Genomic DNA, 230,686 nt, shown 5'->3' with positions numbered 1-230,686 from the left:
ACCTGTCGCTGGCGGTGCCGGCCATACCGGCGCCGCCGCCCCAAAAAAACACAGCTTATATGGCGCGGCGAGGAGACAAAATGCGGATACTGGTCGTCGAAGACAACAGTGACCTGGGCGAAGCCATTCAAAGCCGGCTGCGCCGTATCGGCCATACCGTCGAGTGGGTATGCAGCGGCGCGGATGCGCTGAGCTACCTGCAACACGAGGAATGGGATGGCATGCTGCTGGACATCATGCTGCCCGACTCAGACGGCTTTGCCATCATCAAGCAGCTGCGCCAACGACAGCAGCACATCCCCACCCTGGTCATGACGGCACGTGCCGAGATCGAGGACAAGGTAGGCATGCTGGACCTCGGCGCGGACGACTATCTGGTCAAGCCCTTCGACCTGCGAGAACTGGAAGCCCGCCTGCGCGTGCTGCTGCGGCGGCAGGACCATGCCCAGACAGGCAGCCTGACGGTGCTGGGCAACCTAGTGCTCGATAGCGCTGCCCGGCGCGTAACCGTGGACGGTGCGACGATAGACTTCGGGCGCCGTGAATTCTGCCTGCTGGAGATCCTGGTACAGAAACGCAGCCAGGTGGTCTCCAAGGAACGCCTGATGACCCAGCTTTTCAACTTCGATGAAGAAAGCAGCCCCAATGCCGTGGAGTTGCTGATTTCCCGCATCCGCCGCAAGCTGGGCAATGCCGCCATACGGATAGATACCATCCGCGGAACGGGCTACAGCGCCGTCCTGGTTGATGGCGCATGAAGCGCCAGCCGTATTCGATACAGCGCCGCCTGCTGCTCATGGCGCTGGGCATCCTGGCGCTGTGCTTCGCCGGGCTTTGCTGGCTTTCCCATCATTACGCCCAGCGCGCTGCGGATGCCGCCTACGACCGCCTGCTTGCCGCGTCCGCCTTGACCATCGCCAATGCCGTCCAGGCCGAAGATGGCCAACTGACCGTGGAACTGCCATATTCCGCCATGGCCATGCTGTCGGACCAGGAGCATATCTATTACGCCATCCATGGCGATGGCGGGCTGATTTCCGGCTATGCCGATCTCGGCGCGGCGCTGCCGCCGGCCCAATCGGAAAGACCGGTGTTCACCGTCATGGAATTCCTGGGCCAGCCGGTACGCATGGTCACGGCCGGCCGCCTGGTCACCGGCATGCATGGCCGCGGCTGGGTGACCATACGCGTTGCCGAGACCCTGGGCACGCGCCAGCAATTGAGCGACACCCTGTTTCAGCGCAGCGTGGTGCCCCTGATGGTGATCATGCTGGTGGCCGTTGCCCTGCTGGGCTTCGGCATGCGCCGCGCCTTCCGGCCGCTGGCCGCACTGGAACAGGAGCTGCGGCAGCGTTCGCCCGACAACCTGCAGGCCATTACCCAGGCCGTCCCTATAGAAATCGGCGGACTGGTGCATGCGCTCAATGATTTCATGCTGCGGCTCAAGGGCGCCATTGGCACGCTCAACAGCCTGGTCGCCGATGCGGCCCACCAGATCCGCACCCCGCTCGCCGCGCTCAAAATGCAAGCGGAACTGGCTCTCGAGGAAACCAGCCTGGAAGCCATACAACCGCGCGTGCAACGCATCCACGCCAACGCCGGCCACACCACGCAGCTCCTGAACCAGCTGCTGATGGATGCAACCATCTCGCACCGGCGGGACAGCGCCCTGTCCAGCGAACTGCGCGTGCGGGCCGTCGTGAAAGAAGTCATGCAACGCCTGAACCCGGATGACACCCCCCGCATCCGCTGGCATGTCACGCCCTCAGCCAGACGGGCGATCCTGCACGGCGACCATGTCAGCCTGCGTGAAATGCTGCGCAATGTGGTGGACAACGCCCTGGTCTATGGCGGCGAAGGCGAAGTCGAAATCCAGGTATTCAGCCGGCGCGAAGGCTATATCGTGTTCGATGTCTCCGATCGCGGCCCTGGCATCACGGATGCAGAAAAACCGCTGGTGTTGCAGCGTTTCGCGCGCGGCAGCACCAGCGGCGGCCGGATAGGTTCCGGGCTGGGCCTGTCCATCGTGCAATCCGTCGTCCGCACCCATGATGGCGAATTGCTGCTGCGCGACCGGCCTGGCGGCGGCCTGACGGTACGCATCGTCCTGCCCGCCAGGCTCGTCGCCCGCGAACACGGCCCGGCCAGCGTTCTGTCCGGCAGCCTGGGCGCGGTATTGCCATGCCTGTTGCTGGGCCTGGTGCTGGCCCTGCCTGCCGCCCCCACCCTGGCCAGCCCCGACATGCCGGCGGATACCAGCGCCACTCCATCCTTTGGTGCTGCCATGCCGGCGCCCCGGCATCCGCCCGGCAACACGGGCGACACCCCTGCCGCCATGGGCAACGATCGCCAGGGTTCCGATTTCACTATCCGCCTGACCCACTATCCCGCCCGCCAGGGCGATGGCAGCGCGGCCCAGGCCCGCCTGCGCGTGGCTGGACCGACCGACACGGAACTGTTCCAGTGGCTGGTACAGGATTTCCAGCAGCTCCACCCCCAGATTGCCGTCGATTATCTGGAAATCGACAGCATGGGCCTGTATCTGCGGGTGCTTGCCGGGCAGATGCCCCCGGTGGATGTACTGATCAGTTCCGCCGCAGACCTGCAACTGAAACTGGCCAATGATGGCTACGCCCGGGCCCACGAATCCATGTATACCCAGCGCGTGCCGGGTTGGGCGCGCTGGCGCAACGAGGTCTACGGTTTTACACAGGAACCGGTAGTCATTGCCTATTCCCGCTCCCGCTTCGCCCCCGGCCAGCGCCCGAAATCCCGCAATGAACTCTTGCGCCTGCTGGAAGCAGAAGGGCCGCGCCTGCGCCATCGCATCGGCACCTACGATATCCACATCAGCGGCGCTGGTTATCTGCTCGCGCTGTATGACGAACGCACCTCGGCAAACTTCTGGGGCATGGCCAACCAGTTGGGGCAGGCCGGCGTGCGCCTCTATGGCACGACCGCCGAACTGCTCGATGGCCTGGAAAGTGGCGAACTGGATATCGCCTATAACGTGCTGGGCCCGTATGCCCTCGGCCGTCAGCGTGCCGGTGCAGATATCGCCGTCGTGGTGCCGGAAGACTACATTACCGTGCTGACACGCAGCGCCCTGATCCACCGCGATGCGCCCTCCCCGGAAATCGCCGGCACCTTCATCGACTACCTGCTCTCGCCACGCGGCCAGCGCGCCGCCATGGAGCAGGCGGGCCTGCCTCCGCTGCTGCCGGACGACACCGGCCTGGAAGATCCGCTGCTCGGCGAGCTGAAACAAGGCCTGCTGCAACCCATCGTGCTTGGCCCGGCACTGCTGGTTGGCCTGGACCAGACGCGCCGGCGCCGCTTCCTGGACAACTGGACGCGTCTGGTCACAGATACGCCGGACTTGCAAACGCCGATGACAGGTCGGTGACAGCGTGCACAACCATAATAGTCTCCAGCCCCGGGCATAGCCGGGCATCCGGCGCGATAGACGCCAACATGAAAAATACATGAGGAGACAATATGAGACTGCATCCGACACACTCGGCCTCCCTGGTGCTTGCCGCTGCGCTTGGCGGCGGACTTGCCTTTGCCGCCCAGGCGGACGACCTGACCAGCAAGGCCGAAGCGGAAGGCATAGTCATCATTTATTCCACCACCGACACCAAGGCCGCCGCGCCACTGATCGCAGCCTTCGAGGCCAAGCACGGCAAGGTCAAGGTGGAATACCACGACATGAACAGCACGGAGCTCTATAACCGCTACATCAGCGAACAGGCGGCGGGCGGTGGCAGCGCCGACCTGCTGTGGAGCTCTTCCATGGATTCGGCCATGCGCCTAGCGACTCGCTACGCGGACAGCTATGAATCCCCTGAAATCCCCTCCCTGCCAGAATGGGCCGTCTGGAACAATGCGGCGTTCGGCACGACCTACGAGCCCATCGCCTTCATCTATAACACCCGCCTGATCAAGGAAGACGAAGTGCCGCGCACGCACGCGGCACTGGCCGAACTGGTGAAGAACCAGCCCGACCGCTTCCGCAACAAGGTCACGACCTACGACATCGAAAAATCAGCGGTCGGATACATGCTGGCGGCCCAGGACAACCTCCGCAACCCGGATTACCTGGACTTCATCAAGGGCGTGGGCGCAGCCAACCTGGTGCTGCAATCCTCCACCGGCACCATGATGGAACGCGTTTCCTCAGGCGAGAACCTGATCGGCTACAACCTGCTTGGTTCCTATGCCGAGACGCGCGCAGCCAATGATCCTTCCATCGGCATCGTCTATCCCGCCGACTACACCCCGGTACTGTCGCGCGTGGCCTTCGTCAGCAAGAAGGCTGCCAACCCCAACGCCGCCCGCCTGTTCCTGGACTTCATGCTGTCGGCCGAAGGCCAGGGCGTGCTCGCCAACCAGTCCAACCTGACCTCCATCCGTGAAGATGTCGAAGGCGACAATGACGTCAAGGGGCTGACCAGCCGCCTGACGGAAACGACCCTGGTACCCATCCCCGTCGACGAAAGCCTGCTGCAGTACCTGGAACAGAAAGAGCGGCTGGCCTTCATCCGCAGCTGGCGCAACGCCGCAGGCAAGTAAAGCGCTTCCTGCACCGCAGCCACGCATCCGTGGCTGCGTCCGCCCGGATGCCGGCCCGCATTTTCCAGGCTGACTGACGCGCAGCCAGCCTGCCGGCATCCCCACTCCTACTTTCGGGACCACCAGACTATGCAAGCCTTATATGCAAGGTTGCAGGCATGGCCGCGCCGTATCGTCGTACTGCTGACGGCGCTGGCGATCTACGTGCCGTTGAGCCTGATCATCATCCAGAGCTTCCTGTCCGAACCTTTTTTCTCCCCGGACAAATACTTCAGCCTGGAAGCCTTCCGTTTCATTTTTGACGACCCCGATTTCTATGATGCGCTGGTCAACGGCTTCATCATGGCATTCGGCCTGGCCGCCATCGCCATTCCCCTGGGCGGCATCCTGGCCTTCCTGATGGTGCGCACCGACCTGCCCGGCAGGACCTGGATCGAGCCGCTGATCCTGGTGCCCATCTTCGTCTCTCCCATGGTGCTGGGTTTCGGGTACATCGTCTCGGCCGGCCCGGTCGGATTTTTTTCCGTCTGGACGCAGAACCTGATCGGCTTCGTGCCCTGGAATATTTATTCCTTCACGAGCATCGTCATCATTGCGGGGCTGACCCACGTTCCGCACGCCTACCTCTATATCTCCGCTGCGCTGCGCAGCATAGGCTCGGATGTCGAGGAAGCCGCCCGCACCGCCGGTGCCAGCCCCCTGCAGGTCATGCGTGCCGTCAGCCTGCCCATGGTACGGCCCGCAATCCTGTACGCCATAGTCCTGCTGTTCTTCCTGGGCCTGGAAGTCTTCGGCCTGGTGCTGGTGCTGGGCGACCCGGAAGGGCATCTGGTGCTGGCAACTTATCTGTACAAGCTGACCAACAAGCTGGGCATTCCGTCCTATCACCTGATGGCTGCCGTGGCCGTGGTGCTGATCGCCATGACCATCCCCCTGGTGATGCTGCAACGCCGCCTGATGCGCTCGGCCAACCGCTTCGTTTCCATCAAGGGCAAGGCCACGCGCTCCCGCCCGCTGCCGCTGGGCCGCTGGCGCTGGGTGGCCGGCACCGTCGTGGCCATCTGGCTGGTCGTGACCATCATCGTGCCTATCGTCGGCGTCATGCTGCGCGCCTTCGTCTCCAACTGGGGCATAGGCATTTCGCTGCTGGACGTGCTGTCGCTGGACGCATTCCGTCAGGTCTTCGCGCAGGCCAGCCTGCTGCGCGCCATCGTCAACTCAGTCGCCATCGGCGTATTCGGCGGCGCACTGGCCGTCATCTGCTACCTGTTCATCGGCCTGGCCATGCACCGCAAGCCCGACAACGTGACGCGCTTCCTGGATTACAGCGTGCTGGTGCCGCGCGCCGTGCCGGGGCTGCTGGCCGGCCTGGCCTTCCTGTGGTGCTTCCTGTTCATCCCGATGTGGCTGAACCAGTCGCTGGAAGACGGCATATTGTCTGCGCTGCCGTTTGCCGGATGGCTGAGCGTCAACCTGGTCGAACCCATGCGGGCGCTGCGCAGCACCATCTTCAGCGTCTGGCTGGCCTATACCGTGGTCTGGCTGGCCTATGGCCTGCGCCTGATTTCGTCCACGCTGCTGCAGGTCGGTCCGGAACTGGAAGAAGCCGCCCGCAGCGCTGGCGCGCGGCCCGGACAGGTCACCCGCCACGTCACCGCGCCACTGGCGAAATTCGGCCTGATCAGCGCCTGGCTACTGATGTTCCTGATCTTTGAACGCGAGTACTCCACCGGCGTGTACCTGCTTACGCCGGGCACGGAAACCATCGGCTCCATGCTGGTCTCGCTGTGGGCCTCGGGTGCCATCGACATCGTCGCCGCCCTGTCCTTCATCAATATCGTCCTGGTCGTCATCGGCCTGGGCATTGCCTTACGCTTCGGAGTGAAACTGCGATGAGTGAACTGACCGTCGAAAACATCCACCTCGCCTACGATCGCAACCCCGTACTCAAGGGCGTGTCCATGTCGCTGGAACGCGGCGAAGTGGTATCGCTGCTGGGCGCCTCCGGCAGCGGCAAGACCACACTGCTGCGCGCCGTCGCCGGCCTGGAAGCCCCCAGCCAGGGCCGCATCACCATCGGCAGCACCGACATCTACGATTCCGCCCGGCGGATCGACGTCCCCGCCGAGGCCCGCAATCTCGGGCTGGTATTCCAGTCCTATGCGCTCTGGCCGCACAAGACCGTCGAACAGAACGTCGCCTATCCGCTGACGCTGCGCAAAGTGCCCAAGGCGGAACTCAAGCAGAAAGTACAGGCGATTCTCGACCAGCTTGGCCTGGGTGCCCTGGGCAGCCGCTATCCCAGCCAGCTTTCCGGTGGCCAGCAACAGCGCGTCGCCATTGCCCGTGCCCTGGTCTACAACCCGCCGGTCATCCTGCTGGACGAACCGCTGTCCAACCTGGATGCCAAGTTGCGCGAAGAGGCACGGGTCTTCCTGCGCGAACTGATCGTAGGCCTGGGCCTGTCGGCCCTGATGGTCACGCACGACCAGAGCGAAGCCATGGCGATTTCCGACCGCATTTTGCTGCTCAATGGCGGCGCCATCGAGCAGCAAGGTACGCCCCAGGATATCTATAGCCGCCCCCAGAGCCTGTATGCGGCAGAGTTCATGGGCAGCAACAACCGCCTGCAGGGCAAGGCCGGCCGCGTGGAGAACGGCCGCGTGGAAGTGCTGGGCGACGGCTGGCGCTTCTGGGGTAGCGCAGTGGGCGAACTGCAACCCGGCCAGGCGGTCGTCGTGGTCGCCCGGGTGGAAAGCCTGAAGGTCGGGGCCGGCGACGAAGCCGCCGGAGACTTCAACCTGCCGCTGAGCACCAGCATGTACCTGGGCGATCGCTGGGAATATGTGTTCCGTCTGGGCGATGCCAGCGCGCAAACCGTCCCCTTGCGCGCCTTCGGACGCGAGCCCCTGGCAGCCGGACACCATCCGGTCCGGATAGACCCTCAACAGGCCTGGGTCTACCCCGCTGCCTGAACCTCCCTGCCCCGGCGCGCTGCAATGGCGCGCCGGGCTTTGCCGACATGCGCCGGGCGTGGCAGTTTCTCCAGATCCCCACCCCGGTGCACAGAGTGCACCTGCCGCCAACTTTTTTTGGGCGGTGCAGGGGCCATTCCTACAATCGGTTCAGATAAACCAGAGGCAGGCCCACCTGCCTCTGGATCAATAACGACGGAAACCGGCGTGACGGCCACAGCCCTTCGCGCAAGCGGTGCGAAAACCGCGCCGCAGCGCAAGGCGACTTGTCCGGCCAGGCCGGGCCAGGGACAGGCAGCCCTGTTCCAAGTCGGCCCCTGAATACTAGGCCTCCGGCCACGTGCCAGCGGTCCAGCCATGAAATCTGGAGATTCCATGAGTACCAGCATCGTCAAGCTCAAATGCCTGTCGCATACTCCCTTGCGTGGCCTCAATGACCCGGCGCCCGGCGTTGTCGCCGAAGTCGATGCCGTCATTGCCGCCGCGCGCGCCGACGTCGAGGCCTTCGACCCAGAGCTGATCGTGGTCTTCGCCCCGGATCACTACAACGGGCTGTTCTATGACCTGATGCCGCCCTTTGTGATTGCCACGGCAGCGGAATCCGTGGCCGACTACAAGACACTGCCCGGCCCGCTGTCGATTCCCGACGATCTGGCGCTGGACCTGGTGCGCCACGTCCTCGACAGCGATATCGACATCGCCATGTCGCATCGCCTGCAGGTGGATCACGGCTGCACCCAGATTCTCGAGGAAATGACGGGCAGCCTGACGCGCTATCCGGTGATTCCCATCATCATCAACTCCGTTGCACCGCCCTTCGGCCCCTACCGCCGCGTACGCCTGCTGGGCGAAGCCGTGGGCCGTTTCATCGCCGGGCTGGGCAAACGCGTGCTGATCCTCGGCTCCGGCGGGCTATCGCATGAACCGCCGGTGCCGGTGTTTTCCGGCGCCAAGCCCGAGATTGCCGAGTTCCTGATCGCAGGCCGCAACCCCACACCGGAAGCCCGCGCGGCACGCCAGGCCCGTACCATCGCCACCGGACAGATTTTCGGTACGCCAGACTGCGACCTCACCCCGCTGAACGAAGAATGGGACCAGGCTTTCATGGAATTGTTGATCGGCAAGGACCTGAGCAAGGTCGACGATTTTGAAATCGAAACGATCTCCAGGGCGGCGGGACGCTCCACCCACGAAGTCCGCACCTGGGTTGCCGCCTTCGCCGCCATGTCCGCCGCTGGCGCTTATGAAGGCAGGCGCGACTACTACCGACCCGTGAACGAATGGATTGCGGGCTATGGCGTCGTCAGTGCCGAACCGGCCAGCCCGGTGCCGGCCGCAGGCTGACCATGGCGCACGCCCCCAACCGGACACCCGTCTGACTTTTGCAGGATAAGCAGGAAATGACACAGAGTTCCCACGTTCCCACGCTCGACACTACCGCTGCCGCCCATGCCCTGCGCCTGGCGGAGGAACAGCGCCAGGCCATCGCGCCGCTACGCGACCGGCTGCAGGACGCCAGCCCCGAGACAGCCTACGCTATCCAGGAAGCCAATACCCGCCAGGCCCTGGCCCAGGGCCGCCGCCTGGTCGGCCGCAAGATCGGCCTGACCTCATTGGCTGTCCAGGCTCAGCTGGGCGTAGATCAGCCCGACTTCGGCATGTTGTTCGACGACATGGCCATAGGCGACGGCGGCAGCATTGCCCCCGGCCGGCTGATCCAGCCCAAGGCTGAAGCAGAAGTCGCGCTGGTACTCGGGCGCGACCTGAACCACGAACACCATACCTACGCCGACCTGATCGGCGCGACCGAATACTGCCTGCCGGCCATCGAAGTCGTGGATAGCCGGATCGCGGACTGGAATATCCGCTTCATCGACACGGTTGCCGACAACGCTTCCAGCGGCCTGTTCGTCCTGGGCAGCCGCCCCGTCCGGCTGCGCGACATCGACCTGAGCGACTGCGCCATGGAAATGCAATGCGATGGCGCTCCTGTCTCGCGCGGCAATGGCCGCGCCTGCCTGGGCAACCCGCTCAATGCCGCCGTCTGGCTGGCCGACACCATGGTGCGTTGCGGCCGCCCCCTGCAGGCTGGCGACATCGTGCTGACCGGTGCCCTCGGCCCCATGGCCGTTGCCAGCAGCGGACAGCATTTCAGCGTACATATCGCTGGCATGGGCCATGTGTCCGTGCGCTTCGAGTAACCCCCTACGCCCCCAACACAGGCCCGCCCCAAGATAAGGAATATCCATGACGGCAACGACCTTCATCCATACCGAAGCGAGCACCAGCCGCTTCGCCCGCATCAAGGAACAGGATCTCGATCTGCAAGTGCACTACAACGACACCGGCGGCGACGGCCCCGTGGTTGTCATGCTGCACGGTTCCGGGCCTGGCGCCAGCGGCTGGGCAAACTTCAACCGCAACGTCCAGCCACTGGCCGACGCAGGCTTGCGCGTCATCCTGCTGGATTGCCCGGGCTGGAGCAAAAGCGATCCCATTGTTTGCACCGGTTCGCGTTCCGACCTGAACGCCCGCGCGCTCAAGGGCCTGCTGGACGCGCTGGGCATCGAACGCGCCCACCTGATCGGTAACTCCATGGGCGGCCACAGCACGGTGGCGTTTGCGCTGTCCAATCCGACGCGCATCGGCAAGCTCGTCCTGATGGGCGGCGGCACCGGCGGCCCCAGCCAATTCGTGCCCATGCCAGCCGAAGGTATCAAACTGCTGCAAGCGCTTTACCGTGAACCGACGATCGAATACCTGCGCCGCATGATGCAGGTATTCGTCTTCGACACCAGCCACCTGACCGAAGAACTGTTCCAGGCCCGCCTGGACAATATGCTGTCGCGCCGCGACCACCTGGAAAACTTCGTCAGCAGCCTGGAAGCCAACCCGCGCCAGTTCCCTGACTTCGGGCCGCGCCTGGGGGAAATCAAGGCGCCGGCCTTGATCATCTGGGGCCGTGACGACCGCTTCGTGCCCATGGATATCGGCCTGCGGCTGCTGTGGGGCATGGCCAATGCCGAGTTGCATATATTCAGCCGCTGCGGCCACTGGGCCCAATGGGAACACGCCGAAAAATTCAACCGCATGGTGCTGGATTTCTTTACCAAGGACTGAGGGCTTGCCGGCCGCGTCTGCCCATGCCCGCACCTGTTGTCTGCCGTGCGCAGGCAGCCGGCGCGTTGCCAGGCCGGCCGCCTATTCGGCCAGAACCGGCGTTGCCGCCTCACGCCCCGACGGCCAGGCAGCCGACGCAACATCCTGCATGGAGAGGCAGGAGGCGCCATGGCCATGCAGCTGCGCTTCGATTTCCGCCACGGCAACACGCAAGGCCGGCAGCAAGCGTTGCTCCGCCTCGCGGGTCGTCATGGCCTTTTTGGTGAAAATGATGTTGATGCAGCCCAGCACACGCTGGCCGTGTCGCACAGGCAGGGCGATCGCGCTCATGCGCGCCTGTTCATGCCAATCGCCATCATTGGAGCCGAAGCCCTGTTCACGGGTTTTCTGCAACAGCGCCGCCACCAGTTGCGGGTCCCGCGCCATGCGCGCCTGCGCATCGCTGCCCTGTTGCAACAAACGCAGGATTTCATCGCGTTCCGGTGCCGCACAGGCGCTCAGGTAGGCACGCCCGGCAGCGGTAAACAGGATAGGCAGGCGCCGGCGTATCATCGCCCGATGAAACGACAGCGGGCTGAAGCGGTGCGTGGTTTCACGCACCACCATGCTGTCGCCATCCAGGGTAGAAAGGTCGGAAGGCCAGACCGCCTTCTGCAGCAGGCGCCCCAGCGCCTGCCCCGCCACTTCGGATACCCAGTCCTCATCGGTGAAGCCGTCGCTCAGCTGCCGCACCTTCTGGTTCAGGCTGTAGTGCTCGTCCGATGAGTTGCGGCGCACGTAGCCTTCGTTCTGCAAGGTTTCCAGCATGCGCCGCACAGTCGTCCGGTGCAGGCCGGTCGCCGCACTGATTTCCGTGATCGACGCCCGCCCACCGGCCGCCTGGTTCAGGCTGCGCAGGATCTCCAGCCCTCGGCGCAAGCTTTCCACTGGCCGGTAGCAGGACGTCTCCCCGGGTTCGTCCCAATCCCCCCGCAAGGGGCTGTCCGATACCCAGGGCGCCGATACCCTCAAGGCGTGTATCTGAGCCATCCGTATTCTCCCAAAGGCAGCGGATCAAGCTCCCGCTCGATGTCGTGCACGCATTCATGCAAGGCGTCCAGATAACGCTCGGCCGCCTTTGCCGGCGTCATCGCACTCCTGAAAAACATGATATTGATCGCGCCCAGCACGCGGTTGCGCCAGCACACCGGGTAGGCGATGGCGCTGATATTCGGCTCGGTGCCGCCGGACGATTCCGCATAGCCGCGTTCACGCGCCGCCAGCCGGCGCTGCAGCATGTCATGGCGCACGTCTTCCTTGGAAAAGCCATCGTGCTTCATGATGCTGGCGAGATCCAGTATCTGCTCCAGGCTTTCATCAGCCACCTCGCTCAGAATGGCAATGCCCAGCGCAGAGCGCAGCAACGGCCGTGTCTTGCCCACCATGGCGCGATTGACCGACATCGGACTGAAACGGTGCGTAGACTCGCGGATTTCCAGATAGCCCGAGGAAAAGGTTGCGAAATCGCTGGGCCACTGCACCTGCGACAGCAGGCGCCCCAGGTAAGGGCCGATAACCTGCACGACCCAATCCTCGTCCTTGACGCTGTCGGCGAAACGACGGAACCGGGTGGTCAGGAAGTAGCGCCCGTCCCCCGGACGAAGATACACATAGCCGGCCTGTTCCAGCGTGAACAGCAAACGGTAGACCGTCGCCCGATGGATGCCTGTGTACTTCGCCAGCTCTCCAGGGTTGGCCCAGCCCAGATCACTCAATGCGCCAATCAGTTCCAGGCCGCGTTCCAGGGCCCTTACCCTGGGATAGATATCAGTTTCCGGCACAATCTTCTCCTCAATCAGGAGGATACAGCGCCAGCAATTCCGCACTGGGTTTGATGTAGTGCCAGCGCCGGCCGGCATGCAGGCCGGTCAGCCGGTGCAGCCTGGCCAGCATCTCCGCGTAGGCCAGCGGCGCGCCAACGCCGTCGAGTACGCTGACGCCGTCGATCTCGTGCACACCATTGGCCGCCAGCACCTCCGCCACCAGGCCTTCGGCCGGCACGATGATATCTGCGCCCGCCTCGATGGCGCGCCGCGCCGTGGCGCTGAAGGCGGCAATGTAATCGCCGGGTTGCAGGAAGACCTGCTCAATGGCGCGTTCGGGCAATTGCGGTTCGATCACGTAGATGCCGCTGATGCGCGCCTCCAGGCGGTGGCGCTGCATGGCATTTTGCAGGAACCAGCGGTTTTCCTCGTTCAAGGTCACCAGCCCGATCTGCTGCGCCATGGAACAGGAAATCAGCACCGTGCTTTCCGGCATGGATATCACCGGAATATCCACCAGCGAACGGCATTCCCTCAACAAGGGTTCGGTATAGGTGCCGATCACGAAAGCGTCATAGCCTTCGCGCTCGGCACGGTGCACGTTGTGCAGCAACTGACGGCTCATGGCCTTGTGATAGGCGTATGGAACCTTCATCACTTCGCTGGGCGACTTGCCATGCCACATGGATTCCGGCACGCCATGCAGGATGATTTCCGTGCCGGGGCTGGCGATGCGTGCATAGTGGCTTGCCAGCGATTGCCGGTACACCGGGTAGTTGTCCAGGTCCACGCTGGACTGATGCCAAATCTTCATTCCCGCCCCTCCTTCAGACCATGTAATAGCCGCCGTTGACATCCAGCGTGCTGCCCGTCACGTATGCCGCCAACGGCCCGACCAGGTAGGTGACAGCCGCCGCTACCTCGTCCGGCTGGCCGACCCGTGAAAGCGGCACCAGACCGACCGCACCGGCATCGTCCTTGCGGTCCAGGCGGGAGCGCAGCATGGGTGTATCGACCAGGCCTGGCGCCACCACGTTCGCGGTAATGTTGAGCGGCGCCATTTCGCGCGCCAGCGCCTTGGTGAAGGCGATCACCGCCGCCTTGCTGGCGACATAGGCGGTACAGGATCGGTAGCCGCCCAATTGCGCTGCAGACGAAGCGAAGTTGATGATGCGGCCATGCGCCATGCCCGCGTCGGCCTGCATCACAAACGCACGGCAGACCGCATAGGTGCCAAAAGCATTGACGGCAAAGACCTTCTCCCACAGTTCCGGCGTGGTGCTGCGCACGTCGATCAGCGCGCCATCCTCGCCCACGGGCGAGATCGCGGCCGTATTCACCAGCACCGACACTTTCACGCCTTCGCTGCGCAGGCGGCCGAATAGCTGCTCGACCGACGCCATACTGCTGATATCCACTGCGGCAGTCCGATGCCCCTGGCCCGGCAAGGCCTCGGCCAGCGCCTGCAACGGCGCCGCGTCCAGGTCAGCCAGCACCACCTGCAGGCCCTGCTCTGCCAGGGCGCGGCATACCGACTGGCCGATACCGCCCGCTGCGCCCGTGACCAGCGCGATTCGATTTTCACTCATGTCCTGCTCCTCAGCCACCGCTCAACACGCCGGGCAGCCACATCGTGATGACGGGGAACACCGTCAGCAGAATGACGCGCACCAGGTCCGCCATCAGGAAAGGCGTTACGCCCCGGAAGATCGTCGACAACGGCAGGCGGTCACCTACCACACTGCGCATGACGAAAACATTCATACCCAGCGGCGGCGTAATCATGCCAATTTCCACCAGAGACAAGGTCACCACGCCCCACCAGATCAGGTCATAGTCCATGCCCACGATCAGGGGCACCACCAGCGGCGTCGTCACCAGCACGGCAGCCAGCGTATCGAACACCGTCCCCAGCAGCAGGTAAAACAGCACCAGCCCGAGCAGGATCAGCCAATGCGGCATGGTATTGATATCCACCAGGCTAAGTACCAGCTGGGTGATATCGGTGAAGCTCATGAAGCTGGCGAAGATGTTGGCACCGATGAAAATCACGTAGATCGCGCCGGCATTGATGCCGGTATCAATCAACGATGCCTTGAACTTATCCAGCGTGAAGCCCTTGGTGCCGACAGCAAAGACAAAGGACAGCAAAGCGCCAACGGACGCGGCCTCCTGCGTGGTGAACATGCCGCCGTACAGGCCGCCCAGCACCAATGCGAACAGCAACACTGGACGCCAGGCCTTGACCATCGCCGCTCGCGCGACTTTCCAGTCGAACTCTTCGACGTCCGGCGCCAGGCTGGGCTTGAGCCGAACCGAGATGAAAATGGCCAGCACATACATCGTCAGGGCCAGCAGTCCGGGAATCAGCGCGGCCTGGAAGGCAACCTGGATGGATTGCTCCACCACCACGCAATAGACAATCAGCACCACCGAAGGCGGAATCAGCGCCCCCAGCGTACCGCCCGCCGCAATGCACCCGGCCGCCAGGCTGTGCGCATAGTTGCGGCGCTCCATTTCCACAAAGGCCACCTTGCCGAAAGTAGCCGTGGTCGCGATGGAAGAACCGCAGATCGCCCCGAAGCCGCCGCACCCCAGTACCGACGCCATCGCCAGCCCGCCACGACGCGAGCCCAGCAAGGCCGTGCCGGAATTGAAGATATCGCCGGACAGGCCCGCCCAGGTAGCGAAATTGCCCATCAGCAGAAACAGCGGAATGGCGGCCATATCCATGCTGGTCAGGGCACGGCCGACTTCGTTCTGCGACACCACCAGCGCCTGCTCGCCCCCGAGTGTGAGCGCAAGACTGGCAACGCCGACGATCGCCAGCGACACGCCGATGGGAATCTGCGCCGCAATCAACAGGTACAGCACCAGAAATGCCATGCTGGCCTGCATGCCGGGGCTGCTGTCCTCGTTGATGAACAGGACGGTCAGGACAGCGCAGGCGGCAATGGTGCCTGCCGTGACCAGCGCGCCGCGCCAGAAACCCGGCTGCGCATAGGTGCGATCGCGCAACACCGCGTACCAGCGCTGCAGCGCCTGGATCAGTACCGTCAGCGCGGCCAGCGACATCAGCGCGCCAGCCACCGCCCACCAGCCGGCGGTCTGCCAGCCGACCACCATCGTTTTCTCACCATACTCGTGCGCATCCAGCGCCCGGAACAGCAGCACGATGGCCAGCCAGCCGAATACCGCGACTTCCACCAGTTCACACAGCAGGCGCACCGCCGTCTGGTTGCTGCCGGCCAGCGCCTTCATCACATCCATGCGGATGTTCAGGTGACGCACGAACACCAACCCGGAAAAACCGGCCACGATAATGGCCATAAACAGCCCATTCAGTTCGAACAGGCCTCGCACGGTGTAGGGCGTGAAAGCACGCAGAATGATGTCAACCAGCGTGCCGGCAGACACGACCAGCAACAGCGTCAGCGCGGCCCAGGCCATGAACTTGCAGAGCTGGTCCTGCCAGTCAGCCTTGGCGGGCGCGCCCGCGATATTGGCCGAACCCATGCTTATTGCGCTCCACGTTGCGATTCCAGGGCCTCGGTGTAGACCGCCCAGACACGCTCGCCCTGCGGGACGCTGCCCACCCATTTCTCAATCACCGGTTGCACCGCTGCCGACCAGCGTTCGACATCAGCTTCGCCGGGCGTCACGATGGTGTGCGCCGGATTCTGCTGCAGCAACTGCTTCAGGCGTTCGTTTTCACCGCCCAGGCCTTCGGACCAGCGATCGACGAAATTGGCACCGCCATGTTTTTCCAGGGCCGCCTTGGCTTCCGGCGCCAGGCGATCATAGGCGCGCTTGTTGATCACCAGGAACACCGTGCTGGAACCCATGGGTACGTCAATGTGATACGGCACGAAATCCAGAACCTGCCAGGTATAGACGGCATTCCAGTCGTTCAGGCTGCCACTGAGCGTCTTCTTCGACAAATTTTCAGCCGTCTGCGGCACAGGCAGGCCGACCGGGATAATGCCCAGCGCTTCAACCGATGCGCTCGCCAGCGGGCCGGCGGCGCGGATACGCTGCCCCTTGAAGTCGTCCAGGGAATTGATCTCACTCACGCCATGCGCGGTCAGGATGCCCGACGAAACCAGTGCGAACACCTTCACATCGTCGAAGCCATCCATCAGGCCTTCTTCGTACAGGCGCCACACGCCGGTCGAAGCCTCGCGCAGCGTGCGGGCCTGGAACGGAATCTCCGGAATATCCGCCACCTTGAAACGCCCCGGCGTATAGCCCGTCACGCCCCAGCCCATATCCACCAGCCCGCGGCGCACGGCATCGAACGTATCCTCGGCCTTGACCAGCGAGCCGCCCGAATACAGCTGGATTTTCAGCGTGCCCTGCGCATCGTCCTGGATATCCTTGATCAACGGCTCGAACATGCCCTTGGTCAGGTAGGCCGTGGGCCCGGCGAAATTGGCGAACTTCAGCGTCGTCGGCTTGGCCTGGGCCAGTACCGCCGTGCCGCACGCCATGGACAGGGAACAGAAGGCTGCCATGAGGATTCGTTTCATCTTTATCTCCGTATTTTGATTGGTGGCCATGCCGGGCCTGCTTGCGCTGCTCAGGCCCATGGCCGGTCCGCTGCCGCGCCATTCACCGGGTCCGATCACTTGCAGGTAGATCAGTCTGTCCGACAGGTTCCGGCGATTACACACACTCGCCATCGGCAGGGCAATCGAAATCCTCGATGCGTTCACCTGGTAAACACATCCCTGGGACTAACCCGTATGCCTGAGTCACTTAATGGGCCATTTCTTATTCACCAGATGAACACAAGCCCCTGCTTGCATACCGAAATGCTGAATGAACCTGCTGGGCAGACAACCACCTGCCGTCCGACCCAGGCGGGCAGCAGCATATGGAAAGACCGGGCGCTCCCGGCAACAGGGGTGAATGGCAACGGCAAGGCGTTGCGTCGGAGAACCGGCCCCGCAGCAGGGCCGGGCCAGGCTAGGCGGCGGACTGGACTTCCCGCGCCAGCCAGGGCGCGATGCTGGCGAGCAAGGCTTCGGGCTTCTCCCGGTGCGGAATATGGCCGCAATCCTCCAGCACCTGGAAGCTCACCGGGCCTCGGACACTATCGGCGATGCGCTGCGGTTGCGCCAGCGACCCATATTCGTCGCGGTCTCCATGCAGCACCAGTGCCGGGCATTGCACCTGCGCCAGCTCAGTGCCCATATTCCAGCTCGCAAAGCCGGGAGACGTCCAGGTATCCGCCCAGGAATCCAGCACCCAGCGGGCCTGTTGGCCATGGTATTTCTCCAGGCGCGCGAACTGGGCCGGGTCATCGAACATACTGCGGGCTTCCACGATACCCGCCACGATACGATCATCCACATAGGCCTGCGCCGCAATCGTCACCAATCCGAGGCAGTGCGCATGCTGCGCCGCGCTGGCGATGCCCATGCAGCCGCCGATGCTATGGCCCAGCGCAATGAAGGATTCCGCCTGCAATTGCGCCAGGACCTGCGGCAGGAACGTGCTGGCCTCATCCTGCACGTAATCCATCGACAAGCACCCCGGATGTGAGGCGGACTGGCCAAACCCCAACCGGTCATAGGCAATCACGCGCCGCCCCGTCGCCGCTGCCAGCCGTTCCGGAAAATCACGCCAGAGGGCAATGCAGCCCAGCGAATCATGCAGCATGACGATGGGTGCCAGGCCCGCCGCTGCCTGCTGCGGCCGCCATTGCCTGGCGGCCAGCTGGCCTTGCGGGGTCTCTATGCGCTCATCGGAAACAATCGTGGCGGACATGCATGCTCCATGAAAACAGCCGAGGCTGGCGCCCGGGCCCGAAGTCAGAAAGCGTAAACCATGACGCTACGTAAACTTGAAGCGCCTGCGCGCCGGATCGGCTCGGGATTTACCCTTGCTCCGCTCACCCGCCCGCGCCGGCGTGCTGCCAGCCCTTCCGTGGCTCCTGCCTACGCTTCCAACTCGAACGGGCCATCCGCCCCCGGCCATCGCTGACCGGCGACACCGCCAGAAAACCTGTGGCCCTGAAGAACCTTGGACATGCCAAGGTTCTTCAGGGCCACAGGGTATGGCTCGGAAAGGCTGCTTAGACGTTGAACAGCGATTGTGACTGCAAGTCATTGAATGAACAGTTAACCATGCTGCTCCATTAAAAAACATACTCATGTTTGTACTCAAGAAACTCAGCATTGAGTATGTTCAACCGTGATCTGGCGCCGTTGCGCCGGCTCGGATTCAGCTTTCCAGGCGCCGGCGACAGGCATCAATGGTGGATTTGATCTGTTGCGCCAGCATCTGCCTGATCGGCGCACGCTCCAACCGCTCACCCAATGAGCTTGCCTGCAGCAACATCCGTTCGATGACCTCTTCCGCCCGTTTCCTTGGGACGCCACCTTCCTCCGCCAGACGCAATAAATGCCGGCGTTCGATGGCAGCACCTTCGCCGCAAACGTCCAGGTGATGCTGGCCCATCGGGCCTTCGCTGAAGGTCAGGTCGAATGCCGGAGCCAGACGCCAGCGCCGGTCAGGCCCGAGACGCCACGCGAAATTCTTGGGATGGTCGTCACGGTTGTGGAAAAGCACATTGAAGACGGCTCGTGCGTAGGCTTTCTCCACTTCGCGCTCGTCGCGCGTCAGGAAACGGGTAGCCCGCAGGAAGGCGGTGTAGTCGGTGGCACCGGGCAGGCGAAAATCCACTTGCAACAATCCAGCCAGACTGTGCACCGGGACGCGTTGCCCTCCCTCCCGGTCGAAGCGCGCGACGCCGAAGGCGGCCAGCTCGGGGCCAAGGTCGAACCAACGACTTTCGGGCACATCCAGTCCGCAATCCCGAGCCAACTCGGCATAGAGCTGCTCGATGACGCAAACCTCCTTGTGTTCGTTCTGCGCCGGGAACTTGACCAGCCAGGGGCTGCCGGGCGCATCCGGACGGGTGCTCACTTGCCCGGTCGTTGCGTCGTACTGCACCAAGGCCTTGGGCCTGGCCCCTTGCGGTGAGCCGCCGGTGAGCGCGAGCTCGCGCAGGGCTGCCCCCGCCTCGCCCGCGAGCGCGAGACGGCTTTGCTCGGCCAGCGCCAGCAAGGACCAGTCGGGCTCGTGGGCGCCGGCGTCGCTTGCCGGAACGAAGCGTAACGCGCCCATGGCGCGCTCACCAATGAAGGCCAGCCGGTCGAGCGGCCCGGGATGGCGCAAGCCGTGTTGACGGAACAGGCGATCCATCAGCAGCAAACCCCAGCCGTCAGGCAGACTGTCGGCGATCAGGCCCGGAAGGCGATGCAAATGGGTCGGAAAACCACCGTAGGCATCCGCACGCAGCTTGAGGTGCAAGGGCGACAGTTCCAAGCCCTGAGACAGAGCTTCGGGAGAATATTCGAAGAGCAGGGATTGACCATCATCGGCCAGGCGTCCCAACGGCCAGTCTTCTCCCCAGCCGCAATAATGCACGGTAAGCAGCTTCATGATGCTCTCTTACGCGGCGCACGCTGGCGGCGGCTCACAAGGTCCACCTGCTCCATCTGGGCGATGGATTGCCGTTTGAGCACGAAGAGATCGTCCAGCGCCTCCAGCAAGCCAAGTGCCTGCGCGACACGGACCAGCGTTTCCAGTGAGCACTGACCGTCGCTTTCGAGTTTGCGCAACGCCCCCAAGGACAGTCCTGCCATTTGCGCCAGTTCACGCTGCGTAAGCGATTGGGCAAGCCGCTGCTCGCGCAGACGAACACCCAGCGCATGCAGGATCTCAGCGGGAGTCGAGAGATTAAAAGTCATTTTTATGACCCTTAACGCGGAAAAAATTGCGTAAGTGCCATTGTAGTGGACTTTACTTATTCTTGAAAGCAGATGGCTGCGATAGCTGCCGCGAGCGATCATGCGGTGACCATCGTAACGCTACGATAACGTAGCGTTACGATGTTACGGTGCAGGCTCCTGTCCAGCCGCCGGCGCCTCCAGCAGTACGGAAGGCTCCACCCCCAGCGCCTCGGCCAGCTTGAAGATGTTGAGCAGCGCGATGTTGCGCTGGCCGCGCTCAACCCCACCCAAATAGCTACGGGCTAAGCCACTCTCCAGTGCCAGGCGTTCTTGCGACCACCCTCTGGTCTTTCTGATTTCTATCAGCTTCAAGCCGAAGCGTAGTCGGGGATCAAGGGCCATATCTCTCTCTTTTCAAAAAGAAAGAATCTATGAGTGCCCGCCATATAAGACCACGCTCTATATGGGCACGCGCTATGAGTGACAAATCAGTCTTTCACCCACTAAAATGGCCTCTATGAGTAACAAAATTGAGGTGATGGCCTATGGCAAGCGTCTGGAAGACTGCTGGGATGGGAGCGGCTGCGGGGCTGGCTGTTCCGGTGGCTGGGCTTTCAGGGCTCGCTGCCGCTGGTTTTGCACTGATTCTTGTACTGGCGATGTTCGGCGTGGGGCCTGCGCGCCTGTCACAGACATCGCTTTGGGGACTGTTGACCAGTGAGCTGATGCTCTATCTGCTGATTTCGCTGGCGATCTTCATGCTGTCCTTCCGCTTTCTGGCGCGCTTGCAGGCCCGCTGTCAGGCACTTGTAGCCAAGCTCAACGCTCAGCAGGGGCTGTCATTCGATGCTGGACATCTCTTGGGCTACCCCGCGCCGGCCTTTCTGGTGTTTGACCGGCAGCATCGCAAACTGGCTGTCTGCTCAATCGTGGATGAAGCCTGGCGTATCCACGACTTCTCCTGGCTGCTTGGGTGGCGGATGACCTGGCGCGAGGTCGAGAGCATGGAGATGAACGGCGGTAGCCGTCAGGTCAACGCCAGTGGCATGAGCGTGCCGACCTTCGAGCGCACGGTGCGCGCCAAGGACTTCGCCATCGAGCTGCAAACCGCCGACCCGCAACGACCGCTGCTCAGTTTTCCCATGAGCCGTCGGGCGGCGGAAACCTGGTGTGCCCGGCTCAATGCCCTCTTCAACGGATAACCTCGCGAGGAACTGCGATGAAACACTACCGGAGCTTGCTGCTTCTGCCTTTTGTATTGACAGGTTGTGCCACAACCGACATGCAGGCGGCGCTGGATTCCCTGAACGGACTGGGACACTCCATTGGAACCAGTCTGTCGCAAGCGGCTACGCCCGCAAGCGCGGCAACCCGCAACAGCTTGCTGGGCACTCCACTGCATAACGCCTTGCGCCAGAATCCGTCTACCGACGGTCGCGCGCCGGAGTGGCCCAAGGTGGTGATCAGCAATCTGCAAATTCCGGCTGATCAGATGACGCTGACCCGCAGCCTCACGCTCAAAGCCAGCGATTGCATTCGCTTTGACGCCGTGCTCTGGCACGACGCCAAGCGCTCCGAGCGCTTCAGCAATCTGTCGCTTTGCGCGCCGGAGCTGCCGAAACAGTCAAACAACTTCGTGCTGACCTGGAAGAGCTTTTCCATCTCCGGCAAGACCAGCGGTCAGGTTCGCAGCGACGGGCCAACCCCACCGTACAGCAAGCTGCCCAGCGACCCGGCGATGGAGCGCTGGCTGATGAATCAGTTCGGCCTTTACTATGTCGGTTCGTTGCTGACGCTGGTCGGCTATGACCCCAACTTCACGGTCGATGACCGCCGCTTCTGGATCAGGAACATCAAGGGATGAAAGCGTTGCTACTGGCAGCCATGCCGGTGGTGCTGATGGATGGCACTGCCCCAGACCTCAACCACTGGTTGCGGATCGAGCCAGCCATCGTCGCCGCCGTGGAATGCCGTCAAGCCTTGCCGTTGCACGTACTGGACGGCATTGCGCCCAATGCTCCCGGCAGTTGGTCGCTGACGCCGGAACGCAGCTTCACGGTATTCGGCCTGCCGGTGAAGCGGATCGAGCTGTTCATCGACCCGGATGGTGATCTGGGTGCAAGCTATACAGCGGTTATTGAAAAGCGCAGCCTGGAACAGGTGCGCAAGCAACTGACACTTGCCGGGCAGCGCGGACGCATCGGCCAGCTATCGGCCGATCAGCCCGGCGCAGAGGTTCAAGTGAGTTGCACGGTCGCCGCAACGGGGCAAGGGTGAAAATTCAGCGCATCCTCTCCGGCGGCCAAACCGGCGTAGACCGGGCGGCGCTGGATTTCGCCATTGCCCGGCAGATTCCGCACGGCGGCTGGTGCCCGGCAGGCCGACGGGCCGCTGATGGCGTACTGGATGCTTGCTACCAGTTGATGGAGACCGAATCCAGCGGCTACCGCCAGCGCACCAAACGCAATGTGCTGGACTCTGATGCAACGCTGATCATTTACCGAGGCAGGCTGGAAGGCGGCAGCCTGCTTACTCGCGACCTGGCGACGGGACACGGCAAGCCGCTGCTACTGTGCGATTTGCATGCCCCTACAGAAGAGCTGTTGGCGGCATGGCAAGACTGGTTGGTTAGCCATCCCATCGCTATTCTCAACATTGCTGGCCCGAGTGAAGCACGCAACCCCGGTATTTACGTGCAGACGAGCACGCTACTGGATCTTTTCTGGAGCACGGAACATGAGCCGATCTGATACCCGCTGCGCGACACCTTATATCTACTCGGGTGAGTTGCAGATTCGCCCCGAAGTAGATGCCGCGCTGGCTGCGCTGAAAGACAAACCATACACCGCCATCCCTAGCTGGAAAAATGACGGAACCTGGGAGCTATGGACAGTGGAAGGCGACGGCGAAACCGAGCCCTGCATCATCAGCGGCCCATCGACAACCTATGCCAGCGAGGCCGATGCACTGGCCGCCGGTGCGGCCTGGCTATCCGGACAACGCTGAGCAACCTCAATTCCAGCCCTCGCTGACAAAGCCAACGCCACGGCGACTGATCTCGACCAGCGGTCTGATGTCTTGCACCTGCACGAGTCCTCGGCCATCACGAGCCGCCGAACCCAAGGCCCGCTGCAGAACCAGACGCACACTGCGCGGCGGCAAGGCTTGCAGACGGGACAGGACATCATCATCCAGTCGCTCGGCAAAGGCCTTGCCCCAGCTCGCCTCGTCGCGGAGGCGGCTGTAAATCGACTGCTCGATGCTTCTGACCTGCTCCGGCTTGGGCGGTTGGATGTGCAACACCGTCAGCCGTGAGCGCAGCGGCCCTGGAATCGCTTCCAGCTCATTCGCGGTAGCCATCCAATTCACATGACTGGCGTCGATGGCAAAGTCGCGGATCGACAGGTCGATGAAATTCCGCGCACTGCGCGGTTCCAGCAAGGTATAGAGCGCGGCCAGCGGGTCGTATTGCGGTCGGCCGTTACTGGCCTTGTCCAGTTCATCGAGCACCACCACCGGGTTGGCCAGTGGCTGGTAGGCCAGCAGCTCAAAGAGCTGGCCTGGCTCGGAATTGCTCCAGAACGATTCGGAACCTGCGAGCGGCGAACTTGATTGCGTACTTGCCATGTCGAAGACCCGAAACGGTAGCACGAGCTGATCGGCCAGCCAGCGTGCCGCCTCGGTTTTGCCGATGCCCGCCGGACCGACCAGCAACACGGCAGGCCAGGACACGCGGCTATCGCCCAGGCTGGACAGGGCAAAGTGGTCCCGTAGCAGCTCGGCCAGTTCATGGAAGTTTGGAAAGGCCTGCGCGAACTCATCCAGAAGGACTTTCCAGTCCGGGGGCAGAAGGCCCAGTTGGCGGCTACCATGGCCCGCCCGCTTGATCCGCTCCGTCATCGCCTGCGCGCGCTTGAACTTGTCGTCGCCTTTCGGTCGGTGGCGATCCACAAACGCCTCCAGACCTGCTTCATCGAGAAAGACGATGCTCGGTGATGGCGCTGCTTTGGCGGTTTCGGTCGACTGCCCCTGAACTTCCTCCGGTTTGGTTTTGCTCGGGATGGGCTCATCTTCAACCGCCATGGCGGCGCGAACATCTTCGGTCGTCACCTTGCCCAGGTCGCGCACCACCTGCTGTACCCCCTGTTCGACGATGAGCTGGCGGCTGCGGCGCACTTCTTCGGCAAACAATCCCTGGATGCCGCCATGTTGCGGGCAGCGTTGCGGACGGATGCCGTCCCCGACAACCTGTACACCGCAAACGGGGCATTTTTGCAGCGAAAGGTGCTTGGTTTGGGCAATCAGATCGAACACTGCTGCTGCACGTTCGCTGTGGCGTCGCGGCGGTTGGTAATGAATGGCCAGGCGATCCCGGTTGCAACTCACTGACAGTGAGCCCTTGCGTGCGAGCACTGTGGGCGGCAGCAGGCATTCCACCTGGGCAAACAGATGTGCCACCACGGTCAGATGCCCCGGCGCGGGTTCGACGATCTGCCGGACAAGCCAGGGATGCTGCTCCTTGAGCGCAGTAATGGCAGCTTCGTATTCCCGCAGGCGCAACGGACGGACTTGCTTTGGCTTGCGCATGATGGCCCCCCAAATAGCCTAACTATAAATTACTATAACAGCGATTTGCGCGAATCGCCAAACTCCGCACGCTCGTCTTGTCGGCTAATAAGCCTTATAGTGATTTACAGTGAATTCGCAGAGCCCGATATGCCAACCCTTACCAACGAACAATTGCCAGGCTTTGCCGCCGCCTTGATACGACTGCGCGGGGAAACGCTGGGGCGGATCGCCGAAGCCACCGGTATCCGCACTGCTAACCTCTCGGTCTGGCTGCGTGGCAAGGAGCAGGTGATCTCCGCCAAACGACTAGTCGGCCTGTTGCACCACCTCGGTATGGAAGGCGGTCGCCTGCGTTCCGACGTGTTGCACCAGTGGCAGGATCGTGGGGCACTGGATGACAGCAGGCTCGTGCTAAGCCTGCTGCTGGCCAACACGCAGCCGGTGTGGTTGTTTCAGGATGAGCAGCCGGGGCTTATCAAGACGCGCTTTCTGTTGGCTGGCGATGTGCTGATCCGCATGGAGATCGAGCCGGGCGTCGATCAAGCCCTAGATTTGGCGACAGTCGTCAGGGTGGATCGTGTCATCACCATGCCTGCGGCATTGGCCGGGGTGCCAATCGACTCGCTGGCATCTGCGCGCAACGTCCTCTTGGCGCTGGCGGAGCAGACCGCAGCGGACGTGGGTGACGAAGAACTGCTGGAAGGGCTGATGTTCCGTCTGACCGAAACATTAGGCAGTAATGTCTCTTCAGCGCAGGGCTGGCAACAACTGGAGCAGGCGCTGAGGCGGTCCCTAGAGGCTGGCCTGGCCCCAGGTGACATTGCGAGCTTACTCAAAGGGCACCTACAGAACAGATAGCCAGACCGCTTCTTGTTCGAGCGCCAGTCCGGATTGGCGCATTTGTTCGGTTAGCGGGCCCAGATAATCAGGCAACTGCAGAACAGCACTGGTGAACTCCCGAAGCGTATCCTGCCATAGCCGCTGGCTACCATAGCGTGCCAGTTTGCTTTGCCAGTCGGGCATCAGCCAGCATTCGCAAGTGTCACCAAGCTGCGCAAAGAGTCGCGCGAAATTGGCCAGCCCCACACCGTCATAGTCTGGGAACAGTACGACACGGCTTGCACGCGGGCGCTGCCCCAGCCAAGCGAGAAGCCGGCCATCAAGCTGTCCGCCGTAGTACAGCAGGGTGGCTTGCGTTCCTACTGGCAGCCAATCCGTGCGGTCAAACAGCGCCTGGTTCTCCACCAGCCAGAGCGGCTGCCCGCTTTGCCAGGTGTCGCCAGTTTCAATGCGCAGGCTGGCAGCCCCGAAGTGGTGCGTGAGCTGGCTGAGTGGCAGCTCGCTCCCGTGTTCGCCTTGCCGCCAGAGAACCTTTTCGCCAACGGCCTTGAGCAAGGGGTAGTAGCACTCATGCTGATGATTGCGCGCTTTGCTGTCGCGCGCATGGGCGATGTGTTGCGCCCGCAGCGGCAGGTCGTCCGTGGCCAGCATCCCGACTTGGGGGGAGAGTGCGCTCAGATGGATATCGAATAGTCGCGGATCGCTGACACGGTAAACATCACCGCGCCCCTGACGCTGGCAGATTACCGCTCCTGTCTGCCGGGCAAAGCGATCCAGAGCGCTGCGCTGAGCGGCGGTGAAATAGCTGGCCGGCAGGGCTTGTTGGCCATGCAGTTTGAGCAAGGCTGCGCGCAGGGTTCGATCCATACTCAGGCATCCAGCGGTTCGATGACCTGCCAGCTATGGCGGCTGATCTGGTTGCTGCCGTTGCGCGTGTGAATCGGCACGCAGTAGCGCACGGTCGTCAGCGGCGCGGGCGAGGCAAAAATCAACGAGAAGCCGAACTCCGCCGCCGTGTCGATCAGGCTGCGCTGATTGCGGGCGTCCAGGGCCAGTGCCTCGTCCAGGTAGCAGATGCCCTGGATGGGGCGACGCTGATCCTGCATCAGATGCAGCATCGCCAGCCCCGTCACCAGTTTGGCCATCAGCACGGTGCCATTGGAGGCGGCACTGTCGAGGTCATCGAAGGCTTCCGGCTCGCGGTCTGCCTTGCCGACCCAGAAGCGCAGGCGAAACAGGTCGGCCACGCGCAGGCCGTGGCGGGCATTGCCCTCTTCGATCAGCAGGGTCTTGGCGCGATTGAGTTGATCATCGTCGAGTACGCTCTGCTGGTTGAACAGCTCGAAGGTTTCGCCACTGTCCACCGTGGCAGCGGTATTGATCAGCAGCTCGATGGCCTCGACCAGAATGGCTTCGTCTTCGGGTTCGATCTTGAATACTGCCAGATCGGAAAGTTGCCGGCCGCTGATCTTGCGGTTGAACTCGCGCATCCGGCGCTTGAAAGCAAACAGGCCGTCGCGCAGTTCGCGCAGGCAGGCGGCCACATTCACCACCGCCGAGCGCACTTTCTTTTCCAGGGCTTCGGCTTCCTGCGGCAGGTGATGGGCGAATTCAACGAGACGAACAATCTCGCTTTCCGGTTCGCCGACAAACTGATACTTGGTCAATCCGCCGCTATGGATTTCACCCAGCAGATGGCGGATCTGCTCATCCAGCTCCAGCAACTGGCGGCAGTCGACCTGATAGGTCTGCAGTCGCTCAGCCAGTTGCTCCAGCGCGAACTCGGGCTGGGCCAACCAAGGGCTGTGCGGCAGGTCGGCCAGCCAGGTGAAGGGGCCTTCGTGGTCGATTCGCTGATGACGGCGTTGCTCGATCTGCCGATGTTGCTGCTGCAAGGCTGCCAAATCCTGTTGCCGCTGCTGCCGCTGCTGATCCAGTGCGCGGTGCCGCTCTGCTGACTGGGCCAGACTGGCGCCGAGTTCGGCGAGCTTTTTCGCCAGTGTCTGCAGCCGCTCCTCGCGCTCGGCCTCGCTTTGCCGCAAGTCCTGCATGTGCGCGTAGTCCCGCAACTCGGCATCCAGTTCGGCTAGTTGCTGCTCCAGCGCTTGGCGTTGCTGTTTGACGTTTTCCAGAGCCAGGGCGGTGGCCAATTGTTCTTGCAGCTGAGTCTGCTGTTGCTGCAACTCCTGCTGCAATTCGCCAAGTTCTACCAGGGTGCGTTGCTGATGCTGTGGCGACAAGGCTTCCAGCCGCAGTTGCAGGCCAGGTAAATTGAGTTGCCAGCCATTGGTATCGGCCAAAGCTGCAAGCAGTGCCTTGTCGTCGAGTTGAAAGTCCTCTGTGCCCAAGGTCAGCACCGGCTTGGCCAGCACCTTGTTCAGCGCGTTGAGTTGTTCCGAAGATACGACACTGGCCAGTTGCTGATAGAGGTTCTGCCCCTGGGTACGCAACTCCTGCGCCAGCTGCGCGGATTCCCGTTCGATCCGTGCCAGCTCGCGCTCGATGGCCGCTGGCGTGCGGCTCTGTGCCTGGCCGATCCGTACCACCAGCGCATCCCGTTGTTCCTGCAGCTCGCGGCGGCGCGCCTCCAACAGGGCGCGGTCGGGGATCAAGGCAAAACGCTGCTGCAACGCGCGCAACTGTTCGCTTTGTTGGCGGAGCTGCTTTTGTTCCAGTTCGCACTCTTTTTTCTCGCCAGCCGACTGCATATCCTGTTCGCGCAGGCGCTGCAGCTCAGCATCGCACTGCGCCAACTCATGCTGCAAGGTTTGCTGGCGGGTCTCGTAATGCTGTTGCCACTGACCCAGTGCCGTGTCGATCAAGGGGCGCCAGCACAGCAATTTGCCGCGCAACACCAAGCGGGCCTCCTGCTTCTGTTCCAGTTCGCCCAGAGTGGCTTGCAGCCGCACAGCGGCCAGGTACTGGCTGCGCTCGGCGTTGAGGTCGGCAAACGCCTTGTCCCATTCCGCCTTGAAGTCGATGCTGGCATCCGGCAGATCGCGCCGGAAAATCTGCAGCAGATAGTCTTTCACCTCGCTGGAGCGCAGTTTGTCCAGGCGCAGCGTGCGGGTCAGCACCCTCTGAAAAACGCTGGCATCACTGGCGTGCTCCAGCCGGAAAACGCAGAAATCCTGCTGGCTGGCGAGCTTGCGGCTGCGTCCGCCATAGATCATGTCGGCGAATTCGCTGCTGCTGTAGCTGAACACCCTGCGTTCGTGGCTCGCCAGATGGCTGGCCAGTTGCGGTTGTGCCACCAAGGTGCCATCCGGCAGGCAGAACTCCTCGACCTTCAGCGGCCCGGCATAGGCGAAATACTCGTACTCGAAGCTCACCCCTTTGCCCACGCAACCCAGCACGACGGTGCCGGACTCCGGCAGCGACACCTCCAGCAGCACATAGGCGCTGTTGTTGGGGAAATAGAAGCGCCGGCTCTTGTCCACATCGTGGGCACCAAAATCCATACGGCGGCGGTCGATGATCAGCAGAAACTGCAGGGCATTGATCAGACTGGTCTTGCCGGTATTGTTGGGCGCCACCAGAGAGACCGCACCATCGAGCGGCAGCTCGGCGCGCGAGTAGCCGGCGCTGCCCAGCAGGACCAGACGTTGGAAGCCGTACTGCATCAGGTGTTCTCCTCGTCGTCTGGTGCATCCGCAGTCCAGTCTTCCGCTGCAGGCGTGCTCTCTTCGTCGCCATCGGTCTTGGCTGTCAACGCCAGGCTTTCGAAATGATCGAGGTAACGGCATACAGCGGGCAGCAGTCGCCAGCCCGCCGGCTCTGCCATGGCAAAGCCCAGGTTGCAGGCGCGGCCCAGCAGCTCCACCAGGGCGTCGGGGTTGAGGCCCTCGGCATCCAGCAGGTCTTGCTGTTGCTTGTAGACCTCGGCCAGCCAGGCGCTGTCGATCAGCCAATCGGTAAAGCGCTGCAGGGCCTTGCCGGCGTTGGCCTGGGCATCGAAGATCACCATGAACAGCAAGGCCAGCTGGCGGCTGATTTTGCCGATGTTGCTGTTGGCGTCACTGTTGTGAAACCAGGCAAAGCCCCTGGCATCCAGGCGCAGCTCGAACCCCAGCGCGGCAAACAAGCCGACATAGCTGGCCTCATGCTGTTCCAGCTCCGCCCACAGCGCGGGCTCGGCTATTCGATTCAGGTGTTTGCCGGAGAGAAACAGGCGGAACAGCTCGGCCAATGCCGGCATTTGCGACAGAGCGGCTGCCAGAGCGTGTGGGATCGTCATTGCGGGATACTCACGCGGTGAGGGTGATGCAGGACGCGAATCGTCTGCAGCGTGGTTTTTTCAGGCTGGCTGGCTGCCTCGAACTGCCAGCCGGGCTCATGTTGCAGATCATGGAACAGGCGCAGCAGGGTGGCATCCTGCAGGTGGGCGTAATGGCGGTGCAGCCAATCGAGCAGATTTTCCACCGGCAGGCTGCGGGCCAGATGCGCACGAATAGCGGCTTCGTCCACCTGCTCCAGCAAGGGAGCGTCATCGCCAGGCTCATCCTTCGGAAAGGCCACCGCCTGCGGCTGGTATTGGTGCGCGGCAGCCATGACCGCCCGTACCTCATCGCCCAATTGCAATTTGAAACCGCGCTCATTGCGCCAGACGGGGAGTGCGGTCTCATCCGCCGGGCGCGACAGTGCGCGACGCAGGCCGCGTTTGCGCACCTGCCCCAACAGCAAGCTGATGGCACTGGTCAGTGCGTTGTGCTGACGCAGCTCTTCGCGCAGGGGCAGCAGTGTATCGGCGCACTGTTGCGCAACCAGCCGGCCAAAGCGCCGCAGCTCCTTGGCCTGGTGCGCCACCTGACGCAACTGCAGGCGATGCGAGTAGAGCGCACCCTGTACCGACAATTGCTCTAGGCTCAAGTCGAGCGCACGCTCCGCTTCTTCCAGATAGCGGTAGAAAGTGCCCTGCGAGCCGCTGTCCATCATCTGGTTCATCGGCTCCACATAATGATCGTAGGCTTCCAGCACCTGGCGATAGCGCTGGCTGATCGGCATGCTGCTGTCGGCGCTTTTGGCGTTTTCCGCCAGCTCAAAGAGCGCGTGCCGGTCCTGATCGAGCTGCAGGCTGATCTGGCGGAAGAGTTCTGCCAGCTTGTTGGCGGCCCCGCGCACGCGATCCATGTCGGCCCCGAGCATCCCTTCATTGAGTGCTTCGGTGGCTTCACGGATGGCCGCAACACGAGCCTGCAGTACGGCAGCCAGGCCCAGCTCATGTTCACGGGTGAGGCCGCGCACGAACTCCAGCACATAGGCATTGAGCTGCAGATCGCTGCTGCGCGGCAAGGTTTGCAGGATGTCCGCATTGACCAGGGCACGCAGTACCGCGCCCTGCGTTTCGGCATCCCGTTGCCCGGATACCTTGGCAATGCCGTTCAATACCTGATCGCTGGTCAGCACGGCAAACTCGCGCGACAGCCGCACCAAAAGCTCCACGGCGTCCCAATGGGTGTAAAGCGCGTAGACCAGCGAGCGAGGGTTGGCCATGTCAGTTCAGTCTCCCACCACCGAGCAGGCATGCCCTGTGCGGCATGCTCTCACCCGCCAGCCGCACAGGGCGGCAACCCGGCGCATGGCCGCAGCGGGGTTTCATAAGGTGCAGGCTGGACGCATCGACCATTCGTTGTCCCCACGCAGCCGCGCCCGATTTCTGGCGAAATCGAGCCCAGCGGCCACATTCTTTGTGCTCTCGAGAGCCAGCACAAAGAATCTGCTCATCGTGCTGGGGACAAGCGACTCTCGGGCTGCGTCCCGGCCGGAATGTGTCAGGCATGGTGGCAACACTGTGTGCACAAAGTGGCGTCAATGTGGTGAACAGCGTGGCAACATTGTGTTGAACATGGCGGCAGCATTGTGGCGACATGCTTATTCGCCAGAGAACACTATCACCGCGAGACGGTGTTTTGCAGACGAACTGATCCTGCATCTTCGGTTTTATTCTCGAAAAATATCCACCTTCGTTTCCAGGCACTTGCGCAAGCTCAGATCATTCGCGCCCACCTCGAACCAACCTCCGGGCTTCTGGAAGAAATCCAGCCCCCGGCCAATCTTGATCACCCAGCCGTTGTCGATACGAATCTCTCGGTCGTGCATGTTCGGGTTCAACTTCACTTCCAGCTCGACATCCAATTCCAGCAAACTCTGCTTTAGCTCATCGAGCTTCTCAGCGATATCAGCCAACTGGGTCTTGTCGTCGTAGCCGGTGATTAGGCTGATCTTCTTCACGGTGCCAGCCTTCAGTACCGTCTCGCAGAAGCGCACGAAGTTCTGAATCTGGTGCTGTAGCCGGATGTACGGGTCTTCGATGACGACGGACTTCGCGCCTTGCAGGTAGGGGCCGAGGATCGACTCATAGCTGTACCCGGTATCGCCATAGAGGATGGTGAAGTGCTGTTCCTTGAGCTCGACCGATGACGGAGCAACCACCGTTGGTGCCGGAGCAGGCTGTACCGGCGCCACTGGAGGTTCCACTGCTGCAGCAGGCGCCGGCTGGGCGACGGGCTGCACTTCGACTGCCTCAGCAGGCTGGCCATCCGCCTGGCTCAAACGACGACGAGCCGGTTCTTGCGTCGCGGGCGCATCCTTCGACTCCGGGCAGAAGACCACCACTTCCTCACCGCTGGCCTTGAAGTAGGACAGGTTGATGCGCGCAAACTCGTCATCCGGCTTGCGCTTGTTCATCTGCTCTTTGACACGACGGCGGCATTCCGTCGCATAGGCCACGTATTCCTCGAACTCTTCGTCGGTCGGTGGCCCATTCGGATGCAAGACCTTCAAGAAAGCGCAGACGGTTTTCTTGATGCCTTTCTCGTCACGCCCCTCAATCGACTTACCGAGCCGGATGCGCTTGCTAACTTCTTCGTAGCGGTTCGTGTGCTTGAACTGGTAATGGAAGGCCTCGGCCAGGTAATCGGTGATGAATCCGTAATTACTGGTCAGGAACTCGCTGCTGTTCTTGGGCATTTCCCAGCCCGGGATGTACGCGGCGAAGCGGTCCATCACGGCCAGGTCGAGCTCTGGTGGCAAGGGCTGAAACAGGTCGTGCTCGTTGGAATTGACCACCTGCTGCACAGACACATCGATGTTGCCGACAAAACTCAGGCTGGCATCGGCAATGACTTCGGCGCCGCGCGAAAAGCGACCATTGGCCATGAAGTCTTTCATAATCTGGATGGTGTCCGGATCGCGCACTTTGATCCCGCCAACCTCGTCAAAGGCAACCGTGTCCCAGAAGCCAACCAAGCCCACCTTGCGGCGCGCGTTGTTGTAGAACAGCGTGGCCTTGGTTGCCTGACCGCCCGAGATCAAAGTGGCGTAGGGCGAGAACTCACTGAAGAAATAGGACTTGCCCGTGCCACGTGGCCCCAGCTCGATGTAGTTGTAGTTGGGCTCCACCAGCGCAGCCAACCTGGCGATGAAATGCATCTGCACGCGTTTCGAGAGCTTGCTTGGTTCCAATCCCACAGAGCGCAACACGGCCGCGAGCCACTCATCACGCGTGAACGCCCCGCGCCCCTCTGCATAGCGGTCGAAGTCGAAACGGGTCAGCTGGATCGGCCGCAGGTCCTCGATAGAAAACGCATAGTCGTCTTCATCAATGTCGTTGTGCGCCAGGGTGACTTCGGCCCAAATTCCGCCTTCCAGCAGACGATCGTTATCCCGGTAGAACTTCTCGGCAATGGCGATGCGTTGCGAGTTGAAGTTCTCCAACGCAGCCCAATGGCGTTTTTCCTTTTCGACATAGCGAACATGAACCTTGTCGATGAAGCGGTGCTTACCTTTGGTGGCAACTTTGGACTGTGCAGCGTTGGCCTCATCGGGCCGCACGTAGTTCTCCTGCAGCGACGACAACACCGCCTCCATGCCTGCGTCCATCTCTGCCTGGTCATTGCTGGCGCAATATTTGGCAAGCAGAAACTCGAGAACGAACGTGGGGACGTTGGTGCCTTTCTTGATCCGATGCAGCAGGTCCTTACGAAGTACCTTGCCGTCGAATGTGGCGTTTAATTTTTGGTCGAGTTCGTCCATAGGGCTCATTCCGTATAGTCGGTTTCGAGCGCCAGACTGCTGTAGGCAGCCAGGGTTGTCGGGTTAAGCGCCTTGACCGAGAACTTGCCTCTGAAATCCTCATCCATTCGCAATGCAATCTGTTTGCGTTGGTTCGGCAGCAAAGTTACGGTTCTTGTCGCAGGGTTCACATCCCCACCGGGGCGAGGCTCGCCTACGACGTTGCCTTTGCTGTCCTGGGCCTCAAGCAAAATTTCTACGCTCATGTCCTGTGTGAACATGTCGTCTGATACCAAGGTCACCTCAATCACTGGCAAGAGTGTCGTGATGCGCTTGGCGCCATTTTTGTAGCTCAGCTCCACTACTACCTTGCCCAATTCAGCATGGGCAGCAGAATCCAGCCGTGCCACCAGAACCGGCACAATTGCCTCCGCCAAAGATGCCCCACCGTGAAAATACAGGTGCCCCGAGCGATAGGGAGCCATGCTGCGCGGTAGTGCCACTTGCGTGAAATCACCGCGAATGCCGACCTTTTCGGCGCTGACGACCAGGCTGTGACCATCTGCCGTGCCGTCGCCCAGCATCATGCGGTCATGGGCATTCACCGGCCATTTCCCCTGCGGTTTCACGCACACATCGCCAGCCTCTGCTTGCGCGTTCAGGAAGAAGCCGTGGTCGGTCACGATGACCGCCTCTTTGAAGCCCATGCCACGCAGCTTATGCAGTGCCACGCGGATCAGCTTGAGTGTGCCGGGGATCAAGCCCAGCGTCGTTTCCGGGTTGCTTTCCAGTTGACTATCGATTTCCGTAGAGCGCAGTACCAGCAGGTCGACGGTTTCGGCAATCTTCGGCTTACCGCGAACAAAGTCGTTCAGCGGCATTTCCGCGAACCGATCGCCATACCGCTTGGCCAGCACATTCATGCGCTGCGGGACGTTGCTCACCGGCGCACCCGCCAGCTTGGGCACCAGTGAATCGTTCTCCAGCGACAGGGTCAGCCCCGTGCGGGCGCCAGGCAGCAAGCTCGCCATGCCCACCAGCGTGATGGTCGGCAGCTGCGCATAGGCCGCTTGCAGCTCGACGGGACCGTCTTCCGCCAGCAGCTTTTCGAGGGCCACGCCCAACTCGTAACGCAGGGCGTCCACCATCAGGTAGGCCACTTTGCGTCCGCTTTCCTTGAGTCGATCAGCTACCAGCCGATCAAAGGCATCGGCATTGGCCAGGCGCCCAGTCGGCGGCCATCCCGTAGTCTCGACGTGCTTCACGAACACGCCCTGGACCTTTTCGGCCAGGCGCCGATAGCGCGCTCGAGCCTGGCTGATCACTTCATGCATCAAGCCGTGCTGGTCGAGGAAGTCGCCTGCGGCTTGCTCAAACTCGCGCTGCAAGCGATCTGCTTCACGCAGACTGCCCAGGTAGAAGTCAATCAGCTCCGCCTGAGAGCGGGCGTGATCTGGCAACTGGCGCTCAAAGTCTTCGCAGGCCTCCACCAGACTCAGCCCGGAGCGCACCAACTCCCACTGCGCCTGGCTTTCGCCCTTGCCCAGCCACACAGAACTCTTGTGGCGGGTCAGCACCCGGCGTGTGGCATCGGTGTCGCCGGTGACGATTCCCTTGATCGCCGTGCGCAGAAAGGTCCGCTCCTCGAAGGGAAAGGTATCGCGCTCGCCCAGGTCTTCAATCGCCCCGCACAGATCGGTTAGGTTGAGCTCCGCCTCGATGGCTTCCGCGCGCTCGATGTACACCCCGCGTGATTTCGGGTCGCTGCGCAGCCGGTCGCACACATCCTCGACGATAGGCCTGGCTTCCATCGGTGCGTGCGGCACCCCCTTCAAGGTGTCTGGCAATGCCACCGGCAAATCAAACACGAACTCGCTGAACAGCACGTAGCGCCACAGCTCATCCGCCAGGGCGGACCAGGTCTTGCCGCGCGTTTTCACGCTCAGGCCCAGAGTGGCTCGGAGGAAATCACGCGCCTCTTGCACCCAGCCTTCCTGCCCCTTGAGTGCCTCGGATTGACTGGCACTCGGGGCCAGCAGTGCGGCCAGAATCTCGCGGCCCGACTCCACCCGCAATGTGGCGCGCAACTGGGGCCAACTCACACCGCCGCCAATGGCGTCGATCACGGAGAAGGCCGGCCCTAGAGGGTTGTCCGAGAATAATCGGCGGATCTCGGTGGCATAGTCTGGGCGTGCCTTCAAGCAAATGCTCAGGTAATCGTCTCCATCATCCTCTTTGGGAAATACAGCACCACATGAAACATAGAGGGCAAACGGATCATTCTGCTTCTGCTCATCGGTTTCCGGGCGCTTGGCAGGCACGTAGATCAACACACCTTCCAGCGGCGCCTTGGGCTGTCCCACCTCACGCAGTGCTTGCAGCGCCGCCTCGCGACTTTCGATGCTGCTCTCAGACGCATCTACCACCCGCACCTTGTCAGCCGCCAAGTCGAAACACAGCTCGCGGTAGCGCTTGTCGGCGTCATACACCACCAAGGCGCCAGCTTGCTTCAGACGCGGCCGCAGTACGCTTTCTCGAATGAATTCGGCAATACTCAAAGCGTCCCCCTCAGAAATCCAGATGCTTACCGCAGTGACCAATGATGATCTTCTTCTCAGCAGCAACCCACTCAAAATGAATTCGCAAAGTTTCAGCCAAGCTATCTTTGACACCGTGCTTCAGGTGCTTTTCCATGATGAAATCCCGCCCTCGATAGGAGAAAGTGCGGCGGCGCTTGCCTTCCACGCTCAGAGCGCTGCCCTCGTTATTGGAGTAGGCGTTATGCCCAAATGCAGATTTGGCATGTTGCTCTCCTTTCCCATCAGCAAGCTGCTGCCAGTAGTCTGTGGCCAGTTTCTTCAACAACTCAAATGCCTTTTCGCCTTGCCGAAAACCGCCTCGGTCGGACTCCCTGGCAGAACTCCTTGAAGTCTCCAGGAAAACAATTCGATCCGCATACAAAGCAGAAAGCAAATCAACAACCTGCTGCAAACTCGGGCTGCCATCGAGAACCGCCACAACATTTTCACGCAGAGGGCCAATGACCTCAGCGAGGTTGGTCGGTTCGGCATCATTCGATTGAATACCGCTTAATGCGTGCTTGAGGCTGGCAACATCCGCCGCAAGGCTTCTCGCTTCATCATCCTTTGCCTGATAGTCGGCTTGAAGACTGGAAAGCTCCTCATCCTTGGCCTTCAGCTCACGGTCTGCCTCTTCCAGTAAAGCGATGTACTCGCCCAGTTGCTGGGAGCGCTCATCTGCCTTGGATTGCTGGATCGTCCGTGTCAGTTGGGCACGAAGCGCTGCTTGTGCAACCTTTTCTGGCGAAATATGCCGCCATGACAAAGGCAGGTTGGTTCGATGGGTGATAGCCGCCAACACTTCGGATTCAACAGGCCGGCCATCTGCAAGAAACTCAGAAATATCCTCCGGGTCCAGTCGCACATTTTCATAAAAGTGCTCACGCTCTCCTTGGCGGCCTGGAAACACGATCTTTATTGCGCCGCCAAATGCGATGAAGCGGCGACCCACCGCATCTTCAATAGCAAAGGTATCCTCATCTTCTGGAATGCAGACCACGTCAGCCAAACCGACCAGGACGGAACGCAGCCGCTCCGGATCTACTGGGTATCCTTCGTCAGGTTTGGCGCTCAAGATCGCAATCGGATAGGTTCTTTCCGCACGTTCAACTTCATGCAAAAAGGCTGGAGCACTTTCTTGCGTTAACTGCTTGACCTTCAAGCCAGGCGTGTGGCCAAGAGGGGTGCAGAAGCGGATAAGCTGCTCGACCAGCTTCGGACGTGTTACCTGAATTGGAGCGGTAACGCGCGCGCTCACCTCATCCGTTTTCAATAGCAAGGAGCACTCAACGGGTTCATCGACAGCCTTCTGATACAGACCAATTTCAGTCGTCCAGCGCCGACCTGAAGTTTTGTCGTCAGGATGGCTGAGCCGTGCCGAGAACCAAAACGGATAGGCTCTGCAATTGTCAGCAAGTAATGTCGCACGGGACGTCAGCGTACTGCCGTCCCTGAGCCTCAATTCACGAATGCCGACTGCAAGCCGCTGTGCATCGACAGAGCTTCTTGAACGACGGCCAACCCATCTGGCCACGAATTGAATGATTTGATCCGGGCCATGTTCGGGCTCGAACAGAAAACTGTTGACGTAGACCAGCATGTCTCACTCCTCTTTTTTCTTTCTGCCGCGCGCCTTCTTCGGCGCTGCTTCGGGCTCGATGTACAAATCTTCTAGGCCGTGCGCGATGGCGAGCGACTTGTCGGTCTTGCACTTCTCGCGCACGCGCTCCGGCCAGTAGTTCATGGCCAGGTGCGCCCAGTCGTAGTCGCCTTTTTCCAGCTTCGCCCAGGTGTCCTTGAGCACCTTCTGCCAGGGCTTGTGACGGAACAGCGGCCACAGCGGTGCGGCGCTAATCTGCACGCCATCGTCGTGGTTGGGTTTGTAGGTTGGCGCGAGCTTGAGCAAAGTGTCGCGCAGCTCCATCAACTCCAGTTCGAAGGCCTGCAGTGCCTCAAACTGTCTCTCGTCATCGCGCGTGCGGGCCGAACCCTTGTTGCGCAGCGCCGTCACGTCAGCGCCGACCTGTTTGAGCTTGGGCTCAACGAAGTCGTTGATAGCGGTGTACAGCGTCTGGCTGGTGAGGCTGGGGTAATAGACCCATAGCGTGTAGCCGCCAGAGGTCGTAGAGAGTGGCCAGTAAATGGGCGCTTTGCGGCGGCTCTTGGAATAGCGCTGCAGATGGAAGGCGAAGAAGTCGCGTTGCAGCCAGCGGCGCACATCTTCCGGCACCGCGACATCCACGCGGGCCAACACCTCTTCGACCAGACGCGCGAGGTCATGTGGATGCCCTTGGTCGTCGACCAAGATGCCAGAGTGCGTATGAAACGGCGCCGTACCTTCGGGCAACATACCAGGGCTCTTGGCCGGTAGTGGATCGAAGGGATCAGGGGCCGATGGTGCCTTACGTTCGCCAGTGGCTAGGCGCCAATCAAAACGGCCAAAAGAGCAGCCGGCGGCCCACGAAAGCAGCGTTGACTCAGCATCAGCAGGCAGACTGATTACATCATCTTCGTCCTCTTTGTCGCTACTTGCATCGTCTGAGGCATCAATGACAATCTGAGAGATGGCCTCGCGGTCTTTTTCAGTAAAGCCATAAATATCAAAGGCGATCAAATCAATATCAGCTTGAATACGACTCAGATCCAGCTCGGCGCTTAACGTGGAAGACTCGAAAACGCGTGTCCGCAAAGCAGCGGGCAATAAAAACGCGTGTGACGTCTCTTCGACAGTGTCCATGACGTATCGGAGGGACCAAGCCTCTTTCGCAAGTTGCGCAAGCGCATCTCGGACGTCGCCTCTTAAATCTGGCGCTGGCGTCTTTTGAATAATCCCAACTTCAAACGATCTCGCAGTTGAGTCCGCAGCGTTAAGCCTGGTGCCAACCAACGCTTTAAAGGGCGTTGAGTTCATCAAAGCGCAGTTGGCGAGCAGGTGCTTCGCGCTGTTCTCTAAATCAAAGGCGGCAGGACCTTTGCCGGTGAACACACAACCGGATGGCATCACCCTCGGGCCAAATTCCTGTGTCCGACTTGGCCAAGTAATTCCTGGCCTGAAGAAGAAGTCTACCGAGGCAGGCTTTTCTAGAGGTCTATGCTCTGTTCCGATAAATCCAAGGTACGTCTCACGCTGAGGATTCCAAGCCACAACCAAGTGAACGTCATAATAGAACGGGCTGTAGCTTCCCCCCTTTGCAATCGGTCGCCAGGAGAGATTCGGCCTTCGGGATGGATTAATCTCCCACCAGGTGCGGATATAGCGCTTATCGTCGCCAGCGGGATTTGTGATGCATGCATTAGTCCGACCGGTGCTAAATGCGGGAAAAGCTGTAAATGCATTTCGGATATTCTTGGTTACCCAGTAGGCAAAGGATGACCCAGGGATATCTGAAAAATCTTCTGGAGCAACTTCGTAGAAGCTATTTCTTGTCTCTCCATGTCGAAAGGAATTCACGGCGGCAAAAAGCGCTTGTTGTTTATCCTGGTCAGCGAGCAGGCGTATGAATAGAGTCATTATTGTTTCTCCAACACGTATGCTGCTGCTTCCACCATGGCGTCATCCATGACCCCATGACCGAGATCTATCATGACCGCTGGGCGCGCCATATTGAGGACAATTTCTTCTCGCCACTGCTGGTAGCTGGATAGGAAAAAACAGGTCCTAGAGGTTATGGACCCTAGTCGGCCTCCAGCCCTCAGCAAACCAAGACCTCGCTCGACAAAGATTGTGAGCAAATCGTTTCTCGATCGTGGGTATGCAGAAACAAGCGCACTTTTGACCCCGAGACTAGGCTCTCCAAATGGAGGATTCATAACCACCACGTCGAACACTTCACGGCACAGGTCGATGAGCCGCAGTCCTTGCAGGGCATCCTGTGCAAAAAGGCGTCCCTGATATGTTGACTTGGCTGCCTGAGCGAACTCGGTGAGTGCCGTGCGCAAACGCGCCTCCGCCTGCTGCCAGTTCTCCTGCTCCTGCGCAGCAAACAGGCCGGTACCTTTGCCCACATAAACCTGGCGGATCAAGTGAGGCAGCTCGCGCTCGACCTGGAGCAGAACACCCAGCTCCGGCAGACCCTTGAGCATTTGTAGGGTCTTCTCGAACAGCTCGGCGTCGCGCTGATCGAGGTTGGCCACGAACTGCTGGCGCAGCTCACGTTCCGCCGGCGGCGCAATGGCGGCGACCACATGACCCCTCCCGATCAGCGGGCGGTCTTTGGCCTTCACCCCGGCATCGTGCCAGGCGCGCTGGGCCCGCAGCCACAGCGCCAGCGAGGCGATTTGCGCGGCGCGCGGGTCGATATCCACGCCGTAGATGTTGTGTTCGATGATCAGACGCGGGACGTCGCGCAGAAATGCCGCCTCGTCCTCGTAGGTCTGGCTTAATGGTTTGAACGCAGCCTGTGGCTGGGTGGAAACATCCAACGAGCCAGGGCCATGTTGCTGCTCCCAGGCCCAGGCTTCACGGTAAATCTCGGCGAACAGATCGAAGGCATAGAGGCCAAAGTGCATGGAGCCGCAGGCTGGGTCCAGGAGCTTGAGGGTGCGCGGGTCACGCAGCTTGGTAGCGGCTTGCGGCATTTCGTCCGGCTTCACCAGCAGGTATTGGCAGCGCTCGCGCAGGCCGGTGGCCCCGCCCGTGGCGTTGAACCAGAGTCGCCCGAGGGTGTTGTCCACCAGGAACTCAACCACATAGCGCGGCGTGAAGAACTGGTTGCGTACCGCCAGTTCTCGGCTGTTGCGCGGTGCCTGACTGGCATCGCGCATCGCCTTACGCTCTTCCTTGGAGTTGAAGTACTGGTAGATCCAGCCGATGGTTTCATCTTCGCTCCACAGCGGGGCGATGTCGGCATCGTTGATCAGGTTCAGCACTTGCAACAGCGCCGCCTCGCGCGGGAAAAGCCGGCCCTGCGGTGAGTAGCGGTCGAACAGGCCCGGCAGGTCTTGCGCGAGCTCATCGAACACGCTGAACAGATACACGCGATAGGCATCGCCGGTTTCGCCCAGACCGGTGCCGGCCAAGCGCGCGTAGAGTTGGAAGCCCTTGGCCTGGAAACCGTTGCCCACTGATTCGACCAGCAGGCCACGCGCCTCGGCCATGCGCAGCGCCGCCAGTCGGTTGAGCACGGTGAAGGCCTGCTCACGCACGATCCGATCCAGCCCTTGGGTGGCGTTCATGTCGCCACTGGCGGTGTAGTGCGCCAGGGTGTCGCGCAGGATGCGGGCGGTTTCGCGCTGCGCATCGTTGATGTGGCGCAGGCTGGCCAGCTCCGCCACAGTGCCCGCGTTCGGGTCCATGCCGTAGTCGTTCTGCAGCTGGCGGGTGAATTCCTCTTCCAGCACGCGGCGCGCATCGTTGACGAAGCGCTGCAGACGGTTTCTTGTTGTTTGGTCGAAGGCCATCAATCGATTCCTATTGTTCTGTGACCGCTTGGAGTGATTCGGGCGCTTGCCAGTCCTGGCCAAAGTGAGAGCGCAGGCTCTCGATGGCGGGTGGCAAGGCGCCGTTGCAGGTCACGCCCAGGTAAGTGGCCGCACGCGTGGTGCCCACGTACAGATATTTGTCGAAAAGCGCTGGATGCAGCGCGGCGAGCTGGTCGATGCCTACGAAGAACACCGCTTCGAACTCCAGCCCCTTGATGTGCTGGATGTCGAAGACGCGCACGTTGCTTTCCTGGCCGACCGCCTGACCCTCGCGGCAGGCAATGACCTGGATGTTGTGTTCGGACAGGGCTTCGTTCAGCGCCTCAGCCACCGGTGCCACATCGTCTTCGGCATTCACAAAGATGGCGGTGGACGGCAGCTGGCCGACGAAACGCTCTATTTCTCGGATGCGGTCTGCCAGCCAACTGACAACGATTGCTGTGTCCGTTGCGTGCTCCAGGAGCGCGGGCGCTACGCCACCACTGTCCACATGCGCAGGCAAGCTGACGTTCTGCTCGGTGCCGCCGACAGTGCGAATCATGGCGCGAGCCAGATCGTTCAGTTGCTTGCTCTGCCGGTAGGAGACAGTGATCTCCTTGATGTCGAAGTCGGCAAAGATCCACTTCATTTCGTCGGCGGATCGCGCACCCCAGGTGGTCAGACGTTGATTGAAGTCGCCGCAGGCAAAGAACGAGCGCAGCCGTGGATGCGCCAGGGCGGCCATGCAGGCCAGCTGGATAGGCGAAAAGTCGGTCGCTTCATCCACCAAAACCTGGTTGCGGTAGTGCCCCAGGATGGGCTGGAGTGCCGACCAAGCGGGGCTGTCGATATCGCGCTGCACGTTGGGCCGGCTGATCAAGTCGCCTGCGGCGCGCAGGATGGCGAGCAGCACAATGTCCAGTTCGAGCGGATGGATATCGCGGGCTTCGAAGCCTTCGTTGCGATACCAGCTCCCGGCTTGCTGGCGTTCGCGCCGGAACGCGCGGTAGCGCTTGGGAATGCCGTCGAGATAGCGCTTGACCGGGTTCACGAAGCGGCGCGCGTTGGTTTGCACCAGTAGGCTCGCACCCACCTCCGCGCGATCGGTTTCCGTCAGGCCGCGATCGGCCAGCCACTCGATGATTTTGCCGTTACGCGACGTCTTGCTGACCGTACGCTTTGAGGCTGCAGATCGGGCTTGGGCTCTCACCGCTTGCATGTAAGCGGTGAGAGCGGCGGCACGACCGGTGCGCGGTGCTGTGGTGTCTTCTTCCTCATCAGCATCAAGCTCGTCTTGTTCGTCGGCATCGGTGGTCTGGGCTTGCTGCAGGCCGTCGATGAAGCGCGCCAACTCATCAAGGAACGCCCGATTGCGATTGAGCTGGAGGTTGAGCGCTGCCTTGATCTTGCCGTCAGAAGCTTCTTTCAGGCTGGCGACGAGCGCCTGTACTTTGGGGAGCTCGGCTGCTAGCGATGCGAAGGTGGACGCCAGCGCGCCATCGCTTGCTTGCGTCAGGATGCTGTGCAGCCGCTCGCCCAAGCTCTGGACTTCTGGCGCCTTGGCTTCGCGGAGCATGTTGGCGGCTTCATGCAGCTCTTGCACGTAGGCGTTGCGCTGCCACGTGTTGAAGTCGTCGAACCACTGAATCGGGCGATCCAGTGCCTCTGCGTTCAGGCTTGGCAGGCTGTCTTTCAGGACAAAGGTGCCGCCGCCCGACGCGGTTCTGAGGACGCCAAAAGCGTTCCTGGCCAACTCTCGGCGGTAGTCCTGCCAGGTTCTGATGCGCAGATCGGAGGCGGGAACGCCCTCACGAGCAAAAGCCTCCTTGAGGTACTGCTTGAGCAATTCGGTGGGCGTGAACATCAGCCAACTGTTGGCGTGCGCGACGCCCTGGGCAGTGGCCACCATTTCAACCAGACGTTGTTCGTCTTCTTCCAGGAAGGCGGTGTCGAGCTTTTGGCCAAGGCGGCGGATCAAGGTCGTCGTCTTACCGGTACCTGGCGGGCCAAGAATCAGCAAGCGCTTATCGAGGGGAAGACGGAAGATCTCATCCTGGTACTGATCCAGAACAGGCTGATCGCGCAGCCCCATCTTGGTGATGACGCTGCGGCGCACGCCGTCGATGATGTTGGCCTTGACGGTTTCTTCAGCCAGCAGTTGACCCAAAAGGTCTTCGGTGACTTCTTCTCCGGCAACCTCAGTCAGTAGCGCTCGCAGCGACTCGATAGTGAGTGGGCCGAAATGCTCGGCTTCCACCACGGTATCGCGCGAATCCCAGCCGTCTGCCAGTGCGGCGGGCCTGAGTTGGGCGCGCTCCAAGACCTCGACAACGGTGCCATTGGGAAGGGTGAATTCAGCCCCGATCGCCAAAGATGCCAAGCGCCCGACTGGGGCGCGGTAACTGGCCAGATTCTGGAAACCCGAAACCGGCGTGGTTCGGCAGATGTAATAGGTGCGCTCTTTGCCTTCCTCATCCACAACGACGACACGGGCGATCGCAGGCTCAGCCGCCAAGATCTGATAGCTCTGTCGATTGGCCTGGCTGATCTGCTCCAATTTCTGGATGGCCGAACTGGATGTCATCGTATTGACGCTCGCCAAGGCATCTGAGCCCAGCGCTCGCCCATCGTCCAGATTGCGTTTTGCAGCTGTAGCGATGCTGTCGAGCTGGGTGAGCGCCTCGCCAGCGACCTGCTCGATGTGTTGCCTAGATTCAGTAGTCAGCTCCATGCTTAGCTCCCATCCGTTCCCGGCTACTCACCCACAACAAGAGACACTTCGATCTCGGCATACAGTGCGACCTGAGCCTTGACTTCATGAAGCTGCTGAATCAGCGCATCGATGTCTGCTGCCGAGGTGATCTTCATCGGCACGGCGATCGACTTGGTGAGCTTGGCGGGACCTTTCTCGCCTGACTTGGCCCGCTCTTCCTCCATGCGTTGACGCAGGCGCTCTTGGCCCTGCCGTTGGATCGACCGCTTCAGGTCGTCGAGGGTGCTGTTGATGTCGTAGTCACGGGCCAACAGTTTCTTGAGTCCAGCCAGATCCTGCGTGGCTGCCAGGGCGAGCCCGTCCAGACGATTCACGGCGTTGCCACGTTCCTCCTGGGTGAGTTCTTCCCATTCGGGGAGGCGCTGCAGGTCCTCAATGCCTTCCTTCAAGCGCAGTTTCTGCTGGTCGGAGAGTGTGATGACGGCGTCACGCACGCGGCCCTTCAGATGAGTGAGCTGCGAATTGAAGTCAGCGGCGTGCTTGTAGAAGTCCTCCTTGCCCAAGCGCTCCGACAGGGTTAACAGGTCTTCGGCAAGTTCGCGGCGCAGCTCCCCTGGCACACCGGTATCCGGCAAGGCTTCGATGTCACGGCGATGGGCTTGAAGATCCCGAAGGGTGGCATCGAGCCCGTTGTCGAGCACGCGCTTTACTTCAAGCGCCCACTTGAGGTTGTCGTAAATCGCCGAGGTTTCAGCGCCCAGGCGCTGGGGAGCGTCGGATGCGTCGGTGAACAGGACGTCGGCAATGTCCTGGTTCAAGGTGCGAATGCGGTCACTGCCCGCCAGCCCTAGGCCGCTGAGCTTTTCGGCCAAGGAGCCATAGTCGTGCTGGAAGCGCGGAAAATGCTTCGCCGCCGCCTTGCTGATCTCTTGTTCCAGCGGGATGACCATGTCACCGACCAGCTCGGTGAGTCGCTCAGCGGCGCGCCCGAGCGTTTCGATGGACGGGCGCTCGTCACGCAGCGCGACACCGATCTGCTTGAAGGAGTTGTTGGTCTTCAGCGCATCGATTGCCTGCTGTCCTGCGGCCGTGACTTCACGCCCGGAGACCTTGAGCTTGATTTCACCCGCCATGAGCATGGCGGCCACGATGTAGCGCGTCGTGTCTGGCGACCAGCCAAACGGATCGCTGTTGAAATCGTCGAGCAGGCGCTTGCCGTCGACGGTACCGCGCTTGTCGATGTAGTCGCGGATGCTGATCATCGCCTTATGGTCAGTTTTGAACGAGGCGCGGCCCGCCACGGTTTGCACGAGGCCAAGCGGGTCAAGGCTGCTGCTGATAGCAGCGGGGTTAGCGACTTTCAGGAATTTCTCAGCGGTGTCGGTGCCGGCGCGTACCGGTGCTTCGACATAGCGGTCGAAAACCTGGTCGGCCACATCGGAGAGCAGCTTCTTGGCCGCTTCCAGCAAGTCGGCATCCAGCGCCGATACCGCAGTGGCCTGGCCACGGAAGACAAACGAGCCGGCCTGCAGGGTTTGCTTGATCTTGCTCTGGAGCTGGGTCGCCAGCTTGGCAGCACGGTCGAGCTGGCCGGTGCAGTAGTCCTTGACCTCTTGGTCGGGCTCGTTACGGTGCAGCTCGGCAATGCGCTGGCAGCGATAGATTTCGCTTGCCAGATCATCGAGCTCGGGATTGGAGCGCGCCAATAACCAAATGACGTTTCGACCCGCCCGGCTGCGGGAGTCATCCAGCATCCGGTTCTTTGCGGTTTCGTAGTCACTAGCGGGCACCAACTCGACGACCGTTTGAATGGTATTCTGGTCGCCGGCCAGGCTGGTAATAGCGCTGCCTGACTGCACCTTCAGGCCTGTTGCCACGGCCATCGTGCCATGGAGACTGACACGGGGCAGCGGATCGAAGGACTCGCGCAGCGCATCGTTGAAGATGCGCTTCACGTCCACGGTGCGCAGCGCTATGGCGCCACGCTCTTCTTCAATATTTCTGAGCTTTTCACTCAGAAGCACTAGCTCCCCATCCTTCTCTCCAAATGGGGCAAATTTGTCGTTCAGTAATTCATCGACCGCAGCGGTAATGCGTTCAAGTTGAGACGCTGCAGAGATATCGGGATGGAGGAGCGCTGCAATATTCGCAATTGTTACCGGCAGGTTCTGAATAATCTGAAGGATGGCGACTGTTTTGATAATCCCAGCGTGCAGTTCCGAACTTTCATATCGTTGCAGCAGCTTGTAGGCAGCCGGATAGACAGAAGTTCTACGAATATCCTTCTCCAGTTCGTCATAAAGGGTGACGGTAGTGGCCAGCCAGCCTACGGGCTGATCGGCCATGGCCTTGGAGCCACCTTCACCTTTCAGCACGTCCTGAATCACTTTGATCGCAGAGCGCAGGCCGATGCCGCCGGTGGACTTGGCCAGGGCGCCCAGCAAGTGCAGCAGGATGTCGAAGTGCGCCGGCAGGAACGGGTAGAGATTGATGAAACTCTCTTTGCTGAAGTCTGCGTCGTAGTATTTGGCGTCCTGCAGCTTGGTGTTGTGCCGCAGCGCCTGGCCATGGGCATCGAACAGCCTGCCCAGCTCAATTTCGCCCGCCGGTGATTTGCCGAGCAGACGGCGATAGCAAATTTCCTTGATGTCACTCGACTCCAGGTCGATCTGGATTGGGAAGCGGTCTTTCAGCTTGTAGAGCTTGTCCGAGTTCAGTGCTGCGCGCGGGTCATCCTCAGTGAGTGTCTGCTGCGCGGTGGAGATGATCCAGACCTTGCCATCGCCGAGGCGCTTGAGGTTCTTGGCCAAACCATCGAGGTTAAGGATCAGGTTGTCGCGCGAGGCCACGTACTGGCCCACTTCGTCGATGATGAAGATGATGTTCTGCTTGCCGCTCTTCTCGCGGACGATGTCGATCATCTCCTGCACGCGCTGGTCTTCGAACTGGAAGAAGCCCTCGGTGCTGGACGAGAATGACTTGGCCTCCGGGAAGAGGGCCGGGTACATCTCATGGGCGATCTTCGGGATCAAACCATCGATGGCCAGTGGGTTGTTTTGGACGCGAGCCCAGGTGGCGCCAGGTAGCGCCTGGGCGATGCGGTCATGCAATTCCGACGTGCGGCCGTCCTTCTCGATCATGCGCTCAAAGGCGGCAACCTTGAGGTTGCGCGAGTAGCCGGCCCACTGCAGCACCTTGAAGTAAAGGACGGTGGAGACGTCTTCCATCGTGGCGCCGGCGAGCATTTCACTGGCGAGGTCCAGCATGACCACTGCTGCCGGGAAGCGCTTCGCCACAGTGCTGAGAAGCGCTTTGGTCTGTGGCTTGTGCAGGCGATCCTGCAGGTAATTGATGAAAGGCGTGCCATCGATGGTGCGCTGATCATCGAACGCCAGGCCGAGGTACTTGGTGAACGAGCTCTTACCGGAACCATAGAAGCCCGATACCCAAACACCCACTTCATTCTCGCCACCGGACTCCATCGCCAGCTGCATGCGATCGAGGAGCTTGCGGAACTGCTCCTCAATGCTCTCGGTGACCACATACTCGGAGATCTCAGCCTTGAGGCGAGCTTCTTGCGAGGCGCCATAGGTGATGACCTTTTCAATGGTCCGGTAGATGTCCTTGCTTGGGTCGAAGAGTGAGCGAATGGTCATAGGTTTATCCCAGGATTCTTTTGTCTGTTCAGCCGCCGACGTGGACGGAGCGGTAATTGCCGTCTTCCGGGTAGAAGCCGAGAAACTTCAAGCGCGTCTTGCCGGTTCGTACGCCGGGGTACAGAAAAATCGTCGGCACATGAAACTTGCCCTGGAGCTGACTCTCGATGGCACCGATCCGCATAAAGGGATGCAGCGCCTCAAGGTCCGTTACCAAGAGCAGCGCGTTCTGCTGGCCTTCAAGCGGCTGCAGGGCATCCTCAAGTCGCTTCAAAAGGCCGTTATCCGCCGTCAGGATGTCCGCCAGCGCCTTGTTGGTACGCGGCCAATCCAGTGGTGCAGACTTGTCTTCCATCACACAGAGCGACCAGAACGGGTCGTCTTTGAGCAGCGCCCAGAGCTGTTCGGCGATGGAGAACGTGTGCACGTCCCAGCCTTCTTGGTGCAGTTTGGCCACCCATGCGGGTGTCTGCCGCTTCACCTCGAGGATTTGTTCTGGTGGGAAAACCAGGTAGTAGATCGGCTCGAAGCTCGCATGGCCGAGCTCGCGCCCGTGCCGAATGCGCTCGCGCAACTCGTCGAAATCAGCTTTGAGTGAGGACATCGCAGAGCGCCTCCATGTCTTGTTGTTTCCAGCTGATGCGAATCACGTCACCCGCCGCTTGGACGATGAGCAACCCTTTCAGCGAAAGTCGCTTGAGCTCTTCCAGCACGTCTTCGCGTGCCAGGCCGAACAGCTGCCAGTCTTCGTGTGTCAGCAGCGCGTTATCACCGACGCCGGAAAAGTGCAGTTCGTAGGCCAAGTAAGCGGCCACGGCTGGCGAAATACGGAACGGCAGGATGCGACGGCTTGAGCGCAGTCCACGTTCGAGCATTCCGTAGTCGGCGCAGCATCCGGTCAGATAGGCGGAGACACGCCGCACAGTGGTTTCCGACCAGCGTTTGATGGTCTTGCCGTCATCGATGCCGCGCTCGACAAAGGTCCGCGCGTCGTCATTGGTGATCTGGGTATATCCACCGGCGTACCGAGCCCAGTAAACGTGGCGCACGAAGTCGCCAAGGATCGGGTTGGCCCGACTCGTAAAAACGAGCATGAGCTGGGTCAGGTCAGCCGTGGACATCGTTGCGGACAGCCGCTTGAGATGTGCCGCCGACGTGCCACCTGCCGCGAGATAGCGTGGAGCGAAGCACTCAACAACGATGTTGCGGAGCCGGCGTGCCGTCACGGTCGGGAATCGACCCGACTCCAGCGCGACCTGATGCAACTGGTTCGCCGACATGCCGGGCGACCACAGGTCGAGCAGCGTCTTGGTCTCGTTGACGAGTCCAAGTCCTGCTTGTAGCTGAGTCGTGTAGGGCGTGTTGTCGGCCACGATCACCCCACCAGATATGGATAAGTTTTGGCGTTCTGCGTGAACGCCGATAGATAAGCCGCAGCGATAGCCTTCAGGGTGTCGGTGGAATTGAGGTCCTTGATGCCCCCGACCGCCGTTGGACCGACGCTGGACGCGCCGCCTGTAGCGGCCAATCGCTTCAACGCATCCAGCGCAGCCTCTTTGCTTTGTGGTGCCTGGCTGGCGAGTTCTTCTCCCACGCTGCTTTGCACGGTCGCGTGCAGGTCTTGCTCAACCTCCTCGGGCAACCGAAACAGGTGGTAGCTACCCACACTCAAATGCTCGTCGTGCAATCGCCTGGCTGCTTCCAGCACACCGTGGTACTGAGCAAGGCGAGACGTTTTCGAGAAGACCGGCTCCAGGAAGAGCTTGCTCGATGACTCATAGAACGCCGTGGGCCACCAGGCGCACTGAGCACGCTCGCCAAGGAAGCCGACGAGCATCCTCATTTGCAGCAATGTCGGTAGGTAGGATTCTTTCATCTCAATTCTCGTCATTCGTTTGTTCTACCGACGCGACCAGCGCAGGCAGTGTTATCGGTTGCTCAGTCACATTCCGCTCCCGCTCGGGCCGCATCCAAGGGCGCATACCCTGGCGCCAGCACGGCGTTTTTGACGCCGTACAACGCCAAGTGGTCCTTGAGCCAAAGCCTGTACTCAGGCCCACGAAGGCTATGGTCTGCGGAGCAGTCGACGCTCCATTTGCGCAGGATGTAGCCGGCAGTCGCTGCCCGAAGCTTCATCTTCACCACGCCGCCGGTCATGCCGTAATCCATCTCCGCGATCTCAGGGCGCGGTTGGTCCGGGTGAGGCACCAGCTCCAGCTCCACGATCCGCGTCCACTGGATGTCCTGGTCACTTTTTTCATGGGGCAGGACGTCGTTCTCTTTCAGCATCACGGATCGCTGCATACGCGTGATGACAAAGTCTCGAAAATCCTTGCTGCGACGATCGAAGGCGCGCACATGCCAGCTCAGGCCATTGTCGATTAACGCAGACGGTACGATCTCGCGCTCAGTCTCGCCACTCGACAAGGAGTGGTAGGTGACTTTCAGGGGGCACTCCTGGTGGATGGCCCGCGTGACGCATGCGAGAGTGTCGAGACCCGGTTTTGTGAGCCGGGAGGGGATCTCACAGGTAATCCAGGACTTGATGGCGAAAGGCTCCCCATCACCGAAGCCCTGTGACAGCCACGCCAAGACCCGCTCTGCCGGGAAGTCAAAGACGGGCGTAAAGCCGTCCGCGTATCCATACACCTTGTTCTTGGTATCGTAGTCTAGGTTGCCAGGGGCGAGGTCCTTGTAGATCCCGATGTCCCGGGTTGCCGCTGCCGCCTGGATGCCAAAACGCGACACCAAGTCTTGGCGGCGAATCTCTCCAATAAAGCGCAGGCGCAACTCAATGAACGCAAGTCGGTCGCGCTGGGGCTGGGTCAGGTCTGCAAGCTGTTCGTTGGACATTCTGGCTGCCGTTTCGGGTTAATGATCGCTAGTTGGTGCTTTTGCGGGCAGTATATGCCTCGCACAATATTATGTCGATGAATTGACGTTGCGCATCAGTCCATCGCATTTTGTTATCAAAAGGACCGTAATGAGCGGGAATTGATGGCTTTACGCCTCTCGGCCGCTTGTCTATCTTCACTCAGTCATGCGTTACATTGCATTCAAATTTATTGCTCGAATCTGTGAGCGCCACGGATGGCCTCACAGAGCGCTCAGCCTCGATGGCGATGGGATGCAGGGCATGCCGGCTGCTGGCCTGATTGGCTTGCCCGTAGTGTCGCCGTGTCTTGGCGCTGGCATGTCCCAGCCCCTGGCTGACTGAGCCCGCAGCCGCGTGCCGTTTCAGGTCGGCCGCCCATTGGTGGCGCAGGCAGTAAGCCGTGATAGCGTGCTTGTGCTTCGGCCAGAGGCTACGTGCTAGCCGACGGACTTCGACGGTGAAGTTGACCGGGCTGTCAATGCAAACGAGCAATTCCCGCCGCCCCGCTAGACGGATGCGCAGAGCCTCCAGCAATGGATGAGGATCGTGTGCGCCATAGGCGATCAAGCGGTGCGGCTGGCCTTGATGCGCCTTGACCTTGGCGCCATCGATCTCGAAATTGATCTCGCCCATGTCGTTGCGCGGATTGTTCACCCAGCGAATGAGCACGCCGCGCCGCAGTTCTTCCGGGCGGCAGCCGGTCAGCGCGGCGACCAGAATCGCATCGGCATACTTGCCTTTCGCAGCGCGCTGATACAGTCGCTCGCGCCAGTCGCCGGGGAGGCCGCGCAAGGCTTGCCGCTTGCTGGCACGCTTGCGGCGCTCATCGGTAGGGCCGCTTTGCCGGGCTATATCGAACTCGCGCAGAAATGTACGCTGTTGTTGCAATTGGGCTTGGATGGCCATTACTTGCAACCTGTCCATAGGTCGAGTAGAGAGCGCGGAACGCAGGCTTTTCAGCTGCTCGACAAGATCGGCGTACAGGCAGTAGCGAAGCGCTGCGACGCGTTTGTAGAAGGTTGTCGGACGCAGGGTGGCCGTCATGACTTCGGCCACCCCACCTTCGGCGTAGCGGGCACGCTGCAACAGCGTGCGGCCGAGCTGGCGATAGTCTTGCCTGGTCTTGCTACTCAAGCTGGCAAATTCATCGGCCGGAAGCATGGCTTGCATCTCGTGCCGGCACGATTCGATCAGCGCAACCATCTCATTCGCGTCGATCATTTCGTTCACCGTGGAACATCGCTTTCAAATCGGCGATGGCCTTTATGCGTTCCGCCTTTGTCTTTTGACGCTCGGCTTCTGACTGTTGTACAGGAGCGCGCGACTGCGCTGCCTCCATCGCCTCCTGTCGGTTCTTTCGCCAGCGGGCGATATTCGGCGCGAACTCAGGGATGAATTCCCCCGCGACAGCGCTATTCATCACGGCCAGCAACCATGAGCGGACGGAGCGGATGCCCACATGCTTGCCACTGCCGGCCGCCGATAGCACGCCAGCCAATTCGTCAGCGGCAAGCTGTATTTGTTCTGCCGTGAGCGAGGGCCCGAAGCGGCGGGTTACGTCGCTTATGACGCGCAGGTAGGGCAGAAGAGAAGGGTGCGACAAGTCCAAGGGCGCGGAAGCCTCTCCCGTTTTCGGAGAGTTATCCACAGCCCCTGTCTGTAGTAGTGGTTTTATATTTTTTACTACTACTTCTTCCTTGTATTCACCTACACATATATCACCGCCCTGACCGGCGACGGATGTGCCGTCCACGGTTTCTCCGTCGCCGGCCAAGGCGGCCATGGATGTCTGTGACACTTTTTGTGAAACGGGAGTCAACACGGACTCCCATCGCCAAAGCCCTTCCTCGTCCTGGAATTTCCTCCGTGCCAGGTAGCCGGCATCTTCAAGCTCGCGCAGGATGCGGCGGCAAAGGTCTCGCCCAAGGTGGCCTTTCGCTCGCGACTGATCGTGCAGCACGCGCGGCAGTGCGACAGCGCGCAACTGCCAGTTACGGCCTAGCGAGAGCAAGTGGCAAGCCACGCCTCGGGCTTCATAGCTCAACCGGGAGTCGCGTAACAGGCTGCAAGGCAGAGACCACCAGTATTCGGCGGAGTCGTCAACGCGGATGCGGCTCATCACTTCGCCCTCTGGTGAGCCAGACAACCGGCGTGCTCACGCTCCGCAGCCTGAGTCTCAAGCCATGCGTCGATCTCGTGGGCAAAAAAGCCAATCGAACGGCCGCCAGGGCCTAGCCGAACTGGCTTCGGAAAATCTTCAGTCTGGCAAAGTCGCCAGAGGGTTGTCCGGCTGACCGAGATCTTCGTGCAGACATCCTGCGTCTTGATGATTTGCATGCTGTTCCTCTTAACGTGTTGAAACACGAAGGGATCATGCAAAAGATCTGGTTATGAAGTCAGGGAGCACGGTTGTCACCTGCACTCCCTATTCTCGGGCCTGAAATCACCCAGCATGCAAACCGGTGTCGAGCAGTGGCCTCAGCTGTGCCAGTAGAATGTTTCACAAAATGGCCGAGACAATCCAAGCTCGTATCCTTGGCAAGATGCCGTAAGGATGCTGCTTGTGGGCAGGGTTGGTTCACGTCCCTCGGAGACGGCTTTCATTATCTGGGACATGTAAAGATTGGGCTCTATCACTGTTTTCTTCAGCAGCACCCGGACTACAACTCCATCGATAGCGACGGTAAATCCTTTGCTGAAACGCCCCAGATAGTGATTGGCGCGATGAGCAGGCGTGGTTTCAGCATCGGCCTTCATGCCGCCTGCAGCATAGATGGCGCCGAGGAGATAGGCGGATGGCTCGTTCTTGCTGTTCACCGAGTGGTACTCGAACTCCTTGCTCCACTTGATCGGAATTCTGAATTGCTGGCAGGTAACGATAAATTGCTTCGCGATCAGCTCCTTGGCCTCATGTTCTCTGCTTGCTCCGGACGCTGATAGTTGCCTGCTCACGGAGTGTAGCGACTCGCAGAACAGCTTATGGGTAGGCAGGTCCTTCCTCAGAAATTCGGGTAATAGCGCCGCCGACTCTTCGTCCAGGCTTCGAAGCGCCTTGCTTAACCGGGACGCCGCATCTCGGAGTCTTTTTAGTTGCTCAAGTGTGCCTTCTTCAATTTCAGGGGGCGGCATCGTACGCCAACGAAAACTTTCTGCCAGCCGCAGGAAAGCATTTACACATTGCTCGCGGCGCTGAACGCCATATCGGTCGCAGGTTGCCTCTGCTCTGGTGCGCAGCTCGGCGACGGCATCGGAGTTGGGAATATCTGGAGCCATGATCTTTGTGGTCATGCCTGTGCTTGCTCTTTCCATTCGTCCAATCTGTCCGCCCATTCCTGCATCATGGCGCGACGCTCATCGAAATAGGTGGCGTGGTTGTAGGTACGACGCACATTGTTCTGGTCAGCATGGGCAAGCTGCGCTTCGATGGCATCGGGACGGTAGCCCATCTCGTTAAGGCGGGTACTGCCGCTGGTCCGCGTGGCGTGTGGGCTATAGGCGCCGCTCCACCCCAAAACCTTGAGCGCCTGGCGAAGCGATGCGGCGGACATGGGAGCGTTGCGATCATCCCGGCCGGGAAACAGATGCTTACGGTTGCCGGTAATGGCATGCAGTCCTTTGAGCATGTCCACTGCCTGACGTGGTAGAGGCATGAGGTGCTCCTTGCGCGCTTTCATGCGCTGCGCCGGGATGCGCCAAACAGCCTTCTCAAGGTCAAACTCATCCCAGGCCGCCTCGGCCACTTCGCTCGGTCGCGCCAGGGTCCACCACATCAGTTGCATGCAATGACTTACCTGAAAGCTGCAGCGGTGGTTTGCGAAGTCACTCAGCAGTTTGCCGATCTGCTCTTTACTCAGCGCCGGTTTGTGCTGGGTCTTGTTTGCTGGTAGCGCCTTGCGTACCGGCCAAACCGGGTCGCTGTCCGCTCGCAGGGTGGCGACGGCGAACTCGAATACGGCGGACATGGTGCGCCGCGCCTCGGCGGCGACCGTGGGGGCGCCACGCTTTGCTGTTTTCTGCAGGATCTCCAGGACATGGGCTGGCGTTATTTCGCGAATCGGCATGCTGCCGATACTCGGAAACACCACGCGCTCCAGCATATCCAGACGCCGGTTCTTGGTGACATCTTCCCAGTCCTTTGTCTGCAGCCACTCCTTGGCGACGATCTCGAAGGTGTTCTTTGCTTCGCTGGCTTGCCGGATGCGGTCGAGCTGCTTTTGCTGGGCGGGATTGATGCCTTGCTTGACCAGTTTGCGTGCGGCCTCGCTGCGTTCCCTGGCTTCAGAGAGCGTAACGGCAGGGTATTCGCCAAGCGCAAACATGCTGGCCTTGCCATCCAGTGTGAAGCGGTATCGCCAAGCCTTGACTCCGTTGGGCTTGACTTCGAGGTAGAGCCCGCGCTGATCATTCAAGCGGTAGAGCTTCTCCTTGGGCTTGGCGTTGCGGCAGTGCGTGTCGGTAAGCATGGTGGCTGACTCCTTGTCATGGCGACAGCGTCACTATACTCACTTATTCGTACACCATCCAAGTGCTGTACTCACTAGCGTACTCAGGCGCGCTTTGGCTGCTCGGGAAACGTGAAGCAGCATCATGAAACAATAAAACCGCGCAACTGCGCGGTTTTATTAGGATTTTCATGACTTCCTGGTGTTTCATGAAACATCAGGAAAACGGCTTGGCGACTCAGACGTTGAACAAGAAGTTCAGCACGTCGCCATCCTTCACCACGTATTCCTTGCCTTCGGCGCGCATCTTGCCTGCATCCTTGGCGCCCTGTTCACCCTTGAAGGTGATGAAGTCTTCGTAGGCGATGGTCTGGGCGCGAATGAAGCCGCGTTCGAAGTCGGTGTGGATGACCCCCGCAGCCTGGGGAGCGGTGGCGCCGATGGGTACAGTCCAGGCGCGGACTTCCTTCACGCCGGCGGTGAAGTAGGTTTGCAGGCCCAGCAGCTTGAAGGCGGCGCGGATCAGGCGGTTCAGGCCCGGTTCTTCCATGCCCATGTCGGCCAGGAAGGCCTTGCGGTCTTCGTCTTCCAGGTCGACGATTTCCGATTCGATGGCGGCACAGATGGCCACGACCGGCGCGTTGCGCTCGGCGGCGTAGGCCTTCAGGCGGTCCAGCATGGGGTTGTTGTCGAAGCCGTCGTCACTGACGTTGCCGACGTACATGGCCGGCTTGGCCGTGATGAAGCACAGCGGCGCCAGCAGTTTCAGGTCGTCTTCGCTCAAGCCCTGGCTGCGGATGGATTTGCCTTCGTTGAGTTCGCCGATGGCTTTTTCCAGGATGGCGACCAGCTTCTGCGCATCCTTGTCGCCGGCGCGGGCGCTTTTCTGGAAGCGGTGCAGGGCTTTTTCAGCGGTCTGCAGGTCGGCCAGCGCCAGTTCGGTTTCAATGACTTCGATGTCGGCGATCGGGTCTACCTTGCCCGCAACGTGCACGACGTTGGGGTCTTCGAAGCAGCGCACCACGTTGACGATGGCATTGGTTTCGCGGATGTGGGCCAGGAACTGGTTGCCCAGGCCTTCACCCTTGCTGGCGCCGGCCACCAGGCCGGCAATGTCCACGAATTCGACGGTGGCCGGCAGGATGCGCTCGGGCTTGACGATCTCCGCGAGCTTGTCCAGGCGGGGGTCGGGCACTTCCACGACGCCGACGTTGGGCTCGATGGTGCAGAAGGGATAGTTTTCCGCCGCGATGCCGGCACGGGTAAGCGCATTGAAAAGCGTCGATTTGCCCACGTTGGGCAGGCCGACGATGCCACATTGCAAAGCCATGAGAATCCTGTATGAAGAAAAGCCGATGCAGACAGGCATCGGCCATAGAGGCGGAACAGCAGTTTGTTGTCCGGCATTTTAGCGTGAAAGCCGGACAGAAACCGGCAACTTGCCCGTCAGATCACAGACAAAGGGCGACAACAGCCCTGGTTTTCGGGCACACCGCCCATGGCCCGCCGCCCCGACTGAACAGACCCTGGTCTTCCCGACTCCCCTCGCCCGGCGCGTATAAGGGTTTGCATGCGCCGCCGGTCCAGGCCAGCAGCCAAGCCTCGCACCGAAATGGCGCATGCCGCAGGCAGACAAAGCACGCGGGCCTGCCCCGACAGGCCGTCAAACCGCACATCGGGATGACGCTCCCCCAATAACCGGCCGCATAGCGCCTGCGCCGGTTGGCGGCGGCCGGTCCTTAGCCAGGTTGTGCTTAAAAGGCAGGCGCCATTATTTCAATATCCGGCCATTGAACAGCCATCAATCATTCAAGGATTCCTTGGCTGCCTGCTCCGGCGTCCAGCCCTCATAGAACTGGTCGGTAAACCACTCTGCCTCTTCTTCAATATAGGCACGCGCTTCGGCCAGTGTCGCCCCAGCTTCAACCAACAATTTCTCTACCTCGCCACACCAGGCAATCAATGCCTCCAGGTCCGGATCCAACTCTTCTTTCTTGGCCATGGCAGCTCCTTAGGTATCAGCTTGGCAACGACTCCGGGGGCTCCCGGTTTTCATGCGTCATGATAGTTCGACCGAGGCCCGATCTCCACTGGAAACTGCGCCATTGTCTGCCAACAACACATTGAAAACCACCCGCATTGCACGCACCAGCAATACGTTACATGCCAGACATACTGCCTGATGGAAGCAGCCACATCACCAGCATCAACACCAGGACCGGCCCGGCGTTATAGATGCCGTGCAGCACCATGGCTGCGCCTATGCCTGCGCGAACGCGTATCCAGCCCAGCGCCAGGCCCGCCAACCATTGCGGCAGCACCAGCACCGGCATCAACCACCAGGAAAGGTGCCCCAGGTTGAAATTGATCAGGTGCATGCTGGCAAAGCCCAGCGCCGACAAGTGGAATATCCACGGGAAGAAACGCCGGTACCAGCGCAACGGCCGCCAGGCACGACGCGGCACGTGATGGCGCGTACGCGGCCACCACAGCACGGCCAAAACCAGCGTCAGCAGGCTGCCTGTCCACCAGGTCGGCCCATTGACCAGCACGACGATCAGCGGCGGCAACAAGGCCGCGCCCAGCCATGGCCGGCGCAGCCAGTAGCGGAACACCAGCTCTTCGGTCACAGGCGCCCAGACGATGGCGTGCAACCATAGCCACTGATGCAGCACCAGCCTATGCGTGGCACCGCCTCGCTCCGTCACGCCCACGATCATAGGGGCAAAAACCAGCAGCGAAATCAGCCATAGCAATCCGGCCCAGAGCAACATGCGGCGCAAGCGCGGCAGCCGCAGCCAGTCAGCCCGGCCATTGTCCACCGGCAGGCCCATGGCAGTCGGCCGACGGCGTGCCAGCGTCGGACGCCGCACGAACGCCAGGAATTCACGCAGATCATTGCCCAGGCCTGCCGGCCGCCCGCTGCTCATCGCCGCATCTCCAGGCCCAGGTAAGCCCGCCTCGCGTCCAGCCGCTGAACCAGCCTCATGCGCGCTTGCCTTCGTTCAACTGGCGCAAGGCGCGCTCGAAATCCCCTGCCAGAAAGTGCGGCAGCAAGGGGCGGCAGCGAGCCAGGACGTCGTCGATCTGGTCTTGCTCTTCGCGGCGCGGCGGGTGCAACACGAAGTCCGCGACCTGCTGGGCCAGGCCCAGCGTACGCGGATGGCCAATGCCGATGCGCAGGCGCCAGAAACCTGGTCCGCCCAGCGCAGCCTGAATATCCTTCAAGCCATTGTGTCCCGCGTGTCCGCCGCCCTGCTTGATCTTGGCCTGTCCCGGCAGCAGGTCCAGCTCGTCGTGCAACACCAGGACTTGCTCCGGCGCCAGCTTGTAAAAACGCGCCAACGCCCCGACACACTGGCCGGAACGGTTCATGAATGTGATGGGCTTGGCCAGGTAGACGTTTTCGCCATCCACCCGCGCTTTGGCGACTTCGCCCATGAAGCTTTTTTCCACGAAAAAGCTGGCACGCAAATCCGCGGCATAGGTATCCGCCAGCCAGAAGCCGGCATTGTGGCGGGTACGTTCATATTCAGCCCCCGGATTTCCCAGGCCTACGATCAGCCGTATCGGCGCGGCATTCATTGCAACTCCTGTCATGCGCATGGAAGCCGCGCATGTATCCATGAAAAAAATCCCTGTCAGGCCAAATGGCCAGACAGGGATTCTACAGACTGTGAGTGCAGGCTTGGCAAGCCAGCCTGCACTCGGCCGTTTTCTGGCTGATTAGGCCTCGGCTGCGCCTTCGCCTTCACCTTCGGCGGCACCGCCAGCCGGCACGATGGCGGTGGCGACCACTTGGGCAGCATCACCGATCACGGTCACGCCAGCAGGCAGAACCAGGGAGCTGACGTGCAGCGATTCGCCGGATTGCAGGCTGGACAGATCGACGTCGATGGAGGCCGGCAGGTCAGCCGGCAGGCTCTTGACTTCAACTTCGGTGACCACGTGGCTGATCATCGCACCGCCCAGCTTCACGGCAGGCGATTGGTCGCCGTTGATGAAGTTCAGGGGAACCTTGGTGGTGATCGCTTCGTTGGCCAGCACGCGCTGGAAGTCAACGTGCAGCACTTGCGGCTTGTAAGCGTGCCATTGCACGGAACGCAGCAGCACGGGGTGGCTCTTGCCATCCAGTTGCATGCTCAGGATGGAAGCGTGGAAGGCTTCCTTGCGCAGTGCGTGATAGATCTCGTTGTGATCCAGTTCGATGTTCAGCGGCTGTTCGGTGCCGCCGTAAACGATGGCGGGAACACGGCCGGCGCGGCGCAGGCGGCGGCTCGCACTCGAACCCTGGACGCTACGCGTAGTGGCGTTGAATTGCATGGATAACTCCAGACTTGATAGGCGGCGAACCGCCGGGTAAGCGTCCGCCACCCTGTGTGGCGGACAAAAAGACGGGGTGCCGCGACCAGCACCCCGTCAGAAACGGTTTAATCGACAAACAAGGAACTGACCGACTCGGCGTGCGAAATACGCAGCATGGTCTCGCCCAGCAGCGATGCGCACGACAGCTGGCGGATCTTGCCGCAGGCCGCGCCTTCCGCGCTCAGCGGGATGGTATCGGTCACGACCAGTTCGTCCAGTTCGGATTCGCTGATGCGCTTGACTGCGCCGCCGGACAGCACCGGGTGCGTGCAATAGGCATAGACCTTGCCAGCGCCGCGCTCTTTGAGCGCCTGGGCAGCCTTGCACAGCGTACCGGCAGTATCCACCATGTCATCCATGATGATGCAGGTGCGGCCATCCACTTCACCGATGATGTTCATCACTTCGGAGACATTGGCGCGCGGGCGGCGCTTGTCGATGATGGCCAGGTCGGCTTCGAGCTGCTTGGCCAGCGCGCGGGCGCGGACCACGCCGCCGATATCGGGCGACACGACCACCAGGTTCTCGAATTCGTGGGTCCAGATGTCCTTCAGCAGCACCGGCGACGCGTAAATGTTGTCAACGGGGATGTCGAAGAAGCCCTGGATCTGGTCGGCGTGGAGGTCCATCGTGAGGACGCGATCGACACCCACGACTTGCAGCATGTTGGCCACGACCTTGGCCGAGATGGCAACGCGCGCCGAACGCGGGCGGCGATCCTGGCGGGCATAGCCGAAATAGGGAATGGCGGCAGTGATGCGGCCTGCCGATGCACGGCGCAGCGCGTCAACCATGACCATGATTTCCATCAGGTTGTCATTGGTAGGCGCACAGGTGGGCTGCAGCACGAATACGTCCTTGCCGCGCACGTTCTCATTGATTTCCACTGCCACCTCACCGTCTGAGAAACGGCCGACGGACATTTTGCCGAGGGACATATCGAGATGACTGGCGACATCGGCAGCAAGCCTGGGGTTGGCTGTGCCGGTGAAAATCATGAAGCTGTCGTTGGAGGACATGATGGTGACGGTTCCGGACGTCAGAAAAAGAAAAAGCCGTCGAACTGAGCCAACTATGATGAATCGGCGGGTTCAACAGCTTTGCGTATTTTTTGCAGTCAATGCCTGGTATATATGGGTTAGTGGCTGGGGAGGAAGGACTCGAACCCTCGAATGCCGGAATCAAAATCCGGTGCCTTAACCAACTTGGCGACTCCCCAACTGCTCAAACAACCCACTGCTTCAATGGATGCTCGCTTAATCCCCGGCAAACATATGTCTCTACCGGGGCAGCCTCACCGTTACCGGGAAACTGCACAGCACGCATTTTAGCGGCAAATTTCCGTTCTGCCAAAACTGCTTTGTCTAGATCGTGAAATTCGCCAAAAAGACAACTTCCAGACCCTGACATGCGAACCGGGAACCCTTCTTCGGACATCCACTCAGCCACCTGCCTGACGGCGGGGTAGCGACTGAATGCTACCGTTTCCAGATCGTTCCGGCCAAACTCGGAAATATTTCCTTCGTTTGTTTTCGTCATCTCGGAAAAGAACGCCATTATGATCCTCTCAGAATCACGTGTCAAGTCTTTTGCAGAAAATATTTCTACTGTCGGAATCGAGACACCCGGCCGCAGGACCAGATAAACGCGTGGCGGCAAGACCAGCGCCTGCAATTTTTCGCCCACGCCCTCGGCAAAGGCGTTGTCGCCAAACAGGAAAACGGGCACATCCGCTCCCAGCACCAGGCCCAGGCGCATCAGGGCCTGGCGGTCCAGGCCGGCGTTCCACAGGCGGTTCAGCGCAATCAGGGTACTGGCCGCATCGCTGGAACCGCCGCCCAGGCCGCCCCCCATGGGAATGCGTTTTTCCAGCCGAATATCCGCGCCCAGCGTCGTGCCGCAGGCGGCCTGCAGGTTGCGCGCCGCACGCACCACGAGATTGTCGTCGTGCTTCACCCCGGCCGTGGCATCCTGCAACACGATGCGGCCATCGGTGCGCAGATCGAAATGCAGGGTATCGGCCAGGTCCAGGAACTGGAACGCAGTCTGCAGCAAATGGTAGCCGTCTTCCCGGCGTCCCACGACATGCAGGAACAGGTTGATCTTGGCCGGCGCGGGTACATCATGCAGGCAAATGCCAGGACGGTAGAGCATGAAAGGAAAAATCAGGAAGCCTGGACAACCAGGCGCAGGTCTATGGATTGCAGGCCGTCCTGGCGCTTGGCATTGAGCCTCAGCGGACCCTGCGCATCGTAGCGCCACAGACGCACTTCCCAGCCTTGCTGGGTAAACGACATTAATTGCCCGTCGGCATCGCGCTCGACATTTTCCGCCCGGCTGCCTTCGGCCAGTTTGCCGCGCAACCAGGCGCGCAGCACCGTGACCGGCATGGGGCCGCCCAACACCTGGGCCAGCAGGGTTTCGACGTCGGCGGCATATTCCACCCGCCCGTCGGCGTGGGTCAGCGTCGCTCCCCCAGCTGTGGCTTCCAGCCGGGCCAGCGTACTGCCCACCGGATTCGCCAGGTCGAGCACGAGCCGGCTGCCTTCGTCGCGCCAGGCAAAGCCGCCCTGGACGGCTTCAGGCTTGCGCCCCACTTCTTCCACGTTGAGCGCAAAGCGCCCGGTTCGGGCAAAACCATCGGATTGCTGCTCAGCGACAGGCGGCGGCGTCACGCAGGCGGCCACTGCCAGCAACGGCAGGTAGCCCAGGCAGCGCCGCAGGCCCAGCCTCACAGCTTGACCCCCAGACGTTGCAGGGTTTCACGCAGCAATTCGTTGCCAGCATCCTTGGCAGCCGCAGCGCGCCACATGGCCCTGGCTTCGCCGCGCCGGCCCAGGGCCCACAGGACTTCGCCCAGATGCACGGAAATTTCGACTTCCGGGCTTTGCGCATAGGCCCGTTGCAGGTAGGTCAAGGCATCCAGCGCATCACCCTGGCGGTAGCGCACCCAACCCATGCTGTCAAGAATATAGGGGTTGTCCGGCAACAGCTCATGCGCCCGGTCTATCAATTCGCGCGCTTCGTCCAGGCGAATGTTGCGTTCCGCAAAGGTATAGCCCAGCGCGTTATAGGCATGCGCGTAGCTGGGGTCCAGCTCTATCACTTCGCGCAGCAGCTGTTCCATTTCGCCGATACGGTCGAGGGGCTCCAGCGCCATTGCCAGTTCATACTTGATGTCCGTCGAATCCGGCATTTCGGCTTCGACTTCGCGCAGCAGGGTGACGGCTTCTTCATGCCGCCCGGCGCCACGCAACAACTGCACGCCCAGCATCACTTGCTGCATGCGCTCGTCTTCGTCCATGGGCTCGACCGACTGCAGCATGGCCAGCGCTTCGTCCAGATTGCCCTGCTTGGCCCGCAGGCTGGCCTGGCGCAACCGCGCCGGAAAACGCATGGCCGGGTCGTCGATACGGCCCAGCTCCATGATGGCGTCGTCCAGACGGCCCTGGTCTTCGGCAATGGCGGCACGCAACAGGCGCGCATCAGCCAGCGCCTCGCCGGCATCGCTGGCGCCCGGCGCCACCGCTTCCTGGCGCTGCGCCTGCACACCGACGAACTGCTGCAACAGGGAATCGGCCTGATCCAGCCGACCAGCCCGGTAATTGAGCTGCGCCTGGATATAGATGAGTTCGAAATCCTCCGGCGCCTGGTGCGCCATGTCACGGACTTCCTCCAGCGCCGCGTCGTATTCACCGCGCTCGGACAGGAAGCTCGCCAGCATCAGGCGCACATTACGAGCGCCCGGGTGGGTCTTGATGAAGGCACGCGTGTCGGCCACGGCCTGTTCGGGATCGACGACGATGCCATATTGCAGGCGCCGCAATGCGCCTTCCTCGCGCAGGGCGGGATAGGCCTGGGCCGCCTTGGCCTCTTCGAGCGCACGCTGGTATTCCCCGGCGCTGAAGGCCACGTCTGACAAGGCCAGATGGGATTCCGGCACCTGGCGGGCACGCCCTTCCAGCGCGGTTTCCAGCACCCGCAAGGCCATGCGGCGATCATTCACGCGGCTCAGCACGCCAACGGCCTGGCCGATGGCTTCCGCCTTGTCCTGCGCCTTGTCGATGCGTTCGCGCAGCGCCTCGCCCAGGCCGCTGGTCTGTCCGGCCGCTGCGGCCAGCGCCAGTTCCGTGGCACTGGCTTCCGCGTCATTGGGCGCCAGACGGCTCCAGTAGCGCGCGGCTTCCAGTGCGCCGCGCATATTGCCGTTGGCCAGCGCGAATTCCAGCGAGCGTCGCGCCAGACGGGGGTCGCCCGTATCGCGCGCCAGACCCAGCATCGTGCGCGAAGAAATATCGAACACTCCGCGCTGTGCGCCGATCTCGGACGCCAGGATGCGGTACAGGATGTCGGCAGACAGCGTCACCTCGGGCAACTCGCCTGCGCGCAAGCGAATCACCTCTACTGGCTGCTCATCGAGCCTATCCCGTATCTGCGCATCGCTGCCCGGCAATCTGTCTGCCTGTGCAGCGCATAACAAAGCCGCGCTGCCTTGGAACAGCGCTACCGTAACGAATTTCACAACTTTGAGGGATTTCACGCGACCCGCCTTGTTGATGGCACAATCCTGCCGTCACGAACGAAGGGCCATCTTAGCACTGGCGACGCCACTGAGGACCGCATGCCCGAACTACCAGAAGTCGAAACCACCCGCCGGGGCATCGCGCCGCTGGTCAGCGGCAAACCGCTACGGGAATTCGTTGTAAGAGAACCACGGCTGCGATGGCCCGTTCCCGCCGAACTGCCCGCCATTCTGCCAGGGCATACGCTGTTGGAATGCGGCCGCCGTGGCAAATACCTGTTGCTGCGCTTCGACCACGGTGTGCAGATCGTGCATCTCGGCATGTCTGGCGCGCTGCGCGTCGTTGCCCGCGACGCCTTCCTGCGTCCGCACGATCATGTAGAATGGGACTTCGGCAACACCATCCTGCGCTTGCATGACCCGCGCCGCTTCGGCGCCGTGCTTTGGCACCCGGATGGCGGCACACCCGTGGAACAGCACCCGCTACTGGCCCACCTGGGCATAGAACCCTTCGACCCGCGTTTCGACGGCAACTGGCTGCACCGGCATTTCACCGGCAAATCCCAAGCCATCAAGCAAGCCCTGCTGGCAGGCCAGGCAGTCGTCGGCGTTGGCAATATCTACGCATCGGAGAGCCTGTTCCGGGCCCGCATCCACCCTGCCACCCCAGCAGGGAAGCTATCCCTGCCGCGCTGCAAGCGCCTGGCGGCAGCGATCACGGCCACGCTCACGGATGCCCTGGCCTCGGGCGGCAGTACGCTGCGCGACTACGTCAACCCGGACAGCCAGCCCGGCGCCTATTTCGATATCCATGCCGCGGTCTACGACCGCGAGGGCCAGCCGTGCCGAATCTGCAGCACGGCCATCAAGCGAATTGTCCAGGGGCAACGCGCCACCTACTACTGCCCGCGCTGCCAACGCAGCTGACTACCGCGATGCGGTCTGCCACCCCTGCCGCCAATACGGCCCTGTCCAGGCGGCACACCATGCGCGGCCAGCCCTGCGCCCCGGCCCGCCGCCGGGGCTTGAGGGCTTGAGGGCCTGACAGCCCACCGGGCCAAACTACCGAACTGCTTTCCGGCCTCATGCCAACACCTTGCCGGGATTCATCAGCCCGTCAGGGTCCAGCGCGGCCTTGAGCCGCCGCATCAGGTCCATTTCCACGGCATCCTTGTAGCGCGGCAGCAGATCGCGCTTGAGCTGGCCCACACCGTGCTCGGCGGCAATGCTGCCGCCATGCGCCATCACGCTGCCATGCACGATGTCATAGACTTGCGGCTGCAGCGCCAGCAATTCCGCTTCGCCCTGCCCCACGGCCGGCGCCACGTTGTAGTGCAGGTTGCCGTCGCCCAGGTGCCCGAAAATGATGTGTCGCACACCCGGGAACGCCGCCTGCAAGGCGGCATTGGTCGTCTCGACAAAGGCGGCAATGCGCGAAACGGGCACGCCGATGTCATGCTTGATGGCCTTGCCCATGCGGAACTCGGCCAGCGGGATACTCTCGCGCAAATGCCAGAAGGCCCGGCTTTGCGCCACGCTGCCGGCCACAGCGGCATCCTGCGCCTCGCCTGCCTCCAGGGCGGCACCCAGCACGGTTTCCAGGCGCTGCTGGGCATGAGCTTCATCCTCGCTATCCGAGAATTCCAGCAAGGCATACCAGGGCGCGGTATCCGGGGCAAACGGCAGGCGTTGTTCCGGGAAATAATGCGTCACCGCCTGCAGCGTGATGGCGGCCATCAGCTCGAAAGCCGTCAGGCCGGCGCCGAAACCTGCGCGCGCCCGTTCCAGCACCGCCACGGCAGCCGTCAGCGAAGGCAGGGCCAGCAACGCAGTACGTTGCGCACGCGGCTGCGGATACAGCTTGAGCGTCGCCGCAGTGATGATGCCCAGCGTGCCTTCGCTACCTATGTAGATATCACGCAGGCAATAGCCGGTGTTGTCCTTGCGCAGGCCACGCAAACCATGCCAGATTTCCCCCTGGGGCGTCACGACTTCCAGGCCCAGCGCGAGATCGCGGGTATTGCCATAGCGCAGCACCTGGGTGCCGCCCGCATTGGTGGCCAGGTTGCCGCCTATGGTGCAACTGCCCTCGGCCGCCAGACTGAGCGGAAATAGCCGCCCGGCAGCCTGCGCGGCATCCTGCACGCTTTTCAGCAGGCAGCCGGCTTCGACGGTAATAGTGTCATTGGCCGTGTCGATATCACGCACCCGGTTGAGCCGCGTCGTCAGCAATACGATGGCGCGCGCATCTCCGGGCGTCGCGCCCCCACACAGACCGGTATTGCCGCCTTGCGGCACCAGCGGCGCACCATGACGTGCGCAGGCCCGCACGACCTGCGCCACGGCCGCGGGGCTGTCCGGTCGCACCGCCGCCAGCGCCTGGCCGTGGTAGCGGCCACGCCAATCCCCCAGCAGGGGTGCCAGGGACTCTCCCTGCAACACATGTGCTGCGCCAACGATGGCGCGCAACTCTTCCAGCAAACCTTCCACGTGCTCTCCCGATATCGCGCCCAGGCCTGCCGCCCTGACCGGGCAGGCAACCCCGGTGCTCCCTATTCTACGTCTGGCAGCGGGTAGAATCGCCAATGTACCGATGCAGCAGCGCCGAAGCCGCTGCCGCTCCTTTCCTTTTCAGACCCGACCACGCACATGACCGCTACCTCGCTGCCTGCCCTGCCCGATGCCGTTTTCAAAGCCTACGATATCCGCGGCACGGTTCCCGAACAGCTCAACGACGCCTTCGCCATCCGCCTGGGACGCGCGCTCGCGGAACAAGCCCGCGAGCTGGGCGTCGCCACCGTGGTCGTCGGCCGTGACGGGCGCCATAGTGGCCCGGCTCTTTCCCAGGCGCTGCAGCAAGGCCTGCGCCAGGGCGGCGTGGATGTCGTGGACATCGGCTCCGTCCCGACGCCGCTGGTGTACTTCGCCACTTTCATCCTGAATACCGGCTCTGGCGTTGCCATCACCGGCAGTCACAACCCGCCCCAATACAACGGCTTCAAGATCATGCTCGGCGGCCGCACGCTGCATGGTGAAGACATCCTCGGCCTGAAAGCCCGCATGGCAGCGCCGCAACCCTACGACGGCCCGCAAGGCAAAGTGGAAAACCGCGACCTGGCAGGCGACTACGTGCAACGCATCACCAGCGATGTCCGCTTGCAACGCCCGATGAAAATCGCGCTGGACGCAGGCAACGGCGTGGCCGGCCCCACAGCCGTGCGCCTGTTCGAAGCCCTGGGCTGCGAAGTCACCCCGCTGTTCTGCGATATCGACGGCGACTTTCCCAACCACCACCCCGACCCCGCCGATCCGCACAACCTGGAAGACCTGATCCGCACGCTGCAGGACACCGATTGCGAAATCGGCCTGGCCTTCGATGGCGACGGCGACCGCCTGGGCGTCGTCACCAAATCCGGCCACATCGTCTGGCCCGACCGCCAGCTGATTCTCTATGCCCGTGACATTCTGGCGCGCCAGCCGGGCGCGCAGATCATCTACGACGTCAAATGCACCCGCCACGTCGCCCTGGCCGTGGCAGCCGCAGGCGGCAAGCCGCTGATGTGGCGCACCGGCCATTCGCTGATCAAATCCAAGCTGGTGGAAACCGGCGCCCCGCTTGCCGGGGAAATGAGCGGGCACATTTTCTTCAAGGAACGCTGGTACGGCTTCGACGATGGCCTCTACGCCGGGGCGCGCCTGCTGGAAATCGTGTCGCGCAGCGCCAACCCGTCCGAAGTGCTGGAAGCCTTGCCCGACGCGCTGTCCACGCCTGAACTCAAACTGCCCATGCAGGAAGGTGAACCGCATGCGCTGGTCGCCGCCCTGCAGGAAAAAGCGCAATTTCCCGGTGCACTGCACGTGCATACGATAGATGGCGTGCGCGCCGAGTACGCCGACGGCTTCGGCCTGGCACGCGCGTCGAACACCACGCCTGTCGTGGTACTGCGCTTCGAAGCCGACAGCCCTGCCGCGCTGGAACGCATCAAGCAGGCCTTCAAGAAGCAGATCCTGGCCCTGGCGCCGCAGGCGCAACTGCCCTTCTGAGGCACACCCATCCCCCCCGGCAAGGAGGCGTCATGCAGCACAAGATTCACATCAAGCGCATCTATGAACCCGCCAGCGCCGGGGATGGCGCGCGTATTCTGGTCGACCGGCTCTGGCCGCGCGGCATCAGCAAGGCCAATGCCGCCCTGACCCTCTGGTTCAAGGATATCGCGCCGACGCCGGAACTGCGCAAATGGTTCGGTCATGACCCTGGACGTTTCGACGAGTTCCGCCAGCGCTATGAAGCCGAACTCGCCGGCAACCCACAGGCCATCGCGCAGATGGAGCCATACGTGCGCCAGGGCGATGTCACGTTGCTCTATGCCGCGCACGACCCTCACTGCAACCATGCGCTGGTGCTGGCCGACTTCCTGCGCAGTGCGCTGGGCTAAACGCCGCGACGCCTTGCCGCCCTACTCGCTGCGCTGCAGCCTGGCGAATTTCTTGCGCATTGCGCTGACCTTCGGCGCAATCACGAACTGGCAATAACCCTGCCAGGGGTTGCGCGCGAAATAATCGGCATGTTCAGACTCCGCCGGCCAGAACACTGGCGCCGGCAGGATTTCCGTCACGATAGGCACGCCATCGGTCAAGCCTTCGGCCTGCAGCCGGTCCCGTACCGCCAGCGCCGCCACGTGCTGGGCCTCGGAAGCATAGAAGATAACTGAACGATACTGTTCGCCGACGTCATTGCCCTGCCGGTCACGGCTGGTCGGATCGTGCGAAGCAAAAAACACCTCCAGCAACTGTTCGGCCTGGATGCGGCTGGGGTCGAAAGTGACACGCACCACCTCGATATGCCCCGTACCACCCTGGCATATTTCCTCATAGGTCGGGTACTCCGTCCGTCCGCCGGCATAACCCGGCTCTACCGACTCAACACCATCAAGGGAGCTGAATACAGCATCCGTGCACCAGAAGCAGCCGCCGCCGACAATCAAGGTTTCTTTCTGTTCGCTCATCGTCCTTCCGTCCTTCTTTCCCATCACTGATCTCAGGCGCCCGGCGCGGGCGGATACACCATTATTCCAGATGCCTTCACCGCGCCACCGGATTTCCCCTATTGTCATATTCGATCATGGCAATGTAACGATTCTCATTATTTTTCATATATGATTTCTATCCCGTGATGACATCCGCCCGGTGAAACCCTATGCCCAGCATTCCTGCCACCGCCACTCCACCCTCCCATACCCAGGGTTCATCGGCCTTTGCGACGACACGGGATGGCCGCCAGCTGCATTATCAGGAGCTGCCAGGGCCCGGCGCAACGGATAACACCGGGGCAGGCTACGGGCCCACCCTGGTTTTCGATGCAGGCATGGCCGCATCGCGGTCGTTCTGGGGCTTGGTGCAGCCGCAATGCGCCCAATGGGCACGTTCCATCGCCTATGACCGCAGCGGGCTGGGGCGCAGTCCCGCCGACTCCCAGCCTCGCACCATAGAGCGCATGGCCAGCGACCTCAACGAGCTGCTGGATCACCTGGGTGCCGGCCCCTTCATCCTGATTGCCCACAGCGGCAGCGGGTTGATCGTGCGTGCCGCAACGGCCGCCTGCCCAGCCCGTATTGCCGGCCTGGTACTGGTGGATGTCACCGACGAAGGCTGCACACCGGTTTTCAGCCCAACCTTCCGCCTCATGGAAAAAGCAGCGCACGGCGCCAGCGTCCTGCTGGCGCGCCTGGGCCTGCTGGAAGCCTGCTACCGCAGCGCCATTGCCGGCCTGCCCGCCGATGTGCGGCATGACCTGAGCCGGGAGGGCTTCACGCGGGCCGTCATGAAAACCCGTGCCGCCGAATTGCAGGGCCTGGTCGATGCCATGCACGCTTTCCGGCATCAGCCCCCGCGCCTGCCGGACATTCCTGTCAGCGTGATTTCCGGCATGCAGGCCGATTTCGGCATGAGCAAGCGCTTGCGTGCAGCCGCCAACGGAGCACACCGCCTGCGCGCTGCCCACTGCCGCCAAGGCCGGTTCATTCCCGCCCGGCACTCCGGCCATGCCGTGCTTCTGAGCGAACCCGAACTGGTGGCCAACGAAATCCACCATCTGCTGCGACAACACCCCCGTCACTAGCCCCGCGCACCGCCCGCCCCGCAGGCGAGCCCGCACGCCGTGCAGCCCCCCATCTGGGCTGACGCATATGTGCCCCCTCACGCCCGCTCCAGCAGGGTGCGTTGCCTGTCGCTGCCCGGCCCCGGATGCCGCCTGCGGCGGCCGTCCGGCACGGAAGGTTTACCCACCTAGCCGCCCGATAATTGGTAATACCAATATATCCTCAAAAAGTCACAGAAATTGCTGAAAACTAGGGAAAACCTTGATGCTAACGGTGAATAAGCCCTGCATATAATTGCTCACCTTTTCACCAAACCAAAAAATTGGTACGACCACTTCCCAAAAGGAGACTCCACAATGCCACAGGCTTGGCCACAAAACTATGATCCGGCGGGCAATATCTGGCTCTCCGCACTGGTCGCACTGATACCCATCATTTTCTTTTTCCTGGCGCTGACGAAACTGCGCCTGAAGGGTTACATCGCAGGCACCATCACGGTATTGCTGGCCCTGGGCGTGGCATTGCTGTTCTACCGCATGCCCATCAGCGGCGCGCTGGCGTCCGTGGTCTACGGTTTCTTCTACGGCCTGTGGCCCATTGCCTGGATCATCGTCGCGGCGGTCTTCCTCTACAAAGTCTCGGTCAAGACCGGGCAGTTCGACATCATCCGCGCCTCCATCCTGTCCATCACGCCAGACCAGCGACTGCAACTGATCCTGGTGGGTTTCAGTTTTGGCGCATTCCTCGAAGGCGCAGCTGGTTTCGGCGCACCGGTGGCGATTACCGCCGCGTTGCTGGCCGGGCTGGGTTTCAAGCCGCTCTACGCCGCCGGCCTGTGCCTGATTGCCAATACGGCCCCCGTGGCGTTCGGCGCCATGGGTATTCCCATCATCGTCGCCGGCCAGGTCTCCGGCCTGGACCCCTTTGCCATCGGCCAGATGGCCGGCCGCCAGTTGCCCTTCATGACGATTCTCGTGCTGTTCTGGCTGATGGCCATCATGGACGGCTGGCGCGGCGTGCGCGAAACCTGGCCAGCGGTGCTGGTTGGCGGCGGTTCGTTTGCCATCGTGCAATTCCTGACGGCCAACTACATCGGCCCGGAGCTGCCGGACATCACTTCCGCCATCGTGTCGCTGATTGCACTCACGCTGTTCCTGAAGGTCTGGAAGCCCAAGCACATTTTCCGCTTCGATGAAGCCGAAGGCCAGGCCGGCAGCCAGCAGCCAAACACCGCACAGGCCGTGCCCGCCAGCAACGCCCCCCTGAATGCGGGCAGCATTATCAAAGCCTGGTCCCCCTTCATCATCCTGACCGCCATGGTCACGATCTGGAGCGTGAAGCCTTTCAAGGCGCTATTTGCCGCAGGCGGCCCACTGGCCAACTGGATTCTCAGCATGCCGGTGCCCTACCTGCACAACCTGGTCGAGAAAACCCCGCCCATCGTCGCCGCCGCGACGCCCTATGCAGCCGAGTACCGCTTCGACTGGTTCTCCGCCACCGGCACCGCCATTCTGATCGCCGCGCTCATCACCATTCTGATCCTGCGCATGAAACCCGCGCAGGCGCTGGCAACGCTGGGCGAAACCTTCAAGGAACTGGCCCTGCCCATCTACTCCATCGGCATGGTCCTGGCTTTCGCCTTCATCGCCAATTATTCCGGGCTGTCCGCCACGCTGGCGCTGGCGCTGGCCCACACTGGCGACGCCTTTACCTTCTTCTCTCCCTTCCTGGGCTGGATCGGCGTTTTCCTGACGGGTTCAGACACTTCTGCCAATGCCTTATTTGGCGCATTGCAGGCCACCACGGCCCAGCAGATCGGGATTCCCGAAGTACTGATGGTCGCCGCCAACACGACCGGCGGCGTGACGGGTAAGATGATCTCTCCGCAATCCATCGCCATCGCCTGCGCGGCCGTCGGCCTGGTCGGCAAGGAGTCGGACCTGTTCCGCTTCACCGTCCGCCACAGCCTCGTGTTCGCCGTCATCATCGGCTGCATCACGACCCTGCAGGCTTATGTCGTGCCCTGGATGATCCCGTAAAACCGAGGCCGGCAATGCCCCCGTCAGCGCAAGGCGCCAGACGGGGGCATTGCCGCTGAGGAATGTTGATTTTCTCGACCATGCGCCTTTCCGACCAAGTTGCCGAAAAACTGCTTTCACTGATCCAGGCCCAGGGTATCGCGCCCGGTGGACGCCTGCCTGCGGAACGCAGCCTGGCTGAACAGCTGGGGGTGTCGCGCACGGCGCTGCGCGAGGCGATCCAGAAGCTGTCCAGCCATGGCATCCTCGTGAGCAAGATCGGCTCCGGCACATTTCTTCAGGCCGCCGCGCACCAATGGCCGCAACAGTCAATCTCACCGCTGGCCGCGCTGATGCTGGAAGACCCGCATTACCGCTACGACGTCCTGGAAGCCCGCGCTGCGCTGGAATCCAATACGGCCGCCCTGGCAGCACTGCGCGCCACCGACGAAGACAAAGAAAAAATCCAGCGCTGCTATGAGCAGATGATTGCCCACCAGCAGCGCGGCGACGTCACGCAATCCGCGCATGCCGATGCGCAATTCCACCTGGCCATCGCCGAAGCTTCCCACAACCTGGTCCTGCTGCAGGTCATGCGCGGCCTGTTCGACCTGGTTCTTTCTACCGTGGCGCAAAACCGCCGCGTCATGTTCATCCACGATAGCCCGTCCTCACAGGACAAACTCACCATCCAGCATGAAAGCCTGATGCAGGCCATTCTTGCAGGAGACCCCGAGCGTGCCCGCAGCATCATCAGCGATCACCTGGAGTACGTGCGAGTCACGCTGCACAAAATGGATGACGACATTGCCAGGCGCGAGCGCTCCGCCCGCCTGCCCTCTCTGGAAATACAGCCATGATCATCTCTTCTCCCTCCGACTACCGCCTGGCCGCCAAGAAACGCCTGCCGCCCTTCCTGTTCCACTACATCGACGGCGGCGCGTATTCCGAAGACACCCTGCGCCACAATGTCAGCGACCTGTCAGAGATCCTGCTGCGCCAGCGCATCCTGAAAGACACGGCCACCCTGGACCTGAGCACCCGGCTGTTCGACGAAACGCTGTCCATGCCGCTGGCGCTCTCGCCCGTCGGCCTGACCGGCATGTATGCGCGCCGTGGCGAAGTCCAGGCCGCACGCGCGGCGGATGCCAAGGGCATCCCCTTCACCATGTCCAGCGTTTCGGTCTGCCCGATCGAGGAAGTAACGCCCAAGATCAAGCGCCCCATGTGGTTCCAGCTGTATGTCCTGAAAGACCGCGGCTTCATGCGCAATGTGCTGGAACGCGCCCGCGATGCCGGTTGCTCGACGCTGGTCTTCACGGTGGACATGCCCATCCCCGGCGCACGCTACCGCGACGCCCATTCAGGCATGAGCGGCCCCAATGCCAACCTGCGCCGTTATCTGCAGGCCGTCACCCGCCCGGGCTGGTCCTGGGACGTCGGCCTGTTTGGCCGTCCCCATGATCTGGGCAACATCTCGGCCTACCTGGGCAAGCCCACCGGCCTGGAAGACTACATGGGCTACCTGGGCGCCAACTTCGACCCCACCATTTCCTGGAAAGACCTGGAATGGATACGCGATTTCTGGCAAGGCCCCATGGTCATCAAGGGCATTCTTGATCCTGAAGACGCTCGCGATGCCGTCCGTTTCGGCGCCGATGGCATCGTCGTGTCCAACCATGGCGGCCGCCAGCTCGACGGCGTGCTCTCCGCCGCCAAGGCACTGCCTCCCATTGCCGACGCAGTCAAGGGGCAACTGAAAATCCTGGTCGATTCCGGCGTACGCAGCGGCCTGGATGTGGTCCGCATGATGGCGCTGGGCGCAGACCTGGCCATGATAGGCCGCGCCTATATCTACGCGCTGGCTGCCGGCGGCCAGGAAGCTGTGGCAAACTTGCTGAACCTGTTCGACAAGGAAATCCGCGTCGCCATGACCCTGACCGGCGCGCGGAATATCGGTGAAATCACTTCCGACCTGCTGGTCAAGGAGGGACTCGCATGACCACCGAAAGCACTGACAGCACCGCCAGTGACGGCCCCCAGCTGCTGTCCCGGTTGCGCCAGCTGGTCGGCGCCGACAACGTCCTGACCCATGCCTCCGCCACCCGGCGCTTCCGCAAGGGGCATCGTACCGGCGAAGGCAAAGTCCTCGCCGTCGTGCGGCCCGGCACGCTGCTCGAACAATGGCAGGCAGTACAGGCCATTGTCGCTTCGGGCCGCATTGTCCTGATGCAGGCAGCGAACACCGGCCTGACCGGCGGCTCGACGCCGGACGGCAACGACTACGACCGCGAAATCGTCCTGATCAACACGATGCGCATCACTGGCGTGCAGGTCATACGTGGCGGCGAGCAAGTTGTCTGCCTGCCCGGCGCCACGCTGGACCGCCTGGAGCAAACCCTGGCCCCCCTGGGCCGCGAACCACACTCGGTGATTGGTTCCTCCTGCATAGGCGCATCGGTGCTGGGCGGAGTCTGCAACAATTCCGGTGGCGCACTGGTGCGGCGCGGCCCGGCCTACACCGAACTGGCCCTGTACGCCCGGGTCCGGGAAGACGGCGAACTGGAGCTCGTCAATCACCTCGGTATCCGGTTAGGTGACACGCCCGAGGAAATCCTGACCCGCCTGCAGTCCGGTGACTACCAGCCCGAGGACATCGCCAACGACGCCGGTGCAGCATCGGACCCACGCTATGCCGAACACGTCCGGCAGGTAGACGAGCCCACGCCCGCGCGCTTCAATGCCGACCCCTCGCGACTGCACGAAGCGTCCGGCTCTGCCGGGCGCGTCTGCCTGTTTGCGGTGCGCCTGGATACCTTCCCGCGCGAACCGAGCACGGTGTTCTATATCGGCAGCAACAACCCCGACGACCTCACCGAGGTGCGCCGCCACCTGCTGACTGAACTGCCCAGCCTGCCCATCGCCGGCGAATACATCCACCGCACGGCGTTCGACATCGGCGCGAAGTACGGCAAGGATGTGTTCCTGCTGATCGACAAGTTCGGCACGGCGCGCGTCCCCAAGGCCTTCGCCATCAAAAGCCGCATTGACGACGTCTGCGAACGCCTGGGTCTGCCAGGCCTCACCGACCACGTGCTGCAGGCTTTCACCGCGCTGCTGCCCAATCACCTGCCGCGCCGCATGCGCGATTACCGCGACCGCTACGAGCACCACCTGCTGCTGCGCGTCTCCAACGATACGGCCGACGCCACGCGCGCCTTCCTGCAACAGCATTTCGGCGGCAGCAGCAGCGGCGCCTATTTCGAGTGCGACGCGGAAGAAGGCCGCAAGGCCTTCCTACACCGCTTTGCCATCGCCGGGGCAGCCATCCGCTACCGCGACACGCATCGCCGCTCGGTCCAGGACATCGTCGCCCTGGATATCGCGCTGCGCCGCAACGACCGCGACTGGGTAGAACAACTGCCCCAGGAGATGGAAGGCGACATCATCCACAAGCTTTACTACGGCCACTTCTTCTGCCACGTCTTCCACCAGGACTACATTGTCCGCAAGGGCGTGGACCCGCTGGCAATGGAACACAGCATGTGGAAACTGCTGGATGCGCGCCAGGCGGAATACCCGGCCGAGCACAATGTCGGCCATCTTTACGTCGCCAAGCCGGCGCTGGCCGATTTTTACCGCCAGCTCGACCCGACCAATACCTTCAATCCCGGCATCGGCCATACCTCCAAGCTCAAGCATTGGGGCAATTGCTGCGAACAGCGCGGCCTGCCTGCGGCCTACCGCAGCAGCCAGGACTGAAGCACCTGATGCAGGCTCGGGACGGATACCGCCAGTCCCGAGCCTGCCGGCAGGGAACTTGCCTGCCGGGCCATGGTCACTTTCTGCCGGGCCATGGTCACTTTCCAGTCCAGCAGCGGCTGGTATGATCGCCGCATTGCTCCTCTGGCTTCCTGCTCCCTCATATCATGCTGCAACATCCGGAATTCAACCCCATTGCCCTGCAGCTCGGCCCGCTGGCCGTGCACTGGTACGGGCTGATGTACTTATGCGGTTTCGTTTCCGCCTGGCTGCTGGGCCGCTGGCGTATCCGCCATGGCGGACTGACCCGCCTGACCGAACGCGATCTCGACGACATCATTTTCTATGGCGTCATCGGCGTAATCCTGGGCGGCCGCCTGGGCTATGTGCTGTTCTACAAGCCTGCCTACTATCTGTCGCATCCGCTGGAAATCTTTTACCTCTGGGAAGGCGGCATGGCCTTCCATGGCGGGCTGCTGGGCGTGGTCATCGCGCTGCTGCTGTTTGCACGCAGCCGCAAGTATTCGGTGCTGGAAGTCGGCGATTTCGTTACCCCGCTGATCCCCCTCGGGCTGGCATTCGGCCGCCTGGGCAATTTCATCAATGGTGAATTATGGGGGCGCGCAACCAATGTACCCTGGGGCATGGTGTTCCCCCAGGCGCAGGATGGCATTGCACGTCACCCGTCGCAGTTGTATCAGATGAGCCTGGAAGGCCTGGCGCTGTTCGTGATCGTCTGGTTCTTCGCGCTGCGGCCCAGGCCCGCCGGGCAGATCAGCGGCCTGTTCCTGGCCGGCTACGGCATCTTCCGCTTCGCTGTCGAGTTCACCCGTGAACCCGACAGCTTCCTGGGCCTGCTCGCCGGCGGCCTGAGCATGGGCCAGTGGCTGTCACTGCCCATGATCCTTGCCGGCGCCTGGCTGCTCTTCAGGGCTTCAGAGCAACCGTCCCGCTGACCGACACCGACACCGTCACGGTGTCGGCTTCCAGCGGCACGCTGTCAGCGGCCGCACCGGCAGCCTTGGCCATCATCATCTGAGGACGCGGCGCCATTTCATACTGCACGCCACTGCCGCCCAGGTCGATCTTGCGAATCTCATAGCCCTTGAAGCCGAAGGCCTCGGCCGCGGCCCCGGCACGCTGGCGGAAGGCGTCCGCCGCCTGTTGCAACAGGCGCTCCTCGTGCTTGGCGCGCGCCTCGTCCGAGAGAATGAAAGCGATGTTATCCAGGGGCATCTGATCTTGTACCTTGACGGCCAGCCCGGACGCCTTGGCAAAGTCAGTCGATTCCAGCAGGATTTCAGCCCGGCCGCGCCAGGCGCTGATGCGGCCGTCGCGGTCGGTCTGGGGCCAGATGCGGTAATTGCCGTTACGCGCCTTCACGCCTCTTTCATCACGCAACATCTTCATGGCCGCTTCCAGGTGCTCATTGAGCGCGCGGCTGACATCTGTCTGGCTGGCGGCTTCCGACTCATACGCCAGCGTGAGCAAGACCGTATCCTGTTGAACCTTGGCTGCAGCCTGAGCCTGCAGGGTCAGTTGCGGCGCACGATCGCGCGGCTGGCGGTCTTCACCGTTGCCTGCCCAGGCAGTCGCTGCGGGCAAGGCCAGCGCCAGGGCCAGTGCGGCGCCACGGCGGATCATACGTTGTCGGGTACGCTGCATGGAGTGCTCCTTTATCTACAGGGAAAATAGAATACGGCGAGAATAACCCGTGCCGAACAGGCACCCGCCCGGCAGCAAAGGCCTACAGGCGGCCGCCTGCCGTCACGAAGCGGCCGCCAAAGAAAAAAGGCGGTGCCGCTACACGACACCGCCTTGATTGACTGCGGGAAACGCGTTTTGTTCCCGCGACATTGAATGCCCCGCGTGTGCCGTCCAGGCCGGCATCTCGAACCCAGAGAGTTCAAGTTGGTCGCTCGTGGTCTGGCTTCGGGTTCGTCTGACAAGAGACGATCGCACCTACCGGACGCCCTTACAACCTATGCCATAAAAGCATCGGTTCAGAGAATATGGCCAAGTCACGAACACCGCAGGGACAACCTGCTGGCCAGCTGTGTGATGGTACAGCCCGCCCAATTCTTCACTGCATGTAAAAATGGATACTAAGTACGGCGCCAGATGGCTCAGGAGGCAGGATTTTCCTCTGCCAGCGCGGCATCTATCATCTGGTGCACGGATTCAATTTTACGCTTGAAATCACCCACTGCCAAACTGCCCAGCGGCCCGTCCGGCGCTTTCATGGCAAGCAGTTCACTGGCGATCTGCAGCGCAGCCAGCACGGCGATGCGCTCATTGCCGGACACCCGGCCACTGGCCTGGATGTGGTTGGTCACCCGTGCCACATGATTGACCGCAGCCTGCAAGGTCTGCTTTTCCTCGGCCGAGCAGGCCAGGGAGTAATCACGCGACAGGATGGTGGCATTTACGCGTTCCATTGCCTAGCCTCCGAGCCAGTTTCCTGGGCCGCGACCAGCGCACCAGGCAAGCGTTCCAGCACGGCGTCGATACGTTGCCGCGCTTCTTCATTCACTGCCTGCAGGCGCACCAGCTGGCCTTCGCGCACACCCAGTTCCACCCGCATGCGCTGGTTTTCCGCCGACAGGCGTTCCACCTCTGCGCGCAGACCGGCTGTTGCGTTGTCCACTTCAGTTTGCAGGCTCAGGCGGGAAGCCTCGCACTCATCGAGCAACTGCTGCAGCGTTTCCGCCTGTTCGCGCTGCTCGAGCAACTGGCTTTGCAACTGTGAGCCGCGCCGCACGGCGGCTGCCTCGCGTTCAAGCGCAGCAACGCGCTCGGCCTTGAGGCGTGCCGAGTACTGAGTCAACTGCCCGATACGGGCAACGAGTCGATCGAGATCTTCCAACATATTCGCTATCGTAAACCATCCCGGCATTTCCGCGAAAGCGCCACCCGCCGCAACGGGTGGCGCCTCGCGCCGCATTCCCTACAGACTACAGCAACAGCGGCGTTCCCGCTCCTGCGTCCTGGTCCTGACGCCCGCCCGGACGATGCCGCAGATAACGTTTGTTATGCTGCGCCCGCCGGAACAGGATCGCCGCCAGCTCATTGAGCGCCAGCGAATAGACATCCCGCTTGAAATCTATGACAGAATCCAGCGGCACCCAATAATGACTCCAGCGCCACGCGTCGAATTCCGGGTGCGAACTCGCCCGAAGGCAAACATCGCTGTCCCGTCCGACCAGCCGCAACAGGAACCAGATCTGCTTCTGGCCCCGGTAGTGACTGCGCGAATCACGACGCAAAAAGCGCTCCGGCACGTCATAGCGCAACCAGTTGCGCGTACGCCCCAGAATGCGGACATGCTCCGGCAGCAGGCCGACTTCCTCGTGCAGTTCGCGGTACATTGCCTGCGCGGGACTTTCCCCGTGCTTGATACCGCCCTGCGGAAACTGCCATGCGTGCTCTCGTATACGCTTGCCCCAGAACACCTCGTTCTTGTGGTTGACAAGGATAATGCCGACATTGGGACGATAGCCTTCACGGTCAAGCATCAGCCACCCCCAGCGAATTCAATACAATTACGTGTGATTATACGGTCAGCCTTTTCTTCTGCCGATCCGATTCGACCCTTACTTCGAGCCTCACTCTTACCATGCGCGCTTCACGTTACCATCTGAACACCCTCAAAGAAGCCCCCTCCGACGCCGAGATCACCAGCCATCAGCTCATGACCCGCGCCGGCATGATCCGCAAGCTGGCCGGCGGTATCTACAATTACATGCCGCTCGGGCTGAAGGTCATCCGCAAGGTCGAAGCGATCGTGCGCGAAGAAATGAACCAGGCCGGCGCACTGGAATTGCTGATGCCCGTCGTCCAGCCCGCCGAGCTGTGGGTGGAATCCGGCCGTTGGGAACAATATGGCCCCGAACTGCTGCGCATCAAGGACCGCCATGGCCGCGACTTCGTGCTGCAGCCCACGTCCGAGGAAGTCATCACCGACATCGCCCGCAACGAAATCCAGAGCTGGCGCCAGCTGCCGGTGAACTTCTATCACATCCAGACCAAGTTCCGCGACGAGCGCCGCCCCCGCTTCGGTGTCATGCGCGGACGGGAATTCACGATGAAGGATGCCTATTCCTTCGACCGCGACGAAGCCGGCGCGCAAGCCAGCTACGACACGATGTACGAAGCCTACATGCGCATCTTCACGCGCCTGGGCCTGGTTTTCCGCGCCGTGGCCGCCGACACCGGCTCCATCGGCGGCAGCCGCAGCCATGAGTTCCAGGTCATTGCCGACACCGGCGAAGACCTGATCGTCTATGACCCGGACAGCGATTACGCCGCCAACATGGAACTGGCCGAAGCGCCTTGCCTGTTGCCGGCACGCGCGCCAGCCGCCCAGGCCCTGGGAAAAGTGGCCACCCCGAACGCCAGCAAGTGCGAGGAAGTGGCTGCGCAACTCGGCCTGCCGCTGACGCAGACCGTAAAATCCCTGGTGCTCGCCACCGATGACGCCGAAACCGGCAAGGCCACGTTGTGGCTGCTGCTGATCCGCGGCGATCACGAGCTCAACGAAGTCAAGGTCGGCAAGCTGCCGGGCCTGAAAAACGGCTGGCGCTTCGCCACCGAAGCCGAGATCCTCGAGCATTTCGGTGCCCGCCCCGGTTCGCTGGGTCCGATCGGTACCCCCCTGCCAGTACGCGTCGTGGCCGACACGACCGTCGCCAACATGAGCGACTTCGTCGTCGGCGCCAATGCCGATGGCTTCCACTACAGCGGCGCGAACTGGGGCCGTGACCTTGCCGAGCCGGAACTGGTTGCGGACATCCGTAATGCAGTAGCCGGTGACCCGGCGCCGTCGGGCGGCCGCCTGGCCATCCAGCGCGGCATCGAGACCGGCCACGTGTTCTACCTGGGCACCAAGTATTCCGAAGCGCTGAAAGCCACCTTCCTGGACGAAACCGGCAAGCCCGCGCTGATGCAAATGGGCTGCTACGGCATCGGCATCACCCGTATCGTCGGCGCCGCCATCGAACAGAACCACGACGCCAAGGGCATTGTCTGGCCGCGCGCGCTGGCGCCCTTCGAAGTCGTCCTGTGCCCGGTGGGCTGGGGCAAGAGCGAAGCAGTGCGCGAGCAAGCCGAAGCCATCTACGGCGCGCTGCAGGCCCGCGGCATCGACGTGATCCTGGACGACCGCGACCAGCGCCCCGGCGTCATGTTCGCCGAATGGGAACTGATCGGCGTGCCGGTACGCGTCACCATCGGCGAGCGCGGCCTCAAGGACGGCATCGTCGAAGTCCAGAGCCGCCGCGCCGGCAATGCCGAGCACATCCCGGTGGCCCAGGCGGTAGAAGCCATCCTGGCCACGCTCGACGCTTATTGATCCCTTACCCCGTCCGCAGGACTAAACCATGGTTCCCTCCCAAGCTACCCCTGCAGGCGAAACGCTGGCAGTCCGTGTCTACTACGAAGACACGGACGCCGGTGGTGTCGTCTTCTATGCAAACTATCTGAAGTTCATGGAACGCGCCCGCACGGAATGGCTGCGCCGGCTGGGCGTGAACCAGGCCGAATATGCCCGCGAGACGGGCGCCGTGTTCGTGGTGCGCGAAGTCAGCATCCAGTACCGGCGTTCTGCGCGCCTCGATGACCTGCTCACGATACGCAGCCGCATCACCCGCATCGGCGGCGCATCCGTCGATTTTTTTCAGGAAGTCCTGCGCGGTACGGAACTGCTGGCCACCAGCACCATCCAAGTCTGTTGCGTCAACGTTGACACCATGCGGCCCATGCCTGTGCCTGAGCCGCTGCGCTCCACTTTGCTCACTTTCATTTCGGAATAACGGAATCACCCTCCATGGCATCCTCCTCCGCCGATATGTCGATACTGTCACTGATCCTGAACGCCAGCATTCCGGTTCAGGTCATCATGCTGCTGCTGGTATTGATTTCCATCCTGTCCTGGACCTTCATCTTCGGCAAACGCAGCACGCTGCGCCGCGAGCAGGCACTGACGCGCCGCTTCGAAAACGATTTCTGGTCCGGTGGCGACCTCAACATGCTGCAGCAATCCATCAGCACCCACCGCAACGAACATGGCGCCCTGGCGCGCATCTTTGACGCCGGCATGACGGAATTCACCAAAGTGCGCCGCAATCCGCCCGCCGACCACGCCGCCCTGCTGGACGGCCCGAACCGCGCCATGCGCGCCGCCTATCAGCGCGAAGTCGACAGCCTGGAATCGAACCTGAACTTCCTGGCGTCGGCCGGCTCCGTCAGCCCCTATATCGGCCTGCTGGGCACGGTCTGGGGCATCATGCACGCCTTCGTGGGCCTGGCCCATGTGCAACAGGCCACGCTGGCATCGGTCGCGCCCGGCATCGCCGAAGCCCTGATCGCCACCGCCATCGGCCTCTTTGCAGCCATTCCCGCCGTGGTCGCCTACAACCGCTACACCCACGACATTGACCGTCTGGCGCTGCGGTTCGAAAACTTCATGGACGAGTTCCTCAACATCCTCCAACGTCAGGTGCGCTGATGGCATCACTACGCTCGCGTGGTGGCCGCGGCGGCCGCCGCCTGAAAAACGAGATCAACGTCGTTCCGTATATCGACGTCATGCTGGTACTGCTGGTCATCTTCATGGTGACCGCGCCGCTGATCACGCCCGGGCTGATCAACCTGCCCACGGTGGGACAGGCCGACCAGATTCCCAGCACACCGCTGGAAATCCAGCTGGAAGCGGACGGCAAGCTCGGCCTGCGCATGCGCGAAGCGGGCGCCGAAGTCGAAAGCATCAACCGCGCCGACCTGGTGTCCGCCGTACTGGGCCGCCTGACCCCGGATACGCCGGTCGTCATTGCCGCCGACGGCAAAGTGCCCTACGAAGAGGTCATGAAAGTCATGGATACCCTGCGCGCCGCCGGTGTCGCGCGCCTGGGCCTGCTGGTGGACCAGCAGGCGTCCGACAACAGCAAGACTGGCAAGCGCTGAGCCCTGAATCATGAAATCCTCACGCGATCCCGATCCTAACGTGATACCTGACGACGACGCGCCCAAGCTGCCGCGCAAGGCATTGGTGCAATCCCTACTGGCGCACGGCGTGCTGGCGCTGCTGGTCGTCGTCGGCATGTGGCGCAGCAAGGACGATTCGCGCCCGATACAGGTAGAAATGTGGGCGCCGGGCGACAGCCCCAATGCCGGCCAGCCAGAATCGGCACCGTCCGAACCGGCGCCGCCCAAGCCTGCCCCCAAACCCGAGCCGCAACCAGAACCGAAGCCGGAGCCTCCCGCTCCGCCACCACCGCCTCCCCCGCCACCGCCCAAGCCTCCCGAGGAACAGGCGCCCGACCCTGAAATCGCCCTTGAAGAAAAACGCAAGGCCGAGGAAGCTCGCAAGGCGGAAGATGCGCGCAAGGCAGAGGCCGCCCGCAAGGCGGAAGAAGCACGCAAGGAAGAAGAGGCCAGGAAGGCCGAGGAAAACCGCCGGGCGCAGGAAGCCCGCCGCGCGGAAGAGGCGCGCCGCGCCGAAGAAACCCGCAAGGCGGAAGAAGCGCGCAAGGCGGAAGAAGCGCGCAAGGCAGAAGAAGCCAAGAAGGCCGAGGATGCCCGCAAGGCCGAAGAGGCACGCCGCGCTGCCGAGGCCCGGCGAGCCGAGGAAGCCCGACGCGCAGAAGAAGCCAAGAAAGCTGAAGAGGCCAAGAAAGCCGAGGACGCCCGCAAGGCCGAAGAAGCCCGTCGCGCCGAGCAGGCGCGCCGCGCCGAAGAAACCCGCAAGGCAGAAGAAGCGCGCAAGGCAGAAGCCGCCCGCAAGGCAGCCGAAGCCAAGGCAGAACGCGACCGCCAGTTGCGCGACGCCATGCGCGGTGACGTGCTGGGTGCTGCCGGCCTGCCGGGGGGCGCTGCCAACCGCAACCAGGCTGGCGGCGGCGACGACAGCGGCTACGCCGCCCAGGTCCGGGCGTGCATCAAGGCCGGCGTCTCCTTCCACCCGACCGCCGAACAATTGAACGGCGGCAACCCGGCGGCCGAATTCGTGGTGCAGCTGAACCAGAGCGGCCAGGTGCTGAATGTCGGCCTGCGGCGCTCGTCAGGCATAGCCACCTTCGACCGCGCAGTGGAGACCGGCATCCGGCGTTGCAGCTTCCCGCGCCCGCCGTCGGGCAAGTACCCCGAGCGCATCGACGTCATTTATCGTCCGAACGACTGAGCGGAGCCAGTGCGATGAACAGCCTTCACGCAAACGTCCCGCAGGCAGCCGAGCCCCGTGCCGGGGCGTCGCTGCCTGCGATACACGCGCAACGAATCGTGACAGCTGCGTCATACTGGCCCGCCCCTGCCCGAGGTATTCTATCCGCCCGGCATCCATGCCTCACCGCCCGTCCCGACAGCCAACAGCAAGCGGTACGGCCTGGCGGCAGGAAGGCCCGTTTCCCCCTATTCGAATACGCCACGGCGGCTCCGGCCCCATGGCGACGTTCCCCGCCGGTATCCGGCAAGTACCCTGAAACGATAGATGTAAGCTATCGTCTATACGATTGAAGATCAGGAGCGCAACAACATGACTTTCCCGCCTCTCATACTGGCCTACCGAAACCGGCAGAATCTGCTGGCAAGCTGGATGCAACGGCTGCTCGGCCTGCTGGTGCTGGCTGCCATGTTCCTGGCCCTGCCCACCGCCCATGCGCAACTGCGCGTGGATATCTCCGGCACCGGCGCGCAGCAATATCCGATCGCCATTGCCGACTTCAGCGACGACCCCGCAGGCCGGGAAATTTCCCAGGTCATCCGCGCAGACTTGTCCCGCACCGGCCAGTTCCGCCTGATTTCCACCGGGGCGGCGCAACCGCGCTCGGGCGATGAAATCAATTTCGCCGAGTGGCGTGACCGTGGCGCCGACACGCTGGCCTATGGCACCGTCACCCAGGCTGGCGGCCGCTACGAAGTGCGCTATCACCTGGTCGACACCGTGCTGGCCAGCCAGCTGGATGCCGCCGTGTTCTCCGGCACCGCGCAGGAACTGCGCCGCATCGCTCACCAAATCGCCGACCGCATCTATGAAAAGATCACCGGTGTGCGCGGCGTGTTCTCCACCCGTCTGGCCTATGTACTCAAGCAAGGCAACACCTATGAACTGCAGATTGCGGACGCCGACGGCCAGAACCCGCGCGTGGCGCTGCGTTCGCGCGAACCCATCATTTCGCCGACCTGGTCGCCCGACGGCAAGAAGCTGGCCTATGTGAGCTTCGAATCCGGCAAGCCCGTGGTGTATTCCCACACGCTGGCCACCCGTGAACGCCATGCCGTCGCCAACTACAAGGGCAGCAACTCCGCCCCGGCCTGGTCGCCCGACGGCAACCAGCTGGCCGTGGTCCTGACGCGCGACGGCCTGTCTCAGGTCTACGTGGTCAATGCGGATGGCTCCAACCTGCGGCGCGTGACCCGTTCGCCGCTGATCGACACGGAACCTGTGTTCGCCCCCGACGGTCAAAGCCTGTACTTCACCAGTGATCGGGCCGGAAGCCCCCAGATTTATCAAGTAAATTTGGATGGGAGCAACACTCGTCGTGTCACATTCAATGGAAATTACAACATTTCTCCGAGGGTTTCCCCCGACGGACGACGCTTGCTGTACATTTCGAGGCGCGAAGGCGGTTTCCGGGTCGCCATGCTTGACTTGGCCACGGGAACGGAAACGCTGTTGACCAACGGCAGCGATGACCAGTCCCCCAGTTTCTCGCCCAACGGCCAGCAAGTGTTGTACGCTGCCGTGAATGGCGGTCGTGGTGTTCTGTCAGCCGTATCCAGCGATGGCCGCGTCCGCCAGACGCTCTCCGTGTTGAACGGGGAAGTCCGTGAGCCGACCTGGGGACCGTTTCCGCAGTAACTAAAGACTAATGGCCATGGCTAACATGCCAACAGGAAGTGCCTGTCCGCGCAGCCTCTAATACACGACCAACCGATCGTGCGGCAATGCGGGCAGGAGAACCTGCTGGCACCATGCTTACAAACGTGTGTATCTCCCCTATCTGATTTAAGGAAATAACATGAGATCGCGCTTCGTCAAATTTTCCTCCCTGCTGGCCCTGAGTGCAGCGCTGGCCGCCTGCAGCAGCGTACCGCTCGATGATTCCGCCAACAGCGGCGCCAACCAGGGCTCGACCGGTTCGTCCACCGGCGCCATCGGCGGCGGCAACGCCTCCGGCCAGATCCTGGACCCGTTCAACCCGCAAAGCGTGCTGGCCCAGCAACGCTCGGTGTTCTTCGAGTTCGACAGCTACGCTGTGCCTGAGCAATACCGTGAACTGATCGAAACGCACGCCGGCTACCTGCGCGCCAACGGCAACCAGCAAGTCGTGCTGGAAGGCAACACCGACGTCCGTGGCGGCGCCGAGTACAACCTGGCCCTGGGCCAGCGCCGTGCCGAAGCCGTGCGCCGCATGATGACGCTGCTGGGCGTCAACGACGGCCAGATCGAAACCATCAGCTTGGGCAAGGAAAAGCCGCGCAGCACCGGCACGTCCGAGGCCGACCACGCTGAAAACCGCCGCGTCGATATCCAGTATCGCCGCTAAGCCCAACGGCGCGCCCTCGTGGCGCGCCTCGCAGATCCAGGAGCACCGTGATCATGACCGTATCGACTTCATCCCTGCGCAAGCACCTGCTGTCAGCCAGCATCCTGGCCATATTGGCCACCCCGCTGACGGCGCATGCCTTCGCTGATGACGATGCGCGACGCGCAATCCTGGAACTGCGCCAGCAAGTCCGGCAGCTGACCGAGCAGAACCAGCGCGCGCAGCTGCAGCTGGCCGACCAGATCGACGCCCTGCAGCTGGAAGTGATGCGTTTGCGCGACCAGGTCGAGCATGCCTCCCGTTCGGCGCAACAGGCCATGGAGCAAAGCGCACCCAAGCCCGCCGCGAATACCGAGGACAGTGCAGCCGACCCGCAGGAACAGGCTGCCTATGACGGCGCCATCAACCTGTTCCGCAATGGTCAGTACGGCGAAGCCTCCGAGGCCCTGAACGCGTTTGTCGTGCTTTATCCCGACAGCTCGCTGGCCCCCAGCGCCCGGTTCTATCAGGGCAGCAGCCGCTATGCACAGAAGGACTACAAGGGCGCAGTGACGCTGCTGGAAGACATGGTCAACACCTTCCCCAGCAGCCAGCGCGCCCCGGATGCGCTGCTCGTCATTGCCGGCAGCAAAGTGGAACTGAACGATCGCGCCGGCGCCAAGGCGGCGCTGCAGCGCATCGTCAAAGACTACCCGACGACGCCGGCGGCCGAAACCGCCGCCAAGCGCCTGCAACTGCTCTGATACCTTGCCAGCCCCAAGAAATACGCCCGCCGACACCCGCCGCGCCACAGCGGTGACCGCCGACAGGCAAGCCGACGCTGGCCAGCACTCAGGCGGGCACCGTGAAAACCCACGCTATACCCTGATCGACCTGCCGTTCCGGCTGCGCACATTGCGCCGCCAGCACCAGCTTTCTCTGGCTGCGCTGGCACTGCGTACATCACTGACCCGCAGCTACCTGTCCAAGCTGGAACGCGGCCTCAGCAATCCTTCAGACACCACCATCGAGCAGTTGGCGCATGCCTATGGCCTGACGCGCGACCAACTGCTGGGCTCCGGCCCCGAAGGCCTGGATGAAATCGTCAGCGTGGTCCGCGTGGCGGATCGCCAGCCCATGATACGGACCGGCAGTTCGCTGGGTTACCAATACCAGGCACTGGCCGGCAAGCGCCGCATCCGTTCCATGCAGCCCGTAGTGGTTGTACCGCCTCGGGAATTTCCCGACCGCCAAGCCGCCCAGCCCCATGAGGGCGAGGAATTCATGCTGGTCATCCATGGCGCAGTCGAACTCATGGTGGGCTCGCGTGTCTGGCGCCTGGAAAGCGGTGACGCCGTGTATTTCGACGCCACGCTGCCGCACCGCATGCGTACCGTCAGCCGCCAGGACGCCGAAGTTCTGGTCGTCGGCTCGCGCTAGCCTCCCTGCCGGGCATGCCGCCGGCATCACCTGTTCCGTTCCTCTGCTCCTCCTCTGCCGACGCGGCAAAGCCGTGCGCGAACCGCCGTGGAACGGCATCTGCCCCGCATCATTGCCCGCAGGCATGTACCTGCCGGGAAATTCCGGAATTTGGAAATGTTACGTACGTTCAAGACTGCCGCGTTTTACAATGGCAGGGCTTTCACACACGATACTTTCCATGCGAAATTTCCCCACACGCCTCACCGAAGGCTATCGTTCCTTCCTCTCCGGCCGCTTTCCCAGTGAACGCAAACGCTACAAGAACCTGGCCGAGAAAGGACAACACCCTGAAATTCTGGTCATCGGTTGCTGTGATTCCCGGGTCTCCCCGGAAGTGATTTTCGATGCAGGCCCCGGCGAACTGTTCGTCGTCCGCAACGTTGCCAATCTGGTTCCCCCTTACGAACCCGATTCCGAGTCCTATCACGGCACCAGCGCCGCCATCGAGTTCGCCGTGGAAGGCCTGGAAGTCAAGCACATCGTCGTGCTCGGCCATGCCTCCTGCGGCGGCATCGCCTCGTTCTACGACCGGGCCCAGCCCCTGACCGCCGGTAATTTCATAGGCAAATGGATGTCGCAGATCGCCACTACCGCCGATCAGCTGGGCACGCTGCCAGACGATCGTACGCACGCGCTGCGCAAGCTGGAACTGGCCGTCATCGAACACAGCCTGAAGAACCTGCTGACCTTCCCGTCGATCCGCACACGGGTGGAAGCCGGCACGCTCAAGCTGCATGGCACGTATTTCGGCGTCGCGACCGGCCTGCTGTTCCTGCGTGATGCGGAAAGTGGCGGCTTCCTGCCCGTACTCGAAGACGAAGCCATCGCCGCCCTGCAGCAACAGGCGGACGACTGAGCCTGCGCCAACGCGCCCCGCGCACCCTGGGCGCGCTGGCGCAACCTGGACGAACCTGCCGGCGCTACAGCACCGGCTGCAGTACGCGCTGCAGGATTTCCTCGCCGTAGGCTTCCAGCTTGCGGCTGCCCACACCGCTGATCTGGCCCAGCTCTTCCAGGGATTCCGGCGCCTGCAGCGCGATTTCCCGCAGCGTGGCGTCATGGAAGATGACATAGGCCGGCACCCCGTGGTGCCGGGCGATCTCTGCGCGCCAGGCACGCAGGGCTTCGAAGACCTTGAGTGCTTCCGGCGGCAGGTCCAGCAGCGCTGGACGCGCCTTGGCGCTGGCACGCGAGGATCTTGCCGCTTTTTCGCTTTCGCGCCGCAGCATCAGTTGCCGTTCGCCCTTGAGCACGGCCCGGCTGGCCTCGGTCAACGCAAGCGTACCGTAGCCGTCGGCGTCAGTCATGACCAACCCCTGCGCCAGCAATTGCCGCATGATGCTACGCCAGGCCTTGTCCGACAGATCCGCCCCCACCCCGAACACGCTGAGCGTGTCATGCTGCTGCTGGGTGATTTTCTCGCTGCGCTTGCCGCGCAGGATGTCGATGATATGCCCGGCGCCATAGCGCTGGCCGCGCTCGCGCCAGAGCCGGTAAATAGTAGACAGCAGCTTCTGCGCCGCCACCGTGCCGTCCCAGGATTCCGGCGGTTCCAGGCAGGTATCGCAATTGCCGCAAGGCCCGATGCGCTGACCGAAATAGGCCAGCAGCTGCTGCCGGCGGCACGATACGGTTTCGCACAGTGACAGCATGGCGTCCAGGTTGGCCCCCTGGCGCCGCTTGAAGGTTTCATCTCCAGGGGATTCTTCCAGCATGCGGCGCTGCTGCACCACGTCCTGCAGACCATAGGCCAGCCAGGCCGAGGCCGGCATGCCGTCGCGCCCAGCGCGGCCTGTTTCCTGGTAATAGCCCTCGATGGATTTGGGCAAGTCGATATGCGCCACGAAACGCACGTCGGGTTTGTCTATGCCCATGCCGAAAGCGATGGTGGCGACCATGACCAGGCCATCTTCGCGCAGGAAGCGCGACTGATTTTCTGCGCGCACGGCCTGGCTCAGCCCGGCGTGGTAGGGCAATGCCTGCACGCCCTGGCGGCACAGGAAGTCCGCCGTTTCCTCGACTCGCGCGCGTGACAGGCAATAGACGATGCCGGCTTCGCCCTCGTGCTCGGCGCGTATCATGGCCAACAGCTGGCGCCGCACATCGTCTTTCTCGACGATGCGGTAGCGGATGTTCGGACGGTCGAAGCTGGAAACAAAATGCCGGGCGTCAGTCAGCGCCAGGCGCTGGGCGATCTCGCGCCGGGTTTCCTCTGTGGCGGTGGCGGTCAGGGCAATGCGCGGCACCTGCGGCCAGCGTTCCTGCAACATCGACAGGCCCAGGTATTCCGGGCGGAAGTCATGCCCCCACTGGCTGACGCAGTGGGCCTCGTCGATAGCGAACAGCGCCAGCCGGCCACGCGACAGCAGGTCCAGGCAGCGCTCGGTCAGCAGGCGTTCGGGCGCCACGTAGAGCAAATCCAGTTCACCCGCCAGGAACCGCTGTTCCACAGCCCTGGCCTCACGCCAATCCTGGGAGGAATTCAGGTAGGCGGCGCTCACGCCCAGTTCGGTCAGGGCATCCACCTGGTCCTGCATCAGCGCGATCAGCGGCGAAACCACGATGCCCGTGCCTTCGCGTACCAGCGAGGGAATCTGGTAGCACATGGACTTGCCGCCGCCAGTGGGCATCAGCACCAGGGCGTCGCCGCCATCAATCACGTGCTCGACGATATCCTGCTGTTCGCCGCGGAAAGACTCGTAGCCGAAGACCCGCCGCAGGATTTCCAGGGCCTCAGACTTCGGCATGATGAGGAAGCGCCAGACCTGGCGCAGGATTCGAATTAGACATGCAAGCATTTTACCTGCCGGATCGTACCGCAATCCGGCAGCGTGACATTCGTGTCAGTCTCCGAGAAGATTGACAGGCAGGCTGAGATTCAGGCGCATCCCATAATCACCGGACACGATGTCGCGATCGGCCTCCCATTTGAGCTGCACATTGCGCCGCAGCGCCAGGCTGTGAGCGATACCCATGCGCTGCACCGTGGTATTGCCGTAGCGTACGTCAGAGTAGGTACCGCTGATCGTTCCCCAGCCGGCCAGCGGCACCCCGGTTTCCAGGGTGCCCTGCACCCGCGCCTGCGACAGCGGCCCGGAGGCATACCGGCTCAGGTCGCTGTAGCCGCTCATGGCGTATTCCGCTCGGTAGCCCACTTCCAGCCAGTCGTAGAGGCTCACGACATAGCCCAGGTTATAGCGCGACCCTTCGACATTTTCGTAACGGCTGTGAGCAGCACCGGCCCTCAAGCGCCCCCACTCTCCCAGGGAGTACACCCCGCCCAGGCCGACATTGCGCATTTTGGCAGCGGTCTGCACCTGACCTTCAAGTGTCAGGTCAGGCCGCCAGCCGTAACGCACCGCCGTCTGTCCGGCCGAAACGCCGTACTCGACCGCACCGGTGCCCGCCGTCCAGGGGGAATAATCCAGCCAGCCCACCGCCGATGAATAGCCGACAACCCCGCTGTCCAGCAAGGCGGCATCCTCCATGCCGCCGCTCTGCAACCGCACGCCGGCGATAGGCGCACTGCCCGAGATCTTCAACCCACTGCCTGGCAGGACGCCGAATGCCACGTCGGGCCCCTCCGACCCCCGGTAAATCCAGCGCGCCATGCCTTCGGTCTGCAAGCCGAGGCGGCCGGCCAGTTGCCGGCGGTTGGCGCCCGCGCCGCTGGCCGCGCTGTTCTGCGCACTGCCGCGCGCCTGCGGCTTTGGGGTCGGCTGCCAGGTCAGGCCATAAACATCCAGCGTGCCGGGCGCCGTATCGGCGGGCGCATCGAGCGGCTCGCCTTCCGGCGGCAGCGCCTGCGCGGCCAGCGGCTTGGGTTCCGGTACGGCGTAAAGCCGTACCGGCGACAGGCGTTCCAGGCCACGCGCATCGTCCCAGGCCGCTTGCGTCATACCGGCCAGGCCCGCCAGCAAGCACCCGCTTGCCCAGACCATCCATTTCTGTTTCACACTGGAGCACTTCATTTTTCTGGCCTGTCCCGTGGCTCCGGCCATCGCCGCAAACCCGCCTGGATACTCATTTTCCCGAGCCTCACCCAGGGTGCGGGACATTTCAAAGCGTTTCCACATCTTGATCACCACGCCCGCGCAAGCGACACTGCTCGCATCCTTGATTCTCTTTGACTGCACGCCATGGACAAACTTCCCAGCAAACTGCTGGTCGTCGATGACGACCCTGCCCTGCGCCAGCTTCTTGCCGAGTACCTGAACCGCCATGGCTACGACACCTTGCTGGCACCCGATGCCACCGATCTGCCGGCCCGCATCGCGCGCTACTCCCCGGACCTGATCGTCCTGGACCGCATGCTGCCGGGCGGTGATGGCGCCCAGGCCTGCCGCCAGTTGCGGGAGCAAGGAGAAGACATTCCGATTATCCTCCTGACCGCCCGCGACGAAACCCTGGACCGCATCAGCGGCCTGGAGGCTGGCGCCGACGACTACCTCGGCAAGCCCTTCGACCCGCGTGAACTGCTGGCGCGCATCGAGGCCGTGCTACGGCGCAAAGTCGGCCCGTCCGCACTGAACCGCACCAACCCGGTCAACTTCGGGCCTTTCACCTATGACCCGATCCGGCGCCAACTGTTCCGCGACAACGAACCCATGCACCTGACCGGCGGTGAAATCAATCTGCTGGAAGCCTTCGTCAATAACCCCGGCAAGCCCCTGAGCCGGGAAAAACTGCTGGCGCTGGCTCGCGATGACGACGGCGAACGCAACGACCGCGCCATAGATATCGCCATTCTGCGCCTGCGCCGGGTGCTAGAGGAAGACCCCAAGCAACCGCGCTGGATCCAGACCGTCTGGGGCATCGGCTACCGCTTCGCTCCCTGAACCCTGCAATGAGCCGTTTCCGCAGCCTGGTCTGCCGTTATCTCTTCCCCCGTTCGCTGCGCGCACGGGTCGCCTTTCTCGTGCTTGGCGCAGTGTTGTTTTCCCACACGGTCACCATGATCATGATCGACCGTTACCAGGAACGCTATGTCGATCCCGTCAAGTACGACCTGATCATCACTGCCCTGCATACGCTGCAGGCGGCCGTCACCCATATCCCGCCCGACGAACGTGCCGATTTCGTGCACCGCGCCTCACACGGCCAATGGTATCTGTGGAACCGCCAGTTGCCGGCCGACGTCCAGTTGCATCCACAAGCAGGCATGCCCGGCACTCTGTCGCGCACGGTCAATGCTTCGCCGCAGCTGGAAGCCTTCGTCGAGCGGGTCAACGCCAGCCTGGGCGACGGCACCCTGGTGGCCGCCAGCCAGGGACAAGCCGCCAGGCTCTATATTTCCCTATCGCAGGTTCCCTCTCAGAGCGGCACCAATACGGATTGGCTGGTCGTGCCGCTGGACCGCCTGGACCCGCCGCTGGCGGCGCATATCATCGTCATCTGGCTGCTGTCGCTCAGCGGCGTCCTCATGCTTGCAGGCTGGTTCTCCTGGCATATTTCGCGCCCCATGACACGCCTGGCGGAAGCTGCCGACCAGCTGGCCGCAGGCAAGCCCAGCCGCGTCGAACCCTCCGGCCCGGACGAAACCCGGCTGCTCGGAGAACGCTTCAATGCCATGCTGGACGCTCTGGCCGAATCGGATGCTGTGCGCCGCACCTTGCTGGCCGGACTGCCGCACGACCTGAAGGGCCCACTTTCACGCATGTGGCTGCGTATCGAAATGTCCAGCGACACAACCTTCTGCGAAGGCATGCGCAAGGATCTGCACGATATGCAACATATGGTGGGCCAGTTCCTCGATTTCGTCCGGGGCAGCGACCCGACCGCCTACCGGCCCATGTCCCTGGATATCCGCAACTGGCTGCAGGAGTACACACAGCACTGGCAGAACAGCGGGCTGGACATCACCTTGCACGACCCCTTGAATGCGCCAGTCCGGCTAAGGCTGGACGATAGTGCGCTGCGCCGCCTGCTGGACAACCTGGTCAGCAACGCCATGCATCACGGCAAACCGCCGATACGGATCACGCTGCAGGCCGACGCCCGGCACGCGTACATCATTCTGGACGACCACGGTCCGGGCATTCCGATGGAACGCCGCCAGGAAGCCTTGCGCACCTTCCTGCGCCTGGATGACGCCCGTACCCGTACCGGCAACGTCGGGCTGGGGCTGGCGCTGGCCGATACCATCGCCCGCGCCCATCACGGCAGGCTGAAACTCGACGACGCGCCCAGCGGCGGCCTGCGCGTGCGTGTCAGTATTCCTCGCTCTCTTTCGGACGAGCAAACAGACTCCGATAGTTCATCAGACTGACCACCAGCAGCACCGGCACTGCCACCACGGCAGCAGCAAGCGCCAGGCGCTGCGAAGCGGGATCGGCGGAGCCATCCCAGATCGTGACCTCGTCCAGGATCAGATAGGGGAACAGGCTGAACGCCACGCCAATCAGCATCAGAAACAACAGCAGCAGCGTCAGGATGCAGGGCATCCAGCTGCGCCGAAGCCCCCGGCGGCGAGTCAATGAGAAATCCAGCGCGATCATGCAAAGCAGCATCGCCCCCCAGAAGGCAAGCGCCCCGCGCCAATCGCCGCCATTGCTCCAGCGGTGCAGCACGCCGCCATTGAGCAGGCCCAGCGTCATTGCGACGGCCAACATGCCGGTGGCGCTCCAGGGAATCATGCGCCTGGCCCAATTCACGGCACGCTGCTGCAGGCCGCCGTGCAGCCTGGCCGACAGCCAGCTGGCCGCCAGCACGATATAGGTCGCCAATGCGCACAGGCCGCACATCAGGTCGAAAAGGAGATAGGTCACGCCCCCCTGGTAGCCGGTGGCGATGCGGCCCATGACCCAGCCATGGCCCAGCGCGCTCAGGACGGCACCTACCCAGAAGCCATTAAGCCAGCGTTCGCGGTCCGCAGGGCGCGCACGATAGCGGAACTCGAAGCAGACCGACCGCAGAATGCCGCCCAGCAACACCAGCGTCAGCGGCGCGTACAGCCGCCCCATGACCTGCCCCCAGGCGGCGGGAAAGGCGCTGGCAAACAGACCGGCAGCCAACAGCAGCCAGGCGCCGTTGGCATCGCGCCAGGCGCCCAGGTGCATCCACAACTGCTGCCTGGCGGCCGGCGGCGCCAGCGGCAGCAGCACCCCGACGCCCAGATCGAAACCGTCCAGGATGGCGCCGGCGATCAACAACACCCACAGCACGGCCAGGCACGCCAGCGGCAACCAGAATGCCGGATCCTGAACCTGCATGCCCAGCGAATTGGCGAGCCCCATGATCATCGCAGCGTCTCCCCGGCCCGGCGCACCGGAACGACACCATGACGGGCGGCCTGGAACAGCATGCGCGCAAAACCCCAGACTCCCAACCCCAGCACCAGGACATAGGCTGCCAGGCTGGCCACCAACCCGGCGACAGGCAGATTATTGCCGACTTCGGCAAAAGTGATGGTGCCATGAACGAAATAGGGCAAGCGTCCCATTTCCCCCAGCCACAGCGAAAGCAGCAGCATCAGCAGGCCCGCCAGCGTCAACCATGCCAGCACGCGACGCAAGCCCACCGGCCAGGCCGACATCCGCTGCCAGCCGCGCCGCTGCGCCATCCACAAAGCCAGCATCAATGCCAGGACGACCACCAGCATCAACAAGCCCAGCACCCGCGCCACCAGAAAAACGGCCGACACCGGCGGCAACATGCCCGACGCCTGGTCCAGCCCCACCCAGGTGCCTTCGTCCTGCTGCGCCAGCCAGGGCCAACCGGCCACGCCCAAGCGCCATTCGGCCAGATTGACCTGCGCCGCCGGGTCCGGCCAGGCGAACAGCAGGAAGGCGGACTCACTGCCGCTCTCCCACAGACCGGCCAGCGCCGCCAACTGCACCGGCTGCCAGGCAGCGAGCAAAGGCACCTGCGCCAGCAAGGCTGCGCCCCAGGCCAGCAGACTGGCCAGCGCCATCCAGATACCCAGGCGGCACACCCGCGTTTCACTCTCAGACAATTCCCGCCGTAGCGACTGCCAGGCGGAAATGCCCGTCATCAAACAGGCGACGGCAAAAAAGCCGCCAGCCAAAACTCGCAGCATCATCCACGGCGCCAAGCCGTCGAACAGCAGCGTCCGCCAGTCATCCACATAATATTGGCCGTTGAACCAGGTAGAACCGACCGGGGCGTGGGTCCAGGCCAGCAAGGCCAGTTCCCAGAACAGGGTCAGCGTCAGGCCCATGGCCGTCATGAATACGCTCAGCGCGTGCACACGAGCCGATACCCGCATCTGGCCGAACAGCATCACCCCCAGGAAACAAGTCTTGAACAGGAACACCGTCAGCACAATGGCTGCCAGCAGGGGCCCGGCGACATTGCCGACACGCTCGCCCAGCCCCGGCCACAGGCTGCCGGCCTGGAACAGCACGGGCAGGCCCGAGGCGAACGCCAGTACCCACGCCAAGGCGAAGAAACGCACCCAGAAACGATATGCAGGCATCCAGGCGGCTGCCTGCCGGGCCCGCCATTTCATGCCACAAAGCAGCCACGCCAGCGCCACAGCCAGCGCCAGAAAGGCCTGATGGAATCCCAGCCCCCCCAGGAACTGGACCTGGGCCAGCGCCAGGGCAGTGAAATCCGTCATGGATGAAAGTCCAAGTCCTCAACAGTGCAACGGGCCTGAATGTACAACAGCCGTATGGTCAGTCGTGCGTCTTTGTCGTATCGTCAGGGATAGATGCGGTCTTCCGGCTGGCGCCTGCGCGCCATTGTCAGGAGGCCGTCCCCCGCCTGCCCCGCTGCGTATACACCCGTTTCCGGCAGCGTCCTCGGACGTTGCCGGAAAACAGACAATTTCGCGAGAATAACAGTCTGTCCCCGCAGCCGTGGCAAAATTGATGTTTCGACTTCTTTTGCGCGAATCTCACTGCGTTATGAGCCAAGTTCCGCCGGTAGCGCCGGTTTCCAATTTTATCCGTCAAATCATCGAGTCCGACCTAGCTGCAGACCGCTTTCGCGGCAAGCTCTGGGCCGGCGCGCCCGGCCCTGCCTCCGTGCAGGCCCAGGGCCAGCAGGACCCCGCGCGCATCCGCACCCGGTTCCCGCCGGAGCCCAACGGCTACCTGCACATCGGCCATGCCAAAAGCATCTGCCTGAATTTCGGCCTGGCGCGCGATTATGGCGGCGTCTGCCACCTGCGTTTCGACGATACCAATCCTGAAAAGGAAAACCAGGAGTACGTCGATGCCATCAAGGACACCGTCCACTGGCTGGGCTTCGACTGGCAGGCCGAGAGCGGTGAAAACCATCTTTACTTCGCCAGCGACTATTTCGATTACATGTATGGCTTTGCCGAAGCCCTGATCGAAGCCGGCTACGCCTATGTGGACGAACAAAGCGCCGAGGAAATCCGCGCCAACCGGGGCTCGCTGACCGAACCCGGCACCGATTCACCCTGGCGCGACCGCCCGGCGGCGGAATCGCTGCAACGCCTGCGCGAAATGCGCGACGGCAAACATCCGGACGGCAGCCTGGTGCTGCGTGCCCGCATCGACATGGCCTCGCCCAATATCAACCTGCGCGATCCCGTGCTGTATCGCGTGCGCCATGCCCATCACCATCGCACAGGCGACAAATGGTGCATCTACCCGATGTACACGTGGGCCCACCCTGTTGAAGACGCGCTGGAAGGCATCACGCACAGTATCTGCACGCTGGAGTTCGAAGACCAGCGGCCGTTCTACGACTGGATCCTGGCGCGCCTGGCGGAGCTCGGCCAACTGGCCGAGCCATTGCCGCACCAGTACGAATTCGCCCGCCTGAACCTGAGCTACGTCGTCACCAGCAAGCGCAAGCTGCTCAAGCTGGTGCAGGACGGCCTGGTGGAAGGCTGGGACGACCCCCGCATGCCTACGCTGGTCGGCCTGCGCCGCCGCGGCTATACGCCCTCGGCCATCCGCCTGTTCTGCGAACGCATCGGTGTCGCACGCGCCGACTCGCGCATCGACTACAGCCTGCTGGAACAAGCGCTGCGCGACGACCTCGATCCGGTCGCAGAACGCGCCGTCGCGGTACTCGATCCGATCAAACTGATCATCACCAATTACCCTGAAGGCCAGACCGAACCGTGCCATGCCCCGCGCAACCCGCACGATCCGGCTGCCGGCCAGCGCCATTTCCCGTTCTCCCGCGAACTGTGGATAGAACGCGACGATTTCCGTGAAGAAGCGCCGAAGAAATACTTCCGCCTGTTCCCCGGCAACATGGTGCGCCTGAAATACGGCTATGTCGTGAAATGCACGGGCTTCAGCAAAGACGCCAACGGCAACATCACGGAAGTCCACGCCGAGTACCTGCCTGACACCAAGAGCGGCACCCCCGGCGCCGACAGCGTCAAGGTCAAGGGCAACATCACCTGGGTCAGCGCGGCCCATGCGGTGCCTGCCGAGATCCGCCTGTACGACCGCCTGTTCTCCGACGCCTTCCCCGATGCCGGCGACAAGGAATTCCTGGACTTCCTCAACCCGGATTCAATCAAGGTAGTGCGCGGTTGGCTGGAGCCCGGCCTGCAGGCCGAGCCTGGCCGTGCCTGGCAGTTCGAGCGCATGGGCTATTTCGCCGCAGACCGCGAATTGTCACGCGTGGATGCTCCCGTCATCAATCGCATCACCACACTGCGGGATTCCTGGGCACAAGCATGAGCGCCAAGCAACCTGACTCCGCGCTGGACTTCAAGAGCGCCACTCTCTATGCCGTGCGCCTAGTGCTGCGCGACGCCGCGCTCGACACGCTGAAGGCTGACCTGGAAAAGCGCATGGCCGATGTCGGCGCGCTGTTCGAGAACGAACCCGTGGTGATCGACGCCAGCGGTATTGCCACCCCGCTGGACTGGCAAGCGCTGGCCGAAACGCTGCGCGAGCATCGACTGCCTCCCATCGGCTTCATTGCCGATGAGGCCCAGCATGGCGCGGCGCGCGCCGCCGGCCTGGTGCCGGTGGACCTGTCGCCGCTGCCTGCCGCCCGCCCCGCTGCAATCGAACCCGCCGACGCGGCGTCCGCGCCGGTGCCGCACCAGCAAGGCGAAGTCGTGGCCAGCAAGGCTGCCCCCGCCGAAGCCGGCGAACCACCAGCTCCCGCCACCGGCGCCGGTGCCGCCATACCCCAGGCCTCGCGCTTGCCGGCCATGGTGCTGCGCCGGCCGCTGCGTTCCGGCCAACGGGTCTATGCCCGCCATGCCGACCTCGTCATCATCGGCATGGTCAGCAGCGGCGCAGAAATCATTGCCGACGGCAATATCCATGTCTATGGCCCCCTGCGCGGCAAGGCCATGGCAGGTGCGCGCGGCGACACCGAGGCCCGGATCTTCGCCACGCAACTGGACCCGGAACTCATCGCCATTGCCGGCATTTACCGTGTCGTGGAAGAAAAGCTGCCCAGCGATGTGCACAACAAACCTGCCAGCGTCAGCCTGGATGGCGAAACCCTGACGGTTTCGCCACTCTAATGTGGCCGCAGTAACACCGCTTTACGCCTGAAAGCAGTGGTTTTTGTTACTTTTGCTTTACGATACAGGCTTGTACTTCCATTCATTCCTCAGAAGGTTCCTGATTCATGACTCGCATCGTTGTGGTGACATCCGGCAAGGGCGGGGTAGGCAAGACCACCACCAGCGCCAGCTTTTCTTCAGGCCTGGCCCTGCGCGGCCACAAGACGGTTGTCATCGACTTTGACGTCGGCCTGCGCAACCTCGACCTCATCCTGGGCTGCGAGCGCCGCGTCGTCTATGACTTCGTCAACGTCATCCAGGGCGATGCCACGCTCAAGCAGGCGCTGATCAAGGACAAGCAGACCGACAACCTCTTCATCCTGCCCGCCTCGCAAACCCGCGACAAGGATGCCCTGACGCTGGAAGGCGTGGGCAAAGTTCTGGACGAACTGAAGGAAATGGGTTTCGAGTACATCGTCTGCGATTCGCCTGCCGGTATCGAAACCGGTGCGCTGATGGCCGCCTACTTCGCCGATGACGCGTTGGTGGTGACCAACCCCGAAGTTTCCTCGGTGCGCGACTCCGATCGCATCTTGGGCATTCTGTCGGCCAAGTCCAAGCGCGCCATCGACGGCGACGAACCGGTCCGCGAGTTCCTGCTGCTCACACGCTACAACCCCAAGCGTGTTTCCGAAGGTGAAATGCTGTCGCTGCAGGACATCGAGGATATCCTGCGCATCCGCCTGATCGGTGTCATTCCGGAATCCGAAGCCGTGCTGCAGGCCTCCAACCAGGGTATCGCCAGCATTCACCTGGAAGGCGAGGACGTGTCGGAAGCCTACAAGGACGTCGTGGCCCGCTACCTGGGCGAAGACAAACCCCTGCGTTTCACGGACTACGAAAAACCCGGGCTGCTCAAGCGCCTGTTCGGAGGGAAGTAACTCATGTCTTTCCTCTCCTTCCTGCTGGGCCAGAAAAAGCCCACGGCCAATGTGGCCAAGGAGCGCCTGCAAATCATCCTGGCGCATGAACGCTCCGGCCGCGATTCGCCTGATTACCTGCCGCAGCTGCAACAGGAGTTGCTGGCGGTGATTTCCAAGTATGTGAACATCAATCCGGACGACATCAAGGTCAACGTCGAACGCCAGGATAGCTTCGAAATCCTGGAAGTGAAGATCGAAATGCCGCAAAACACGCCCTCCGCAGACCAGAAGGAATAGGAATGCCGAGTTTTGACGTCGTTTCCGAAGTCGATAAACACGAACTGCGCAATGCGGTCGACCAGGCCAACCGCGAACTTTCCACCCGCTTCGACTTCAAGGGCGTGGCCGCCTCCTTCGAGCTGGAGGAATTCGTGGTCAACCTGTCGGCCCCCAGCGCATTCCAGCTAGGGCAGATGCGTGACATTCTGCGCGGCCGCATGAGTGCGCGCAATATAGACACGCGCTGCCTGGAAGTGGCCGACCCGATCGAGAACCTGGGCGGTGCGCGCCAGAAAGTCACGGTCAAGCAAGGGATAGAGCAAGCGGTTTCCAAGAAACTGATTGCCGCCATCAAGGGCGCCAAGCTCAAGGTGGAAACCCAGATTGCCGGCGACAAGCTGCGCGTTACCGGCAAGAAACGTGACGATCTGCAGGCAGCCATCGCCCTGCTGCGCGGCACGGATGTCGAACTGCCGCTGCAGTTCAACAACTTCCGCGACTGACCTCCCAGCCAGTGAAGAACTTCGGCCCGAGGGCCGGAGCTTCTCCGCCACCATACGGGGGCGCCTGCGGCGCCGTATGGATAATGCCTCGCTTGACCTCGGCCTGAAGGCCGAGGCTTGCGCTTAGGCCCGTGGTCAGGCAAAAAGCGGCGCGTGGATGACTCCCCGCGCCGCTTTTCATTTCCCTTCAGATAGCCTTACTGCACCGTCACGACCACCGGCTCGGAGAAGATCGTGTACTGGCGCTCCCCGCCCAGCTTTTGGGTATGGCCAACCAGCACCGTCGCCTGACCGGCACTGGTGAAGATCAGCTGCCCCGCTTCATCGCGGTAGCTGGCCGTACTGTCCACCACCACCATGGACGAACTCTGTGCGGAGGCAGTCCTGCCATTCTGAAGCTGCAACGCCACCGCCAGCGCAGCCGGCGTGTTCTGCGCCAGCACCGGGGCGGCCGAGACCGGCGCCACCTGCACCGCATACTCGCTGAACCATTGCGCGTAATCCGTCGTCAGGCCATTGGTGCCGTAAAGGTAGTAGTTTTCAGCCACGGCCTGATCACGGAAAGTCCACGGCCAGAAGGTCGTGCCGCGATGCTTGGCCGCCTCCATGATCTCACCGCTCAGGTTGCCATAGCTGGGGTTGAAAGTGGACGACATGGCCTGCGTACCGGCCAGGATACTGCGCAGTACCGCAGCGGTGGAGCCGGCAGGCGTGCTGGTCAGCAGGCCTGCCGACATTTCCGGCATGATGTCGCGCATGCGGCGCAGCTGGTCCTGGTGGAACGAGATCACGATGACCTGATCCTGAACACCATGCTTTTCGATCAACGCCTTGAGCGGGGCAATGATGTTCGGATTGGCCGTCTTGATTTCAACGAATTGCGTCACGGGCTTGCCGCGCAAGGCCTCGAAAAATTCGTCGAGGGTCGGAATCGCCAGGCCCTGGGGCTTGGTGCGCAAGGCCTGCAATTCAGCCAGGGAGTAGCTTTCCACACTACCGGTGCCGGTTGTCGTGCGGTCCAGCGTGTCATCGTGGATGATGACCAGGCGGTTGTCCGTGGTCAGGTAGATATCCGACTCGACCGCATCAGCGCCCAATTCGACAGCCTTCACGGCGCCTTCCAGCGTATTTTCGTCCACTTGCGAAGGAACGCCACGATGGCCGACCACCAGCGGCTTGCGCAGCAGGGTGTTGGCCGGGAAGCGTTGCAGCAATGCCGTGAAGACGTCGACATCCGGCGTGATGATGCCGTTGATACCCGTCGTCAGGATCTGCGCGGCCAGCTGCGGCGTCGTATTTTCCGACACGGCCCACGGCGTGATCAGCATGCGCTGCAGGTAGGCAACGGCATCGCGTTCCACCATGCGCTCAGGCAGGATGGCGATCTTGCTGCCGGAACGGTTGGTCTGCTGCACGACTGCCAGCAGGTCCTGGCGCGTATTGCGCAGCGCCGATTGACTCAGGTCCAGCGCCGTACGCGCCATCGGAATGTGCTCACGCGCCAGGGACAGCAGGCTGGCATCGCCAGAAATCAGCGTGAGGTCCACCAGGTTGCGCTCGGTGGCGACCAGCGCCAGTGCCTCGACCGTCTGCTTGTCGGCAATCCGCAATGCAGGCAGTGCCGCCGGGCCTTGATCCAGCAATTGCGCCAGGGTACCCGCACTCTGGCCACCTGCGCTCGCCAGGTTCAGGGAAGCATCCAGGGCAAGCAGCACCCCGCCCGCGCCGCCAGGCTCGGCACCCGCAGCATCATGGGCCGCAATCAACGTCGGCGCCATGACCACGCCGCTCTCCACCTGCGGCGTCGGATAGATATCGCCCATACTGGGAAGCGCCTTGAGTTGTTCCTTGATGGTGATTTCCTCGACACGGATCACCGCGCCTGCGGCCTGGATACCGAAGGTGCCGGGTCGGACATCACTGATTTCCGCATCGTGCAGCAGCACACCATCGAGATACTGGCGCACTCGGCCATTGTAGGCTTCGATAGCCACCTTGTAGGTCTTGCCGGCATCCAGCGCTTCGGAGAACGCCGCCGTATGCGTCACGTTCCAGGCATTGTTGCTGCGATAGGCCAGTTCCGTACCATTCGAGGCCGCGGCATTCTGGCGGAATGCCGCCTGGTAGTACGGTTCCAGGTTCGCCGTATCCGACACCCGGTACATAAAGGATACCCAGCGCGAATTGTTGTTGGCGGCAGTGACCGTGAATTCGGCCTCCAGACGGAAATTCTGGGTGGCCGGCAAGGGCAGCGTGACAGCCGTTGCCGTGTAGTTGTCACCACGGCCATCGACAAACAGCGCACCATCCTTGACATAGGCAGCACCGCTCGCGCCGTTGTTCTGCTTCCAGCCGTCGGGCAAGGCCGTGCCGGCAAAGCTCTCCTGCAGCAGAACGGCAGGCTCGGGTTCGGGCTTCGGCTCGGGTTCCGGTGTTTCACCGCCGTTGCCGGGATTTTCCCCGCCGTTGCCGGGTTCCTCGACCGGCGGCTGTGTCGGATCATTCACATCGTCATCCGATGAATGACAGGCAGCCAGCAGGACTGACATGGCAAGGGTCAGAGATAGTTGCGCGATTTTCATGGAACAAGGCACCAAAGTGGACGAAAAGCGCAAGTCTAGGCAGCCAAGGTGGCAGGGCCATGACTGTACATCTACCGGTTGCAACCGCACGCGGCGTGCCTGGCGCGGCTCCCTAGATGTTCAGGGCCAGGGTTTCCTTGATCTCTTCCATGACGATATAACTGTGGGATTCGGCCGCCACCGGCAGCTTCTTGAGGATATCGCCCAACAAGCGCCGGTATTCACGCATGCCGCCCAGCCTCGCCTTGACCAGATAATCGAAGCTGCCTGCGACCAGATGGCAGGCCTGCACGTCCGGCACCAGCATCAATTCCTTGCGAACCTTCTCGAAAATTTCCTCGGATTTCGACGACAGGCGCAGCTCGACGAAAACCAGCAAGGGCTTGCCCAGCGCTTCGGGCGACACACTGGCGTGATAGCCGGTAATGACCCCGGCCCGTTCCATGCGCCGCACACGCTCGGCGCATGGGGTCGTCGACAGGCCCACCAGGGTAGCAAGCTCCGTCATCGGGATACGTCCCTGGCGTTGCAGGATGGCGAGGATTTTCCTATCCATGCGGTCCAGGGAGTGTTTTTCACTTTTATCATTCACGGCCGATTTCTCCCCCAGCAATATTCACTTTATTTACCTATCATTTTAGTTAAATAAACTGCCATCAAAGCCATACAATCCTGTTTTTACTGGATTTTTTACGCTTTGACAGCAGTGGGACACAAAACCCGCCGCCACCGATGCAAAAAACTAGGCCCTGCCATGCGCAGCACTGGCCGCACCACGAGACCGCCTCCGCTGCGGCCACCGTGGCCGTCAGGCAAGTTCTCTTGCAGCTGCGCAATGAATGGGAATGGCAATCAGAACAAACCTGATGCCATGAATGCGACCAGGCTGGCGGAGGAGCCTGAGGCGCCAGTCTAGCCCCGCTCTGCCATTGCATGCCGGCCCGCCTCACTCGGGCCGGCATGCAATGGCAGAGCGTGTGCCTGGCCCCTGTCAGCACAATCATAAGAATGGAGACATGAATGTTTCGACGTAAATCGCTGGATACCCTGACGCAGCACGCCCCCGGGCATCGCCTGGTAAGGTCCCTGACATGGGTACACCTCGTGGCGCTGGGTATCGGCGCCATCGTGGGTACCGGTATCTTCACCCTGGTCGGTGTCGGCGCCGAGCGCGCCGGCCCGGCTGTCCTGCTGTCCTTCATGGTGGCCGGGCTGGTCTGCGTCTGCGCGGCCCTGGCCTATGCCGAAATGGCAACGATGATGCCCGCCGCCGGCGGGGCCTATACCTACTCCTACGTCGCCCTCGGGGAAATCGTCGCCTGGGTGGTGGGCTGGTGCCTGATCCTCGAATACTCGCTCATCGTCAGTACCGTCGCAGTGGGCTGGTCCGGCTATATGGTCGGCTTCCTGACCGGCATGGGCATCAACCTGCCCCTGGCCATTTCCGCCGGGCCTGATGCTGGCGGAGTCATCAATCTGCCTGCCGTGCTCATCACCTTCCTGGTTGCCGGCCTGCTGATCCGCGGCACCAAGGAAAGCGCTACCTTCAATGCCGTCCTGGTCCTGATCAAGCTTTCCGCACTGGCGCTGTTCGTCTTCATCGCCATACGGCACTTCGACGTCACCAATATCGAACCCTTCATGCCCTACGGCTTCTTCAAATCCGTAGGCGAGGACGGCGTGGAACGTGGCGTCATGGCAGCCGCCGCCATCGTGTTCTTTGCCTACGCCGGCTTCGATGCCGTCGCCACCGCGGCCGAAGAAGCCAAGAACCCCGACCGCGACCTGGCCATCGGCATCGTTGGTTCCCTGCTGGGCTGCACCACCATTTACATCATTGTTTCGCTGGCTGCGCTGGGCGCCATGAGCTATCTGGCACTGGGCAACAGCGCCGAACCCCTGGCCCTGATCCTGCGCAATATCGGCCAGGAAAAAATGGCAGTCGTCATTGCTGGCGCAGCCGTCATCGCGCTGCCGACAGTCTTGCTGGCCTTCCTGTATGGCCAGAGCCGGATCTTCTTCGTGATGGCGCGTGACGGCCTGCTGCCCAAGCAACTGGCTTCGGTCAACCCGAAGACCGGCACCCCGGTCGCCATCACCCTGATGACCACGGTACTGGTGGCCAGCCTGGCGGGCGTCGCCCGCCTGGACGAAATCGCTGCGCTCGCCAACGCGGGCACCCTGATGGCCTTCGTCGCCGTGGGCGCCAGCCTGCTGGTCATGCGCAAGCGCGAACCCAACCGAGTACGCCGCTTCCGCGCCCCGCTGGTCTGGGTGGTCGGCCTGGGCGCCATGGGCGGCTGCCTCTACCTGTTCTTCAGTTTGCCCACGAAGACCCTGATGTGGTTCTTCATCTGGAGCGCCATCGGCCTGGTCGTTTACGCGCTGTACGGCCGCAAGAAGAGCCTGTTGCAGCAGCAGTGAAGTGATTACCGTGCGGCGCGCCCAGCCCCTGGCTATCCGCGCCGCCCCCATACCTCAATGCAGAGGCTTTTGCATAGGTAGAACGTGACGGCCGCAGCAGGCCGCCCGGAAGCCATAGAACGGAGTTTTTCCCATGAAAGTCATAGTCCTCGGCGGCGGCGTGATTGGCGTCACCAGCGCGTACTATCTTGCACGCGCCGGTATGCAGGTCACCCTGATCGACCGCGCGGCGGGTGCCGCCGATGAAACCAGTTTCGGCAACGCAGGCCAGATTTCCCCGGGGTATTCCACGCCCTGGGCAGCGCCGGGCATTCCGCTCAAGGCAGTCAAGTGGCTGTTCCAGAAACATGCGCCCCTGGCCATCCGGCTGGACGGCAGCATGTACCAGCTGCGCTGGATGCTGGACATGCTGCGCAACTGCAACGCCGAACACTATGCGATCAATAAAGAGCGCATGACGCGCGTCGCGGAGTACAGCCGCGACTGCCTGCGCCAGCTGCGCGCCGACACCGGCATCCAATACGAACACCGCACCGGCGGCACGCTGCAACTGTTCCGCAACCAGGCGCAGATCGAAGCCGTGCAACGCGATATCGCCGTGCTGCAGGAATGCGGCGTGCCATATGAACTGCTGACGCCCGATGAACTGCCGCGCGTGGAACCGGCTCTGGCCCAGGCCAAGGACCGTCTCACCGGCGGCCTGCGCCTGCCCAACGACGAAACCGGCGACTGCCACCTGTTCACTCGTGCGCTGGCCGAGATCGCCGCCCGCGAAGGCGTGGAATTCCACTGGAACACCCCCATCGACGGCCTGCAGGTCGAAGGCGGCCGCATCACCGGCGTGCGTTCCGGGCAGCAGGTCTTCCAGGCCGACCGCTATGTGCTGGCGCTGGGCAGCTATTCGCGCGCCATGCTGCAGCCGCTGGAACTGGACCTACCGGTCTACCCCGTCAAGGGCTATTCCCTGACCGTACCGCTGATCGACCCTGCGCTGGCACCGCAATCGACGGTGCTGGACGAAACCTATAAAATCGCCGTCACCCGCTTCGATCAGCGCATCCGCGTGGGCGGCATGGCCGAACTGGCCGGGTTCGACCTGAGGCTGGACCCGCGCCGCCGCGCCACGCTGGAAATGGTCGTCAAGGATTTGTTCCCCGGCGGCGATGTACCCGCCGCGACCTTCTGGACCGGCCTGCGCCCCATGACCCCTGACAGCACGCCCATCATTGGTGCCACCCGATATCCCAACCTGTTCCTGAATACCGGCCACGGTACGCTGGGATGGACCATGGCCTGCGGTTCCGGACGACTGATGGCGGACCTCGTCAGCGGCCGCGAACCGGAAATCAGCACCGAAGGCCTGGCACTGGACCGCTACCAGCAGCGTCGCAGCGCACCTGCCACCACTTCCCCTGCCAATCAAACCCGATAGGCCAGACTGATGCGCCCCTCTTTTGCCCTGATCGACCTCGATGCCCTGCGGCACAACTACCGGGTGGCCAAACACCTGCATGGCGGCAAGGCGCTGGCCGTACTTAAGGCCAATGCCTACGGCCATGGCGCCGTACGTTGCGCACAGGCGCTCGCAGCCGAGGCCGACGGCTATGCCGTGGCCTTCCTCGAAGAAGCGCTGGTGCTGCGCGAAGCAGGCATACGGCATCCCATCCTGCTGCTCGAAGGCATCTTCGACGCTGATGACCTGCAATTGGCCCAGGGTCACGACTTGTGGATGGTCGTGCACCAGGAATCACAACTGCGTCTGATCGAAGACGCGGCCCGCGCAGCTACCGGCGCTGCGGCCCTGCATGTCTGGCTGAAGATAGATACCGGCATGCACCGCGCCGGCTTCGCGCCAGAGCAGGCCGACGCGGTGCATGCCCGCCTGCGCGCCTGTCGAAACGTAGGCGAGATCACACTGATTTCGCACCTGGCGCAGGCAGACGAACCGGACCAGCCCGCCACCCTGCGGCAAATTGCACAATTCCAGGCCGTCGCACAGCGCCTGGGCTGCGCGCGCAGCCTCAGCAACTCGGCAGCCACCTTGGCCTGGCCCCAGGCACACTGTGAATGGGCGCGGCCCGGCATCCTGCTCTACGGCGCCGACCCGATGCCACAAGCTTCCCATGGCCTGCGGCCTGTCATGAGCCTGAAAAGCCAGGTCTTCGCCACCCGCATCCTGCAACCGGGCGAAGCCCTGGGCTATGGCGCCCGCTTCGTGGCCGATCAGCCCACCCGCATCGGCCTGGTGGCCATCGGCTATGCCGACGGCTATCCGCGCACTGCCCCCAACGGCACCCCGGTTGCCGTGGACGGCAAGCCGGCACGCCTGGTCGGGCGCGTCTCCATGGACATGCTGACCATCGACCTGAGCGATCTGCCCGAAGCCGGCATCGGCAGCGCTGTGCAGCTCTGGGGGCCGCTGGTGGACATCAATCAGGTCGCAGCGGGAGCTGGCACCATTTCGTATGAACTGCTGTGCAACGTCAAGCGTGTCCCGATGATCTACAAGGACTGAACGCATACCTGGGTACCCGCTTGCGTCAGCAGCCGGTGCCCCAGGCCAGCAACGCCGCCAGCGCCGGCCCGGGATGATATCCGGGGCCGGCGCTGTTGCATCCGGCCCCTGCCGGCGATGGGTGCATTGCGCCTGCGTCCCGCCTACAATGGGCGCTTCCCAGTTCCCTTCCAGGGTTTCCCTCGACAAGCTTATGGCTCAATACGTATTCACCATGAACCGGGTCGGCAAGATCGTGCCGCCCAAGCGCCAGATCCTGCGCGATATTTCCCTGTCTTTCTTCCCTGGCGCCAAGATCGGCGTGCTTGGCCTGAACGGCTCCGGCAAATCGACGCTGCTGCGCATCATGGCCGGCCTCGATAAGGATATCGAAGGCGAAGCCATTCCCATGCCGGGGCTGAACATCGGCTACCTGCCCCAGGAACCGCAGCTCAACCCGGAACACAACGTTCGCCAGTCCGTCGAAGAAGGCCTGGGCGCCGTGTTCCAGGCCCGCCGCCGCCTGGACGAAGTCTATGCCGCCTACGCCGACGAAGACGCCGATTTCGACAAGCTGGCCGCCGAACAGGCCGAGCTGGAAGCGATCATCGCTGCTGCCGCCACCAGCGGCTCCGACGATATCGAAACCCAGATGGAAATCGCCGCCGATGCGCTGCGCCTGCCGCCCTGGGATGCCAATGTCGGCAAGCTGTCCGGCGGTGAAAAACGCCGCGTGGCGCTGTGCCGCCTGCTGCTGTCCAAGCCCGACATGCTGCTGCTCGACGAACCGACCAACCACCTGGATGCCGAAAGCGTCGAATGGCTGGAACAGTTCCTGCACAAGTTCCCCGGCACCGTGGTTGCCGTCACCCACGACCGTTACTTCCTCGACAACGCCGCCGAATGGATCCTCGAACTGGACCGCGGCCATGGCATTCCCTGGAAAGGCAACTACAGCTCCTGGCTGGAACAGAAGGAAAAGCGCCTGGAGCAGGAAGAGGCCACCGAATCGGCACGCCAGAAAACCATACGCAAGGAACTGGAATGGGTGCGCCAGAACCCCAAGGGCCGCCAGGCCAAGGCCAAGGCGCGCCTGGCCCGCTTCGAGGAACTGTCCTCGCATGAGTACCAGAAGCGCAACGAAACCCAGGAAATTTTCATTCCCGTGGGCGAGCGCCTGGGCAATGAAGTCATCGAGTTCAACAACGTCAACAAGGGCTATGGCGACCGCCTGCTAATCGAGAACTTGAGCTTCAAGATTCCAGCCGGTGCCATCGTCGGCATCATCGGCCCCAACGGCGCAGGTAAATCCACGCTGTTCCGCATGATCGCCGGCCAGGAAAAGCCCGACAGCGGCGACGTGAATATCGGCCAGACAGTACGCCTGGCCTACGTCGACCAGTCGCGCGGCTCGCTGGAAGACGGCAAGACCGTGTTCGACGCCGTTTCCAACGGTGCGGATATCCTCACGGTCGGCAAATTCGAAATGGCGGCGCGTGCCTACCTGGGCCGCTTCAACTTCAAGGGTGGCGACCAGAACAAGCAGGTCGGCCAACTATCCGGCGGTGAACGCGGCCGGCTGCACCTGGCCAAGACGCTGATCGCCGGCGGTAACGTGCTGCTGCTGGATGAACCGTCCAACGACCTCGACGTGGAAACCCTGCGCGCCCTGGAAGATGCCTTGCTGGAATTCCCTGGCAGCGTACTGGTGATCAGCCACGATCGTTGGTTCCTGGACCGCATCGCCACGCATATCCTGGCCTTCGAGGGCGATTCGCATGTCGAGTTCTTCGATGGCAACTACCAGGAATATGAAGCGGACAAGAAGCGCCGCCTGGGCGAAGATGCCCAGCCCCGGCGCCTGCGCTACAAGGCCCTGAAGTAAAACGCCAGCGCCCTGCCCGCCGGCCCCGCTGGCCAGGCCATTGCCTGGCTACCGGGGCCGCAGTCTTTTCCTGCGCCACGCGCGCACCGGCCAGCCGCGCTATGATGGCGCCTGCCAAGAACGAGTTTCGTCCCAGACAAGAGTTTCCACCATGCATGACAACGACGCTTTCCGCTTTACCGAAGAAGAACGCGAGCTGCTGGCCAAGACCGCAGACGCCCTGACGGCCTACAGCGGCAAGCCGGTCTTCGCCGAGACGGGCATTGCCGAAAACGGCATGGAATGGGTGGCCTTCGGCATCCCCCTGGCGCCCGAGGAAGAGGCCGACGAGGAAACCATGCATATCCAGATGGGGGGCGAGCAAGCCCAGTGGCTGGGCTCCCGGGGTGGCGTGGAAGACGACCCCCACGCGCTCTATGACTGCGTGTTCCTGTGGGCTATCCAGATCAGTGATGAGGAAGGCGCCCGTTTCGTGAAACTGGACCAGGAAGGCGATGTCGCCGATGTGTCCGACGACCTGGCGGAACTGCTGCCCTTCGGCTTCACCGAAGCCGAATTGCCGGACGACGATGAAGAGGATGACGACGACGAGGACGACGATGCGCTCCCGCCGGGCGTCACCCTGCACTGAAACCCGGCAGGCCACGAGACCATGACGGCGGCAGCCCGGCAGGCTGCGCCGCCGGGCACTGTCGACCTCAATCCAGGCCGAGCAGGCCGCGCAATTGCGACAGGTCTTCGGCCAGCGTATTGACGCGCGCCGCCAACACCTTGCGGTCGGTATCGCTCAGCTTGCCATAGCTCTCGAAGCCGCCATCAGCAGTACGGTACTTCGCCAGCGTATCGAACACGACCTTGAAATTGGCATCAGTCTTGGCCAGGAAAGCCGCATCTTCCTTGGCAACCAGCGGACGCAGCAGGTCCACGATCTTGTAGGCACCTTCGAAATTGGCCTGAAAGTCCCACAGGTCAGTCTGGCTATAACGGTTTTCCTCTCCGGAAATCTTGGTGGCCGCCACTTCTTCCATCAGCGCCGCCGCGCCGCCCACGACTTTTTCCGGCGGGAAGGTCAGGTCGACCAGGCGTTGTTCCAGCGCCTCGACATCGGCTTGCAGCTTGGCGGCGACCGGCGCCAGGCCAGCGGCCGATTGCTGTGACCACAGACCGTATTCGATGCGGTGGAAGCCACCGAATGCCGGGTCCTGTTCCTCCTTTTCGTGGTCGTCGGCGCGCGAGTCAATGGCGAAATCCAGGTCGCTGAACAGTTCGGCAACCGGCTCGATCTTCTCGTAGTAAGTACGCGTCGGGGCATACAGCGCCTTGGCCTTCTCGACATCACCACTCTTGACCGCGTCCGTAAACGCCTTGGTCTGCTTGACGAGGTCGCCGGCATTTTCGATGACGTACAGCTTGTACTCGGCCACCGGCTGCACCAGTTGCAGCGGCGCCACTTCGGCGCTGGCGCCCAGGGATGTCAGGCCGGCCACACCGGCCACGCATGCGGAAATGAAAAAACGTCGGTAGTTCATGGGTTGCGACCCCTCTTGGTTTCAATGAAAAGAAAACAGGACACCAGGGCTGCCTGCCACGTATTGCCATGTGGCAGGCAGCCGGATACAGGCCATGCCAGGCGCGGGCCTCCTCCACCTCATGCGCCAGCCTCCAGCAGGCTGCGGCCCAGCCAGTCGCCCGGCTCCGTCACGCCGGGCAGAACGAAGAAGAAGCCGCCGCCGATGGGCTTGATGTATTCCTCCAGCGGCTCGCCATCAAGGCGCCGCTGCACGGCCAGGAAGCCTTGCTCCAGGTTGGACTGGAAACAGATGAACAACAACCCCATGTCCAGCTGGCCGGAACGGGTCACACCGTTGGAGTAGTTGTAGCCACGGCGCAGCATCAGATTGCCCTGCCCGGCATGGGCGCGGGTTGCGGGATTGGCCAGGCGAATATGCGCATCCAACGGCGTCCGCTCGCCGTCGGGATCGTGCCGGTAATCCGGTGAACCGAATTCCGATGCGCCCGCCGCTGCGTCGAGCGGCGCGCCGCTGTCGCGCCGGCGGCCGATGATGGCCTCCTGTTCGCCCAGCGGGGTGCGGTCCCAGCGCTCCACGAAATTGCGGATGATGCGCACCGCCATATAGCTGCCACCTACGGCCCAGACCGGCTCGCCCTGGCCGGCCTGCACCCAGACCACGCGCTCCATCTCTGACGCATCCCCGGCGCCCGGATTGGCCGAACCATCCCGGAAGCCCAGAAAGTTGCGGGCGCTGGCCGGCTCGGTATGCCCAGGGTCCGGCACCGTAGGCGCCACGCTGCCCTCCTGTTTCCAGGACAACACCAGCAGGTCGGGCATGTTCTTGATGATGTCGCGCAGGGCGTGAATGATGGTGTCGGGCGTATTCGCGCAAATCTGCAGCGCCAGGTCGCCATGGCACAGGCTGGCATTGAGGGCATCATTGGGATGACGCGCCATGCGTTGCAGATGCCGGGGCTTGGCAGCGGCCAGCCCGTAGCGCTCATCGAATAGCGAATCCCCGACCGCCACGGTGATCGTCAGGGCATCCGGCCGTATCACTGGCCCGAGGATGCCCGAATCCGCAGGCGGCAGGCGCGTGTTCAGCGCTGGCGGCACGCCTCCCTGCGTCAGGAAGGCGATGCGTTCACTCAGCGTGCGAAACAGGCGCGCCAGCTCGGTGCGATCCTCTGCCAGCACATGGAATGCGGCCACCATGCCGGCCAGTGGACGAGGCGTGGCGATGCCCGCTTGATGCGGACCGCGCCAGTCATGGCGCTGCGCAAAGGCATCCGCGTCGTGCGGGTTCGCATGGGCGGTGGTACCGCCGGCCTGCGCCGCCGCAAAAGCCGGCGCCGCCGAACCTGCCACACCCGCCATCCCCGCCAGCCCCAGGCGGCGCAGCATGTCCCGCCGTCCCGGCGCGCTGGGCGAGCCCCCTTCCGGCTGCCGGTCGTCCTGTTTGCAACCTCCGTGATCACTCATTACTGCTCTTCCTCCAGGCCCAGGGATGTCGCCGCCCTGGTCAATTGCTCAGTCGCCGCACGCATGAAACCGCCAGCGCGCGACAAAGCCAGCGTATCGGGTGCATCCAGGCTGATGCCGCGGCACTGGCCCGCATCGCACAAGGCTTCCCCAGCCTCTTCGAAGGCCCGTTTCAAGGCCATTCCCTGCTCGGGATCGGCGTCCGCCAGCAAGGGCAGCAACAAGGTGGCAACCCGCTGCCCGCCTGCATACGCCCCCTGCAGCGGCACCCAGGCCGACGCGTTTTCCGCCATATCGGCCCAGGCACGCAAATCGGCTGCAGTGCGCCGCACCAGACGCGCCGGGGTCGCCTCAAGCCCGGCAGCTTGCGATTGCAAAGCCGCCAGCGCCTGTTCCAGCGGCGGCAGCAGTGCCGCCGCCCCGGGAGACGCCGCTTCATCACGCAAGCGCGACATCAGGCCGGCAAAACCCGTATCCGCATCCAGGCCCGGCTCCAGTACGGCATCAATCCCGGCAAACTGCGCCACCAGCGGCCGCAGATGCGCATAGGCCGCGCGCGCCGTGGCGGCATGTTGCAACGCCATGGCCGCATCGCCACCGGCCAGCGCCTCGCCGGCCGCCGCCAGTTCGCGCTGCGCCTGGCGCAGCGACAGGCGCTGGAACACCTGGTACTCGGCCAGCATGCCCACGTACTGCACCAACTCCGGCCGGGCTGCCGCCGCGCGTGACGCCTCTGACGGCACCACGACCAGCGTGCCCCTGGGGTTGCTAAGCAGGCCGCAAGTCATTTGATAGCTACCCGGCTTGAGCCGCGTCCGAAGTGTCTGGGTAAAGCCCGGCGCAATGTTCTCGCGCTCGTCCACGACCATCACACCATCCAGGATTTCCCACTCCAGCGCACGCGCGGTCTGGTTGATGATGGTGAACGTGGTCAGCCCGGCGGGAACTTCGACGGTATTGGGCGTGCATTCGCGCCCGGCGATGGTAATGGTGACTTGCGTACCCTGGGGCGCAGCCGGCCGCGCCCGTACCGCGAGGGTAGCGGCATAGAACGCCGCGCCGCTGGCCAGCACCAGCAAGGCGCCCAGGATGATCCAGGGCCGCCATGCCGGCAGATTGCCCGCCACGGGTACGCTTGCATTGACGGCCGGCTGCATGGCGTCCCCCGGCGCCGCTACCGGTGCAGCGGCGGGACGGGCAACCGGCCGCAGGAACAGCCACAGCGCCACCACCAGATACACGACATAGACCAGCACTTCGCTCAATACAGGAGCAGACTGATAGCCCAGGACGCCCGCCAGAATGGTGCCCAGCGGGCTGTCCATGGGCAGCCACTCGCCAATATCGAACAGCACCTGCTGGCCAATATTCCACACGCCTGCCTCGTGGAACTTGCGCAGCGAACCCGCCAGCAGCCCCGCCGCCACCACCAGGACGAAAAGCCCCGTATAGCGGAAAAAGCGACGTAAATTCAGCCGTAACCCGCCCGCATAGATTCCCCAGCCCAGGACGACCGATACCAGGATGCCGGCCAACGCGCCGACCGGCGCCTGCCAATCCTGGCTTTGCTGGAACACGGCCAGCAGGAAGAACACCGATTCCAGGCCTTCCCGGGCCACGGCCAGAAAGACCATTCCCACCAGCGCCCAGCCGCCCATGCCCCGGGCCACGGCATGCTCCACCGAGGACTCCAGGCCGCGCTTGACGGCGGCAGCGGCATTGCGCATCCAGAACACCATGCCAGTCAGCACGCCGACAGCAATCAGGCCCACGCAGCCTTCGAACAGTTCCTGCTGTTTCTGCGGGAACTCGGCGGCCGCCCACTGCAGGCCAGCGCCTGCCAGCAAAGAGAGTGCCACTGCCAGCAAGATGCCCAGCAGTACCGCGGGCAATAGGGCGCGCCGACCCGTGTGATGCAGATAATTGGCGACGATGCCAACGATCAGCGCCGCCTCCAGGCCTTCGCGCAGCATAATGAGAAAAGGGACCAGCATCAGGCAATCCTTACATACACCTTAAAGCAAATGAAAAACATTCGCTTTTGATGGCAACATTATGCCCCTTCCCGCTCCTGGCCCCGCCTTCCCCAGTCTTTTTTTCTGCGTTGTTTTTGTAAAAAATCAATCCGGCCGCACCTGGCGGCATGGCTGCGCGGCCACTTGCCGCAGACACTGGCACGCCCCCTTGGCCGCAGACGCAAAAAAGCGGGCATGAAGCCCGCTTTTTCAGGTGTCGTCCGCTTGCCGTAGCAGTGGACAACCAGGCAGAAGCCGTCGATTAGACGCGCTTCACCTTTTCCAGCATCTTGAACACGCTCTTGGGCGACTTGATGAAAAGACGCTTGAAAGCCTTGCCCAGGCAACGACGCTCCAGGGTGTTGCGGCGTACGCGTTTACGTTCTGCCATGATAGAAACTCCGGTAGTAAGCAGTCAGCCTCTCCCGGCCCAGGCTTGCGCCCTTGGCAGTTCAAGGCAAAAGAAAAATCGACACGGCAGCCCCCGCGCATCCGAACAATCCAGATTCGACGGACGGCAACCGGCAACCAAACCAGGCCCATTTCCAGGGCTAATCTGGCATTTTATCGTCAAATGGGGGCTGCTGACAAATATGCGGCCCGGCAGCAACATATATCCCGACGCTGCATGCCGGCTTCAGCGCAGCGTCGGGTGCGAACAGACCCACAATATCGTGGCATCTGCATCCCCGCTGGAGACGCAGACGTGCCCCATCGTGCTGTCGAAATAACAGGAATCCCCGGCCTGCAGCGTCAGCGGCGCATAACTGTCGGTATGCAGCACCACACAGCCGTCCAGCACGTAGATGAATTCCTCGCCATCGTGCCGCAACAGTTCCGGGAATTCGGCCGAATCCCGCGCCTTGATGGTAGTCAGCAAGGGGATGAAGCGCTTGTCCGCGAGGTCGGCATTGAGAATTTCGTAGATGTACTGGGGGGCATCATGAATGACGCCCTGGCCCCGGTAGGTCACGCTGCGCCGACCCGGCCGGGTCGTCTCCTGCCCGGCCAACTCGCTGCTGAACAGCTCGCTGACATTCACCGCCAGCCCGTTGGCCAGCGCGGCGATTTTCTCGTAGGTGGGGGACAACTGCCCGTTTTCTATTTTCGACAGGGCCGAGATCGAAATTCCAGAGCGCTCGCTGAGCTGCTGCAGCGTCAGCTTGGCCGACCGGCGCAGGCTGCGCAGCTTGCCTGCCAGGACATTGATTTCCGGCTCCTGACGGAAAACAGGGGCGACATTCTTGTTCTGTAAAGCCATCTCACTCACCCGAAGTGTGCAGCCCAGGCGCACACAGGAACCCATGGGAAAACCCCTATATGGTTTTTTCCGATACGAAAATATATTTCTGATACGAAAATTTAAATGCGCCCAGAGCGCATTGAACCGCGTCAACGATGGTAGATCACGTGCAAACCTTAAATCAAGCCCAGACTCTTCAACACCTGCCTTTCCCGGGCCTGATTGATGCCATCGAGCAGATGTTCATCGAAGGATGCACGGTTCCCCTGCGCCACAACCATAGCGTCGAAGGTGCCGATGGCGACAACGGCGGGATCATGTTGCTGATGCCCGCATGGCAAAGCGGCAAGCGCCTGGGCATCAAGACCGTCTCCATCTTCCCCGGCAACCAGGCAAAAGGCCTGCCCGGCCTGCATTCGGTCTTCATCCTGTATGACGCCGCCACCGGCAAGCCGCTGTCCATCCTCGACGGTGACGTCATCACCTCGCGCCGCACTGCCGCCGCGTCCGCCCTGGCGGCGCGCTGGCTCAGCCGCCCCGATGCCCACCGCCTGCTGGTCGTAGGCGCGGGCCGCGTGGCCAGCCTGCTCGCCGACGCCTACCGCTGCGTACGTCCCATAGATACCGTACAGGTCTGGGACATCAACGCCGAGGCCGCCGCCCGCCTGGTCAGCCAGCTCGAAGCCAGCGGCCTGCGGGCCAGCGTCGCCACCGACCTGGAAAGTGCGGTGCGGGAAGCCGACATCGTCACTTGCGCCACCCTGTCCAATGCGCCACTCATTCACGGCGCCTGGCTGCAACCCGGCACGCACCTGGACCTTATCGGCAGCTTCACGCCCACCATGATCGAAAGCGATCCGGAATGCTTCCGCCACGCCACCACCTTCGTCGATACGCCTGAAGCGCTGATGAAGGCCGGCGACCTGCTCGAAGCCATCAAGGCCGGCACGCTCAAGCCCGAAGCCGTGGCAGCCAACCTGGAAGAACTGTGCCGCGGCCAGCATCCCGGCCGCCGCGACGCCCGGGAAATCACCGTATACAAGGCTGTCGGCACCGCGTTGGAAGACATCGCCGCCGCCTCCCTCGCATTTGACTCCTACATGCGGGAAGCACGCTGATACAGCGGTTTTCCTTCCTGTACGCCCTGCCTGGCGCCGGCCATCCCTTACACTCCGGCGCTTTCTTCGGAAGCATGTATGAAAAATGACAAGACCTGCATCATCGTCGGTGCCGGGATGCTCGGCCTGTGCTCCGCGCTGGAGTTCCTCAAGCGCGGCTACCAGGTCACCCTGGTCGACCAGGACGAGCCCGGCCTGGGCGCCACCTTCGGCAATGCCGGTTTCATCGCCACCGAACTGGTGGACCCGCTTTCTACCTGGAGCACCATCAAGAGCGCTCCGGCCCTGCTGATGCGCCGCCATGGCGCACTGGCCGTGCCAGCCGCCAACCTGGGCAACAGTCTGCCCTGGATGACGCGCTTCGCACTGGCAGCCCGCCCGGCCCAGGTGGCCCATGCCCGTTCGGCGCTGGCCTGGATCAACCGCCAGGCCGTACCGGCCTGGCAACGCATTCTGGCCGACGAAAACCTGGCCGGGCATCTGGTGGCTTCGCATTATCTGCGCGTCTGGGAAAACGCCTCGGGACAGGCGGCCGCAGCGCAGGAAGCCGAGTTCTACCAGAAATGGGGCATAGAGGCCCGGCTGATCGGCAAGGAAGAAACCGCCAGCCTGGAGCCGGCTTTGCGCGAAACCATCAATCATGCGGTCGTACTGCCCCATGCCCATCGCCTGCAGGACCCCTACTGGCTGGCCCAGGCGCTGTTCGCGGCCTTCCGCCAGCGTGGCGGCAACTTCATCAAGCATGCCGTCAGCCGCATACGCGCCGAAAACGGCCAGGTCCGAGTCAGCGCTGGACAGGACATTCTGGCCGGGCAGGCCCTGGTATGCGCCGGTGCCTACAGCGCCCGCCTGCTGCGCCAGTTCGGCGTCAGCATTCCCCTGATGGCCGAACGCGGCTACCACCTGCACCTGCCTGAAACACGAGGCCTGCTGCAGGGGCCGATCTGCTCGGCAGACCGCAATGTCTTCATCAGCCAACTCGACAGCGGCCTGCGCATCGTGGGCTTCAGCGAACTGGGCGGCGTGGACCTGCCGCCCCAGCCGGCCCGCTTCGATTCACTACGCCATCACCTGGGCGGCATTCTGCCCCAGACCCGTACCGCGCTGCCCGCCGCCGAGGAATGGATGGGCCGGCGCCCGACGCTGCCCGATTCGCTGCCGGTCATCGACACGCACCCGCACCACCCCAATATCGGTTTTGCCTTCGGCCACCAGCACATGGGCATCACGCTGGCCGCCATCTCCGCTCAGCTCATCAGCCAGAAGATGAGCGCCGGCACCTCTCCCAAGGAGCTTTCCCCCTACGCCGTCACCCGCTTCAAGATGGCCGGCAGCTTCTCCTGAAGCGCCCTGCCACAGCGGCATTCCCGTCTTTCAAACCGCAAGCTTGCTGCACACCAGTCGCTGAGTCCGGCTCCGGCACTGCCCGCCGCATCCGGCCGCTCATGCGGCCTTTCCAATAAAAACAGGTACACCGAACATGTCCCAACCCATCAGCTTCCGGCAGTTCCTTGCACTATCGTTTTTCCTGTTTTCCATGTTCCTGGGAGCGGGCAATATCATCTTCGCCCCTCCGCTGGGCCAGGCCGCCGGCACCAATACCTGGGTCGCCATGTCGGGCTTCCTGATCACCGGCGTGGGCCTGGTCTTGCTGGCCATCATGGCGCTCTCGATTTCCGGCGGCAGCGTCGAGAAACTGTCGGGCCGGGTCAGCCCAGGCTTTGCCGTGTTCTTCTCCATCCTGCTGTTCATGACGCTGGGCCCGATTTACGTGGTGCCCCGTACCGCAGCCGTGGTGTATGAAATCACCGTGACGCCCTTCCTCTCGGAAAATATCGTCGCCAATTACATGCAATGGGCCTTGCTGGTGTTTTCCGTGCTGTTCATCTGGGCCACGATCTACCTGTCGCTGGAACCCAAGAAGTTCGTCAAGCGCATCGGCAATATCCTGACGCCCATCTTCCTTATCCTGCTGCTGGTCATTGTGCTGGTCGCCTACTTCGACCCCATCGGCGATTTCCGCGAACCTTCCGGCCCGTATATCGACTTTGCCTTCAGCAAGGGCTTCACGCAGGGCTACTACACCATGGATGTGCTGGCCGCCTTCGTGTTCGGCAAGATCTTCCTGGACGCCGCGCATTACGCCGGCATCGACGCCAAGCACATGACCGGCCTGTTCGTGCGCTCCGGCATTTTCGCCGTGGTGGCACTCGCCCTGATCCAGCTGTCCCTGGCCGGCATGGGCGCCAGCAGCGCCAGCGTGCTGGGTGTCTCCAGCAACGGCGGCGAAGCGCTGACGCGTATCGTTGACCTGCTGATGGGCCGCCTGGGCGTCGTGATGCTCGCAACCGTCATTTTCCTCACGGGCCTGACGACGGCCATCGCCTGCCTGGCTTCCGTCGCCGAATACTTCAGCCGTATTTTCCCCAGCCTGACCTATCGTGCCTGGGTCATCCTGCTGGGCCTGCTGAGCCTGGTCATCACCAACTTCGGCCTGACGACCATTCTGACCTTCGCCTCGCCCGTCCTGCTGTTCCTGTACCCGATCGCCATCACGCTGATCGTGCTGGTGTTCACCAACAAATGGTTCGGCGGCCGCCAGGCGGTCTATATCGGCGCGGTCACGGGCGCTGCCATCATGGGGCTCATCGACGGCCTGAACGACATCAAGCTGCTGCCTGCCCATGTGGCAGAAACCCTGCGCCAAAACCTGCCGCTGTATGACAACGGCCTGGGCTGGATCGTCGTAGCGCTGGCGGGCGCCCTGCTCGGCCTGCTGTTCTCGGTACTGTTCAAGTCCGGCGGACAGCGCTACGTCAACCAGCACATCGGCTGACACCAGCCACGGCCGGGTGCCGGGGAATTGTCCCGGCACCTGGCCGTTTCAGCCCGACACCAGGGCGCGCTGGTGCCTGCCGGCCGCGCCCAGATACGTTTCCACGATGCGCGGATCATGCGCCAGCTCACTGGCCGGACCGTGCATCGCAACTCGCCCCAGTTCCAGCACATAGGCGTAGTCCGCCACGTTCAGTGCGGCGCGCGCGTTCTGCTCCACCAGCAGAATGGAAACACCGCGCTGGCGCAGTTCTACCAGAATACGGAAGATATCGCGCACGATGAGGGGCGCCAGCCCCAGGCTGGGTTCGTCGAGCATCAGCAGACGCGGGCGCCCCATCAAGGCCCGCCCTACCGCCAGCATCTGGCGCTCACCGCCGGACAACGTCCCGGCTTCCTGCTGGCGGCGCTCCTTCAGGCGCGGGAACAGGGCATAGACTTCCTCCAGCGCCTGCATGCGTTCCTGACGAGCCTGACGGCGGAAGCGGAACGTCCCCAGTTCGAGGTTGTCCTCGACGCTCATGCTGGCGAACAGCGCACGCGTTTCCGGCACCAGGGCGATCCCCCGCACCACATGCTGCTCCACGCCCTCATCCAGCAATTCCTCGCCCTCGAAGCACACGCTGCCGGTGGCCGGCAGCACGCCCATCAGGGCGGCCAGCGTGGTCGTCTTGCCTGCGCCGTTCGGGCCTATCACCGTCACGATCTGGCCCTGGCGTACCTCCAGGCTGACATCCGAAACTGCTTCGATATGCCCATATGCAGCGCCCAGGCCGCGCACGCTCAGCAAGGTGGCGGGAACGCCGGCGGCGTTCGTTGCATCCTGTGCTTCCGGTGTGTTCATTCCTCCACTCCTCCCAGGTATGCGCGCAGTACCGCCGGATCGCGCTGCACCTCTTCGGGCAGGCCTTCGGCAATCCGCTGCCCGAACTCCATCACTACCACGCGGTCCACCAGGCCCATCACGAAATCCATATCGTGCTCGACCAGCAGCACCGCCACGCCTTCGGCGCGCAGCTTGCGCAGCAAGACCGCCAGCGCTTCCTTTTCCTTGTGGCGCAAGCCCGCTGCCGGTTCATCCAGCAACAGCAGGCAGGGGTCGGCGCACAGCGCACGGGCAATTTCCAGGATACGCTGCTGGCCCAGCGCCAGGCTGCCTGCCGGCCGGCCCAGGAATTCACCCAGGCCCACGCGTTCAAGCTGCTGCCTGGCTTCGTTGAGCAAGGCAGCCTCGTCGGCGCCGTCCAAGCGCAGCGCCGACGCGAAGACACCCTTGCTGCCGCGCAAATGCGCGCCCAGCGCGGTATTTTCCAGCACCGTCATGTCCGGCAACAGCTTCACGTGTTGAAAGGTTCGCGCCAGCCCCGCCGCAGCAAGCGCGGGCGGCCGCTGGCCGTTGATGCGGCGGCCACGGAACATCACTTCACCTTCGTCCGGCGTATCCACGCCGGACACCAGGTTGAAAAGCGTGCTCTTGCCGGCGCCATTGGGCCCGATCACCGCCAGGATTTCACCGGAGGCAATGCGCAGCGACATGTCCCGGTTGGCCACCAGGCCACCGAAGCGGCGCGTCACACCTCGCACGTCCAGGATAAGCTCGCCGGGCCCGGGATGCGGCCGCCTCGGCAAGGCTGGCGTGGCAACACTGGCGGCCGGCAGGCGCTCCAGGCCGGGCGCGGACGGTTGCTTGCGCCCCAGGCGTCGCGCCAGCGCGGACCAGATGCCGCCAGGCCAGCGCTGGATGACCAGCACGATCAGCAGGCCAAAGACAATGCTCTCGAAATTGCCGCTGCGGCCCAGCAGCTGCGGCAGCCAGTCCTGCAGCCATTCTCGCAGCAGGACCACTGCGGCAGAACCCGCCACCGCGCCCCACAGGCTGCCCACGCCGCCCAGCAGGGCCATGAACAGATAGTCGATGCCGGCCTGGACGCTGAATGGCGCCGGGCTGACAAACCGCTGGGTATAGGCATACAGCCAGCCTGACAGGGCCGCGAGGCCAGCCGAAACCAGGAAAACCGTCATTTTGGCGCGAAAGATGTCCACGCCCATCGACGCTGCCATGTCCTGCCCGCCACGCAGCGCACGAATCGCCCGCCCGGTGCGCGAAGCCAGCAGGTTCCGCGCCAGCCAGATGGCCAGCAGCACACAGACCCATATCAGGTAATACATGCGTGGCCCGTCGCCGAACTCGAAGCCGGCGATCCGCAAGGGCGGCAGGTCGGGAATCCCGGAATGCCCGCCCAGGCCGTCCAGCGTCCCGAACAGGTAATAGAAGGACATGCCCCAGGCAATGGTTCCCAGCGGCAGATAGTGGCCCGACAACCTCAGCGTCAGTTGCCCCAGCACGAACGCCAGCAGCAGCGTTACGGCGATGCCGGCCAGCAGCGCCAGCCAGGGTGAACCGAGCCGCGCCCCAAAGTCCAGCGTCGAAGGCGCGACCAGCACAGCCGTCGCATAGGCCCCCACGCCCACGAAGGCGGCCTGGCCGAAACTGGTCATGCCGGCCACACCAGTCAGAAGCACCAGGCCGAGCGTCGCCAGCGCGAACATGCCGATATTATTGAGCAGCGTCACATAGAAGGCGGGCACCAGCAGCGGCAGAACCAGCAAAACCAGCAAGCCGGCAGGCAACCAGGGAGAAAACTTGCGCATGTCAGTGTTCCTCTTCCTGGCGGCTATTGAGCGACCGCCACAGCAGGAACGGCAGGATCAGTGTAAATACGATCACTTCCTTGTAATTGCTGGCCCAGAAGGTGGAAAAGGCTTCGGCCAGGCCAACAATGATGGCGCCGGCAGCGGCCACCGGATAGCTTGCCAGGCCGCCGATAATGGCACCGACGAATCCCTTCAGGCTGATCAGGAAACCGGAGTCGTAGTAGAGCGTGGTCAGCGGCGCGATCATGATGCCGGAAAGTGCGCACAGGAAAGCGGCCAGCCCGAAACTGATGCGGCCCGCCAGCATCGGCGAAATGCCCATGAGCTGCGCGCCCATGCGGTTCACCGCCGTGGCGCGCAGGGCTTTGCCATACAGCGTGCGGGTGGAAAGCAGGTAGAGCGCGCAAATGGCGACGCAGGACAGGCCCAGCACCCACAGGGTCTGGCTATTGATATAGACCATGCCCAGCTCCAGGCCTTCCTCGGAGAACGGCTCGGTGCGCATTCCTTCCGGCCCGAAGACCAGCAGTCCGACGCCAACCAGACTGACGTGCACCGCAATCGCGATAATCATCAGCAGCAAGCCGGACGCATGGGCCACGGGTTGAAAAAACAGGCGATACATCAAGGGGCCCAGCGGCGTGATGGCGGCCAGGGTCAGCAACGCCTGCACGCCCATGGGCAGGGACGCCAGCGGCAGCCAGGCCAGCAGTATCACCAGCGCCACCGCATAGGCCGGCATAGTACAGAGCCGCAACAGGGCGCGGCCCAGGGGTACACGGCGCTGGCGGCGGCGCGCCCGCTTCCACAAATCCCAGCCATCAGCCGCCGCTCCCAGCAATGCCAAGGCCAGAACCAGCCAGCCGATGGCAACCTGGCCAGACTGAATGGCGGCCATGGTCAGTGCGCTGAAGGCGACGAATTCGCCCAGGGGGATCAGCAGCACCCGTGTCACGGAGAACACCAGGATGATGGACAGCGCCACCAGGGCGTAGATCGCCCCATTGCTGATACCGTCCTGCCCCAGCAGGACGATGATTTGCGGATTCAACATATCGGTAGACTGATGGCGCGCCCGCCGCTGCTTGCGACAGCCCGGGCGGACGCGCGGGGTTTCACGGACGGCCGGGCCTGGAACACGGCCCGGCGTCTTGCTGCACGCCTTATTCCCGCACCAGGTGCCAGGCGCCGTCCTTGACCGTGATCAGTTCGCGGCCGCGTTCGTCAAAGCCGCTGTGATCCTGCGGCGTCATGTTGTACACCCCCTGGGTGGCCGGCAATTCACGGATCTGTTCGAGCGCGTCACGCAACGCCTGGCGGAACTCCGCCGTGCCCGGCTGGCCGGCTTGCGCCGCCACTGGAATCGCCGCCTGCAGCAACAGGCCGGCATCATAGACATTGGCGCCGAACGTTGCGGGCTCCTGGCCGTACTTCGCCTTGTAGGCGTCGATGTACTGACGGGCCACCGCCTTGGACGGATGCGTGTCCGGCACTTCGTCCATCACCAGCATCAGGCTGGCGGCCAGGATGGTGCCCTCCACTTTCTTGCCGCCCAGCTTGAGGAAATCGTTCAGCGCGGCGCCGTGGGTCTGGTAGATCTGGCCGCGGTAGCGCTGGTCGGCCAGCGTGGTCTGGGGCAGCACGGAAGAACTGCCCGGCGCGCCCACCAGGATGGCATCGGGCTTGGCCGAAATCAGCTTGATCGCCTGCGCGGTCAGCGAGGTATCCTGGCGCTGGAAGCTTTCGGTGGCAACGATCTCGATACCGGCCTTGCCTGCCTGGTCCTTGATCACCGCCAGCCAGCTTTCACCATAGGGATCGGCCGTGCCAATGAAGCCCAGCGTCTTGACGCCGGTGCGCACCATATGGTCCACCAGCGCCGACGCGATCACGTCGTCGTTCTGCGTGGTCTTGAACACCCACTTCTTCTGTTCCGTCATCGGCTGGATCACCGAAGCGCTGCCCACCGGGGCCAGCATGGGTACGCCGGCCTCGGCCACGACCGGAATGACGGCCAGGGAGCTGGGCGTGCCGCTGGTACCGATGATGGCATCCACGCCGTCGGCGATCAGCTTCTTGTAGGCCGTCACGGCCGCCGTGGGATTGCTGGCGTCATCCAGCGACATGTATTCAATGCTGAGATCGCCTGCCTGGGTCGGCATCAGGTCTATCGTGTTCTTCTGGGGAATGCCCACCATCGCCACAGGCCCCGAGGAAGACGTCACCACACCGACCTTGACCTGGGCCTGCGCCCCCGCTGCCAGAAACAGCCCGGCCAGCAGGCCGCACAGCATGCGTTGCTTTTTCATCTTCATTCTCCGATAGGCAGGCAGCAGCCCCATGGCCGGTTGCCGGATTTTCAAGCTAAGCCCGTCATTCTGCCATGCCCGTGGCCCACGGACGCCGGCCGCCAATCAACGGACAGGGAGAAATTCTGCAACACAAGCGCTGCGGCAACAAGTCCGGCCGCCTGCCGACCCGGCTTTCAGGCATCGTGCAGGTTGTTGAACATCTGTTCGAGCATCTGGTTCAGGCGGGCAATCTTGACCGAAGACAGGCCACTGAAGCCCTGGGCAAAGACCTGTGCCGTGGCGTCGCGCATCTCGGTAATCATCTGCTGGCCGCGTTCGGTCAGCGCCACGATGGTCACGCGCCCGTCCTGGGCGGACGTCATGGTATCCACCAGGCCATCGGCCTTCATGCGGTAGACAATTTTGGTAATGGTGGAAAGCTTGGCCACGGCATGCAGGGCGATTTCCGACATGCTGGAGGTGCCGTTCTCTTTCAGGATGAACAGGACGCGCCACGTGGGCACGTCGGCCCCTACCTTGCGCAGGGCCTTTTCCATGCGCTGCACGTACAGGTTATTCAGGCGTGCGACCCAGTAGAAAGGAAAGTCTTCCTTGACGAATTCCTCGCTGACGGGGTTGAAGCGACTCACTCTTTTATTGATGGTCATTCGGCGGCACCAGGGTAAACCGCCTCCAGCGCTACCCCAGGAGGCGTTCTGTCAGGGCAATGGCGCGAAAACGCCGGCCATCATGCCGGCGCCTGGCGCCACCATACGGTAGCGCCTTCGGCGCCGTATGGACACCGCCACGCTGCTTGCCGGTTCGCGAACCGGGGCAGCGCTCAGGCGCGTGGTCAGGCATTCTATCGCGGCCAGGGGCTTCGCGTGCCTGAACCTGCGCCGGCCGCCCCGGATGCGGGGCAGCCACCGGATCAGCTGGCCTTGGCTTCGTTGCCGCCGCGCAGGCCGGCCAGGCCGATGAAAATCCAGCCGATCAGGTAGAACATGCCGCCGACCGGCACCATGTTGGGCAGGAAACGGGCCTGGTTCAGCGTGTTGAAATAAATCAGGCCGGAGAACAGCAGGATGCCCAGCGCGAAGCAGATGCCGGCGATGCCGGCAAGCTTGCCGGGGTTGCCCAGGCGGAACCAGAGCGCCACGCCGAACAGGGCCAAGGCGTGGAACATGTTGTATTCCACTGCGGAGCTCATGGAAACGATAGCGGCCTGCAGGCTTTCCTCAGGCACAAAGGAAGCCAGCCCGTGCGCCTTGATGGAGCCCATGAGCACTCCCAGAACTCCCGCGATGGCGGACAGCACAAACCAGAGACGGCTGCATTTCATATCGAACCCTTAAGACGTGAAAGATGATGGGAAAACCGGCGCGCCATCAGTGGTCGGGCGCCTATGTCCGTCCATGCCGCCGTTTCCGTATGATACGGTCGATACGGGCGGCCTGGCGGTTGCGCAGCGATTGTAGTCAGGCCCGCGAGCTTATGACATTTAGCCATGGCTCAACTTTGGCAAGAAATCTATAGCTGTATGTGAAGCGTTCGCCGGTCCCGCCGGATTACTGTTTATTTTTACAGTCAAAAGCGCCCATCTCGCTGTAAACTGGCACGATCCCTTACCCTCGTCCTGCCATGAGCTCCGACATCCGCATCACTGGCGCACGCCAGAACAACCTGAAGAATCTCGACCTCGTGCTGCACACCGGCGAACTGACGGTGTTCACGGGGGTATCCGGCTCCGGCAAATCCTCGCTGGCCTTCGACACGCTGTATGCGGAAGGCCAGCGGCGCTATGTCGAAACTTTCTCTCCCTATGCGCGCCAGTTCCTGGACCGCATGGACAAGCCTCAGGTCGACCGCATCGAAGGCATCCTGCCGGCGATTGCCATAGACCAGACCAATCCGGTCCGTAATTCGCGCAGCACGGTCGGCACCATGACCGAGCTGAACGACCACCTGAAACTGCTGTTCGCCCGTGCCAGCCGGCTATTCGACAGGGTCACCGCCCGTCCGGTCGTCCGTGACAACCCCACGACCATCCTGGCGTCGCTGCGCGAGCGTACCGCCACCGCCGGCGATCCTCGCCTGGTGATTACCTTCGCCTTGCCGGTGCCCGCGAATTTCTCAGAAGAAGAAGTCCGCGCCTTCCTGGAAGGCCAGGGTTACACGCGGGTACATGGCCAGGTGCCAGCCCCCGAGGCCGCGCCCCTGGCCGAACCGCCCAAGGCCGCCAAAGCCGCTCAGGGCACCAAGGGCAAGCGCGCCCAGGCCACAGAGGCGCAACGCATCCTGCAAGTCGTGCAGGATCGCTTCCGCCTGTCGGGCGCGGAACCCGAACGTATCGCCGAAGCCCTGGAAACCGCGCTGCGCATGGGCCGTGGCCACGTGGCCGTGCACGCGCTGGATGATAACGGCGAAGATGCCGCAGTCTGGCGCTACAGCGACCGCCTCAGCGACCCGGACAGCGGCATCGAGTACAGCGACCCGCTGCCCAGCACCTTTTCCTTCAACTCGCCGCTGGGCGCCTGCGAAAGCTGTCGTGGCTTCGGCCGCGTCATCGGCATCGACCACGACCTGGTGATTCCGGACGGCAACAAGACGCTACGCGAAGGCGCCGTGCGCCCCTGGCAGACCGCCAGCTACAAAGAATGCCAGGACGACCTGGAAAAATACGCGCCTGCTGCCGGCGTACGCCTGGGCGTACCCTGGAAGGCCCTGACGGACGCCGAGCGCCATTGGGTGTTGCATGGCGACCCGGCCTGGAAGGGCGGCAACCAGGCCTGGAAACACCAGTGGTATGGCGTCCAGCGCTTTTTCGACTGGCTGGAATCGCGCGCCTACAAGATGCACGTGCGCGTGCTGCTGTCCAAGTACCGCAGCTACTCCACCTGCCCGGCCTGCAAGGGCTCGCGGCTCAAGCAGGACGCCCTGCTCTGGCGCGTGGGCAGCGCCGCCGACGGGCAGGCCGTCCTGCCCGGCAACGACACGCGCTACCGCCGTTTCCTGCCCACGCATGCCTGCTGGAGCCAGGCGCAGCTCGATGCCCTGCCCGGCCTGTCCATCCATGACCTGATGCGCCTGCCCATCAGCCGGGTACGGCAATTCTTCCTCGACCTGCGTTTCGAGGGCGGGCTGGATGCCGCCATGGAATTGCTGATGGACGAGATCAACGCGCGCCTGCGTTTCCTCTGTGATGTCGGCCTGGGCTACCTCACCCTCGACCGCCAGAGCCGCACGCTCTCGGGCGGCGAAGTACAGCGCATCAACCTGACGACAGCGCTGGGCACGTCACTGGTGAATACGCTGTTCGTGCTCGATGAACCATCCATCGGCCTGCATCCGCGCGACATGCACCGCATCGTCGAAGTCATGCACCGGCTGCGCAATGCCGGCAATACGCTGGCCGTCGTCGAACACGACCCGCTGGTCATGATGGCCGCCGACCGCATCGTCGACATCGGACCCGGCCCGGGCGAACGCGGCGGCAACATCGTCTTCGATGGCTCGCCCGATGCCCTGCGCGGGGCCGCCACCCTGACCGGCGATTACCTCGGCGGCCGGCGCCGCGTGGAAGCGCCGCGTCCCATGCCGGTGGCCGCTAACACGCCCAGGCTGCTGCTGGAGGGCGCGCGCGCCCACAACCTGCGCGATATTTCCGTGGATATTCCCCTGGGCCGCTTGGTATGCATCACCGGGGTATCGGGTTCGGGCAAGTCCACGCTGGTCCAGGACGTGCTGTACCCAGCCTTGCTCAAGCATTTCGGCCGCCCCACCGAGGCCCCCGGCGAACATGACCGGTTGCTGGGCGCGGAACAGCTCGCCGACGTCGTTATGGTGGATCAGACCCCCATCGGCAAGACAGCCCGCTCCAATCCGGCCAGCTATGTCGGCGCCTTCGACGCCATCCGCAAGCTGTTCGCGCTGGCGCCGCTATCGCGCGAGCGCGGCTATACGCCGGGCATGTTCAGCTTCAACAGCGGCGACGGACGCTGCCCGACCTGCGGCGGCACCGGTTTCGAACACGTGGAAATGCAATTCCTGTCGGACGTTTATCTGCGCTGTCCGGATTGCGACGGCAAGCGCTTCCGCCCGGAAGTCCGCGAAGTCACGCTGTCGCACCTGGGACGGGAAGCCTCCATCGACGAAGTGCTGGACATGACCGTGCACGAAGCCAGCCAGTTCTTCAAGGGACTGCGCGACGTGCAGACCGGGCTGGCGCCGCTGGTGGACGTGGGCCTGGAATACGTCAAGCTGGGCCAACCCGTCCCCACACTGTCCGGCGGCGAAGCCCAGCGCCTCAAGCTGGCCGGCCACCTGGCGCAGGCCGCGCGCGGCGGCATCAGCACGGCCAAGGTTGCCAAGAAAGGCAGCCTGTTCCTGTTCGACGAACCCACCACCGGCCTGCACTTCGACGACGTGGCCCGCCTGATGCGCGCCTTCCGCAAGCTGCTCGACGCCGGCCACACGCTGCTGGTCATCGAGCACAACCTGGATGTCATCCGCGCCGCCGACTGGCTCATCGACCTCGGCCCCGAGGGGGGCGACCTGGGCGGCGAAGTCGTGGGTGTAGGCACGCCCGCCCAGCTCATGGACAACCCGCGCTCGCACACCGGCACCGCGCTGCGCGAAGACCAGCAGGCGCTGGCGCCCGTACCGCTGGCGCCGGTGCCATCACCCGGCGCCGCACTGGCCGTGGCCGAGCCCATGGCACGCTACCAGGCCGCTCCCGCACATGCCGCCATCGAGATCCACCACGCGCGCGAGCACAACCTCAAGGACATCAGCGTCGACATCCCGCGTGACCGCTTCACCGTCATTACCGGCGTTTCCGGCTCAGGCAAATCCACCCTGGCCTTCGACATCCTCTTCAACGAAGGCCAGCGGCGCTACCTGGAATCGCTCAACGCCTATGCACGCGCCGTGGTTCAGCCCGCAGGCAAGCCTGACGTCGATGCCATTTTCGGCATTCCCCCGACTGTCGCCATCGCCCAGCGCACCAGCCGTGGCGGCCTGAAGTCCACCGTCGCCACCATGACGGAGATCCATCACTTCCTGCGCCTGCTGTACGTCAAGCTCGGCGTGCAGTACTCGCCTGACTACAACGTGCCGGTCGTGCCGCAAAGCCCGCAACAGATCGTCGCCCGCATCCTCCAGGAACACGGCGGCCAGCAGGTCGGACTGCTGGCGCCGCTGGTGCAGGCGCGCAAGGGCTACTACACCGATCTCGCCAAATGGGCCTCAGGCAAGGGCTATACCCACCTGCGCGTGGACGGCGAATTCACCCCGGTGCGGCCGTGGCCGCGCCTGGATCGCTACAAGGAACACACCATCGAACTGCCGGTGGCCGACCTGCAGGTCGATGCCTCGGCCGAAGCCCGGCTGCGCGCAGCGGTGCAGGAAGCACTGGAGCACGGCAAGGGCACCATGACGCTGGTGTGGCCGCTGGACCCGGCGCGGCGCGATATCGCCCGGCCGCTGCAACAGGCGGTTTTCTCCACCAAGCGTACCTGCCCTATCAGCGGCGTCAGTTTCCCGGAACTCGACCCGCGGCTGTTCTCCTACAACTCCAAGCACGGCTGGTGCCCCACTTGTTTCGGCACCGGCGTGATCGTCAAGGGTTTCGATGCCGAAGCCACCGGCGAAGAACTTGCCTGGACCGAAGCCGACGGCGAGGCCGTCACTTGCCCGGACTGCCACGGCAAGCGCCTGAACCGCATCGCGCTGGCGGTGCGCTGGCAGGACCGCAACATCGCCGATATCGCAGCCCTGTCGGTCAACGAAGCGCACCAGTTCTTCCAGCAATTGAACCTGACGGGCCGCGATGCCGAAGTCGCCCGCGACATCATGGCGGAAATCCGGGCACGCCTGCGCTTCATGCGCGAAGTCGGCCTGGGCTACCTGACACTGGACCGCAGCGCACCCACGTTATCCGGCGGCGAAGCGCAACGCATCCGGCTGGCAGCCCAGCTGGGCTCCAACATGCAAGGCGTGTGCTACATCCTCGACGAACCCACCATCGGCCTGCATCCACGCGACAACCATATCCTGCTCGATGCCCTGCAACGCCTGGAAGGCAACGGCAACACGCTGGTGGTCGTCGAACACGATGAAGACACCATCCGGCGCGCCGCCCACGTCATCGACATTGGCCCCGGTGCCGGCGTGCGCGGCGGCAGCGTCGTTGCCACCGGCACCCTGGAAGACATCATGGCGGCCCCCGATTCGGTCACCGGACGATTCCTCTCCCGGCCACTGCCCGCCCCCGCCGAAGCCCGCCGGCCGGTAGACGGCGCCACCCCGGCGCTGATCGTGCGCGATGCTCGGCTGCACAACCTGAAAGGCGTCAACGCCCGCTTCCCGCTGGGCCGCCTGAACGTCGTCACCGGTGTGTCGGGCTCCGGCAAGTCCTCGCTTGCCCGTGACGTCCTGCGCGACAACCTGGCGCTGGCGCTCGCCGCCGCCAACCCGGACTACCAGGCCTGGCGCCATTGCCAGGGGATAGACGGCTGGCAGCAGATCGACCGCGTGCTGGAAGTCGACCAGACCCCCATCGGCAAGACTCCGCGCTCCTGCCCCGCTACCTACGTGGGTTTCTGGGATGAGGTCCGCAAGCTGTTCGCCGATACCCGCGAGGCGCGCCTGCGCGGCTGGAACGCCAGCCGCTTCAGCTTCAATACCGGCGACGGCCGCTGCCCGGTCTGCGAAGGCCAGGGCATGCGCACCATCGAAATGAGCTTCCTGCCCGACATCAAGGTGCCTTGCGACGCCTGCGGCGGCCAGCGCTTCAACCACGATACGCTGTCAGTGCAGGCACGGGGCAAGCATATCGGCGAAGTCCTGTCGCTGGAAGTCGATGACGCCATAGGCTACTTCGCCGCGCACCCGCGCATCGCCCGGCCGCTGCAACTGATGCAGGACGTTGGTCTGGGCTACCTGACGCTGGGGCAGCCTTCACCCACGCTCTCGGGCGGCGAGGCGCAACGCATCAAGCTGGTGACCGAACTGGCCAAGGCCCGCATGGACGCCGGCGTCATCCGCACCGGCCGGGCGTCGCGTGCGCCGCATACCTTGTATGTGCTGGACGAACCGACGGTCGGGCTATCCACCGCCGACGTGGAAAAGCTGATCGACGTCCTGCACCGCCTGGTCGATGCCGGCAATACGGTCGTGGTCATCGAACACAACCTCGACGTGATCGCCCAGGCGGACTGGGTGCTGGACCTGGGCCCCGAAGGCGGCGACCAGGGCGGCGAACTGGTGGTGCAGGGCATGCCTTCGCAGTTGGTGGCCGCCCAGGCCTACTCCCATACCGGCAGGGTCCTGGCGCAGCACCGGGAGACGCATTGATGCACTGCCGTTTCGAAGACCGCCTGGGTGGCGGTGCGCTCGTCATGGAAGGCGAGCCTACCAGGCTCGCCGTCTCCAGCCCGGCAACCCTGGACGACACCCTGGCCATGCTGGATGCCGCCAGCGCCGATGGAAAATGGATAGCGCTGGCCCTGGAATACGAACTGGGAGAATGGCTGGAACCCAGCCTGCTGCCCGGTGCCGTCCAGCCTGCACCACGCCAGCCGCCCGCCCCCAGGCTGCGGGCCTGGGTGTTCGATTCCGCCAGGCGCGAGGCGCCATGGCAGCCCGACACCGGGCGCGCCGCCGGTATCACGGCCATCACGCCCCGGCAGGCACGCGCCGACTACCTGAAGCGCATCGACGCGGTACGCGCCCATATCGCGCAGGGCGACGTCTACCAGATCAACTACACCATGCCACTGGACGTCACGTTCGAGGGCCACACGGAAACCCTCTACCGTCAGCTGGCCAGCCGCCACCCCTGCGTCCACGCCGCCTATATCGAGGACGGCGACTATCGCCTGCTATCCTTCTCGCCCGAACTGTTCGTGGCGCGTACCGGCGACGCCCTGACCTGCCGCCCCATGAAAGGCACGGCGCCACGCCACCCCGACCCGGCCACCGATTTCGCGCTGGGCCAGGAACTGCGCGCCAGCGCAAAGAACCTGGCCGAAAACCTGATGATCGTCGACCTGCTGCGCAACGATCTGGGGCGGCTGGCCCGCACCGGCTCGGTACAGGTCGATCCGCTGTTCGAACTGGAACGCTACCCCTCGGTCTGGACGTTGACCTCCACCGTCCACGCCAATGCCCCCCGCCTGCCGCTGGGCCGCGTGCTGCGCGCCCTGTTCCCCTGCGGCTCCATCACCGGCGCACCCAAGATTGCCGCCATGCAGCGCATCCGGGCGCTGGAGCCCTGGCCGCGCGGGCAATACTGCGGCAGCATCGGCTGGATTGCGCCCGGCGGCGATTTTTCGCTGAACGTGGCCATCCGCACGCTGGTATCGACGGAGCCCGGCAAAGGCGCCTATCATGTAGGCGGCGGCATCGTGCATGATTCGGATGCCGCCATGGAATGGGAAGAGTGCCTGTGGAAGGCCCGCCTGCTCCTGGATGCCTGCCGCGACGACAGCGTTTTGTCGCGCTGGTCGGCGCGTACAACCCCTACGCCGGGCCCACGACATGCCGCAACTGATAGAGACTCTGCGCACGGAACCTGATGGCAGCATTCCGCTGCTGGCGCTGCACATGCGGCGCCTGCGGGCTTCCGCCGAAGCGCTGGGCTACGTCTGTCCGGTCTGTGACATCGGCGGCGCGCTCAAGCGCTGCGCCCAATCCCTGCCCGGCGAAGTCCACCGCCTGCGGCTGCTGCTCTGGCGCAGCGGCCTCTACACCATAGAATCATCTCCGCTGCCGCCCCAGGAACCGCGCCTGCAGGTCGGCCTGGCCAATGTCCAGCTGGACCCCGACGAACCCTATCTGCGCCACAAAACCACGCAACGGCCGGTCTATTCCCCGGCAGGCACCTGGCTGGCCCGGCATCCCGGCCTGTTCGACGTCCTCTTTTTCAACCAGCGCGGCGAGCTGTGCGAAGGCAGCCGCAGCAATGTTTATCTGCGCCTCGATGACGGCCAGTGGTATACCCCGGCACTCTCTTCCGGCCTGCTGCCGGGTGTCCAACGCGGCGCGCTGCTGGAAAGCGGCGCGGCCGTCGAACGCGTGCTCACGCGCCAGGACCTGGCCCAGGCCAGTGCCATCCGCGTGTCCAATGCACTGCGCGGCTGGGTGGACGTCAGCCTGTCCAGCCTGCGATTCACACTCTAAGTCCCCCCTGCCGACAGCAGGCAGCCCTTTCCCTCAGGCCATTTTTTTTGCCAGCAGGCGCTGCACCAGCTGGCTCGACGCCGCCATGCCCATCGCCGCCGTCACCATGACCGCCGAGCCATAGCCCGCGCACGACAGCCCCTGCGGCGCCGTCTCCGCGCCTGCCGCCGAGGCAGCCTCACAGGCAAGGCCGTCTGCCTGCATCCAGGCAGACGGCAGCACGGCCTGCTGTTCCAGCCACAATACCTGCACCCCCATATTGGGAATGCGACGCGGTGCCTTTCCCGCCACGACAGCAGCACGCGGATAGCCGTGCTCGCGCCGCAGTTTGTTGCGTATCTTGGCCAGCAGCGCATCATGGTTGGCACGCGACAGATCGCCCGCGCGCAAAGCCAGCGGATCGGTCTTGCCGCCTGCGCCGCCGCACATCAGGAAATGCAAGCCCAGGCGCCGGCTTTCCAACGCCATGGCAATCTTGGCCGCCACCTGGTCGGTGCAATCCAGGACGGCATCCGGGCGCGTGGCGAGCAAGGCCGCCACATTGCCGGGCTCGACGAAGTCATCCACCAGCGTCAGGCGACAAGCAGGGTTGATGCCACGGATACGGTCCGCCATGGCTTCGATCTTGGACAGCCCCAGGCTTGAGCTCAGGGCGTGTACCTGGCGGTTGACGTTGGACTCCGCCACGTGGTCCAGGTCAACCAGCGTCAGGGCGCCGATGCCGCTCCGGGCCAGCGCCTCCGCCGCCCAGGAACCCACGCCACCGATGCCTGCCACCAGGACATGGCTGGCCTGCAGGCGCGCCAGCGCGCCCGGCCCATAAAGGCGGTCCAGGCCGCCGAAACGGCGGGCGGGATCTGCCTCGCCAGCCTGGGTATGCTCTGCAATATCGTTCATGGCTTTATTTTCCCACGCCGGCTCAATCCCGCGCCAGCGCTTCGACCGGGTCCAACCGCGACGCATTGCGCGCCGGCAGGAAGCCGAATACCACGCCGATGGCCGTGGCGCTGGCAAAAGCCGTCAACATGGCCGGCACTGAATAGATCATTTCCAGCCCGATGCCGGCACGCCGCACCAGCTCACCCAGCCCCAACGACAGAAGAATGCCCGCCAGGCCACCCAGCAGGCACACCAGCACCGCCTCGATCAGGAACTGACGCATGATGTCTGCCCGCCTGGCGCCCACGGCCATGCGCACGCCGATCTCGCGGGTGCGCTCCGTTACCGAAACCAGCATGATGTTCATCACGCCGATTCCGCCCACCACCAGGGAAATCAGGGCAATGGTGGAAATCAGCAGGGTCAGCGCGCGCGTGGTGCGCTCCACCGTCTGGCGGATGGAATCCATATTGAAGGTGAAGAAATCGCGCACGCCGTGGCGCTGCTCCAGGAAGGCCACGATCTGCCTTTCGGCATCTTCCACCGCGAAGGCATCGTCCACGCGCACCGTAATGCTGCGCAGCGACTGGCTGCCGGTCAGGCGCGCCATCGCAGCGGTATAAGGAATCCACACCCGCAAGTTCTCTCCGCCCATGCCATTGAAGACGCTGTCGCCCTCGGCAACGATACCGATCACGCGGACAGGCAGCTGCCCCAGGAACAGGGTCTTGCCCAGTGGGTCCTCGTCGCCGAACAGTTCGCGGCGGGTGTTGGCATCTATCACGGCCTCCTGCGCCATCGTGCGTATGCTTTCACCATCGAAGATACGCCCGGCCTGCAAGGCCAGGCCATTGACGCGGAAATATTGGTCCCCGACCCCGGCCGCGACGCCCAGCCGCGCCACATTGCCATAGCGCAACCCGACCGTCTGGCTGACATCCGGCGTCACGCTGTCCGCATATAGCTGCCCGGCCAGTGCCTCGGCATCCGCACCCACCAGAGTGCGGATCTCTCCGGCACGTTCATCGCCAAAACCCTGCCCTGGGAATATCTGGATGGTATCGGTGCCCATGGCATTGATATCGCTCAGCACCTTGTCGCGCGTACCCTGACCCAGCGCCACGACGGACACGACTGCGGCAATGCCGATGACGATGCCCAGCATGGTGAGGGCCGCGCGCAGCCGGTGGGCATTAAGTGACACCAGGGCCATGCGCAGCGCCTCGGCAAAACGCGTCAGCCACCCGGCGCCCTGGCGGCGCGGCGCCTGCGCCGGCAGCAGCCCATCCTGTCCTTGCGGGGCCGCAACGGCAGCCACCTGAGGCACAGCCTCGGCATCCTGGACGGCTTCCGTCTTGCGATCGGCCACGATGGCGCCATCGCTGATCTCAATGATGCGCCGCGCATGGGCGGCCACGCCCATGTCATGCGTCACGATGATCACCGTATGCCCTGCTGCATTGAGGGCCTTGAGGATATCCATGACTTCGCGGCCGGAATGGGTATCCAGCGCACCGGTCGGTTCATCGGCCAGGATGACCTCGCCGCCATTCATCAGGGCGCGGGCGATGCTCACGCGCTGCTGCTGGCCGCCGGACAGTTGCGCCGGCCGGTGCGACAGACGATCGCCCATGCCCAGGCGCTGCAGCAAGGCCGCTGCGCGGGCACTGCGCTGGGCGCCGCTGGCGCCGGCATAGACCGCCGGAATTTCCACATTGGCCAAGGCATCCAGCGCCGGCAGCAGGTGGTAGCGCTGAAAAATGAAGCCGAAGCGCTCGCGGCGCAGCGCCGCCAGTTCATCGGCATCCATCTGGCGCGTGTCCCGGCCATCCACGCAATAACTGCCGCGCGACGGACGGTCCAGGCAACCCAGCACGTTCATCAGCGTGGATTTACCCGAGCCCGACGCCCCGACGATGGCCAACATTTCGCCGGCCTCTATGCGCAATGAAACGCCGCGCAGCGCGGCAACGGTTTCCTCGCCGGCGTTGAATTCGCGCCAGACGTCCTGCAGTTCCAGCAGCGCGCCCACTTAGCGGCCTCCCGGCGGGCCATGCGGTGCCTTCAACCCGCCGCCAGTCTTGCGGGCGGCTTCGCCGACAATGACTTCGTCCGTCTCGTCCAACCCGTCGATGATCTGCACATGGGCCTTGTTATCCATGCCCACCTGCACCACTTTCTCCACCGCCGTGCCCTTGGCATCCAGCACCCGCACGACAGCCTTGCCCGCGCCTTCACGGCGCACCACGGCGGCCGAAGGCAGCAGCCAGACATCGCTGGCTTCCTCGAAGACGATACCGACCTTGGCGGTCATGCCTATGCGTAGCGCGCCTTCAGGATTGTCGACATCGAACAGGCCGTTGTAATAGACGGCGGCACTGGTACTGGAAGTGCCGGTAGTGACGGCATGGGAGTCGTCCTTCATGATCAGCGCCTCGGGCGCCGGCTCGACGGCGCGCAACAGGGCGCGGTATTCCCTGCCCGGTTCGCCCAGGATGGAAAAGCGCACCGCCATGCCAGGCCGCACGCGCACGACATCGGCTTCGGAAATCTGCGCCTTGACGGTCATGGAATCCAGCGCGGCCACCTTGATGATGGTGGGCGCCTGCTGCACCGCGCTGACGGTCTGTCCTTCCTTGGCAACAATCGCCACCACCACGCCATCCATGGGCGAGGTAATGCGCGTGTAGTCCAGGTCGACCCGTGCGCTGTCGATATCCACACGCGCCTGGTCCAGCTGCGCCCGGGCCTGCACCAGCTCGGCCTGCGCCACGTCCAGCGCCGACTTGGCGTGATCCAGCCCTTCGCGCGTGCCCGATCCCGTACGCGCCAGTTGCTGCTGGCGGTCGTAATCGCGCTGCGCCTGGCTCAGGCGCGCATTGCGCGCCGCAACCTGGGCCTGCGCCAGTTCCAGCGCAGCCGTCGCCTTGCGCACCGCGTTCTGCTGCGGCAGCGAATCAATCTGCGCAACCAGTTGCTGGTTCGCTACCGGGTCCCCCAGCTTCACTTTCAGGGATTCGATGCGCCCCGATACCTGGGCGCCCACGCTGACCTGCTCGGACGCCTCCAGAATGCCGCTGGCCAGGACTTCGTTCTGGATATCCCCTCGCGCCATGCGCGCCGTGACATAGCTGGCGCCTTCGTCCGCTCCCGGCCACAACCACCACGCCAGCAACAAAAGCAGCACCGCCGCCCCCGCCCATCGGCCCCGCTTCCGGAACCTCTTCTGCTCTGCCATCCCGTCACCGCTTTATCCGGTTACTGCCATTCAAGGCAGCGAAAACACGTATCATACTTAAGTGGCTGGCCACTCGTGCTCGCCCCAAGTGCCAGACCTCAAGTGCCCGGTCGCATGCGGCAGCGCCCGGCACCGGCTGCCGCAACAGCCCTGTATGTCGCGCACGGGCCTGGCCCCAGCGCAGCGGCAGCGTCCCGCCGCCCGGACAGCAGACAACGCGCCGCCAAAGTGTGGTTTCCCCGCCACCATTTCACTGTATTGCCCACAAGCGCCTGCCCACCGGCCCCCCACTCGCGCCACGATCACCGATGCGCCGCCCCCCAGGCTCAAGCCGCTCGAACGCAACATGGGAAGTCTGTGCAAAGCACGCGCAGCAGCCCTGGCGCCCGCTTTGCAGGCACTGCCGGGCCCAGACGCGCGCACGCGTTATTGCCGCGCAAGCCGCTTATATCCTTGCATCAAGGTAAAAATAATCTTTATATAACCATTATTTATATCCAATTCATGCATTAGAGGACTATCTTTATGCTCATACGCCGCGTTGCAGCATGCCGCATCCTGCTTGCAGCGGCGCGAAAAGCCCGGTTTTCCGCTGCGGCGGGAACCAGATTGCCAGTCATTACCTGATCGCCTATCGCCGTGACCACCCTTGTCATGACCGGAGCCCGCTCCGCCCACATTCCGCTCTGGACACCAGAACAGCTGCAGGCATCGCAGGATGCGCTGCTGTCTCAGCGCGCCCCTGGCGAAGATATATGGATCTACGCCTATGGCTCGCTGATCTGGCGCCCCGACTTCCTGTTTGTCGAACGCCGTGCCGCCACCCTGGTGGGGCATCACCGTGCGCTGTGCCTGTGGTCCTGCATCAACCGCGGCACGCCGGAGCAACCCGGCCTGGTATTCGGACTGGACCTGGGCGGTTCCTGCCGCGGCATGGCCTACCGCATCGAGGCCAGCCAGATCGACAACGTCTTCCCGCGCCTGTGGCAACGCGAGATGTCCACCGGCTGCTACCAGCCGCGCTGGCTGCGCTGCCGCAGCGAACACGGCGATATCCGTGCGCTGTCCTTCGTGATGAATCGCAGCCATCCGGGCTATATCACCGGCCTGAGCCAGGAAGAACAGGTTTCCATCATCCTGAATGCGTCGGGCTCCTGCGGCCCGTGCTCGGACTACGTGCTTGAAACCGCCAAGGCGCTGCGCCAGGCCAATATCCGCGACGCCCGCCTCGACCAGCTGGCCTACCGCCTGGAACCTGCGCTGCGCGCCCGCCAGGCGCTGGCAGCCTGAGAACGTCTCCCATCCGTCCACCGGTCAAGCCCCCAGGGTCCTGGCCGGTAAAAGCCGGTGCGCGCCCGTGCTTTGCTGCCCCAGGCGCGCCCGCCGTTATACACTCGGGATATCCCGACTCTCATCTATGACGCCGCATCATGTCTATTGCCGACCTGCGCCAGACTTATAGCCGCGACACCCTGCTGGAACAGGATCTCGCCCCGACTCCCCTCGAACAATTCGAACGCTGGTTCCAGCAAGCCCAGCAGGGCGAGGTCGCGGAACCCAACGCCATGACACTGGCCACGGCCGATGCCCAAGGCCGTCCGGATGCCCGCATCGTCCTGGTCAAGGGCGTCGATGAGCGCGGCTTCACCTTCTTCACCAACCGCGAATCCCGCAAGGGCCAGGAACTCGCTGCGCAACAACGCGCCTGCCTGCTGTTCTTCTGGCAACCGCTGCAGCGCCAGGTTCGCATCGAAGGCACCATTGAATGGCTGCCGGATGCCGAATCTGACGCCTACTATCACAGCCGGCCGCTGGATTCGCGCCTGGGTGCGTGGGCCTCGCAGCAAAGCAGCACCACAACGCGCGACGCCCTGGAAGCCGCCTTCGAGGCCGCCCGCGCCAAGTACGGCGATGAGCCGCCGCGTCCACCGCACTGGGGCGGCTACCTGGTACGCCCCGAAGCCGTCGAGTTCTGGCAAGGCCGTCCTTCGCGCCTGCATGACCGGCTGCGTTATGAACGCCAGGCCGACGGCCAGTGGGCCGTCCGCCGCCTGGCCCCCTGAAGCACCAGGGGCCTGCGCCCCTGCCTGCCCGATCTCCGCCGTGCGCGCGACGGCCCATGCGCTCTCGCGCTTTACCCTGCAAGCCCCCAACCATGACCTCTGACCAGCCCGATTTCGATTCCGCCCACTTCCGCGCCACACTGGGCCGTTTTGCGACGGGCGTGACCGTCATCACCACCACCTTGCCCGACGGCAAGCCCGTCGGCGTGACAATCAGCTCGTTCAATTCGGTGTCTCTGGCGCCGCCCCTGGTGCTCTGGAGCCTGATGCAATCCTCGCACCTGCTGGACCTGTTCACCAACGGCCAACGCTATGTGATCAATGTCCTGTCGCACCAGCAACAGGAACTCGCCATGCGCTTTGCCCGCGGCCCCAGCGAAGCGCGCTATGACGGTCTGCAGGATCTGCGCACCGAGGCAGGCACACCCTGGCTGGGCCCGGATTGTGCCGCGTGGATGGAATGCCGCCCGCATTCCCAGCATGCCGCCGGCGATCACATGGTACTGATCGGCAAAGTTGAACGCTGCGCCCATGGCGAAAATGCGCCTTTGATTTATCATCGCGGCAACTTCAGCCTGACGCCTGCCGTCGGCGCTGCCGCCTGAACCCGCGCGCCGCTGCCTCGGCGCCGGACTTTGCCTGTAACAAGCGGCCGCCACCGCCGCCCATTCATAACAATATTGCCGACCATGTCGCACCAAGACTACATACTGACCCTTTCCTGCCCTGACCGCACCGGCATCGTTTATCACGTCAGCCAACTGCTGTACCGCCATCATTGCAACATCCTCGATTCGCAACAGTTCGGCGACGAAGACACGCAGCGCTTCTTCCTGCGCGTGCACTTCCGCCAACCCATCGGCAGCGATCACGCGGAACTGCGCAGCCAGATGGAACAGGTCGGTTCGCAATTCGCCATGGAATGGCAGCTGCACGATGCCCAGCGTCGTTCGCGCCTGCTGATCATGGTCAGCAAGCAGGGACACTGCCTCAATGACCTGCTGTTCCGCACGCGCAGCGGCCAGCTGCCAGTGGACATCGCCGCCGTGGTTTCCAACCACAATGACTACGCCAACCTGACGGCCTCATACGGCATCCCCTTCCATCACCTGCCGGTCACCGCGGACACCAAGGCGCAGCAGGAACAGCAGATCCTGGACATCATCGCCGCCGAGAAAGTCGATCTGGTCGTCCTGGCGCGCTACATGCAGATCCTGTCGCCCGAACTGTGCCGCGCCCTGTCCGGCCGCGCCATCAACATCCACCACAGCTTCCTGCCCAGCTTCAAGGGTGCGCGCCCGTACCATCAGGCGCACCAGCGCGGCGTCAAGATCATCGGCGCCACCGCTCACTACGTCACGGAAGACCTGGACGAAGGTCCCATCATCGAGCAGGACATCGCTCGCGTGGACCACACCCTCACCCCCTCGGATCTCACCCAGGTGGGCAGCGACATCGAATCGCTGGTGTTGTCGCGTGCCGTGCGCAGCCATGTTGAGCACCGCATCCTGCTCAACAACAACCGTACGGTTGTCTTCCGCTGACGCCGGGAAGCGCCATGACCCAGCCGTCCGACGCTACGCCGCGTCCCGAGCCCAAGGGCAAGAACAAGACCGGCCGTACCAATGATCCCAAAAGGACCATGCAGGACATCATCGAGGTCGCGACGCAGGAGTTCGCCCGCAAGGGCCTGACCGGCGCGCGCATCGACGAGATCGCGGCGCTTACGCGCACCAGCAAGCGCATGATCTATTACTACTTCGAGAACAAGGAAGGCCTGTACGTGGCCGTGCTCGAAGCGGTCTACCGGCGCCTGCGCAGCATCGAAAACGAACTGCACCTCGATGACCTGGACCCGCAGGCGGCCATGCGCCGCCTGGTGGAATTCACCTTCGACTACCATTATTCGAACCCGGACTTCGTGCGCCTGGTGATGACCGAGAACATCCATAACGGCGTGTATCTGGCGCGTTCCCGCATCATCCAGGAACTGAACATCCCGGCCATCAATTCGGTCAGCGCCGTCTACGAGCGTGGCGTCGCGCAAGGCCTGTTCCGCCCCGGCCTGCTGCCCATAGACCTGCACCACTCGATCAGCGCGCTGTGCTTCTTCAATGCGTCCAACCAGAGCACGTTTTCGCTGGTGTTCAAGCGTGATTTCAGCGACCCCGCGATCCAGGCCGCCAGGCGCGAGGAGGCGGTGGACATGATGATCCGCTACGTGCGCCGCCACCCCGACATGGATTGATTTTTCCCAGGGCCGCTTATGCGGCCCTGTTCTTTTTCCAGGCTGCCATTCCGGGATATCCCGGCCTTGAAGCCCCTCTCTGCGTTCTTGTGCTTATCGCTTTTATCCCTCAAAATATAAAACTAACTAGTTCGTATATTATTGAATCCAGGCAGCGCACCCACTACCCAGACGAATCATGTCCCAGATCCCTTCCGCTCTCCAGGCCCAGTCTTCCGCTCCGCGTGCCAGCTATCTGCTCGGCCTCATCGGCTCCGGCATCCAGCTTTCCATGACGCCCGCGCTGCACGAGGAAGAAGCACGCAACCAGGGAATGAAACTGCATTACCAGCTTATCGACCTGGATCGTTCGCCGCGCCAGGACGGCGCGCTGCCTGAGCTGCTGGAAGCGGCCCGCGTCATGGATTTCGCCGGGCTCAACATTACCTATCCATGCAAGCAGATCATCCTGCCCCTGCTAGACAGCCTGTCGGCCGACGCCGAAGCCATGGGTGCGGTGAATACCGTGGTCATCCGCGACGGCAAGCTGCATGGCCACAATACCGATGGCTCAGGCTGGCGCTGGGGCATCCAGCGTCATTTACCGGATGCCAACCTGGATCATGTCGTCCTGCTGGGCGCGGGCGGCGCGGGCGCTGCCATCGCCCATACCATCATTCAGATGGGTGCGCGTTCGTTGCGCATCGTCGATGCCGACCCGCAGCGTGCCGGCGCGCTGGCGGCTGAACTCAACCGCCAATACCGCACGCATGCCGCACGAGCGGAAGCCAGCGCCGCTGCCGCGCTGGAAGGTGCCTGCGGCCTGGTGCATGCCACCCCGACCGGCATGGCGAAACTGCCTGGCCTACCGTTGGATGCTGCGCTGCTGCATGCCGGCCTGTGGGTATCGGAAATCGTCTATTCGCCACTGGAAACCGAGCTGCTCGCAGCCGCCAAGCGCGCAGGCTGCCACACCGTAGCTGGCACTGCCATGGCTGTGGGCCAGGCCGTCGATGCCTTCCGTCTCTTCACCGGCCGCGAACCGGATGCTGACCGCATGGAGCGCCACATCCAGACGCTGATCCACGCACGCAACAATCAATAAAAAAAGCGCTGGCAAACCCCAGCGCCTTTGCAAGCATCACGACAGGCCGCCCATCGGGCGGCCTGTTCGCATCCATCATTCAAACGCGGCCGCCGCACGTCCCAGCCGATCACGCACGGCATCCCAACTGCTATCCTCGGGCAGACGCTGGACCAGGATGGCCTGATGGCCACCCGCATCAAGCTCACGCAGCAAGGCATACAACTGGCGCGCATAGGCATCCGGACCACCCGTCACATGGCGCCAGGCAATACCGGGCACGTTGCCGCGCAATGCCGGCGCAATACCTGACGGGTCATGGACCAGCACGGCCAGCGCCGGCCCCGCCGCACCGGCGGCGCGTTCCGCCAGCAAGGCGGCCAGCGTGCCGCTGTCGCACAGGCGCACGGGCGTCAACGGCGCATAATGCGCCTTGAGCGTACCGGATGCCCTGGGCGCCTGCGCATCCGGGCGCGCAGGCAGGCTGCCCGTCACGCTGGCGATCTGTTCCGGCGTAATATGGCCAGGACGCAGCAGAACCGGCCCCACGCCTTCCTGCACCCTGGAAACATCCAGGATGGTTGATTCGATACCGACATCCGATGCGCCGCCTTCCAGCACCAGCAGCGTCCCGTCTTCAAGCTGAGCGGGAAACTCGCTGCGCACATGCTCGGCCCGGGTCGGCGACACCTTGCCATAACGGTTGGCGGACGGCCCCGCGACCCCGGCACGCTGCCCCGGCCGGAGACGGGCGAATTCGCGCAGCAGCGCCTGCGCCACCGGATGCGAGGGGCAACGCACGCCCACGCTGTCCTGCCCGCCACTCACCGCATCAGGAACATCATCGGCGCGCTTGAGGATCAGGGTCAGTGGCCCGGGCCAGAACGCCTCGGCCAAATCCCGCGCCACCTGGGGAATATCCCTGGCCCAGTCGGACAACTGTGCTTCCGGCGCGATATGCACGATGACGGGATGATTCGATGGCCGGCCCTTGGCCGCATAGATACGCCCCACCGCCGCCGGGTCTGCGGCATCCGCGCCCAGGCCGTAAACGGTTTCGGTCGGAAAAGCCACCAGGCCGCCATCGGCCAGCTGGCGTGCGGCGGCGGCAATTTCCTCGGCGTTGGGGAGTCGGCTCATGGCTGCGGTATCCCCAGCAGGCGGGCGATGGCCTGCGCGTCGGCGCGCGCCTGCGCCAGCGTGTCCGCGACGACATTGATATGACCCATCTTGCGGCCCGGACGGGCCTCGTGCTTGCCATAGAGATGCAGGTGCGCCGAGGGATAGGCCAGCACGCCTGCCCAGTCGGGTTCAATCGCCTGCGCGGCGCCATCACGGAACCAGACATCGCCCAGCAGGTTCAGCATGATGGCCGGCGCATACGTGCGGGGGTTGCCCAGCGGCATGCCGGCGACCGCCCGAACCTGCTGCTCGAACTGGCTGGCATGACAGGCATTCTGGGTGAAGTGGCCGCTATTGTGCGGACGGGGCGCGACTTCATTGGCCAGCAGACGGCCATCATCGAGCACGAAGAACTCCACGCACAGCACTCCCTGGAACGCCAGGCCTTCGGCCACGCGGCGCGCGGCATCCTGCGCCTGTGCCACCAGATTGGCATCTGCCGGCGCGCCGACCGTGGTTACCGCCAGGATGCCCTGCTCATGGACATTGCGCGCGATCGGAAACACGGCAGTCGCGCCATCCGTGCCGCGTGCCAGCACCACGGAAATTTCATGGTTCAACGGCTGCAGCGCTTCCAGCACGCAGGCCACGCCGCCCCAGGCTTCGAAGGCCGCCCGCGCTTCGGCACGGTTGGCAACACGGGCCTGGCCCTTGCCGTCGTAGCCCAGGCGCGCCGCCTTGAGGATGCCGGGAAACAAGGCATCGGCAGCGCCATCGAGATCCGCCACAGAATGAATCGCGGCGTAGGGCGCCACGGCAATGCCCTGGCTCGCGAGGAAATCTTTTTCGGCAATGCGGTCCTGCACCACGGCGACGGCGTCGCCCGAGGGGGCCACGCGGGTACACGCCGCCAGCCGGCGCAGACTGTCGGCCGGCACGTTTTCGAATTCAGTTGTGACGGCCGCGCACAGCGCCGCCAGGGTATCCAATGCGGCCGCATCATCGTAGGCGGCCTGGATATGGCGGTCAGCTGCTTGTGCTGCGGGGCAATCTGCCGCCGGGTCGAGGACCGCCACGCGATAGCCCATGGCCTGCGCCGCATGCACGAACATGCGTCCCAGCTGGCCGCCGCCCAGCATGCCCAGCCACTGCCCCGGCAGAACCGGCGTTACGCCTATATTTCGATTGTTGTTCACTTGCTCGGTACTCATTGATGCCATCCGGCTTAGGTTCAGGGCGCCGCGGGCGGCACGACCATGGCACGCGCCTGGCCGGTCTGTTTGGCGCGGAACGCCAGCAGGCGCTCGCGCAGCGCAGCGTCCGTAGTCGCCAGCGCGGCCACGACGTGCAGCGCGGCATTGGCCGCGCCCGCTTCGCCGATGGCGAAAGTGGCCACCGGCACGCCCTTGGGCATCTGCACGATGGACAGCAACGAATCTTCACCGCGCAGGTAGCGCGAAGGCACGGGCACGCCATAAACCGGCACTTCCGTCAGTGCGGCCAGCATGCCCGGCAGGTGGGCTGCACCGCCCGCGCCAGCAATGATGCCGCGCCATCCGGCAGCGCTGGCGGCTGCGCCATAGGCGACCATATCCAGCGGCATGCGGTGGGCCGAAACGACGCGAACATCATAAGGAACACCGAATGCGTCCAGCATGTCGGTGGCCTGCTTCATGATGTCCCAATCGCTGGAAGACCCCATGACGACGCCGACGACGGCATCGGCGCGCAACGGAGGATCGAATTCAATGGTCATGTCAGGAAAGCCTCGCGCCAGGGCTGGCATGCGGCATGGCGGGAAAATGCCATCGGCCCGCGGTGCATCGCCCGCTGTGGCGGAAAAAAGAATTGGTAATCCGCTATTTTACCGCCAGGCCGGCGGCTACCGCGCAGATCAGGCCTGCCTGTTGCGGCAGCGCGGCACAGCGTGCGGGATACGTGGCGCAGCGGCGACAACCGCCGGCCACCGAAAGCCGGCGCCGCCTGCGAGGGCAGCGCCAACCGCAGGGATCAACCCTGTGTGAGGCGCTCCAGCGCTTCGCGGTACTTGGCCGCCGTCTGTTCCGCCACTTCCGCCGGCAGACGCGGCGCGGGCGGGGTCTTGTCCCAGGGCTGGCTTTCCAGCCAGTCGCGCAGGAACTGCTTGTCGAAGGACGGCGGATTCGTGCCGGCGCGGTAGGAATCCGCAGGCCAGAAGCGCGAGGAATCCGGCGTCAGCACTTCGTCCATCAAGTGCAGTACGCCATCGTCGTCCAGGCCGAACTCGAACTTGGTGTCGGCAATGATGATGCCGCGCGTGGCTGCATATTCAGAGGCTTCGCTGTACAGACGCAGCGCTGCGTCGCGGATGCGGGCGGCAAGCTCGGCGCCCACGGCCTTCTCGACATACGCGAAATCGACGTTTTCATCGTGCGAGCCGAACTCGGCCTTGGCGGCCGGCGTGAAAATCGGCTGCGGCAGCTTGTCGGCCAGTTGCAGGCCGGCCGGCAGCCTGACGCCGCAGATCGCACCCGTGGCCTGGTAGTCCTTCCAGCCCGAACCGATGATGTAGCCGCGTGCCACAGCCTCGACCAGAATCGGCTTGAGGCGCTTGACCACCACGGCACGGCCGCGCACCTGCTCGCGCTCGGCAGGCGTCACCACGCTTTCCGGGTCCACGCCGGTGGAGTGGTTGGGCATGATATGCGCCAGCTTCTTCAGCCAGAACTCCGTCATCGACGTCAGCACCTGGCCCTTGCCCGGAATCGGATCATCAAGAATGACGTCGAACGCCGAGATACGGTCGCTCGCGACGATCAGCAGCTTGTCGTCACCGACGGCGTACATATCGCGAACTTTGCCACGGCCCAGCAAAGGCAGCGACGTAATGGAAGATTGGTGCAAGGCGGAAGTCACTCTCGTATTCCCCGGAGTCAGATTCAAAAATGCAGGGCGCAACCCAACAAGGCAGTCCGGTTTTCCCGGACTTGCGGATTTTAGCCCCTGATCTGCCCCTGAAGGCACTGCTACCACACCATCCTGGTCTTACAGGCGCCCTTTGGTATCCACCAGCCGCATACTGGGCATCAGCTCGACCGCCAGTTCCGGCTTTTCCAGCGCATATTCGAGATTCATGCGGGCAATCTCCACATGCTCCTCACCCAGCGCCTGCGCCCGGTAGCCCTGCCCCCGTTCGATGGCCTGGAAGATGGCATGGTGCGTGCGGTGGGCATGCTGCATCCACTGCTGCCCTTCTTCCATATTGGACTGCATGGGCAGCATGGCACTGGGCGCCGCGAATGGCTGCCCTACCAACAGCTCCAGCATGCGGGTCAACATGACATTGCCACAGCCTTCGAGAATCAAGCGGTGGAAACGGTCGTTCATTTCGACATAGGCCGCATAGTCGTCCAGGTCCATCTGCGCCTTGTAGACCACACGATCGCCGTCATCCAGGCATTCCTGCAGTTCGCGCAGCAACTGGCGCGGCGCCCCCTGCTCCGCCAGCAGGCGGGCCGCAAACCCTTCTATCAGGCCGCGCAGGCGGATGGCATCGGCAATTTCGCGCGCGGTGAACTGGCGCATGCGGTACCCGCCGCCAGGTGCCGATTCGATCAGGCCCTCGTGTTCCAGGCTGGTCAGTGCAAGCCGCACCGGGGTACGCGAAGCACCCAGCTTTTCAGCCAGGGGCACTTCGGCCAGCCGCTCGCCGGGCACGAACTCGCCCTTGAGGATCATGTCCCTGAGTTGTACCAGCACCCTAGATTGTTGAGAGTCCATATTCAGCCACGCCTAGCGTCCACGCAGAACGGGAGCCAGAGGCTCCCCCGACATGCCGGCGCCCGAAAATGAGGCGACCAGCCTTGCATGCATAAAAGTACAGCAGGATAACCGATGGCCGCACCAGCGACCGCCGCAACGCACCATTCAGGCGCACTGCCGCCTGCGCCTACGAAGCGCCACCTGACTGCATACAGTGAAAAACATCCTGCACCAGAACATAGCTGCAAGTATACCGATCAAAAACCCTGGAATATCAGTGATTAAGGCTCAGGCAACGGCGACAAACCTGCAGATCTTCCGTGGATTCCAGACGAAAATCGCCATTTCTTAGCAGAATCCATAAAAAATCGCCCGAATTCTTCGGATTTCTGTCTTTTCTCATTCCGACAAACTTCACCGCCAACCACCCCTGAAGACAAAAAAACGTGCGCCGAAAAACGGCCATTTCCCGTATTGCACCAAGCCGATGCAATTAAAAATTGAAGCGCACCAGAAACAGGCATTTTCCGATAATAAAAAATGACCCAAAAAATGGCACAACGCCATTCCCATTGCACCAGAACCGGTCATTTCCCTGGTTTTTCAGCGCTCACCAATACAATGAAAAACAAAAACCATTATCAAAAACAACACCAAATAAAACAAAAATAATCAATAAAAACAACAATATATAAAAAACAACAACGGGCACAAACAAAGATGCTCGAAATCCCTAATTGTCAAAAAATTTCGTTTTCTCAATCAGGCAACTCGAACAATAAATTCATTTTTCCCGGAAATAAGCCTCAAGCCAACGAATACGAAGCTCAGGGAGAGTATCGCCATGACTGCCTCCCACTCTCCATGCAGTGATTTTTTTATTTGAATATTCACGCAATAAGAAATCACCAGGCCAAAAAAATACATTGACCTCTCGTCCTTGCCTGCTTAAATTATTTTTCATTGCATACCGCTGCATACAGTGGAATACAAAACACCACTGCTTGCGAATAAACCCAGGCATCCATCAGGAGGGATTTCCCATGCTCAGCGCAGAACAAAATGACTTCATCACGCGTGTTGGCCCCGGCGCGCCGGCGGGCACGCTGCTGCGGAAATATTGGCAGCCCGTCGCGCTGGCCGAAGAGCTGCAAGGGCCGCGCCCGCTGCGCCCGGTCAAACTGATGGGCCAGAATTTCGTTCTGTTCCGTGATGAAAACGGCAAGCTGGGCATGCTGGACCGTGATTGCCCCCACCGCGGCGCCGATCTGGCTTTCGGCCGCCTGGAAGACGGCGGGCTGCGCTGCCCGTTCCACGGCTGGCTGTTCGATGCCCAGGGCAACTGTCTGGAAACCCCGGCAGAACCCGCCGGCAGCAAGCTCTGTACCCGCATCAAGCAGGCCGCTTATCCGGTCGTGGAAAAAAGCGGCATCATCTTCGCCTACATCGGCGAAGACGAGCCCCCGGCTTTTCCCGACTTCGACTGTTTCGTCGCTCCCGATAGCCACACCTTCGCCTTCAAGGGGCTGTGGGAATGCAACTGGCTGCAGGCGCTGGAAGTCGGCATGGACCCCGCCCACGCGTCATTCCTGCACCGTTTCTTCGAAGACGAAGACACCTCGGAAAGCTACGGCAAACAATTCCGCGGCGCTTCGGCTGATTCGGAACTGGCCATCACCCAGGTGCTGCGTGAATACGACCGCCCGGAAATCCGTGTCAATCCCGCCCCTTACGGCATGCAATTGACGACGCTGCGCACGCTCTCCGATACGCAAACCCATGTCCGCGTCACCAACGTGATCTTCCCGCAGGCGTTCGTCATCCCCATGAGCACCGAAATGACCATCTCGCAGTGGCATGTGCCGGTGGACGACACGCACTGCTACTGGTACGCAATTTTCACCAGCTTTGCCGGTCCGGTGGACAAACAGCAGATGCGCGAACAACGCCTGGCCACCATCGAGTTGCCGGACTACATCTCGCGCAAAAACAAGCGCAACAACTATGGCTACAACGTCGAAGAGCAACTGACCCAGACCTACACCGGCATGGGCATGGACATCAACGTGCATGACCAATGGGCCTGTGAATCGCTGGGCCCGATCCAGAACCGCACCCGCGAGCACCTGGGCACCACCGACAAGGGCATCATCGCCTACCGCCGCATGCTGGTCGGCGCCATTGAGGCCGCTCTGTCCGGCGAAGCCGTGCCCATGCAGCCCAATTCCGCAGAAGCCGCGGCCCTGTACGGCCCGCCTTCCATCGACGGGGTCGCCGAAGCCGACCGCACTGATGCGTACTGCGAAGAAGCCGACCTCCTGCGCCGCCGTGGTTCCGACTGGGCCAGCGCCCGCCTGCAGGCCTGAAAGAAGGGTAGCCAACATGGCCAGTTTTGTTGAACGCTTCAATCTCTGGTCGGAAGACCAGCAACGTCAGGCAGATGAACTTGCCGCGCGTTTTGCCGCCGGCGGCGTGGACACCGTCCGCTTCGCCTGGCCGGATCAGCACGGCATTCTGCGCGGCAAAACACTGGTCGCGGCAGCGGCTGGCGCGGCGCTGCGCAACGGGGTGAACCTGACGTCCACGCTGCTGGCCAAGGACACCTCGCATAAAACGGTCTTTCCCGTGTTCTCCAGCAATGGCGGCTTCGCCATTCCCGGCCTGCAGGGCGGCGCCGATGTGACCCTGGTGGCAGACCCTTCCACCTTCTGCATGCTGCCCTGGGCGCCGCGCACCGGCTGGATTCTGTGCGACGCCTATATGAGCGACGGGACGCCCTGTCCCTTCGGCACGCGGCAGATCCTGCAGCGCGCCATCCGCGAACTGGATACCCTGGGGCTGGATTTCATCGCCGGGCTGGAGGTCGAATTCCATGTTTTCCGGCTGGACGATGCCCGCATGGGCCTGGAAGACTCCGGCCAGCCGGGTGAGCCGCCGCGCGTTTCCCTGCTCACGCACGGCCACCAGTATCTGACCGAGCTGCGCTATGACCGGGTCGATGACCTGATGCAATTGCTGCGCACGCAATTGCTGGCGCTGGGCTTGCCCCTGCATTCGCTGGAAATCGAATTCGGCCCCAGCCAGTTCGAACTGGTCTTCGGCCCGACCCGCGGCCTCGCCCCCGCGGACACCATGGTGCTGCTGCGCAGCGCCATCAAGCAGATCTGCCTGCGCCACGGCTACCACGCCACCTTCATGTGCCGGCCGCGCATCCCGAATGTCATGTCCAGCGGCTGGCACCTGCATCAATCGCTGTGCCGCAAGGATAATGGCGCCAACGCCTTCATGCCGGACACCGATGAGCATCCGCTCAGCCCCTGCGGCATGCATTACCTGGCCGGGCTCAAACAGCACGCGCGCGGCGCGGCCCTGTTTGCCAGCCCGTCGGTCAACGGCTTCCGGCGCTACCGCCCCTTCTCGCTGGCGCCGGACCGCGCCATCTGGGCCCGCGACAATCGCGGCGCCATGCTGCGTGTGCTGGGCGGCCAGGGCCAGAATGCCAGCCGCATCGAAAACCGCGTGGGCGAACCGACCGCCAACCCCTACCTTTACCTGGCGGCGCAGATTTTCTCCGGCCTGGACGGCATCGCGCGCCAGCTGGACCCCGGCCCCTCTGCCGACGCCCCCTACGAAACCGCAGCGGAAAATCTGCCGCGCTCCCTGCCGGAAGCCATGGCCGCGCTGCGCCAGGACACCGTGCTGACCCAGCAGATCGGCCCGGCCTTCATCGACTACTACTGCCATATCAAACAGGCCGAGCTGGACCGTTTCAACCTCGAAGTCAGCGAGTGGGAACAGCGCGAATACTTCGATATGTTTTAAGGCGATAGCATGCCCACCATCCACTACATCCTCAAAGACGGCAGCACCCGCAGCATTACGGCCAAAGCCGGTGCCAGCGTCATGGAAACCGCCATTCACAACAACATACGCGGCATAGATGCCGAGTGCGGCGGCTGTTGCTCTTGCGCGACCTGTCATGTCTATGTCGCCGATGCCGATATCAGCCGCCTGCCGGCGCCGGACGACATGGAAGACGAACTGCTGGACGGCGTGGCCAGCGAGCGCCAGCCTGGCAGCCGCCTGAGCTGCCAGTTGATTCTGACAGATGCGCTCGACGGCCTGACCGTGCGCGTCCCCGAGAGCCAGTCATGAATCCCGCCGGCTCCGCGTCATCCTCTTCGCGCCCGCCGCCGCTGGTGATAGTCGGCGCCTCTTATGCCGGCACGCAGCTGGCCGACAGCCTGCGCCGCCTGGGTTATGACGCGCCCATCATCATGCTGGGCGACGAGGCCCATGCGCCTTACCAGCGCCCGCCGCTGTCCAAGGGCCTGCTAAGCGGCAAAAGCAGCGCGGCCAGCCTGGCGCTCAAAGGGCCGGATTTTTTCCGCGAACAGGACATAGAACTGCGCCTGGGCACGCGTGCCGTGGCCCTGGATCCGGGCCGCCAGACACTTTCCCTGGCCGATGGCTCAGCGCTGCGCTATGGCGGCCTGGCTCTGGCCACCGGCGCCCGCTGCCGCACGCTGGCCCTGCCTGGCGCCAGCCTGGCGGGGGTGCATAACCTGCGCACACTGGATGATGCGCTCGCCCTGGATGCCGCTCTGTCCGGAGCCAGCCGCGCCTGCATTATCGGCGGCGGTTTCATTGGCCTGGAAGCCGCGGCGGCGCTGACGGGACGCGGGCTGAAGGTCACGCTGATCGAAACCCATCCCCAATTGCTGGCGCGCAGCCTGCCCGCCGCCATGGCCTGTTATCTGGAACAAAAACAGCGTGATGGCGGTGTGGATATCCGGCTGGGCCAGGGTGTCCGCCAATTGCGCGGTGCGGCTGGCCGTGTCACCGGCGTGGAACTGGCCGATGGCAGCGTGCTGGATTGCGATCTGGTCGTGCTCGGCATCGGCGTGCAGCCCAATGACGAACTGGCCCGCCAGGCCGGTATCGCCTGCGACAACGGCATACTCACCGACGCCTTGGGCCGTACCGATGCGCCGCATGTCTATGCCATCGGCGACGTTGCCAATGCCTTGCAGCCCGAGGTACCCGGCATGCCGCGCCGCTTGCGCCTGGAGTCCATTCAGGCCGCCAATGACGGCGCCCGCGCCCTGGCCTCCGCGCTGGCGGGCAGGCCCGAACCCTATACCGGCGCGCCCTGGTTCTGGAGCGATCAGTTCGCCCTCAAATTGCAAATGGCCGGGCTGGCGCTGCCGGGCGACGAAACCGTCATCCGCGGCGATATGGCCGCGGACCGTTTCAGCGTGTTCTATCTGCGCAACGGCCGCATTGCCGCGGCGCATTCCATCAACCGTCCCGGCGAGCATATGCTGAGCCGGAAACTCATCAGCGCCGCGATTCCCGCCACGCCGGAGATGCTGCGCGACGAATCCTTCGATCTCAAGCATCTGGCTGCCAGCGCCTGACGCGTCTGCCGGTATCACAACAACGATTCACCCGCCTTCTTTGTCCACCAACAGCCACAACGGAGTTCCCCCATGAAAATGAGCAAGAGAACCTTGATCGGCGCCGCCCTGCTGTCCTGTATTGGCGCAACCTTCGGGTTGCCGGCACAGGCTGAAGAGCCGCTGAAAATAGGCATGATCGCCAGCTACTCCGGCCCCTATGCCGACTATGGACGCCAATTCGATGCCGGCGTCGAGCTGTATCTCAAGGAACACGGCGGCAAGATCGCCGGCCGCCCGGTGCAAATCATCCGCAAGGACACCGCCGGTGCCGCGCCCGATCTGGCCAAGCGCTACGCCCAGGAACTGGTGGTCCGCGACAAGGTGCAATTGCTGACCGGCCTGGATTTCAGCCCCAACGCCTATGCCGTCGCCCCGATTGCCACGCAAGCCAAAGTGCCGGTGCTGGTCATGAACGCATCGTCCTCGGCCATCACCAATAGCTCGCCCTATATCGCCCGCCTGTCATTCACCGTGCAGCAGGTTTCCGACCCGATGGCGCGCTGGATGCTGGAAAACGGCGTGAAGGAAACCATGATTGTGGTGGCCGACTATGCCTCGGGCACCGATGCCTACACGGCTTTCAAGAATGCCTTTGAAGCGGGCGGCGGCAAGGTGCTGGGCGAAATCCGCACGCCCATGTCCAACCCCGATTTCTCGGCCTATGTCCAGCGCATCAAGGACGCCAAGCCGGAATCCGTCTTCTTTTTCTTCCCCTCAGGCGTCATGCCCCCCGCGTTCCTGCGCGTCTGGAAAGAGCGCGGCCTGAGCGAGGCCGGAATCAAGCTCTTCGCCACCGGCGAAGCCACTGACGACAGCTTTCTGGATGCCACTGGCGACATCGCGCAGGATTTGATTACCAGCCACCATTACTCCTACGCCCACCCGTCGGAAAAGAACCAGAAGTTCATCCGCGATTTCGAGGAAAACTTCGGCACGTCCCTGCGGCCCAATTATTTCGCCGCCACCGCCTATGACGCCATGGCCGCGTATGACCTGGCGCTGGCCGCGACCGGCGGCGACACCGACGGCACCAAAGTCATGGATGCCCTGGCCGGCCTGAGTTTCGAAAGCCCGCGCGGCCCGATCCAGATCGACCCGGAAACCCGCGACATCGTGCAGACGGTCTATATCCGCAAGACGGACAAAGTGGACGGCAAACTCGTGAACGTCGAGTTCGACGCCTATGAGAACGTGAAAGACCCTGCCAAGGCAGACGCCGCCAAAGGCAAGTAAGGCAGGAGCATCTCGATGGCGACAGTGATTTTCGATGGAGTGGCCTACGGGATGCTCCTCTTCCTTTTGAGCGTCGGGCTGTCCGTGACCATGGGGCTGATGAATTTCGTCAACCTCGCGCACGGCGCCTTCGCCATGGCTGGCGGCTATGCCGCCAGCTTTGCGATGCAGCGCTACGGACTGGATTTCTTCAGTTCGCTGGCCCTGGCCTTCGTCGCTGCCGCCTTGTGCGGCGCCGTCCTGGAGCAATTGTTTTTCCGGCGCCTCTACCGCGCCCATCCGCTGGACCAGGTGCTGTTTTCCATCGGCCTGGTTTTTGCCGCCACGGCGGGCGTGACCTATCTGTTCGGCCCGTCCATGCAGCCCTTCCGCATGCCCCCGGCCCTGGAAGGCCAGATCACCCTGCCCAGCCTGGATATCAGCCGCTACCGGCTGTTCCTGGTACTCGCCGGCCTGGTCATCTGGGGTGGACTGCTCCTGCTGCTCAACAAGACGCGCTACGGCGCCATGGTGCGCGCCGCCGTGGACAACCAGCGTGTTGCAGCGGGCACGGGCATCCACGTCAAGCGCCTGTTCTTCCTGACCTTTTCGTTCGGCTGCGGCCTGGCCGGCGTGGGCGGCGCCCTGAGCCTGGGCGTCATCGGGCTGGAACCGGCATTCGCGCTGAAGTACCTGGTGTACTTCCTCATCGTGGTTTGCGTCGGCGGCGCTGGCACCATCACCGGCCCGTTCATCGCGGCGCTGCTGCTGGGCATTGTGGATGTCGCCGGCAAATACTACCTGCCCGAGGCAGGTTCATTCCTGATCTACGTCTTCATGGTCGCACTGCTGCTGTTGCGTCCCAACGGCATCATTCCACGCAAGGGGCTGGCATGAAAAAGCTCTCGATTCCCCAAGACCGCCTGCCCTGGCTGGAAGCCCTGTTCTGGCTGGCGCTGGCCGCCGGCAGCCTGCTGCTGCCCGACCGCCTGACGCTGCTGAGCCAGATCCTGATCTTTGGGCTCTTCGCCGTCTCGCTGGATATCGCGCTCGGCTATGCCGGCATCCTGACCGTCGGCCACGCCGCCTTTTTCGGCCTGGGCGCCTATGCCGCCGGCCTGCTGGCCAAACACGGCTGGGCCGAACCGTTCTCTGGCCTGCTGCTGGCCTTCGCCGTCTGCGCGCTGGTGGGCTATCTGCTGAGCTATCTGGTCGTGCGCGGCTCAGATCTGGCGCGCCTGATGATCACCATAGGCGTGTGCATGCTGCTGGCCGAACTGGCTAACCGCCTGAGCAGCATCACCGGCGGCACCGACGGTTTGCAAGGCATAGAAATGTGGCCGGTATTCGGCTATTTCGAGTTCGACCTCTGGGGCAAAACAGCCTTCTTCTATAGCTTTGCCGTCGTGCTCGGGGTATTTCTGCTGGCCCGCCGCATCATCCGTTCGCCCTTCGGCCTGGCGCTGCGCGGCATCCACGACAACCGCAAGCGCATGCGCGCCATCGGCTCACCGGTCGAACAGCGGCTGCGCATGGCCTATTGCTTCTCGGCCGCCATTGCCGGCGTCGCCGGCGCCCTGCTGGCCCAGACCACGCAATTCGTCGGCATCGAGTCCATCGGCTTCAACCGTTCGGCAGAAATCCTCATCATCCTGGTGCTGGGTGGCACCGGCAGGTTGTATGGCGGCATGATAGGCGCCATCGTCTACATGGTGCTGCACGACGCCTTTGCCGAACTTAACCCGGAATTCTGGATGTTCTGGATCGGCATCTTCCTGATGGCCATGGTCATGCTGGGCCGTGGCGGCATTCTTGGCCTGTTCTCGCGCCTGTTCACTCTGGGGAAAGCACGATGAAACCGCATGGCAGCACTCTGCCCCTGCAAACCCGGGGCCTGGGCATACGATTCGGCGCCTTTGCCGCCGTCAATGACGTCAATCTGCTGCTGGAACCTGGCTCGCGCCAGGCCCTGATCGGGCCCAACGGCGCCGGCAAGACCACGCTGATCAACCTGCTGACCGGTGTCCTGCGGCCCAGCAGCGGCAGCATCATGCTGGGCACGCGAGACATCACCCAGCACTCCTGCGACCAGCGCGCCCGCGTCGGCCTGGTGCGCACGTTCCAGATCAACACGCTGTTCCCCAGCCTGACGCCGCTGGACTCCATCGTGCTGGCCATCTGCGAGCGCGAAGGACTGGGCGCGAACTGGTGGCGCAGCCTGCGGCGCATGCCCGGCATCCACGACGAGGCCCATGAGCTGCTGGGCCGGCTGCGGCTCGACGGCGTCGCCACGACGCCCGTCACCGAACTGGCCTACGGCAAGCAGCGCCTGCTGGAAATCGCGCTGGCCATGGCCGCCAGGCCGCACATCCTGCTGCTGGACGAACCGGCGGCAGGCATTCCGGAGGACGAAAGCGGCGAGCTATTCGAAGTCATCGCCGCCCTGCCCGACGACATCAGCATCCTGTTCATCGAACATGACATGAACCTGGTATTCCGCTTCTCCAAACGCATTTCCGTCCTGGTTTCCGGCAGTATCCTGGCCGAAGGCAGCCCGGCGGAGATCATGACCGACCCGCGCGTGCGGGAGGTCTATCTCGGCACCACAGGAGTTCCCCATGCCTGCTGATGCGCTGGTTTTCGACGCCGTGACGGCCGGCTATGGCAATGCCGTCATCCTGGACCGCCTCAGCCTGACGCTGCCGGCCGGGCAAAGCCTTGCCATCCTCGGGCGCAACGGCGTCGGCAAGACGACGCTGCTGGAAACACTGATGGGCAATACGCGGGTCATGGGCGGCGCCATCCGCTGGCACGGCGCCGATATCACCCTGGCGGCGCCGCACCGGCGGGTGCGCGCCGGCCTGGGCTGGGTGCCCCAAGAACGCGAGGTCTTCCCCTCCCTGACTGTCGAGGAAAACCTGAGCACTGTCGCCCGCCCCGGCCCGTGGCACCTGGCACGTGTCTATCAGCTGTTCCCGCGCTTGCGGGAGCGCCGCGGCAACTACGGCAACCAGCTGTCCGGCGGCGAACAGCAAATGCTGGCCATCGGCCGGGCCCTGATGACCAACCCGCGCATGCTGCTGCTGGACGAACCCATGGAAGGACTGGCCCCCATCATCGTGGAAGAGCTGGCGCGCGCCATCATGCAACTGTGCGAAGAAGACGGTCTGCCTTCCATCATCGTGGAACAGCATCCAGTACTGGCCCTGTCCATGACACACCAGGCGATCGTGCTGGAACGCGGCGCCGTCTGCCATGCCGGCGCCAGCCGTGACCTGGCGACCGACGGCGCGCTGCTGCAACGCCTCTTGGGCGTCGGCATGCCGCAAGAGGCCGTCACGGCCAGCCCGCCCCCAACCCCGAGGCCCATGGAATCCGCCCGATGAAACCTGTCGCGATTTTTCAGCATACCGAAGTCGGCGCGCCCGGCTCGGTGCCCGCCATCCTGGACGAACTGGGCATTCCGCACCGCCTGATCAGCATCCTCGATGGCGACGCCGTCCCCGCCCGGGCAGACGCCTATGCCGGCATGATCTTCATGGGCGGCTATATGAGCGCGCATGATCCGCTGCCCTGGCTGGCCGAGGAAAAGGCCCTGATCCGGCAGGCTGCCAGCTTGCGGATTCCGCTCTCCGGCCACTGCCTCGGCAGCCAGATCATGGCCGCCGCCCTGGGCGGCGAAGTCAGCCGCAACCCCCGTCCGGAAATCGGCTGGGGCCGGATCACGGCCACGGACGATCCCCAGGCTGAACAGTGGCTGGGCTGCCGTGCCGGGCAAAGCGTGCTGACATTCCAGTGGCATGGCGACACTTTCTCCCGCCTGCCGCCGGGCGCCCGGCTGATTGCCACCAGCCCACACTGCGCCCATCAGGGCTACGTGCTCGACGGCATCCATATCGGCATGCAGTCCCACCTGGAAATGACCCCGGCGCTGGTGCAGCTCTCGCTGGAACGCAACGGCGCACAGCTGGAGCGCGAGCTGGCCGCCGACAATCCGGCCGTCAGTTCACCCAGCGCCACGCTGGCGGACCTCGAAGACAAGACCCGGACGCTGCGCGAGACGCTGTTCACGCTGTATTCGCAATGGGTGCGGCATTTGCATCGCTGAACGCATATGTAACCGCTGTTGCTCACCGCCGCGGCGACAATCTCCATCCATGACTCGCCTGGCCGGCAAATCCCGCTATGATGGCAAAGGATATCTATGCCACCCTCCGCAGGGAGTCTTCATGCTCGATCACGATAAGCAAGCCAGCGCCACACCGGACCAGGTCATCGCCTTCTGGCGCGAAGCCGGTCCCGCCTTGTGGTTCGCCAAGGATACGGATTTCGACAGGCGCTTCAGCCAGGCCTTCATTGCCGACCACCTGGCGGCCGCACGGCGCGAACGCGACCCCTGGATGGATACCGCTGAAGGCGCGCTGGCCCTGCTGCTGTTGCTGGACCAGTTCCCGCGCAATGCCTTCCGCGGCACCGCCCATATGTTCGCCACCGACCCGCTGGCGCTGTTCTACACGGAGCAGGCGCTGGCCTTCGGCCACGACCTCGCCATCGAGCCGCAACTGCGCCCCTTCATGTACCTGCCGCTGGAGCACGCCGAAGACCTCGAAGCGCAGATACGCTGCGTGGCGCTCTGTCAGCCGCTGGGCGGCGAAACCCTGCGTTATGCGGAAATCCACCACGACATCATCAGCCGCTTCGGCCGCTTTCCGCATCGCAACGCCATGCTGGGCCGCGTCACCACCACCGAGGAAGATGCCTTTCTGCGCGCCGGTGGTTTCGGCGGCTGACAACGGCGCACCAAAAACCAGGAAATCTCCGGGAAATCCGAAACTTAGCCGGTTTTTCCGGCTTTTACGATATTGATGTTGCATTGCAATATTTTCTGCGATGTAATCGCAGGAGAGGTACGCATGTCCCGCTGCGCCGTGAGCCGACCGGCGCCGTCCTGATCATTACGGAGTCCGCCATGCCCACCAGCCAAAGCGCGCAAGCCAAGGCGCAGGAAGCCCAATCCCAAGATGCATCCCAGGCCAAGGGCGCGCCCCTGACCTCCCTGTTTTCCCTGACCCCCTGGTCCGCCGCCATGGCCTACGCTGTCGACGCCTGGCAGCGCAGCGTGCTGTATGCGGACGCCATGCGCCAGCGCGGCAACCAGTACCAGGAACACATGGCGCAACAGGAACCGAACGTCCTCAGCATGCAATCAGAGGTCATCGCCCGTGGCAATACGCTGCCGCGCCCGGTGAACTACATGCTGTCGCGCATCATCCCGCCCGAAGGCGTGGTCATAGACCCGCGCAAGCGCCCCTTCGTCGTCGTCGATCCGCGTGCCGGCCACGGCCCGGGCATCGGCGGCTTCAAGCCGGAAAGCGAATTGGGCGTAGCCATCCGTGCCGGGCACCCCTGCTATTTCGTGGGTTTCCTGCCTGATCCTGAACCGGGCCAGACCGTCGAAGACGTGATGCGCGCTGAAGCCTTTTTCCTGGAAACCGTCATTGCCCGCCATCCCGAAGCGGAAGGCAAGCCGGTCGTCATCGGCAACTGCCAGGCCGGCTGGCAGGTCATGATGACCGCTGCCATGCGCCCCGAGTTGTTCGGCCCCATCATCCTGGCAGGCGCGCCGCTCTCCTACTGGGCCGGCTGGCGTGGCATGAACCCGATGCGCTACCTCGGCGGCCTGCTCGGCGGCTCGTGGCTGACGGCGCTGACCAGCGATCTCGGCCATGGCAAATTCGACGGCGCCTGGCTGGTGCGCAACTTCGAATTCCTCAATCCCGCCAATACGCTGTGGGACAAGCAGTACCACCTGTACGCCAATATCGACACCGAAACCGAGCGCTACCTGGGCTTCGAGAAATGGTGGGGCGGCCACGTGTACCTGAATGGCGACGAGATCCAGTACATCGTCGACAACCTGTTCGTCGGCAACCGGCTGTCCACCGCCGAGCTGGTCACCAGCGACGGCATCCGCCTGGACCTGCGCAACATCCAGTCGCCCATCATCGTGTTCTGCTCGCGCGGCGACAACATCACCCCCCCGCCCCAGGCGCTGGGCTGGCTCACCGATGTCTACCAGAACGACGAGGAAATCCGTGCCCACGGCCAGACCATCGTCTATGCCGTGCACGAAAGCATCGGCCACCTGGGCATCTTCGTGTCCGGCAGCGTGGCGCGCAAGGAACACCAGGAATTCACCAGCAACATCGACCTGATCGACGTACTGCCCACAGGCATCTACGAAGCCATCATCCGCGACAAGCAGAACGATACGCCCAACGCCGACCTCACCGACGGCCCGTATATCGCCAGTTTCGAACGCCGCAAGCTCGACCAGGTACGCAAGATCATCGAACCCATCCAGGAAGACGACCGCCGCTTCGCCACCGTGGCGCGCCTGTCGGAAATCAACCTGGGCCTGTACCGCCGCTTCATGCAGCCCTGGGTGCAGCTCTGGGCCACGCCCACCGTGGCCGAGACGCTGCGCGTGCTGCATCCTTTGCGCCTGCAGTACGAAGCCTTCAGCGACAAGAATCCGCTGGCGGAAAGCACGGCGAAACTGGCGGAGAAAGTCCGCGAAGAGCGCGTGCCGGTGGCTGCCGACAACATTTTCCGGGTCTGGCAGGAAATCCTGTCGCGCAGCGTTTCCTCGGGCCTGGACATCTGGCGCGTCACCCGCGACGATATCGTCGAGCAACTGTTCATGACGGTGTACGGCTCGCCCCTGGCGCAGACGCTGGCAGGCCTGGGCGCCCACCCCGAAGCGCCGCCGCGCAAGCACCCCGGCGTCTCGCCGGAACACCGCGACTTCGTCAAGCAGACGCTGGCAGACCTGCGTGCCCAGGTCAGCCGCGGCGGCCTGCGCGAAGCCTGCATCCGCATGCTGGTCTATGTCGGCCATGGCGAAGGCGCCATCGACGAGCGCAATTTCAACCTGATCCGCCGCCTGCGCGTCGACCACGACAAGAGCATGACGCTGGAGCGCTTCAAGGAAATGGTGCGCGAACAGGCCCTGATGATGATGCTCGATATGCATGGCGCCATCCAGAGCATGCCTATCCTGCTGTCGCAAGCGTCGGAAGAAAACATCCGCCAGGCGCTCGAGCAGATGATCCGCGTCGTGACGGCAGCAGGCGACAAGCTTGGCGAAACCAGCCAGGCCCGCCTGGAAGAAATGCGCGCCATTTTTGAATCCGCCGCCGACCGTGCCGCACGTTTCCCGATCCTGGGCAATGCCGCATCGGCCAGCAGCCAGCAGAGCCGCCTGGCTCAGGCCACCGAAACGCAGCCCATCCCCGGCCTGGAACCGGCGCCCTGGGCTACTGCCAAGACCAATGGCGGGCAGCCGGCCCAGCCTGATCCCAAGCCGGAGCTGGGCGCTGCGCTGGATGATGCGGCCCCGTCCCCGAGTGCCGCTGCCGTGGCCGCCACGCCCCAGGCTGCCCCGGCCGCCAAGGCCAGCGCCCCCGTCAAGCGTGCGCCTGCCAAGGCGCCGGCACGCAAGACCGCCACCAAAACAACGGCAGCCAAGGCGGCCGCTCCTGCCCCGGCAGCAAAACCGGCACCCGCAACGCCGGTTCCCCAGCCGCCAGCCGCCGCACCGGCCAGCCCGGCCCCGGTGCAGCCAGCTGCCGCACCAGCAAAGACACCTGCCAGCCCCAATCGCGCCACCCGACGCGCCCAGCGCAGCAAGTAGTCCCGCCTGCCGGTTCGGCCCTGACAGCGCCGCTTTCGCAAGGAAGCAGCGCTTTTTCGTGGCCATCAGCGTGGCCATCCGGCCAGTTCATGCCGGATATCCGGTACACAGACATTTCGCTGGCAGTGCAGATCGGCGGTGCGATCAGTGGCGACACGGCGCGGCAATGCAGCCCGTACGCCGTCCGGCTAGCTGACGGCGCGCTGGAAAACAGACCTGCCGCGGCTGGGTCGCCCCGGCCGCGGTAGGCAGTGTCACTCAAGGCAGATCAGGCGCTGGCGCGTTGCTGCAGGATATCCACGGCAGGCAGTACCTTGCCTTCGAGGAATTCCAGGAAAGCGCCGCCACCAGTAGAGATATAGCTGACATCACCGGCAATGCCGAATTTGGCAATGGCTGCCAGCGTGTCGCCGCCACCGGCGATAGAGAACGCGGGAGATTCGGCGATGGCGCGGGCGATGACTTCCGTTCCCTTGGCGAAGGCATCGAACTCGAATACGCCGACCGGGCCGTTCCAGACGATGGTACCGGCCTGCTTCAGGATGCCGGCCAGCTGTTCAGCGGATGTCGGGCCGATGTCCAGGATCAGGTCGTCGGCGGCGACGTCATCGACGGACTTCACCGTGGCTTCTGCATCGGCGCCGAATTGCTTGGCGCACACCACGTCCACCGGAATGGGAACCGCCGCGCCACGCTGCTGCATACGCTCGATCACGGACTTGGCCTGGCCGACCTGCTCCGGCTCGGCCAGCGACTTGCCGATGGGCTTGCCCATGGCCAGCAGGAAGGTGTTGGCAATGCCGCCTCCCACCACCAGTTGGTCCACCTTGTCGGCCAGGGCTTCCAGGATGGACAGCTTGGTCGAGACCTTGGAACCGGCCACGATGGCCACCAGCGGACGTGCCGGGGCTTGCAGCGCGCGGCCCAGGGCCTCCAGTTCGGCCGCCAGCAGCGGGCCGGCGGCGGCCACCGGCGCGAAGCGGGCGATGCCATGCGTGGTGGCCTCGGCACGGTGCGCCGTGCCAAAGGCGTCGTTGACGTATACATCGCACAGCGCCGCCATCTTGCGCGACAGGTTTTCGTCGTTCTTCTTCTCGCCCGGGTTCACCCGGCAGTTTTCCAGCAGCACGACGCGGCCGGGCTGGACTTCAACACCGTCGATCCAGTCCTGCACCAGCGGCACTTCCACGCCCAGCAGCTGCGACAGGCGGCGCGCCACCGGCGCCAGACTGTCTTCAGGGTTCAGTTCACCTTCCTTGGGACGCCCCAGGTGCGACGTCACCATGACGGCAGCGCCGGCGTCCAGCGCCAGGCGGATGCCGGGCACCGAAGCACGGACGCGAGTGTCTTCGCTGATGTTGCCTTCGTCATCGAAAGGCACGTTCAGGTCGGCGCGGATGAAGACACGCTTGCCGGCCAGTTGGCCGCTGGCCGCCAGCTTTTCCAGCGTAAGCACGGCGAGCGTGGAGGGAGTCTTGGACATGGATGGCTCCGGATGCAATGGGAAGACATGAAAAAGCCCGCTGCCTCCACGCCCCGCCTGGGGGAGCGCACAAGACAGCGGGCGTAGCGGCGTGCAGGCTCAGGCCGGCAGGCGCCCGTGAGTTTGCGTTAGGCCGCGTTCATCAACGCAACGGTGGTGTCCAGCATGCGGTTGCTGAAGCCCCACTCGTTGTCGTACCAGGACGACACCTTCACCAGACGGCCGTTGACCTTGGTCAGCGTGGCGTCGAAGGTGCTGGAAGCCGGGTTGTGGTTGAAGTCCACCGAAACCAGCGGCTCGGTGTTGTAGGCCAGGATGCCCTTCAGGGCGCCTTCCGAGGCTTCCTTCAGGATGGCGTTGACTTCTTCCACCGTGGTGTCGCGCTCGGAGATGAAGGACAGATCGACCAGCGACACGTTGATGGTCGGAACGCGGATGGCATAGCCGTCCAGGCGGCCATTCAGCTCGGGCAGCACCAGGCCGACCGCGGCGGCGGCGCCGGTCTTGGTCGGGATCATGCTTTGCGTGGCGGAACGGGCGCGGCGCAGGTCTTCGTGGTAGACGTCGGTCAGCACCTGGTCATTGGTGTAGGCGTGCACAGTCGTCATCAGGCCGGTCACCAGGCCCAGCTTGGCGTGCAGCGGCTGCACCAGCGGAGCCAGGCAGTTGGTGGTGCAAGAAGCGTTGGAAATCACCGTGTCGGTGGACTTCAGCACTTGGTGGTTCACGCCATACACGACGGTGGCGTCGACATCCTTGCCGCCGGGTGCAGAGATGACCACTTTCTTGGCGCCACCCTTCAGGTGGGCGCTGGCCTTTTCCTTGCTGGTGAAGAAGCCGGTGCATTCCAGCACCACGTCCACGCCCAGCTCGCCCCACGGCAGTTCAGCCGGGTTGCGGTTGGCCAGCACGCGGATGCGATCACCGTTGACCACCATGCTGTCGCCATCGACCGACACGGTACCGGGGAAGCGGCCATGGGCGGTGTCGTATTGCGTCAGGTGGGCATTGGTCTTGGGATCACCCAGGTCGTTGATGGCCACGATTTCGATATCGTGTTTCTTGCCACCTTCGTAGTGTGCACGCAGAACGTTGCGGCCGATACGGCCGTAGCCATTGATGGCGACGCGAATGGTCATGACAGTAATCTCCTTGATTTACAGAATGCGTTGAACAGCGGCTGCCACATTCTCGGCAGTCAGGCCGAAATGCTTGAAAAGGACTCCTGCCGGCGCCGATTCACCATAGGTGTCGATGCCGACGACCGCGCCACGGCGGCCGACATACTTGTGCCAGAGCGCCGTGCTGCCGGCTTCCACTGCCACGGCGGGCAGGTCGACGGGCAGGACGGCATCACGCCAGGCCTGGTCCTGGGCGTCGAAGACCTCGGTGCAGGGCATGGAAACGACGCGCACCGGAATGCCTGCTTCGGCCAGTTGCTTCTGTGCTTCCAGTGCCAGCGCCACCTCGGAACCGGTGGCGATGATCACGGCGCGGGCGCCTGCGGCGTCACGCAGCACATAACCGCCACGCGCCACGGCCGCGAGCGTCTCGGCATCGCGTTCGATGAAAGGCAGGTTCTGGCGCGACAGCAGCAGCGCGCTGGGGCCGCCGGCATGAACGTCCATGCCGATGCTGGCCGGACGCGTGACAGCGGTATTCCAGGCCACCACGGTTTCCACCGTGTCGGCCGGACGCCAGACATGCAGGTTGGGAATCAGGCGCAGGCTGGAGGCATGCTCGATGGACTGGTGGGTCGGGCCGTCTTCGCCCAGGCCGATGGAGTCGTGCGTGAAGACGTGCACCACGCGTTGCTTCATCAGCGCCGCCATGCGGATCGCATTGCGGGAATAATCAGAGAAGGTCAGGAAGGTGCCGCCGAAAGGCAGGAAGCCCCCATGCAGCGCCACGCCATTCATGATGGCGGCCATGCCGAACTCGCGCACACCGTAGTTGATGTGGCGGCCGCCCTGCACACCATGTTCGCCCGCGCGGACGGCGACAGCGCCCTTCCAGTCGGTGAAATTGGAGCCGGTCAGGTCGGCCGAACCGCCCAGCATTTCAGGCAGCAGTTCGACCAACGCCGTGATGGCCTGTTGCGAGGCCTTGCGCGTGGCAACCGTCTGCGCTTCGGCAACCGTGCGTTGCAGCAGTTCCTGCAGGCGTTGCTCAATGCCTTCCGGCAGCTTGCCTGCCAGGCGGCGCTGCAATTCAGCGGCTTCGGCAGGGAAAGCGGCGGCATAAGCGTCAAAACCGGCCTGCCATTGCGCCTGCTGGCTGGCGCCACGGGCGCGTGCGTCCCAGGCGGCGTAGACATCGGCAGGCACTTCGAACGGCGCATGGTTCCAGCCGATGGCAGCGCGGGTGGCAGCAATTTCGTCCGCACCCAGCGGCGCGCCGTGCACCTTTTCGGAACCCGCCAGCTTGGGCGAACCCTTGCCAATAACAGTACGGCAGATGATCAGCGTGGGGCCGGCACCGGCCTCGGCATTGCGGCGAGCCTGCGCCAGCGCGGCGTCGACAGCATCGACGTCATGGCCATCGACAGCACGGATGACGTTCCAGCCGTAGCTCTCGAAACGCTTGGCGGTGTCGTCGGCGAACCAATGCTCGACCTTACCGTCGATGGAGATACCGTTGTCGTCGTACAGCGCGATCAGCTTGGACAGGCGCAGCGTACCCGCCAGCGAGCAGACCTCGTGGGAAATGCCTTCCATCAGGCAGCCGTCGCCCAGGAACACATAGGTGTTATGGTCGATGATGGCATGGCCGGGGCGGTTGAATTCTGCTGCCAGCAGCGCCTCTGCGAGCGCCAGACCCACGGCGTTGCCCAGGCCCTGGCCCAGCGGGCCGGTCGTGGTTTCCACGCCCGGGGTGATGCCGACTTCCGGGTGACCCGGCGTACGCGAATGCAGTTGGCGGAAGTTGCGCAGTTCTTCGATGGGAAGATCGTAGCCCGTCAGGTGCAGCAAGGCGTAGATCAGCATGGAGCCGTGGCCATTCGACAGCACGAAGCGATCGCGGCCAGCCCATGCCGGGTCGGCCGGATTATGACGCAGATGGCGCAGCCAGAGAGCCTGCGCAATTTCCGCCATGCCCATGGGGGCACCCGGATGGCCGGAATTGGCCTGTTGCACGGCATCCATGGCCAACGCGCGCACGGCGGCCGAAAGGACGGACGGGGAAGCTGAAGACTCGGTCATCGACTCACTCTCATGCGGCACGACACCCCGGAAGGCGCGTGGCCAGAAGCCTAAGGAATAACCGGAGATTTTAACATCGCCATCAGCCGCTGCCTGCGATTGCGGCCAAGACAGTCCGTCAGCCCCCATTCCGTGTCGGTTCACCTGGCCCGACAGCCCCCCGGTTGCCGTCGCAAAGGACTGCGGCGCGAGCGCTCCGGAGCGGCAAATGACGCTAAGATGGCAGCGCCTCCGGTTTTGCTTCCCGCCGTCATGTCCGCTCCACGCTTTTTCTGTTCCGCCGAAATCCCGCCCCACAGCCGCTTCCTGTTGCCGGACGCACCGGCGCACCATGCGCTGCGCGTGCTGCGCCTGCGCCAGGGCAGCCCCATCGTGCTATTCGACGGCACTGGCGGCGAATATCCGGCAACGCTGGATATCGACGGCAAGCAGGCCTATGCACTGACCGGCCCGCACCTGCCCCGGGAAGCGGAACTGCCCGGCCGCATCGTGCTGCTGCAAGGGCTGCCGTCGGGCGACAAGATGGATTGGGTCATTGAGAAAGCCGTCGAGACCGGCGTCAGCGCCATCGTGCCGGTCGCGGCCCAGCGCAGCGTGCTGCAGCTGGAAGGCGAACGCCTGGAAAAACGCCTGGGCCGCTGGCGCGGCATTGCCACGTCGGCCAGCGAACAGTGCGGCCGCAACCGCCTGCTGGAAATCGCCCGGCCGTGCTCGCTGGCACAGGCGCTGGCCAGCCTGGCCCCGGGCCTGGCCCTGTTCTGCCACCCGGATGCCGATACTGCCCTGGCTGCCAGGCTGCGCCAGGCGGGCCCTGGCGCAGCCGACACGCTGAGCCTGGTCATTGGCCCCGAAGGCGGCTGGTCCGACACAGAACTGGAACTGGCGCGCCGCCATGGCGCCCATCCCGTCAGCCTGGGTGCCAGGGTGATGCGCACGGAAACCGCCGGCATCGTACTGGCCGCCGCATGCAGCGCCCTGCTGGGCTGGCTGGACTGAGTCACGGCAAGGACGGGAACCGGCAGGCTGCTGCCATCAAAAAAGTGACCGCCCGACATACCAAACGGGCCTGCCGGCTCTTACACATCTGTTCACATTCGGCGTCCGGCCAGGATAGGCAGACAGCGCGGCAGCGTGGTTACACTTCCGCCGTTACATTCGCCTGCCGCCTGGAACGCCCCGTGCGTCCGGTGGCGTCTACCATCTCCTGGAGAGTTCCATCGTGAAGTTCCGCTATCCTGCCGCCCTGATTCTTGCCGCCGCCCTGGCCGGCTGCGCCAATATGGACCCGAACGCCCTGCTGTCCGCCGGTTCCAGCGCCTATACCGCTGCCAGCCTGAGCGATAGCGACATCGTCGAACTGTCTGATGCCGCCTGCAAGCAAAGCGATGCGGAATCGCAGATCGCCCCCGCCTCCAGCGCCTACACCAAGCGCCTGAACCGCGTCATGCGTGGCTTCGGCCCCGTCACGCTCAACGGCCAGAGCATCAACTACAAGGTCTATATGACCAACGATGTGAATGCCTGGGCCATGGGCAACGGCTGCATCCGAGTCTACAAGGGTCTGATGGACATGATGACCGACGACGAACTGCGCGGTGTGATCGGCCACGAAATGGGCCACGTCGCCCTGGGCCACAGCAAGAAGGCCATGCGCACGGCCTACGCCGTCAATGCCGCCCGTACCGCAGCGGCCGGGTCGGGCAACAGCACGGTCTCCGCGCTGAGCCAATCGGAACTGGGCAACCTGACCGAAGCCCTGATCAACGCGCAGTTCTCCCAGAGCCAGGAATTCGAGGCCGACGACTACTCCTTCGAGCTGCTCGGCCAGAAAGGCATGAACCGTCTGGGCCTGGCTACCGCCTTTGAAAAGCTGGCGGAACTCGATGGCGGCGAAAGCAGCATCATGAGCTCGCACCCGTCCTCTCCCGAACGCGCCCGCCGCGTACGCGACCGCCTGTAAACGCACAGCGGCCATGCAGGACAACGCCGCATCGGCGCCCTGCATGGAATCCACGACTGGCACCCGCCACGGCGCCATGAAAAACGGCCTCATTCGAGGCCGTTTTTGCATCCCGTGCCACCCAGGTCAGCGCAGTTCTTTGTATGTTTTTGTTTCCAGAACAGGGCTCAGCGCCGTCCGGAAAACGCGGTTTCCAGTCGCCGCAACTGCTCACGGTGCATGTCCCGCTGCGCACGCGACCAACGCGCAATGACGGTCTTCAATTCCGCGTGCAAGGCGTCGGCAGTGGTCCAATCCCCCTGGCCCGCGGCCCAGACCGCATATTCCGCCCGGCTTTCGAAACTGCCGTGGCGCGTGACTGACTCCTGGAATTGAGAGCGGGCCAGGGCCACGTCGCCCTGGGCGGCATAGGCACGCGCCAGCAACAGACTGACCGCATCGGCGCGGAACTGCGGATTCGCCTGGCGGATAGCTTGCAAATACCTGATGCAGGTCTGCGTTTCCTGCGCGGCGAAGGCCGCCTGGGCGGCCAGCCAGGAAATCTCCGCATCACCCGAGAACACGCCGTTGAGGCAGCCCTCGAACAGTTCCAGCGCCTGCTTGGGCTGACCGGCTTCCAGCAAGGCGGTCGCCAGCCGGATCTGGTTCTGCGCCGTCGGCGTGTAATCGTAGGCCTGTTGTGCCGCCCGCAGCTCGCGGCCGGGGTCCAGGGTCTTGACCGCTACCGCAGCCACCTTGCCCGCATGATGGGTCAGTCGCGACTCCGGCAGATAAATGGCAAGGAAGTAAATGACGCTGCCCAGCAGGGGAAAGGACAGCAAAATGAAAATCCAGAAAATTTGCTGGCGTGTGCGGACCGCATGCACTGCGAAGAAAATGGCGATCAGCAGATGCAGGCCCAGACCGATATAAGGCATGAAGATTCCTATGGCACGAAGGAAGGAAGCGGTTTGGGCAGGCATTTTAAAGCAGGGTTCCGGGAATACCCGGACCGGCTTACGTAACAAGAAGTCTGAAAAAGTCTGTCTGCCCCCACCATTTCCAGCGGCCTGGCCTGTATGCCAGGCCGCTGTGCCCAGATCGCGCCGAACCGGCGGGCGCTACAGCGCAGCCACCGGAAAACCATGGCAACGGCCGCGCCAGACTGCAATCAGCGCCACGGCCAGCAGGCCCAGCAGCACCGGGGCGAAAGCCCCTACCCCAAACTGGCTGAGCAACATGCCGCCAGCCACGCCTCCCCCGGCAATTGCCAGGTTCCAGGCCGTCACCAGCATGGACTGCGCCACATCTGCCGCCGGCCCGGCTGCCTGCGCCAGCGCCGTCTGGAACAGGGTCGCCACGCCACCGAACGCCAGCCCCCAGACCGCCACCGCGACATACACGACGGCGGGCCCGCCCCAGGCGGGGCCGACAATGCCCAGCACCAAGGCCGACACACCGAACAACAGCGTGCTGGCGATGGTCAGGCGGCGTAGATGCCGGTCTATCAGCATGCCCACGATCCAGATGCCAGGCAAGGAAGCGGTACCGAAGACCAGCAGCACCACGTCGGTCTGCTTCACCATGTCCGCTGCCGCCAGGAACGGAGCAATATAGGTAAAAAGGATGTTGTGCGCCAGCACGAACGCCAGGGTGGCGCACAGCACGATCCGGACGCCGGGCATGGTGAACACCCGGGCCAGAGGCAGGCGGGTGCCGGCCGCCTGTCCCGGAAAATCCGGCAGGCGCAGGCGCACCCAGTACATCAGCGCCAGGGCCAGGCCACTCATGATGCCGAAACTCATCCGCCATCCGAACTGCTGGCCCAGGAAAGTGCCTGCCGGGATGCCGATGGAAAGCGCCAGCGGCGCTCCCACCATGGCAATTGCGATGGCCCGGCCTTTGAGATGGTCGGGAACCATGCGCGCCGCATAGCCTGCCAACAGGGCCCAGAGCAGGCCCGCAGCGACTCCCGCCAGGAAACGCGCCGCCATGGTCAGGCCATAGCTGGTGGAAAACGCGGTCACGGTATTGGCGATGACAAAACCGGCGATCGCCGCCAACAACAAGGGCCGGCGGCGCATGCCCTGCGTGATGGCCGTCAACGGCATGGCAGCAACCAGCGAACCGATGGCGTAAATGGTCACGGTCTGCCCTATCCAGGCCTCGGACACAACCAGCCCCTGCGCCATCTGCGGCAGCAAGCCCGCCGGCAGGGCTTCGGTCAGCACCGTAATGAAAGCCCCCATGGCCAGGGCGAGCAAGGCAGCAACAGGCATGCGATCTCCAGTGGCAGCGGCCATCATTCCTGCTCCAGCGAGAGATAGACGGCATCGCGCAAATCGTTCACGAAGCGCCCCGACATGCCTTCGTACAGCGTATTGGTGAAGGCCACCACGCTCAAGCCGCGCGCCCTGTCCACGAACCACGAATGCCCATAGGCGCCGCCCCAGCGCCAGGTGCCGGCGGACTCCGGGGAGGCCGCCAGCGCCGGATCGCGCAGTACCGAAAAGCCCAGGCCGAAGCCCAGCCCCGGCGCATCGGGCAGCGTCAGGCCTGCCGTCTGATCCCGTCCCATTTCCTCTACCAGACCGCCGGGAAGCAGGCCGTTGCCATCCTGCCGCAGGCTTTCCAGCAAACGCAAAAAGTCGCCCGCGCTGCCTGCCATGCCCCCGCCCCCGGACGGAAATGCCTGCGGGTCCAGGATACGCGCCGGGCTGAACCGGATACCTGCCATCCCTTCGAGGTGCGCTACCTGCTCACCTTCCTGGAGGCGATGCGGCCTGGGCTGGTCGTTAACATAAGCGGTCGCCAGGCGTTCCGGCCCTGGCACCAGGAAACCGGTATCCTCCATGCCCAGCGGGCCAGTCACCAGCGCCCGCACCGCCGCGTCCAGCGGGCCGCCCCACACCTGCTCGATCACGGCACCCAGGACATCAGTGGCAAGCGAGTAGCCCCAGGAAGTGCCAGGTTCGTAATACAGGGGCACAGAGGCCAGGCGGCACAGGTTTTCCGCCAGGCTGATGCCAGATGCGTCCATGCCATCGGACACGCCCGCAAGTGCATAAGGGCCCTGGGCATCGGCCTCGAAAAAGCGGTAGCCCAGACCGGCGGTATGGCTCAGCAATTGCCTGGGCGTCAGCACGGCCTCGCGGCCATCGGCCAGGCGCGGCCGGAATCCCGGCAGCCACTGCGCAATACCATCATCCAGCGCCAGCTTGCCCTGGGCCACCAACGCCAGCGCCGCCACCGAGACAATGGGCTTGCTGACCGATGCCAGACGGAACACCGTATCAACCGACATCGGCAGCCCGGCCTCGCGATCCCGCCAGCCGACGGCCTGCTGATGCAGCAATTCACCAGATCGGGCTACCAGCACGACAGCACCGACCAGACGCTGCTCGTCGAGCGCCTGCTGCACCGCTGCCTGGATACGGGTCGAAAAACGCGTGTCGGCCGCACCGGCACGCAAGGGAAATAATGGGGAAGTCACGGGGAATCCTTTGTTCTACCAATCGCCCCCTCACGATAGAGAACCCCGCATTAAAGAAAAAGAGGCTACATTTCCATTTTGAAAGGACATTAATGTCCGCAATCAACCGGGTGGAAATTGGATAGTCTCAACGGTTTCATGGTGTTCGTACAAGTGGCCGAAACCCGCAGTTTCGTCGCAGCCGGCCGCCTGCTGGGGGTGTCTGCCTCTGCCGTTGGCAAGAGCGTGGCGCGGCTGGAGGAGAAGCTGGGCGTCAGGCTGTTCCACCGCAGCACTCGCAACGTCGCACTGACTGCCGAAGGCACGCTGTTCCTGGAACGCAGCCGGCGCATCCTGGCGGAAATCGAGGCAGCAGAACAGGAACTGTCGCAAGCCAGCAGCGCCCCGCGTGGCCGCCTGCGGGTCAGCCTGCCTTCGGCCAGCTCCCTGATCCTGCCCGTCATGGGCGAATTCATGCGCCAGTACCCGGACATCGAGCTGGACCTGGACTTCACCGACCGCCTGGTCAATGTGATAGAAGAAGGTTTCGATGCGGTGGTCAGGACCGGCACGCCTACCGATTCCCGCCTGTCGGCGCGCAAGCTGGGCAATTTCAGCGCCCTGCTGGTGGCCTCGCCGGCTTACCTGGCCCGCGCAGGCGCGCCAGCACTGCCGCAGGACCTGTTGCAGCACCGCTGCCTGCACTATCGCTACCCGAACAGCGGCAAGCTGGAAAAATGGCCGCTGCGGCTGGCGCCGGGCGAACCGGAACTGCAATTGCCGAATTCGATGATCTGCAACAACCTGGAAACGCGGCTGTGCTTCGCCCTGCAGGGACTGGGCATTGCCTATCTGCCGGATTTTGCGGTCCAGGAGCATCTGGCTGACGGACGTCTACAGCCCGTGCTGTCCGAGCACATGGCCTGCTCCGGCGTCTTTCATGTGCTCTGGCCGGCCAGCAAACACCCTTCGCCGAAGGTGCGGGCATTCGTTGATTTTCTATGCGCCCGCGTCTTTCCCAAGCCCGGGCCGGCGGCCCGCAAGTCGGGCAGGTGCGCAACCCCCCGTTAACCGTCGGGCGCACGCCTGCCCTGCACGCTCAGTGGCGTGCCGCCACCACGCGCTTGGCGGCATCCAGCGTCATGGCCGCCCATTCCACCGGGCTCAGGTGCGCACGTGATTGTGTCGGCAGTTCCACACTGACCGGCAGCCCCTCGGGCAGGCTGTTCCACAGGCCCTGGACGTCGATACCGCCCTCGCCCGGCAGCAGGCGCTCGATACGGCCGGCGTGGATATAGTCTTCCAGCGTCGGATTCTCGATGGCAGGTGCGTCGCAGATCTGCGCGTATTGCATCCATTGGCGGGGCAGCGCACGCACATCTTCGAGCGTCGTGGCGGAACGGCCGAAATGCAGCGCATCAATCAGGATGCCGCCGTTTTCCGGCTCGCCGGCCTGCTGCACCATGCGGTAGGCGTCATTGAGGTTTTTCACAGCGGTCCAGGGCATGAATTCCACATTGGGACGCAGGCCATAAGGCAGGGCCGCCTCGCAGAAACGCGCATAATTATCGGCGCGGCGCTGTTCGTCCTCGTCGTCCACGCCGACCAGGATGGCCTTGCCGCCCAGCCTGGCGCCGGTTTCCAGGAACGCCTGATAGGCATCGGGCTGGAAGCCCGCATTGATGCGGACGATTTCCAGGTCGAAAACGCCCACGCCGGTATCTTCCATGCGCGCCAGCGTTTCGCGCAGCATGGCTGCATCTTCCATCAGGTTATAGGCCGGGCCGCCCGGGGCGGCGGGCAACAGGCGCAGGCCGGCGAAATCGTAGCCGGCCCGGGCCGCCACGCTGATCACTTCAGGTGGCGTCTGGGCCAGGACCGTCAGGTGGGCCAGGGAATAAGGGGGAACCACAGGCTTGTTATCAGTCATGAAACTTATCTCCTCCAGGAAATGCAGCGCCACGGCCCGGCACGCGCTCTGCGGCGCGGGATAGCCAGCGCCGGGCTTGGCGTCCGCCACGATCCGGCTGCAAAAAGGCGCCCTGGGGCGCCCCGTCTCCGGCGTGCCGGATACGCTTTACTTCAGCGGCGAAATGGCCATGGGCACGAAGACTTGCGAGTACATGTCCGTCGTGAGCCAGTCCGGACCGCCCTTGGGCGGCCAGATGCCTTGCTTGACCGCATCGGCACGGGCCTTGGCGCGTTCGTTCAGGTCGGCATACGGCCACACCTGGGTGAAGCGCGGCTCACCATCCAGCGCGTACATGGCCGCCAGGCAGGGCGACACTTCGGCGCGCGCCGGCAGGGCGCCTTCCCAGGCGGCCAGGGTATGCGGCAGGCCGCCGGTCTTGAACTTGTAGGTGCGGATCTCGTACACGCCGCCATAGGCGCCGGCTTCGGGCGCGGACAGCCAGGGGAAGCCCTTGTAGCTTTCCCATTCGAGCTTGACCATGAGTTCGGCGGCACCAAAGGGGTTATCGCTTTCCAGGCCGCGCTGGCGCTCGGCCAGCAGGTCTTCTGCCGTGTCGAAGCTGCGCAGGATGGCGATCTGGTTCAGGTCGCCGATATCCGAAAACCACACGCCATGCAGCGTGCCGCGCGCGCCAGGTGCATTCACATAGGCCTGTATGCCTTCGGCCGCCTTGGCTGCCGTGCCGAAGCGCACGGTGATCTTTGCCAGTTCATAGAACATCATCACTCTCCTTGTCACTGCCGGCCCGGTGACGGTACGCCACCCCGCCGGCCGTATTCATTCAATCCGCGCCAGGAAAAAGCGCGGCCTCAAACCGCAGCAGGCTGCTTGCCTGCCATATGATGTCCGGCGATATAGCCGAACGTCATCGCCGGCCCCAGCGTAATGCCACCACTGGGATAACGGCCGCCCATCACGCTGCTCATATCCGCGCCACAGGCATACAGGCCGGCAATCGGGTTGCCCGCCTGATCCAACACTTGCGCATGCTCGTTGGTACGCAGCCCGGCGAAAGTCCCCAGGCTGCCCGGCACGAGCCGGACCGCATAGAACGGCCCCTGCTCGATGGGCGCCATACAGGGATTGGGCTTGCATTCGGCGTCGCCCTGTACCCGGTTGTAGGGCGTATCGCCGCGGCCGAAGGCAGTATCCACACCCTGCCTGGCATCTTCGTTGTAGCGCGCGGCAGACGCTTCCAGCGCCCCCGCCTCGATACCGCACCGCTGCGCCAGATCGGCCAGCGTGCGGCCTTGCTTCAGGTAGCCGGAACGCAATGCCCAACGATAGGGCATGGGCGCAGGACGTACTGCGCCCAGCCCGTAGCGCCGCAGGAAGCGGTGATCGCAGACCAGCCACGCATGCGCCGGTTGCCCGGGCTTGAAATGCTGGAACAGTCCTTCCATGAAGTCATAGTAGGAATCGGCTTCATTGACGAAGCGCTGCCCGGCCTGCGTGACCGCCATGACGCCGGGCTTGGCCCGTTCGATCAAGTGAGGATAGTTATTGGATTCGCCCTGCGCGCCGGGGACCAGCGACACCGGTGCCCAGCCCGCCGGGCGGTACAGCCCGGCATCGACCCCTGCGCCAACGGATTCACCCAGGCGCAGGCCGTCGCCGGTATTGGACGGTGGTGCGGCGGACCAGTGTTCCCGGCCGGTCGGCGCATGGGCGAACAAGGCCTGCTTGCGCTCGACATCATGCGGAAAACCGCCACAGGCCAGCACCACGCCCCGGCGCGCACCGATTTCGGTTTCGCGGCCATCCGCGTCGCGTACCCGGACGCCAGCCACCCGACCGTCATCGGCCCGCAAGAGGCCAACGACCGGAGCCGCTACACGGATATCCACCCTGCGGTCGAAAGCCGACTTGGCCAACCCGGCCACCAGCGCATTGCCATTGACCAGGTGCATGCCGCGCCCTTGCGTCGCACGTTCCCAGAAATGGCGCAGCACGCGGCGCGTGACGTGGGCAAAGGAACGCGCCGAGCGCATGGCATTCATGAAATGGCCCAGGTCGGCGCCAGAAGCAATGCCCATGCGCCAGGGCGCGATCAGTTCCAGCGGCTCGCGCATGTCGGCCAGCCGGCGCCCCAGGGCCCGGCCATCGAAGGGCGCGGCGCATACCGAGCGCCCCCCGGTCACGGCACCCGCCTGCTTGCCGTGGAAATCCGGAATGGTATTGCCAGCAATGAACTGCAAGGCCGTTTTCTGTTCGAAGAATGACACCATGGCGGGCGCATGGCGCAGGAAAGCTTCAACCCGCGGTTCGTCGTAGTACTCGCCCAGCTCATTGCGCAGATAGCGGCGCGGCCCTTCGATGTCTTCGACAATGCCGGCGCGCACGGCCAGCGGATTGCGCGGCACCCACATCCAGCCGCCGGACCAGGCCGTCGTGCCACCGAATTGCCGGTGTTTTTCGAGTACCAGCACGCTCAGGCCCAGCTCGGCCGCCGTCACTGCTGCGGCCAGGCCGCCGGCGCCCGAGCCCACTACGACCACATCGAATTCCTGCCGCGCCACCGCCGTTTCCACCATTGCCATCTACTCCAGTTCCACCCGGGCGCCGCTGGCCGCCGCCTGCCCGACCGCCAGCGTCGCCTGCAAGGTACGCAAGCCGTCCTCGCCGCTGCACACCGGCATTTCCCTGCCATCGACCACGGCGGCGAAATGCCGCAATTGCTCGTCATAGGGATGGCCCAGATGAGGGGCCGTGCGCTCCATGGTCAAGGGAGCATGCCAGCCCGGCTGGCCACGGTATTCCCAGACTTCCAGCAGGGGCAGTGTCAGCGATGCCTGCGTGCCGACCAGATAATGCGAATTCACGTTCTGGCGCGGATAGTGTTCGGCTTCGCCGGCCGCCATGTCCCAGCACCAAGGCGAGGCCGCCGTATCGGACACCGTCAGGGTGGCCAGCGCGCCGCTGGCGAAGGACAGCACCACGGCGGCGGTATCTTCGACGGCATGGCCGCGCACCGTGTTGGCGCTGACGGCCTGCACGCTGAGCACCTCCCCGAGCAGAAAGCGCAGCAGGTCGATGTCATGGATCATGTTGATCAGGATCGGGCCGCCGCCGGGCTCGCGCCGCCAGGCGGCCTCGAAATAGCTGTCCGGCTTCATGAATGCGGCCATGCCGTTGGCCGCCACGATCCGGCCCAGCCGGCCGGAAGCCACAATCTCGCGCGCCTGGCGCAAAATGACGTTGTGGCGACGCTGATGGCCCACCAGCAGGGCCTGGCCCAGACGCTGCGCGGCATCACACAGCTGGCGCGCTTCCGCCACGCTGTCGGCAATGGGTTTTTCCACCAGCACGGCGCTGCCGCGCTCCAGGCAGCTCACCCCCAGGCTCACATGGGTATGGTTGGGCGTCGCGACGATCACGCCATCCGGGCGCTGCGCCGCATACATGGCGTCGATATCCGCGTACCAGGCGGCGCCGGCCTGCTCTGCCTGCGCCCGTCCGGCATCGGTGGGGTCCACGACGGCCGACAGCCGCCACTGCGCGCTGCGCAAAGCCGCCTCGATATGGATGCGGCCGATCGCGCCTGCGCCGATTACCGCCAGATTCTTCCTTGCCATGCCTTCCTCCTTACCCTGGCACCGCCGCTTGCAAAAGCGCGCAGCCGCCCTGCGCGCGCGGCATGTCTGCCGCGCCCGTTCTCATGAATGCCTGCCAGGCTGTTGTGCTTGTTCGTCTGGCGCCGGACTGCCATGCAGGCCCGGCATCCTGGTTCAACGCAGGCGCGCTGCCAGAAAATCGACCATCAGCTTGAGTTCTGAATTGAACATATCGGCCCCCACGCTGGTCTTGCAGCCGCGCTCACGCGCCGCCTGGATCCACGGCGACACCGCCGGCGAAGTGATCGGGCAGGCGGCAAATGCCGCCGGGTCCAGTTTGCCGACCTGGACCGGCATGGGGTCAGCGGGGTTCATGCCCATGGGCGTGGCGTTCACGACCATGCCGAACCCGGTCGGGTCATCCGAACCGACGCCGACCTTGTCGCCGTAACGGGCCTGCAGGCGCGCGATCAAGTCGTCGCGGCGGCGCGTATCAGCATCATGGATTGCCAGGTAGCTCGCCCCCTGCACCAGCAGTTCGAACGCAATGGCAGTGCCCGCGCCGCCAGCCCCAACCAGCAAGCAGCGCTGGGCCGTCGGGTTGCCACCATGGAGACGGATGCCGCCCACCATGCCTTCGCCGTCGAACATGTCGCCATCCCAGGAATCATCGGCATTGCGGCGCAGGGTATTCACTGCCCCCAGGAAATCTGCGCGCTCGGTGGCGGTGCTGCAATAGCCGCGCATGGAAAACTTGTGCGGGATGGTCACAATGATGCCATCCAGGTTACGCACGATCTCCGCAGCGCGCATGAAGTCACCCAGCTGTTCCGGCTTGACGTGCACCGGCACGACGATGGCGTTGTGGCCCTGCTCCTGCAACATGGCAGTCACGCCGGCGGGCGATTTGACCTGCGCGATGGGATCGCCAACGATGGCGATAACGCGCGTCGCGCCGTTCAGGGTAAAACTCTGGCTATTCTGGCTCATGGAATTTCTGTGTCTCGGTTATGGGCGGCGTCTGGCGCCGTCAGCCAATAGGCATGCACACGGCCTGTCTCCTTGCCTGCGCCCATGCCTGTCCATCGGACACCGCCGCCTCCGCCGCACCGCAGCCATGGCTGCAGGACCAGACAACAGGCAATGGTCGAGCATCCTTTTGCTGGAATTATATTCATAAAAAATATTTTTTGGAATCAGATTCCAAAAAATGCATCCTGACGGCCTGCTGCGCCTATCCGGTGCCAGCAGGCGGCTTTTCCCGGGCCTGCCTCCGTAGACACTGTGGAAGACAGTATTCGCGCTTCTGCCGCAGACAAGCTACGATTAGAACTATTCATGCATTCATACGGATATAACAGGGATGGATCCGTCCATTCCGTTGGTCCTGTTGCAATAATTATTCAAACCGCACTGACGACACCTGTTCACCTATGGCCGGCCCAGCTTCCCGCACCCTTCATGTACTCGAATACCTGACCAGCCATCCGGAAGGACTGCCGCTGGCGACCATCGCCGACACCCTGCAGATCCCCCGCAGCGCCGCCCACCGCCTGCTCGCCGAGCTATCGGATTGCGGCTACGTGCGCCAGGTACGCGCCCATGGCGATTACGTCCTGACCACCAAGCTGGCCTCACTGGGCATGAGTTTTCTTTCCAATACCGGCGTACAGGATATCGCCCAGCCCATCCTCGACCGGCTCGCCGAACTGTCCGGAGAATTCGTGCGCCTGGGCGTGATCGACGGCGAGAGCATTGCCTGGCTGGCGCGCGCCCAGGGCGCCCGCACCGGCCTGCGCTATGACCCGGAAATGGGCATGGAAGCCCGGCTTTCCTGTTCCGCTTCCGGCCATGCATGGCTGCTGACGCTGCCCGACGAACGCGCCATCGAAATGGTGGCGCGCCAGGGCTTCGGCAAGCGCGAAGATTACGGCCCCAATGCGCCGCAGACCGTACATGAACTGCTGGCCTGCCTGGAAGCCGCCCGCACGCGCGGCTTCAGCATGACCACCGACACGTTCATGGCGGGCATGGCAGCCATGGCCGCCCCCATCCGGCGTGCCAACCAGCCGGCCACCGGCACTATCAGCATCGCTGGCCCGGCCTCGCGCATGACGCCCGAGCGCATGCTGGAACTGGGCCCGGCCCTGCTGGAAGCCGCTGCCGAAATGGCCGCCTCCGGCGGAGTTTCCATGCTGGCGGGCAGCTCCAACCGCCAGGCCGGCCACCCCGTCCTCAACTGACCCCTTCCGCCCTGCGGCGCGCTTCCGGCGCCGCGTCTGGCGGCAAGGCCACCTCCCGTATCTGGCTCAGCGCCTGCTTCCTGAAGGCGCTGGGGCTGGTGCCCGCGTGCTTGCGGAAAAAGCGCCCGAAGTACGCCTCGTCCTGGAAGCCCAGGGCGGTGGATATCTGCTTAATGCTTCCCATGGTGTAGACCAGATTGCGCTTGGCCTCGTGCAGAAGGCGCGCCTGGATGACTGCCAACGCCGACATGCCCAGCGCCTCGCGGCAGATGCGCGTCAACTGGCCAACCGTCAGCCCCAGTTCATTGGCGTAATCCGCCAGGGGCCGATGGGTCTTGAACCAGGCTTCGACCTGCGCCCGGAAACGTTCCAGATGCGCCGCCTTGCGCGGCGAAAATGATTCGGGCTTGACCACCGGCGCCTGGGTGATGCGCGCGACCTGCACCAGCAATGCCGTCAACAGCGACAGACTGGCTGCGCGCTGCCCCAGCGCCGGCACGCGCCATTCCCGCTGAATCGCCAGAATCAGCGGCATCAGCGCATCGGCATGCGGCGTATCACGCGGGAAGTTCATCACCAGCGGCGTATGCAGCACCTCCAGCAGCTCCGGCATGATGATCTGCGCCAGCGATTCCAGCGGCCCCTGCGCTGCCGTGATGACCGCACCGTCCACCGGCGGCGCCCACTGGAAGCCATGCACGATCCGTGCGGGTGCCACGATCAGGCAGGGGGCCTGAGCCTGCCAGCGTTTTTCATCCAGCAATACCTCTCCGCCACCGGCCGTCACCAGCAGGATCTGCACGCAGCCGTCATGCAGGTGCGGCTGAATATTCCAGTTGTAGAGCCCGGACCGTTGAGGAATCCATTCAAAATCAAAGAGGGTATCCCAGACCTCGGGGGCCTGGTCGCCATATAGCGCGTAGTTCGGTATGGACCGCAGCAGTCCCATGGATGTGCTCCCTGATATGCACGAAATATCCATTTCGGCGCCGGAATCGTCACTAGGTGATATCCCTAGAAGCCGTGCAAATGCACGATTCGTCCTGTCCTTTGCAGGAATCGCAACCCCGCCATTGTGCGAACCCGCCCACAATCCGCCCCATCAGCCCAGGGAACGGCACGCCGCCCCCGAACCGGCAGGCAGCGCAGCCCCCCTCCCCCGGCCCGTCACTTTCCCTCTTTTCCATTGCCAGGAGCCCCCATGGTTTCCCCTCTTCCCCGCAATTCAGTAGAAGACTGGCTGGCGCTGCGCGGCCGCGTCGCGGTTGTCACCGGCGCGGCCAGCGGCATAGGCGCCGCCATCGCCAGCAGCCTGTCGCAGGCGGGCGCCAGCGTCGCGCTGCTGGACCGGGACATTCCGGCTGCGCAGCGCCTGGCGGACAGCCTGGCGCTGCGCGGCGGGCAGGCCATGGCCGTGGCCTGCGACACCGCCAGCGAAACCTCGACCCGCGATGCCGCGCAACATGTGCAGGCCAACCTGGGCGCCGCCAGCATCCTCGTGAACAACGCCGGGCTGCTGCGCTCTTCGGCGCTGGCCGACGTCAGCCTGGAAGAATGGAACCAGATCCTCGCCGTCAATCTCACCGGCTATTTGCTGTGCGCCCGCGCCTTCGCCCCGCAACTGCGCAAGCAGGGCGACGGCAGCATCGTCAACATTGCTTCCATCGCCGCCCGTTTTCCGCAGACCCGCAGCGGCGCCTACAGCGCCAGCAAGGCCGGCATCCTGCTGCTGTCGCGCCAATTGGCCGCCGAATGGGGGCAATCGGGCATTCGCAGCAATGCCATCTGCCCGGGCATGATCCGCACCCCGCTGTCCGCCGCGTTCTATGCCCAGCCCGGCGTGGAAGCCGCCAGGGCCGCCATGACGGCCAGCCGCCGCGTGGGCGAACCCGAAGATATCGCCAATGCCGTGCTGTTCCTTGCCAGCCCCCGTGCGGGCTACGTCAATGGCGCGGAACTGATGGTCGATGGCGGCATGTCCTCGATGCTGATGGACATGGTGCCGCGCCCAGGCTTCAACCACGGCGGCGCCACCCAGGCCGCCTGAGCCCCAATCATGCTGGCGCGTGGCCGGCCACGGATACGCGCGCCACAAGGAGATTCTTTGCATGACCCCAGCCCAACAGGAAACCCTCATCCGCTGCGACTTGCTGGTCGTCGGCGCAGGCGCGGGCGGCATGTCTACCGCCATCGTCGCCAGCAAGCACGGCCTGGATGTCGTCATCGTGGAAAAGGCGCCGGTATTTGGCGGCACCACGGCCTTTTCCGGCGGCGTGCTGTGGATTCCCGGCAACCGCATTTCACGCGAAGCCGGCGCCCAGGATAGCCGCAGCGCCGCTGAAACCTACCTGCGCCACGAGATCGGCCAGCACTACGACGCCGAAGCCGTCCAGGCCTTCCTGGACAACGGCCCGGAAATGGTCGATTTCTTCACCCGGGAAACCTCGGTGCGCTTCGTGCCCACGCTGTATCCCGACTATCACCCCACCGCGCCCGGCGGCGTGGACGTGGGCCGTTCCATCCTCGCCGCGCCCTTCGATATCCGCGCGCTGGGCCAGGATATGGCGCGCCTGCGGCCACCGCTGGAAACCATCACCTTCATGGGGATGATGTTCAACTCATCGAACGCCGACCTGAAGCATTTCTTCCGCGCGACGAAATCACTGACATCGTTCAGCTATGTCGCCCGCCGGCTGGCGCGCCACCTGCTGGAGCTGCTGCGCTACCGGCGCGGCATACAGGTCACCAGCGGCAATGCGCTGGCGGCGCGGCTGGCCAAGAGTGCGCTGGACCAGGGCATCGCCATCCATACCTCGACCCAGGTACGCGAACTGCTGCGCGATGGCGAGCGCATCACCGGCGCCCTCGCCGATGCCCCGGCGGGCCGCCTGCGCATCGAGGCCAGCCAGGGCGTGGTCCTGGCCTGCGGCGGCTTTCCACATGACCAGGAACGCCTGCGCCAGGCCTTCCCCCACGTCAGGCGCGGCGGCACGCACCTGTCCCCCGGCCCCAGCGACAACACCGGCGACGGCGGCCGCCTGGCGGAACAGGCCGGCGGCATCGTGGACATCCGCTTTCCCGCGCCCGCCGCCTGGATGCCTGTCTCCCGCGTTCCGCTGGGCAGCGGCCGCCATGGCGTATTCCCCCATCTGCTGGACCGCTACAAGCCAGGCATCATCGGCGTCACCCGCGCAGGCCGGCGCTTCACCAATGAATCCGAGTCCTATCACGATGTCGGGGCCGCCATGATCGAAGCCTGCAGCAGCGCCCAGGAAACCGAAATGTGGCTGGTCTGCGACCGGACAGCCATTGCCCGGTACGGACTGGGCTACGCCAAGCCCGCCCCCCTGCCGCTGGGGCCGCATCTGCGCAGCGGCTACCTGACGAGCGGCAAGACCCTGGCGGAACTGGCCCGCAACACCGGCATTGATGCTGCCGGGCTGGAGGCCACCGTACGTGAATACAACCAGGGCGCCGTCCACGGCGAAGACCGCCAATTCGGCCGTGGCAGCACCAGTTTCAACCGCTACCTGGCAGACCCGGAACACCAGCCCAACCCCTGCGTGGCCCCCATCCAGGACGGCCCCTTCTATGCGCTGCGCGTCATCATGGGTGATCTCGGCACGTTCGACGGCATCCGTACCGCCGTCACGGGTGAAGTCCTGCGACCGGACAACAGCATCATTCCCGGCCTCTATGCCGTGGGCAACGACCGCGCCAGCGTCATGGGTGGCACCTATCCGGGCGCCGGCATCACGCTCGGCCCCATCCTGACCTTCGGCTACATCACGGGCCGCCATATCGCCCGGCAAACCCCATCCACCGCACGGAGCCAGCCATGAACCGCAAGCCCCTGATCGACCATCGCACCTACACCATCGCACCGCGCAAGATGGCGGAGTTCCTGGAGGTTTTCGACCGCCTCGCCATGCCGGTGCTCCAGCGCACGCTGGGCCAGCCCATTGGCTTTTACACCAGCCACGTAGGCGCGCTGAACCAGGTGGTGCACCTGTGGGCCTACGAGGACCTGGCCGACTACGAGCGCCGCAGCCAGGCACGTGACAGCGACCCGGATTTCCCCGCCTACCTGCAGGCTTCCGGCCACCTCATCGTGGCCCAGGAGAACCGCCTGCTGCGCCGCGCCGAGCTGCCGTCCTGCCAGACGGACAGCGGCGCCGGCTGAGCCCCCTCCGTTCCGCAACCAATACATACAAGAGGAGACTTTGCGGATGACAAGCATCAATCTATTCAACGGACTGGTCTATGGCGCGCTGCTGATCGTCATGTCCTCCGGGCTGGCGCTGATCTACGGCTTGCGCCGGGTCGTCAATTTCGCCCACGGTTCGCTCTACATGCTGGGCGCCTATATCGGCTACAGCATCGCCAGCCAGGGCGGCTTCTGGCTGGCCCTGGTTGCCGTCCCGCTCATCATGCTGGGCCTGGGCGCCTTGCTGGACCGCTACTGCTTCCGCCTGCTGCAGGACCGCAACCCGCTCACCGTCGTGCTGGTGACCTTCGGCCTGCTGCTGATCCTGGAAGACCTGGTACAGACCATATGGGGCCGCAGCAACCTGTCGCTGGCCGCGCCCGCGCTGTTGAACACATCAGTCAGCCTGTTCGGCACGCCGGTGCCGGCCTATCGCATCGCCGTACTGGTGGTGGGCCTGGCCGTGGCGCTGGGGCTGGCGGCCTGGCTGCGCTTTTCCCGTATCGGCCTCTATGTGCGCGCCGCCAGCACCGACCCGACCACGACAGCCATGCAGGGCGTCAATACCGACCGCCTCAGCGCACTCGTCGTGGGCCTGGGCACCGCCCTGGCCGGACTGGCGGGCGTAGTGGCCGCGCCCTTCCTGTCCCTGTCGCCCACGATGAACAGCGACGTGCTGATCGACTCTTTCGTCGTGGTCGTGGTAGGCGGGCTGGGCAGTTTGTCGGGCGCCTTCATCGCGGCACTGGCCCTGGGGCAGATCCAGGCGCTGGGCGCGATTTACCTGCCCGGACTGGCTGCCGTGCTGCCCTTCATCCTGATGATTGCCGTACTGCTCTGGAGGCCCGCCGGACTGGCCGGGAACCGCACATGACATCCCTGACCCCATTGAAGCCCCGTGCCCTGGCCCCTGCCACACTGCTGCTGCGCACCCTGGCGGCGCTGGCTGCCGGCCTGCTGGTTGCCACACAGGTGCAATCCGCCATACTGCTGTCCTTGCTGACGCAGGCCACCATCTTTGCCATCTTCGCGCTTGGCGTCGGCCTGCTGCTGCGCCAGAACGGCATGGTGAGCTTCGGCCATGCCGCCTTCTACGGGCTGGCTGGCTATGTTGCCGCCATCCTGATGCAGCATGCCGTACCGGCCGAAGCCGTCGTCCTCCTGACCCTCCTCATCATGGCGCTGTTTTCCTGCCTGCTGGGGCTGGTCATCGTGCGCGTGCCCGGCATTGCCTTCGGCATGCTGACACTGGCCGTCGGCCAGATGTTCTTCCAGCTGGCGTCGACATCGCGCTCGCTGACCGGCGGCGCCGACGGCATGTACCTGGACTGGCCGGCGCGCCTGTTCGGCGTGCCGATAGCGCTCATCCAGCGCCAGGACGTGCTGTTTTCCATCAGCTGGACCCTGCTGGTGCTGTGCATCGCCGGCCTGGCCGCGCTGCTGTCGACCCGCTTCGGCCGCGTGACCGAAGCCGTGCGCGACAACGAGGAGCGGGCGCGCTTCATCGGGATCCGCACGCTGATGCCGCGTGTCGCCATTTTCACGCTATCGGCGCTGGTCACCAGCCTGGCGGGCCTGCTGTCGGTACTGAATACCGGCTTCATTTCTCCGGAAAGCCTGCACTGGAGCGTCTCCGGCTCGGCGCTGATGATGGTCATCATCGGCGGCTTTCGCACGCTCTGGGGGCCAGCGCTGGGCGCCATCGTGTTCTTCCTGGCGCGCGACCTGATCGGCGATTACGCGCAGCACTGGCTGGCCATATTCGGCACGGCGCTGATCCTCATCATCGTGTTTTCGCCCGAAGGCATAGGCGGCGCCTTGCAACGCCTGTGCCAACGCCGCCGCCCGCAACGTACCTGAGAGGCCCCGCCATGCAACAGAACATCCTTGAAGTCCGCGACATCGCCGTGCACTACGGCGGCGTGAAAGCGGTGGACGGCGTGAATTTTGCCGTGGCGCGCGGCCAGATCCACGGCCTGATCGGCCCCAACGGCGCAGGCAAATCCACTGTGATCGACGCCATCACCGGCAGGCGCCGCCCCACCCGAGGGCAGGTCCTGCTCAACGGCCGGGACGTCACTGCACTGGGCGTGATCGAACGCCGCCAGCTCGGCCTGGCCCGGTCCTTCCAACGCACCAGCATCTTTCCCGACATGCGCGTGTATGACCAGATCGAACTGGCAGCCTGCAAGGTCGGCGCCCGGCACCCCGAAGCCAACACCGAAGAAGTGCTGCGCCAGCTCGAATTGACCCCGATGGCACAGCTGACTGCCGCGGAACTGGGCTATGGCGAACAGCGCCGCCTGGACCTGGCGCTGGCCCTGGTCGGCCAGCCTTCGCTGCTGCTGCTGGACGAACCCATGGCCGGCCTGTCGGCGCAGGAATCGGAAGACCTGGCGCAGCACCTGCAAACACTGGCGCAGCAATGGTCGGTGTCGGTGCTGCTGGTCGAACACGACATGGACATCGTCTTCGGCATCAGCGATGCCGTCACTGTCTTTGAACTCGGCCGGGTCATCGCCAGCGGCGAGCCGGCCTCGGTCCGCGCGCATCCGCGCGTACGCGAAGCCTATCTCGGGAGCGCCGCATGAACACCGTCCTGCAAGTCAGGGATCTGCAATCCTATTATGGCGCCGCGCACATCCTGCACGGCCTGTCGCTGGAAATCCAGGCCGGCGAGCGCGTCGCGCTGATCGGCCGCAATGGCGTCGGCAAGACCACGCTGGTCAATTCGCTGCTCGGTCTGGCCAGCGTGCGCGGCGGCAGCATGCACATCGGCGGCAAAGCCATTGCACGGCCGCGCCCCTATATGGCAACCCGGCAGGGCATGGCCGTCGTGCCACAGGGCCGGCGCATCGTCGCCAATCTGAGCGTCGAGGAAAACCTGCTGCTGGGCGCCGCCTGCGGCCGCGCAGGCCACTGGAACGTGCCGCGCATCTACGAGCTATTCCCCATCCTGCGCGAGCGCGCCCATACGCCTGGCACGGCGCTGTCTGGCGGGCAGCAACAGATGCTGGCCATCGGCCGCGCCCTGATGGCCAACCCGGCGCTGGTTGTCCTGGACGAACCCACCGAAGGCCTGGCGCCGGTCATCGTCGATCAGCTGGCCGACATTTTCAATCTGGTGGCCGATCAGGGCACCGCCCTGCTGCTCATCGAGCAGAACCTCAGCCTGGTGGCGCGCGTGGCCCGGCGCTACTACGCCATGGCCAAGGGCGTCATCACCGGCACCGGCCAGATCGACGCAGACAGCTTGCGCGCATTGCGCGAGCACGTAGTGGCCTGAGCACCAGGCCGACAATAACCAAGGAGACAAACATGACCCACCAACGCTTCCTGCCGCGCCGCCTGGCCGGCCTTGCCCTGGCTGCCATCATTCCCCTGTCCGCCGCTGCTGCGGACAAAGACCCGATACGCATCGGTACCGTGACATCGGTATCCGGGGTGTTTTCGCAGCAGGGCGAGGAAGTCCAGCGCGCCGTGCAGTTTGCCGTGGAGCAGGCCAACCGCAAGGGCGGCATAGACGGCCGCGCCGTCGAGCTGAAAATCGCAGACGACGAAAGCACGCCCGACGCCGGCCGGCGCGCGGCCGAGAAACTGGCCCGCGACGGCCATAACCTGCTGGTCGCGCCCATCGCGTCCTCCATCACCCTGGCCGTCGGCCAGGGGCTGGAACGCTGGGATGCCATGCAGGTCGTGCACCTGTCCAAGGCTGACCGCATCACCGGCGACTCATGCAAGCCGCGCATGTTCCGCAGCAGCCATTCAGACAGCATGGACCTGGCCATGTTCGACGAATGGCTGAAGGAAGTACCGGAAAAGAAATTCGCGGTGGTAGGCGCGGACTATGTCTGGGGCAGGGATTCAGCCGAGCACTTCCAGCACTCGGCTGCCAGGCTGGGCAAGGAAATCGCGCTCAGCGTCTTTCCGCCGGTCGGCACCAAGGATTTCGCCCCCTACATCGCACAGATAAAGGCCCAGCCGGACATCGACGGGATCTGGGTAGCGCTGGTCGGGCGCGACCTGATCGCCTTCGCCAAGCAGGCCCATGAATTCGGCCTGACCGACAAGCGCATCATCGGCCATGCCTACATCATGAACTTCGTCGTCAACGCCACGGGCGACGCCACCCAGGGCGTGTGGGGCAACATCGGCTACAGCCCTGATATCGACACCGCCAGGAACCATGAATTCGTCACCGAATTCCAGGAGAAATACGGCCGCACGCCTACCGACAACGAAGGCCAGGCCTACAACGCCGTGCAGACCATCTTCGAAGGCGTGAAACTGGCAGGCAGTACCAAGCCCGGCGAGGTATCCCGCGCCCTGCGCGGCGCCACCTACGACACCATCTACGGCCCGGCCACGATGCGTGCCGAAGACAACCAGCTGGTGCTGCCGACCTACATCGGCCAGGTGGAAGCCGTCGACGGCAAGCTGCGCCCGGTCGTCAAGCAGGCCTTCGGCCCCGACATCGCGCCGGCACCGACCGGCGAGTGCAAGATGTAAGGCCTGCCATGGCCGGTGCCCGCGCGGCGCCGGCCGCTGCCATCAAACCTTCTTCACGAATTCCGACTTGAGCTGCATGCTGCCGATCCCGTCGAGCTTGCAGTCGATGTCGTGATCACCGTCCACCAGACGGATGTTGCGGGCTTTCGTGCCCATTTTCACGACCTGCGAAGACCCCTTGATCTTCAGGTCCTTGATCACGGCCACGGTGTCGCCGTCTTGCAGCACATTGCCCACCGCGTCCTTGACGACACGCGCCTGCTCCGCTTCAGGCTCGGCGGCCGCCTGGGCCGACCATTCATGGGCGCATTCGGGGCAAACCAGCAGCTCGCCATCGGCGTAAACGTATTCAGACTGGCACTGCGGACAGGGAGGCAAACTGGTCATGGCTTTTTTCTCATTCAAAACAAGCCATTATAGGCAAATCCCGATATATCAGCAGGGGCATTCCCGCGCCCCTGCAGAAAGAACGGCGGCTCAGCGGCTGGGCAGCAGGGAAATCACTTCCACCACTGGCTTCAGGTGCTCTTCGAGCACGGCGGCGGCGGCGTCCGCATCATGTGCATGCAAGGCATCGAGCAGCGCCTGGTGCTGCGACATGATCAGCGCCATGCGCGCCGGCCCGACCCGCAACGCGGTATAGGCGACGCGCATCTTGCGCACCTGCAGCGCGTCATAGACTTCCAGCAGCACGTCATTGCCGGCAGCTGCCACCAGGGCGCGATGGAACATCACGTCCAGTTCGATGTGGCGGGCATAGTCCAGGTCCTGGCCATTGGCCCCCGCCACTTCCTCCATGCCGCGCATCAGCGTGGTCATCGCCGGCGGCACTTCCAGGCGCTCGTCACAGACCCGGCGCGCCACGTGTACTTCGATGACGCGCCGCGCTTCGTAGACATTCATCAATTCCTGGGCCGTGATCTGACGCACCTGCGCCCCCCGGCGCGGGATCAGGTCCAGGAAGCGCTCGGCCTCCAGGCGCAGAAAGGCCTCGCGCACCGGCGTGCGAGACACACCCGTGGCTTCCGTAATCTGTTCTTCCTCGATGAAGGCGCCTCCCGGCACCTCGCCGCGCATGATGAGATCACGCACGTACAGATACACCTGCTCCTTGGCGGACGGCTTGCCTCGCGCAAGCCCCCGACCGCCATCCTTTACAGGCTCGCTACGCATGTCTGGCCCGAATTCCACTGTGGTTTAGATACGGCTGCTGTTTTAACACAAACCGCTTGTTTTCCGGACACCCCAAGAATACACTGTGTATACATGACGCATCCATTAGAGAGGAGAACCTATGAGAGTCGCTGTCTGCCAATTGAATTCAAGAGAGGACAAGCCTGCGAATATCGCGACCGCGCTGGATCTGCTGGACCAGGCGGCGGCGCGTGGCGTGGATATTGCCGTCCTGCCCGAGTACACCGATTACATGGGCCCCAACGACGGCGCCCTGGCGACGGCGGAAACCATCCCCGGCCCGACCTCCGAGCGCATTGCCGCCAAGGCCAGGGAACATGGCATGTGGGTGCTGTTGGGCTCCATGCGTGAAATCGACCCCCAGGGCGGACGCTGCGCCAATACCTCGCTGCTGTTCGACCGCAATGGCGCCATTGCGGCGCGCTATACCAAGCTACACCTGTACGACGTGGACCTGCCTGGCCGCGTGACCTACCTGGAGTCGGCAACGGTGCGGCCCGGCAAGGAAATCGTGACGACCGACATCGAAGGCATTACCGCCGGGTTGTCGATCTGCTACGACATGCGCTTTCCCGAGCTGTTCCGGCTGCAAACCCTGGCCGGCGCCAAGATCCTGTTCATTCCCGCAGCCTTCAATCTCTACACGGGGCGCGACCACTGGGAAGTGCTGCTGCGCGCACGCGCCATCGAAAACCAGTGCTACGTCGTGGCAGCCGGCCAGATCGGCAAGTACCTGCCCAACGGCGCCTGCAACGGCCGCAGCATGATCATCGACCCCTGGGGCACGGTGCAGGCCGTAGCGCAGGACACCACCAGCATCGCCGTCGCCGACCTGGACTTCGATTTCCTGCAGAAAGTCCGTGAAGAAATGCCCTGCCTGCCCAACCGGCGCGGCGACCTGTACCAGCTGGAGACCAAGCATGTCGCAGCCTGAACACAACCCTCGCTACGCACTCTGGCTATCCAGCCCGAACGTGGCCGCCGCTGAAATCGCCGCTGGCATCGGCTACCAGAGCATTGTCCTGGACATCGAGCATGGCGCTTTCGACCTGGCCGACCTCGAACGCTTCATTCCTCTGCTCAAGCGCCTGGGCTTCCAGGTGCTGGCCAAGGTCCTCGCGCCAGAACGCAGCCCGATCCAGCAGGCCCTGGACTTCGGCGCCAACGCCGTGGTCATTCCACACATCGAAAGCGTGGAACATGCCCGCCGGGTCTGCGCCCATGCCAAGTTCCCGCCGCTGGGCAACCGCAGTTTCGCCGGCGGGCGCACGGTCAGCTACCAGGCGCCCACCGACGAATGGGTCGCACAGCAGGACCGCATCACGCGCTGCTATCCCATGATCGAAGACCATACCGCCCTGGACGACGTCGAGGCGATCCTGGCGCTGGACTGCGTCGATGGTGTGTTCATCGGCCCCACCGACCTATCGCTGCTGCGCGGGCGCGGCGCCTACAAGCGTACGCCTGAAGACTTCGCCGACCTGCTGCGCATCGCCCAGGCCGCCAACGCGGCCGGCAAGGACTGGGTTCTGCCGGCCTGGAGCGAATCGGAAAAACGCTTCGCGCTGGAACACAAGGCCAGTACCCTTGCGCTGACCATGGAACATGGCGCCCTGGCCGCGGGCATCCGCGCCGCCTGGGACCAGACCCGAGCCCTCTCGGACTGAGCCCCGCAGTACCGGCCAAGCCCCGCACAGACGGGGCTGCCGTCCGCCCGCCGCAACGCGGGCGGCCCCCAGAATAACAATGGAGACAACATGCGTTCCTCTGCCTTCGCAGTCCGCCTGGACCGTGCCGTCAGCGCATTGTGCCGGGCGCTCGCCTGCATAGCCTGCCTGCTCATCGTCTATATCTTCCTGCACATCATCACCGAAGTCGTGATGCGCTCCGCGCTGGACCGCTCCACCTTCGTGCTGGAGGAATTCGTCGGTTATGCCCTGATTGCCGTCGTGTTCCTGGGCCTGCCCTACGTGCACCAGCGCAACCGCCACATCCGTATCGAGACCATCGACCACTTCCTGCCTGGGCGCGCCTCGCAGCGCACGCTGATCGCCATCCGCTGCCTCGGTGCCATTTTCATCTACGCGCTCGCCCTGGTCTGCTTCATCGACATGTTCCGCGAGAACCTGGACTTCGGCTTCACCAGCACCAGCATCGCACGCGTCGCACTCTGGCTGCCCCAGATTCCCATACTCGTCGGCCTGAGCGCCAGTCTGCTGCGTCTGCTGACAGACCTGTTGCTCGCCCTGACGCAACCTCCCGTCCGGTCCTGAGGAGCCACGCATGGATCCCTTACTGCTTTCGTTTGCCATGCTGGGCATGATTCTGGTCCTGATCGGACTGGGCCTGTGGGTATATGCCAGTCTGTTCCTGGTTTCCATCGGCGCGCTGTACTTCATTGTCGACTTCGATCTCTGGCGCATCGCCAATATCCTGTCTTTCACCGTGCAGCGTGCCGCCGGCTCCTGGGAGCTGTCCGCCATCCCACTGTTCATCTGGATGGGTGAACTGCTGCTGAAAACCAACATCGCACGCGAGATTTTTGCCGGCCTGACGCCGCTGGTACGCTACCTTCCCGGCCGCCTGGCGCATATCAACATCATCGGCTGCACCGTCTTTGCGTCGATCTGCGGCTCCAGCGCGGCAACCACCGCCACCGTGGGCAAGATCACGGTCACCGAACTGGCCCGGCGCGGCTACCGCCAGTCCATCTGCCTGGGCGGGTTGGCCGGCGCTGGCAGCCTGGGGCTGCTGATCCCGCCATCCATCGTCATGATCGTCTATGGGGTGCTGGCCGAAGCCCCGATCGACAGGCTGTTCGCCGCCGGCATCCTGCCGGGCCTGATGCTGGCCGGCCTGTTTTCGCTCTACATCATCGTCTATTCGCTGGTCCGCGGCGAGATGGAACCCGGCCATGCCAGCCAGAGCCAGGACCCGGCCATGCTCGCCCAGCTGGCCGAGGAAGGGCGCTGGCGCAATGTGCTCAAGCTGGTGCCGCTGACGCTCATCATCGGCTTCGTGCTGGGCTCCATCTACGCCGGCTGGGCCACGCCCTCCGAGGCTGCCGCCATCGGCGTGCTGAGCGTTCTGGTCTATGCGCTCTGCACCCGCTGCCTGACCCTGGAAAACATCATTGCCTCGCTGCGTGACACGCTGCTGACCAGCGTGATGATCCTGGGCGTCATCCTGGCCGCAACGCTGATGTCCACCACCTTTGCCTACCTGCACATTCCGGCGGAAATCGCCCAGCGCATTTCCGACAGCCAGCTCAGCATCGGCGGCTTCCTGCTGCTGACGTCGCTGTTCTTCCTGGCAATCGGCCTGGTGCTCGATGGGGTGTCCATCATCGTCATGACGCTGCCGATCTTTCTGTCCATCATCAAGGTGCTGGGCATAGACCCCGTCTGGTTCGGCATCTACATGATCATCATGGTGGAAATCGGCCAGATCACGCCGCCGGTCGGCTTCAACCTGATGGTGATCAAGTCGCTCAGCGACACGCCCATGGGCACGCTGATCCGCTACAGCATCCCCTATTTCCTGGTGATGTGCTTCGCCGTCTTCCTGCTGTGCTACTTCCCGCAGATCGCCCTGTTCCTGCCTGACCTGATCTTCAATAAATAAGAGGCCGGTATGTTCACCAGAAAATTCATCGCCGCCTGCCTGATGCTGGCCTGCGCCGCCGTCCAGGCCAACCCGGTTGCACCTGTCCATGCGCTGGACCAGTCATCGGAGTACGGCACCAATTCCGTCAACACCAAAGCCGACGTGTTCTATCGCGACCGCGTCGCTGAATTGAGCGGCGGACGCCTGAAAATCCACCTGCACCCAGGCGCCGCGCTGGGCTACCGGGAACGCGACCACTTCCAGGTCGTGGGCCGTGGCGCCGCCCCCATCGCCACCACCGTCAGCGGCACGCTGGCCGGCTTCGACCCGCTGTTCCTGCTCAGTTCCCTGCCCTTCCTGGCACGCGACTTCGACGATGCGCAACTGCTGCTAGATATCGCCATGCCGCACTACAAGGCTTTCTTCGAAAAGCACAACCAGATACTGCTGCACGCAGGCTGGGTCGACCCCTCGGGCATCTGGGCCTCCCGGCCTATCAACTCGCTGGCCGACCTGCAACAGCTAAAGATCCGGACCTACGACGCCACCGGCACCCGCCTGCTGCAACAGGTAGGTGCTGCGCCACTGGTGATCTCATGGGCCGATCTGGTGCCGCAGCTGGCGACCGGCGGTGTCAGCGCTGTCCTGACCGGCGCCGACGGCGGCGCCTCGATCCGGCTGTGGGACTACACCAAAGTGTTCACCCAGATCAACTACGCCATGCCGCTGACCTTCGTGCACATGAATCGCGATGCGTACCTGGCGCTGCCGGAAGACCTGCGCGCCGTCCTGCATCAGGCGGCGCAGGATACACAGGCCTGGCGCAAGCACCAGATCGCAGCGAACCTGCAGGCCAAATACCAGCAACTGGCAGACAACGGCATGCAGGTGATCGAGGTTCCCGCCCCTGAACTGGCCGCCGCACTGGGCCAGGCCAACCAGCCCGTGGTGCGGGCCTGGGAAGCGCAAGTGGGCGAGCGGGCCAGCCGCATTCTGAGCGAATACGAAAGCCGGCGCCGTTAGGCAGCGGCCAGGGAACAGCCAGGAAACAGCCGGACTCAGTTCAGCACCGCGGTGCGCTCATGGGTACACCAATCCCGAAGCACCGCGGCGAAACGCGCCACACGCCGCACATCGCGCTTTTCCCGCAGGCGGGCGGGCACGATGCGAGCCAGCCCGCGTACCGGCGCCAGCAGTTTGTCCAGGCGCAGCAGTGCGCCCGCATCGGCGCCTTGCGCGCCGGCCCGCGAAAAATAGCGCCGCAACAAGGCCCTGCCAGTCGGCACGACTTCATCAGGTTCCAGGCGCCAGAGGATATCGCCCAACAGCAGGAACAGGTCATAGGCCGCCGCCAGGCCATGGGACAGCGCGGCGCCGAAGCGTTCTTCGAAATCTATGCGGTACAGCCGGCCGTCGCGCACGGTCAGGTTGCGCAGTTGCGCGCCGCCATGCCAAAAGCCTGCACGGTGAAAAGCGGCAAGGTCATCGACGGCGGCTTCGTAGTAGCGCCCCACCCGCGCCAGCGGCTGGCCCCGGACAATCTCGTCCAGGGAGCGCCCCACATGCTCCAGCACAATGAAACGCTCTTCGTCCAGATAGACCTTGGGCACGGCACAGCCGCCATGTGCCAGCGCACGCAGGCGGCCGGCCTCGAAGTGGATATCGCCCTGGCGCAGGCGCGATGGCCGGGCGAACTCGCCAAACGCCAGCAGACAGGCCAGTGCGCTGAACCCGGCGCGCAAGGAGGCCCCAGGCTTGGCGCGCCAGGCTTTCATGACGTAATGACGATCCGCCAGGCGGAATATCTGCAATTCGGCGGCCGCACCGCGATACACAGCAAGCGCGGTTTGGCGCAAGGCCAGCGATGATTCTGACATCCCGGACCTCCACGGAAGTTCCCCATCCACGGGCACAGCGCCAGCAACGGTAGCCCCGCTGCCGGCACTCTGCCCTCCGGTACGCATTCCATTCTGAACAAGCGGACGTCAAGAAAGCGTTAACACTTCCGGCAGGCGGAGGCAGCCTCGGGTATAACTGGATCTGCCCCAACACTGAGCCCCAAAACCGCGTCCATCGCAGGCAAACATGCGCATTCTGGTCATCGAAGACACCATCCCCATCCTTACCAATATCGTCGACTACCTGTCCGGCCTGGGCTACATCGTCGACTGTTCCGACGATGGCCAGGCCGGCTACGAACGGCTGTGCCGGGATGAATTCGATCTCGTGGTGCTGGACCTGATGCTGCCGCGCATGGACGGCTATGAGCTGTGCCGCCGGCTGCGCTGCGAACTGCGCAGCACGATACCCGTCATCATGGTGACGGCGCGCGACGCGCTGGACGACCGGCTGGCCGGCTTCGACGCCGGCGCCGACGACTACCTGGTGAAGCCATTTGCGCTGGCCGAACTGGGGGCACGCATACGCGCGCTGCTGCAACGCCGGCGCAGCGCCGCGCCCTCCGTCCTCAAGGTCGGCGATCTCAGCCTGGATCAGGACACCCTGGCGCTGGAGCGCGCCGGCACGCCGCTCAAGCTCCCGCCGGCACCGCTCACGCTGTTGCGGCTGCTGATGCTGCACAGCCCGGCCGTGGTGCACCGCACCCGGCTGGAAGAAGCGCTCTGGCATGACTCCCCGCCGGACAGCGATGCGCTGCGTACCCATATCCACCACATCCGCCAGGTCATCGACAAGCCCTTCGAGCAGCCCCTGCTCCATACCGTGCATGGCATCGGCTATCAATTGCGCGCCCAATGAAAACACCTAAAATCCTGCGCGGCCAGCTGGCACGCAGCCTGATCCTGCGATTCCTTGCCCTGACCCTGACTGTCGCCGGTGTCCTGACCCTGCTTTCCGGCTGGGCCTTCAATCGCCTGGAAGCTATTTCCCACCGCATCGACATGGACCTGGCGATCGACCGGCTGCGCGACGACCTGGAAGCCGGCGTCGCGCCGGGCTGGCCCAATCACTTCCTGTATGGCGAGCCAAACAGCGCCTCCTTCCCGGACGATCTGCGCCCCCTGCCGCCCGGCTTCCACATGGTCAACCGCAAGGGCCGCAACTGGCTTGTCATGGTGGAAGACATAGAAGACCAGCGCTACATCCTGCTGCGCGACTACACCGACTACCTGCAATCGCAGCGCATCTATGAAATCGCCGGCCTGCTGTGCCTGGCCGCCAGTCTCGTGCTGGCGCTGGCGCTGGGTTACCTGGCAACCCGGCGCGTGATCCGCCCCATTGAACGCCTGTCGCGCGATGTACAGCGGCGCAGTGAACTGCCACCCGGGACCCAGCTGGCAACGCAGTATCCAGGCAATGAAATCGGCCAGCTTGCCACGGCATTCGACGCCGCCTACAACGCGCTGGAAGAGGCCCTGCTGCGGGAACGGCTATTCACGGCGGATGTCGGGCATGAACTGCGCACGCCGCTGATGAGCGGACTGAGCACCTGCGAATTGCTGGCGGCAGACCCGGCCCTGGACGATGCCACCCGTACCCGCGTGGCCCGGATAGAGGATGCGCTGCAAGACATGCAACAACGGGTGGATGTCTACCTGATGCTGGCACGCGGCCGCCAGGACGGTGCCGCCTTCCCGCACGCGCCCCTGCACAACCTGGCGCAGGAACAATGGCAGGCCTGGCAGCCGCAGGCCGAGCGGCGCGGCATCCATTTGCGCCTGGACAGCGGCTCCAGCGCCGCGCCCGGCGCCCCCGGCTACCCGGTGCCCCTGTTGCGCAGCGTGCTCTCCAACCTGATCCGCAACGCCCTGCAATATGCCGGCAGCGGCGCAGAAGTGCGCATTTCCCATGGCTGGGACTGGCTGGAAGTGTGCGATGACGGCCCTGGCATCGCGCAGGACCTGCAGGAAGCGCTGTTCTCGCCATTCGTACGCGGCGATACCAGCGACGGCCGCCCCGAGGGCAATCTGGGTCTGGGGCTGTCCATGGTGCAACGCATCTGCCGCCACCAGGGCTGGCACCTGCGCCTGCATTCTCGCCCTGGCCAGGGCAGCCGCTTCGTGATCGAAATGCGGCCTGGCGCCCGTCCGTGACGGCCGCCCAGCAGCCCGCAACATGACGAATGCCTGTTTTTCCCGAAATTTGGCAAAAAAGCGAACGCTAAAACAAAAAGGGCGGACGACGCCCGGCAGACCGGCTTGCGTGGTAGAGGTGCACGCTCGCCGGCCTGCCCGTTAAAGGCGCCGTCCGCCCTGCCTCCCGGCGGCCCGAAGGCCGCCAGGAGACGGGTTTACTGTGAGAGAGAGGGTCTAGCGGTCTGGTTTTTCAGCCGGTTCAATCCGCCTGCTTGCGCAAGAAAGCCGGAATATCCAGATGCTCCATACCGGCAGACTCCATCGCCCGCACTTGGGCAGTAGCCTGGCCGCGCGGATTGCGCATCACGGTCGGAACCTGCAGATCGTTACCGTAGCCGCCCATGGGCATGTTCGCGCCACCGATGAAGTAATCATCGGTACCGGTGCGCAGCGCCTCGGCAGGTTCAGGCACCAGTTGCGGGCCGCTTTGCGCCTGCTTTCCCAGGCCGGTGGCCACCACGGTCACGCGCAGATCGTCGCCCATGGTTTCATCGTAGGCGTTACCGAAGATCACGGTGGCATCTTCAGCGGCATAGCCACGGATGATTTCCATGATTTCGCGGGTTTCACGCATCTTCAACGAACGGCTGGCGGTGATGTTCACCAGCACGCCACGCGCGCCATGCAGGTCCACGCCTTCCAGCAGCGGGCAAGCAATGGCCTGCTCGGCGGCAACGCGGGCGCGGTCCGGGCCGCTGGCGACGGCAGTCCCCATCATGGCCTGGCCTTGCTCGCCCATGATGGTCTTGACGTCTTCGAAGTCGACGTTGACGTTACCTTCGACATTGATGATTTCGGCGATGCCGGCGCAAGCATTGTGCAGCACGTCGTCGGCGGCGCGGAAGCAGTCGTCCTGCGTCGCGTCTTCATCCATCAGGTCGTACAGGTTCTCGTTGAGCACCACGATCAGCGAATTGACATGGCGCGACAGTTCGCGGATGCCTTCCTCAGCCGATTTCAGGCGGCGCGCGCCTTCGAAACCAAACGGCTTGGTCACAACGCCAACCGTCAGGATGCCCAGTTCCTTGGCCACTTCGGCCACCACCGGAGCAGCGCCGGTACCGGTGCCGCCACCCATGCCGGCGGTGATGAAGACCATATGCGCGCCGTTGAGCGCAGCGCGGATTTCCTCGCGCGCGGTTTCGGCGGCAGCGCGGCCTTGTTCAGGCTTGGCGCCGGCGCCCAAGCCGGTACGGCCCAGGCGAATCTGCACCGGAGCCTGGCTGGTCACCAGTGCCTGCGCGTCCGTGTTGGCGCTGATGAATTCCACGCCCTGCACATTGGAACGGATCATGTGCGCGATGGCATTGCCGCCCGCGCCCCCGACGCCCACAACCTTAATGACGGTCCCGCTGGGGTTGGTATCCACAAGTTCGAAATTGATCATGACAAGACTCCCTCACAAGTCTAAAGAAAATAAACAACTACCCTCTACAACATATGAATGGCACGGCAACCACGCTGTGCCACGAACCTTCCGGCCGCCTGCAACCCTGGCAGCCGGTACGAATATCAATGCATGAACCACTCGCGCATGCGTGCCAGCACCTGCTGGAAGCTGCCACGCTGCTGCGCCACCTTGTGGCCGCGCAGGCGCTGGGTACGCGCTTCGGCCAACAGGCCCATGACCGTCGAGAAACGCGGATTGCGCATCACGTCGGCCAGGCTGCCCTGATAGTCTGGGACGGCAACGCGCACCGGCTTGAGGAACACATCCTCGGCCAGCTCGACCATACCCGGCATCAGCGACGAACCGCCGGTCAGCACCACGCCCGAGGCCAGCAGGTCTTCGTAACCGGATTCGCGCACTACGCGCTGCACCAGTGAGAACAGCTCTTCCACGCGCGGCTCGATGACTGCGCCCAGCGCCTGGCGCTTGACCAGGCGCGAGCCTCGGTCGCCCAGGCCCGGCACTTCCACGGTCTCGTCAGCATTGGCCAGCACTTGCTTGGCCACGCCATAGCGCAGTTTGATCTCTTCGGCGTCAGGCGTCGGCGTGCGCAGCATGGCGGCGATGTCATTGGTGATCTGGTCGCCCGCCACCGGCACCACGGCCGTGTGGCGAATCGCACCGCCGGTGAAGATGGCGATGTCGGTCGTGCCACCGCCGATATCCACCAGCACCACACCCAGTTCCTTTTCATCGGGCGTCAGGCAGGCCAGGCTGGAGGCCAGCGGTTGCAGAATCAGATCCTGCACTTCCAGGCCGCAGCGACGCACGCACTTGATGATGTTCTGGGCGGCGCTGACAGCGCCGGTGACGATATGCACGCGCACTTCCAGGCGCAGGCCACTCATGCCGATGGGCTCGCGGATATCTTCCTGGCCATCGACGATGAATTCCTGGGTCAGCACGTGCAGCACCTGCTGATCGGTGGGGATATTCACCGCCTTGGCCGTCTCGATGACCCGCGCCACGTCGGTCGCGGTGACTTCCTTGTCCTTCACCGCCACCATGCCGCTGGAATTGAAGCTGCGGATATGGCTGCCGGCGATGCCTGCATAGATGTCGCGGATCTTGCAATCCGCCATCAGCTCGGCTTCCTCCAGCGCGCGCTGGATGGAGTTCACCGTGGTTTCGATGTTCACGACCACGCCCTTGCGCATGCCGTGCGATTCGTGCTGCCCCAGGCCCAGCACTTCAAAGCCCCCTTGGGGCAAGATTTCGGCCACTACCGCCACCACTTTACTGGTGCCGATATCCAGGGCAACGATGAGATCCTTGATGTCTCGGGTCATGGCTTCAATGTGTCTTACGAAGAGAATTATTGGGAAGTTCGGCCAGCGTCAGCGCAAACCCGTTGGGATAACGCAGATCCGCCTCTTTGACGGCACGGCCTTCGAGCCGTCGGACCACGTCGGGCCAGACCTGAACAAACTGCTGAATACGTGCGGCGAAAGGCAATGCGCCAGGCAGGCCGTGGGGGTCAGGCGCATCCGCGCCCGGGTCCCGGCCCAGATTGAGCGTCATGCCATCCGACAGATCGACCATCCAGGCATAGCGCGGGCTAAGCTCGATGCGGCGCACCTGCAGGGACAGCGGCGCAAACCAGCGCGCCAGCTCTGCATAACGCTGCACCACCAGGCTTTCGGTGCCTTCCGGGCCCAGCAGGCGCGGCAACTCTTCGTCGTCGGCCAGTTCGCCCAGGTTGGCGGTGAACACTTCGCCCCAGGTGTTGATCATCTGGTTTTCGTTCCAGAAGGCCAGCGGCTGCTGTTCCTCGATACTGACCTTGATCGTGCCCGGCCAGACTCGCTGTACGCTCGCCCGCCGCACCCAGGGTGCGGATTCCAGCACCTGGCGCGCCTCGTCGAGGTCCAGCGTAAAGAAATTGCCATGCAAGCGACCCGCAATCGCGGACCGCACGCCCTCCGGTGTCACGTAGGACAGGGGTTCCTCCTGGGCGGCCGATTCCAGCTCAATGGCCGTCAGCGCAAACACCGGACGCTGCACGAGCCACAGCACGCCGGCCACCAGCAACACGGCGGCGGCCAGCACGGCCAGCGCGTTGGCGATCACATTGAGGAAACGGGCGTCATTCCACACGGATATTGTTCCTGTCTAGTACGCTCAGGCCTGGCGGTGCCCATGCACCTTCAGGGACGCCCCTGCCAGGATGCGGACGCACAGTTCGGCATAATCAATTCCCTCGGCGCGAGCTGCCATGGGAACCAGCGAATGCCCGGTCATGCCGGGCGAGGTATTGATCTCCAACAGCCAGGGACGATCCTGGCGGTCCAGCATCACGTCGACCCGGCCCCAACCTTCGCAACCCAGCACGCGGAAGGCGCGCTCGGCCAGGCTGCGGATCTCGGCCGTCAGCGCGTTCGACAAATCGGCCGGGCAGATGTATTGGGTTTCGTCCGAGTAGTACTTGTTCTGGAAGTCGTAGTTGCCTTGCGGCGCGCGGATCTCGATGACCGGCAGGGCGCGCGCCTGGGCGCCACTGCCCAGCACCGCGACCGTCAGTTCACGGCCGTCGACGAATTTCTCCGCCAGCGCCTTTTCTTCGTAGCGCGAAGCCAACTGCACGGCAGCCGGCAAATGCGAGGCGTGTTCCACCTTGGTCACGCCCAGCGTCGAACCTTCATGCGGCGGCTTGACGAAAATCGGCAGGCCCAGCTCGGCCACGACGGCATCCAGGTCGCTGTCGTCATCCAGTTCGGCGTAGAGCGGCGTGGGCAGCCCTTCGTTCACCCAGATGCGCTTGGTCATGACCTTGTCCATGGCCAGCGCTGAAGCCAGCGTACCGCTGCCGGTATAGGGAATGCCCAGCAGTTCCAGCGCGCCCTGCAGCGTGCCGTCCTCGCCGTAGCGGCCATGCAGCGCGATGAACACGCGGTCAAAGCCTGCATGCGCCAGTTCTGCCAGCGTGTGCTTGCCGGTATCGAACAGGTGCGCGTCGACGCCACGCGAACGCAGCGCGTCATACACCCCCTGCCCGGACATCAGGGAGACTTCGCGCTCCGCCGAACGGCCACCATACAACACCCCGACCTTGCCGAATTCCATGCTCATTCTTGTTCTCCTATACGCGCCGGCACCCGGCTGATGGACCCCGCGCCCATGACAATCACAACGTCTCCGCCACGCACGAAATCGCGGATGGCCTGCGGCAATTCCTCCACGTCCTCCACGAACACCGGCTCGACCCGGCCCGCAACCCGCAGGCCGCGCGCCAGCGCCCGGCCGTCGGCCGCGACCAGCGGCTCTTCACCGGCGGCATAAACCTCCGTCAGCAACACGGCGTCCGCGTCGCTCAATACCTTGACGAAATCCTCGAAACAATCCCGCGTGCGGGTATAGCGGTGCGGCTGGAAGGCCAGCACGATGCGACGCTCCGGCCAGGCCCCCCGAGCTGCCGCCAGCGTCGCCGCCATTTCCACCGGGTGATGGCCGTAATCGTCGATCACCGTGAAACTGCCGCCGCCGCGCTCTTCCGGCACCGGGAAGTCGCCGATATGGGTGAAGCGTCGGCCTACGCCGTTGAAATCGGCCAGCGCCTGCACCATCACGCTGTCGGCCACGCCCAGCTCGGTCGCCACGGCAATCGCGGCCAGCGCGTTGAGCACGTTGTGGCGGCCCGGCAGGTTGAGTACGATCTCCATGCGCGGCAACACGACACCCTTGCGGTCGCGGCGCAGCACATCAAAGCGCATGCGCACACCATCGGTGCGCATGTTCTCGGCGCGCACCTGGGCGTTTTCACCGAAACCGTAGGTGGTGACGGGGCGCGACACGAAGGGCACGATCTCGCGCACATTGGCATCGTCCACGCACAGAATGGCGCTGCCGTAGAACGGCAGGCGCTGGGTGAACTCGATGAAGGCGTGCTTCAACCGCGCCAGATCATGACCGTAGGTGTCCATGTGATCTGCGTCGATGTTGGTGACGATCGCCATCACCGGCATCAGGTTGAGGAAAGAAGCATCGGACTCGTCCGCTTCTGCCACGATGAACTCACCCTGCCCCAGGCGCGCATTGACGCCAGCGGAATTGAGCCGGCCGCCGATGACAAACGTGGGGTCCAGGCCGGCGGCAGCCAGGATGCTGGCCACCAGGCTGGTCGTCGTGGTCTTGCCGTGCGTGCCGGCGACGGCAATGCCGCGCTTCAGGCGCATCAGTTCAGCCAGCATCACGGCACGCGGCACGACAGGAATGCCCGCCGCACGCGCTGCCAGCACTTCCGGGTTGTCGCCCGAGACAGCCGTAGACGTCACGATGGCGTCGGCCTGGCCGACATGCTCGGCCGCATGGCCGATATGGATGCTGGCGCCTTGCGCCGCCAGGCGCTCCGTCACGGCGGAGCTGCGCAGATCCGAACCGCTCACCGTATAGCCGAGGTTGAGCAGCACCTCGGCGATGCCATTCATGCCCGATCCGCCGATACCGACGAAGTGGATGTGTTGGATACGGTGTTTCATTGTTCTTGCCTTCGAGCCACCCGCTCGCAGCGAATGGCAATTTGCGCGGCCGCATCCGGCAACGCATAGGTTCTGGCCTTCTCGCCGACTTGCAGCAATTCAGCCCTGTTTCGTTCGGCCAGCCAATTGGCCATGCCCGGCGCGCTCAACGCCGACTGCTGTTGCAGCCAGGCCGCACCATGGTCGCTGAGATAGCGCGCATTCATGGTCTGGTGGTCATCGACGGCATGCGGGAAAGGCACGAACAAGGCCGCCACGCCCGCAGCCGCCACTTCGGCCACCGTCATGGCGCCGGCACGGCAGATGATCAGGTCGGCCTGCCCCATGGCCGCCGCCATGTCATCAATGAAGGCCACGCATTCGGCTTCAATGCCTGCGGCGGCGTAGCCGGCACGCAGGTTGTCGATATGAGCGCTGCCTGCCTGATGGACGACCTTGGGCCGCTGGCCCGGCACCATCAGCGCCAGCGCCTGTGGAATCAGGTGATTGAGCGCGGCCGCGCCCAGGCTGCCGCCCACCACCAGCAGGCGCAGCGGGCCTTCGCGGCCGGCGGCGCGCTCGCCGGGTGCCGGCAGAGCCGCAATTGCGGCGCGCACCGGGTTACCCACGGCCTCGGCGCCCCGAATCGCGCCGGGGAAGCCCAGCAGCACGGTCTTCGCCAACCGTGCCAATGCCTTGTTGCTCATGCCGGCCACGGCATTCTGTTCATGCAGCACCAGCGGCACGCGCCGCAGCGCGGACACGACGCCGCCCGGGAAGGTGACATAACCGCCCATGCCCAGTACCACGTCCGGCCGCACTTGGGAAAAAATCTTCCAGGCGCGCCACAGCGCGCTCAGCAGCAGGAACGGCAGCTTCAGCATGGCGCCGACGCCCTTGCCGCGCAGGCCGGAAAAGCGCAGCGGCAGCAATTCGATGCCACTGGGCGGCACCAGGCGGCCTTCCATTTTGTCCGGATCGCCCAGCCAATACACCTGCCAGCCCTTGGCGCGCAGCACTTCCACCACGGCCAGGCCGGGCATGATGTGGCCGCCGGTACCGCCAGCCATGACCAATAGAACGGGGGCCCGGCTCATGTCCGTCCTCCCCGCATCAGGATGCGATTTTCGATGTCCACTCGGATCATCAGCGCAATGGCGCAGATATTCATGACCAGGCCGGAGCCGCCATAGCTCACTAGCGGCAGTGTCAGGCCCTTGGTGGGCAGCAGGCCCAGGCAAACACCCATATTGATGAAAGCCTGCACGCCGAACCACAAGGACACGCCCAACGCAGCCAGGCCGCTGAACGTGCGGTCCATGGCGATGGCCTGCCGGCCGATCTCGAAACCGCGCTGCAGCACGATGACAAACCCGGCAATCACCAGGAACACGCCGACAAAACCAAGTTCCTCACCGATCACTGCCACGATGAAGTCGGTATGCGCTTCCGGCAGGTAGTGCAGCTTTTCGACACTGGCCCCCAGGCCCACGCCCAACCACTCGCCGCGCCCGAGGGCAATGAGCGAATGCGACAACTGGTAGGCGCTGCCATAGGCATTGTCCGGGTTCCACGGGTCGAGATAGGCGAACAGGCGCGCCCGGCGCCAGGGCGCCAGCCAGATCAGCGCAAAGAACAGCGACACCATGACCGCGACCAGCGCGGAGAACAGGCGGCCGTCAATGCCGCCCAGGAACAGGATGCCGACGGCAATTGCCACGACCACGATGAAGGCGCCCAGGTCGGGCTCCAGCAGCAGCAGCATGCCGACCAGCGCGATAACCAGCGCCATCGGGACGAAACCGCGCACGATATTCTGCATGTGCTCCTGCTTGCGCACCGTGTAATCGGCAGCAAACAGCACGATCGCGAACTTCATCAGTTCCGACGGCTGGAAATTCAGCGGCCCCAGCGGCAGCCAGCGGTAGGCGCCGTTGACCTCGCGCCCGATACCGGGGATCAGCACCGCAACCAGCAACAGGATGGAACCGATAAACAGCGGCACGGACAGCCGCTGCCAGGACTGCATTGTCACTGTCAGAACCAGCGCGCCCGCCACCAGGCCGATCAGCAGGAACATGCCATGGCGGATCACAAAGTAATAGCGCCCGTAGCTGGCGTAGCGCGGCCCATCCGCCAGCGCGATCGAGGCGGAATACACCATCAACAGGCCGAACAGCAGCAGCGCGATCGCCACGACCACCAGGGGCAGGTCGAAGCCGCGCATGCGCGTGCGTCCAGGACGCACGGCGTTGACACTGCTGCTCACGCCATCCAGCAGGCTCATGCGACCTCCCCGTTATCCAGCGCCAGTTCACGCACCGCATCGGCAAACGCCTGGCCGCGCTGCGGATAGCCCTTGAACATGTCCAGGCTGGCGCACGCTGGCGACAATAGCACCGCGTCGCCGCTCTGCGCCTGAGCGAATGCGGCGCGCACGGCTTCATCCATCGAGCCGGCATGCAGTGCCTGCACACCCTGCTCGCGCAGCGCTGCATCAATAATGGAAGCATCCTGACCGATCAGCACAACCGCGCGTGCGCGGCGCGCCACCAGCTGGGCCAGTTCAGTGAAATCCTGGCCCTTGCCCTGGCCGCCCGCGATCAGCACCACAGGTTGAGATAGACCGTCGAGCCCAGCCAGCGTGGCACCGACATTGGTGCCCTTGCTGTCGTTGATGAAATCGACGCCGGCAATGTTGCGTACGAAGGCCATGCGGTGCGGTTCGCCTTCATACAGCCCGGCGGCACGCAACAGCGGCGCCCACGGCAGGCCCAGGCTACGCGCCAGCAGCAGGGCTGCCTGGACATTGAGGGCATTGTGCAGGCCGCGCAGGCGCAGCGCATCCACCGGCATCAGGCGGCTATCGCGGCCGGGCTGGCGTTGCGGCTCAGGCTGCGGCCCTTTGGCTCGGCGCGACGAGGCCGGCACGGGTTCGTCGAAATCCGTACTCTCGCTGGCAACCAGCCACACGATATCCTGGACCGAAACCAGGCCCATGTCGCCCGCCAGCGAAGGCTCGCCGCGACCAAAGCTGCGCACATCGGTACGCGCCAGACCCGGAACCATGCCGCAGACCAGGGCATCCTCGCGGTTGATGATCTTGATGCGGGCTTGCTCGAAAAGACGCGCCTTGGCTGCCGCATAGGCATCCATGCCGCCATGCCAGTCCAGGTGGTCCTGGGTCACGTTGAGGACCACGGCGGCATCGGCCTGCAGGCTGCGCGTAGTTTCCAGCTGGAAACTGGACAGTTCCAGCACCCAGGCCTGCGGCAGCGCATCCTCGTCGAGCGCCTGCGCCAGCGCGCCCAGCGCGGCGGGGCTGATATTGCCGGCGGCACGGGCACTCACGTCCGCCGCGTCCAGCAGATGACGCGTCAGGGACGTTACCGTTGTCTTGCCATTGGTGCCGGTCACAGCCAGCAGGCTGGGCGCATAGCCGCGCTCTTCGCGCAGCGCCGCCAGGGCACGGGCGAACAGTTCGATCTCGCCCACGATTTCCACACCGCGCACGCCAGCCTCGGCCAGCAGGCCGCTGACGGGCGCCTGGCCCGGCGCCAGCCCGGGGCTCAGCACCAGTTGCTGCACGCCATCGAGCAAAGAGGCAGGCAGCCCCTGGCCCAGGCAATACTCCACCGCCGCGCCATCCAGCGCGGCGCGCAAGGCCTCCAGGCCCGGCGGCGCTTCCCGCGTATCGGCAATGCGCAACCGCTGGCCCTGACGGGCCAGCCAGCGCGCTGCCGCCGCACCCGTCTCACCCAGTCCGAGGACCAGGGTGCGGGCGTCTGCCGAAGAGGAAGCTTGCAGGGTATTCATCGCAGTTTCAGGGTAGAGAGTCCAACCAGGACCAGCATGATGGTGATGATCCAGAAACGCACGACAACCTGCGTTTCCTTCCAGCCACCGACTTCAAAATGGTGATGCAGCGGGGCCATGCGCAACAGGCGCCGCCCCTGGCCGTACTTGCGCTTGGTGTACTTGAACCAGCCCACCTGCAACACGACCGACAGGGTTTCGACGACGAAGACGCCGCCCATGATGAACAGCACGATTTCCTGGCGCACCACCACGGCGATTGCGCCCAGCATCCCGCCCAGCGCCAGCGCGCCGACGTCGCCCATGAAAACCTGGGCCGGATAGGTGTTGAACCACAGGAATGCCAGGCCCGCCCCGGCCAGCGCGGCACACAGCACCATCAGCTCGCCGGCACCCGGGATATACGGGAACAGCAGATATTTGGAATAGTCGACGCGGCCCACCACATAGGCGAACACGCCCAGCGCCGCTCCGACCATCACGGTCGGCATGATGGCCAGGCCATCCAGGCCGTCCGTGAGATTCACTGCATTGCTGGTACCGACGATGACCAGCCAGGTCAGGATGACGAAGCCGAACACGCCCAGCGGATAGCTGACGCTCTTGAAGAACGGCACGATCAGGTCGGCCTGGTCGGGCAGCGCCATCGTGAAGCCGCTCATGACCCAGGCCTTGAACAGCGGCCAGATTTCCATATTCGCCGGCACGGACACGGCGAATGCGAGATACACCGCCGCCACGCCGCCGATCAGCGCCTGCCAGAAAAACTTCTGGCGCGCCGGCATGCCTTCGGGATCACGGTGCACCACCTTGCGATAATCGTCCGCCCAACCGATCCAGCCATAACCGAAGGTAACCAGCAGCACGACCCAGACAAAACGGTTGGCCCAGTCGGCCCAAAGCAGCGTGCTCACGCCGATGCCGATGAGGATCAGCACGCCGCCCATGGTGGGCGTACCGGTCTTGACCAGGTGAGTTTGGGGGCCGTAGCTGCGCACGGCCTGCCCGATCTTCATCGCGGTCAGCTTGCGGATGACCGCCGGCCCCGCGAGCAGGCCGATGAACAATGCCGTAGCGGCGGCCAGCACCGCGCGCAGCGTGATGTATTCAAACACGCCGAACGCGCGGAAGTGATGGTCGGAAAGCCAGCGCGCCAGTTCAAGCAGCATGATGCCCGGCCTCCCCGTTATCCCATTCGGCGACGCAAGCCGCCACGATTTTTTCCATGTGCATGAAACGCGATCCCTTCACCAGCACCACGGCAGGCTGTGCGGCACGCACTGCCGTCATCGCCGCCTCCGTGGCATCCACCCAGACTGCACCAGCGCCGAAGGCTGTGACAGCCCGGCGCGACAACTCTCCCATGGCAACCAGTACGTCCACACCCCGGCCGGCGGCATACGCCCCCACTTCCTCGTGCATGGCCTGGCCCTGATCGCCCACTTCACCCATGTCTCCCAGCACCAGCACCCTGGGGCCTGGCACGCTGGCCAGCACGTCGATGGCGGCACGTACCGAATCGGCGTTGGCGTTATAGCTGTCGTCGATCAGCCAGACACCGGCAGCCAGGCGGCGCGCCTGCATGCGGCCTGCCACCGGAGAAAACGCATGCAGGGCCTGCACGGCGGTATCCACCGGCACGCCGACCGCCAGCGTGCAGGCCAGCGCTGCCAGAGCGTTACGCAGGTTGTGCAGGCCGGGAACGGCGGTGGCCAGCGCCAACGCCGCGCCCTCCGGCAGGCGCACCGTGGCTTCGACGCCAGCCGGCGTGAGCTGCGGCGCGCAGGCAAGGATTTCCGCCGCGCCGGACAAGGCAAAGCGCAGCTTGCGGCGTGCGCCCGACAGGCGCTCCCAGACGGCGGCATGCGCATCGTCGGCCGGATAAACGGCAATGCCGTTCTGCGGCAGGGCTGCCAGCACGGCGCCATTTTCTTCCGCCACGGCCGCGACCGACTTCATGAATTCCTGGTGTTCGCGTTGCGCGTTGTTGACCAGCGCCACGGTCGGCTGTGCCATGGCCGCCAGCACGGCGATTTCGCCAGGATGGTTCATACCCAGCTCGACGACGGCGGCACGGTGGCCGGCACGCAGGCGCAGCAGCGTCATGGGCACGCCCAGCTCGTTATTCAGGTTGCCACGCGTGGCCAGCCGGGCCGGTTCGCCCACCCAGGCCGCCAGGACGGCAGCAATCATTTCCTTGGTGGTGGTCTTGCCATTGCTGCCGGTCACGGCAATCACGGGCAGGTCAAAGCGGCGCCGCCAGGCCGTGGCCAGGCGGGCCAGCGCAGCGCGGCCATCCCCCAGCACGAACTGCGGCAGCGCGACGTCCGCCACCGGATGCGCCACCAGCGCAGCGGCGGCGCCCGCCGCCTCGGCCTGCGCCACGAAAGCGTGACCATCGGCACGTTCGCCAGCCAGCGCCACGAAAACTTCACCGGCCGCCAGCTTGCGGGCATCTATCGCCGCATCGCGGCCTGTTCCCCACCACAACGCCAGCCGCGCCCATTCCCTGTCATCGAAGACATGGCGCAGGCCCTGGATTTCCTGGTAGGTTTCATGGCCCTTGCCTGCCAGCAGCAGGACATCCGCCGGCGCGCTGCTCCAAATGGCATGCAGAATGGCTTCGGCGCGATCCGCCAGCACTTCCACCTGGCGATCTGCCGGCACACCGGCCAGGATCTGCTCGATGATGGCCTCAGGCGATTCGCTGCGCGGGTTGTCGCTGGTCACGATGACCCGATCTGCCGCCAGCGCGGCCTGCGCCATCAACGGCCGCTTGCCGGGATCGCGATCGCCGCCGCAGCCGAACAGGCACAGCAGGCGGCCGCCACGGCGTTGCGCCAAGGGCGCCAGCGCCTGCACCGTACGCGCCAGCGCATCCGGCGTGTGGGCGTAATCAACAACCACCAGGGGTTGCTGGTCCGCAGCCAGTCCGGGCGCCTGTACCCGCTCCAGGCGGCCGGGCACCGGCGCCAGGCGTTCCAGCTGTGCGGCGCTGGCGGCCAGGTCCAGCCCCAGCGCACGCAGCACGCCCGCCACCAGCAGCATGTTCTCTATATTGTGTTCACCCAGCAACTGGCTGGCGACAGCTGCCTGCGCCGACGCCTGGCCGGCACGGCGCTCTTCCAGCGCGAACGCCAGGCCGTCACCGGACGGCTGCGCCGCAGACATGGCCGCTGCCAGCCTGGCTGGGCGGTCGGCGTCTGCGGCATGGCCAGCGAGCGCGTAAGTCCAGACGTCCAGCCCGGCAGGCAGGCGGCCGCAGGCCGCCCGGCCAGCCGCATCATCCAGATTGATGACCGCAGCCTGCAGGCCCGGAAAACGGAACAGGGCTTCCTTGGCCGCCGCGTAGGCGTCCATGGAACCGTGATAATCCAGGTGATCGCGGCTCAAGTTGGTCCAGCCGGCGACACGCACCTGCACCTGGCTCATCCGGCCCTGCTCGATGCCGATGGAAGAGGCTTCCATGGCCACCGCCTGGGCACCGGCCGCACGTTGCGCGGCCAGCGTGCGGTGCACGCTGACGACGTCAGGCGTGGTCAGGCTGCCGGCTTCGCTGCTGCCATCCGGCCAGCGTATGCCCAGCGTGCCGAGCACACCGCAGGGCATGCCAGCGCCATTGAGCGCATCGGCGATCCAGTAGGCGCAGGACGTCTTGCCATTGGTGCCTGTCACGGCCACCACGGCCAGCGCTTGCGAGGGCCGGCCATACCATTCGTGCGCCAGCTCGCCCAACAGGCCTTTCAGGCCAGGCACGCAGGCCAGCCGGGACACGTCCAGACCGGCCACGGGCTGCCAGGGCTCGCCCGCATGGCGTGTCGCCGTGTCGGCCAGCACCAGGGCGCCCGCCGCCAATGCGGCGGCAATATGGTCACGGCCGTCGCCGCGCACACCCGGCACGGCCAGGAAGACATCGCCTCGGCGCAAGCGCCGGGAATCCAGGTGCAGATCCGCCTGGGCCGCGACCTTGGCCCGCAGCCAGCCAAGAATGTTGTCGATACCCTGCAAGCTCATGACATTCGCCTGGCTCATCGCGCGCCTCCTGCTGCTGCCACCGGTCCGTCCACAGGGGCATCCGGCCGCACGCCCAGCAGACGCAGGCAATGGCCCATGATGGTGGAAAACACCGGTGCGGCCACGCGGCCGCCGTAATAAGCGCCAGCGCCGGGCTCGTCGATACTGACGGCCACGACCAGGCGCGGATCGGAAGCCGGCGCGAAACCGACGAAGGAACTGCGGAAATGCTTGGTGCTGTACTTGCCGTCGACGATTTTGCGGGCGGTGCCGCTCTTGCCTGCCACGCGGTAGCCGTCGACCCGCGCCCGCCGGGCGCCGTCTTCGCCTGCAGCAGCTTCCAGCATGCTGCGCACGCTGCGGGCCGTTTCAGGCGTATAAATCTGCGTACCGGTGACGGCTTCGTCGCGTTGCAGCAGCGACAGCGGCACGACGTCACCATCGCGCGCAAACACCGCGAACGCTCGGGCTACCTGCATCAGCGACACCGACAGGCCATAGCCGTAGGACATGGTGGCCTTCTCGATCAGGCGCCAGCGCTCCCAGGGGCGCAGACTGCCTGCCGCCACGCCGGGGAAGCCGATCTTGGGCGCCTGGCCAAAGCCCAGTTCCGTGAACTTGCTCCACATTTCCTGGGCCGACAGTTTCTCCGAGATCAGCGTCATGCCGATGTTGCTGGAGCGGCGCAGAATATCGGCCGGCGTGATGACGCCGTTGCGGCTCACGTCGCTGATGGTGCGCCCCTGGTAGACCAGGCGGCCATTGCCGGTATCGAAGGTGCTATTGGTGCTGATACGCTTGAGGTCCAGCGCCAACGCCACGGTGAACGGCTTCATGATGGAGCCGGGCTCGAAGGTATCGGTCACGGCCCGGTTGCGCAGCATGTCGCCGCGCAGCCCGGTCCGGTCGTTGGGGTCGTAGGATGGCAGGTTCACCAGCGCCAGCACTTCGCCGGTGCGCACGTCCAGCACGACGGCGGCCGCGCCCTTGGCCTTGTTTTCTTCCATGGCATCCTGCAGCGCCTTGTAAACGGCGAATTGCAGGCGCATGTCGATGGACAGGCGAATATCCTGGCCATCAATCGGCGGGTGGATGTCGCGTACGTCTTCGATGACGCGCCCCAGGCGGTCACGGATGACGCGCCGGCTACCGTCCTTGCCGGACAGCATGGATTCGAACGCCAGCTCGACGCCTTCCTGCCCTCGGCCGTCCAGATTGGTGAAGCCCACCAGATGGGCCGCCACGTCGCGCTCCGGATAGTAGCGACGCATTTCCGGCTGCAGGGACACGCCAGGCACCTTCAGCGCCTGGACCTGTTCGGCCACATCCATGGGCACCTGGCGCTTCAGGTAAACGAAATTGCGGCTGGTATCGCTCAGGCGCGCACGGATGTCCGTGGCATTCATTTCCAGCAGGCTGGCCAGTTGCGCCAGGCTCTCGGGCGACGCCCCGGCCGCGTCCTCTGGAATGGCCCAGATGGCGCGCGCCGGTACGCTGGACGCCAGCACCTCGCCATGCCGGTCCGTCACTTTGCCGCGCACCGCAGGCAGCGTCAGCGTGCGCTCGTAGCGGCGCTCGCCCTGCTGCTGCAGGAATTCGGTCGACAGGCCCTGCAGGAACAGGGCCCGCCCGGCCAGAACGGCGAAGCCCAGAAACAGGAGGATAAAAACGAGCCGAGCCCGCCACAGGGGCAGGCTGCTCTTGAGTACCGGATTATTGAAAAAGGGAGCGCGCCGCATCATGAGCCCCCTGGTTGCGCTGCAGCGGGGGCATTGAAATACAACGCCCGCTGGGGGTCCACCGGTACCATCTGCAGTTCGTTGACTGCAACATCATCCACCCTGGCATTGCGCGCCAGCCCGGCACGCTCCAGTTGCAAACGGCGCCACTCCAGGTCCAGATCGTTGGCCTGGGCGCGTGCGCGTTCCAGTTCGATGAACGCCCGCCGCCCCTGGTACTGGCTGGTCACCAGGGAAGCGGCCGAGAGCATGAGCAACAAGCCCAGGACGAACAGGACGCGAGTCATCGCCGCTTACCTCGCCCACGGGCAGCCGCCGGCCGGCCCGCCAGGGGAGTCGGCTGCACCGGCGCCGCCTCGGCGCGCCAGGGTGCATCGGTGCGCTCGGCCACGCGCAACACGGCGGAACGCGCGCGTGCATTGCCCGCGACTTCCGCATCGTCGGGCTTGATGCGGCCGACCGCCCGCATCACGGGACGCGGCAACTCGCTCTCGCGCAAAGGCAAGCGCGCCAGCGCCGGATCCAATTGTCCGGCGGCGGCGATACTCTGCTTGACCATGCGGTCTTCGAGCGAGTGAAAACTGATCACAGCCAGCCTCCCACCGGTTGCCAACAGGCCTACAACTGCCTGGAGGGTGTGCGCGAGCTCTTCGAGCTCCCGATTGATGTGAATCCGTACAGCTTGAAAGGTACGGGTGGCCGGATGCTGGCCTTTTTCACGGGTGCGGACGACGCCGGCGACAAGCTCGGCGAGCTCGCGTGTGCTGAGTATCGGCCGTACTTCGCGGCGCGCTGCAACCGCTTTTGCAATCTGAAAAGCAAACCGTTCTTCGCCATAGCCTGCTATGACCTCCCGCATCTCATCCACGCTGGCCTCGGCCAGCCACTGCGCGGCGGTCAGGCCGCGCGACGTGTCCATCCTCATGTCCAGCGGGCCATCCCGCATGAACGAAAAACCGCGCTCGGCGTCGTCGATCTGCGGCGAGGAAACCCCCAGATCAAGCATGACGCCGTCCACCTGGGCGATGCCCAGCCCTGCCAACGCATCCGGCATGGTGGCGAAACCGTCGTGCACCACCGTGACGCGCGGGTCGGCCGCAGCCAGTTCACGCGCAACGGCAATGGCCTGGGGGTCCTTGTCGAACACCACCAGGCGCGCATCGCCATCCAGCCGCGACAACAATTCACGGCTATGCCCGCCCCGGCCGAAAGTGCCATCGACAAACACACCGCTGCGGCGTGGCTGGCCCGCGCCATCCACTGGCAACAGCGCCTCCACCGTCGGCGTCAGCAAGACGGACCGATGTTCGAACTCCATACCGCCCCGTCAGAAAGAAAACTGGTTCAAAACGTCCGCCATGCCCTGCTGCAGATCCTGCGCCTCCTTGGCGGCCAGCAACTGCGTATCCCACAACTCGAAATGGGTACCCAGACCCATCAGCATGACCTCTTTGACCAGTCCGGCCGCTTGCCGCAACTCCGGCGCCACCAGCACTCGGCCCGCGCTGTCGAGCTCGACATCCTGGGCGTTGCCCAGCAGCAAGCGTTGCAGCGCCCTGGCATTCATGGGGAAACGCACGATCTGTTCGCGCTTCTTTTCCCACTCCGGGCGGGGGTAGACCAGCAAGCAGCCATCAGGGTGGCGCGTCAGGGTCAAACGCCCGTCCGCCTGGGACATCAGGGCGTCACGATGCCGGGCCGGAATTGTCATCCGTCCCTTGGCATCCAGCGTGAGCGCGCTGCTTCCCTGAAACACCCCTTTTCCCCCACCAATAAACACAAAAACCTACTTTCCCCCACTTTAAGAGATCGATATAAGGCGGTCAAGTCGGAATCCCGGTTTTTTTCAATCACAACAAGGACTTAGGATTGACATATTTTCTTACATAGAAAAATATGCTTCAAAATCAGAAAGTTAACCGGTGATATAAAAGCCAGGTGTGAACATCGGGAGGAAATGGAGGGCGCCGGGCATCTGTAAGACAATGCAAATGCCGCCAGACATTAAGAAAATGTGTCACGCCCACACTTGTTACAGGAGCAGTCGGTTTGCTGGGATGAAATGGTGATTTTGCGTGGCGGGCGCAGGAGAATTCCCACCCTGCCCTGGCTGCGATCCGGGCCGCCCCACCGGCAACATGGCTGGTGCCGATGGCGGCCAGGCGCGGTCGGACGCGCCATGGCCGCTGGGGCCATGGCGCGGAATCACTGGAAATCGGTGCAGGATGAACGATAGGCCGGATTCTGTAGACCAGCTTGCGCTGGCCGGCAATCATTCCTCTGGACCGCGCGTTGCCGCGCGGTTCTAGCCGCCTACCCGCATGCTCGGGCGAGCCGCCCTGCGTGGCCGAAACCACACGCATGCCTATTTGACGTTGCTCCGGATAGAGGTTGCCGCGTTTCACCCTGATGCGCCGCGATCTGTTGCCAGACCGCAGGGTACGGAGTGGCCGTACCCGTGCATGCCAGGCATGCCCCCGCATCAGACTCGTCTCTGTGGCCCTAGTCCTCGGCTTGCGCCGGACGGCCGTTAGCCGCTATCCCGCCCTATGGAGTCCGGACCTTCCTCGACACATTGCTGTGCCGCGATTGCCTGTCCATCCTGCGGCGGCGATTGTAGCGCGATACGGGCTACCCGCCGCAGATGAATCAGGTATTACTTATTTGACGCCCAGGAACGGCAGGGCCGAACCCGGCACCTGGGTGGAGGGCAAGGCGCCATCCCACTTTTCCACGGCAATCAGGTTGACCAGGTTGGAATTGCTGGCCAGCGCCTGGCTGCGGGCCAGGATGGCGGCTGCCTCGGCCTCGCCGCGCATGCGGATGCCGTCGGCCTCGGCCTGGAAGCGCTCACGCTGGGCGTCAGCATCGGCGCGCGCCTGCACTACCTGGATATCCGCCTTGATTTCCGCCGTCTGCTTCTGCTGGCGCGTGGTTTCAATCTGCACCTGGGCCAGCATGCGCTGCTCGATGGACTGCTCATAAGCCTTGGAGAAACCGACTTCCTCGACCTGGACGCCTACGATTTGCACCGGCGCATCACGCATCGCGGCCGACACCGCCTGCACGGTTTCCACCCCCAGCTTTTCACGTTCCTGGATGGCGCGCACGGCGGTGAACCGGCCGAACACGTTCTTCACCGCGTCCGGCGTGCGGCGCTCGATCACCCGCACCTGCAGGTTTTCCAGCGTGCCATATTCGCTATAGAGATCGGCCACACGGTCCACCGGCACCCGGTAAGTCACCGATACCTTCATGTTGGCGGGCTGCTGGTCGAACGAATACGCCTCCAGCGGCATGGTCACGTTATGGTCCCGCACCGAAACAAAGCGCACGGAATCCAGCACCGGGGTCTTGAAGCCCAGGCCGGGCTCGGCCACGCTGGACAGTTTGCCGTTGCGCAGCACGACGGCCCGTTCGCCCTGGTCGACCTGGAAGAAGGCGCCAAAAGCGACAAGAATGATAACGACGAACAGCACCAGGAACAGTACCCCGAAGCGGGCGGTGCTCTTGAGCGGCGCCGAAGGTTTGCTGGTCATGCCTGAAACTCCATGATAGTTGGGCGGAACGGTGCCGGCGGCATCAGCCGTGCCGGACCTGGCGGGTTTTGAAGATGAGCCGGAATGCAGGGAAGGCAGCGGGCGTGCCGGCGCGGACGCCGGCTTCGCAGCCGCGTCCGGCGGCGCGGGCTTCAGCGATTTTTCGACAGCCAGGCCCGGATGCCCAGCGCCAGCAGGTAGGCCACCACGGCGGCGCCTATTGCCATCAGGATGTATCGCATGCTGTTTTCCCTTGCGTCTGAAACTCATAAGATTTGGCCTGGGCCGCAGGCCGGATAAAGCTGCGCCAACGATCGTGCCAGCGCCAAAAGACCGCACAATGCGCGGCGGGGCCCAAGGATACAACAACACCCATGTTACCAATTCCTACCATGCGCAAGCAGCCCGCAGCCGTGCGGCAATTCGCAGCCTTGCAGCAAGGATTCGCCCCCAACGCCCTTTGCCTGCGACAATAGCTGCCATTCCCGGCGCGGCAGCGCGCCCTGCCATTGAATTCCTGATCGTGTTTCCATGTCCGCTCCCCTGATTTCCCTGTCCCAAGTACACCTGGCCTTTGGTCACCACCCTTTGCTGGACCATGCCGACCTTTCCATCCAGGAAGGCGAGCGCATCGGCCTGATCGGCCGCAACGGCGCCGGCAAATCGTCGCTGCTGAAACTGCTGTCCGGCGTCATCCATGCGGATGACGGCGAACGGCGAGTCCGTTCGGGGCTGCGCATCCGCACCGTGGAGCAGGAACCCGAGATCGACGAAAGCGGCAACATCCATGAAGCCGTCGCCGGCCCGCTGGACCTGGACGCGGAAGACTGGAGCAAACCGGCACGCGTCGATGCGCTGCTAGAGAAGCTGGGGCTTGATGGCAATGCCGCAGCCACGGGCCTGTCCGGCGGTACGCGCAAACGCATCGCGCTGGCGCGCGCCCTGGCTGACGAACCAGACCTGCTGCTGCTCGACGAGCCGACCAACCACCTGGACTTCGACGGCATCAACTGGCTGGAAGAAGCGCTGCGCCAGGCCACCTGCGCCGTGGTCATCATTACCCACGACCGCCGCTTCCTGGACGCCGTCGCCACCCGTATCGTCGAGCTGGACCGCGGCCAGTTGCTGGGTTTTCCCGGCAACTTTTCACAGTGGCAGCAACACAAGGCGCAATGGCTGGAATCCCAGCGCCTGGAAGAAGCCCGCTTCGACAAGCTGCTGGCGCAGGAAGAAGTCTGGATCCGCAAGGGCGTGGAAGCCCGCCGTACCCGCAACGAAGGCCGCGTGCGCCGCCTGGAGCAACTGCGCGTGGAGCGCGCCCAACGCCGCGACCTGCAGGGCAAGGTCAACCTGCAACTGGACCAGGGTGAACGTTCCGGCAAGCTGGTGGCGGAGCTGGAAAGCGTCAGCAAGACTTTCGGCGACCGCACCGTGATCCGCGATTACTCCACTGCCATCATGCGCGGCGACCGCATCGGCATCATCGGGCCCAATGGCGCGGGCAAAACCACGCTGCTGAAAATCATGCTGGGCGAACTCGCCCCGGACAGCGGCACCGTGCGCCTGGGCAGCAAGCTGCAGGTGGCCTATTTCGACCAGATGCGCGCCCAGCTGGATGAAAACGCCACGCTGGCCGATGTCATCAGTCCGGGCAGTGAATGGGTGGAAATCGGCAACGAGCGCAAGCACATCATGAGCTACCTGGGGGACTTCCTGTTTGCCCCCGCGCGCGCCGGCTCGCCCGTTTCCAGCCTGTCCGGCGGCGAACGTGCCCGCCTGCTGCTGGCGCGGCTATTCGCCCGTCCTGCCAATATCCTGGTACTGGACGAACCCACCAACGACCTGGACGTCGAAACGCTGGAACTGCTGGAAAGCCTGCTGCAGGAATACAGCGGCACAGTACTGCTGGTCAGCCACGACCGCGCATTCCTGGATAACGTTGTCACCCAGACCATCGCCAGCGAAGGCAATGGCGTCTGGCGGGATTACGTCGGCGGCTACGAAGACTGGCTGGCCCAGCGGCCCGCCCCCGCCACGACAGGCGCCGCCCGCCCGGCCCCCGCCCGCGAAGAAGCGCCTGCGCGCAAAAAAACCGCTGCCAAGCCGCAAGGCGTCAAAGCCCTCAGCAGCTGGGAGCAACGGGAACTGGATGCGCTGCCGGGCCAGATCAGCGAACTGGAAAACGAGCAGGAATCCCTGACGGAACAACTGGCCGACGGCAGCCTGTACCGCGACCAGCCCTCCGAAGTCGTGCGCATCCAGGCACGACTGGAAGAAATCGAAACCACCATCCTGGAAAAAATGGAGCGCTGGGAACAATTGGAACTGCGCAGCCAGGGCTGAGCCGCCGCAGGGCTGCCCTCGCGCAGCCCTTCCCCCATTGTTGGGCCGCTGCCAGCCTTTCAATTGACCACGTGCCTAAGCGCAAGCCCCGGACTTCAGGCCGGGGTCGAGCGAGGCAATATCCATACGGCGCCGCAGGCGCCCCTATATCGTGGCGGAGAAGTTTCGGCCTTTAGGCCGAAGTTCTTCACGCCGAGACCGATGCCGCCCTTCAGGCCTGGCAACGCCTGATTCCCTTGGCGGCAAATGGCGGCTTACTACGGTATGCGACATACGACCTGCGGCATAGGCCAAACCTGGCCGCAATAAAACATGCCAGGCCGAATGAACCTGGCATTTTTCACATATCAATCCTGCTGCACCGCCCAGCCCAGCGACTCGCCACCCGCGAGCGGCACAATTTCCAGCCCGCCACGCTCCAGACGCTCCGGAATGGGCGTTTCCCGGCGCAACAGCGTCAGGGTACCGGTATTGCGCGGCAAACCGTAAAAGTCCGCGCCATTGAAACTGGCGAAGGCTTCCAGCTTGTCCAGGCGGCCCATGGCATCGAATGCCGTCGCGTACAGGGCCATGGCATGCAATGCGGTATAGCAACCAGCGCAGCCACAGGCATGCTCTTTGAGGCCGCGGATATGCGGAGCGCTGTCCGTTCCCAGGAAGAAGCGCGGATTGCCGCTGGTCGCGGCCTCCACCAGCGCCAGGCGATGGGTTTCACGCTTGAGTACCGGCAGGCAGTAGAAATGCGGACGCACCCCGCCCAGGAAAATCGCGTTGCGGTTGTACAGCAGATGCTGCGGCGTGATCGTTGCGCCAATCGGGCCTTCCGCCTGCGACACATACGCCACGGCTTCTTTGGTCGTCAGGTGTTCAAACACCACCTTCAGCTCGGGAAACGCCTTGCGCAGCGGAATCATCACGCGGTCGATGAACACGGCTTCCCGGTCGAACAGGTCAATCGCCGGATCGGTCACTTCACCATGCACCAGCAGCGGCAGGCCATGGCGCTGCAAAGCTTCAAGCGCAGGCGCGCAGCGGCCCAGCAAATCCGTTACGCCGGCGTCGGAGTTGGTCGTGGCGCCCGCCGGGTACAGTTTCACCGCTTTGACGAACCCGGACTGCACCGCCCGGCCGATTTCCTCGGCAGTCGTGTTGTCGGTGAGATACAGCGTCATCAGCGGCTCGAAGCGGCCGCCCAGGCCCGCCTGCTCCAGCGCCGCCAGGATGCGTTGCCGATAGGCGCCGGCCTGCTCGGTAGCAACCACCGGCGGACGCAGGTTGGGCATGATGATGGCGCGGCCGAACTGGCTTGCGCTATCGGCCAGCACTGCGCGCAACATCTCGCCGTCGCGCACGTGCAGGTGCCAGTCGTCCGGCCTGGTGATGGTCAGGCTGTCAATACCCGAACCACTCGAATTCTTGGAAGTCACTGCAGACACAAACGCCCCCCGGCTGAAAGCATGATGATGGAAAAATCACGGCCGTGCACACCGCCCTGGCCAGTGCCGGTGCTATTGTAAGAGCTTACCGGGTACAGGCATGAACCGTTTTGTCTTTCGGGCCAAGACAAGTTATGCTGCCGCCGCTAAACCTTTTCAACCCATCAAGCAGGAGTGCCCACGATGGCAAAAGCCCCCGCCGCAGCCGAGCGCAAACCCAATGCAGCCTTCATGAAGCCGCTGACCCCCAGCCCTATCCTGGCTGCCGTCATCGGTGCGGATCCGCTGCCGCGCACGGAAGTCACCAAGAAGATCTGGGAATACATCAAGAAACACGACCTGCAAGACGCCGCCAATCGCCGCAATATCAATGCCGACGACAAGCTGCGCCCGCTGTTCGGCAAGGATCAGGTGTCGATGTTCGAACTGACCAAGCTGGTCAACGCCCACCTGAAATAATCAGGCAGCACTACCCGCCAGGGAGGCCCGGCCGGCTGAGTTGTCAGCCTGAGCTGCCTTCCCCGGCCCATGGCCCGGAATGTCCGGGAGCCAGGAAAACGGACGCCGATGCGTCCTTTTTTTCGTTCTGTGCCGACGTGTGCCCGCGTGAAGCAGGCAAACCCGCCCGGCGGTGCGACCTGCGCCGCGCCTGGAACCGGCTGCGGCAGAAGGTTCAGCGACGGTACTGCAGTCCGTCGAGCGCCAGCCCGGGCTTGCGGCCCAGCATGACATCCGCCACCACCCGGGCACTGCCGTGCGCCAGCGTCCAGCCCAGTGCCCCCTGCCCCACGTTGACAAATACGTTCGCTACCGGGGTGGCGCCCAGCACCGGCGTACCCTTGGGTGTCGCCGGACGCAGTCCGGCCCAGGGCTCGCAGGGCGCGTCCGGCGAGGCCGGCAGCCAGGGCGCTGCGGCCGCCTGCACTTCCCGGCGCAACAATGCCACGCGCGCCGGGTCCAGGCGGCTGTCCTGGCCCACGATATCCACCAGCCCGGCCACGCGCAGGCCCCGGCCCGTCAGCGGCGCATAGACCGTTTTTTTGGCCAGATCGGTAATATTCAGGGACGGCATGGCACTGGACTCCGGCAATGTCAAGCTGTAGCCCTTGAGCGGATAAACCGGCAGGTCCAGCCCGATCTGTGCCCCCAGGGGCGCGCTTTGCGCCCCGCAGGCAATGACGAAAGCATCCCCCTCCACCTCGCCTTGCGGCCCGAACACCGCATGGGCGCCCGCCCCCGGGCGGCGACGCCAACCCTCGACCCGAAAGCCATAATGGAAAGTCACGCCCGCCTGTTGCAGCAATTGCTGCAAACCGACGCAGAAAGCATGGCAATCGCCCACTTCCTCGCTGGGCGTCAGCACCCCTCCCACCATGCGCCGCCCCATGCCACAATCAGGGTGAGCCAAGGCCGGCTCGGCGTCCATGCAGGCCTGCGCATCCAGCACCTGCTGTTCACACCCCAGTGGCGCCTGCAGCGCCACCTGGCGGCGTGCTCCTTCCAGGGCCGAGGCATCGGAATAGACCACCAGCTTGCCATTGCGACGATAGGAAAACGACAGGCCTGCGCCCTGGGGAGTTTCCAGAAATGCATGCATGAGGTCACGGCTGTAGAACGCCAGGCGCAGCAGGCGCTCGGTGGTCAGCTGGCTTTGCCGCGCATTGCAGGCGGCGGCGAACTGCATCAGCCAGCGCCACTGGCGCCAATCGGCGCGCGGTCGCCAGCGCAGCGGCGAGGCCGGATTGAACAACCAGGTCACGGCTTGCCCCAGCACGCCCGGCCCGGCGAGCGGCGCCACATAGCTATAGGATAGTTGCGCGCCATTGCCATGACTGGCACCCAGGGCGGGCGCCTGGGCCTGGTCCAGCACCGTCACCTCCAGGCCTTCCTGGCGCAGATACCACGCCGTCAACAAGCCTGTAATGCCCGAGCCCAGCACCACCGCGTGGCGCAAACCGGGCTGGATTCCCGTTCCTTGATGTTCCGATGAGGCCTGCCGGCCTTGTGTACTGACTGACGCCACCTTCATTCCCCTAGCCGTGGTATTGCCTGATGCTCCGCCAGCGCGCCAACCGCCGCTGCGGCACCTGTTGCCTGACGCCTGCGCCTGCCGCTTCCGTGTCGGGAAGCGGCCTGGCGAGATCGCTGCATTTTCAAGACTATTCCCTGACAGTCTTGGCAGACCTCGAAAAAATACAGGCATGCAAAGTTTCCGTCACCGCGCCACCTGCTGTCCAACAAAATAAAAGTACCCCCCTTTGCATTTTTTCGATACCCTTGCCGCATCCCTGTGCTGCCCGCCCCTGGTCCCGGAGTCTCATGAAACATCCTACGCAGCGCCTGCTGCCTGCGACCGTCAACCTCAATACGTTTGAAGTCATTGCCCGGCGCGGCAGCATTACCGCAGCGGCACAGGATCTGGGACTGACCCAGAGCGCCGTCAGCCGCCAGCTGACCGACCTGGAAAATTTCGTTGGCGCCGCCCTGTGCCTGCGTACCCCGACCGGGCTGGCGCTGACGGAAGCCGGCGCCAGCTACCTGCGACGCATCCGCTATCTGCTGGATGAACTGGAGTCTGCGTCGATTGCCGTCGCCACCCGATCTGTGCCCGATACCGTCATCCGGATTTCCGTCCCGACGACGTTCGGCACGCTGTGGGCCATGCCCCGGCTCAGCCAATTCGCGCTCGCCCACCCGGCGATCCAACTGGATGTGGTCACCCATGTCGGGCCCATCTCGGTTCGAGATTCGGTGCTGGACGCTGCCATCGTACATTGCGAGGGCCCGGAACCCGGCTGTGTCGGCGACATGCTGGCCCCCCTGATTTCCTGGCCCATGGCTGCCCCGGCGCTATGTCCCCAGGCGCCGCTCGCCCCCGAACGAATGGCCGGGCTGCCGCTCCTGCACCTGACATCGTCGCCCAACGCCTGGCCAGCCTATCTGCGCCAACTCGGACAACGCATCGAAGTCCCCGCACCCGGCGCGCACTACAGCCTGCTGACGCTCTCCATTACCGCGACTGAAGCCGGTCTGGGCGCTGCGCTGCTGCCCGAATACGTCGCCGGGGACGCCCTGCGCGCCGGCCGGCTGGTGCGTCTGCACGATGAGCCCTTCGCGTCACCAAGGGACTATTTTTTCATTTCAACGGAAGAACGTGCGCATAGTCCGGCCATCCAGGCCTTGCGCCAATGGCTGACTGCCGCCACGACTTCCGACGCGCAGGCTTAAGCCCCGTCATCCGCCGCCGGCCTATGACGGCAAGCGGCAACCTACCGGCAAGGCGGCCCGGCGCACCTGTTTCCGGATGGCATCGGCCAAGGCCTGGGCGGCGGGTGTCGGCGCGTGCTCTTCATGAAACATCAGGCACAGCAAGCGCACCACCGTCGGTTCGCGCAGCAAGGCATAGGCAAGGCCCGGCGCCATCACACGCTTGGCGGCCAGCGCCGGCAGCACGGCAATGGCCAGCCCGCTTTGCACGATGGCAGCCTGCGAAGTCGTGCTGGACGCCTCGTAAAACGGCGCAGCCGCCTCGATGGGCAGATCTGCGCGCGACTGCAGCAGGGCCATGATGCCGGTTTCATCCACCACCCCCACCAGTTTGCGCCCAACCAGATCCTCCCAGGCCACCGTACCGGCGTCGTCTGGCCGGATATCCGCGTCGTCGCTGCGGTACAGCACGCCGAAGGTGTCTTCCAGCAAGGGTTCGCAATCCAGTCCATGCACATCGGCCCAGCGGCTGGTCAGCCCAAAATCCACATCGCCCGCCACCACCTGGCGCTGGATGCGGCCGGAGTTGTCATCACGCAGATAAAGACGGACGCCCGGATAGCGCACCGCGAATGTCGCTGCCGCTGGCGCTATCAGTTCGGTGATCGCCGAGGGTGCGGCCGCGACGCCGACCCGTCCGCGTTCCAGCGCGCCATAGCGCACCACATCCTCGATGGCACCATCGAAATCGGCCAGCAGGCGCGTCACGCGCGGCAGAAACTCCTGCCCGACCTGAGTCAGCGCCACGCGCCGGCTGGTGCGCGAGAACAATTGGGTTCCCAGCGCCGATTCCAGCTGCCGGATCAGGCCGGTCACCGAGGACTGGGTCTGGAACAGGCGATGCGCCGCATGCGTGAAACTCGCCTCCTGGGCGACGGCGACAAAAGCATTGAGGTGCTTCAGCGTGATGTGCTTGGGCAGTCGATTCATAACAAATCCTGATCAATGCATTAACTAAAAGGATTTTTCAGATGGATGCTGGCTTTGGATAATAAAGCCAGCCCATTCCGTTCAGGAAGGGCGTCAGGAGGAAGACATGCAGAACAACACCCGGGAATTCGATCTGAAGATCACGGACGGCTGGCTTATCGACGGCACCGGCGCCGAACGCCGCCGTGCCGACATCGGTATTCTGGACGGCCGCGTCGCCGCCCTCGGCGATCTGGGCCAGGCGCCAGCCCGCCAGACGCTCAGCGCTGGCGGCCATATCGTCGCGCCCGGCTTCATCGACACTCATGGCCACGATGATCTCATGTTCGTGGAAAAGCCGCAGCTGGACTGGAAAACCAGCCAAGGCATCACAACCGTGGTCGTCGGCAACTGTGGCGTCAGCGCCTCGCCCGCCCCCATGCCGGGCAACACCGCCGCCGCACTGGCGCTGCTGGGTGAATCCCCGCTGTTCCCGGACATGCATACCTACCTGCAGGCCCTGCGCGGCCTGCACCCAATGATCAACGTAGCCGCGCTGGTAGGCCACGCCAACCTGCGCCTGGCCGTCATGCAGGACCCGATGGCCACGCCGACCGAGGCGGAACAACAGGCCATGGAGACCCTGCTGCGCGAATCGCTGCAGGCCGGCGCCGTCGGTTTCAGCACCGGCCTGGCCTATGAACCGGGCAGCGTCTCGAAACTGGAAGAACTCGACGGCCTGGCGCACATTGCAGCCGCCGCCGGCTCGCTGCACACCAGCCACATCCGCAACGAAGGCGATGACGTCGAGGCCGCCGTTGACGAAGTACTGGGCATCAGCCGCCGCACCGGCTGCGCCACGCTGGTATCGCACCACAAATGCATGCTCAAGGCCAACTGGGGCCGCAGCCAATACACCCTGGCCAACATCGACCTGGCCCGCACGCAGGGGCTGGATGTTGCGCTCGACATCTACCCCTATCCGGGCAGCTCCACCATCCTGATCCCGGAACGCGCCGACCTGATCGACGATATCCGCATCACCTGGTCCACGCCGCACCCTGAATGCAGCGGCAAGTACCTGTCGGACATCGCCTGGGAATGGGGCTGTGACCGCGAAACCGCCGCCCGCCGCCTGCTGCCTGCCGGCGCCATCTATTTCGCCATGGACGAAGACGAGGTGCAGCGCATCTTCCGCCACCCCTGCTGCATGGTGGGCTCCGACGGCCTGCCCAGTGACGAACGTCCGCACCCGCGCCTGTGGGGCAGCTTCACACGCATCCTCGGCCGCTACGTGCGCGAATGCCAGCTGATGCCGCTGGAACAGGCCGTGGCACGCATGACGGCGCTGCCCGCATCCGTTTTCGGCCTGCGCGACCGTGGCACGCTGCGCGAAGGTGCCTGGGCCGACATCGTGATCTTCGATCCCGAAACCGTCGAGGACCGCGCGACCTGGGAAAATCCGACCCAACCTTCCGTCGGCGTGGACGCGGTACTGGTGAACGGGACTCAGGTATTTCCCAAACTTGAAGGCGTGCAACGCCCCGGGCAAGTCCTTCAGCGAGAATTTCCAGCCATGTCCGGCAATGCCGGCGAGGCCTGAAACACCCCGGATGAGCGCAAGCCCGCACCGGCATACAACAACAGCGGCCAACCACCAACCAGGACAGCATGGCCGCAACAGCGGGTCCGACACTTTCCGATCACAGCGGACTCAAAGGTAATAGGAAGGAGACATCATGACGCTCACGCAAAAAATGCCCCAGGGCAAGCGCAACGCCGCCATCGCGGTGTTCCTGGTCGGCCTCGCCATTGCGCTCTACACCCATTTCGTCATCCCCGGCGAGACTTCGCTGTGGGGCCTGACGCCCGTCGTGGTCTTTGCGGTCATCGCCCTGCTGGGCGTGGACATCGTGCTCTCGACGATCGCCGCCATCGTACTCGGTGCCATCATGACCGGCACCACGCCCATCGCCATGGGCAAGCTGCTGGCTGACTCGCTGGGTTCCTTCATTGCGGTGGTCGGCCTGATCATCGTGCTGGGCGCCGGCGTCGGCGAAGTCGCAGCCCGTACCGGCGCGGCCGAGCAGCTGGTGCGTGCCATCGTGAAGCGCATCGGCCTGTCCAACCAGCGGCGCGTACGCCTGGGCATCATGATCACCTCGACGCTGATCTGTGGCGCCCTGGGCACGCTGGCAGGCGGCAACGCCATCATCGCCGCCGTGGTCATCCCCATCGCCGCTGCGGTCCGCCTGTCTCCGCCCGCCGTGGCCGCCCTGTTCCAGACCGCCGGCTCCGCCGGACTGGTGCTCGGTCCCTTCACGCCCAATGTCGTGACCGTCACCGGCCTGACGGGCCTGACCTATGTCGAGTACCTGACGGTGGCCGGCATTCCCATGGCCATCGCCACGCTGCTCACCGGCTGGTTCATGTCCGGCCGTATCCAGAAGATCACCGAACCGCACTTCCAGTACGAAGAAGCCGCGCTCGGCCAGGCTGCGCTGAACCTCTCGCGCCCGGCCGCCCCCAGCGCCGTACGCGCTGCCTGGGCCTTCTGCCTGACCATCATCCTGTTGGCCATTGTCGGCATCAGCGCCAAGGCCGGCTTTGCCTTCGCGATCATCGTGATGGTTTCGCTGGGCGCCACCACCGGCCTGGCCGGCGGCATGCAACCGCGTGAAATCCTCCAGGCCATGTATGCCGGCTCGGGCAAGCTGATCTGGATATTCTTCCTGTTCTGGCTGTTCAACCCGGTGCTGGTGCTGGTCGACAAGCTCAATGCCTACCACGCCCTGCTGGACGTCGTGCAACCCTACCTGGTCGGTGTCAGCGGCGCCGTGCTGTGCATCATCATCGTGGCCTTCAACGTCGTGGGACACATTCCCGGCGCCGCCGTCGCGCAGATGACATTCACCGCCAAGATATTCGGGCCGGTACTGGCCGCCGCCGGCGTCGGCCCTGCCGCCACCACGGCAGTGATCCTCGGCAGCTCGCAGATCGACTGGTTCGGTCCCTTCCCGTCGTCGGACATGTTCGGGCAGATGGGACTGGCACGCTCGACCCAGCTGAAGTACATGCTCTATAACGGCTGGGCAGTCATGGGCGTGAACCTGCTGATGTTCTGCGGTCTGTTCTTCATCCTGGTCTAACGCAAAAGAGGCAACGGCATGTTCGAATTGGGTCATCCACCCGCCGATATGGCCGGCCTGCGCAGCAGGCTGGCCCAAGGCCTGGCTCCCATCCTGGCCGGCACCCAGGCACGCGTCACCATGGCCGTGCATGCCCTGGACGGCACGCCGCTGTTCGAGCGCGAGGCCGGGACGGCCATGCCGTCGGCCAGCCTGATCAAGATACCCATCCTGATGCTGCTGCTCGAGCAGGTGGCAGCCGGCCGCTGGCCGCTGGACCACATGCTGTCGCTGGAGCACACCGAGCGCGTGGGCGGCACGGGCATACTCAACCAATTGCCCAGCGTGCGCAGCCTGCAACTGGAAGAGCTGGGCCGCCTAATGATCGTGCTGAGCGACAACGTCGCCACCAACGCGCTGATCGACTGGCTCGGCCTGGACTCCGTCACGCAATGGTGCCAGCGTGCCGGATTGCCGCAAACCCGTCTGGAACGCCGCATGATGGACGCCCAGGCGCGCGCTGCTGGCCGCGACAACTGGACCAGCGCCGCCGATGCCTGTGCCGCACTGCTCTGGCTGCTGCGCAGCAGCAGCCTGCCCGCGCCGCTGCGTCAGCTCGGCCTGCAAATGCTGGCCGACCAGCGTGAGCAATCGCACTTCGGCGCCGCGCTGCCTGCGCACGCCAAGCTGGCCAACAAAACCGGCCAGCTGCACGGGCTGCGCCACGATGCCGGCATCCTGTCGGCTGGCGGCCAGAGTGTCGTTCTGGCTGTGCTGGCCGATGGTTTCACCGACCCGCGTACCAGCATGACCCTGTATGGCGGCGATGGCGCCGCCCTGCTGGCGCAACTCGCCCGGGCCGTCGCCCTGGCCCTGTCTGCGTCCTGATCCCGGCGCGGCAACGCTGGCTCAAGCTGGCGTCCGGCCCGTCCCGATGCGCCCCGGCAACCGGGGTGGCATCCCCCAAGGAGAAACACCATGACCACACGCGTGGCACTGATCCAGCTCGACAGCGGCAACGACCGCGCCGCCAATCTGGCGGAAATCGAGCACTGGGTCCTGGCTGCGGCCCAGGATGGCGCCCAGCTCATCATCACCCCCGAATACAGCGATGTACGTGGCGACGCCGCGCTGCTGCAACAACAGGCATCCCCGGTTCCCGGCGTCGTGACCGAACACATGGCATCCCTGGCACGCCGCACCGGCTGCTGGATCCAGCTTGGCTCCATGCACGAGCGGCTGGCGGACGACCCGCGCCTGGGCAACACCAGCCTGGTATTCAACCCGGACGGGCAGATTGCTGCCAGCTATCGCAAAACGCATCTGTACGATGCCGTGGTCAATGGCATGCCCTACCTGGAATCCGACGATTTCGCCCCCGGCGCCGCCCTCACCACCGTCGAAGCAGCCGGACTGCAGCTCGGCCTGAGTATCTGCTACGACATCCGCTTTGCCGAGCTGTTCCGTGCGCTGCGT

At 63.7% G+C, this 230,686-nt stretch carries 199 protein-coding genes, 1 tRNA gene, 2 other RNA genes and 1 pseudogene (1 of these 203 running past the window's edge); 95 read left to right on the top strand and 108 right to left on the bottom strand.

What is annotated here, in order from left to right; translation table 11 throughout:
- Positions 1 to 80: 80 nt before the first annotated feature.
- From ACEW7X_RS03285 to ACEW7X_RS03250, 8 genes are all read left to right on the top strand, one after another.
- Positions 81 to 758: a response regulator transcription factor gene (locus ACEW7X_RS03285; RefSeq protein ID WP_068375138.1), complete on the top strand. Its 678-nt coding sequence runs from the start codon at positions 81 to 83 to the stop codon at positions 756 to 758.
- Positions 755 to 3,406 carry an extracellular solute-binding protein gene (locus tag ACEW7X_RS03280; protein WP_420177604.1) on the top strand — a complete coding sequence of 884 codons (2,652 nt, stop codon included), beginning with the start codon at positions 755 to 757 and terminating at the stop codon, positions 3,404 to 3,406. The genes ACEW7X_RS03285 and ACEW7X_RS03280 overlap by 4 nt, the downstream gene beginning before the upstream one ends.
- 92 nt (positions 3,407 to 3,498) lie before the next feature.
- Positions 3,499 to 4,575 (top strand): ABC transporter substrate-binding protein, encoded by a 1,077-nt coding sequence (locus tag ACEW7X_RS03275; protein ID WP_420177603.1) that lies wholly within the window; start codon positions 3,499 to 3,501, stop codon positions 4,573 to 4,575.
- A gap of 129 nt (positions 4,576 to 4,704) precedes the next feature.
- Complete coding sequence (locus ACEW7X_RS03270) at positions 4,705 to 6,471, top strand: ABC transporter permease (protein WP_130487643.1); 1,767 nt, start codon at positions 4,705 to 4,707, stop codon at positions 6,469 to 6,471.
- On the top strand, positions 6,468 to 7,550 hold the full coding sequence (locus tag ACEW7X_RS03265; protein ID WP_068375151.1) for an ABC transporter ATP-binding protein: 1,083 nt from the start codon (positions 6,468 to 6,470) through the stop codon (positions 7,548 to 7,550). Before ACEW7X_RS03270 ends, ACEW7X_RS03265 begins: the two co-directional genes overlap by 4 nt.
- 375 nt (positions 7,551 to 7,925) lie before the next feature.
- Positions 7,926 to 8,894 (top strand): 3-carboxyethylcatechol 2,3-dioxygenase, encoded by a 969-nt coding sequence (locus tag ACEW7X_RS03260; protein WP_068375154.1) that lies wholly within the window; start codon positions 7,926 to 7,928, stop codon positions 8,892 to 8,894.
- A gap of 56 nt (positions 8,895 to 8,950) precedes the next feature.
- Positions 8,951 to 9,751: a 2-keto-4-pentenoate hydratase gene (locus ACEW7X_RS03255; protein ID WP_068375160.1), complete on the top strand. Its 801-nt coding sequence runs from the start codon at positions 8,951 to 8,953 to the stop codon at positions 9,749 to 9,751.
- Between the two features lie 46 nt (positions 9,752 to 9,797).
- The gene (locus tag ACEW7X_RS03250; protein WP_420177602.1) at positions 9,798 to 10,670 is read left to right on the top strand and encodes an alpha/beta fold hydrolase; all 873 of its coding nucleotides are present in this window, start codon (positions 9,798 to 9,800) and stop codon (positions 10,668 to 10,670) included.
- Positions 10,671 to 10,751: 81 nt separating this feature from the next.
- On the opposite strand, the gene ACEW7X_RS03245 is transcribed toward ACEW7X_RS03250, so the two are convergent.
- The 10 genes from ACEW7X_RS03245 to ACEW7X_RS03200 form a co-directional block, all read right to left on the bottom strand.
- A complete protein-coding gene (locus tag ACEW7X_RS03245; protein WP_083969768.1) occupies positions 10,752 to 11,699 on the bottom strand; it encodes a DNA-binding transcriptional regulator in 948 nt (315 codons plus the stop codon).
- Positions 11,678 to 12,490, bottom strand: coding sequence for an IclR family transcriptional regulator domain-containing protein (locus ACEW7X_RS03240; protein WP_068375171.1), 813 nt, complete (start codon positions 12,488 to 12,490; stop codon positions 11,678 to 11,680). The genes ACEW7X_RS03245 and ACEW7X_RS03240 overlap by 22 nt, the downstream gene beginning before the upstream one ends.
- Before the next feature lie 10 nt (positions 12,491 to 12,500).
- Positions 12,501 to 13,286, bottom strand: a complete 786-nt coding sequence (locus ACEW7X_RS03235; RefSeq protein ID WP_420177601.1) for an aspartate/glutamate racemase family protein — start codon at positions 13,284 to 13,286, stop codon at positions 12,501 to 12,503.
- Positions 13,287 to 13,299: 13 nt separating this feature from the next.
- Positions 13,300 to 14,061 (bottom strand): SDR family NAD(P)-dependent oxidoreductase, encoded by a 762-nt coding sequence (locus ACEW7X_RS03230; RefSeq protein ID WP_253596503.1) that lies wholly within the window; start codon positions 14,059 to 14,061, stop codon positions 13,300 to 13,302.
- A 10-nt stretch (positions 14,062 to 14,071) separates the two neighbouring features.
- The gene (locus ACEW7X_RS03225) at positions 14,072 to 15,988 is read right to left on the bottom strand and encodes a TRAP transporter large permease subunit (protein WP_420177600.1); all 1,917 of its coding nucleotides are present in this window, start codon (positions 15,986 to 15,988) and stop codon (positions 14,072 to 14,074) included.
- Positions 15,989 to 15,990: 2 nt separating this feature from the next.
- Positions 15,991 to 17,001 carry a TRAP transporter substrate-binding protein gene (locus ACEW7X_RS03220; protein ID WP_193755224.1) on the bottom strand — a complete coding sequence of 337 codons (1,011 nt, stop codon included), beginning with the start codon at positions 16,999 to 17,001 and terminating at the stop codon, positions 15,991 to 15,993.
- Positions 17,002 to 17,440: 439 nt separating this feature from the next.
- Positions 17,441 to 18,244, bottom strand: coding sequence for an alpha/beta fold hydrolase (locus tag ACEW7X_RS03215; protein ID WP_068375178.1), 804 nt, complete (start codon positions 18,242 to 18,244; stop codon positions 17,441 to 17,443).
- Between the two features lie 456 nt (positions 18,245 to 18,700).
- Positions 18,701 to 19,924 carry a HipA domain-containing protein gene (locus ACEW7X_RS03210; RefSeq protein ID WP_253104935.1) on the bottom strand — a complete coding sequence of 408 codons (1,224 nt, stop codon included), beginning with the start codon at positions 19,922 to 19,924 and terminating at the stop codon, positions 18,701 to 18,703.
- Positions 19,921 to 20,334 carry a helix-turn-helix domain-containing protein gene (locus ACEW7X_RS03205; protein ID WP_234462217.1) on the bottom strand — a complete coding sequence of 138 codons (414 nt, stop codon included), beginning with the start codon at positions 20,332 to 20,334 and terminating at the stop codon, positions 19,921 to 19,923. Before ACEW7X_RS03205 ends, ACEW7X_RS03210 begins: the two co-directional genes overlap by 4 nt.
- Positions 20,335 to 20,376: 42 nt before the next feature.
- The gene (locus ACEW7X_RS03200) at positions 20,377 to 20,616 is read right to left on the bottom strand and encodes a helix-turn-helix domain-containing protein (protein ID WP_011806687.1); all 240 of its coding nucleotides are present in this window, start codon (positions 20,614 to 20,616) and stop codon (positions 20,377 to 20,379) included.
- A gap of 143 nt (positions 20,617 to 20,759) precedes the next feature.
- Between ACEW7X_RS03200 and ACEW7X_RS03195 the strand changes: the two genes are divergently transcribed.
- From ACEW7X_RS03195 to ACEW7X_RS03175, 5 genes are read left to right on the top strand one after another with little or no spacing between them, the layout of a single operon-like run.
- A complete protein-coding gene (locus ACEW7X_RS03195; RefSeq protein ID WP_253104932.1) occupies positions 20,760 to 21,416 on the top strand; it encodes a hypothetical protein in 657 nt (218 codons plus the stop codon).
- A gap of 35 nt (positions 21,417 to 21,451) precedes the next feature.
- Entirely contained in the window at positions 21,452 to 22,078 is a 627-nt protein-coding gene (locus ACEW7X_RS03190) for a hypothetical protein (protein ID WP_420177599.1), read from the top strand.
- Entirely contained in the window at positions 22,075 to 22,491 is a 417-nt protein-coding gene (locus ACEW7X_RS03185) for a hypothetical protein (RefSeq protein ID WP_415359117.1), read from the top strand. The genes ACEW7X_RS03190 and ACEW7X_RS03185 overlap by 4 nt, the downstream gene beginning before the upstream one ends.
- Positions 22,488 to 22,964 carry a putative molybdenum carrier protein gene (locus ACEW7X_RS03180; protein WP_415359118.1) on the top strand — a complete coding sequence of 159 codons (477 nt, stop codon included), beginning with the start codon at positions 22,488 to 22,490 and terminating at the stop codon, positions 22,962 to 22,964. Before ACEW7X_RS03185 ends, ACEW7X_RS03180 begins: the two co-directional genes overlap by 4 nt.
- A complete protein-coding gene (locus ACEW7X_RS03175) occupies positions 22,951 to 23,220 on the top strand; it encodes a hypothetical protein (RefSeq protein WP_415359119.1) in 270 nt (89 codons plus the stop codon). Before ACEW7X_RS03180 ends, ACEW7X_RS03175 begins: the two co-directional genes overlap by 14 nt.
- Before the next feature lie 6 nt (positions 23,221 to 23,226).
- On the opposite strand, the gene ACEW7X_RS03170 is transcribed toward ACEW7X_RS03175, so the two are convergent.
- A complete protein-coding gene (locus ACEW7X_RS03170) occupies positions 23,227 to 24,774 on the bottom strand; it encodes an AAA family ATPase (RefSeq protein ID WP_420177598.1) in 1,548 nt (515 codons plus the stop codon).
- 156 nt (positions 24,775 to 24,930) lie between these two features.
- Between ACEW7X_RS03170 and ACEW7X_RS03165 the strand changes: the two genes are divergently transcribed.
- Positions 24,931 to 25,641, top strand: a complete 711-nt coding sequence (locus ACEW7X_RS03165; protein ID WP_420177597.1) for a hypothetical protein — start codon at positions 24,931 to 24,933, stop codon at positions 25,639 to 25,641.
- Here ACEW7X_RS03165 and ACEW7X_RS03160 read toward each other — a convergent pair.
- From ACEW7X_RS03160 to ACEW7X_RS03015, 30 genes are all read right to left on the bottom strand, one after another.
- Positions 25,627 to 26,490 (bottom strand): DUF7281 domain-containing protein, encoded by an 864-nt coding sequence (locus ACEW7X_RS03160; RefSeq protein WP_420177596.1) that lies wholly within the window; start codon positions 26,488 to 26,490, stop codon positions 25,627 to 25,629. The two genes, ACEW7X_RS03165 and ACEW7X_RS03160, sit on opposite strands and share 15 nt — an antisense overlap.
- A 2-nt stretch (positions 26,491 to 26,492) precedes the next feature.
- Complete coding sequence (locus ACEW7X_RS03155) at positions 26,493 to 29,246, bottom strand: hypothetical protein (RefSeq protein WP_420177595.1); 2,754 nt, start codon at positions 29,244 to 29,246, stop codon at positions 26,493 to 26,495.
- Positions 29,246 to 29,860, bottom strand: a complete 615-nt coding sequence (locus tag ACEW7X_RS03150; RefSeq protein ID WP_420177594.1) for a condensin complex protein MksE — start codon at positions 29,858 to 29,860, stop codon at positions 29,246 to 29,248. Before ACEW7X_RS03150 ends, ACEW7X_RS03155 begins: the two co-directional genes overlap by 1 nt.
- Positions 29,857 to 31,116 carry a hypothetical protein gene (locus tag ACEW7X_RS03145; RefSeq protein WP_420177593.1) on the bottom strand — a complete coding sequence of 420 codons (1,260 nt, stop codon included), beginning with the start codon at positions 31,114 to 31,116 and terminating at the stop codon, positions 29,857 to 29,859. The genes ACEW7X_RS03150 and ACEW7X_RS03145 overlap by 4 nt, the downstream gene beginning before the upstream one ends.
- A gap of 447 nt (positions 31,117 to 31,563) precedes the next feature.
- The gene (gene brxL / locus ACEW7X_RS03140) at positions 31,564 to 33,657 is read right to left on the bottom strand and encodes a BREX system Lon protease-like protein BrxL (protein ID WP_253104065.1); all 2,094 of its coding nucleotides are present in this window, start codon (positions 33,655 to 33,657) and stop codon (positions 31,564 to 31,566) included.
- Between the two features lie 5 nt (positions 33,658 to 33,662).
- Entirely contained in the window at positions 33,663 to 36,194 is a 2,532-nt protein-coding gene (locus ACEW7X_RS03135; protein ID WP_253104068.1) for a PglZ domain-containing protein, read from the bottom strand.
- Between the two features lie 10 nt (positions 36,195 to 36,204).
- Complete coding sequence (locus ACEW7X_RS03130) at positions 36,205 to 37,815, bottom strand: hypothetical protein (RefSeq protein ID WP_420177592.1); 1,611 nt, start codon at positions 37,813 to 37,815, stop codon at positions 36,205 to 36,207.
- A 3-nt stretch (positions 37,816 to 37,818) separates the two neighbouring features.
- The gene (locus ACEW7X_RS03125; RefSeq protein ID WP_253104074.1) at positions 37,819 to 39,726 is read right to left on the bottom strand and encodes a BREX-1 system adenine-specific DNA-methyltransferase PglX; all 1,908 of its coding nucleotides are present in this window, start codon (positions 39,724 to 39,726) and stop codon (positions 37,819 to 37,821) included.
- Positions 39,726 to 41,615 (bottom strand): BREX-1 system adenine-specific DNA-methyltransferase PglX, encoded by a 1,890-nt coding sequence (locus tag ACEW7X_RS03120; protein WP_253104077.1) that lies wholly within the window; start codon positions 41,613 to 41,615, stop codon positions 39,726 to 39,728. Before ACEW7X_RS03120 ends, ACEW7X_RS03125 begins: the two co-directional genes overlap by 1 nt.
- A gap of 10 nt (positions 41,616 to 41,625) precedes the next feature.
- A complete protein-coding gene (locus tag ACEW7X_RS03115; RefSeq protein WP_253104080.1) occupies positions 41,626 to 44,346 on the bottom strand; it encodes an ATP-binding domain-containing protein in 2,721 nt (906 codons plus the stop codon).
- A gap of 23 nt (positions 44,347 to 44,369) precedes the next feature.
- Positions 44,370 to 47,984 carry a BREX system P-loop protein BrxC gene (gene brxC / locus ACEW7X_RS03110; RefSeq protein WP_253104083.1) on the bottom strand — a complete coding sequence of 1,205 codons (3,615 nt, stop codon included), beginning with the start codon at positions 47,982 to 47,984 and terminating at the stop codon, positions 44,370 to 44,372.
- A 28-nt stretch (positions 47,985 to 48,012) separates the two neighbouring features.
- Complete coding sequence (locus ACEW7X_RS03105) at positions 48,013 to 48,588, bottom strand: BREX protein BrxB domain-containing protein (RefSeq protein ID WP_021263471.1); 576 nt, start codon at positions 48,586 to 48,588, stop codon at positions 48,013 to 48,015.
- Positions 48,569 to 49,357 (bottom strand): DUF1819 family protein, encoded by a 789-nt coding sequence (locus tag ACEW7X_RS03100; RefSeq protein WP_415359121.1) that lies wholly within the window; start codon positions 49,355 to 49,357, stop codon positions 48,569 to 48,571. Before ACEW7X_RS03100 ends, ACEW7X_RS03105 begins: the two co-directional genes overlap by 20 nt.
- A 2-nt stretch (positions 49,358 to 49,359) precedes the next feature.
- On the bottom strand, positions 49,360 to 49,860 hold the full coding sequence (locus ACEW7X_RS03095; protein ID WP_253104089.1) for a BrxE family protein: 501 nt from the start codon (positions 49,858 to 49,860) through the stop codon (positions 49,360 to 49,362).
- 62 nt (positions 49,861 to 49,922) lie between these two features.
- Positions 49,923 to 50,837 carry a WYL domain-containing protein gene (locus ACEW7X_RS03090; RefSeq protein WP_253104091.1) on the bottom strand — a complete coding sequence of 305 codons (915 nt, stop codon included), beginning with the start codon at positions 50,835 to 50,837 and terminating at the stop codon, positions 49,923 to 49,925.
- A gap of 181 nt (positions 50,838 to 51,018) precedes the next feature.
- Positions 51,019 to 52,080, bottom strand: coding sequence for a site-specific integrase (locus tag ACEW7X_RS03085; RefSeq protein ID WP_420177591.1), 1,062 nt, complete (start codon positions 52,078 to 52,080; stop codon positions 51,019 to 51,021).
- Positions 52,064 to 52,978, bottom strand: a complete 915-nt coding sequence (locus ACEW7X_RS03080; protein ID WP_420177590.1) for a hypothetical protein — start codon at positions 52,976 to 52,978, stop codon at positions 52,064 to 52,066. Before ACEW7X_RS03080 ends, ACEW7X_RS03085 begins: the two co-directional genes overlap by 17 nt.
- Entirely contained in the window at positions 52,978 to 53,196 is a 219-nt protein-coding gene (locus ACEW7X_RS03075; protein WP_253104100.1) for an AlpA family phage regulatory protein, read from the bottom strand. The genes ACEW7X_RS03080 and ACEW7X_RS03075 overlap by 1 nt, the downstream gene beginning before the upstream one ends.
- Before the next feature lie 141 nt (positions 53,197 to 53,337).
- Complete coding sequence (locus ACEW7X_RS03070) at positions 53,338 to 54,147, bottom strand: hypothetical protein (RefSeq protein WP_253104103.1); 810 nt, start codon at positions 54,145 to 54,147, stop codon at positions 53,338 to 53,340.
- On the bottom strand, positions 54,144 to 55,322 hold the full coding sequence (locus ACEW7X_RS03065) for an integrase arm-type DNA-binding domain-containing protein (protein WP_253104107.1): 1,179 nt from the start codon (positions 55,320 to 55,322) through the stop codon (positions 54,144 to 54,146). Before ACEW7X_RS03065 ends, ACEW7X_RS03070 begins: the two co-directional genes overlap by 4 nt.
- A 217-nt stretch (positions 55,323 to 55,539) precedes the next feature.
- Entirely contained in the window at positions 55,540 to 56,631 is a 1,092-nt protein-coding gene (gene ychF / locus ACEW7X_RS03060; protein ID WP_068375184.1) for a redox-regulated ATPase YchF, read from the bottom strand.
- A gap of 471 nt (positions 56,632 to 57,102) precedes the next feature.
- Positions 57,103 to 57,303 (bottom strand): hypothetical protein, encoded by a 201-nt coding sequence (locus ACEW7X_RS03055; RefSeq protein ID WP_127773201.1) that lies wholly within the window; start codon positions 57,301 to 57,303, stop codon positions 57,103 to 57,105.
- 157 nt (positions 57,304 to 57,460) lie between these two features.
- The gene (locus tag ACEW7X_RS03050) at positions 57,461 to 58,231 is read right to left on the bottom strand and encodes a type II CAAX prenyl endopeptidase Rce1 family protein (protein WP_130487664.1); all 771 of its coding nucleotides are present in this window, start codon (positions 58,229 to 58,231) and stop codon (positions 57,461 to 57,463) included.
- A gap of 55 nt (positions 58,232 to 58,286) precedes the next feature.
- Positions 58,287 to 58,886, bottom strand: coding sequence for an aminoacyl-tRNA hydrolase (gene pth / locus ACEW7X_RS03045; RefSeq protein WP_068375212.1), 600 nt, complete (start codon positions 58,884 to 58,886; stop codon positions 58,287 to 58,289).
- A gap of 141 nt (positions 58,887 to 59,027) precedes the next feature.
- On the bottom strand, positions 59,028 to 59,624 hold the full coding sequence (locus tag ACEW7X_RS03040; protein WP_068375215.1) for a 50S ribosomal protein L25/general stress protein Ctc: 597 nt from the start codon (positions 59,622 to 59,624) through the stop codon (positions 59,028 to 59,030).
- 107 nt (positions 59,625 to 59,731) lie between these two features.
- Positions 59,732 to 60,664: a ribose-phosphate pyrophosphokinase gene (locus ACEW7X_RS03035; protein WP_068375284.1), complete on the bottom strand. Its 933-nt coding sequence runs from the start codon at positions 60,662 to 60,664 to the stop codon at positions 59,732 to 59,734.
- A 144-nt stretch (positions 60,665 to 60,808) separates the two neighbouring features.
- Positions 60,809 to 60,885, bottom strand: a tRNA-Gln gene (locus ACEW7X_RS03030).
- A 5-nt stretch (positions 60,886 to 60,890) separates the two neighbouring features.
- Positions 60,891 to 61,802, bottom strand: coding sequence for a 4-(cytidine 5'-diphospho)-2-C-methyl-D-erythritol kinase (gene ispE, locus ACEW7X_RS03025; RefSeq protein ID WP_068375287.1), 912 nt, complete (start codon positions 61,800 to 61,802; stop codon positions 60,891 to 60,893).
- A 29-nt stretch (positions 61,803 to 61,831) separates the two neighbouring features.
- Positions 61,832 to 62,401, bottom strand: coding sequence for a lipoprotein insertase outer membrane protein LolB (gene lolB, locus ACEW7X_RS03020; protein ID WP_068375218.1), 570 nt, complete (start codon positions 62,399 to 62,401; stop codon positions 61,832 to 61,834).
- Positions 62,398 to 64,206, bottom strand: coding sequence for a tetratricopeptide repeat protein (locus ACEW7X_RS03015; RefSeq protein WP_238591451.1), 1,809 nt, complete (start codon positions 64,204 to 64,206; stop codon positions 62,398 to 62,400). Before ACEW7X_RS03015 ends, lolB begins: the two co-directional genes overlap by 4 nt.
- A gap of 81 nt (positions 64,207 to 64,287) precedes the next feature.
- Between ACEW7X_RS03015 and mutM the strand changes: the two genes are divergently transcribed.
- Entirely contained in the window at positions 64,288 to 65,115 is an 828-nt protein-coding gene (gene mutM, locus ACEW7X_RS03010) for a bifunctional DNA-formamidopyrimidine glycosylase/DNA-(apurinic or apyrimidinic site) lyase (protein WP_420177589.1), read from the top strand.
- A gap of 156 nt (positions 65,116 to 65,271) precedes the next feature.
- Here mutM and ACEW7X_RS03005 read toward each other — a convergent pair whose 3' ends face one another.
- Positions 65,272 to 66,678 (bottom strand): FAD-binding oxidoreductase, encoded by a 1,407-nt coding sequence (locus ACEW7X_RS03005; RefSeq protein WP_240733281.1) that lies wholly within the window; start codon positions 66,676 to 66,678, stop codon positions 65,272 to 65,274.
- A 159-nt stretch (positions 66,679 to 66,837) separates the two neighbouring features.
- Here ACEW7X_RS03005 and ACEW7X_RS03000 point away from each other — a divergent pair, with 159 nt between their 5' ends.
- Together ACEW7X_RS03000 and ACEW7X_RS02995 are read left to right on the top strand one after the other, a co-directional pair.
- The gene (locus tag ACEW7X_RS03000) at positions 66,838 to 68,232 is read left to right on the top strand and encodes a phosphomannomutase/phosphoglucomutase (protein ID WP_420177588.1); all 1,395 of its coding nucleotides are present in this window, start codon (positions 66,838 to 66,840) and stop codon (positions 68,230 to 68,232) included.
- A gap of 32 nt (positions 68,233 to 68,264) precedes the next feature.
- Positions 68,265 to 68,624: a DUF488 domain-containing protein gene (locus ACEW7X_RS02995; protein WP_068375232.1), complete on the top strand. Its 360-nt coding sequence runs from the start codon at positions 68,265 to 68,267 to the stop codon at positions 68,622 to 68,624.
- Between the two features lie 21 nt (positions 68,625 to 68,645).
- On the opposite strand, the gene msrA is transcribed toward ACEW7X_RS02995, so the two are convergent.
- On the bottom strand, positions 68,646 to 69,194 hold the full coding sequence (msrA, locus tag ACEW7X_RS02990; RefSeq protein ID WP_127773195.1) for a peptide-methionine (S)-S-oxide reductase MsrA: 549 nt from the start codon (positions 69,192 to 69,194) through the stop codon (positions 68,646 to 68,648).
- A gap of 191 nt (positions 69,195 to 69,385) precedes the next feature.
- Here msrA and ACEW7X_RS02985 point away from each other — a divergent pair, with 191 nt between their 5' ends.
- From ACEW7X_RS02985 to lgt, 6 genes are all read left to right on the top strand, one after another.
- The gene (locus ACEW7X_RS02985; RefSeq protein WP_068375238.1) at positions 69,386 to 70,306 is read left to right on the top strand and encodes an alpha/beta fold hydrolase; all 921 of its coding nucleotides are present in this window, start codon (positions 69,386 to 69,388) and stop codon (positions 70,304 to 70,306) included.
- A gap of 336 nt (positions 70,307 to 70,642) precedes the next feature.
- Positions 70,643 to 72,325 carry an L-lactate permease gene (lldP, locus tag ACEW7X_RS02980; protein WP_068375241.1) on the top strand — a complete coding sequence of 561 codons (1,683 nt, stop codon included), beginning with the start codon at positions 70,643 to 70,645 and terminating at the stop codon, positions 72,323 to 72,325.
- An 80-nt stretch (positions 72,326 to 72,405) separates the two neighbouring features.
- A complete protein-coding gene (gene lldR / locus ACEW7X_RS02975) occupies positions 72,406 to 73,164 on the top strand; it encodes a transcriptional regulator LldR (protein ID WP_068375293.1) in 759 nt (252 codons plus the stop codon).
- Positions 73,161 to 74,306, top strand: coding sequence for an FMN-dependent L-lactate dehydrogenase LldD (gene lldD, locus ACEW7X_RS02970; RefSeq protein ID WP_068375245.1), 1,146 nt, complete (start codon positions 73,161 to 73,163; stop codon positions 74,304 to 74,306). The genes lldR and lldD overlap by 4 nt, the downstream gene beginning before the upstream one ends.
- Positions 74,303 to 76,066, top strand: a complete 1,764-nt coding sequence (dld, locus tag ACEW7X_RS02965) for a D-lactate dehydrogenase (protein ID WP_420177587.1) — start codon at positions 74,303 to 74,305, stop codon at positions 76,064 to 76,066. Before lldD ends, dld begins: the two co-directional genes overlap by 4 nt.
- Positions 76,067 to 76,233: 167 nt before the next feature.
- Complete coding sequence (gene lgt, locus ACEW7X_RS02960; protein WP_068375251.1) at positions 76,234 to 77,022, top strand: prolipoprotein diacylglyceryl transferase; 789 nt, start codon at positions 76,234 to 76,236, stop codon at positions 77,020 to 77,022.
- Here the strand turns inward: lgt and ACEW7X_RS02955 are convergent.
- The 5 genes from ACEW7X_RS02955 to ACEW7X_RS02935 all read right to left on the bottom strand — a co-directional run bounded on the left by ACEW7X_RS02955 (position 76,994) and on the right by ACEW7X_RS02935 (position 79,581).
- Complete coding sequence (locus ACEW7X_RS02955) at positions 76,994 to 77,731, bottom strand: SIMPL domain-containing protein (RefSeq protein WP_420177586.1); 738 nt, start codon at positions 77,729 to 77,731, stop codon at positions 76,994 to 76,996. The genes lgt and ACEW7X_RS02955 overlap by 29 nt on opposite strands.
- Before the next feature lie 193 nt (positions 77,732 to 77,924).
- Positions 77,925 to 78,108, bottom strand: a non-coding RNA gene (ssrS, locus tag ACEW7X_RS02950) — 6S RNA.
- 84 nt (positions 78,109 to 78,192) lie between these two features.
- On the bottom strand, positions 78,193 to 78,504 hold the full coding sequence (locus tag ACEW7X_RS02945) for a cell division protein ZapA (protein ID WP_068375257.1): 312 nt from the start codon (positions 78,502 to 78,504) through the stop codon (positions 78,193 to 78,195).
- Entirely contained in the window at positions 78,492 to 78,935 is a 444-nt protein-coding gene (locus ACEW7X_RS02940; protein WP_127773190.1) for a hypothetical protein, read from the bottom strand. The genes ACEW7X_RS02945 and ACEW7X_RS02940 overlap by 13 nt, the downstream gene beginning before the upstream one ends.
- Before the next feature lie 85 nt (positions 78,936 to 79,020).
- Complete coding sequence (locus ACEW7X_RS02935) at positions 79,021 to 79,581, bottom strand: RNA pyrophosphohydrolase (RefSeq protein WP_068375263.1); 561 nt, start codon at positions 79,579 to 79,581, stop codon at positions 79,021 to 79,023.
- Positions 79,582 to 79,682: 101 nt separating this feature from the next.
- Between ACEW7X_RS02935 and ACEW7X_RS02930 the strand changes: the two genes are divergently transcribed.
- From ACEW7X_RS02930 to ACEW7X_RS02885, 10 genes are all read left to right on the top strand, one after another.
- On the top strand, positions 79,683 to 81,416 hold the full coding sequence (locus ACEW7X_RS02930; protein ID WP_420177585.1) for a proline--tRNA ligase: 1,734 nt from the start codon (positions 79,683 to 79,685) through the stop codon (positions 81,414 to 81,416).
- Positions 81,417 to 81,444: 28 nt separating this feature from the next.
- Positions 81,445 to 81,876 (top strand): tol-pal system-associated acyl-CoA thioesterase, encoded by a 432-nt coding sequence (gene ybgC / locus ACEW7X_RS02925; protein ID WP_068375268.1) that lies wholly within the window; start codon positions 81,445 to 81,447, stop codon positions 81,874 to 81,876.
- A gap of 14 nt (positions 81,877 to 81,890) precedes the next feature.
- Positions 81,891 to 82,571: a protein TolQ gene (tolQ, locus tag ACEW7X_RS02920; protein WP_068375270.1), complete on the top strand. Its 681-nt coding sequence runs from the start codon at positions 81,891 to 81,893 to the stop codon at positions 82,569 to 82,571.
- Complete coding sequence (locus ACEW7X_RS02915) at positions 82,571 to 83,026, top strand: ExbD/TolR family protein (RefSeq protein ID WP_068375273.1); 456 nt, start codon at positions 82,571 to 82,573, stop codon at positions 83,024 to 83,026. The genes tolQ and ACEW7X_RS02915 overlap by 1 nt, the downstream gene beginning before the upstream one ends.
- Positions 83,027 to 83,036: 10 nt before the next feature.
- The gene (gene tolA / locus ACEW7X_RS02910) at positions 83,037 to 84,242 is read left to right on the top strand and encodes a cell envelope integrity protein TolA (RefSeq protein ID WP_420177584.1); all 1,206 of its coding nucleotides are present in this window, start codon (positions 83,037 to 83,039) and stop codon (positions 84,240 to 84,242) included.
- 411 nt (positions 84,243 to 84,653) lie between these two features.
- A complete protein-coding gene (tolB, locus tag ACEW7X_RS02905; protein WP_068374505.1) occupies positions 84,654 to 85,919 on the top strand; it encodes a Tol-Pal system beta propeller repeat protein TolB in 1,266 nt (421 codons plus the stop codon).
- Between the two features lie 160 nt (positions 85,920 to 86,079).
- A complete protein-coding gene (locus tag ACEW7X_RS02900; RefSeq protein WP_068374211.1) occupies positions 86,080 to 86,607 on the top strand; it encodes an OmpA family protein in 528 nt (175 codons plus the stop codon).
- A gap of 53 nt (positions 86,608 to 86,660) precedes the next feature.
- Positions 86,661 to 87,350, top strand: a complete 690-nt coding sequence (gene ybgF / locus ACEW7X_RS02895) for a tol-pal system protein YbgF (RefSeq protein WP_068374214.1) — start codon at positions 86,661 to 86,663, stop codon at positions 87,348 to 87,350.
- A gap of 4 nt (positions 87,351 to 87,354) precedes the next feature.
- Positions 87,355 to 88,026 carry a helix-turn-helix domain-containing protein gene (locus ACEW7X_RS02890; RefSeq protein ID WP_420177583.1) on the top strand — a complete coding sequence of 224 codons (672 nt, stop codon included), beginning with the start codon at positions 87,355 to 87,357 and terminating at the stop codon, positions 88,024 to 88,026.
- Between the two features lie 220 nt (positions 88,027 to 88,246).
- Complete coding sequence (locus ACEW7X_RS02885; RefSeq protein WP_068374217.1) at positions 88,247 to 88,924, top strand: carbonic anhydrase; 678 nt, start codon at positions 88,247 to 88,249, stop codon at positions 88,922 to 88,924.
- A 64-nt stretch (positions 88,925 to 88,988) separates the two neighbouring features.
- Here the strand turns inward: ACEW7X_RS02885 and recQ are convergent, their stop codons facing one another.
- Both recQ and ACEW7X_RS02875 read right to left on the bottom strand, forming a co-directional pair.
- On the bottom strand, positions 88,989 to 90,815 hold the full coding sequence (recQ, locus tag ACEW7X_RS02880; RefSeq protein ID WP_068374220.1) for a DNA helicase RecQ: 1,827 nt from the start codon (positions 90,813 to 90,815) through the stop codon (positions 88,989 to 88,991).
- Between the two features lie 96 nt (positions 90,816 to 90,911).
- Entirely contained in the window at positions 90,912 to 92,039 is a 1,128-nt protein-coding gene (locus ACEW7X_RS02875) for a hypothetical protein (RefSeq protein ID WP_130487672.1), read from the bottom strand.
- 168 nt (positions 92,040 to 92,207) lie between these two features.
- On the opposite strand from ACEW7X_RS02875, the gene ACEW7X_RS02870 reads away from it, so the two are divergent.
- On the top strand, positions 92,208 to 92,906 hold the full coding sequence (locus ACEW7X_RS02870; RefSeq protein WP_068374226.1) for a response regulator: 699 nt from the start codon (positions 92,208 to 92,210) through the stop codon (positions 92,904 to 92,906).
- 8 nt (positions 92,907 to 92,914) lie between these two features.
- The gene (locus tag ACEW7X_RS02865) at positions 92,915 to 94,336 is read left to right on the top strand and encodes an ATP-binding protein (protein WP_420177582.1); all 1,422 of its coding nucleotides are present in this window, start codon (positions 92,915 to 92,917) and stop codon (positions 94,334 to 94,336) included.
- On the opposite strand, the gene ACEW7X_RS02860 is transcribed toward ACEW7X_RS02865, so the two are convergent.
- Together ACEW7X_RS02860 and ACEW7X_RS02855 are read right to left on the bottom strand one after the other, a co-directional pair.
- A complete protein-coding gene (locus ACEW7X_RS02860; RefSeq protein WP_068374231.1) occupies positions 94,278 to 95,309 on the bottom strand; it encodes a cytochrome d ubiquinol oxidase subunit II in 1,032 nt (343 codons plus the stop codon). The two genes, ACEW7X_RS02865 and ACEW7X_RS02860, sit on opposite strands and share 59 nt — an antisense overlap.
- Complete coding sequence (locus ACEW7X_RS02855) at positions 95,306 to 96,649, bottom strand: cytochrome ubiquinol oxidase subunit I (protein WP_130487674.1); 1,344 nt, start codon at positions 96,647 to 96,649, stop codon at positions 95,306 to 95,308. Before ACEW7X_RS02855 ends, ACEW7X_RS02860 begins: the two co-directional genes overlap by 4 nt.
- Positions 96,650 to 96,938: 289 nt before the next feature.
- Here ACEW7X_RS02855 and ACEW7X_RS02850 point away from each other — a divergent pair, with 289 nt between their 5' ends.
- The 5 genes from ACEW7X_RS02850 to ACEW7X_RS02830 all read left to right on the top strand — a co-directional run bounded on the left by ACEW7X_RS02850 (position 96,939) and on the right by ACEW7X_RS02830 (position 101,195).
- The gene (locus ACEW7X_RS02850; protein ID WP_130487675.1) at positions 96,939 to 98,705 is read left to right on the top strand and encodes a glutamine--tRNA ligase/YqeY domain fusion protein; all 1,767 of its coding nucleotides are present in this window, start codon (positions 96,939 to 96,941) and stop codon (positions 98,703 to 98,705) included.
- Entirely contained in the window at positions 98,702 to 99,508 is an 807-nt protein-coding gene (gene minC / locus ACEW7X_RS02845) for a septum site-determining protein MinC (RefSeq protein ID WP_253596542.1), read from the top strand. Before ACEW7X_RS02850 ends, minC begins: the two co-directional genes overlap by 4 nt.
- A gap of 107 nt (positions 99,509 to 99,615) precedes the next feature.
- Positions 99,616 to 100,431: a septum site-determining protein MinD gene (minD, locus tag ACEW7X_RS02840; RefSeq protein ID WP_068374242.1), complete on the top strand. Its 816-nt coding sequence runs from the start codon at positions 99,616 to 99,618 to the stop codon at positions 100,429 to 100,431.
- Positions 100,432 to 100,434: 3 nt separating this feature from the next.
- The gene (minE, locus tag ACEW7X_RS02835) at positions 100,435 to 100,710 is read left to right on the top strand and encodes a cell division topological specificity factor MinE (protein WP_068374245.1); all 276 of its coding nucleotides are present in this window, start codon (positions 100,435 to 100,437) and stop codon (positions 100,708 to 100,710) included.
- Between the two features lie 2 nt (positions 100,711 to 100,712).
- Positions 100,713 to 101,195, top strand: coding sequence for a YajQ family cyclic di-GMP-binding protein (locus ACEW7X_RS02830; protein WP_068374248.1), 483 nt, complete (start codon positions 100,713 to 100,715; stop codon positions 101,193 to 101,195).
- Positions 101,196 to 101,392: 197 nt separating this feature from the next.
- Here ACEW7X_RS02830 and ACEW7X_RS02825 read toward each other — a convergent pair whose 3' ends face one another.
- Positions 101,393 to 103,777 (bottom strand): glycerophosphodiester phosphodiesterase family protein, encoded by a 2,385-nt coding sequence (locus ACEW7X_RS02825; RefSeq protein WP_068374251.1) that lies wholly within the window; start codon positions 103,775 to 103,777, stop codon positions 101,393 to 101,395.
- A 112-nt stretch (positions 103,778 to 103,889) separates the two neighbouring features.
- Positions 103,890 to 104,333: a winged helix-turn-helix transcriptional regulator gene (locus tag ACEW7X_RS02820; protein WP_068374510.1), complete on the bottom strand. Its 444-nt coding sequence runs from the start codon at positions 104,331 to 104,333 to the stop codon at positions 103,890 to 103,892.
- A gap of 464 nt (positions 104,334 to 104,797) precedes the next feature.
- On the opposite strand from ACEW7X_RS02820, the gene ACEW7X_RS02815 reads away from it, so the two are divergent.
- The 5 genes and pseudogenes from ACEW7X_RS02815 to ACEW7X_RS02795 form a co-directional block, all read left to right on the top strand.
- Positions 104,798 to 106,201, top strand: a complete 1,404-nt coding sequence (locus ACEW7X_RS02815) for an amino acid permease (protein WP_068374254.1) — start codon at positions 104,798 to 104,800, stop codon at positions 106,199 to 106,201.
- A gap of 133 nt (positions 106,202 to 106,334) precedes the next feature.
- A complete protein-coding gene (locus ACEW7X_RS02810; RefSeq protein WP_420177581.1) occupies positions 106,335 to 107,633 on the top strand; it encodes a D-amino acid dehydrogenase in 1,299 nt (432 codons plus the stop codon).
- A gap of 9 nt (positions 107,634 to 107,642) precedes the next feature.
- Entirely contained in the window at positions 107,643 to 108,716 is a 1,074-nt protein-coding gene (alr, locus tag ACEW7X_RS02805) for an alanine racemase (protein WP_420177580.1), read from the top strand.
- Between the two features lie 193 nt (positions 108,717 to 108,909).
- Positions 108,910 to 110,580, top strand: coding sequence for an energy-dependent translational throttle protein EttA (ettA, locus tag ACEW7X_RS02800; protein WP_068374262.1), 1,671 nt, complete (start codon positions 108,910 to 108,912; stop codon positions 110,578 to 110,580).
- A gap of 151 nt (positions 110,581 to 110,731) precedes the next feature.
- Positions 110,732 to 111,184, top strand: a pseudogene (locus tag ACEW7X_RS02795) (hypothetical protein); the annotation flags it as partial.
- Positions 111,185 to 111,278: 94 nt separating this feature from the next.
- Here the strand turns inward: ACEW7X_RS02795 and efeO are convergent.
- The 5 genes from efeO to ACEW7X_RS02770 form a co-directional block, all read right to left on the bottom strand.
- Positions 111,279 to 112,109, bottom strand: a complete 831-nt coding sequence (gene efeO, locus ACEW7X_RS02790; RefSeq protein WP_068374268.1) for an iron uptake system protein EfeO — start codon at positions 112,107 to 112,109, stop codon at positions 111,279 to 111,281.
- Positions 112,110 to 112,228: 119 nt separating this feature from the next.
- On the bottom strand, positions 112,229 to 113,575 hold the full coding sequence (gene efeB / locus ACEW7X_RS02785) for an iron uptake transporter deferrochelatase/peroxidase subunit (protein ID WP_420177579.1): 1,347 nt from the start codon (positions 113,573 to 113,575) through the stop codon (positions 112,229 to 112,231).
- Complete coding sequence (gene efeU / locus ACEW7X_RS02780; RefSeq protein WP_083969734.1) at positions 113,575 to 115,569, bottom strand: iron uptake transporter permease EfeU; 1,995 nt, start codon at positions 115,567 to 115,569, stop codon at positions 113,575 to 113,577. Before efeU ends, efeB begins: the two co-directional genes overlap by 1 nt.
- A gap of 283 nt (positions 115,570 to 115,852) precedes the next feature.
- Positions 115,853 to 115,981, bottom strand: coding sequence for a hypothetical protein (locus ACEW7X_RS02775; RefSeq protein WP_257741111.1), 129 nt, complete (start codon positions 115,979 to 115,981; stop codon positions 115,853 to 115,855).
- A gap of 246 nt (positions 115,982 to 116,227) precedes the next feature.
- Positions 116,228 to 116,851 (bottom strand): helix-turn-helix domain-containing protein, encoded by a 624-nt coding sequence (locus ACEW7X_RS02770; protein WP_068374274.1) that lies wholly within the window; start codon positions 116,849 to 116,851, stop codon positions 116,228 to 116,230.
- A 149-nt stretch (positions 116,852 to 117,000) separates the two neighbouring features.
- On the opposite strand from ACEW7X_RS02770, the gene ACEW7X_RS02765 reads away from it, so the two are divergent.
- The 3 genes from ACEW7X_RS02765 to brnQ all read left to right on the top strand — a co-directional run bounded on the left by ACEW7X_RS02765 (position 117,001) and on the right by brnQ (position 120,787).
- Complete coding sequence (locus ACEW7X_RS02765) at positions 117,001 to 117,951, top strand: ornithine cyclodeaminase family protein (protein WP_420177578.1); 951 nt, start codon at positions 117,001 to 117,003, stop codon at positions 117,949 to 117,951.
- 78 nt (positions 117,952 to 118,029) lie between these two features.
- The gene (locus ACEW7X_RS02760; RefSeq protein ID WP_127773170.1) at positions 118,030 to 119,295 is read left to right on the top strand and encodes an NAD(P)/FAD-dependent oxidoreductase; all 1,266 of its coding nucleotides are present in this window, start codon (positions 118,030 to 118,032) and stop codon (positions 119,293 to 119,295) included.
- A gap of 136 nt (positions 119,296 to 119,431) precedes the next feature.
- The gene (gene brnQ / locus ACEW7X_RS02755) at positions 119,432 to 120,787 is read left to right on the top strand and encodes a branched-chain amino acid transport system II carrier protein (protein ID WP_068374283.1); all 1,356 of its coding nucleotides are present in this window, start codon (positions 119,432 to 119,434) and stop codon (positions 120,785 to 120,787) included.
- A 48-nt stretch (positions 120,788 to 120,835) separates the two neighbouring features.
- Here brnQ and ACEW7X_RS02750 read toward each other — a convergent pair whose 3' ends face one another.
- From ACEW7X_RS02750 to ACEW7X_RS02725, 6 genes are all read right to left on the bottom strand, one after another.
- Complete coding sequence (locus tag ACEW7X_RS02750; protein WP_068374286.1) at positions 120,836 to 121,630, bottom strand: ABC transporter ATP-binding protein; 795 nt, start codon at positions 121,628 to 121,630, stop codon at positions 120,836 to 120,838.
- The gene (locus tag ACEW7X_RS02745) at positions 121,627 to 123,438 is read right to left on the bottom strand and encodes an ABC transporter permease subunit (protein WP_134838049.1); all 1,812 of its coding nucleotides are present in this window, start codon (positions 123,436 to 123,438) and stop codon (positions 121,627 to 121,629) included. The genes ACEW7X_RS02750 and ACEW7X_RS02745 overlap by 4 nt, the downstream gene beginning before the upstream one ends.
- Before the next feature lies 1 nt (position 123,439).
- Positions 123,440 to 124,492 carry a branched-chain amino acid ABC transporter permease gene (locus ACEW7X_RS02740; protein ID WP_068374513.1) on the bottom strand — a complete coding sequence of 351 codons (1,053 nt, stop codon included), beginning with the start codon at positions 124,490 to 124,492 and terminating at the stop codon, positions 123,440 to 123,442.
- A gap of 112 nt (positions 124,493 to 124,604) precedes the next feature.
- Entirely contained in the window at positions 124,605 to 125,756 is a 1,152-nt protein-coding gene (locus ACEW7X_RS02735) for an ABC transporter substrate-binding protein (RefSeq protein WP_372726472.1), read from the bottom strand.
- A gap of 170 nt (positions 125,757 to 125,926) precedes the next feature.
- Positions 125,927 to 126,400, bottom strand: a complete 474-nt coding sequence (locus ACEW7X_RS02730; protein ID WP_068374292.1) for a MarR family winged helix-turn-helix transcriptional regulator — start codon at positions 126,398 to 126,400, stop codon at positions 125,927 to 125,929.
- A 263-nt stretch (positions 126,401 to 126,663) separates the two neighbouring features.
- On the bottom strand, positions 126,664 to 127,074 hold the full coding sequence (locus ACEW7X_RS02725) for a DUF423 domain-containing protein (protein ID WP_068374295.1): 411 nt from the start codon (positions 127,072 to 127,074) through the stop codon (positions 126,664 to 126,666).
- A 299-nt stretch (positions 127,075 to 127,373) separates the two neighbouring features.
- Between ACEW7X_RS02725 and uvrA the strand changes: the two genes are divergently transcribed.
- The 3 genes from uvrA to ACEW7X_RS02710 are packed head-to-tail and all read left to right on the top strand — an operon-like array spanning position 127,374 to position 134,915.
- Positions 127,374 to 133,088 carry an excinuclease ABC subunit UvrA gene (gene uvrA, locus ACEW7X_RS02720; RefSeq protein ID WP_420177577.1) on the top strand — a complete coding sequence of 1,905 codons (5,715 nt, stop codon included), beginning with the start codon at positions 127,374 to 127,376 and terminating at the stop codon, positions 133,086 to 133,088.
- Positions 133,088 to 134,311: an aminodeoxychorismate synthase component I gene (locus ACEW7X_RS02715; RefSeq protein ID WP_420177576.1), complete on the top strand. Its 1,224-nt coding sequence runs from the start codon at positions 133,088 to 133,090 to the stop codon at positions 134,309 to 134,311. Before uvrA ends, ACEW7X_RS02715 begins: the two co-directional genes overlap by 1 nt.
- A complete protein-coding gene (locus ACEW7X_RS02710; protein ID WP_127773164.1) occupies positions 134,274 to 134,915 on the top strand; it encodes an aminotransferase class IV in 642 nt (213 codons plus the stop codon). Before ACEW7X_RS02715 ends, ACEW7X_RS02710 begins: the two co-directional genes overlap by 38 nt.
- 33 nt (positions 134,916 to 134,948) lie before the next feature.
- Here the strand turns inward: ACEW7X_RS02710 and ACEW7X_RS02705 are convergent, their stop codons facing one another.
- The 3 genes from ACEW7X_RS02705 to ACEW7X_RS02695 are packed head-to-tail and all read right to left on the bottom strand — an operon-like array spanning position 134,949 to position 138,981.
- Entirely contained in the window at positions 134,949 to 135,812 is an 864-nt protein-coding gene (locus ACEW7X_RS02705; RefSeq protein ID WP_127773163.1) for a tRNA threonylcarbamoyladenosine dehydratase, read from the bottom strand.
- Between the two features lie 22 nt (positions 135,813 to 135,834).
- The gene (locus ACEW7X_RS02700; protein ID WP_068374308.1) at positions 135,835 to 137,826 is read right to left on the bottom strand and encodes a MacB family efflux pump subunit; all 1,992 of its coding nucleotides are present in this window, start codon (positions 137,824 to 137,826) and stop codon (positions 135,835 to 135,837) included.
- Complete coding sequence (locus tag ACEW7X_RS02695) at positions 137,827 to 138,981, bottom strand: efflux RND transporter periplasmic adaptor subunit (protein ID WP_167731829.1); 1,155 nt, start codon at positions 138,979 to 138,981, stop codon at positions 137,827 to 137,829.
- A gap of 705 nt (positions 138,982 to 139,686) precedes the next feature.
- Between ACEW7X_RS02695 and ACEW7X_RS02690 the strand changes: the two genes are divergently transcribed.
- The 6 genes from ACEW7X_RS02690 (at position 139,687) to ACEW7X_RS02665 (ending at position 144,427) form a co-directional block, all read left to right on the top strand.
- Positions 139,687 to 140,322 carry a gamma-glutamylcyclotransferase gene (locus ACEW7X_RS02690; RefSeq protein ID WP_420177575.1) on the top strand — a complete coding sequence of 212 codons (636 nt, stop codon included), beginning with the start codon at positions 139,687 to 139,689 and terminating at the stop codon, positions 140,320 to 140,322.
- Positions 140,323 to 140,462: 140 nt separating this feature from the next.
- Positions 140,463 to 141,095 carry a pyridoxamine 5'-phosphate oxidase gene (gene pdxH, locus ACEW7X_RS02685; protein ID WP_068374317.1) on the top strand — a complete coding sequence of 211 codons (633 nt, stop codon included), beginning with the start codon at positions 140,463 to 140,465 and terminating at the stop codon, positions 141,093 to 141,095.
- Between the two features lie 92 nt (positions 141,096 to 141,187).
- The gene (locus ACEW7X_RS02680; protein WP_127773160.1) at positions 141,188 to 141,700 is read left to right on the top strand and encodes a flavin reductase family protein; all 513 of its coding nucleotides are present in this window, start codon (positions 141,188 to 141,190) and stop codon (positions 141,698 to 141,700) included.
- Between the two features lie 84 nt (positions 141,701 to 141,784).
- A complete protein-coding gene (gene purU / locus ACEW7X_RS02675) occupies positions 141,785 to 142,639 on the top strand; it encodes a formyltetrahydrofolate deformylase (RefSeq protein ID WP_068374320.1) in 855 nt (284 codons plus the stop codon).
- A 14-nt stretch (positions 142,640 to 142,653) separates the two neighbouring features.
- Positions 142,654 to 143,343: a TetR/AcrR family transcriptional regulator gene (locus tag ACEW7X_RS02670; RefSeq protein WP_068374322.1), complete on the top strand. Its 690-nt coding sequence runs from the start codon at positions 142,654 to 142,656 to the stop codon at positions 143,341 to 143,343.
- Positions 143,344 to 143,521: 178 nt separating this feature from the next.
- Positions 143,522 to 144,427, top strand: a complete 906-nt coding sequence (locus ACEW7X_RS02665; protein ID WP_420177574.1) for a shikimate dehydrogenase — start codon at positions 143,522 to 143,524, stop codon at positions 144,425 to 144,427.
- A 75-nt stretch (positions 144,428 to 144,502) separates the two neighbouring features.
- Here ACEW7X_RS02665 and ACEW7X_RS02660 read toward each other — a convergent pair whose 3' ends face one another.
- From ACEW7X_RS02660 to ACEW7X_RS02635, 6 genes are all read right to left on the bottom strand, one after another.
- A complete protein-coding gene (locus ACEW7X_RS02660) occupies positions 144,503 to 145,546 on the bottom strand; it encodes an L-threonylcarbamoyladenylate synthase (RefSeq protein ID WP_130487694.1) in 1,044 nt (347 codons plus the stop codon).
- Positions 145,543 to 146,739, bottom strand: coding sequence for a 5-(carboxyamino)imidazole ribonucleotide synthase (locus ACEW7X_RS02655; protein WP_068374334.1), 1,197 nt, complete (start codon positions 146,737 to 146,739; stop codon positions 145,543 to 145,545). The genes ACEW7X_RS02660 and ACEW7X_RS02655 overlap by 4 nt, the downstream gene beginning before the upstream one ends.
- Before the next feature lie 20 nt (positions 146,740 to 146,759).
- A complete protein-coding gene (gene purE / locus ACEW7X_RS02650) occupies positions 146,760 to 147,284 on the bottom strand; it encodes a 5-(carboxyamino)imidazole ribonucleotide mutase (RefSeq protein WP_068374522.1) in 525 nt (174 codons plus the stop codon).
- A gap of 254 nt (positions 147,285 to 147,538) precedes the next feature.
- Entirely contained in the window at positions 147,539 to 148,423 is an 885-nt protein-coding gene (locus tag ACEW7X_RS02645) for a phosphoribosylaminoimidazolesuccinocarboxamide synthase (protein ID WP_068374337.1), read from the bottom strand.
- 129 nt (positions 148,424 to 148,552) lie between these two features.
- The gene (locus ACEW7X_RS02640; RefSeq protein ID WP_068374340.1) at positions 148,553 to 149,287 is read right to left on the bottom strand and encodes a GntR family transcriptional regulator; all 735 of its coding nucleotides are present in this window, start codon (positions 149,285 to 149,287) and stop codon (positions 148,553 to 148,555) included.
- 766 nt (positions 149,288 to 150,053) lie between these two features.
- On the bottom strand, positions 150,054 to 150,233 hold the full coding sequence (locus tag ACEW7X_RS02635) for a hypothetical protein (protein WP_420177573.1): 180 nt from the start codon (positions 150,231 to 150,233) through the stop codon (positions 150,054 to 150,056).
- Positions 150,234 to 150,312: 79 nt separating this feature from the next.
- Here ACEW7X_RS02635 and ACEW7X_RS02630 point away from each other — a divergent pair, with 79 nt between their 5' ends.
- The 12 genes from ACEW7X_RS02630 (at position 150,313) to ACEW7X_RS02575 (ending at position 163,639) form a co-directional block, all read left to right on the top strand.
- A complete protein-coding gene (locus tag ACEW7X_RS02630) occupies positions 150,313 to 151,635 on the top strand; it encodes an aromatic ring-hydroxylating dioxygenase subunit alpha (RefSeq protein WP_068374343.1) in 1,323 nt (440 codons plus the stop codon).
- 16 nt (positions 151,636 to 151,651) lie between these two features.
- Positions 151,652 to 153,091 carry a glutamine synthetase family protein gene (locus ACEW7X_RS02625; RefSeq protein WP_068374346.1) on the top strand — a complete coding sequence of 480 codons (1,440 nt, stop codon included), beginning with the start codon at positions 151,652 to 151,654 and terminating at the stop codon, positions 153,089 to 153,091.
- A 9-nt stretch (positions 153,092 to 153,100) separates the two neighbouring features.
- A complete protein-coding gene (locus ACEW7X_RS02620; RefSeq protein ID WP_068374349.1) occupies positions 153,101 to 153,424 on the top strand; it encodes a 2Fe-2S iron-sulfur cluster-binding protein in 324 nt (107 codons plus the stop codon).
- Positions 153,421 to 154,689: an NAD(P)/FAD-dependent oxidoreductase gene (locus tag ACEW7X_RS02615; protein WP_068374351.1), complete on the top strand. Its 1,269-nt coding sequence runs from the start codon at positions 153,421 to 153,423 to the stop codon at positions 154,687 to 154,689. Before ACEW7X_RS02620 ends, ACEW7X_RS02615 begins: the two co-directional genes overlap by 4 nt.
- Positions 154,690 to 154,761: 72 nt before the next feature.
- Positions 154,762 to 155,964: an ABC transporter substrate-binding protein gene (locus ACEW7X_RS02610; protein WP_083969735.1), complete on the top strand. Its 1,203-nt coding sequence runs from the start codon at positions 154,762 to 154,764 to the stop codon at positions 155,962 to 155,964.
- Between the two features lie 15 nt (positions 155,965 to 155,979).
- Positions 155,980 to 156,840: a branched-chain amino acid ABC transporter permease gene (locus ACEW7X_RS02605; RefSeq protein ID WP_420177572.1), complete on the top strand. Its 861-nt coding sequence runs from the start codon at positions 155,980 to 155,982 to the stop codon at positions 156,838 to 156,840.
- Positions 156,837 to 157,799: a branched-chain amino acid ABC transporter permease gene (locus ACEW7X_RS02600; RefSeq protein WP_068374357.1), complete on the top strand. Its 963-nt coding sequence runs from the start codon at positions 156,837 to 156,839 to the stop codon at positions 157,797 to 157,799. The genes ACEW7X_RS02605 and ACEW7X_RS02600 overlap by 4 nt, the downstream gene beginning before the upstream one ends.
- Positions 157,796 to 158,572 carry an ABC transporter ATP-binding protein gene (locus ACEW7X_RS02595; RefSeq protein WP_420177571.1) on the top strand — a complete coding sequence of 259 codons (777 nt, stop codon included), beginning with the start codon at positions 157,796 to 157,798 and terminating at the stop codon, positions 158,570 to 158,572. Before ACEW7X_RS02600 ends, ACEW7X_RS02595 begins: the two co-directional genes overlap by 4 nt.
- Positions 158,562 to 159,329, top strand: a complete 768-nt coding sequence (locus tag ACEW7X_RS02590; protein ID WP_420177570.1) for an ABC transporter ATP-binding protein — start codon at positions 158,562 to 158,564, stop codon at positions 159,327 to 159,329. Before ACEW7X_RS02595 ends, ACEW7X_RS02590 begins: the two co-directional genes overlap by 11 nt.
- Complete coding sequence (locus ACEW7X_RS02585; protein WP_420177569.1) at positions 159,326 to 160,051, top strand: type 1 glutamine amidotransferase; 726 nt, start codon at positions 159,326 to 159,328, stop codon at positions 160,049 to 160,051. The genes ACEW7X_RS02590 and ACEW7X_RS02585 overlap by 4 nt, the downstream gene beginning before the upstream one ends.
- A gap of 121 nt (positions 160,052 to 160,172) precedes the next feature.
- Positions 160,173 to 160,733 (top strand): DUF924 family protein, encoded by a 561-nt coding sequence (locus ACEW7X_RS02580; protein WP_068374369.1) that lies wholly within the window; start codon positions 160,173 to 160,175, stop codon positions 160,731 to 160,733.
- A 179-nt stretch (positions 160,734 to 160,912) separates the two neighbouring features.
- Complete coding sequence (locus tag ACEW7X_RS02575; protein WP_068374371.1) at positions 160,913 to 163,639, top strand: DUF3141 domain-containing protein; 2,727 nt, start codon at positions 160,913 to 160,915, stop codon at positions 163,637 to 163,639.
- A gap of 268 nt (positions 163,640 to 163,907) precedes the next feature.
- Here the strand turns inward: ACEW7X_RS02575 and ACEW7X_RS02570 are convergent, their stop codons facing one another.
- The 3 genes from ACEW7X_RS02570 to tkt form a co-directional block, all read right to left on the bottom strand.
- Positions 163,908 to 165,122: a phosphoglycerate kinase gene (locus tag ACEW7X_RS02570; RefSeq protein WP_068374374.1), complete on the bottom strand. Its 1,215-nt coding sequence runs from the start codon at positions 165,120 to 165,122 to the stop codon at positions 163,908 to 163,910.
- A 128-nt stretch (positions 165,123 to 165,250) separates the two neighbouring features.
- Positions 165,251 to 166,261, bottom strand: coding sequence for a type I glyceraldehyde-3-phosphate dehydrogenase (gap, locus tag ACEW7X_RS02565; RefSeq protein WP_068374377.1), 1,011 nt, complete (start codon positions 166,259 to 166,261; stop codon positions 165,251 to 165,253).
- Positions 166,262 to 166,279: 18 nt separating this feature from the next.
- Entirely contained in the window at positions 166,280 to 168,325 is a 2,046-nt protein-coding gene (gene tkt / locus ACEW7X_RS02560) for a transketolase (protein ID WP_068374380.1), read from the bottom strand.
- A 252-nt stretch (positions 168,326 to 168,577) separates the two neighbouring features.
- Between tkt and ACEW7X_RS02555 the strand changes: the two genes are divergently transcribed.
- Together ACEW7X_RS02555 and ACEW7X_RS02550 are read left to right on the top strand one after the other, a co-directional pair.
- Positions 168,578 to 169,321, top strand: coding sequence for a 16S rRNA (uracil(1498)-N(3))-methyltransferase (locus ACEW7X_RS02555; protein ID WP_068374382.1), 744 nt, complete (start codon positions 168,578 to 168,580; stop codon positions 169,319 to 169,321).
- A 283-nt stretch (positions 169,322 to 169,604) separates the two neighbouring features.
- On the top strand, positions 169,605 to 170,285 hold the full coding sequence (locus ACEW7X_RS02550; protein ID WP_127775527.1) for a M48 family metalloprotease: 681 nt from the start codon (positions 169,605 to 169,607) through the stop codon (positions 170,283 to 170,285).
- Positions 170,286 to 170,452: 167 nt separating this feature from the next.
- Here ACEW7X_RS02550 and ACEW7X_RS02545 read toward each other — a convergent pair whose 3' ends face one another.
- The 3 genes from ACEW7X_RS02545 to ACEW7X_RS02535 form a co-directional block, all read right to left on the bottom strand.
- Positions 170,453 to 171,202 (bottom strand): tetratricopeptide repeat protein, encoded by a 750-nt coding sequence (locus ACEW7X_RS02545; RefSeq protein ID WP_278859239.1) that lies wholly within the window; start codon positions 171,200 to 171,202, stop codon positions 170,453 to 170,455.
- A 183-nt stretch (positions 171,203 to 171,385) separates the two neighbouring features.
- On the bottom strand, positions 171,386 to 172,567 hold the full coding sequence (locus tag ACEW7X_RS02540) for an MFS transporter (protein ID WP_420177904.1): 1,182 nt from the start codon (positions 172,565 to 172,567) through the stop codon (positions 171,386 to 171,388).
- Entirely contained in the window at positions 172,567 to 173,757 is a 1,191-nt protein-coding gene (locus tag ACEW7X_RS02535) for a serine hydrolase domain-containing protein (protein ID WP_420177568.1), read from the bottom strand. The genes ACEW7X_RS02540 and ACEW7X_RS02535 overlap by 1 nt, the downstream gene beginning before the upstream one ends.
- A gap of 117 nt (positions 173,758 to 173,874) precedes the next feature.
- Between ACEW7X_RS02535 and ACEW7X_RS02530 the strand changes: the two genes are divergently transcribed.
- Positions 173,875 to 174,807, top strand: a complete 933-nt coding sequence (locus ACEW7X_RS02530; RefSeq protein ID WP_415359093.1) for a LysR family transcriptional regulator — start codon at positions 173,875 to 173,877, stop codon at positions 174,805 to 174,807.
- 28 nt (positions 174,808 to 174,835) lie between these two features.
- Here ACEW7X_RS02530 and ACEW7X_RS02525 read toward each other — a convergent pair whose 3' ends face one another.
- The 5 genes from ACEW7X_RS02525 to ACEW7X_RS02505 form a co-directional block, all read right to left on the bottom strand.
- Positions 174,836 to 175,666 carry a sugar phosphate isomerase/epimerase family protein gene (locus ACEW7X_RS02525; protein WP_415359092.1) on the bottom strand — a complete coding sequence of 277 codons (831 nt, stop codon included), beginning with the start codon at positions 175,664 to 175,666 and terminating at the stop codon, positions 174,836 to 174,838.
- 147 nt (positions 175,667 to 175,813) lie between these two features.
- Positions 175,814 to 176,431, bottom strand: a complete 618-nt coding sequence (locus tag ACEW7X_RS02520; RefSeq protein ID WP_068374396.1) for an NIPSNAP family protein — start codon at positions 176,429 to 176,431, stop codon at positions 175,814 to 175,816.
- Positions 176,432 to 176,517: 86 nt separating this feature from the next.
- Positions 176,518 to 178,248, bottom strand: a complete 1,731-nt coding sequence (locus tag ACEW7X_RS02515; RefSeq protein ID WP_420177567.1) for an FAD-dependent oxidoreductase — start codon at positions 178,246 to 178,248, stop codon at positions 176,518 to 176,520.
- Entirely contained in the window at positions 178,249 to 179,283 is a 1,035-nt protein-coding gene (locus tag ACEW7X_RS02510; RefSeq protein ID WP_068374399.1) for a Gfo/Idh/MocA family protein, read from the bottom strand. It lies immediately after the preceding gene.
- Between the two features lie 153 nt (positions 179,284 to 179,436).
- Positions 179,437 to 180,252 (bottom strand): shikimate dehydrogenase family protein, encoded by an 816-nt coding sequence (locus tag ACEW7X_RS02505; RefSeq protein ID WP_127773137.1) that lies wholly within the window; start codon positions 180,250 to 180,252, stop codon positions 179,437 to 179,439.
- Between the two features lie 443 nt (positions 180,253 to 180,695).
- Here ACEW7X_RS02505 and ACEW7X_RS02500 point away from each other — a divergent pair, with 443 nt between their 5' ends.
- Complete coding sequence (locus ACEW7X_RS02500; protein WP_127773136.1) at positions 180,696 to 181,505, top strand: IclR family transcriptional regulator; 810 nt, start codon at positions 180,696 to 180,698, stop codon at positions 181,503 to 181,505.
- Here ACEW7X_RS02500 and ACEW7X_RS02495 read toward each other — a convergent pair.
- Complete coding sequence (locus ACEW7X_RS02495; RefSeq protein ID WP_068374408.1) at positions 181,498 to 182,454, bottom strand: helix-turn-helix domain-containing protein; 957 nt, start codon at positions 182,452 to 182,454, stop codon at positions 181,498 to 181,500. The genes ACEW7X_RS02500 and ACEW7X_RS02495 overlap by 8 nt on opposite strands.
- Before the next feature lie 252 nt (positions 182,455 to 182,706).
- Here ACEW7X_RS02495 and ACEW7X_RS02490 point away from each other — a divergent pair, with 252 nt between their 5' ends.
- The 8 genes from ACEW7X_RS02490 (at position 182,707) to ACEW7X_RS02455 (ending at position 190,221) form a co-directional block, all read left to right on the top strand.
- Positions 182,707 to 183,552 (top strand): SDR family NAD(P)-dependent oxidoreductase, encoded by an 846-nt coding sequence (locus ACEW7X_RS02490; RefSeq protein WP_134838040.1) that lies wholly within the window; start codon positions 182,707 to 182,709, stop codon positions 183,550 to 183,552.
- Positions 183,553 to 183,613: 61 nt separating this feature from the next.
- A complete protein-coding gene (locus ACEW7X_RS02485) occupies positions 183,614 to 185,347 on the top strand; it encodes an FAD-dependent oxidoreductase (RefSeq protein WP_420177566.1) in 1,734 nt (577 codons plus the stop codon).
- Positions 185,344 to 185,688: an NIPSNAP family protein gene (locus ACEW7X_RS02480; RefSeq protein ID WP_068374416.1), complete on the top strand. Its 345-nt coding sequence runs from the start codon at positions 185,344 to 185,346 to the stop codon at positions 185,686 to 185,688. Before ACEW7X_RS02485 ends, ACEW7X_RS02480 begins: the two co-directional genes overlap by 4 nt.
- Before the next feature lie 46 nt (positions 185,689 to 185,734).
- Complete coding sequence (locus ACEW7X_RS02475) at positions 185,735 to 186,586, top strand: branched-chain amino acid ABC transporter permease (protein WP_068374419.1); 852 nt, start codon at positions 185,735 to 185,737, stop codon at positions 186,584 to 186,586.
- Positions 186,583 to 187,572: a branched-chain amino acid ABC transporter permease gene (locus tag ACEW7X_RS02470; RefSeq protein WP_420177565.1), complete on the top strand. Its 990-nt coding sequence runs from the start codon at positions 186,583 to 186,585 to the stop codon at positions 187,570 to 187,572. Before ACEW7X_RS02475 ends, ACEW7X_RS02470 begins: the two co-directional genes overlap by 4 nt.
- A gap of 11 nt (positions 187,573 to 187,583) precedes the next feature.
- The gene (locus tag ACEW7X_RS02465; RefSeq protein WP_420177564.1) at positions 187,584 to 188,303 is read left to right on the top strand and encodes an ABC transporter ATP-binding protein; all 720 of its coding nucleotides are present in this window, start codon (positions 187,584 to 187,586) and stop codon (positions 188,301 to 188,303) included.
- On the top strand, positions 188,300 to 188,998 hold the full coding sequence (locus ACEW7X_RS02460; protein WP_420177563.1) for an ABC transporter ATP-binding protein: 699 nt from the start codon (positions 188,300 to 188,302) through the stop codon (positions 188,996 to 188,998). Before ACEW7X_RS02465 ends, ACEW7X_RS02460 begins: the two co-directional genes overlap by 4 nt.
- A gap of 32 nt (positions 188,999 to 189,030) precedes the next feature.
- Positions 189,031 to 190,221: an ABC transporter substrate-binding protein gene (locus ACEW7X_RS02455; RefSeq protein WP_420177562.1), complete on the top strand. Its 1,191-nt coding sequence runs from the start codon at positions 189,031 to 189,033 to the stop codon at positions 190,219 to 190,221.
- Positions 190,222 to 190,263: 42 nt separating this feature from the next.
- On the opposite strand, the gene ACEW7X_RS02450 is transcribed toward ACEW7X_RS02455, so the two are convergent.
- Both ACEW7X_RS02450 and ACEW7X_RS02445 read right to left on the bottom strand, forming a co-directional pair.
- Complete coding sequence (locus ACEW7X_RS02450; protein WP_253101866.1) at positions 190,264 to 190,608, bottom strand: zinc ribbon domain-containing protein YjdM; 345 nt, start codon at positions 190,606 to 190,608, stop codon at positions 190,264 to 190,266.
- Positions 190,609 to 190,698: 90 nt separating this feature from the next.
- A complete protein-coding gene (locus ACEW7X_RS02445; protein ID WP_068374438.1) occupies positions 190,699 to 191,394 on the bottom strand; it encodes a GntR family transcriptional regulator in 696 nt (231 codons plus the stop codon).
- 121 nt (positions 191,395 to 191,515) lie between these two features.
- On the opposite strand from ACEW7X_RS02445, the gene ACEW7X_RS02440 reads away from it, so the two are divergent.
- The 5 genes from ACEW7X_RS02440 (at position 191,516) to ACEW7X_RS02420 (ending at position 196,044) form a co-directional block, all read left to right on the top strand.
- The gene (locus ACEW7X_RS02440; RefSeq protein WP_130487709.1) at positions 191,516 to 192,349 is read left to right on the top strand and encodes a carbon-nitrogen hydrolase family protein; all 834 of its coding nucleotides are present in this window, start codon (positions 191,516 to 191,518) and stop codon (positions 192,347 to 192,349) included.
- The gene (locus ACEW7X_RS02435; protein WP_068374444.1) at positions 192,336 to 193,082 is read left to right on the top strand and encodes an HpcH/HpaI aldolase family protein; all 747 of its coding nucleotides are present in this window, start codon (positions 192,336 to 192,338) and stop codon (positions 193,080 to 193,082) included. The genes ACEW7X_RS02440 and ACEW7X_RS02435 overlap by 14 nt, the downstream gene beginning before the upstream one ends.
- 90 nt (positions 193,083 to 193,172) lie before the next feature.
- A complete protein-coding gene (locus tag ACEW7X_RS02430; RefSeq protein WP_068374447.1) occupies positions 193,173 to 193,688 on the top strand; it encodes a TRAP transporter small permease in 516 nt (171 codons plus the stop codon).
- A 10-nt stretch (positions 193,689 to 193,698) separates the two neighbouring features.
- The gene (locus ACEW7X_RS02425) at positions 193,699 to 195,039 is read left to right on the top strand and encodes a TRAP transporter large permease (protein ID WP_068374450.1); all 1,341 of its coding nucleotides are present in this window, start codon (positions 193,699 to 193,701) and stop codon (positions 195,037 to 195,039) included.
- 9 nt (positions 195,040 to 195,048) lie between these two features.
- A complete protein-coding gene (locus ACEW7X_RS02420) occupies positions 195,049 to 196,044 on the top strand; it encodes a TRAP transporter substrate-binding protein (protein WP_083969737.1) in 996 nt (331 codons plus the stop codon).
- A gap of 35 nt (positions 196,045 to 196,079) precedes the next feature.
- Here the strand turns inward: ACEW7X_RS02420 and ACEW7X_RS02415 are convergent, their stop codons facing one another.
- Entirely contained in the window at positions 196,080 to 196,898 is an 819-nt protein-coding gene (locus ACEW7X_RS02415) for a hypothetical protein (protein WP_420177561.1), read from the bottom strand.
- Between the two features lie 208 nt (positions 196,899 to 197,106).
- Here ACEW7X_RS02415 and ACEW7X_RS02410 point away from each other — a divergent pair, with 208 nt between their 5' ends.
- Positions 197,107 to 197,778, top strand: a complete 672-nt coding sequence (locus ACEW7X_RS02410; protein WP_127773120.1) for a response regulator transcription factor — start codon at positions 197,107 to 197,109, stop codon at positions 197,776 to 197,778.
- Entirely contained in the window at positions 197,775 to 199,073 is a 1,299-nt protein-coding gene (locus tag ACEW7X_RS02405) for a sensor histidine kinase (RefSeq protein WP_068374458.1), read from the top strand. Before ACEW7X_RS02410 ends, ACEW7X_RS02405 begins: the two co-directional genes overlap by 4 nt.
- A gap of 241 nt (positions 199,074 to 199,314) precedes the next feature.
- On the opposite strand, the gene ftsZ is transcribed toward ACEW7X_RS02405, so the two are convergent.
- The 16 genes from ftsZ to ACEW7X_RS02325 all read right to left on the bottom strand — a co-directional run bounded on the left by ftsZ (position 199,315) and on the right by ACEW7X_RS02325 (position 218,127).
- Positions 199,315 to 200,502: a cell division protein FtsZ gene (gene ftsZ / locus ACEW7X_RS02400; protein ID WP_068374461.1), complete on the bottom strand. Its 1,188-nt coding sequence runs from the start codon at positions 200,500 to 200,502 to the stop codon at positions 199,315 to 199,317.
- Between the two features lie 125 nt (positions 200,503 to 200,627).
- Complete coding sequence (gene ftsA, locus ACEW7X_RS02395) at positions 200,628 to 201,854, bottom strand: cell division protein FtsA (protein WP_068374464.1); 1,227 nt, start codon at positions 201,852 to 201,854, stop codon at positions 200,628 to 200,630.
- A 4-nt stretch (positions 201,855 to 201,858) separates the two neighbouring features.
- Positions 201,859 to 202,662 (bottom strand): cell division protein FtsQ/DivIB, encoded by an 804-nt coding sequence (locus ACEW7X_RS02390; RefSeq protein WP_068374467.1) that lies wholly within the window; start codon positions 202,660 to 202,662, stop codon positions 201,859 to 201,861.
- Positions 202,663 to 202,686: 24 nt separating this feature from the next.
- Complete coding sequence (locus tag ACEW7X_RS02385) at positions 202,687 to 203,634, bottom strand: D-alanine--D-alanine ligase (RefSeq protein ID WP_420177560.1); 948 nt, start codon at positions 203,632 to 203,634, stop codon at positions 202,687 to 202,689.
- Positions 203,631 to 205,040 carry a UDP-N-acetylmuramate--L-alanine ligase gene (gene murC / locus ACEW7X_RS02380; protein ID WP_068374473.1) on the bottom strand — a complete coding sequence of 470 codons (1,410 nt, stop codon included), beginning with the start codon at positions 205,038 to 205,040 and terminating at the stop codon, positions 203,631 to 203,633. Before murC ends, ACEW7X_RS02385 begins: the two co-directional genes overlap by 4 nt.
- The gene (gene murG, locus ACEW7X_RS02375) at positions 205,037 to 206,116 is read right to left on the bottom strand and encodes an undecaprenyldiphospho-muramoylpentapeptide beta-N-acetylglucosaminyltransferase (protein WP_068374476.1); all 1,080 of its coding nucleotides are present in this window, start codon (positions 206,114 to 206,116) and stop codon (positions 205,037 to 205,039) included. The genes murC and murG overlap by 4 nt, the downstream gene beginning before the upstream one ends.
- Positions 206,113 to 207,306, bottom strand: a complete 1,194-nt coding sequence (gene ftsW / locus ACEW7X_RS02370; protein WP_068374479.1) for a putative lipid II flippase FtsW — start codon at positions 207,304 to 207,306, stop codon at positions 206,113 to 206,115. Before ftsW ends, murG begins: the two co-directional genes overlap by 4 nt.
- Positions 207,303 to 208,835 carry a UDP-N-acetylmuramoyl-L-alanine--D-glutamate ligase gene (gene murD / locus ACEW7X_RS02365; RefSeq protein WP_420177559.1) on the bottom strand — a complete coding sequence of 511 codons (1,533 nt, stop codon included), beginning with the start codon at positions 208,833 to 208,835 and terminating at the stop codon, positions 207,303 to 207,305. Before murD ends, ftsW begins: the two co-directional genes overlap by 4 nt.
- Entirely contained in the window at positions 208,832 to 210,004 is a 1,173-nt protein-coding gene (gene mraY, locus ACEW7X_RS02360) for a phospho-N-acetylmuramoyl-pentapeptide-transferase (RefSeq protein ID WP_068374485.1), read from the bottom strand. Before mraY ends, murD begins: the two co-directional genes overlap by 4 nt.
- Positions 209,994 to 212,867 carry a bifunctional UDP-N-acetylmuramoyl-L-alanyl-D-glutamate--2,6-diaminopimelate ligase MurE/UDP-N-acetylmuramoyl-tripeptide--D-alanyl-D-alanine ligase MurF gene (murF, locus tag ACEW7X_RS02355; protein WP_420177558.1) on the bottom strand — a complete coding sequence of 958 codons (2,874 nt, stop codon included), beginning with the start codon at positions 212,865 to 212,867 and terminating at the stop codon, positions 209,994 to 209,996. The genes mraY and murF overlap by 11 nt, the downstream gene beginning before the upstream one ends.
- Positions 212,864 to 214,588, bottom strand: a complete 1,725-nt coding sequence (locus ACEW7X_RS02350) for a peptidoglycan D,D-transpeptidase FtsI family protein (RefSeq protein WP_420177903.1) — start codon at positions 214,586 to 214,588, stop codon at positions 212,864 to 212,866. Before ACEW7X_RS02350 ends, murF begins: the two co-directional genes overlap by 4 nt.
- Complete coding sequence (gene ftsL, locus ACEW7X_RS02345) at positions 214,588 to 214,875, bottom strand: cell division protein FtsL (RefSeq protein ID WP_068374490.1); 288 nt, start codon at positions 214,873 to 214,875, stop codon at positions 214,588 to 214,590. The genes ACEW7X_RS02350 and ftsL overlap by 1 nt, the downstream gene beginning before the upstream one ends.
- On the bottom strand, positions 214,872 to 215,906 hold the full coding sequence (gene rsmH, locus ACEW7X_RS02340; RefSeq protein WP_253596617.1) for a 16S rRNA (cytosine(1402)-N(4))-methyltransferase RsmH: 1,035 nt from the start codon (positions 215,904 to 215,906) through the stop codon (positions 214,872 to 214,874). The genes ftsL and rsmH overlap by 4 nt, the downstream gene beginning before the upstream one ends.
- A 9-nt stretch (positions 215,907 to 215,915) precedes the next feature.
- Positions 215,916 to 216,344 carry a division/cell wall cluster transcriptional repressor MraZ gene (mraZ, locus tag ACEW7X_RS02335; RefSeq protein WP_068374496.1) on the bottom strand — a complete coding sequence of 143 codons (429 nt, stop codon included), beginning with the start codon at positions 216,342 to 216,344 and terminating at the stop codon, positions 215,916 to 215,918.
- 461 nt (positions 216,345 to 216,805) lie between these two features.
- An RNA gene (gene rnpB / locus ACEW7X_RS02330) (RNase P RNA component class A) lies at positions 216,806 to 217,193 on the bottom strand.
- Positions 217,194 to 217,248: 55 nt separating this feature from the next.
- Positions 217,249 to 218,127, bottom strand: coding sequence for a prohibitin family protein (locus ACEW7X_RS02325; RefSeq protein WP_134838031.1), 879 nt, complete (start codon positions 218,125 to 218,127; stop codon positions 217,249 to 217,251).
- Positions 218,128 to 218,658: 531 nt separating this feature from the next.
- Here ACEW7X_RS02325 and ACEW7X_RS02320 point away from each other — a divergent pair.
- On the top strand, positions 218,659 to 220,470 hold the full coding sequence (locus ACEW7X_RS02320; protein WP_130487716.1) for an ATP-binding cassette domain-containing protein: 1,812 nt from the start codon (positions 218,659 to 218,661) through the stop codon (positions 220,468 to 220,470).
- Between the two features lie 347 nt (positions 220,471 to 220,817).
- Here ACEW7X_RS02320 and pyrC read toward each other — a convergent pair whose 3' ends face one another.
- On the bottom strand, positions 220,818 to 221,897 hold the full coding sequence (gene pyrC / locus ACEW7X_RS02315; protein ID WP_420177557.1) for a dihydroorotase: 1,080 nt from the start codon (positions 221,895 to 221,897) through the stop codon (positions 220,818 to 220,820).
- A gap of 192 nt (positions 221,898 to 222,089) precedes the next feature.
- Here pyrC and ACEW7X_RS02310 point away from each other — a divergent pair, with 192 nt between their 5' ends.
- Complete coding sequence (locus ACEW7X_RS02310; RefSeq protein ID WP_068375471.1) at positions 222,090 to 222,365, top strand: SWIB/MDM2 domain-containing protein; 276 nt, start codon at positions 222,090 to 222,092, stop codon at positions 222,363 to 222,365.
- A 214-nt stretch (positions 222,366 to 222,579) separates the two neighbouring features.
- Here ACEW7X_RS02310 and ACEW7X_RS02305 read toward each other — a convergent pair whose 3' ends face one another.
- The gene (locus tag ACEW7X_RS02305; RefSeq protein ID WP_165390069.1) at positions 222,580 to 223,935 is read right to left on the bottom strand and encodes a D-amino acid dehydrogenase; all 1,356 of its coding nucleotides are present in this window, start codon (positions 223,933 to 223,935) and stop codon (positions 222,580 to 222,582) included.
- Positions 223,936 to 224,225: 290 nt separating this feature from the next.
- Between ACEW7X_RS02305 and ACEW7X_RS02300 the strand changes: the two genes are divergently transcribed.
- Entirely contained in the window at positions 224,226 to 225,134 is a 909-nt protein-coding gene (locus tag ACEW7X_RS02300) for a LysR substrate-binding domain-containing protein (RefSeq protein WP_420177556.1), read from the top strand.
- Between the two features lie 21 nt (positions 225,135 to 225,155).
- Here the strand turns inward: ACEW7X_RS02300 and ACEW7X_RS02295 are convergent, their stop codons facing one another.
- On the bottom strand, positions 225,156 to 226,103 hold the full coding sequence (locus tag ACEW7X_RS02295) for a LysR family transcriptional regulator (protein WP_420177555.1): 948 nt from the start codon (positions 226,101 to 226,103) through the stop codon (positions 225,156 to 225,158).
- Positions 226,104 to 226,209: 106 nt separating this feature from the next.
- On the opposite strand from ACEW7X_RS02295, the gene ACEW7X_RS02290 reads away from it, so the two are divergent.
- From ACEW7X_RS02290 to ACEW7X_RS02275, 4 genes are all read left to right on the top strand, one after another.
- Positions 226,210 to 227,685: an N-acyl-D-amino-acid deacylase family protein gene (locus ACEW7X_RS02290; protein WP_130487721.1), complete on the top strand. Its 1,476-nt coding sequence runs from the start codon at positions 226,210 to 226,212 to the stop codon at positions 227,683 to 227,685.
- A gap of 136 nt (positions 227,686 to 227,821) precedes the next feature.
- The gene (locus tag ACEW7X_RS02285) at positions 227,822 to 229,231 is read left to right on the top strand and encodes a gluconate:proton symporter (RefSeq protein ID WP_068375485.1); all 1,410 of its coding nucleotides are present in this window, start codon (positions 227,822 to 227,824) and stop codon (positions 229,229 to 229,231) included.
- 18 nt (positions 229,232 to 229,249) lie between these two features.
- Positions 229,250 to 230,098 (top strand): serine hydrolase, encoded by an 849-nt coding sequence (locus ACEW7X_RS02280; RefSeq protein ID WP_420177554.1) that lies wholly within the window; start codon positions 229,250 to 229,252, stop codon positions 230,096 to 230,098.
- 90 nt (positions 230,099 to 230,188) lie between these two features.
- Positions 230,189 to 230,686, top strand: the 5' portion of a protein-coding gene (locus ACEW7X_RS02275) for a carbon-nitrogen hydrolase family protein (protein WP_130487723.1). 324 nt of this gene lie beyond the right edge of the window; the window shows 498 of its 822 coding nt (coding positions 1-498); it begins with the start codon at positions 230,189 to 230,191; the stop codon falls past the right edge of the window.

This window comes from Kerstersia gyiorum, assembly GCF_048595715.1.
In the GTDB taxonomy this organism is placed as follows: Bacteria; Pseudomonadota; Gammaproteobacteria; order Burkholderiales; family Burkholderiaceae_B; genus Kerstersia; species Kerstersia gyiorum.
This window is presented reverse-complemented; position numbering and strand designations above follow the sequence as displayed.

Bases quoted from the DNA above. Each gene is read 5' to 3' on its own strand.
- ACEW7X_RS03285 (WP_068375138.1), top strand. From the start codon at position 81: ATGCGGATACTGGTCGTCGAAGACAACAGTGACCTGGGCGAAGCCATT.
- ACEW7X_RS03280 (WP_420177604.1), top strand. From the start codon at position 755: ATGAAGCGCCAGCCGTATTCGATACAGCGCCGCCTGCTGCTCATGGCG.
- ACEW7X_RS03275 (WP_420177603.1), top strand. From the start codon at position 3,499: ATGAGACTGCATCCGACACACTCGGCCTCCCTGGTGCTTGCCGCTGCG.
- ACEW7X_RS03270 (WP_130487643.1), top strand. From the start codon at position 4,705: ATGCAAGCCTTATATGCAAGGTTGCAGGCATGGCCGCGCCGTATCGTC.
- ACEW7X_RS03265 (WP_068375151.1), top strand. From the start codon at position 6,468: ATGAGTGAACTGACCGTCGAAAACATCCACCTCGCCTACGATCGCAAC.
- ACEW7X_RS03260 (WP_068375154.1), top strand. From the start codon at position 7,926: ATGAGTACCAGCATCGTCAAGCTCAAATGCCTGTCGCATACTCCCTTG.
- ACEW7X_RS03255 (WP_068375160.1), top strand. From the start codon at position 8,951: ATGACACAGAGTTCCCACGTTCCCACGCTCGACACTACCGCTGCCGCC.
- ACEW7X_RS03250 (WP_420177602.1), top strand. From the start codon at position 9,798: ATGACGGCAACGACCTTCATCCATACCGAAGCGAGCACCAGCCGCTTC.
- ACEW7X_RS03245 (WP_083969768.1), bottom strand. From the start codon at position 11,699: ATGGCTCAGATACACGCCTTGAGGGTATCGGCGCCCTGGGTATCGGAC.
- ACEW7X_RS03235 (WP_420177601.1), bottom strand. From the start codon at position 13,286: ATGAAGATTTGGCATCAGTCCAGCGTGGACCTGGACAACTACCCGGTG.
- ACEW7X_RS03230 (WP_253596503.1), bottom strand. From the start codon at position 14,061: ATGAGTGAAAATCGAATCGCGCTGGTCACGGGCGCAGCGGGCGGTATC.
- ACEW7X_RS03225 (WP_420177600.1), bottom strand. From the start codon at position 15,988: ATGGGTTCGGCCAATATCGCGGGCGCGCCCGCCAAGGCTGACTGGCAG.
- ACEW7X_RS03220 (WP_193755224.1), bottom strand. From the start codon at position 17,001: ATGAAACGAATCCTCATGGCAGCCTTCTGTTCCCTGTCCATGGCGTGC.
- ACEW7X_RS03215 (WP_068375178.1), bottom strand. From the start codon at position 18,244: ATGTCCGCCACGATTGTTTCCGATGAGCGCATAGAGACCCCGCAAGGC.
- ACEW7X_RS03210 (WP_253104935.1), bottom strand. From the start codon at position 19,924: ATGAAGCTGCTTACCGTGCATTATTGCGGCTGGGGAGAAGACTGGCCG.
- ACEW7X_RS03205 (WP_234462217.1), bottom strand. From the start codon at position 20,334: ATGATCGCTCGCGGCAGCTATCGCAGCCATCTGCTTTCAAGAATAAGT.
- ACEW7X_RS03200 (WP_011806687.1), bottom strand. From the start codon at position 20,616: ATGGCCCTTGATCCCCGACTACGCTTCGGCTTGAAGCTGATAGAAATC.
- ACEW7X_RS03195 (WP_253104932.1), top strand. From the start codon at position 20,760: ATGGCAAGCGTCTGGAAGACTGCTGGGATGGGAGCGGCTGCGGGGCTG.
- ACEW7X_RS03185 (WP_415359117.1), top strand. From the start codon at position 22,075: ATGAAAGCGTTGCTACTGGCAGCCATGCCGGTGGTGCTGATGGATGGC.
- ACEW7X_RS03175 (WP_415359119.1), top strand. From the start codon at position 22,951: ATGAGCCGATCTGATACCCGCTGCGCGACACCTTATATCTACTCGGGT.
- ACEW7X_RS03165 (WP_420177597.1), top strand. From the start codon at position 24,931: ATGCCAACCCTTACCAACGAACAATTGCCAGGCTTTGCCGCCGCCTTG.
- ACEW7X_RS03160 (WP_420177596.1), bottom strand. From the start codon at position 26,490: ATGGATCGAACCCTGCGCGCAGCCTTGCTCAAACTGCATGGCCAACAA.
- ACEW7X_RS03155 (WP_420177595.1), bottom strand. From the start codon at position 29,246: ATGCAGTACGGCTTCCAACGTCTGGTCCTGCTGGGCAGCGCCGGCTAC.
- ACEW7X_RS03150 (WP_420177594.1), bottom strand. From the start codon at position 29,860: ATGACGATCCCACACGCTCTGGCAGCCGCTCTGTCGCAAATGCCGGCA.
- ACEW7X_RS03145 (WP_420177593.1), bottom strand. From the start codon at position 31,116: ATGGCCAACCCTCGCTCGCTGGTCTACGCGCTTTACACCCATTGGGAC.
- brxL (WP_253104065.1), bottom strand. From the start codon at position 33,657: ATGGACGAACTCGACCAAAAATTAAACGCCACATTCGACGGCAAGGTA.
- ACEW7X_RS03130 (WP_420177592.1), bottom strand. From the start codon at position 37,815: ATGCTGGTCTACGTCAACAGTTTTCTGTTCGAGCCCGAACATGGCCCG.
- ACEW7X_RS03125 (WP_253104074.1), bottom strand. From the start codon at position 39,726: ATGACTCTATTCATACGCCTGCTCGCTGACCAGGATAAACAACAAGCG.
- ACEW7X_RS03120 (WP_253104077.1), bottom strand. From the start codon at position 41,615: ATGGCCTTCGACCAAACAACAAGAAACCGTCTGCAGCGCTTCGTCAAC.
- ACEW7X_RS03115 (WP_253104080.1), bottom strand. From the start codon at position 44,346: ATGGAGCTGACTACTGAATCTAGGCAACACATCGAGCAGGTCGCTGGC.
- brxC (WP_253104083.1), bottom strand. From the start codon at position 47,984: ATGACCATTCGCTCACTCTTCGACCCAAGCAAGGACATCTACCGGACC.
- ACEW7X_RS03105 (WP_021263471.1), bottom strand. From the start codon at position 48,588: ATGTCCTCACTCAAAGCTGATTTCGACGAGTTGCGCGAGCGCATTCGG.
- ACEW7X_RS03095 (WP_253104089.1), bottom strand. From the start codon at position 49,860: ATGAAAGAATCCTACCTACCGACATTGCTGCAAATGAGGATGCTCGTC.
- ACEW7X_RS03090 (WP_253104091.1), bottom strand. From the start codon at position 50,837: ATGTCCAACGAACAGCTTGCAGACCTGACCCAGCCCCAGCGCGACCGA.
- ACEW7X_RS03085 (WP_420177591.1), bottom strand. From the start codon at position 52,080: ATGATCGACGCGAATGAGATGGTTGCGCTGATCGAATCGTGCCGGCAC.
- ACEW7X_RS03080 (WP_420177590.1), bottom strand. From the start codon at position 52,978: ATGAGCCGCATCCGCGTTGACGACTCCGCCGAATACTGGTGGTCTCTG.
- ACEW7X_RS03075 (WP_253104100.1), bottom strand. From the start codon at position 53,196: ATGCAAATCATCAAGACGCAGGATGTCTGCACGAAGATCTCGGTCAGC.
- ACEW7X_RS03070 (WP_253104103.1), bottom strand. From the start codon at position 54,147: ATGACCACAAAGATCATGGCTCCAGATATTCCCAACTCCGATGCCGTC.
- ACEW7X_RS03065 (WP_253104107.1), bottom strand. From the start codon at position 55,322: ATGCTTACCGACACGCACTGCCGCAACGCCAAGCCCAAGGAGAAGCTC.
- ychF (WP_068375184.1), bottom strand. From the start codon at position 56,631: ATGGCTTTGCAATGTGGCATCGTCGGCCTGCCCAACGTGGGCAAATCG.
- ACEW7X_RS03055 (WP_127773201.1), bottom strand. From the start codon at position 57,303: ATGGCCAAGAAAGAAGAGTTGGATCCGGACCTGGAGGCATTGATTGCC.
- ACEW7X_RS03050 (WP_130487664.1), bottom strand. From the start codon at position 58,231: ATGAGCAGCGGGCGGCCGGCAGGCCTGGGCAATGATCTGCGTGAATTC.
- pth (WP_068375212.1), bottom strand. From the start codon at position 58,886: ATGAATGCCGCGCCGATACGGCTGATCGTAGGCCTGGGAAATCCGGGG.
- ACEW7X_RS03040 (WP_068375215.1), bottom strand. From the start codon at position 59,624: ATGCAATTCAACGCCACTACGCGTAGCGTCCAGGGTTCGAGTGCGAGC.
- ACEW7X_RS03035 (WP_068375284.1), bottom strand. From the start codon at position 60,664: ATGATTTTCACCGGCACAGCCAACCCCAGGCTTGCTGCCGATGTCGCC.
- mutM (WP_420177589.1), top strand. From the start codon at position 64,288: ATGCCCGAACTACCAGAAGTCGAAACCACCCGCCGGGGCATCGCGCCG.
- ACEW7X_RS03000 (WP_420177588.1), top strand. From the start codon at position 66,838: ATGACCGCTACCTCGCTGCCTGCCCTGCCCGATGCCGTTTTCAAAGCC.
- ACEW7X_RS02995 (WP_068375232.1), top strand. From the start codon at position 68,265: ATGCAGCACAAGATTCACATCAAGCGCATCTATGAACCCGCCAGCGCC.
- msrA (WP_127773195.1), bottom strand. From the start codon at position 69,194: ATGAGCGAACAGAAAGAAACCTTGATTGTCGGCGGCGGCTGCTTCTGG.
- ACEW7X_RS02985 (WP_068375238.1), top strand. From the start codon at position 69,386: ATGCCCAGCATTCCTGCCACCGCCACTCCACCCTCCCATACCCAGGGT.
- lldP (WP_068375241.1), top strand. From the start codon at position 70,643: ATGCCACAGGCTTGGCCACAAAACTATGATCCGGCGGGCAATATCTGG.
- lldR (WP_068375293.1), top strand. From the start codon at position 72,406: ATGCGCCTTTCCGACCAAGTTGCCGAAAAACTGCTTTCACTGATCCAG.
- lldD (WP_068375245.1), top strand. From the start codon at position 73,161: ATGATCATCTCTTCTCCCTCCGACTACCGCCTGGCCGCCAAGAAACGC.
- dld (WP_420177587.1), top strand. From the start codon at position 74,303: ATGACCACCGAAAGCACTGACAGCACCGCCAGTGACGGCCCCCAGCTG.
- lgt (WP_068375251.1), top strand. From the start codon at position 76,234: ATGCTGCAACATCCGGAATTCAACCCCATTGCCCTGCAGCTCGGCCCG.
- ACEW7X_RS02955 (WP_420177586.1), bottom strand. From the start codon at position 77,731: ATGCAGCGTACCCGACAACGTATGATCCGCCGTGGCGCCGCACTGGCC.
- ACEW7X_RS02945 (WP_068375257.1), bottom strand. From the start codon at position 78,504: ATGGAACGCGTAAATGCCACCATCCTGTCGCGTGATTACTCCCTGGCC.
- ACEW7X_RS02940 (WP_127773190.1), bottom strand. From the start codon at position 78,935: ATGTTGGAAGATCTCGATCGACTCGTTGCCCGTATCGGGCAGTTGACT.
- ACEW7X_RS02935 (WP_068375263.1), bottom strand. From the start codon at position 79,581: ATGCTTGACCGTGAAGGCTATCGTCCCAATGTCGGCATTATCCTTGTC.
- ACEW7X_RS02930 (WP_420177585.1), top strand. From the start codon at position 79,683: ATGCGCGCTTCACGTTACCATCTGAACACCCTCAAAGAAGCCCCCTCC.
- ybgC (WP_068375268.1), top strand. From the start codon at position 81,445: ATGGTTCCCTCCCAAGCTACCCCTGCAGGCGAAACGCTGGCAGTCCGT.
- tolQ (WP_068375270.1), top strand. From the start codon at position 81,891: ATGGCATCCTCCTCCGCCGATATGTCGATACTGTCACTGATCCTGAAC.
- ACEW7X_RS02915 (WP_068375273.1), top strand. From the start codon at position 82,571: ATGGCATCACTACGCTCGCGTGGTGGCCGCGGCGGCCGCCGCCTGAAA.
- tolA (WP_420177584.1), top strand. From the start codon at position 83,037: ATGAAATCCTCACGCGATCCCGATCCTAACGTGATACCTGACGACGAC.
- tolB (WP_068374505.1), top strand. From the start codon at position 84,654: ATGCAACGGCTGCTCGGCCTGCTGGTGCTGGCTGCCATGTTCCTGGCC.
- ACEW7X_RS02900 (WP_068374211.1), top strand. From the start codon at position 86,080: ATGAGATCGCGCTTCGTCAAATTTTCCTCCCTGCTGGCCCTGAGTGCA.
- ybgF (WP_068374214.1), top strand. From the start codon at position 86,661: ATGACCGTATCGACTTCATCCCTGCGCAAGCACCTGCTGTCAGCCAGC.
- ACEW7X_RS02885 (WP_068374217.1), top strand. From the start codon at position 88,247: ATGCGAAATTTCCCCACACGCCTCACCGAAGGCTATCGTTCCTTCCTC.
- recQ (WP_068374220.1), bottom strand. From the start codon at position 90,815: ATGCCGAAGTCTGAGGCCCTGGAAATCCTGCGGCGGGTCTTCGGCTAC.
- ACEW7X_RS02875 (WP_130487672.1), bottom strand. From the start codon at position 92,039: ATGAAGTGCTCCAGTGTGAAACAGAAATGGATGGTCTGGGCAAGCGGG.
- ACEW7X_RS02870 (WP_068374226.1), top strand. From the start codon at position 92,208: ATGGACAAACTTCCCAGCAAACTGCTGGTCGTCGATGACGACCCTGCC.
- ACEW7X_RS02865 (WP_420177582.1), top strand. From the start codon at position 92,915: ATGAGCCGTTTCCGCAGCCTGGTCTGCCGTTATCTCTTCCCCCGTTCG.
- ACEW7X_RS02860 (WP_068374231.1), bottom strand. From the start codon at position 95,309: ATGATCATGGGGCTCGCCAATTCGCTGGGCATGCAGGTTCAGGATCCG.
- ACEW7X_RS02855 (WP_130487674.1), bottom strand. From the start codon at position 96,649: ATGACGGATTTCACTGCCCTGGCGCTGGCCCAGGTCCAGTTCCTGGGG.
- ACEW7X_RS02850 (WP_130487675.1), top strand. From the start codon at position 96,939: ATGAGCCAAGTTCCGCCGGTAGCGCCGGTTTCCAATTTTATCCGTCAA.
- minC (WP_253596542.1), top strand. From the start codon at position 98,702: ATGAGCGCCAAGCAACCTGACTCCGCGCTGGACTTCAAGAGCGCCACT.
- minD (WP_068374242.1), top strand. From the start codon at position 99,616: ATGACTCGCATCGTTGTGGTGACATCCGGCAAGGGCGGGGTAGGCAAG.
- minE (WP_068374245.1), top strand. From the start codon at position 100,435: ATGTCTTTCCTCTCCTTCCTGCTGGGCCAGAAAAAGCCCACGGCCAAT.
- ACEW7X_RS02830 (WP_068374248.1), top strand. From the start codon at position 100,713: ATGCCGAGTTTTGACGTCGTTTCCGAAGTCGATAAACACGAACTGCGC.
- ACEW7X_RS02825 (WP_068374251.1), bottom strand. From the start codon at position 103,777: ATGAAAATCGCGCAACTATCTCTGACCCTTGCCATGTCAGTCCTGCTG.
- ACEW7X_RS02820 (WP_068374510.1), bottom strand. From the start codon at position 104,333: ATGGATAGGAAAATCCTCGCCATCCTGCAACGCCAGGGACGTATCCCG.
- ACEW7X_RS02815 (WP_068374254.1), top strand. From the start codon at position 104,798: ATGTTTCGACGTAAATCGCTGGATACCCTGACGCAGCACGCCCCCGGG.
- ACEW7X_RS02810 (WP_420177581.1), top strand. From the start codon at position 106,335: ATGAAAGTCATAGTCCTCGGCGGCGGCGTGATTGGCGTCACCAGCGCG.
- alr (WP_420177580.1), top strand. From the start codon at position 107,643: ATGCGCCCCTCTTTTGCCCTGATCGACCTCGATGCCCTGCGGCACAAC.
- ettA (WP_068374262.1), top strand. From the start codon at position 108,910: ATGGCTCAATACGTATTCACCATGAACCGGGTCGGCAAGATCGTGCCG.
- efeO (WP_068374268.1), bottom strand. From the start codon at position 112,109: ATGAACTACCGACGTTTTTTCATTTCCGCATGCGTGGCCGGTGTGGCC.
- efeB (WP_420177579.1), bottom strand. From the start codon at position 113,575: ATGAGTGATCACGGAGGTTGCAAACAGGACGACCGGCAGCCGGAAGGG.
- efeU (WP_083969734.1), bottom strand. From the start codon at position 115,569: ATGCTGGTCCCTTTTCTCATTATGCTGCGCGAAGGCCTGGAGGCGGCG.
- ACEW7X_RS02775 (WP_257741111.1), bottom strand. From the start codon at position 115,981: ATGGCAGAACGTAAACGCGTACGCCGCAACACCCTGGAGCGTCGTTGC.
- ACEW7X_RS02770 (WP_068374274.1), bottom strand. From the start codon at position 116,851: ATGGCTTTACAGAACAAGAATGTCGCCCCTGTTTTCCGTCAGGAGCCG.
- ACEW7X_RS02760 (WP_127773170.1), top strand. From the start codon at position 118,030: ATGAAAAATGACAAGACCTGCATCATCGTCGGTGCCGGGATGCTCGGC.
- brnQ (WP_068374283.1), top strand. From the start codon at position 119,432: ATGTCCCAACCCATCAGCTTCCGGCAGTTCCTTGCACTATCGTTTTTC.
- ACEW7X_RS02750 (WP_068374286.1), bottom strand. From the start codon at position 121,630: ATGAACACACCGGAAGCACAGGATGCAACGAACGCCGCCGGCGTTCCC.
- ACEW7X_RS02745 (WP_134838049.1), bottom strand. From the start codon at position 123,438: ATGCGCAAGTTTTCTCCCTGGTTGCCTGCCGGCTTGCTGGTTTTGCTG.
- ACEW7X_RS02735 (WP_372726472.1), bottom strand. From the start codon at position 125,756: ATGAAGATGAAAAAGCAACGCATGCTGTGCGGCCTGCTGGCCGGGCTG.
- ACEW7X_RS02730 (WP_068374292.1), bottom strand. From the start codon at position 126,400: ATGACCATCAATAAAAGAGTGAGTCGCTTCAACCCCGTCAGCGAGGAA.
- ACEW7X_RS02725 (WP_068374295.1), bottom strand. From the start codon at position 127,074: ATGAAATGCAGCCGTCTCTGGTTTGTGCTGTCCGCCATCGCGGGAGTT.
- uvrA (WP_420177577.1), top strand. From the start codon at position 127,374: ATGAGCTCCGACATCCGCATCACTGGCGCACGCCAGAACAACCTGAAG.
- ACEW7X_RS02715 (WP_420177576.1), top strand. From the start codon at position 133,088: ATGCACTGCCGTTTCGAAGACCGCCTGGGTGGCGGTGCGCTCGTCATG.
- ACEW7X_RS02710 (WP_127773164.1), top strand. From the start codon at position 134,274: ATGCCGCAACTGATAGAGACTCTGCGCACGGAACCTGATGGCAGCATT.
- ACEW7X_RS02705 (WP_127773163.1), bottom strand. From the start codon at position 135,812: ATGAACGATATTGCAGAGCATACCCAGGCTGGCGAGGCAGATCCCGCC.
- ACEW7X_RS02690 (WP_420177575.1), top strand. From the start codon at position 139,687: ATGACCGGAGCCCGCTCCGCCCACATTCCGCTCTGGACACCAGAACAG.
- pdxH (WP_068374317.1), top strand. From the start codon at position 140,463: ATGTCTATTGCCGACCTGCGCCAGACTTATAGCCGCGACACCCTGCTG.
- ACEW7X_RS02680 (WP_127773160.1), top strand. From the start codon at position 141,188: ATGACCTCTGACCAGCCCGATTTCGATTCCGCCCACTTCCGCGCCACA.
- purU (WP_068374320.1), top strand. From the start codon at position 141,785: ATGTCGCACCAAGACTACATACTGACCCTTTCCTGCCCTGACCGCACC.
- ACEW7X_RS02670 (WP_068374322.1), top strand. From the start codon at position 142,654: ATGACCCAGCCGTCCGACGCTACGCCGCGTCCCGAGCCCAAGGGCAAG.
- ACEW7X_RS02665 (WP_420177574.1), top strand. From the start codon at position 143,522: ATGTCCCAGATCCCTTCCGCTCTCCAGGCCCAGTCTTCCGCTCCGCGT.
- ACEW7X_RS02660 (WP_130487694.1), bottom strand. From the start codon at position 145,546: ATGAGCCGACTCCCCAACGCCGAGGAAATTGCCGCCGCCGCACGCCAG.
- ACEW7X_RS02655 (WP_068374334.1), bottom strand. From the start codon at position 146,739: ATGAGTACCGAGCAAGTGAACAACAATCGAAATATAGGCGTAACGCCG.
- purE (WP_068374522.1), bottom strand. From the start codon at position 147,284: ATGACCATTGAATTCGATCCTCCGTTGCGCGCCGATGCCGTCGTCGGC.
- ACEW7X_RS02640 (WP_068374340.1), bottom strand. From the start codon at position 149,287: ATGGACTCTCAACAATCTAGGGTGCTGGTACAACTCAGGGACATGATC.
- ACEW7X_RS02635 (WP_420177573.1), bottom strand. From the start codon at position 150,233: ATGAAAAATAATTTAAGCAGGCAAGGACGAGAGGTCAATGTATTTTTT.
- ACEW7X_RS02630 (WP_068374343.1), top strand. From the start codon at position 150,313: ATGCTCAGCGCAGAACAAAATGACTTCATCACGCGTGTTGGCCCCGGC.
- ACEW7X_RS02625 (WP_068374346.1), top strand. From the start codon at position 151,652: ATGGCCAGTTTTGTTGAACGCTTCAATCTCTGGTCGGAAGACCAGCAA.
- ACEW7X_RS02620 (WP_068374349.1), top strand. From the start codon at position 153,101: ATGCCCACCATCCACTACATCCTCAAAGACGGCAGCACCCGCAGCATT.
- ACEW7X_RS02615 (WP_068374351.1), top strand. From the start codon at position 153,421: ATGAATCCCGCCGGCTCCGCGTCATCCTCTTCGCGCCCGCCGCCGCTG.
- ACEW7X_RS02610 (WP_083969735.1), top strand. From the start codon at position 154,762: ATGAAAATGAGCAAGAGAACCTTGATCGGCGCCGCCCTGCTGTCCTGT.
- ACEW7X_RS02605 (WP_420177572.1), top strand. From the start codon at position 155,980: ATGGCGACAGTGATTTTCGATGGAGTGGCCTACGGGATGCTCCTCTTC.
- ACEW7X_RS02600 (WP_068374357.1), top strand. From the start codon at position 156,837: ATGAAAAAGCTCTCGATTCCCCAAGACCGCCTGCCCTGGCTGGAAGCC.
- ACEW7X_RS02595 (WP_420177571.1), top strand. From the start codon at position 157,796: ATGAAACCGCATGGCAGCACTCTGCCCCTGCAAACCCGGGGCCTGGGC.
- ACEW7X_RS02590 (WP_420177570.1), top strand. From the start codon at position 158,562: ATGCCTGCTGATGCGCTGGTTTTCGACGCCGTGACGGCCGGCTATGGC.
- ACEW7X_RS02585 (WP_420177569.1), top strand. From the start codon at position 159,326: ATGAAACCTGTCGCGATTTTTCAGCATACCGAAGTCGGCGCGCCCGGC.
- ACEW7X_RS02580 (WP_068374369.1), top strand. From the start codon at position 160,173: ATGCTCGATCACGATAAGCAAGCCAGCGCCACACCGGACCAGGTCATC.
- ACEW7X_RS02575 (WP_068374371.1), top strand. From the start codon at position 160,913: ATGCCCACCAGCCAAAGCGCGCAAGCCAAGGCGCAGGAAGCCCAATCC.
- ACEW7X_RS02570 (WP_068374374.1), bottom strand. From the start codon at position 165,122: ATGTCCAAGACTCCCTCCACGCTCGCCGTGCTTACGCTGGAAAAGCTG.
- gap (WP_068374377.1), bottom strand. From the start codon at position 166,261: ATGACCATTCGCGTCGCCATCAATGGCTACGGCCGTATCGGCCGCAAC.
- tkt (WP_068374380.1), bottom strand. From the start codon at position 168,325: ATGACCGAGTCTTCAGCTTCCCCGTCCGTCCTTTCGGCCGCCGTGCGC.
- ACEW7X_RS02555 (WP_068374382.1), top strand. From the start codon at position 168,578: ATGTCCGCTCCACGCTTTTTCTGTTCCGCCGAAATCCCGCCCCACAGC.
- ACEW7X_RS02550 (WP_127775527.1), top strand. From the start codon at position 169,605: ATGGACCCGAACGCCCTGCTGTCCGCCGGTTCCAGCGCCTATACCGCT.
- ACEW7X_RS02545 (WP_278859239.1), bottom strand. From the start codon at position 171,202: ATGCCTTATATCGGTCTGGGCCTGCATCTGCTGATCGCCATTTTCTTC.
- ACEW7X_RS02540 (WP_420177904.1), bottom strand. From the start codon at position 172,567: ATGGCCGCTGCCACTGGAGATCGCATGCCTGTTGCTGCCTTGCTCGCC.
- ACEW7X_RS02525 (WP_415359092.1), bottom strand. From the start codon at position 175,666: ATGACTGATAACAAGCCTGTGGTTCCCCCTTATTCCCTGGCCCACCTG.
- ACEW7X_RS02520 (WP_068374396.1), bottom strand. From the start codon at position 176,431: ATGATGTTCTATGAACTGGCAAAGATCACCGTGCGCTTCGGCACGGCA.
- ACEW7X_RS02515 (WP_420177567.1), bottom strand. From the start codon at position 178,248: ATGGCAATGGTGGAAACGGCGGTGGCGCGGCAGGAATTCGATGTGGTC.
- ACEW7X_RS02510 (WP_068374399.1), bottom strand. From the start codon at position 179,283: ATGGCAAGGAAGAATCTGGCGGTAATCGGCGCAGGCGCGATCGGCCGC.
- ACEW7X_RS02505 (WP_127773137.1), bottom strand. From the start codon at position 180,252: ATGAGCCAGAATAGCCAGAGTTTTACCCTGAACGGCGCGACGCGCGTT.
- ACEW7X_RS02500 (WP_127773136.1), top strand. From the start codon at position 180,696: ATGGCCGGCCCAGCTTCCCGCACCCTTCATGTACTCGAATACCTGACC.
- ACEW7X_RS02495 (WP_068374408.1), bottom strand. From the start codon at position 182,454: ATGGGACTGCTGCGGTCCATACCGAACTACGCGCTATATGGCGACCAG.
- ACEW7X_RS02490 (WP_134838040.1), top strand. From the start codon at position 182,707: ATGGTTTCCCCTCTTCCCCGCAATTCAGTAGAAGACTGGCTGGCGCTG.
- ACEW7X_RS02485 (WP_420177566.1), top strand. From the start codon at position 183,614: ATGACCCCAGCCCAACAGGAAACCCTCATCCGCTGCGACTTGCTGGTC.
- ACEW7X_RS02480 (WP_068374416.1), top strand. From the start codon at position 185,344: ATGAACCGCAAGCCCCTGATCGACCATCGCACCTACACCATCGCACCG.
- ACEW7X_RS02475 (WP_068374419.1), top strand. From the start codon at position 185,735: ATGACAAGCATCAATCTATTCAACGGACTGGTCTATGGCGCGCTGCTG.
- ACEW7X_RS02470 (WP_420177565.1), top strand. From the start codon at position 186,583: ATGACATCCCTGACCCCATTGAAGCCCCGTGCCCTGGCCCCTGCCACA.
- ACEW7X_RS02465 (WP_420177564.1), top strand. From the start codon at position 187,584: ATGCAACAGAACATCCTTGAAGTCCGCGACATCGCCGTGCACTACGGC.
- ACEW7X_RS02460 (WP_420177563.1), top strand. From the start codon at position 188,300: ATGAACACCGTCCTGCAAGTCAGGGATCTGCAATCCTATTATGGCGCC.
- ACEW7X_RS02455 (WP_420177562.1), top strand. From the start codon at position 189,031: ATGACCCACCAACGCTTCCTGCCGCGCCGCCTGGCCGGCCTTGCCCTG.
- ACEW7X_RS02450 (WP_253101866.1), bottom strand. From the start codon at position 190,608: ATGACCAGTTTGCCTCCCTGTCCGCAGTGCCAGTCTGAATACGTTTAC.
- ACEW7X_RS02445 (WP_068374438.1), bottom strand. From the start codon at position 191,394: ATGCGTAGCGAGCCTGTAAAGGATGGCGGTCGGGGGCTTGCGCGAGGC.
- ACEW7X_RS02440 (WP_130487709.1), top strand. From the start codon at position 191,516: ATGAGAGTCGCTGTCTGCCAATTGAATTCAAGAGAGGACAAGCCTGCG.
- ACEW7X_RS02435 (WP_068374444.1), top strand. From the start codon at position 192,336: ATGTCGCAGCCTGAACACAACCCTCGCTACGCACTCTGGCTATCCAGC.
- ACEW7X_RS02430 (WP_068374447.1), top strand. From the start codon at position 193,173: ATGCGTTCCTCTGCCTTCGCAGTCCGCCTGGACCGTGCCGTCAGCGCA.
- ACEW7X_RS02425 (WP_068374450.1), top strand. From the start codon at position 193,699: ATGGATCCCTTACTGCTTTCGTTTGCCATGCTGGGCATGATTCTGGTC.
- ACEW7X_RS02420 (WP_083969737.1), top strand. From the start codon at position 195,049: ATGTTCACCAGAAAATTCATCGCCGCCTGCCTGATGCTGGCCTGCGCC.
- ACEW7X_RS02415 (WP_420177561.1), bottom strand. From the start codon at position 196,898: ATGTCAGAATCATCGCTGGCCTTGCGCCAAACCGCGCTTGCTGTGTAT.
- ACEW7X_RS02410 (WP_127773120.1), top strand. From the start codon at position 197,107: ATGCGCATTCTGGTCATCGAAGACACCATCCCCATCCTTACCAATATC.
- ACEW7X_RS02405 (WP_068374458.1), top strand. From the start codon at position 197,775: ATGAAAACACCTAAAATCCTGCGCGGCCAGCTGGCACGCAGCCTGATC.
- ftsZ (WP_068374461.1), bottom strand. From the start codon at position 200,502: ATGATCAATTTCGAACTTGTGGATACCAACCCCAGCGGGACCGTCATT.
- ftsA (WP_068374464.1), bottom strand. From the start codon at position 201,854: ATGACCCGAGACATCAAGGATCTCATCGTTGCCCTGGATATCGGCACC.
- ACEW7X_RS02385 (WP_420177560.1), bottom strand. From the start codon at position 203,634: ATGAGCATGGAATTCGGCAAGGTCGGGGTGTTGTATGGTGGCCGTTCG.
- murC (WP_068374473.1), bottom strand. From the start codon at position 205,040: ATGAAACACCGTATCCAACACATCCACTTCGTCGGTATCGGCGGATCG.
- murG (WP_068374476.1), bottom strand. From the start codon at position 206,116: ATGAGCCGGGCCCCCGTTCTATTGGTCATGGCTGGCGGTACCGGCGGC.
- ftsW (WP_068374479.1), bottom strand. From the start codon at position 207,306: ATGAGCCTGCTGGATGGCGTGAGCAGCAGTGTCAACGCCGTGCGTCCT.
- murD (WP_420177559.1), bottom strand. From the start codon at position 208,835: ATGAATACCCTGCAAGCTTCCTCTTCGGCAGACGCCCGCACCCTGGTC.
- mraY (WP_068374485.1), bottom strand. From the start codon at position 210,004: ATGCTGCTTGAACTGGCGCGCTGGCTTTCCGACCATCACTTCCGCGCG.
- murF (WP_420177558.1), bottom strand. From the start codon at position 212,867: ATGAGCCAGGCGAATGTCATGAGCTTGCAGGGTATCGACAACATTCTT.
- ACEW7X_RS02350 (WP_420177903.1), bottom strand. From the start codon at position 214,588: ATGCGGCGCGCTCCCTTTTTCAATAATCCGGTACTCAAGAGCAGCCTG.
- ftsL (WP_068374490.1), bottom strand. From the start codon at position 214,875: ATGACTCGCGTCCTGTTCGTCCTGGGCTTGTTGCTCATGCTCTCGGCC.
- rsmH (WP_253596617.1), bottom strand. From the start codon at position 215,906: ATGGAGTTCGAACATCGGTCCGTCTTGCTGACGCCGACGGTGGAGGCG.
- ACEW7X_RS02325 (WP_134838031.1), bottom strand. From the start codon at position 218,127: ATGACCAGCAAACCTTCGGCGCCGCTCAAGAGCACCGCCCGCTTCGGG.
- ACEW7X_RS02320 (WP_130487716.1), top strand. From the start codon at position 218,659: ATGTCCGCTCCCCTGATTTCCCTGTCCCAAGTACACCTGGCCTTTGGT.
- ACEW7X_RS02310 (WP_068375471.1), top strand. From the start codon at position 222,090: ATGGCAAAAGCCCCCGCCGCAGCCGAGCGCAAACCCAATGCAGCCTTC.
- ACEW7X_RS02305 (WP_165390069.1), bottom strand. From the start codon at position 223,935: ATGAAGGTGGCGTCAGTCAGTACACAAGGCCGGCAGGCCTCATCGGAA.
- ACEW7X_RS02300 (WP_420177556.1), top strand. From the start codon at position 224,226: ATGAAACATCCTACGCAGCGCCTGCTGCCTGCGACCGTCAACCTCAAT.
- ACEW7X_RS02295 (WP_420177555.1), bottom strand. From the start codon at position 226,103: ATGAATCGACTGCCCAAGCACATCACGCTGAAGCACCTCAATGCTTTT.
- ACEW7X_RS02290 (WP_130487721.1), top strand. From the start codon at position 226,210: ATGCAGAACAACACCCGGGAATTCGATCTGAAGATCACGGACGGCTGG.
- ACEW7X_RS02285 (WP_068375485.1), top strand. From the start codon at position 227,822: ATGACGCTCACGCAAAAAATGCCCCAGGGCAAGCGCAACGCCGCCATC.
- ACEW7X_RS02280 (WP_420177554.1), top strand. From the start codon at position 229,250: ATGTTCGAATTGGGTCATCCACCCGCCGATATGGCCGGCCTGCGCAGC.